The 227150-nt window shown below is 70.7% G+C and carries 198 protein-coding genes, 1 tRNA gene and 3 pseudogenes (1 of these 202 running past the window's edge); 126 read left to right on the plus strand and 76 right to left on the minus strand.

Translation table 11 applies throughout. From position 1 onward, the window contains the following. The 6 genes from ABH920_RS13710 to ABH920_RS13735 form a co-directional block, all read left to right on the plus strand. Window positions 1-1418: the 3' portion of a methyltransferase gene (locus ABH920_RS13710; RefSeq protein WP_370349318.1), read on the plus strand. Its footprint begins 73 nt before the window's first position; 1418 of the gene's 1491 nt are visible here — the last part of the coding sequence; its start codon lies beyond the left edge, outside the window; it ends in the stop codon at window positions 1416-1418. A gap of 300 nt (window positions 1419-1718) precedes the next feature. Beyond that, the gene (gene topA, locus ABH920_RS13715) at window positions 1719-4529 is read left to right on the plus strand and encodes a type I DNA topoisomerase (RefSeq protein WP_370349319.1); all 2811 of its coding nucleotides are present in this window, start codon (window positions 1719-1721) and stop codon (window positions 4527-4529) included. Between the two features lie 216 nt (window positions 4530-4745). Continuing rightward, window positions 4746-5048, plus strand: coding sequence for a hypothetical protein (locus ABH920_RS13720; RefSeq protein ID WP_370349320.1), 303 nt, complete (start codon window positions 4746-4748; stop codon window positions 5046-5048). 59 nt (window positions 5049-5107) lie between these two features. Further along, window positions 5108-5653 carry an N-acetyltransferase family protein gene (locus ABH920_RS13725; RefSeq protein WP_370349321.1) on the plus strand — a complete coding sequence of 182 codons (546 nt, stop codon included), beginning with the start codon at window positions 5108-5110 and terminating at the stop codon, window positions 5651-5653. Between the two features lie 276 nt (window positions 5654-5929). Then, window positions 5930-7213, plus strand: a complete 1284-nt coding sequence (locus ABH920_RS13730; RefSeq protein WP_370349322.1) for a C40 family peptidase — start codon at window positions 5930-5932, stop codon at window positions 7211-7213. A 131-nt stretch (window positions 7214-7344) separates the two neighbouring features. After that, complete coding sequence (locus ABH920_RS13735) at window positions 7345-7989, plus strand: hypothetical protein (RefSeq protein ID WP_370349323.1); 645 nt, start codon at window positions 7345-7347, stop codon at window positions 7987-7989. Window positions 7990-8199: 210 nt separating this feature from the next. Here the strand turns inward: ABH920_RS13735 and ABH920_RS13740 are convergent, their stop codons facing one another. The 5 genes from ABH920_RS13740 to ABH920_RS13760 all read right to left on the minus strand — a co-directional run bounded on the left by ABH920_RS13740 (window position 8200) and on the right by ABH920_RS13760 (window position 12861). Then, on the minus strand, window positions 8200-9483 hold the full coding sequence (locus tag ABH920_RS13740) for an SAVED domain-containing protein (RefSeq protein WP_370349324.1): 1284 nt from the start codon (window positions 9481-9483) through the stop codon (window positions 8200-8202). Then, window positions 9480-10028 (minus strand): Mov34/MPN/PAD-1 family protein, encoded by a 549-nt coding sequence (locus ABH920_RS13745; protein ID WP_370349326.1) that lies wholly within the window; start codon window positions 10026-10028, stop codon window positions 9480-9482. Before ABH920_RS13745 ends, ABH920_RS13740 begins: the two co-directional genes overlap by 4 nt. Before the next feature lie 7 nt (window positions 10029-10035). Continuing rightward, window positions 10036-11241, minus strand: a complete 1206-nt coding sequence (locus ABH920_RS13750; RefSeq protein WP_370349327.1) for a ThiF family adenylyltransferase — start codon at window positions 11239-11241, stop codon at window positions 10036-10038. A gap of 77 nt (window positions 11242-11318) precedes the next feature. Then, entirely contained in the window at window positions 11319-11876 is a 558-nt protein-coding gene (locus ABH920_RS13755) for a hypothetical protein (protein ID WP_370349328.1), read from the minus strand. Between the two features lie 4 nt (window positions 11877-11880). Continuing rightward, a complete protein-coding gene (locus tag ABH920_RS13760) occupies window positions 11881-12861 on the minus strand; it encodes a hypothetical protein (RefSeq protein ID WP_370349329.1) in 981 nt (326 codons plus the stop codon). A gap of 153 nt (window positions 12862-13014) precedes the next feature. On the opposite strand from ABH920_RS13760, the gene ABH920_RS13765 reads away from it, so the two are divergent. From ABH920_RS13765 to ABH920_RS13790, 6 genes are all read left to right on the plus strand, one after another. Then, on the plus strand, window positions 13015-13383 hold the full coding sequence (locus tag ABH920_RS13765; protein WP_370349330.1) for a helix-turn-helix domain-containing protein: 369 nt from the start codon (window positions 13015-13017) through the stop codon (window positions 13381-13383). 2 nt (window positions 13384-13385) lie between these two features. Continuing rightward, window positions 13386-13964: an ImmA/IrrE family metallo-endopeptidase gene (locus tag ABH920_RS13770; RefSeq protein ID WP_370349332.1), complete on the plus strand. Its 579-nt coding sequence runs from the start codon at window positions 13386-13388 to the stop codon at window positions 13962-13964. Window positions 13965-14241: 277 nt separating this feature from the next. Then, a complete protein-coding gene (locus tag ABH920_RS13775) occupies window positions 14242-14802 on the plus strand; it encodes a TnsA-like heteromeric transposase endonuclease subunit (protein WP_370349333.1) in 561 nt (186 codons plus the stop codon). Between the two features lie 166 nt (window positions 14803-14968). Further along, window positions 14969-17062 (plus strand): helix-turn-helix domain-containing protein, encoded by a 2094-nt coding sequence (locus ABH920_RS13780; protein WP_370349334.1) that lies wholly within the window; start codon window positions 14969-14971, stop codon window positions 17060-17062. Continuing rightward, window positions 17059-18192 (plus strand): AAA family ATPase, encoded by a 1134-nt coding sequence (locus tag ABH920_RS13785; protein WP_370349335.1) that lies wholly within the window; start codon window positions 17059-17061, stop codon window positions 18190-18192. Before ABH920_RS13780 ends, ABH920_RS13785 begins: the two co-directional genes overlap by 4 nt. Beyond that, window positions 18089-20845: a TniQ family protein gene (locus tag ABH920_RS13790; RefSeq protein WP_370349336.1), complete on the plus strand. Its 2757-nt coding sequence runs from the start codon at window positions 18089-18091 to the stop codon at window positions 20843-20845. The genes ABH920_RS13785 and ABH920_RS13790 overlap by 104 nt, the downstream gene beginning before the upstream one ends. 168 nt (window positions 20846-21013) lie before the next feature. Here ABH920_RS13790 and ABH920_RS13795 read toward each other — a convergent pair whose 3' ends face one another. Further along, on the minus strand, window positions 21014-25087 hold the full coding sequence (locus ABH920_RS13795; RefSeq protein ID WP_370349337.1) for a helix-turn-helix domain-containing protein: 4074 nt from the start codon (window positions 25085-25087) through the stop codon (window positions 21014-21016). 309 nt (window positions 25088-25396) lie between these two features. On the opposite strand from ABH920_RS13795, the gene ABH920_RS13800 reads away from it, so the two are divergent. Continuing rightward, window positions 25397-25867, plus strand: a complete 471-nt coding sequence (locus ABH920_RS13800) for an NUDIX domain-containing protein (RefSeq protein WP_370349338.1) — start codon at window positions 25397-25399, stop codon at window positions 25865-25867. A 98-nt stretch (window positions 25868-25965) separates the two neighbouring features. Beyond that, window positions 25966-26442 carry a macro domain-containing protein gene (locus ABH920_RS13805; RefSeq protein ID WP_370349339.1) on the plus strand — a complete coding sequence of 159 codons (477 nt, stop codon included), beginning with the start codon at window positions 25966-25968 and terminating at the stop codon, window positions 26440-26442. A gap of 104 nt (window positions 26443-26546) precedes the next feature. Here ABH920_RS13805 and ABH920_RS13810 read toward each other — a convergent pair whose 3' ends face one another. Further along, window positions 26547-27320 (minus strand): hypothetical protein, encoded by a 774-nt coding sequence (locus tag ABH920_RS13810; protein ID WP_370349340.1) that lies wholly within the window; start codon window positions 27318-27320, stop codon window positions 26547-26549. Window positions 27321-27393: 73 nt separating this feature from the next. Then, window positions 27394-28797: an MFS transporter gene (locus ABH920_RS13815; RefSeq protein WP_370349341.1), complete on the minus strand. Its 1404-nt coding sequence runs from the start codon at window positions 28795-28797 to the stop codon at window positions 27394-27396. Between the two features lie 56 nt (window positions 28798-28853). Between ABH920_RS13815 and ABH920_RS13820 the strand changes: the two genes are divergently transcribed. Next, window positions 28854-29918: an ArsR/SmtB family transcription factor gene (locus ABH920_RS13820; RefSeq protein WP_370349342.1), complete on the plus strand. Its 1065-nt coding sequence runs from the start codon at window positions 28854-28856 to the stop codon at window positions 29916-29918. Window positions 29919-29928: 10 nt separating this feature from the next. Beyond that, window positions 29929-30246: a hypothetical protein gene (locus ABH920_RS13825; protein ID WP_370349343.1), complete on the plus strand. Its 318-nt coding sequence runs from the start codon at window positions 29929-29931 to the stop codon at window positions 30244-30246. A gap of 254 nt (window positions 30247-30500) precedes the next feature. On the opposite strand, the gene ABH920_RS13830 is transcribed toward ABH920_RS13825, so the two are convergent. Continuing rightward, window positions 30501-31010, minus strand: coding sequence for an inorganic diphosphatase (locus ABH920_RS13830; RefSeq protein ID WP_194916482.1), 510 nt, complete (start codon window positions 31008-31010; stop codon window positions 30501-30503). Window positions 31011-31105: 95 nt separating this feature from the next. Between ABH920_RS13830 and dacB the strand changes: the two genes are divergently transcribed. Next, complete coding sequence (gene dacB / locus ABH920_RS13835) at window positions 31106-32647, plus strand: D-alanyl-D-alanine carboxypeptidase/D-alanyl-D-alanine-endopeptidase (protein WP_370349344.1); 1542 nt, start codon at window positions 31106-31108, stop codon at window positions 32645-32647. Between the two features lie 576 nt (window positions 32648-33223). Here dacB and ABH920_RS13840 read toward each other — a convergent pair. Continuing rightward, complete coding sequence (locus tag ABH920_RS13840; RefSeq protein WP_370349345.1) at window positions 33224-33775, minus strand: helix-turn-helix domain-containing protein; 552 nt, start codon at window positions 33773-33775, stop codon at window positions 33224-33226. A 56-nt stretch (window positions 33776-33831) separates the two neighbouring features. On the opposite strand from ABH920_RS13840, the gene def reads away from it, so the two are divergent. Beyond that, window positions 33832-34482 carry a peptide deformylase gene (gene def / locus ABH920_RS13845; protein ID WP_370349346.1) on the plus strand — a complete coding sequence of 217 codons (651 nt, stop codon included), beginning with the start codon at window positions 33832-33834 and terminating at the stop codon, window positions 34480-34482. A 21-nt stretch (window positions 34483-34503) separates the two neighbouring features. Here def and ABH920_RS13850 read toward each other — a convergent pair whose 3' ends face one another. After that, window positions 34504-34896, minus strand: a complete 393-nt coding sequence (locus tag ABH920_RS13850) for a MerR family transcriptional regulator (protein ID WP_370349347.1) — start codon at window positions 34894-34896, stop codon at window positions 34504-34506. A 64-nt stretch (window positions 34897-34960) separates the two neighbouring features. Here ABH920_RS13850 and ABH920_RS13855 point away from each other — a divergent pair, with 64 nt between their 5' ends. The 13 genes from ABH920_RS13855 to ABH920_RS13915 all read left to right on the plus strand — a co-directional run bounded on the left by ABH920_RS13855 (window position 34961) and on the right by ABH920_RS13915 (window position 48995). Next, the gene (locus ABH920_RS13855; protein ID WP_370349348.1) at window positions 34961-35857 is read left to right on the plus strand and encodes a polysaccharide deacetylase family protein; all 897 of its coding nucleotides are present in this window, start codon (window positions 34961-34963) and stop codon (window positions 35855-35857) included. Window positions 35858-35929: 72 nt separating this feature from the next. Continuing rightward, window positions 35930-36985: a zinc-dependent metalloprotease gene (locus ABH920_RS13860; protein WP_370349349.1), complete on the plus strand. Its 1056-nt coding sequence runs from the start codon at window positions 35930-35932 to the stop codon at window positions 36983-36985. A 220-nt stretch (window positions 36986-37205) separates the two neighbouring features. After that, the gene (gene tilS, locus ABH920_RS13865; protein WP_370349350.1) at window positions 37206-38282 is read left to right on the plus strand and encodes a tRNA lysidine(34) synthetase TilS; all 1077 of its coding nucleotides are present in this window, start codon (window positions 37206-37208) and stop codon (window positions 38280-38282) included. Between the two features lie 24 nt (window positions 38283-38306). Then, window positions 38307-38861: a hypoxanthine phosphoribosyltransferase gene (gene hpt / locus ABH920_RS13870; protein WP_370349351.1), complete on the plus strand. Its 555-nt coding sequence runs from the start codon at window positions 38307-38309 to the stop codon at window positions 38859-38861. Between the two features lie 167 nt (window positions 38862-39028). Further along, window positions 39029-41047, plus strand: coding sequence for an ATP-dependent zinc metalloprotease FtsH (ftsH, locus tag ABH920_RS13875; RefSeq protein ID WP_370349352.1), 2019 nt, complete (start codon window positions 39029-39031; stop codon window positions 41045-41047). 101 nt (window positions 41048-41148) lie between these two features. Continuing rightward, window positions 41149-41745: a GTP cyclohydrolase I FolE gene (gene folE / locus ABH920_RS13880; protein ID WP_194911332.1), complete on the plus strand. Its 597-nt coding sequence runs from the start codon at window positions 41149-41151 to the stop codon at window positions 41743-41745. Then, window positions 41742-44117, plus strand: coding sequence for a phosphatidylglycerol lysyltransferase domain-containing protein (locus ABH920_RS13885; protein WP_370349353.1), 2376 nt, complete (start codon window positions 41742-41744; stop codon window positions 44115-44117). Before folE ends, ABH920_RS13885 begins: the two co-directional genes overlap by 4 nt. 9 nt (window positions 44118-44126) lie before the next feature. After that, window positions 44127-45008 carry a dihydropteroate synthase gene (gene folP / locus ABH920_RS13890; RefSeq protein WP_370349354.1) on the plus strand — a complete coding sequence of 294 codons (882 nt, stop codon included), beginning with the start codon at window positions 44127-44129 and terminating at the stop codon, window positions 45006-45008. Next, a complete protein-coding gene (locus ABH920_RS13895; RefSeq protein ID WP_370349355.1) occupies window positions 45005-45640 on the plus strand; it encodes a nuclear transport factor 2 family protein in 636 nt (211 codons plus the stop codon). Before folP ends, ABH920_RS13895 begins: the two co-directional genes overlap by 4 nt. Before the next feature lie 110 nt (window positions 45641-45750). Continuing rightward, window positions 45751-46182, plus strand: coding sequence for a dihydroneopterin aldolase (gene folB / locus ABH920_RS13900; RefSeq protein WP_370349356.1), 432 nt, complete (start codon window positions 45751-45753; stop codon window positions 46180-46182). Further along, a complete protein-coding gene (gene folK / locus ABH920_RS13905; protein WP_370349357.1) occupies window positions 46179-46733 on the plus strand; it encodes a 2-amino-4-hydroxy-6-hydroxymethyldihydropteridine diphosphokinase in 555 nt (184 codons plus the stop codon). Before folB ends, folK begins: the two co-directional genes overlap by 4 nt. 355 nt (window positions 46734-47088) lie before the next feature. Then, a complete protein-coding gene (locus tag ABH920_RS13910; RefSeq protein ID WP_370349358.1) occupies window positions 47089-47712 on the plus strand; it encodes a DUF3180 domain-containing protein in 624 nt (207 codons plus the stop codon). Window positions 47713-47825: 113 nt separating this feature from the next. Then, complete coding sequence (locus ABH920_RS13915) at window positions 47826-48995, plus strand: hypothetical protein (protein WP_370349359.1); 1170 nt, start codon at window positions 47826-47828, stop codon at window positions 48993-48995. Window positions 48996-49119: 124 nt separating this feature from the next. On the opposite strand, the gene ABH920_RS13920 is transcribed toward ABH920_RS13915, so the two are convergent. Next, entirely contained in the window at window positions 49120-50292 is a 1173-nt protein-coding gene (locus ABH920_RS13920) for an NADH-quinone oxidoreductase subunit D (RefSeq protein ID WP_370349360.1), read from the minus strand. A gap of 161 nt (window positions 50293-50453) precedes the next feature. On the opposite strand from ABH920_RS13920, the gene ABH920_RS13925 reads away from it, so the two are divergent. Beyond that, window positions 50454-51920: a hypothetical protein gene (locus tag ABH920_RS13925; protein WP_370349361.1), complete on the plus strand. Its 1467-nt coding sequence runs from the start codon at window positions 50454-50456 to the stop codon at window positions 51918-51920. Between the two features lie 593 nt (window positions 51921-52513). On the opposite strand, the gene ABH920_RS13930 is transcribed toward ABH920_RS13925, so the two are convergent. From ABH920_RS13930 to ABH920_RS13940, 3 genes are all read right to left on the minus strand, one after another. Beyond that, on the minus strand, window positions 52514-53236 hold the full coding sequence (locus ABH920_RS13930; RefSeq protein ID WP_370349362.1) for an SWIM zinc finger domain-containing protein: 723 nt from the start codon (window positions 53234-53236) through the stop codon (window positions 52514-52516). A 160-nt stretch (window positions 53237-53396) separates the two neighbouring features. Further along, on the minus strand, window positions 53397-55289 hold the full coding sequence (locus tag ABH920_RS13935) for a serine/threonine-protein kinase (protein ID WP_370349363.1): 1893 nt from the start codon (window positions 55287-55289) through the stop codon (window positions 53397-53399). A 36-nt stretch (window positions 55290-55325) separates the two neighbouring features. Further along, the gene (locus ABH920_RS13940; RefSeq protein ID WP_370349364.1) at window positions 55326-56372 is read right to left on the minus strand and encodes an SAM-dependent methyltransferase; all 1047 of its coding nucleotides are present in this window, start codon (window positions 56370-56372) and stop codon (window positions 55326-55328) included. Between the two features lie 100 nt (window positions 56373-56472). Here ABH920_RS13940 and ABH920_RS13945 point away from each other — a divergent pair, with 100 nt between their 5' ends. The 3 genes from ABH920_RS13945 to ABH920_RS13955 all read left to right on the plus strand — a co-directional run bounded on the left by ABH920_RS13945 (window position 56473) and on the right by ABH920_RS13955 (window position 59250). Beyond that, window positions 56473-57786 carry a sensor histidine kinase gene (locus ABH920_RS13945; protein WP_370349365.1) on the plus strand — a complete coding sequence of 438 codons (1314 nt, stop codon included), beginning with the start codon at window positions 56473-56475 and terminating at the stop codon, window positions 57784-57786. A gap of 152 nt (window positions 57787-57938) precedes the next feature. Beyond that, the gene (locus tag ABH920_RS13950) at window positions 57939-58547 is read left to right on the plus strand and encodes a response regulator (protein ID WP_370349506.1); all 609 of its coding nucleotides are present in this window, start codon (window positions 57939-57941) and stop codon (window positions 58545-58547) included. Between the two features lie 127 nt (window positions 58548-58674). Beyond that, window positions 58675-59250: a Uma2 family endonuclease gene (locus ABH920_RS13955; protein ID WP_370349366.1), complete on the plus strand. Its 576-nt coding sequence runs from the start codon at window positions 58675-58677 to the stop codon at window positions 59248-59250. A gap of 32 nt (window positions 59251-59282) precedes the next feature. Here ABH920_RS13955 and ABH920_RS13960 read toward each other — a convergent pair whose 3' ends face one another. Further along, window positions 59283-60713 carry an NCS2 family permease gene (locus tag ABH920_RS13960; RefSeq protein ID WP_370349367.1) on the minus strand — a complete coding sequence of 477 codons (1431 nt, stop codon included), beginning with the start codon at window positions 60711-60713 and terminating at the stop codon, window positions 59283-59285. A gap of 161 nt (window positions 60714-60874) precedes the next feature. On the opposite strand from ABH920_RS13960, the gene ABH920_RS13965 reads away from it, so the two are divergent. The 5 genes from ABH920_RS13965 (at window position 60875) to ABH920_RS13985 (ending at window position 64629) form a co-directional block, all read left to right on the plus strand. After that, window positions 60875-61264, plus strand: a complete 390-nt coding sequence (locus ABH920_RS13965; RefSeq protein ID WP_370349368.1) for a hypothetical protein — start codon at window positions 60875-60877, stop codon at window positions 61262-61264. Window positions 61265-61362: 98 nt separating this feature from the next. Beyond that, entirely contained in the window at window positions 61363-61941 is a 579-nt protein-coding gene (locus ABH920_RS13970; RefSeq protein ID WP_370349369.1) for a DUF2617 family protein, read from the plus strand. Then, window positions 61938-62702 (plus strand): SDR family NAD(P)-dependent oxidoreductase, encoded by a 765-nt coding sequence (locus tag ABH920_RS13975; RefSeq protein ID WP_370349370.1) that lies wholly within the window; start codon window positions 61938-61940, stop codon window positions 62700-62702. The genes ABH920_RS13970 and ABH920_RS13975 overlap by 4 nt, the downstream gene beginning before the upstream one ends. Window positions 62703-62774: 72 nt before the next feature. Then, the gene (locus ABH920_RS13980; RefSeq protein ID WP_370349371.1) at window positions 62775-63659 is read left to right on the plus strand and encodes a hypothetical protein; all 885 of its coding nucleotides are present in this window, start codon (window positions 62775-62777) and stop codon (window positions 63657-63659) included. 139 nt (window positions 63660-63798) lie between these two features. Continuing rightward, the gene (locus tag ABH920_RS13985; protein WP_370349372.1) at window positions 63799-64629 is read left to right on the plus strand and encodes a FadR/GntR family transcriptional regulator; all 831 of its coding nucleotides are present in this window, start codon (window positions 63799-63801) and stop codon (window positions 64627-64629) included. A 175-nt stretch (window positions 64630-64804) separates the two neighbouring features. Here the strand turns inward: ABH920_RS13985 and ABH920_RS13990 are convergent, their stop codons facing one another. Beyond that, window positions 64805-65575: a helix-turn-helix domain-containing protein gene (locus ABH920_RS13990; RefSeq protein WP_370349507.1), complete on the minus strand. Its 771-nt coding sequence runs from the start codon at window positions 65573-65575 to the stop codon at window positions 64805-64807. An 89-nt stretch (window positions 65576-65664) separates the two neighbouring features. Here ABH920_RS13990 and ABH920_RS13995 point away from each other — a divergent pair, with 89 nt between their 5' ends. Both ABH920_RS13995 and ABH920_RS14000 read left to right on the plus strand, forming a co-directional pair. Continuing rightward, on the plus strand, window positions 65665-66021 hold the full coding sequence (locus tag ABH920_RS13995) for a VOC family protein (protein WP_370349373.1): 357 nt from the start codon (window positions 65665-65667) through the stop codon (window positions 66019-66021). Between the two features lie 66 nt (window positions 66022-66087). Next, window positions 66088-66657: a hypothetical protein gene (locus ABH920_RS14000; RefSeq protein WP_370349374.1), complete on the plus strand. Its 570-nt coding sequence runs from the start codon at window positions 66088-66090 to the stop codon at window positions 66655-66657. 72 nt (window positions 66658-66729) lie between these two features. Here the strand turns inward: ABH920_RS14000 and ABH920_RS14005 are convergent, their stop codons facing one another. Together ABH920_RS14005 and ABH920_RS14010 are read right to left on the minus strand one after the other, a co-directional pair. Continuing rightward, a complete protein-coding gene (locus tag ABH920_RS14005; protein ID WP_370349375.1) occupies window positions 66730-67281 on the minus strand; it encodes a DUF1772 domain-containing protein in 552 nt (183 codons plus the stop codon). Further along, entirely contained in the window at window positions 67278-68111 is an 834-nt protein-coding gene (locus tag ABH920_RS14010) for an NAD(P)H-binding protein (RefSeq protein WP_370349376.1), read from the minus strand. The genes ABH920_RS14005 and ABH920_RS14010 overlap by 4 nt, the downstream gene beginning before the upstream one ends. An 81-nt stretch (window positions 68112-68192) precedes the next feature. Between ABH920_RS14010 and ABH920_RS14015 the strand changes: the two genes are divergently transcribed. Next, complete coding sequence (locus ABH920_RS14015; RefSeq protein ID WP_370349377.1) at window positions 68193-69176, plus strand: AraC family transcriptional regulator; 984 nt, start codon at window positions 68193-68195, stop codon at window positions 69174-69176. A 35-nt stretch (window positions 69177-69211) separates the two neighbouring features. Here the strand turns inward: ABH920_RS14015 and ABH920_RS14020 are convergent, their stop codons facing one another. From ABH920_RS14020 to ABH920_RS14030, 3 genes are all read right to left on the minus strand, one after another. After that, complete coding sequence (locus tag ABH920_RS14020) at window positions 69212-70399, minus strand: DNA polymerase III subunit delta' (protein ID WP_370349378.1); 1188 nt, start codon at window positions 70397-70399, stop codon at window positions 69212-69214. Then, the gene (gene tmk / locus ABH920_RS14025; protein WP_370349379.1) at window positions 70396-73101 is read right to left on the minus strand and encodes a dTMP kinase; all 2706 of its coding nucleotides are present in this window, start codon (window positions 73099-73101) and stop codon (window positions 70396-70398) included. The genes ABH920_RS14020 and tmk overlap by 4 nt, the downstream gene beginning before the upstream one ends. A gap of 136 nt (window positions 73102-73237) precedes the next feature. Then, window positions 73238-74020, minus strand: coding sequence for a DUF4232 domain-containing protein (locus ABH920_RS14030; RefSeq protein ID WP_370349380.1), 783 nt, complete (start codon window positions 74018-74020; stop codon window positions 73238-73240). A gap of 107 nt (window positions 74021-74127) precedes the next feature. On the opposite strand from ABH920_RS14030, the pseudogene ABH920_RS14035 reads away from it, so the two are divergent. Beyond that, window positions 74128-74358, plus strand: a pseudogene (locus ABH920_RS14035) (helix-turn-helix domain-containing protein); the annotation flags it as partial. Between the two features lie 275 nt (window positions 74359-74633). On the opposite strand, the gene ABH920_RS14040 reads toward ABH920_RS14035, so the two are convergent. Further along, window positions 74634-74840 (minus strand): hypothetical protein, encoded by a 207-nt coding sequence (locus tag ABH920_RS14040; RefSeq protein WP_370349518.1) that lies wholly within the window; start codon window positions 74838-74840, stop codon window positions 74634-74636. Here ABH920_RS14040 and ABH920_RS14045 point away from each other — a divergent pair. Beyond that, on the plus strand, window positions 74833-75450 hold the full coding sequence (locus tag ABH920_RS14045) for a hypothetical protein (protein ID WP_370349519.1): 618 nt from the start codon (window positions 74833-74835) through the stop codon (window positions 75448-75450). The two genes, ABH920_RS14040 and ABH920_RS14045, sit on opposite strands and share 8 nt — an antisense overlap. A gap of 112 nt (window positions 75451-75562) precedes the next feature. On the opposite strand, the gene ABH920_RS14050 is transcribed toward ABH920_RS14045, so the two are convergent. Further along, the gene (locus ABH920_RS14050) at window positions 75563-75925 is read right to left on the minus strand and encodes a DUF488 domain-containing protein (protein WP_370349381.1); all 363 of its coding nucleotides are present in this window, start codon (window positions 75923-75925) and stop codon (window positions 75563-75565) included. A gap of 53 nt (window positions 75926-75978) precedes the next feature. Between ABH920_RS14050 and ABH920_RS14055 the strand changes: the two genes are divergently transcribed. After that, window positions 75979-76443, plus strand: a complete 465-nt coding sequence (locus ABH920_RS14055) for a hypothetical protein (RefSeq protein ID WP_370349382.1) — start codon at window positions 75979-75981, stop codon at window positions 76441-76443. 153 nt (window positions 76444-76596) lie between these two features. Continuing rightward, on the plus strand, window positions 76597-77187 hold the full coding sequence (locus tag ABH920_RS14060) for a hypothetical protein (protein ID WP_370349383.1): 591 nt from the start codon (window positions 76597-76599) through the stop codon (window positions 77185-77187). Between the two features lie 7 nt (window positions 77188-77194). Here ABH920_RS14060 and ABH920_RS14065 read toward each other — a convergent pair whose 3' ends face one another. The 4 genes from ABH920_RS14065 to ABH920_RS14080 all read right to left on the minus strand — a co-directional run bounded on the left by ABH920_RS14065 (window position 77195) and on the right by ABH920_RS14080 (window position 80869). After that, window positions 77195-77971, minus strand: coding sequence for a hypothetical protein (locus ABH920_RS14065; RefSeq protein WP_370349384.1), 777 nt, complete (start codon window positions 77969-77971; stop codon window positions 77195-77197). Between the two features lie 159 nt (window positions 77972-78130). Further along, window positions 78131-78204 (minus strand) — tRNA-Thr (locus ABH920_RS14070). Between the two features lie 48 nt (window positions 78205-78252). Continuing rightward, window positions 78253-79821, minus strand: coding sequence for an alpha/beta hydrolase (locus tag ABH920_RS14075; RefSeq protein ID WP_370349385.1), 1569 nt, complete (start codon window positions 79819-79821; stop codon window positions 78253-78255). Window positions 79822-80014: 193 nt separating this feature from the next. Next, on the minus strand, window positions 80015-80869 hold the full coding sequence (locus tag ABH920_RS14080) for a stage 0 sporulation family protein (protein ID WP_370349508.1): 855 nt from the start codon (window positions 80867-80869) through the stop codon (window positions 80015-80017). A 145-nt stretch (window positions 80870-81014) separates the two neighbouring features. Here ABH920_RS14080 and pyrE point away from each other — a divergent pair, with 145 nt between their 5' ends. The 4 genes from pyrE (at window position 81015) to fbaA (ending at window position 84660) form a co-directional block, all read left to right on the plus strand. Further along, window positions 81015-81584 (plus strand): orotate phosphoribosyltransferase, encoded by a 570-nt coding sequence (gene pyrE / locus ABH920_RS14085; protein ID WP_370349386.1) that lies wholly within the window; start codon window positions 81015-81017, stop codon window positions 81582-81584. A gap of 165 nt (window positions 81585-81749) precedes the next feature. After that, window positions 81750-82643, plus strand: coding sequence for a hypothetical protein (locus ABH920_RS14090; protein WP_370349387.1), 894 nt, complete (start codon window positions 81750-81752; stop codon window positions 82641-82643). A 187-nt stretch (window positions 82644-82830) separates the two neighbouring features. Beyond that, the gene (locus ABH920_RS14095; protein WP_370349388.1) at window positions 82831-83577 is read left to right on the plus strand and encodes a DedA family protein; all 747 of its coding nucleotides are present in this window, start codon (window positions 82831-82833) and stop codon (window positions 83575-83577) included. Between the two features lie 57 nt (window positions 83578-83634). Continuing rightward, window positions 83635-84660 (plus strand): class II fructose-bisphosphate aldolase, encoded by a 1026-nt coding sequence (fbaA, locus tag ABH920_RS14100; RefSeq protein WP_370349389.1) that lies wholly within the window; start codon window positions 83635-83637, stop codon window positions 84658-84660. Between the two features lie 76 nt (window positions 84661-84736). On the opposite strand, the gene ABH920_RS14105 is transcribed toward fbaA, so the two are convergent. Together ABH920_RS14105 and ABH920_RS14110 are read right to left on the minus strand one after the other, a co-directional pair. Next, window positions 84737-85510, minus strand: a complete 774-nt coding sequence (locus ABH920_RS14105; protein ID WP_370349390.1) for a GNAT family N-acetyltransferase — start codon at window positions 85508-85510, stop codon at window positions 84737-84739. A 69-nt stretch (window positions 85511-85579) separates the two neighbouring features. Then, window positions 85580-86827 carry an aromatic acid exporter family protein gene (locus ABH920_RS14110; RefSeq protein ID WP_370349391.1) on the minus strand — a complete coding sequence of 416 codons (1248 nt, stop codon included), beginning with the start codon at window positions 86825-86827 and terminating at the stop codon, window positions 85580-85582. A gap of 144 nt (window positions 86828-86971) precedes the next feature. Between ABH920_RS14110 and ABH920_RS14115 the strand changes: the two genes are divergently transcribed. The 11 genes from ABH920_RS14115 to ABH920_RS14165 all read left to right on the plus strand — a co-directional run bounded on the left by ABH920_RS14115 (window position 86972) and on the right by ABH920_RS14165 (window position 96911). Then, the gene (locus ABH920_RS14115; RefSeq protein WP_370349392.1) at window positions 86972-87859 is read left to right on the plus strand and encodes a Rossmann-like and DUF2520 domain-containing protein; all 888 of its coding nucleotides are present in this window, start codon (window positions 86972-86974) and stop codon (window positions 87857-87859) included. Continuing rightward, window positions 87856-88722 carry a pantoate--beta-alanine ligase gene (panC, locus tag ABH920_RS14120; RefSeq protein ID WP_370349393.1) on the plus strand — a complete coding sequence of 289 codons (867 nt, stop codon included), beginning with the start codon at window positions 87856-87858 and terminating at the stop codon, window positions 88720-88722. The genes ABH920_RS14115 and panC overlap by 4 nt, the downstream gene beginning before the upstream one ends. Then, window positions 88722-89141: an aspartate 1-decarboxylase gene (gene panD, locus ABH920_RS14125; protein WP_194916274.1), complete on the plus strand. Its 420-nt coding sequence runs from the start codon at window positions 88722-88724 to the stop codon at window positions 89139-89141. The genes panC and panD overlap by 1 nt, the downstream gene beginning before the upstream one ends. A 41-nt stretch (window positions 89142-89182) precedes the next feature. Then, a complete protein-coding gene (locus ABH920_RS14130) occupies window positions 89183-90856 on the plus strand; it encodes an L-aspartate oxidase (protein WP_370349394.1) in 1674 nt (557 codons plus the stop codon). Further along, a complete protein-coding gene (nadC, locus tag ABH920_RS14135) occupies window positions 90856-91764 on the plus strand; it encodes a carboxylating nicotinate-nucleotide diphosphorylase (protein ID WP_370349395.1) in 909 nt (302 codons plus the stop codon). Before ABH920_RS14130 ends, nadC begins: the two co-directional genes overlap by 1 nt. A 4-nt stretch (window positions 91765-91768) precedes the next feature. Then, window positions 91769-92557: a type III pantothenate kinase gene (locus tag ABH920_RS14140; protein WP_370349396.1), complete on the plus strand. Its 789-nt coding sequence runs from the start codon at window positions 91769-91771 to the stop codon at window positions 92555-92557. A gap of 249 nt (window positions 92558-92806) precedes the next feature. Next, on the plus strand, window positions 92807-94327 hold the full coding sequence (gene lysX, locus ABH920_RS14145; RefSeq protein WP_370349397.1) for a bifunctional lysylphosphatidylglycerol synthetase/lysine--tRNA ligase LysX: 1521 nt from the start codon (window positions 92807-92809) through the stop codon (window positions 94325-94327). 53 nt (window positions 94328-94380) lie between these two features. Next, window positions 94381-94569, plus strand: a complete 189-nt coding sequence (locus ABH920_RS14150) for a hypothetical protein (RefSeq protein WP_370349398.1) — start codon at window positions 94381-94383, stop codon at window positions 94567-94569. A 21-nt stretch (window positions 94570-94590) separates the two neighbouring features. After that, window positions 94591-95958: a globin domain-containing protein gene (locus tag ABH920_RS14155; protein ID WP_370349399.1), complete on the plus strand. Its 1368-nt coding sequence runs from the start codon at window positions 94591-94593 to the stop codon at window positions 95956-95958. After that, complete coding sequence (locus tag ABH920_RS14160; RefSeq protein ID WP_370349400.1) at window positions 95955-96473, plus strand: amino-acid N-acetyltransferase; 519 nt, start codon at window positions 95955-95957, stop codon at window positions 96471-96473. The genes ABH920_RS14155 and ABH920_RS14160 overlap by 4 nt, the downstream gene beginning before the upstream one ends. Before the next feature lie 99 nt (window positions 96474-96572). After that, entirely contained in the window at window positions 96573-96911 is a 339-nt protein-coding gene (locus ABH920_RS14165; RefSeq protein WP_370349401.1) for an Lsr2 family protein, read from the plus strand. 60 nt (window positions 96912-96971) lie between these two features. Here the strand turns inward: ABH920_RS14165 and ABH920_RS14170 are convergent, their stop codons facing one another. Then, on the minus strand, window positions 96972-97559 hold the full coding sequence (locus tag ABH920_RS14170; RefSeq protein ID WP_370349402.1) for a hypothetical protein: 588 nt from the start codon (window positions 97557-97559) through the stop codon (window positions 96972-96974). Window positions 97560-97893: 334 nt separating this feature from the next. Between ABH920_RS14170 and ABH920_RS14175 the strand changes: the two genes are divergently transcribed. Both ABH920_RS14175 and ABH920_RS14180 read left to right on the plus strand, forming a co-directional pair. Beyond that, window positions 97894-100446: an ATP-dependent Clp protease ATP-binding subunit gene (locus ABH920_RS14175; protein ID WP_370349403.1), complete on the plus strand. Its 2553-nt coding sequence runs from the start codon at window positions 97894-97896 to the stop codon at window positions 100444-100446. A gap of 341 nt (window positions 100447-100787) precedes the next feature. Continuing rightward, window positions 100788-101774, plus strand: a complete 987-nt coding sequence (locus ABH920_RS14180; protein ID WP_370349404.1) for a patatin-like phospholipase family protein — start codon at window positions 100788-100790, stop codon at window positions 101772-101774. Between the two features lie 188 nt (window positions 101775-101962). Here ABH920_RS14180 and ABH920_RS14185 read toward each other — a convergent pair whose 3' ends face one another. Together ABH920_RS14185 and ABH920_RS14190 are read right to left on the minus strand one after the other, a co-directional pair. Continuing rightward, window positions 101963-102817 carry a chaplin gene (locus ABH920_RS14185; protein ID WP_370349405.1) on the minus strand — a complete coding sequence of 285 codons (855 nt, stop codon included), beginning with the start codon at window positions 102815-102817 and terminating at the stop codon, window positions 101963-101965. 199 nt (window positions 102818-103016) lie between these two features. Further along, on the minus strand, window positions 103017-103616 hold the full coding sequence (locus tag ABH920_RS14190; RefSeq protein ID WP_370349406.1) for a YbhB/YbcL family Raf kinase inhibitor-like protein: 600 nt from the start codon (window positions 103614-103616) through the stop codon (window positions 103017-103019). Here ABH920_RS14190 and ABH920_RS14195 point away from each other — a divergent pair. Further along, window positions 103615-104547: a helix-turn-helix domain-containing protein gene (locus ABH920_RS14195; protein WP_370349407.1), complete on the plus strand. Its 933-nt coding sequence runs from the start codon at window positions 103615-103617 to the stop codon at window positions 104545-104547. The two genes, ABH920_RS14190 and ABH920_RS14195, sit on opposite strands and share 2 nt — an antisense overlap. A 21-nt stretch (window positions 104548-104568) precedes the next feature. Here the strand turns inward: ABH920_RS14195 and ABH920_RS14200 are convergent, their stop codons facing one another. After that, a complete protein-coding gene (locus ABH920_RS14200) occupies window positions 104569-105171 on the minus strand; it encodes a DinB family protein (RefSeq protein WP_370349408.1) in 603 nt (200 codons plus the stop codon). An 11-nt stretch (window positions 105172-105182) separates the two neighbouring features. Next, a complete protein-coding gene (locus tag ABH920_RS14205; RefSeq protein WP_370349409.1) occupies window positions 105183-106115 on the minus strand; it encodes an A/G-specific adenine glycosylase in 933 nt (310 codons plus the stop codon). A 62-nt stretch (window positions 106116-106177) separates the two neighbouring features. Between ABH920_RS14205 and ABH920_RS14210 the strand changes: the two genes are divergently transcribed. Then, on the plus strand, window positions 106178-107011 hold the full coding sequence (locus tag ABH920_RS14210; protein ID WP_370349410.1) for a hypothetical protein: 834 nt from the start codon (window positions 106178-106180) through the stop codon (window positions 107009-107011). A 110-nt stretch (window positions 107012-107121) separates the two neighbouring features. After that, a complete protein-coding gene (locus tag ABH920_RS14215) occupies window positions 107122-107925 on the plus strand; it encodes an alpha/beta fold hydrolase (protein ID WP_370349411.1) in 804 nt (267 codons plus the stop codon). A 64-nt stretch (window positions 107926-107989) separates the two neighbouring features. Here ABH920_RS14215 and disA read toward each other — a convergent pair whose 3' ends face one another. Both disA and radA read right to left on the minus strand, forming a co-directional pair. Beyond that, window positions 107990-109048, minus strand: coding sequence for a DNA integrity scanning diadenylate cyclase DisA (disA, locus tag ABH920_RS14220; RefSeq protein WP_370349509.1), 1059 nt, complete (start codon window positions 109046-109048; stop codon window positions 107990-107992). 150 nt (window positions 109049-109198) lie between these two features. Continuing rightward, window positions 109199-110605 carry a DNA repair protein RadA gene (radA, locus tag ABH920_RS14225; RefSeq protein WP_370349412.1) on the minus strand — a complete coding sequence of 469 codons (1407 nt, stop codon included), beginning with the start codon at window positions 110603-110605 and terminating at the stop codon, window positions 109199-109201. Between the two features lie 172 nt (window positions 110606-110777). On the opposite strand from radA, the gene ABH920_RS14230 reads away from it, so the two are divergent. Next, window positions 110778-112076, plus strand: coding sequence for an RNA polymerase sigma factor (locus tag ABH920_RS14230; protein ID WP_370349413.1), 1299 nt, complete (start codon window positions 110778-110780; stop codon window positions 112074-112076). A gap of 169 nt (window positions 112077-112245) precedes the next feature. After that, window positions 112246-115314, plus strand: coding sequence for a hypothetical protein (locus ABH920_RS14235; protein WP_370349414.1), 3069 nt, complete (start codon window positions 112246-112248; stop codon window positions 115312-115314). Between the two features lie 91 nt (window positions 115315-115405). Here ABH920_RS14235 and ABH920_RS14240 read toward each other — a convergent pair whose 3' ends face one another. Both ABH920_RS14240 and ABH920_RS14245 read right to left on the minus strand, forming a co-directional pair. Then, window positions 115406-116929 carry a neuraminidase (sialidase) gene (locus ABH920_RS14240; RefSeq protein WP_370349415.1) on the minus strand — a complete coding sequence of 508 codons (1524 nt, stop codon included), beginning with the start codon at window positions 116927-116929 and terminating at the stop codon, window positions 115406-115408. Between the two features lie 132 nt (window positions 116930-117061). Continuing rightward, window positions 117062-117805: a hypothetical protein gene (locus ABH920_RS14245; RefSeq protein ID WP_370349416.1), complete on the minus strand. Its 744-nt coding sequence runs from the start codon at window positions 117803-117805 to the stop codon at window positions 117062-117064. 59 nt (window positions 117806-117864) lie between these two features. Here ABH920_RS14245 and ABH920_RS14250 point away from each other — a divergent pair, with 59 nt between their 5' ends. The 9 genes from ABH920_RS14250 (at window position 117865) to ABH920_RS14290 (ending at window position 127283) form a co-directional block, all read left to right on the plus strand. Next, entirely contained in the window at window positions 117865-118794 is a 930-nt protein-coding gene (locus ABH920_RS14250) for a Ppx/GppA family phosphatase (RefSeq protein WP_370349417.1), read from the plus strand. A 5-nt stretch (window positions 118795-118799) separates the two neighbouring features. Further along, window positions 118800-119711, plus strand: coding sequence for a sugar phosphate isomerase/epimerase family protein (locus tag ABH920_RS14255; protein WP_370349418.1), 912 nt, complete (start codon window positions 118800-118802; stop codon window positions 119709-119711). A 23-nt stretch (window positions 119712-119734) separates the two neighbouring features. Beyond that, complete coding sequence (locus tag ABH920_RS14260; RefSeq protein WP_370349419.1) at window positions 119735-120499, plus strand: class I SAM-dependent methyltransferase; 765 nt, start codon at window positions 119735-119737, stop codon at window positions 120497-120499. Between the two features lie 187 nt (window positions 120500-120686). After that, window positions 120687-121616 (plus strand): proline dehydrogenase family protein, encoded by a 930-nt coding sequence (locus tag ABH920_RS14265; protein WP_370349420.1) that lies wholly within the window; start codon window positions 120687-120689, stop codon window positions 121614-121616. Window positions 121617-121649: 33 nt separating this feature from the next. Beyond that, window positions 121650-122456, plus strand: coding sequence for a pyrroline-5-carboxylate reductase (gene proC, locus ABH920_RS14270; protein WP_370349421.1), 807 nt, complete (start codon window positions 121650-121652; stop codon window positions 122454-122456). 54 nt (window positions 122457-122510) lie between these two features. Then, window positions 122511-123032 (plus strand): SigE family RNA polymerase sigma factor, encoded by a 522-nt coding sequence (locus ABH920_RS14275; RefSeq protein ID WP_370349422.1) that lies wholly within the window; start codon window positions 122511-122513, stop codon window positions 123030-123032. Next, window positions 123032-124015, plus strand: coding sequence for a hypothetical protein (locus ABH920_RS14280; protein WP_370349423.1), 984 nt, complete (start codon window positions 123032-123034; stop codon window positions 124013-124015). The genes ABH920_RS14275 and ABH920_RS14280 overlap by 1 nt, the downstream gene beginning before the upstream one ends. 66 nt (window positions 124016-124081) lie before the next feature. Then, on the plus strand, window positions 124082-125563 hold the full coding sequence (locus ABH920_RS14285) for a CoA transferase (protein ID WP_370349424.1): 1482 nt from the start codon (window positions 124082-124084) through the stop codon (window positions 125561-125563). A gap of 88 nt (window positions 125564-125651) precedes the next feature. Then, window positions 125652-127283, plus strand: a complete 1632-nt coding sequence (locus ABH920_RS14290; protein ID WP_370349425.1) for a purple acid phosphatase family protein — start codon at window positions 125652-125654, stop codon at window positions 127281-127283. A gap of 19 nt (window positions 127284-127302) precedes the next feature. Here the strand turns inward: ABH920_RS14290 and ABH920_RS14295 are convergent, their stop codons facing one another. The 3 genes from ABH920_RS14295 to ABH920_RS14305 form a co-directional block, all read right to left on the minus strand. Further along, on the minus strand, window positions 127303-131418 hold the full coding sequence (locus ABH920_RS14295; RefSeq protein WP_370349426.1) for an NACHT domain-containing protein: 4116 nt from the start codon (window positions 131416-131418) through the stop codon (window positions 127303-127305). 85 nt (window positions 131419-131503) lie between these two features. Continuing rightward, window positions 131504-132646, minus strand: coding sequence for an SPFH domain-containing protein (locus ABH920_RS14300; protein ID WP_370349427.1), 1143 nt, complete (start codon window positions 132644-132646; stop codon window positions 131504-131506). A gap of 37 nt (window positions 132647-132683) precedes the next feature. Next, the gene (locus ABH920_RS14305; RefSeq protein ID WP_370349428.1) at window positions 132684-132935 is read right to left on the minus strand and encodes a hypothetical protein; all 252 of its coding nucleotides are present in this window, start codon (window positions 132933-132935) and stop codon (window positions 132684-132686) included. Window positions 132936-133006: 71 nt separating this feature from the next. Here ABH920_RS14305 and ABH920_RS14310 point away from each other — a divergent pair, with 71 nt between their 5' ends. From ABH920_RS14310 to ABH920_RS14375, 14 genes are all read left to right on the plus strand, one after another. Then, window positions 133007-134245, plus strand: a complete 1239-nt coding sequence (locus ABH920_RS14310; protein ID WP_370349429.1) for an MFS transporter — start codon at window positions 133007-133009, stop codon at window positions 134243-134245. Between the two features lie 104 nt (window positions 134246-134349). Next, on the plus strand, window positions 134350-135633 hold the full coding sequence (locus tag ABH920_RS14315) for an efflux RND transporter periplasmic adaptor subunit (protein ID WP_370349430.1): 1284 nt from the start codon (window positions 134350-134352) through the stop codon (window positions 135631-135633). Window positions 135634-135635: 2 nt separating this feature from the next. After that, window positions 135636-136322: an ABC transporter ATP-binding protein gene (locus ABH920_RS14320; RefSeq protein ID WP_370349431.1), complete on the plus strand. Its 687-nt coding sequence runs from the start codon at window positions 135636-135638 to the stop codon at window positions 136320-136322. Continuing rightward, window positions 136319-137503: an ABC transporter permease gene (locus tag ABH920_RS14325; RefSeq protein ID WP_370349432.1), complete on the plus strand. Its 1185-nt coding sequence runs from the start codon at window positions 136319-136321 to the stop codon at window positions 137501-137503. Before ABH920_RS14320 ends, ABH920_RS14325 begins: the two co-directional genes overlap by 4 nt. A gap of 68 nt (window positions 137504-137571) precedes the next feature. Next, a complete protein-coding gene (locus ABH920_RS14330; protein WP_370349433.1) occupies window positions 137572-138396 on the plus strand; it encodes a phosphatase in 825 nt (274 codons plus the stop codon). A 257-nt stretch (window positions 138397-138653) separates the two neighbouring features. After that, window positions 138654-138878, plus strand: coding sequence for a helix-turn-helix domain-containing protein (locus ABH920_RS14335; protein ID WP_194918946.1), 225 nt, complete (start codon window positions 138654-138656; stop codon window positions 138876-138878). 137 nt (window positions 138879-139015) lie between these two features. Next, entirely contained in the window at window positions 139016-139117 is a 102-nt protein-coding gene (locus tag ABH920_RS14340; protein ID WP_015796886.1) for a 30S ribosomal protein bS22, read from the plus strand. A 27-nt stretch (window positions 139118-139144) separates the two neighbouring features. Further along, window positions 139145-140131, plus strand: a complete 987-nt coding sequence (locus ABH920_RS14345) for an NAD-dependent epimerase/dehydratase family protein (protein WP_370349434.1) — start codon at window positions 139145-139147, stop codon at window positions 140129-140131. Window positions 140132-140150: 19 nt separating this feature from the next. Further along, on the plus strand, window positions 140151-141146 hold the full coding sequence (locus tag ABH920_RS14350) for a lysophospholipid acyltransferase family protein (protein ID WP_370349510.1): 996 nt from the start codon (window positions 140151-140153) through the stop codon (window positions 141144-141146). 145 nt (window positions 141147-141291) lie between these two features. Further along, window positions 141292-141846, plus strand: a complete 555-nt coding sequence (locus ABH920_RS14355; RefSeq protein ID WP_370349435.1) for a hypothetical protein — start codon at window positions 141292-141294, stop codon at window positions 141844-141846. Window positions 141847-142258: 412 nt separating this feature from the next. Continuing rightward, window positions 142259-142936: a Crp/Fnr family transcriptional regulator gene (locus ABH920_RS14360; protein ID WP_370349436.1), complete on the plus strand. Its 678-nt coding sequence runs from the start codon at window positions 142259-142261 to the stop codon at window positions 142934-142936. Window positions 142937-143343: 407 nt separating this feature from the next. Next, window positions 143344-144186 (plus strand): hypothetical protein, encoded by an 843-nt coding sequence (locus ABH920_RS14365; protein WP_370349437.1) that lies wholly within the window; start codon window positions 143344-143346, stop codon window positions 144184-144186. Continuing rightward, a complete protein-coding gene (locus tag ABH920_RS14370) occupies window positions 144170-144526 on the plus strand; it encodes a PadR family transcriptional regulator (protein ID WP_370349438.1) in 357 nt (118 codons plus the stop codon). The genes ABH920_RS14365 and ABH920_RS14370 overlap by 17 nt, the downstream gene beginning before the upstream one ends. Further along, window positions 144523-145575: a hypothetical protein gene (locus tag ABH920_RS14375; protein ID WP_370349439.1), complete on the plus strand. Its 1053-nt coding sequence runs from the start codon at window positions 144523-144525 to the stop codon at window positions 145573-145575. Before ABH920_RS14370 ends, ABH920_RS14375 begins: the two co-directional genes overlap by 4 nt. Before the next feature lie 79 nt (window positions 145576-145654). On the opposite strand, the gene ABH920_RS14380 is transcribed toward ABH920_RS14375, so the two are convergent. The 3 genes from ABH920_RS14380 to ABH920_RS14390 form a co-directional block, all read right to left on the minus strand. After that, on the minus strand, window positions 145655-146854 hold the full coding sequence (locus ABH920_RS14380) for a DUF5667 domain-containing protein (RefSeq protein ID WP_370349440.1): 1200 nt from the start codon (window positions 146852-146854) through the stop codon (window positions 145655-145657). A 264-nt stretch (window positions 146855-147118) separates the two neighbouring features. Next, complete coding sequence (locus ABH920_RS14385) at window positions 147119-147817, minus strand: ECF subfamily RNA polymerase sigma factor, BldN family (protein WP_370349511.1); 699 nt, start codon at window positions 147815-147817, stop codon at window positions 147119-147121. Between the two features lie 482 nt (window positions 147818-148299). Continuing rightward, window positions 148300-149097 carry an HAD family hydrolase gene (locus ABH920_RS14390; RefSeq protein WP_370349441.1) on the minus strand — a complete coding sequence of 266 codons (798 nt, stop codon included), beginning with the start codon at window positions 149095-149097 and terminating at the stop codon, window positions 148300-148302. Between the two features lie 70 nt (window positions 149098-149167). Here ABH920_RS14390 and ABH920_RS14395 point away from each other — a divergent pair, with 70 nt between their 5' ends. The 16 genes from ABH920_RS14395 to ABH920_RS14470 all read left to right on the plus strand — a co-directional run bounded on the left by ABH920_RS14395 (window position 149168) and on the right by ABH920_RS14470 (window position 169803). Then, complete coding sequence (locus ABH920_RS14395; protein WP_370349512.1) at window positions 149168-149455, plus strand: glutaredoxin family protein; 288 nt, start codon at window positions 149168-149170, stop codon at window positions 149453-149455. 334 nt (window positions 149456-149789) lie between these two features. Beyond that, window positions 149790-150632, plus strand: a complete 843-nt coding sequence (locus tag ABH920_RS14400; protein ID WP_370349442.1) for a redox-sensing transcriptional repressor Rex — start codon at window positions 149790-149792, stop codon at window positions 150630-150632. Further along, a complete protein-coding gene (locus tag ABH920_RS14405) occupies window positions 150629-151951 on the plus strand; it encodes a glutamyl-tRNA reductase (protein ID WP_370349443.1) in 1323 nt (440 codons plus the stop codon). Before ABH920_RS14400 ends, ABH920_RS14405 begins: the two co-directional genes overlap by 4 nt. After that, a complete protein-coding gene (gene hemC / locus ABH920_RS14410) occupies window positions 151948-152901 on the plus strand; it encodes a hydroxymethylbilane synthase (RefSeq protein WP_370349444.1) in 954 nt (317 codons plus the stop codon). Before ABH920_RS14405 ends, hemC begins: the two co-directional genes overlap by 4 nt. A gap of 5 nt (window positions 152902-152906) precedes the next feature. After that, complete coding sequence (locus ABH920_RS14415; protein WP_370349513.1) at window positions 152907-154685, plus strand: uroporphyrinogen-III synthase; 1779 nt, start codon at window positions 152907-152909, stop codon at window positions 154683-154685. A 55-nt stretch (window positions 154686-154740) separates the two neighbouring features. Further along, window positions 154741-155199, plus strand: coding sequence for a DUF5709 domain-containing protein (locus tag ABH920_RS14420; RefSeq protein WP_370349445.1), 459 nt, complete (start codon window positions 154741-154743; stop codon window positions 155197-155199). A gap of 191 nt (window positions 155200-155390) precedes the next feature. Further along, the gene (hemB, locus tag ABH920_RS14425; protein WP_370349446.1) at window positions 155391-156362 is read left to right on the plus strand and encodes a porphobilinogen synthase; all 972 of its coding nucleotides are present in this window, start codon (window positions 155391-155393) and stop codon (window positions 156360-156362) included. 508 nt (window positions 156363-156870) lie between these two features. Next, window positions 156871-158769: an ABC transporter substrate-binding protein gene (locus tag ABH920_RS14430; protein ID WP_370349447.1), complete on the plus strand. Its 1899-nt coding sequence runs from the start codon at window positions 156871-156873 to the stop codon at window positions 158767-158769. 43 nt (window positions 158770-158812) lie between these two features. Next, entirely contained in the window at window positions 158813-159760 is a 948-nt protein-coding gene (locus ABH920_RS14435) for an ABC transporter permease (protein ID WP_370349448.1), read from the plus strand. Then, window positions 159760-160695: an ABC transporter permease gene (locus ABH920_RS14440; RefSeq protein ID WP_370349449.1), complete on the plus strand. Its 936-nt coding sequence runs from the start codon at window positions 159760-159762 to the stop codon at window positions 160693-160695. Before ABH920_RS14435 ends, ABH920_RS14440 begins: the two co-directional genes overlap by 1 nt. Before the next feature lie 7 nt (window positions 160696-160702). After that, entirely contained in the window at window positions 160703-162727 is a 2025-nt protein-coding gene (locus tag ABH920_RS14445; RefSeq protein WP_370349450.1) for a dipeptide ABC transporter ATP-binding protein, read from the plus strand. A gap of 325 nt (window positions 162728-163052) precedes the next feature. Beyond that, window positions 163053-164036, plus strand: coding sequence for an ABC transporter permease (locus ABH920_RS14450; protein WP_370349451.1), 984 nt, complete (start codon window positions 163053-163055; stop codon window positions 164034-164036). 58 nt (window positions 164037-164094) lie between these two features. After that, window positions 164095-165021, plus strand: a complete 927-nt coding sequence (locus tag ABH920_RS14455) for an ABC transporter permease (protein ID WP_370349452.1) — start codon at window positions 164095-164097, stop codon at window positions 165019-165021. Next, window positions 165018-167168, plus strand: a complete 2151-nt coding sequence (locus ABH920_RS14460; protein WP_370349453.1) for a dipeptide ABC transporter ATP-binding protein — start codon at window positions 165018-165020, stop codon at window positions 167166-167168. The genes ABH920_RS14455 and ABH920_RS14460 overlap by 4 nt, the downstream gene beginning before the upstream one ends. 75 nt (window positions 167169-167243) lie before the next feature. After that, entirely contained in the window at window positions 167244-168971 is a 1728-nt protein-coding gene (locus tag ABH920_RS14465) for an ABC transporter family substrate-binding protein (protein WP_370349454.1), read from the plus strand. 244 nt (window positions 168972-169215) lie between these two features. Beyond that, a complete protein-coding gene (locus ABH920_RS14470; RefSeq protein ID WP_370349455.1) occupies window positions 169216-169803 on the plus strand; it encodes a hypothetical protein in 588 nt (195 codons plus the stop codon). Between the two features lie 121 nt (window positions 169804-169924). On the opposite strand, the gene ABH920_RS14475 is transcribed toward ABH920_RS14470, so the two are convergent. The 15 genes and pseudogenes from ABH920_RS14475 to ABH920_RS14545 all read right to left on the minus strand — a co-directional run bounded on the left by ABH920_RS14475 (window position 169925) and on the right by ABH920_RS14545 (window position 190625). Beyond that, window positions 169925-170317: a hypothetical protein gene (locus tag ABH920_RS14475; RefSeq protein ID WP_370349456.1), complete on the minus strand. Its 393-nt coding sequence runs from the start codon at window positions 170315-170317 to the stop codon at window positions 169925-169927. A gap of 58 nt (window positions 170318-170375) precedes the next feature. Next, window positions 170376-172166, minus strand: coding sequence for a choice-of-anchor P family protein (locus ABH920_RS14480; RefSeq protein ID WP_370349457.1), 1791 nt, complete (start codon window positions 172164-172166; stop codon window positions 170376-170378). After that, on the minus strand, window positions 172163-172873 hold the full coding sequence (locus ABH920_RS14485) for an ABC transporter ATP-binding protein (protein WP_370349458.1): 711 nt from the start codon (window positions 172871-172873) through the stop codon (window positions 172163-172165). Before ABH920_RS14485 ends, ABH920_RS14480 begins: the two co-directional genes overlap by 4 nt. Then, window positions 172873-173697: an ABC transporter ATP-binding protein gene (locus ABH920_RS14490; RefSeq protein ID WP_370349459.1), complete on the minus strand. Its 825-nt coding sequence runs from the start codon at window positions 173695-173697 to the stop codon at window positions 172873-172875. The genes ABH920_RS14485 and ABH920_RS14490 overlap by 1 nt, the downstream gene beginning before the upstream one ends. Then, window positions 173694-175673: an ABC transporter permease gene (locus ABH920_RS14495; RefSeq protein ID WP_370349460.1), complete on the minus strand. Its 1980-nt coding sequence runs from the start codon at window positions 175671-175673 to the stop codon at window positions 173694-173696. The genes ABH920_RS14490 and ABH920_RS14495 overlap by 4 nt, the downstream gene beginning before the upstream one ends. Before the next feature lie 12 nt (window positions 175674-175685). After that, on the minus strand, window positions 175686-177344 hold the full coding sequence (locus tag ABH920_RS14500; RefSeq protein ID WP_370349461.1) for an ABC transporter substrate-binding protein: 1659 nt from the start codon (window positions 177342-177344) through the stop codon (window positions 175686-175688). Window positions 177345-177621: 277 nt separating this feature from the next. Next, on the minus strand, window positions 177622-178155 hold the full coding sequence (locus ABH920_RS14505) for an RNA polymerase sigma factor (protein WP_370349514.1): 534 nt from the start codon (window positions 178153-178155) through the stop codon (window positions 177622-177624). Window positions 178156-178680: 525 nt separating this feature from the next. Then, the gene (locus tag ABH920_RS14510; RefSeq protein WP_370349462.1) at window positions 178681-180267 is read right to left on the minus strand and encodes a SpoIIE family protein phosphatase; all 1587 of its coding nucleotides are present in this window, start codon (window positions 180265-180267) and stop codon (window positions 178681-178683) included. Between the two features lie 196 nt (window positions 180268-180463). Continuing rightward, window positions 180464-183613, minus strand: coding sequence for an AAA family ATPase (locus ABH920_RS14515; RefSeq protein ID WP_370349463.1), 3150 nt, complete (start codon window positions 183611-183613; stop codon window positions 180464-180466). A gap of 34 nt (window positions 183614-183647) precedes the next feature. Continuing rightward, window positions 183648-183821, minus strand: coding sequence for a hypothetical protein (locus tag ABH920_RS14520; protein ID WP_370349464.1), 174 nt, complete (start codon window positions 183819-183821; stop codon window positions 183648-183650). Window positions 183822-184018: 197 nt separating this feature from the next. Further along, entirely contained in the window at window positions 184019-185020 is a 1002-nt protein-coding gene (locus ABH920_RS14525) for an aldo/keto reductase (RefSeq protein WP_370349465.1), read from the minus strand. A 341-nt stretch (window positions 185021-185361) separates the two neighbouring features. Then, complete coding sequence (locus tag ABH920_RS14530; RefSeq protein ID WP_370349466.1) at window positions 185362-186282, minus strand: arginase family protein; 921 nt, start codon at window positions 186280-186282, stop codon at window positions 185362-185364. 230 nt (window positions 186283-186512) lie between these two features. Continuing rightward, a pseudogene (locus ABH920_RS14535) lies at window positions 186513-187901 on the minus strand (ATP-binding protein); the annotation flags it as partial. A 15-nt stretch (window positions 187902-187916) separates the two neighbouring features. Further along, entirely contained in the window at window positions 187917-189446 is a 1530-nt protein-coding gene (locus ABH920_RS14540) for an SCO6880 family protein (RefSeq protein ID WP_370349467.1), read from the minus strand. Between the two features lie 279 nt (window positions 189447-189725). Next, window positions 189726-190625, minus strand: coding sequence for a hypothetical protein (locus tag ABH920_RS14545; RefSeq protein WP_370349468.1), 900 nt, complete (start codon window positions 190623-190625; stop codon window positions 189726-189728). Between ABH920_RS14545 and ABH920_RS14550 the strand changes: the two genes are divergently transcribed. Next, complete coding sequence (locus tag ABH920_RS14550) at window positions 190612-191136, plus strand: hypothetical protein (protein ID WP_370349469.1); 525 nt, start codon at window positions 190612-190614, stop codon at window positions 191134-191136. The genes ABH920_RS14545 and ABH920_RS14550 overlap by 14 nt on opposite strands. Here ABH920_RS14550 and ABH920_RS14555 read toward each other — a convergent pair. Next, complete coding sequence (locus tag ABH920_RS14555; protein WP_370349470.1) at window positions 191074-191973, minus strand: hypothetical protein; 900 nt, start codon at window positions 191971-191973, stop codon at window positions 191074-191076. The two genes, ABH920_RS14550 and ABH920_RS14555, sit on opposite strands and share 63 nt — an antisense overlap. Window positions 191974-192156: 183 nt before the next feature. Further along, window positions 192157-192492: a hypothetical protein gene (locus ABH920_RS14560; protein WP_194906871.1), complete on the minus strand. Its 336-nt coding sequence runs from the start codon at window positions 192490-192492 to the stop codon at window positions 192157-192159. 250 nt (window positions 192493-192742) lie between these two features. Between ABH920_RS14560 and ABH920_RS14565 the strand changes: the two genes are divergently transcribed. Further along, the gene (locus ABH920_RS14565) at window positions 192743-193918 is read left to right on the plus strand and encodes an NlpC/P60 family protein (protein WP_370349471.1); all 1176 of its coding nucleotides are present in this window, start codon (window positions 192743-192745) and stop codon (window positions 193916-193918) included. Between the two features lie 129 nt (window positions 193919-194047). On the opposite strand, the gene ABH920_RS14570 is transcribed toward ABH920_RS14565, so the two are convergent. Both ABH920_RS14570 and ABH920_RS14575 read right to left on the minus strand, forming a co-directional pair. After that, on the minus strand, window positions 194048-194413 hold the full coding sequence (locus ABH920_RS14570; RefSeq protein ID WP_370349472.1) for a nuclear transport factor 2 family protein: 366 nt from the start codon (window positions 194411-194413) through the stop codon (window positions 194048-194050). Window positions 194414-194493: 80 nt separating this feature from the next. Then, complete coding sequence (locus ABH920_RS14575) at window positions 194494-194748, minus strand: hypothetical protein (protein ID WP_370349473.1); 255 nt, start codon at window positions 194746-194748, stop codon at window positions 194494-194496. A 121-nt stretch (window positions 194749-194869) separates the two neighbouring features. On the opposite strand from ABH920_RS14575, the gene ABH920_RS14580 reads away from it, so the two are divergent. The 3 genes from ABH920_RS14580 (at window position 194870) to ABH920_RS14590 (ending at window position 199847) form a co-directional block, all read left to right on the plus strand. Further along, window positions 194870-196348, plus strand: a complete 1479-nt coding sequence (locus tag ABH920_RS14580; protein ID WP_370349474.1) for an MFS transporter — start codon at window positions 194870-194872, stop codon at window positions 196346-196348. A 125-nt stretch (window positions 196349-196473) separates the two neighbouring features. Beyond that, window positions 196474-197271, plus strand: a complete 798-nt coding sequence (locus ABH920_RS14585) for an ABC transporter ATP-binding protein (RefSeq protein WP_370349475.1) — start codon at window positions 196474-196476, stop codon at window positions 197269-197271. Window positions 197272-197285: 14 nt separating this feature from the next. Further along, window positions 197286-199847 (plus strand): ABC transporter permease, encoded by a 2562-nt coding sequence (locus ABH920_RS14590; protein ID WP_370349476.1) that lies wholly within the window; start codon window positions 197286-197288, stop codon window positions 199845-199847. Window positions 199848-199985: 138 nt separating this feature from the next. On the opposite strand, the gene ABH920_RS14595 is transcribed toward ABH920_RS14590, so the two are convergent. The 3 genes from ABH920_RS14595 to ABH920_RS14605 form a co-directional block, all read right to left on the minus strand. Further along, complete coding sequence (locus ABH920_RS14595; RefSeq protein WP_370349477.1) at window positions 199986-201869, minus strand: cell wall-binding repeat-containing protein; 1884 nt, start codon at window positions 201867-201869, stop codon at window positions 199986-199988. An 88-nt stretch (window positions 201870-201957) separates the two neighbouring features. Then, a complete protein-coding gene (locus ABH920_RS14600; protein WP_370349478.1) occupies window positions 201958-203118 on the minus strand; it encodes a sensor histidine kinase in 1161 nt (386 codons plus the stop codon). Further along, complete coding sequence (locus ABH920_RS14605) at window positions 203111-203902, minus strand: winged helix-turn-helix domain-containing protein (protein ID WP_370349515.1); 792 nt, start codon at window positions 203900-203902, stop codon at window positions 203111-203113. Before ABH920_RS14605 ends, ABH920_RS14600 begins: the two co-directional genes overlap by 8 nt. 397 nt (window positions 203903-204299) lie before the next feature. On the opposite strand from ABH920_RS14605, the pseudogene ABH920_RS14610 reads away from it, so the two are divergent. From ABH920_RS14610 to ABH920_RS14640, 7 genes and pseudogenes are all read left to right on the plus strand, one after another. Beyond that, window positions 204300-205181 (plus strand): annotated as a pseudogene (locus tag ABH920_RS14610) (glycosyltransferase 87 family protein); the annotation flags it as partial. Between the two features lie 306 nt (window positions 205182-205487). Beyond that, window positions 205488-206132, plus strand: coding sequence for a glycosyltransferase family 2 protein (locus ABH920_RS14615; protein WP_370349516.1), 645 nt, complete (start codon window positions 205488-205490; stop codon window positions 206130-206132). Continuing rightward, window positions 206129-206797: a DUF2064 domain-containing protein gene (locus ABH920_RS14620; RefSeq protein WP_370349479.1), complete on the plus strand. Its 669-nt coding sequence runs from the start codon at window positions 206129-206131 to the stop codon at window positions 206795-206797. The genes ABH920_RS14615 and ABH920_RS14620 overlap by 4 nt, the downstream gene beginning before the upstream one ends. Continuing rightward, a complete protein-coding gene (locus ABH920_RS14625; RefSeq protein WP_370349480.1) occupies window positions 206794-207444 on the plus strand; it encodes an SAM-dependent methyltransferase in 651 nt (216 codons plus the stop codon). The genes ABH920_RS14620 and ABH920_RS14625 overlap by 4 nt, the downstream gene beginning before the upstream one ends. A gap of 27 nt (window positions 207445-207471) precedes the next feature. Further along, window positions 207472-207900, plus strand: coding sequence for a DUF3052 domain-containing protein (locus ABH920_RS14630; protein ID WP_370349481.1), 429 nt, complete (start codon window positions 207472-207474; stop codon window positions 207898-207900). A gap of 113 nt (window positions 207901-208013) precedes the next feature. Beyond that, the gene (locus ABH920_RS14635; protein ID WP_370349482.1) at window positions 208014-210248 is read left to right on the plus strand and encodes a hypothetical protein; all 2235 of its coding nucleotides are present in this window, start codon (window positions 208014-208016) and stop codon (window positions 210246-210248) included. 9 nt (window positions 210249-210257) lie between these two features. Next, window positions 210258-211103, plus strand: coding sequence for an LLM class F420-dependent oxidoreductase (locus tag ABH920_RS14640; protein WP_370349483.1), 846 nt, complete (start codon window positions 210258-210260; stop codon window positions 211101-211103). Between the two features lie 96 nt (window positions 211104-211199). On the opposite strand, the gene ABH920_RS14645 is transcribed toward ABH920_RS14640, so the two are convergent. Then, on the minus strand, window positions 211200-213242 hold the full coding sequence (locus tag ABH920_RS14645; protein WP_370349484.1) for an MFS transporter: 2043 nt from the start codon (window positions 213240-213242) through the stop codon (window positions 211200-211202). Window positions 213243-213374: 132 nt separating this feature from the next. Next, complete coding sequence (gene glpX, locus ABH920_RS14650) at window positions 213375-214418, minus strand: class II fructose-bisphosphatase (protein WP_370349485.1); 1044 nt, start codon at window positions 214416-214418, stop codon at window positions 213375-213377. 173 nt (window positions 214419-214591) lie between these two features. On the opposite strand from glpX, the gene ABH920_RS14655 reads away from it, so the two are divergent. Beyond that, on the plus strand, window positions 214592-215179 hold the full coding sequence (locus tag ABH920_RS14655; RefSeq protein ID WP_370349486.1) for a DUF4245 domain-containing protein: 588 nt from the start codon (window positions 214592-214594) through the stop codon (window positions 215177-215179). 116 nt (window positions 215180-215295) lie between these two features. On the opposite strand, the gene ABH920_RS14660 is transcribed toward ABH920_RS14655, so the two are convergent. Then, window positions 215296-215547 carry an exodeoxyribonuclease VII small subunit gene (locus ABH920_RS14660; RefSeq protein ID WP_194906859.1) on the minus strand — a complete coding sequence of 84 codons (252 nt, stop codon included), beginning with the start codon at window positions 215545-215547 and terminating at the stop codon, window positions 215296-215298. A gap of 22 nt (window positions 215548-215569) precedes the next feature. Here ABH920_RS14660 and ABH920_RS14665 point away from each other — a divergent pair, with 22 nt between their 5' ends. Further along, window positions 215570-216073 (plus strand): GNAT family N-acetyltransferase, encoded by a 504-nt coding sequence (locus tag ABH920_RS14665; protein WP_370349487.1) that lies wholly within the window; start codon window positions 215570-215572, stop codon window positions 216071-216073. Here ABH920_RS14665 and xseA read toward each other — a convergent pair. Further along, window positions 216048-217301: an exodeoxyribonuclease VII large subunit gene (gene xseA / locus ABH920_RS14670; protein ID WP_370349488.1), complete on the minus strand. Its 1254-nt coding sequence runs from the start codon at window positions 217299-217301 to the stop codon at window positions 216048-216050. The two genes, ABH920_RS14665 and xseA, sit on opposite strands and share 26 nt — an antisense overlap. Before the next feature lie 97 nt (window positions 217302-217398). Between xseA and ABH920_RS14675 the strand changes: the two genes are divergently transcribed. After that, window positions 217399-218382, plus strand: a complete 984-nt coding sequence (locus ABH920_RS14675; protein WP_370349489.1) for a 4-hydroxy-3-methylbut-2-enyl diphosphate reductase — start codon at window positions 217399-217401, stop codon at window positions 218380-218382. A gap of 73 nt (window positions 218383-218455) precedes the next feature. Here ABH920_RS14675 and ABH920_RS14680 read toward each other — a convergent pair whose 3' ends face one another. The 4 genes from ABH920_RS14680 to ABH920_RS14695 all read right to left on the minus strand — a co-directional run bounded on the left by ABH920_RS14680 (window position 218456) and on the right by ABH920_RS14695 (window position 221968). Beyond that, a complete protein-coding gene (locus tag ABH920_RS14680) occupies window positions 218456-219025 on the minus strand; it encodes a hypothetical protein (RefSeq protein WP_370349490.1) in 570 nt (189 codons plus the stop codon). A 59-nt stretch (window positions 219026-219084) separates the two neighbouring features. Beyond that, a complete protein-coding gene (locus ABH920_RS14685) occupies window positions 219085-219681 on the minus strand; it encodes a DUF6542 domain-containing protein (protein ID WP_370349491.1) in 597 nt (198 codons plus the stop codon). 69 nt (window positions 219682-219750) lie between these two features. Beyond that, entirely contained in the window at window positions 219751-220845 is a 1095-nt protein-coding gene (locus tag ABH920_RS14690; protein ID WP_370349492.1) for a DNA recombination protein RmuC, read from the minus strand. 46 nt (window positions 220846-220891) lie between these two features. Beyond that, a complete protein-coding gene (locus ABH920_RS14695) occupies window positions 220892-221968 on the minus strand; it encodes an Ig-like domain-containing protein (protein WP_370349493.1) in 1077 nt (358 codons plus the stop codon). Between the two features lie 203 nt (window positions 221969-222171). On the opposite strand from ABH920_RS14695, the gene ychF reads away from it, so the two are divergent. Further along, on the plus strand, window positions 222172-223245 hold the full coding sequence (gene ychF / locus ABH920_RS14700; RefSeq protein WP_370349494.1) for a redox-regulated ATPase YchF: 1074 nt from the start codon (window positions 222172-222174) through the stop codon (window positions 223243-223245). 64 nt (window positions 223246-223309) lie between these two features. On the opposite strand, the gene ABH920_RS14705 is transcribed toward ychF, so the two are convergent. Beyond that, window positions 223310-224749, minus strand: coding sequence for an MFS transporter (locus tag ABH920_RS14705; RefSeq protein WP_370349495.1), 1440 nt, complete (start codon window positions 224747-224749; stop codon window positions 223310-223312). Window positions 224750-224909: 160 nt separating this feature from the next. Here ABH920_RS14705 and ABH920_RS14710 point away from each other — a divergent pair, with 160 nt between their 5' ends. After that, window positions 224910-225839, plus strand: a complete 930-nt coding sequence (locus ABH920_RS14710) for an ArsR/SmtB family transcription factor (protein ID WP_370349496.1) — start codon at window positions 224910-224912, stop codon at window positions 225837-225839. A 146-nt stretch (window positions 225840-225985) separates the two neighbouring features. Further along, complete coding sequence (locus ABH920_RS14715; RefSeq protein WP_370349497.1) at window positions 225986-226792, plus strand: hypothetical protein; 807 nt, start codon at window positions 225986-225988, stop codon at window positions 226790-226792. Window positions 226793-227150: the final 358 nt, after the last annotated feature.

The raw sequence follows: 227150 nt of genomic DNA on the forward strand, positions 1-227150 counted from the left end.
TGGCGTACGCGGCGCTGGCCAGGAGCGAGAGTGTGCCGGCGTTGCGGGCGACGGCCGGGGGTTCGCCGGTTGAGACGCTGGTCCGGCTCTTCCTCTTGCAGCAGCCGGTGGATCGGAAGGCTGTCGGGGCCGCGTTGCCGGTTGAGGAGGCGGTGGCGGCCGGGCTGGTCGCGGTCGACGGGGAGCGGGTGCGGGCCGCCATCGACATCCGGCCCTATGGCGATGACGACGGCCATGACTGGTACCTGGTCTCCGACCTGTCCGGCGGGCTGCACGCGCAGGGGCAGGGGCATCCGGTGCGTGAGGACCACGTGCTCGGCGTCGGGGGTGCCTCCACGACGCTCGCTCAGCTCACCATCCGGGACCGGTTCGGGTCGGCGCTGGACGTCGGGACCGGCGGGGGTGTGCAGGCGCTGCACCTGTCGACGCACGTCGAGCGGGTCGTCGGTAGCGACCGGAATCCGCGGGCGCTCAAGTTGGCGCGGATGACGCAGGAGCTCTCCGGGGTGGTGCCGTTCGAGCTTCGTGAGGGTTCCCTGTTTGAGCCAGTTGAGGGAGAGCGGTTCGATCTGATCGTCTCCAACCCGCCGTTCGTCATCTCGCCGGACAACGCCGCGCAGGGCGGCCGCTTCGTCTACCGCGACTCCGGGCTGCCGGCCGACGAGGTGTGCCGGCAGCTGGTCGCCAACGCGCACCGGCACCTGGCCGAGGACGGGTGGTGCCAGGTGCTGGCCAACTGGCTGCACGTGGACGGCGTGGACTGGCGCGAGCGGGTGGCCGGGTGGGTGCGGGACACCGGCTGTGACGCGTGGGTGGTGCAGCGTGAGGCGCAGGACCCGGCCGAGTACGTCGAGCTCTGGCTGCGCGACTCCGGTGAGTACGGCACTCCGGAGTACCCGCAGCGCTACGACGCCTGGCTGGACTACTTCGAGCAGAACAAGGTCAACGCCATCGGCTTCGGGTGGATCACCCTGCACAACGCCGGCGCCGACAGCCCCCTGATGCGGCTGGAGGAGATCTCGCACCCGGTGGAGCAGCCGCTCGGGCCGCACATCCCCAGCTGGTTCGCGCGGCACGACTTCCTGCGCGGCACCGACGACGAGGCTCTGATGCACCGCAAGTTGGCGGTTGCGCCGGACGTGCGCTGGGAGCAGGTGGCGCGGCCGACGTACGAGGGCGGCAGCGGTTGGGGCGGCGACTCCTCGCGGCTCAGCCAGCAGGAGGGCTTCATGCGCTCGGCCGACATCGACCCGGTCGGGGCCGCTGTGGTGGGTGCGTCGGATGGTGAGACGCCGCTCGGGGAAATCCTGGACGCTGTCGGCGAACGCTACGGGATCGACGGCCGGAGCCTGCGGACCGGGGCGGTCGAGGCCATCCGGGGGCTGGTCGAAGACGGTTATCTGTTCCCCGTGGCCTAGGCGACACTCAGGGCTGTCATCAGCGTCGATCCCCTCAACACCGGTTGTCGTGCGTCACATCCGTCCCACCTCTGGCGTTTTCGGGTTCCGTCCTATACGCCAGTTCGGGTTAACGTTCGGTTGTACGCCGACCATTCAAGACAACGAGTAGGACACAGTAGACAGCGCGGAGACGTACGGCTGAGGTACGGTCACTCTCCGTTGGTGTCGCGGTATCCCGACGACGTGTCACACCGCGGTGTGCGGGGTACGCCCAAGCGCGTATCCCTTGGGGCTAGAAGCTGGGAAGCAGAGGTAACGGTGGCAGGCAAGGGTTCAGCGGACTCGGGCGGCGCGACTCGCCGGCTGGTCATCGTCGAGTCGCCGGCCAAGGCGAAGACGATCAAGGGCTACCTCGGAGCGGGCTACACCGTCGAGGCCTCGGTCGGCCATATCCGCGACCTCCCAGCCGGGGCGGACGAGGTACCCGAGAAGTACAAGGGCACCTCCATGGGCCGGCTCGGGGTGGACGTGGACGGCGACTTCGAGCCGCTGTACCTGGTCAACGCCGACAAGCGCAAGCAGGTCGCCAAGCTCAAGGACCTGCTCAAGGAGGCCGACGAACTCCTGCTCGCCACCGACGAGGACCGCGAGGGCGAGGCCATCGCGTGGCACCTGCAGGAGGTGCTCAAGCCCAAGGTCCCGTCCAAGCGCATGGTGTTCCACGAGATCACCCGCGAGGCGATCCAGGAGGCCGCGCGCAACACCCGCGAGATCAACATGCCGCTGGTCGACGCGCAGGAGACCCGGCGCATCCTGGACCGGCTGTACGGCTACGAGGTCTCCCCGGTGCTGTGGAAGAAGGTCCGCACCGGGCTGTCGGCCGGCCGCGTGCAGTCGGTGGCCACCCGCATGGTCGTGGACCGGGAGCGGGAGCGCATCGCGTTCACCGCCGCCGAGTACTGGGACCTGACCGGCACGTTCGAGACCCTGAAGGCCGGCGGCCCGGACGACCCGCGGGCGATGACCGCGCGGCTGTCCAGCGTCGACGGCAAGCGCGTGGCCGCCGGGCGCGACTTCGGCCCCGACGGCCAGCTCAAGGCCGGCAGCCAGAACGTCGCGCACCTCACCGAGGTCACCGCCAAGGCGCTGGCCGCCGCGCTGCGGGACGCCGACTTCAGCGTGCGCGGCGTGGAGCGCAAGCCGTACCGGCGCTCGCCGTACGCGCCGTTCCGCACCACCACGATGCAGCAGGAGGCCAGCCGCAAGCTCGGCATGGACTCCAAGCGCGCCATGCGGGTCGCGCAGAGCCTGTACGAGAACGGCTACATCACTTATATGCGTACCGACAGCATCACGCTGTCGGACACCGCGCTGAACGCCGCGCGGACCCAGGTGCGCGACCTTTACGGCGCCGACTATCTGCCGGACGTTCCGCGGCGGTACGACTCCAAGGTGAAGAACGCGCAGGAGGCGCACGAGGCGATCCGCCCCTCCGGCGACACGTTCCGCACCCCGGCGCAGACCGGCCTGTCCGGCGACGAGTTCCGGCTCTACGAGCTGATCTGGATGCGGACCGTCGCCTCGCAGATGAAGGACGCCACCGGGCACACGGTGACCGTGAAGGTCGGCGGCGCCGCCTCCGACGGCCGGGACGTGGAGTTCAGCGCCAGCGGCCGCATCATCTCCTTCCACGGCTTCCTGAAGGCGTACGTGGAGGGCACCGACGACCCGGACGCCGCGCTGGACGACTCCGAGCAGCGGCTGCCGGCGGTGGCCGAGGGCGACGCGCTGACCACGACCAAGGTCACCGCGGACGGGCACTCGACCAAGCCGCCCGCGCGCTTCACCGAGGCCTCGCTGATCAAGGAGATGGAAGAGCGCGAGATCGGCCGGCCCTCGACGTACTCCACGATCCTGGGCACGATCCTGGACCGCGGCTACGCGTTCAAGAAGGGCACGGCGCTGGTCCCGTCCTACATCGCGTTCGCGGTCGTCGGGCTGCTGGAGAACCACTTCGGCGACCTGGTGAACTACGAGTTCACCGCGCGCATGGAGGACGACCTGGACCGCATCGCGCGCGGCGAGGCGCAGCGGGTGCCGTGGCTGCGGCGGTTCTACTTCGGCCCGACCGAGAACGAGCGGGTCACCTCCGGCGACAACGGGGTGGTGTTCGACCATCTCGGCGGCCTGAAGGACCTGGTCACCGACCTGGGCAACATCGACGCCCGGGAGGTGAACTCCTTCCCGGTCGGCGACGACGGCATCATCCTGCGCGTGGGCCGCTTCGGACCGTACATCGAGCGCAACCTCGAAGACGGCACCCAGCAGCGCGCGAGCGTCCCGGACGACCTGCCGCCGGACGAGCTGACCCCGGCCTTCGCCGAGGAGCTGTTCCTGCAGCCCAGCGGCGACCGCGAGCTGGGCCGGGACCCCTCGACCGGCTTCGAGGTGGTGGCCAAGGCCGGGCGCTTCGGGCCGTACGTCACGGAGATCCTGCCGGAGGGCACCCCGACCCGCGGCAAGAACGCGGTGAAGGCCCGCACCGGCTCCCTGTTCAAGAACATGGGCCTGGACACGGTGACGCTGGAGGAGGCGCTGCAGCTGCTGTCGCTGCCGCGCGTGGTCGGCGCCGACCCGGAGTCCGGCGACGAGATCACGGTCCAGAACGGCCGCTACGGCCCGTACCTGAAGAAGGGTGCGGACTCCCGCTCGATCACCTCCGAGGAGCAGATCTTCACGATCACCCTCGAGGAGGCGCTGGAGATCTACAAGCAGCCGAAGGCGCGCGGTCGCGGCGCGGCCAAGCCGCCGCTGCGCGAGCTCGGGCCGGACCCGGTGTCGGGCAAGCCGATCGTGATCAAGTCGGGCTTCTACGGCGAGTACCTGACCGACGGCGAGACCAACGTGACCATCCCCAAGAGCGAGACGGTCGAGGGGATCACGCCGGCGAAGGCGTACGAGCTGATGGCGGAGAAGCGGGCGAAGGGGCCGGCGAAGAAGACAGCCAAGAAGGCCGCCGCGAAGAAGACCCCGGCGAAGAAGACGGCGGCTTCGGGGACGAAGACGGCGAAGGCCACGGCGGCGAAGAAGACCGCTGCGAAGAAGACGGCGAGTTCGGCGACGAAGTAGGCGGTGCGGACGACGTGGCGCGGGGCGTTTGGTGCCCCGGCCGCTCGGTCCGGGCGGCGGGTGCGGCCGGCGGAACTGCCTGGGCAGGGCGGTGATGGTGCGCCGTCACGCTCAAGAGTGAATATGGTCGGGTTTTCTTCGCTCGTCCGAGTGAAGAAAAACCTTGATGTCACTTACGCTGGGTACCGAGATGGAGACCGTTCGTAAGATCGGAGCATGAGCGTGGCGACCCTACCTCCGGCGTTGGAGCAGTCCTCGGGCGGTTTCACCTCCGCCGATATCGTCTCGCCGGAGTCCGTCGAGCGTGATCACGAGGTCAAGCCACCGAAGTACGCGCGGGTCGGGATCAAGAACCTGTGGCTCGTCGAGCGAGACGGCGGGGGGATGATCGCCTACGTTTACATGCTTGATCCGCTTACCGGGGACTACAGCCTGATCGGTACCTTCGGCGAGCGGTTGAAGGTCTCGGTGCCGTTCGACATCGACATCGACCTCACCACCCTCGACGACTACGAGTGACCGCCGCCCCGGCGAGTTCGGCCGACCGGGGACGGGGCGGACCGGCCATAATGGCGCGCATGAGTTCGAGCACGAGTCGGGCCCACGGCGTCGAGATCCGTGAGGCGGTGGCGGGGGACGCCGACGACATCGGGCGGGTGCGGCACGCGTCGTGGCAGGTCGCCTATTCGGGGCTGATGCCGGCCGACTATCTCGCGGGGCTGTCGGTGGACGGGTTCGTGCTCAGTGCGCGGCGGATGCTGGCCGACCTGGAGGCGCGGCGGGCCGAGGTGCTGGTCGCCGAGGTGGGCGGGGTGGTCTCCGGCTTCGCGTCGGTGGGGCCGAGCCGGGACGCCGACGAGGACCGGGACCGGGTCGGGGAGCTCTACGCCATATATCTCGACCCGGCGATCTGGCGGCTCGGGATCGGTGCGCGGCTCCAGGCGGTCGCGCTCCAGCGGCTGCGGGACGAGGGGTACGTCGAGGCCACGCTGTGGGTGCTGGCGACCAACAGCGCGTCGCGGGCGTTCTACGAGCACACCGGGTGGCGGCACGACGGCGGGGTCTCCGGGTTCGAGGCCGGGGCCGAGGTGCTGGACGAGACGCGGTACCGCAGGACTTTGTGATCTTGGCCGGGTGACGGCCGCGTGCCGGCTGGCCGGGCGGTGGTCGGGCGGCGCCCCGGTGGCGGCCGCGTGCCGGCCGACCGGGCGGGCCGATGGCTGCCCGAGGTCCACCCGGCATCCGCCTGTGTCCCTCTTTCGGTGGAAACCTTCAGCCCTCTGACCACGCCTCGCGCGATGCGCCCTTTTTGTGATGAAAGGTCGTAGGTGGTGGTGGGTAGCTCATCCCACAGTCCATGAGGACACGGACACACTCGGGCGGCGCGGAAGGAGTTCGGCATGCGGGGACGCGGACACGGCCGGCGGGCCACGCTCGTCACGGCCACGGTCCTGACGGCGGCCCTCCTCGGCGGCGCCGCACACGCCGACCCGGGTACCCCCGTGATCCCCGGCCAGGGCACCATCGACCGGGCCAAGGCCGACGTCCGCGACCGCCAGACCGCCGCCGACCGCATCCAGGCGGCCCTGGACGCCGCGAACGGCCACCTGCACGCCCTGGAGGCGAGCGCCGGGCTCGCGGCCGAGGCGTATGACACGGCCGTGGCACAGGCCGCGACGGCGGCGCAGGCGGCCGACGAGGCGCGGACCCGTGCGGCGGCCGCCCTGGACGCGCAGCACCAGGCCGAGGCGCGGCTCGGGGCGTTCGCGGCCGAGATGTACCGGCAGGGTCCGGACATGGCGATGGCCGTGGCCTTCCTGCACGTCGGCTCCCTGCACGACTACGCCGTCCGCCGCCAGGTCCAGGCGAACCACGACGCGGCCGAGGCGCTGGCCGTCTCCGGTGCGCGGCAGGCGACGAAGGACGCGGCGGCGGCACGTCAGAAGGCTGACCGGAGCGCGGCGGACCAGCGCCGGGCCGAGGCGCGCGCGCAGAGCGCGCTGGGCGCGGCGCGGGCGGCGGCGGCCGACGCGCAGAGCCAGGTCGCCGGGATCCAGGCGCAGCAGAACACGCTGGTGCAGCAGTTGGCGGCGGCGCAGGGCATCGAGGTCGGACTGGAGCGGCAGCGGGAGGCCGGGCTGGCGGAGCTCGCGGCGCAGCAGGCGGCGGCCCGGCAGGCGGCCGCGGCCGCCGCCGCGGCGTCGGCGGCCCGGGCCGCGGGAGCGGGGCCCGGCGGCGGCTCGGCGCACGCGTCCTCGGGCGGCGGCGCGACGTGGACACCGCCGTCCGTCTCGGCCGGACCCGTTCCGTACGCGGAAGGCGCCGTCCGCCTGATGCTGAACTACATCTACGCGCAGCTCGGCAAGCCCTACGTCTGGGGCGGCGCGGGCCCGGATGTCTTCGACTGCTCCGGTCTGGCGATGCGCGGCCTGGAAGCCGGCGGATGGTCCTTCCCGCACCCCGCGCAGTGGCAGTACCTGGCGATGCGCTCGCTCACGTACGACCAGCTCCGCCCCGGCGACCTGGTCTTCTGGGCGGAGGACGGCGCCAACCCGCACACCATCTACCACGAGGCGGTCTACATCGGGAACGACCGCATCATCCAGGCGCCGCACCCCGGGGGTGTGGTCGAGCAGCAGTCGCTGTGGATCAACGGGACGCCGAGCTTCTACGGCCGGCCGTAGTCGGCGCACGCTTACTGTAGGTTCTCAGTCTTGACGTCCTATTCTCGTTGCCGATGTCCCATCCGTGTCCCATGGGCCAGGGATTCGAGAATCGCCGTTGCGGCGCCGGCGATGACGGCACACTTGTACGCGTGCACCTGACGCATAACGAACTTGCCGTACTGGCCGGAGTGGGGCCGCTCGTCGGCGTGGCAATCGGCGCCTTCTGGAACAGCAAGACCCAGAAGACGGTCTCCAAGGCGACCGCCGAAAACCAGGCTGCCGCAGCCAAGGCGGCGATCGAGAGCCAGCAATCGATCGCTGAGCGCGGCTGGCAGGCTCAGCAGCGCCAAGCTGCCGATCACCGGGTGTGGACGGAGCGCAAGTCGGTATATGTGAAGGCTCTCGAACACATCGCTCGTGGCGCGTTGTTCCGGGACACAGTCACAGCCGGGGGACAGGACCCGGATGCGAACTACGATCCCACGACCGATGAGTGGGTCTTGCGGCAGGTTGAACTGGACGCGTGGGCCTCGCAAGAGGTCTTCGTCCTTGCTGATGCCAGCAACCGAGCTCACTTTGCCTGGGCAGGGGAGTTCCTGAACTGGAAGACGTGGCGGGCAGAGCGCGCTGCTGAGTCCCGAGGCGAGGTGCCCCCGAGCGGCGAGGACTTCGGAACGGTTAACCGCGAGCTGGCAGACCGGGTCGAAAAGGCCAAGGAGGCGGCTGACCTGTTCGATCAGAGGCTGCGAGAAGCGATCCGTGCGGAGCTTCAGGGAGGCTCTGCCCAGCAATAAAGTTCCGGAGCTGCCATCCGAGGCTTTCGCGACCAAATTTTCCGATCTACAGCGGTCGTCGGCCGGTTGGGCTGTTGTCGCGTCTCGCTGGGGTAGACCAAGGCGGGAAGGTCAAACTGGCAATGGGCGGCCAGCCCGCATGGATCATGCTGGCCGCAGAGCCGTCTTCGGTCAGGTCCGCAGGCTGGCTGGTCATCATCCCTGGCATTCTTACAGAATCAGTGGCCCCCCGCCACGACCGGAGGCGGTGGAGGCAACTGGGATGTAGCGTGCGACGGGTGCGGCATCGTCCCATTCGTACAAGGTGATCTCCAGGGTGTTCAGCGCACGGCCGAGCAGCACTGCGATGGGGAACGGCGTGCGCAGGAAGAGGTGGACGTGTCGTGTAGCGGCCGCTGCGGCATGTGCACGGATCTTCGCCGCCAAGTTCGCGACCAAGATGCTGCCAGCCTCAGCAGGGATCTGATGACGGCGCCGCGGATACAGCCGTACCGCCGTGTGGAACGCACCGGGATGGGTGGCCAGGTGAGCGGCGAAGGTGTCGCCGAGCGGCTCGACGGGGACCAGGTCGACGTACACGGCGATCGGCGCGCCCGTCGGCGCGGCCAGGTCGGGTTCGCTGCGGTCAAGCAGTGTCGTCGGGGGTGCCGGGACGGGGCCGGGCTCGCCCCAGATGCCGCCGGTGTGGTCTTCGACGGTGACCTGCCAAGGAGAGGTATCCGGCACGGCGGCGCCGAGCGCGAAGGCGACGCTGAGGTGTGCGCCCCCGCGGATGTGCAGTCGCTGCGCGCCGGCGAGGGCGATGAGCCGCGGCAGGTCGGTGAGGAACGTGGCGATCTGCGGCCAGATCGAGGGGTCGGGAATCCGCTGGCCGGGCTGCGGCGGGCGGGTGCGTACGGCCAGCGGCAACTCGGAGGGGGTGCCGCGCGGGTCCAGGCGGGTCTGCAGATCCAGGTCGAGCGTGGTTCGGCCGGAAGGTCGCAACGCCTGCATCCGCTGGGAGGCGACTTCTCGGGCAAGCAGCGCGATTTCGCCAGCGGTGGTCAGGGGGTATTGCTTGAATCGCTGTAGCGTGTCTTTGGGTTGAGACAGCAGCCTGTCGGGCGCGGTGTAGTCCAGCCCTGGCGAAGCGGCCGAGGCCGTGGTGCTGGCGACAATGCTGCCGATGGCGAACGTGAACGCCGGGTCGGGTTCAAGGTTCAGTAGTGCGGGCAGCTCGGTCTCGCGCACCACCGTGGAGTGCTGGATGTCGGGGGTGACGAGCAGGACCGCGCCGGACAGACCGGAGGCCAGGGCCTCGCGCAGGCGGCGGGTGGTGTCCCCTGGTGGCAGGTCGGTGATGTCGTGCCAGACCGGGACTCCGGTCGCGCGCAGCGCCCAGGCCAGTGCTGCGGCGAGCTCGCTGCCGTCGGATGTGCGGTAACTGATGAACACTGGCGCGAGCGCTCGGACCCCCGCAGGCAAGGGGCCGGGGATGGTGGGCGGGGTCTTCATCCGGTGGCGTCCTCCTTGGGAAGGCGGGCGTGCAGTGCGGCCAGGCGCACGCTGCGGGTGGTGATCAGCCACGCGGTCAGGCGGGGATGGTTCCATCCCGTCGCCGCGTCGGGGGTGACGATGACCGTCAGGAACACCTCGAAGCCCAGTTCCGCATCGGTCAGCAGAGCCCGGTAGCTGGTCAGGTCTGTGGCGCTGGGCCGGGAGGGTCCTCCGGGATGGGAGTGCCAGTCGCCGATCCAGATGCTGGCGTCGGTGCGATAGGCCAAGTCGGCCATGGCCTGCGCGTACCGGACGTCGCGACGGAAGAAATCGGCTCGGCGCACGGCCTGCGGGCCGGGGCCCGGGGCGTGCACAACATCCAGGACCGGCTGCGGGTGGGCGCGGTGGTGGCCGAGCAGGATCCCGCCGGTCTCTCGGCCGTCCGCCGAGGACGCCGCGCACCGGGTGATCGCCGTAAAGGCGGTGTCGGTGACCGTGACGGCAGGCGTCGTCCGGCGGCCCGCCGTGGTCGGCGACCCCGGGAAAAGCTTGCGGCGGATCATGTGTTGCTCACCGTGGTCCCGTGTCGGGGTCGCAGGTCGGGCAGCCTGGGACCGGCGGGCCGACCTGTAACCAGCGCTGGTCGCCGGTGCGCCGCAGGTCTGCGGGCGGCGGCAAGTCGGTGCGGGGACGCAGGGCCAGCAGCAGGTGGTCGCCGGGCAGGATCTGGTCATGGTGCCCGGCCCGCTCCAGGAGGGTGGCGACGGCGCTCTTGGCCGCGAGGGTCCCGACCAGGTGCAGGTCGCCGGCCACAGCGGTCATCGGCCGGTCGTCGCTGCCGAGGCCGTATGGGGCGTCCAGGGCCGGCTCCGGATCGAAGCCTCCGCTGCCGGCCAGGTGCTCGCGTTGGCAGGTCAGGCAGCCCCGGCTCGGCCAGGGCTGCAGCCGGAGCACTTCGCCGATCTCTCCGTCCTCCAGGACGCACGCGAGGACCGCGGGGATCCTGGCATGGCGGGCCAGGTGGCTGACGACTCGACGCGGGGTGACCCCGTCGGCGGCGCACACCACCAGCGCGCATTCCTTGAGCATCGGGCGGATACGGTCGGCGTCGACGACGGCGTCGAGCGCGAGCGGTTCGACCGCCGTCTCCGGCCACGTGCGGCGCAGGTGGTCTGCGAGCCCTGCGACCTTGGTCCGGCCAAGGTCGCGGGCGGTGAGGGGATGGCGGATCAGGTTGTGCGACAGCAACCGGTCAGGGTCGACCAGGGCCAGCGTGCCGATGCCGTAGCCAGCCAGCACTTCGGCAGCGGCGGCGCCGATGCTCCCGACCCCGATCACGGCCACCCTCATCGCGCGCAGTACGTTCACAGGCCAACCGGGCTCCAACTGTGCCCAGCCGAGGTCAGGTCGCCCCGACACCTCCAGGTCTGCGGGCTGTGCCTCCTGCTGGCCGACCCACCACGCGCTGTAGCCCGGAGTCTCACCAGGGGTGTAGATCAGCGTGAATCGGGCCCGGTTTGCAGGCGGGTTGATCCAGCCGTCGGTGACCAGACGACGGAAGCCGTCGGTGCTCAGGACGGCGGAGCGCATGCGGCAGTCGAGCCACGCGGTCTGGAGCGCGGGGTCGCCCCGATGCCAGATGCCGGACCTTGGCTCTATGTCGGCGACGTTGAGCGGATGCCCGGCGGGCAGATTCAAGGCGGTGGGAAACATCAGGGTGTCGCGCTCGCCTACTCCGACGATGCCCGCCAGCCGGTCGGCTGAGGACACGGCCATGTTCAGGTGGCCCCAGCCAGCGGAGATCCCGACAATGCGGTCAGCTGCGGACTGTGACAGCAGAACGAGCCATTCGGTCACGTCGCCGCCCACCGGTCCCCGTCGGGCTCCGCATCACGGATCAGCGTGTCGAGCGAGGGGTCGGCGCCGATCCCGGTGTTCGTCATGGCCTCGATCAGACCGCGGGACAGCAGGAGGTATTCGATGAACCAGCCGACGGCCTTGGCCACCAGTTCGGCGGCTGGCTCCCGGCCGCTCCAGACGGCGGGGCTGGCCAGTAGGCACAGGCTGCCGTCGCCGTTCACGTGCCAGGCGTGGTTCAGGCGGTGTGCGAGCTGCGGCTCCGGGTCCAGCGCCCAGATGCTGGGCGCTGCCACCGGGAACCCGTGCCCGTAGGCGACCTGGACCTTCAGCGTGCGTCCGCTGCTCAACGCGTCCAGGCCCGCCGGGGCGGGTCGGTCGAACGGCCACCAGGGCGCAGACCCCTGCCATAACCCCGCCCCCTGCGGCTGCCAGTGCAGGTCCGGGGCCAGCGTGGCCATTGCGACCGTCTCGCGGAGCAACAGCGCGGGCTCTTCCTGCCACCAAGTCCTGGCCCGTTCGCCGAGCATCGCCGCAGTGATCGCGCCGGGCACGGCCTCAGCCCTGCGGGATGTCACGGATGCGCCGGCGCGGCGCGATCAGGGTGGCCGCGACAGCGGACGCGGGCTTCGCGGCGGACTGCTGGCCGGACGGCTGCGGGAACTCTGCGCCGAACAGCTGTGTCCACAGCGCGACCGCCTTGTCGGCGTCCTGCGCGGTTTCGGCGTCCAGCGCCTCGTTTGCCAACTCCGCCGCCTCCAGCAGCTTGCTGCGGGTCGCGTCGCGGTCCAGATCGGGCTGGATCTCCCCACAATGCCCTGCAGGGTCGAACACCCCGTACATCACTTCGGTCGCCGCCGCGGTGAAGAACTGGGCGAGCGCTGCCGCGCGGGTGTTCTGCACCGGCAGACAGCGCAGCGCAAGCACCTCCATAGCGAGGCTTTTCATGTCCAGCCCGGCGGAGTTCGTCCGCCACCACTTCAGGACACGTACCAACGGAACGAAGTCCGACCACGTCTGCTGACGCCCGGCCACTTGCGAGATCAGGTACTCGGGATCGGCGGTGATCCAGCGCGAGTTATAGCGCTCCGGCAGCAGCAGGCTGCCGTCGGACTGACGCAGTGCTACGGCAACCTCGACCGCGAAAGGGTCTTCCGCCTCGGGGTCGTCCAGAAAGCACTTGACGACATGGTTGCGCTTGGAGGTCAGGCGCACCTCGTTCGCCACCGTCCCACTGGTCGCCCCGAGAGTGCGCATCACCTGTCCGGCAAGGTAGGTCAGGGCGTCGTCCGCCGAGCCGCCAGGACTGCCCCACTCGGGGTGCTCGGCGGGTACGAACTCGACGAGCAGGTCCACGTCATGGATCGGGTCCAACTGCGTGGCCCGGGCCAGGGACCCGGACGGGATCACGCTCACCACGTCACGCAGCGGCTGGAGCGCGTCGCGGAACAGGTTGCGGCGCCGACGCGCCTCCGCCACCGATGACGGGTCGGCGTTCACGATCGTCTGGAACTGCCCAAAGGCTGTACTGACCTGCATTTCTGTTCCCCGTCTCCGGAGTGTCCGTAGGGCCCTCCGGGGCAGGAGTGAACCCCACTGTTGCACCTGTGCAAGTGCGCGTCTAGTGTGAAATCCAACGCTAGCCGGTTGCTTCGACACTCGCAACCGAACGTCACAAGTGCAAGGAGTTTCATGGTAGACCGCGCACCGGGCGAGCGGGGATCGTTCGACGCGCCCTCCTTCTTCGCCGCCCTCGACGCCGAGCGCGAGGCACGGGGGAGGAACTGGAAACAGGTCGCCGAGCAGGCTGGCGTCAGCCAGTCGACCCTGACGCGCCTGGCCCAGGGCAAACGCCCGGACGTCGACAGCCTTGCCGCGCTCGTCGACTGGGCGGGGCTCAAAGCCGACGACTACGTCATACGGGTTCACCAGAATGAGCCGGCCAACCCGCTGGCGATGATCTCCACGTACCTCAAGAGCGACCGCAACCTCACCCCAGAGGCTGCGGCCGCCTTGGAGAAGGTCGTCAAGGCCACCTACGAGGCGCTGCGGCAGAACTAGGAATGGCCCTCCAACGTGGCTTTAAGGCGCAGGCTGAGCGAAGCGCGGCAGACGTACGAGCCGAACTCGGACTCACGCTCGACGACCGACTCCACCCCCTGGACCTCGCCCAGCACCTGGGTATCCCAGTCCTGAGCCTGTCCATGCTGCCCGACGTCACGCCGGGAATCGACGGCATCGCCGACGCCGTGGCCTACCTCCATCGCGCCGAACAGGGCGCGCTGTCCGCCGTGACCGTCTTCTGCGGCACGGCTCGCGCGATCGTCAACAATGACGCGCACTCGCCCGCCCGACAGGCGAGCAACCTCTCGCACGAGCTGGCCCACGGACTATTACTCCACCCGCCCACCCCTGCCCTCGACCTCCGCGGCTGTCGCCTGTGGAACCAGGACATCGAGGACGAAGCTGACTGGCTGGGCGCCACCTTGCTCATCCCCGGACCCGCAGCACGCGCCGCAGCACGCCGACGGCTGAGCCACGAGCAAATCGCCGACAAGTTCGGCTGCAGCATCGAGATGGCCCGCTGGCGCATGAACATGACCGGCGCTCTGCGCATGCTTACTCCGCGAACCCGCGCGTAGCTCACGCCGACCGCTGGCGAGTTCCACATAGATTGCGGGGCAACGCCGAGGACGCTGAGGACCAGGACAACACCATTCAGCAGCGGCTTGCGCCCATCAAGACCATCCCATTGCTGGTTTTTGATTGAGCGCTTGGGTTAGGCGAGGTCGCTGACCTCTGGTTCGTGCGGCCATGTCACTCGATGGAGTGGCCCGGAACTGTGGTGTCTTGCCATCCGGCCTGTTTCTCGCGACGTTCATGTCATACCGGCATGTGGAGTCAGGGACGGGAGCTCCGATGGCTGACAAGGGCACCCCCTCGTCGGCCCAAGTGAGTCTCCGGAAGGCCGACGGGAAGACTGTTGCGGATCGTCCATGGAACGAGGTGCCGGCCGAGTCGTTCCGCGGCGCCGAGCCATGGCGGACGTTCCGCTGGCACAAGGACCAGAAGCACTACTCCGGGACGTTCTGGTCGTCCACTGTCCAGGGCCACGTCATCTACGAGTCGCGGCTGGAGCTGACGCGGCTGCTCTATGCCGACTTCGATCCCTCGGTGTCACACATCCTGGCGCAACCGATGCTGATGACCGCCGAGGTCGATGGAATCAGGCGCCGGCACATCCCCGACTTCCTTCTGCTTGCCGATGATGGTCCGTTGGTGGTCGACGTCAAGCCCGCACACCGTCTCGTCCGGCCGAAGGTGGCTTTCACGCTGACTGGGCGCGAGCGACCGTCGAGGAGCGCGGCTGGCGCTTCCAGGTGTGGTCCGAGCCACCAGCGGCGGAACTGGAGAACATCAGGTTCCTGGCCGGCTACCGCCGTGACTGGCTGTTCGCTCCCGACATCGTTGGCGAGCTGAAGGCCCGGGATCTGCACGGCGCTACATTGGCCGCGGCGTTCGCCAGCCTTTCCACTCGCTCGGCGCCGCTTGTCCGGGCCGCCGTGCTGCACCTGCTGTGGTCTGGACACTTGGCGACCGATCTGCGCGTTCCCCTGTCCGGCTCTCATGTCCTGCGGCAGGCGGCATGAGTCCGGCGGCGACACGGCTGGGCGTCGGTTCTCGCTTCGTCGTGGACGGGGACGCGGTCGAGGTCGTCGAGATGGCGGCGACCGCAGCGGGTAACGAGGTCGTTGTCAAGGACGGGTTCGGTCGGCTCGCCCGCTTCACGGCCAAGGAGTTGTTGTTCGGGGATCGGGCGAGGATTGTTGCGGACAGTCCGGGGCCGTCCTCGGACGAGGACCAGGACCTGGCCGGGGTAGTGCTGGCGCAACTGACCTCTGCGGAGCGGGCACAGGTGCTGGAGCGGGCCGAACACGTTCGTGAGGTCCTTACTGGCTATCGAGCTGGGGATCCTGAGCTGGCTGGCCCCGGTGAACCGCGCATGGCCTTCGACCCTGCCGCCTCACTCATGACCCGTTACGCCGCGAAAGCTGAGGAACTCGGGGTCAGCGCCCGCACCATCAAGCGATGGGTCGCTGGATTCCGCAGGGATGGCGAGGCCGGGCTGGCCAGTCCGCGCCGCAGCGAGCCGCTGGGGCGCATCGCCCCTGAGTGGGCTGAGATGGCGCTGGAGGTGATGGTTGAGCACACCGGTCTGTCGCGTCCCACCCGCAAGATGGTGATCGAGCGGACCGCAGCGCGGCTGGCGGCTCGGTTCGGTGAGGGTGCGGTTGCGAATCCGAGTCGATCAGCGGCCTACCGGGTGTTGGAGCAGTTGGAGCGTCGGCATCCGACCTTCCGGCTGAGTACACGGCGAAACCTGGACGTCGCTGATCGGCCTCAGCAGGCCTACGGCAAACTGCGACCGACCAGGCCGGGGGAGTACGTGCTGATGGACACCACGCGCCTGGACGTGTTCGCACTGGATCCGGTTACGCTGCGGTGGGTGCAGGTCGAGCTGACGGTCGCGATGGACTGGTACACGCGCTGCATCACCGGCATCCGGCTGACCCCGGTGTCGACGAAGGCCGTGGATGCTGCGGCGGTGCTCTACCAGGCTTACCGGCCGCGCCCGGTGCTTCCGGACTGGCCGGCGCGGGCAGTCTGGCCCGAGCACGGCGTCCCTAGGGCGGTGTTGGTGGATCCTGAGGCTGTCGACGGGCACCTCACCGGGAGGTCGAGCCCGGAACTTGTTCCAGAGACGATCGTCGTTGACCACGGACGGGTCTATCTGTCGGAACACCTGACCAGCGTGTGCGCCCGGATGGGCATTTCGATCCAGCCGGTCAGGCTTCGCACTGGCCGCGACAAAGGGCCGGTGGAGAGGTTCTTCAAGACTCTGCGGGAAGACCTGTTGCAGGGGCTGCCGGGTTACAAGGGGCCTGATCTGTTCTCGCGGGGTGTGGATCCCGAAGGTGAGGCGTTCTACTTCCTGGACGAGTTGGACGCCCGGGTCCGAGAATGGGTCGCGGCGGTCTACCACCTGCGGCCTCATGCGGGTCTGATCGATCCCGGAGTCCCCGGTCTGGCGCTGTCTCCAGCGCAGATGTTCGCACATGGTGTCGCCCGCGCTGGTTACATCGAGGTCCCACGCGATCCTGACCTCGGTCTGGAGTTTCTGGAGACCCGGTGGCGCACCATCCAACCCTATGGTGTGGAGATCGATAGACGCCGGTATAGAGGCGAAGGCCTGCCGCGTGACGGCGCCAAGAGCCCCTATCGCGGCGGCCGATGGCCGATCCAAGTCGACCCCGACGACATCACCCGCGTCTACTTCCGCGACCTAGAGCGGCAATGGCACGTGCTGGTCTGGGAACACGCGCCGAGTCTGATCATGCCGCTGAGCGAGGAAGCACTGGCCTTCGCTCGGAAACTGGCAGCGGCAAAGTACGCGTTCCCCGACGACCGGCTGGCAGCCGCCGACCTATTCGAGCGCTGGCGCCTGGGGCTGGGCGAAACCACGGCCGAACGCCGCATGGCGCTGCGCTTGTCACGTGAGCAGACGGCATTCGATCTGCCGGACCCCAGTGCCCCGAGAACACCTCCCTCGGTGCGTATGGCTCTGGAGGCGTCCCAGCAGCCGGGCAGCCCGCATGACGAGGAGGTCAAGGAGGGCGACGACGACTCGACGGACTTTGAGGATGACGACTTCTACGCCGAAGCCTTGGAGGACGTGTGAGAGCCGTTGTAGACGGTGCCGGGACATCCCGACTCGATCGCCTCACCATCGCCCGCAAAGAGGGTTGGAAGGCGCTGGTCGAGGCGCCGCCGAAGGTGCAGCCGGAACAGCTGTCGCGCAGCGAGTTGGCTGGCCTAGCTCCCGAAGCGAAAGCAATCAGGGATCGAGACCTTCGCTTCTGGCATGCCAACCTCGGCCCGATCAAGACACCCCAGCTTGAGGAACTGCATCACGAAATGGCGGACATCTTCGAGTCCGAGGACCCCAAGGCGGGCGACTTGGTGAAGGGCGCCATGGCGGTCGAAGGGTTCCCCGGCCTGGGCAAGACCACGGCTGTGCTGGCGTTCGCGAAGGAAATGCATCGTCGCACGATCGCGGAGGAGGGGACGCTTACTGAGGAGGGCCACGAGCGGTGGCCGGTGGCCCGGGTTGGTCTGACCGGCAACACCGGTATGAAGGACTTCAACAAGGCGCTGCTGGACTTCTACGGGCACCCCGGAACGAACGGCACCACCTCCGAGATGGGGAAACGGGCGCTGGACTGCGTCTTAATGTGTGACACGCGGCTGCTCATCATCGATGACCTGCACTTCCTGCAATGGCGCAAGACCGGCGGCATGGAGGTGTCCAACCACTTCAAGTACATCGCCAACGAGTTCCCGATCGTCCTGCTGTTCATCGGCGTGGGACTGAGAGCCAGAGGGCTATTCAGTGAGGGCGAGTCCGAGGCAGACACCGTGATCGCCCAGACAGGGCGTCGGTCGACACCGTTGGTGCTCAAACCGTTCACCATCGCAGACGAGGCCGGACGTCGGGCCTGGCGCAACATGCTGCTGGCGCTGGAGCAACGGCTTGTCCTGGTCGACAAGCATCCCGGAATGCTGGCCGATGACTTGTCGGACTACTTGTTTGCCCGCTCCACCGGCCATATCGGCTCCCTCATGACCCTGATCAACCGAGGATGTCAGCGGGCGCTGCGTACTGGACTTGAACGCCTTGATGCCGACCTGCTCGACAAGGTGAAGATTGACGCCGCTGCCGAGGCTGGCCGCGCTGAGTTGGAGCTCGCCCTGCAATCCGGACGGCTGCGCAGCAAGCCCCGGCAAGGCCGCGCGATCGCGGTTGGCTGAGCAGGTGCGGACGCTGCCGCTCCGGCTCGAACCTGTTGCCGGTGAGTCGTTCGGAAGCTGGCTCCAGGCATACGGACGGTTGCTGAACGTTCGGGTCAGCACCGTGGTGAAGGCCCTTGGGCTACGAGAAGTGATCAGAGGCGAGTTCCCGGACTTCAGCATCGCCTTGAGCCCGACGGAGACCGAACGGCTGGAGGAGACGTGCGGAGTCAGCGCCGATCAGGCGCACTCGATGACCCTGCGGCTCTACGACGGACAACTGCTGGTGATGAACCATGCCGCCCGCGGAGTCCGGCCTCGCAGACTGTGGGGACGATGCCGAGGATCACGCTATTGCCCGCAGTGCCTGGACGAAGCCGACGGACGCTGGCCGTTGCGCTGGCGGCTGACGTGGTCGTTCGCCTGCACCACGCATGGGGTCCTGCTGGAGGACCGATGCCCGGGCTGCTTACGAACCCCCTACGTTCGCACCGGCGCCAAGCATCGAGCAGGTACGTCCTGCTCGCTCTGCCGCCTTGATCTGCGCGACGCCGCGGCTCCCGAGGCCGCCAGCGTGACGTTGCTGATGGCACAAAGGCGCATCAATTCCCTTCTGGACAGCGTCGAGTGCGGAGACGGGCACAGCGTCGGACAACTGGCGGGCTTCACGTTCGTCGACCTGGCGTCGGTGGCGAAATGGCTGGTGAGAACATCGGTTCCCGCCGACTTCGAGTCGTTCGGGCTGCACGTAGTCAACGCCTTCCAGGCCGAGCGGGACCGACCGCATGAAGTCGGTGCCGAACGGCTTGGAAGTATGCCGCCTGACAACGGGCCGCTGGTCGGTGCCATCACCACGCGTGTCCTCGACCTGATCTCGCCCGACGGCGGCGAATCGGCTGAAGAACAGATCCGTGTCCTGCTGCGCCGTCGCGACGGCAGTCGTCAGCGCATGCCCCCAGCTGGGCTCAGCGGCCATTGGGCCGAGCTCTCCCCACCGGTCCAGCGCAGGTTCCTGCGCGCCCTCGACCCCGACCTCGCCCACATCGATCGCATCCGCTTCCGCAGCACGCTGCCGACGGCCGCGCTCCCGCAACCGGGGCTCGCCGAAGCCCGGACCCGATGGCTTCCGCAACTGCTCTGGCCAGACTGGTCGATACGCCTGATGCCTGCCGCCGGCTGCGACTCCGAACGGTTCCGCGCCGCGGCCATCGTGTTCCTACTGACAAGCGGCAACCCTGAGCGGAACATCCTCAACGTCGCTGAAGTTCTGCACCCCCACTTGCAATGGCAACTCACCCGCTACCTGAGTACGGAGGTCACCAGCGGCGGCGACACGATACTCCGCGCCATCGGGAATATCTCCGAATATCTCGACCAGCACGACGGCCGAATTGACTATCACCGCCGACGCGCCGTCGTCGGCACTGACCTGCTCAGTGAGGACCAGTGGCGCAGTTTGTGCTTCGACACCGGTATCCACCCCGGTGACACCGCCAAGACTCGAGAGCAGGGGAGCGGACGCCACTTGCAGGCTCGCCGCTACCTGCATCAGCTGCTGACCGGCGCCGATCTGAACGACCCCGGCAATGCCCTGAGCTGGCGGGGATCGCCCGACCGAGCCCAGTACTTGGCCTTTGTTGATTGGCTGGCGCCGCCGCTGCGCCGCACCTTGGCAGACCACGCCATCAGGATTCTGCGCGAGCTGGGAATCGACGAGCCGTTGACGTGGTCGCCGCCGACGGATTGCTGTCCGGCGCTGCGTAGGCCCGGCCGCGAACCTGATGACATCGACCGCCAACAGGTATTGAAGCTCGTCGTGACTGACAAGACGCCTGTCGGCGCGGTCGCCGAGCGCATGGCCACTACTGCCGACCACATCCGGCTGGTCTTGGAGCTGGATACCGACGGCCCCTGGACCCCAGCTCCACGTGGGCCTCATGTCGCCTGGCGTCGTCGGCAACAGGCCCGCGAGCTGTTGACCACCGACTTTTTCGAACGAGAACACGTCGGGCTCCGAAAGCGGCTCCGCCAGCTTGAGCAGGAGACGGGTTTCCCCCGCGGCCTGATCTCTGAGATCGCTGCCGAGATCGGCGTTGAACTTCTGCCGCCGTGGAAGACCGCCTTCACGATCGATCCACACTGGCTGCGCGACCAGTACGTCGACCAACGACGCAGCCACGAGGACATTGCGGCCGAACTGGGCACGTCCGCAGAGACGGTCCGTCGTAGCTTGATTCGTCACAAGATCCCACGACGTCCGCCCGGCATCGCAAGCCATACCCAGATGATCGCGGTCGTGCCCGGCAGCGTACCTGACGACATCCGCCGTGCTGTCGAGGGCGGTCTCGCTGGCTGGCAGCGTCTCCAGCGCTTTCAAGCCGTTATGCGTTACGCGACGATCGACGCTGCGGCCGAGGACCTCGGCCTATTCCAGAGCGCTCTCGTGACACAGCTCCGGCGCCTGGAAAGAGACGCCGGAGCTCAGCTGTTTCACCGAGCCGCGCGCGGCAAGGCGATGCGGCCCACCGCGCGCGGACGAGCCCTGCTCTCGGCTCTTGACCTACCAGAGGTTCAAGCACTCACCCCTCCGCTCGACCGGCCAGCACTTGAAGCGATCCGACTGCATCGCGCAGCGGTGATGGGCGCGCAACCGTCGGCGGGTTCGTCGGGATGACCAGTGTCTGAAACGGGCCGCATCCGCATAAGCCTGCGGATCAGGTCTGGTTCAGCCGAACCTACTCAGGCCAGCGAAGATCAAGGACTGGGCCGCCTCACTGTCGATGAGTAGCCGCTGGCCGGGAAACGGAACGTGCACAGAGGCCCCGCGTCGGCGAGCCATTGATCAACTCCATTTGCGATGATCGTCTGGCTGATCCGTTTCGGCGACGGCCCAGGCGATGGCCCGGCCGGCGGATTCGGCTAGTGCGGTGTAGAACTGCTCCTCAACGCTGCCACGCAGACACGAAGCGGCTAGGGCCTGGGCGCGTGTCTGCTGCTCGACGTCCTCGGCGAATGGTTCGCCCACCGCTGCGTTGCGCCCACCACGGGCCGCTGCTCCGGCTAGGGCGCCCTGCACAGCGTTCAGGCTGTCCTGTCCGCAGCGGTCCGCAGTCCGCAGCACGTGCCGCACGATGTTGATGTCCCAGATCAGCCCGCGTGGGGCTTCGGAAAGCATGGTCGCCACCACGCGCATCTTCACCGGGTCGGGGTTGTTCGTGTACTCGGCGATGATGTCCAGCACCTGGTCGTCGTACGGCCCGGCGACTAGTCGGAACAGGTCAGCACCCAGAAACTGGCGCCAGGGTGATGTTGGTGCGGCGGCGAGCCATTCGCGAATCCGGCGTAGTAGGTCGGGGAACCGGTCGGACTGGCGGAACGGCATGGTCGCCCACGGCGTGTGCGGCAGCGGGATGAACCGATCGGGCCGGCCCTGCTCGGCGGTCTGCACCCGGTTCTGCAGCACCTCGATGACCGCTTCGGGGTCTTCGCCGGCGATGTACGCCAGCAGCTGCGCGATCGTGTAGTGCTCCAGCTCGGGGATCTCGGTCAGCTGCTGTAGTACTGCGTTTTTGCGATGTTCCGGTAGCTGTGCCCATGACAGCGTGCCGTTGAGCTCGGGTTTGAACAGCCAGACCGCTTCACTCAGGCCGCCGCTGGGCAGAGCGGCGAACACCAGGTCGACGGCGAGGTCGGGGTGGGAGGTCCGCAGGTAGCGCGTGGCACCGACGGCCGCAGCGGACACGTGGGGGTCGGCGTGGCCTGCCATCTCCCGCAGCAGTTTGTCCTCGCCATCCGCCAGGTCCAGGCGGGCGCGCTGCAGCCCGAAGGCGAGCGCGACCTCGCGGGCGAACGCGATCCGTCCGTCGGTCAGCAGTTGGCGCCCGCAGGCGACCGCCCGGGGGCCGTCGGCCTGCGCCATGGCGCTGAGCGTGACTGACAGCTGGGGACCTAGGACGCTTTCGGGGGCGGAGATCGCATGCTTGCACATCGCCGCGCCCAACGACGGCCGCCGCGTGATTGCCTCCCACAGGAACGGCCGCGCCCGGCCCGCGTCTGCGGCTGACGTCTGCTGGGCGGCGAGCAGGGTGTTGAGCCGGTCGGCGGCCTGCTCGTCGGGCCAGTCCGACATCTGCGCGATCGCTTCGGTGAACAGGTTCTTCAGCCCCTGTTTGATGGCGTCCATGTCCGGGTCGTCGCAGGGATCGGCGGGGCCGCCGTGCAGGGCGCGGGCCAAGGTGTTGTCCGCGGTGGCCGGAATGGCGGCGGTGATCACCTGCGCAGAGTGACGCAACTGCCCGGGGCCGAACTGGGCGGTCCAGTTCAGCCGCGAGCGGATGTCGACCAGCAGCGCCGGGCTGAGGCTGGTCTGGGCCAGGTGGTCGCGCAGCCGGTTCAGGATGTCCTGGAAGTGTTCGAACCAGGCCTGCTGCAGCTCGGCGGGGATCTGCAGCCCGAACGGCGCGGGCATGATGGAGATCGCCGCTCCGATCAGGCCGGCCGCCGCCGAGGCCGTGGCCGGATCGGTGCTCGCTAGCTGGGCGAACGCGATGTCCATCACGCTGTGCCGCAGCGCCAGGACCTCGGGGGTGGGTGCCACCGGATACGGGAAGAAGGACAGCGCCTTGGAGGTCCACCTCTCGTCGTGGCTGCTGGTGGCCAGCATCGGTTCCAGCACGGTCAGCGGGCTGCGGTCGCCGGTGGTGCGCGGGCGGCCGAGCCAGCGGTCGACCAGTCCGATGAGGATCTGCTGCTGCTCGGTCACGCCGAAATGGGTAAAAGACGCCAGCGTGTGCAGAGCCCGCAACGGGTGGTCGGGATGCTGGGGGGACTCACGGGGGTCCTGCCGGGCCAGGTCCCACAACAGAGTGGCTGCCGCGGGAAGCAACTTGGGGTACCAGGCGATCGGGTGCAGGACCGGCGTCATGGCGTGGCGCACCTCGGTGTCGTCCACAGTGCGCGTCCTGCTGAACATAACGGGCTTGGACGTCGGCTGCGCCGGGTGCTCGATCGCCCACTCAACCATCTTCAAGGCCCTGGTGGGCTGGAAGAAAGCGACCTCGGAGAGCAGCTTCAGGATACTGACACGCTCGACTGCATCGCTGCCGTGGAACTCCGCTTCCAGCATGTTCCACAACGACTCGATCATGGAAGTGCCGTTCGGGCCCGACTTCCCGGCCTGCCAGTCCACCCGACCGGCGTTGATAATCAGGTTGCGGGCTGCGGCGTCTGCGGCCGACTGCCACGCCTTGTTCAGGTACCCGGTGGGCACGTTTGGACCGCGCAGGCGGGCGGCCCGGTTCAGCAGGGCATCACCCAGCAGGTCGGGCACGACACGCACCGTCTGGCCGCGGGTCAGCACCAGCCCGGCCGCCTCCAGGCCCGAGATGTGCGGCGCCAGGTCGTGGAACTCCAGCCCGGTTAGCTCCTGCAACGACGCCCGCGCGTCGTCGTCGGCCAGGTTCACCGGCTGGTACGCGGCCAGCGCGGTCAGCACGTCTCGCCGCGGGTCGGTGAAGCTGGCCGGTCCGGCCAGGGCGTCGGGAAGCCGCCGGGTCAGCACATCGTGCAGCCGCTCATCGTCTTCAAGACCCGAGGGGTGCAGCTGGCCGCGGTTGATCAGCGTCGCCCCAGTAACGATTAGTAGGGGGCAGTCCCGCAGTGTTGCGGCCAACCGCGGCGCTAGGTGCCGCACCGGTTCGTCCAACGCCTCGCGGGCCAGTTCCGTCGCCGCATCCTGATCCAGCTCGGTGATCTTCTTCTGAAGCGTGTCGCCGATGCTGAGCCCGACCCCGCTCAGCGCCTCGTCGACACGGTGTAGCCCGTAGGGGCGCGATGACACCAGGATGTTCGCGCCCGAGTTCGCCTCCAGCACGCCGGCGATGACCTTCCCCAGCGGAAGGGATCCTTCATGGGCGTCATCGACGATGATCAAGAGGGCGCCGGTGTGTGGAAGATGTTCGAATGCCGCCCGCTCGACGTCGCCGTCGTGATCCAGGACCCGCACGGGGACCCCATGGCCGGCCAGGCACCTGCACGCCTCGATCAGAACTTTCGTTTTCCCGGACCCGCCGGGCCCGGACAGCACTGCGATCCGGCCCCTCTCGGTGACGGCGAAGTCGGTGAGGGCCTCTACGGTGTCGGTCCGTCCCACCAGGTGCCAGCGGTGGTTGTAGGTCTTGTCGGTGTGCCACCGGTCGATGTACGCGTCGGCGTCCAGCCACGGCCCAAGGGTTACACCGAGGAAGTCGGCCAGCATCTGCGGGAAGTACCGCTTCATGATGGCCTCGGCGCGGTCCTGCTCCAGCCTGCGCACCATTTGCGAAAGATCGTTGCGGTCCCACAGCTCCCAGCCGGGGAACTTGCGTATCTCCTCGCATGCGGCGGGACTGGCGATGCGGGACAAGGCGATGACCGAGGACGGCGCCGGTCCGGTTGCTCCGGCTCCGGCCGCGGCCACCGCAGCGCGCACGTCCTCCGGTCCGAAACGGGCCCTGCGCTTGCACTGGACGCCGATGGTCACCGTTGTGCCGTGCGTGACATGCACGTCGTAGCCGAACTGGGTGTGGCCGCTCTTGCCGACCAGGCTGACGAACGCCCCGAGGTTGCGGGCCTGTAGCAGGTCCCGTGTGAAGTGCTCGAAGTCTGCCGTGCTCAGCCACTCGAAGGGAAGTTCGGCTACCAGCGCACGGCCGGGAAATGCTTGCTGGCTCTGCGCCGCCTGCGGTGCCGCAGGGTTGCCCAGCCCCAGAACCTCCAGCACCCGGTCTCTGACAGCCTGTTCCGGTTGGGCTGTTCCCTGCTCCCACGTGCTTACCGCACGCTGGCTCTTCCCGACCTGCTGGGCCAGCTCGGCCTGGTTCCAGCCCCGGGCCTTGCGCGCCCGACGGACCATCTCACCGAATGTCTCACCCTTCACACCGGCACCGTACCAATAGGCATGCTATGAAGCAATCTATCGGCTGCAATGCCGAGAGGGTGCTTAAAGAGTTCGACCTGGACAGGTAGACACCAGCCCCCAAGTGCTGGTGCAGCCTCTGGGGCTGGTGGCACGACTGTTGGCGACGCCCCAGGATGGGACATCCTGGTGAGAAACACGGAGGGGACACGTGCATGAGACTCGCCAGTGCAGACGAGGTCAACCGCCTACCGAGGAGACAGCGAAATCGGGAACCTACACTTACTCGCCCGACCACGCGAGGACACGTGGTGCCGATAGCGTGACGGCATGCCGATTCCCGAATTCATCGTCGAGATCCGCAAGAAGATAGGTCACGACCTGCTGTGGCTTCCGGGCGTCACCGGCCTGGTCGTCGACGACGAGCAGCGCGTGCTGCTGGTGCGGCGGGCCGACAACCTGCAGTGGACGCTCGTCTCGGGATGCCTGGACCCGGGGGAGCCGCCGGCGGTCGGGATCGTGCGCGAGATCCTGGAGGAGACCGGGGTGACGGCACGTGCCGAGCGGGTGCTGGCGGTGGACGTGACCGGCCAGTTCTCGCATCCCAACGGGGACGAGACCGTGTTCATGGACGTCGCGTTCCTCTGCCGGGCGACGGGAGGGACCGCGCGGGTCAACGACGACGAGTCGGTGGACGTCGGGTGGGTCCCGATCGGGGAGCTGCCGGAGCTTCCGGAGCGGCATCAGGCTTATGTGAAGCAGTATCTGTCGGGGGTGGAAGCGGCTTGGTTCGCTGAATGACGTGACGCGGCCGGAGGGCCGGCGCGGTCGGTGCGGACGCGCGCGGCCTGAGGCTTTATTCGCTCGCGACTGTCAGTCCCGGCCCGGATGATGGAGCCATGGCCGCCATCCAGTTCATCGCCGGTGACGCGACGGTCCCGCAGGCGAAGGGGCCGAAGATCATCGCGCACGTCTGCAACGACCGGGGCGGCTGGGGCAAGGGCTTCGTGCTGGCGCTGTCGGCCCGCTGGAAGGAGCCTGAGAAGGCCTTCCGCAAGTGGTACCGCGAGCGCTCGCGCAACGACTTCGGCCTCGGCGCGGTGCAGGTCGTCGCGGTGGGCCGGGGGCTGTGGGTGGCCAACATGGTCGGGCAGCACGGGACCAAGACCGGTTCGGCCGGTCCGCCGATCCGGTACGAGGCCGTCGACGAGTGCCTGGCCCGGCTCGCGGAGCACGCGGTCGAGCTCAAGGCGTCGGTTCACATGCCGCGGATCGGCTGCGGGCTGGCTGGCGGCAAGTGGGGACGGATCGAGCCGCTGGTGGCCACGCGGCTCGGCGAGCGCGGCGTCGCGGTCACGGTCTACGACCACGACTGAGTGCGTCTCGGCGCGGTGGCTCGCCGGCAGCCCGATGGTCGATGTTCGGTACCGGATGTCTGAGGCGTGATGCCTGATGGTCGATCCGAGCTGTCAGCAGTGGCTCAGCAGTGGCACAACAGCCGCACGACCACGCAGTCCTCGTCCAGCCCTTCGAGATACGCGGTGGACCGCCGGGCGAACGTGTCGCTCTCCTCGTCCGGTTCGGGGCTGTAGGGCTTGATGCCGGTCCACTCCCCGTCGAGCGTCAGCAGCGCGGCGCGCGCGACGGCCCAGGTCTCGGCCAGTTCGAAACCGGGCTGCGGGTCGCGGGTGTAGATGGTGATCGGGTCCGTGTCGGGGCCGAGGACCCAGGCGCCCAGGTTCGGGTAGCGCTCGAAGACCGACTGGTGGTTCAGGGCTTTGATGAGTGGTTGCGCGTGGTGGTCGTCGACCGCCTGCCCGCGCGGGTAGCCCTCGGGGTCGGCGGCGTGCCGGGCCAGGAACGCGGTCAGCGGCTCGGCCGGCGGGTGGTCGGCGACCAGGCGCTCGAAGTCGCGCATCTGCGCCTCCCAGTACGTCAGCGCCTCGGCGCGGGCGGCGCGGCGGCAGGCGTCGAAGTCCAGCAGGCCGCGCGGGCCGCCGTCGCAGCGCAGCGGTTCGTGCGGGGTGCCGACGACCACCGGGTCGGCGTGGATCAGCCGCGGGTCGCCGTCGTGCCGCGGGTTCACCGCGAAGCGCTGCCGTCCGGCGTCCACGCGGTACCAGTCCCAGGTGGCGTCCGGGTCGAAGTCGTCGCCGCGGTTCATGTCGAACGGCGCCATCGCGTCGGCCAGCGCGCGCTCGACGTCGGTGAGCGCGGACGGCGGCAGGCAGACGTTGACCCGGTACTTGCTCATGGATGCGGACCCTCTCGCCGATCGCGAAGGGGCCGATGTTAGCCGTCCGCGGCGGCCGTCTGCCAACCGGCTGTCAGGATTCGATGTTCGTGGCGGGATCGGATGCGGGCTCGGATACGGACGCGGCCGCCCACCGCGCCACCGGCACCGTCGCGAACCCGGCCACGGCGAAGACCGCCCCGAGCGCGGCCCAGCCGGCCAGGCCGTGGCGGATCGCGGTCTGCGTGACCACGAGCGGCCCGGCCATCTGGCCCGCCGCCGTGCCCGCGTTGAACACCCCCTGGTACGCCCCGACGGCCCGCTCGTCGGCGAGGTCGTAGCTCAGGGTCCAGGAACCGGCCTGCGTCAGGACCTCGCCGGCGGTCAGCAGGACGCCGGCGACCAGCAGCACGGCGACCGCCGCGACCGGCGACAGCCCCTTGGCGCACGCGGTCGTCACGCAGGCGCCGGCCAGCACCAACGACCCGAGGCAGGTCGCCCGGGCCGCCGCCGCGATGCCCCGCACCCCGCGTGCCACGCGCACCTGGAACAGGACGACCAGCGCCGTGTTCAGGATCAGCATCCCGGAGACCATGAAGCGCGGCGCGCGGGTGTCCTGCAGCAGCCAGAGCGGGAGACCGATGTCGAAGAAGGCGAACTGGAGGGTCATGACCGCGTTGAGGGCCGAGATCGCCTGGTAGGGCCGGGCGACGCGGATCTTCGGCGGACGCGGGGCGCGGGTGTGGTTGCGGGAGCGCGAGTTCGAGCGGGAGTCGGAAGCGTCGGACGTGTCAGCGGTGGACGCTGCGGCGCGCGCCGGCTCGCGCAGCGGAATCCCCGGCAGCAGCGCCGCGACTCCGACGAAGCTGAGCGCGTTCGCCAGGATCGCGGCCTGGAACAGCCAGCGGCTGTCCGCTTGCAGCACCAGCGCGGCCGCCGCCGCTCCCGCTCCGATCGCCACGTTGGTCACCGCCCGGATCGCGGCGCGGTCCGCGACCCGCGTCTCCGGGTCGAAGGCCTGCGCGTAGAGCGCCTGCCGCACCGCCGACGCCGCGCGGTCGATCGCCGTGGAGACGCACGCCGCCGCCGCGAACGCCCAGAACGACGTGCAGAACGCCAGCGCCCCGACCGCCGCCGCCTCGGCGACGAGCAGCACCGTGTAGCTCGGCTTGATCCCGAACCGGTCCGCGGCGCGGCCGGCCGGCAGGCTCGCCAGCACTCCCGCGAGCCCGGCGACCGTCAGCACCACGCCGACCCGCGCGGCGCCGAAGCCGAGCGTGCGGGTGAAGAAGAGGGCTGAGACGGTCAGGTACAGGCCGGTGCCGAAGTTGCTGACGAACGTCGCGAGCTCCAGGCGGCGGCGGGAGCTCTGTCGCCCCGGTGGACTTGGCGGGCTTGGTGCGCTCGACGGGCTCGGTGGGCTTGGCAGCGCGATCGCGCCGGAGCCGGAGGCAGCTCGCGGGCCCGAAGCCGGCGGCCGAGGGGAAGCCGTAGTCATGCGATCAGCACAACGCGGCTAGCATCGTCGCCGGAATGGATTCAGCGGGGGACTGAATGATTACTGTCGAACTGGGCCTGGACGAGCTGGCCGCGACTTCCTTCGTGTGCTCGGCACTCCTGGAGACCGGCATGAGTCTGCGCATGTGGACCCACGCCGGCTACTACGCCGAGCAGGTGCCGCTGTTCAACCGCATGCGGCCGGCGTTCGAGCGCCTGGACACCGAACTGCTCACCGCGCTGGTCGGGTCCTGGCGCTGGATCCCCGACTTCCTCACGCCGCGTCCCACGACGCCGTGGCCGGACTTCCACAAGGAGCTGGCGGCGCTGCGGGCCACGCCGCTGGAGCGGATCTGGCCGGACCTGGAGCGCACGTTCGTCGAGATCGACGGCGCCGTCCCGCCCCGGCTGACGCGCGGCCGGCGGGACCCCGGCGGGCTGCTGGCCGAGATCGCGGACGCGTTCGAGGCGTACTGGGAGACGTGCCTGGCGCCGGAGTGGTGGCCGCGGGCGCGGTCGGTGCTGGAGGCCGACATCGTGTACCGGGCCCGGGTGCTCGTGGAGCGCGGGGCCGGCGCGCTGTTCACCGGCCTCGGGGACCGGCTCAGCTGGGACGGCCGGCGGCTGGTGATCCGGTGGGGCACCGTGGCGAACCCCGCCGCGGCGCCGGTGTACGAGGTGCCGGTCGGCGGAGGCAGTCTCTTGCTGGCCCCGACGTGCTTCGCGCACGGCGCGCTGAGCCAGATCGAGCCGGCGGTGGCGCCGTGGATCCTTTATCCGGCGCGCGGGCTGGCGACGATGGCCGAGCGGGTGGTCCCGCCGCCGCCGGGACCGGCGCTGGAGCGGCTGCTGGGGGCGCCGCGGGCCCGGATGCTGCTGATGCTCGGCGAGCCGGTGTCGACCACGGAGCTGGCGCGGCAGCTGGGGGTGACGCCGGGGGCGGTGAGTCAGCATCTCAAGGTGCTGTCGGACGCCGGGTTGACGTCGCGGGCCCGGTACGGGCGCAGCGTGCTCTACGGGCGCAGTGCGCTCGGAGATTCTTTGGCGGGCATGTCGCAGGGGATGTCACAAACGGGCGCGCGCCGGAGTCATAGAGGTGATGACGACGACGCAGCTTGTTGAGGAGCCCGACATGACTAGCACGACCACGACCACGACCACGACCGCGATCCGTACCCACCACTACCGCGTCAGCCCCGAGAAGTTCGACGAGTTCAGCGTCCGGCGCGCGGCCGTCATCGACGCGGTGCGGGCGAAGCACCCGGCGCTGGCCGCGACCCGGCTGAGCCGGTTGGAGGACGGCAGCTACTCGGACGTGTGGGTCTGGGAGAGCGCTGAGCAGATGGGGCGCGCCCTGGCTGACCTGCCGCACACGCCGGAGGCGTTCGCGGCGATGTCGATGGTCGAGGGGAACGTGGCGGTGAACGGTCTGGTGCTGGACGAGCGCTGAGGTCGGGCGCTGACGTCGCATGGTGAGGTCGCGCGCTGAGGTTGCGCGCTGAGCCATCTCGAAGGCGTTCCGGGGCGTCGCGGCCGAGGGGGGCCGTGGCGGTACGGCCTGGCGCGGCGACGCCCCGGAACGCGAAAGCCCCCGGCGGGATCTGCTCCCGCCGGGGGCCTTGACGTTCTCCACCGAGTTGTCCACCGTGCCGGTCCGGGCCGGGGGCCGGCGGGTGGCACCGTATGGCCGGCGCCACCGCCTGACTACAGGTGGTGGACCTTCTCCTCTTCCGGCAGGTCCTCGAACCGCTTGTAGGAGCGCTGGATCTCGGTCTCGGCCTGGGCGCGGTTCTGCCACTCGGCGTGGTGGACCTCCTTGCCCGGCTCCAGGTCCTTGTAGCTGGTGAAGAAGTGCTGGATCTCCTGGCGCTCGAACTCGGAGATGTGGTGGTAGTCACGCAGGTGCTCGAAGCGCGGGTCGGTGGCCGGGACGCAGAGGATCTTGTCGTCGCCGCCGGCCTCGTCGGCCATGTTCAGCATGCCGATCGCGCGGCAGCGGATCAGGCAGCCCGGGAACGTGGGCTCGTCGAGCAGGACCATGGCGTCCAGGGGGTCGCCGTCCAGGGACAGCGTGTCCTCGATGAAGCCGTAGTCGGTCGGGTAGACCATCGAGGTGAAAAGCATGCGGTCCAGCCGTATGCGGCCGGTCTTGTGGTCGACCTCGTACTTGTTGCGCTGGCCCTTGGGGATCTCGATGAGAACGTCGAACTCCATTGGTCTTTCCTCGTTTCCGCGCTTTCAGGTGCTGCTACTAGTGTCGCCCAGACAGGCGGTGACGACAGAGTTCGCGAGATCAAGGAGTGACCTGAGTGGCAAGACAGGTGCCGGGAACGCTGCCGACCGCCATTGTGTCAGCCGCGCTCGGGATCGTACTGGCCGCGGGCTGCGTGTGGGCGGCCGGTCCGTGGTCCGGCGGGCAACGCGTGAGCGAACGCAGGGGGCGCTCGCCGGTGGCCGAGAAGCCGGTCGCGCAGGCGTCGCAGGACTCGCTCGCCCCCTCCTCGCCGGCCCCCTCCACCCGCTCCGCCGGACCCACGCACGTCCCGGCCGGGGCCGCGCTGCTCCCCGTTCTCGCAGGTGACAAGCCCGGCGGCGCACTGACGGCGGCCGAACTCGCCGACGCGCTGAGCCCGCTGACGCTGGCGCCGGGACTCGGCAAACACGTCGGGATCGCGGTCGCCGACCCGGCCTCGGACGCGCTGTTGTTCGATCAGCACGCCGCCGACGGCTTCGCGCCGGCGTCGACGAACAAGGTGGTGACGGCAGTCGCCGCGCTGGCGGCGCTGGGGCCGGACGACCAGTTCGCGACGCGGGTGCTGCAGGGCCCGAACTCGGGCTCGGGAACGGCCGGGACGGCGTCGATCGTGCTGGTCGGAGGGGGTGACCCGACGCTGTCGACGCAGGGCCCTTCCTCGGACCCGGGATACCAGCCGGCGTCGCTGGACGACCTCGCGGCACGGACCGCGGCGGCCCTTCAAGCCAAGGGCGTGAATTCGGTCACACTGGGCTACGACGCGTCGGTTTTCGGCGGCCCGGGCCTCAACCCGACGTGGTCGGCGGGCTACACCGACGGGAACGTGGCGCCGGTGGTCGGGCTGATGGTCGACGAGGGGCGGGCGAAGGCCGCGGACGACCTGAGCCCGCGGGTGACGGACCCGGCCGCCGTGGCGGCGCTGGACTTCGCCGGACGGTTGGCGGCGCACGGGGTGCAGGTGGTGGGGAAGCCTTCGGCGGCTGCGGGCGGTTCGGGCACGGCGGCCGCGTCGGAGCTGGCGCGCGTCACGTCGCCACGACTGGCGGACCTGGTCGAGCACATGCTGACGGTGTCGGACAACGACCTGGCGGAGGCGCTGCTGCGGCACGTGGCGCTGGCCGACGGGAAGCCGGCGACGTTCCAGGGCGGCGTCGCGGCGGTACGCGACCAGCTGGCCAAACTGGGCCTGAACCTGGCGGGCCTGAACGTCCTGGACGGCAGCGGCCTGTCCCGCGACGACCGCATCGCCCCGGAGTTCCTGGTCAAAGTCCTGTCGACAGCGGCCGCGGACAACCACCCGGACCTGCGCGCGGCCCTGACCGGGCTCCCGGTCGCGGGCTTCACCGGCACCCTGGCCGAGGACGGCCGCTACACGACCCCGCCCTCCCTGGCCGGAGCCGGCCTGGTGCGAGCCAAGACGGGCTCGCTGACCGGCGTGGTGACGCTGGCCGGGCTGGTCCGCGACAACTCGGGGCAACTGCTGGTGTTCGCCCTGATGGCGGACCAGGCCCCGGATGCCGCCGCGGCGCGCGCGGCGGTGGACCGGCTGGCGACGGCGCTTGCGGGCTGCGGGTGCGGGGGCGCGTCGGCCGGGTAGGCGGTGCGGCTCGGCTCGAAAGCGGCGGCGGACCAGGCCCCGAATGCCGCTGCGGCGCGCGCGGCGGTGGACCGACAGCGCTGGCCGGGTGCGGGGGCGGGGGCGGCGGCCGGGTAGGTGGTGTGGCTCGGCTCGAAAGCGGCGGCGGACCGGGCCCCGAATGCTGCTGCTGCGGCGCGCGCGGCGGTGGACCGACAGCGCTGGCCGGATGCGGATGCGGGTGCGGGGGCGCGGTGGCCGGGTAGGTGGTGCGGCTCGGCTCGAAAGCGGCGGCGGGCGTGGCGGCCGGGCAGGTGGTGGCGCTGCGGCAAACGAGTGGGCAAGCAGCGTGCTGCGTGCGGAAGTCGGGCGGCGCGCCGACTCGCGGGCAGCTCGACCTGAAAGAGGCAGCCGGTGCAGGGCGGCGGTGCTGGGTCGGGCGGCGGGGGTCCGGCGGCGGTGGCTGGCGCGAGCGCCGGCCGCTTAGTCGTAGCGGTGGCGAATATGCGACAAGCGGGCGCCGCTTGGTCGGGCGCTGTACCGCGAATCAGCTGTCGGTGATGGTGGCGATGGTGACCGCGATTGGTGCGATCGTCCTCAGCCGTGGCCTGCCTCGTTCGGCGCGTCGGGCAGCAGCGGGAACAAGCGCGTGATCAGCGCGACCGGCAGCGCACCCTCCGGGCGTGCCAGTGGCCGTTGTTCGCGGTCCTGGTAGCGCGCCAGGAGCTGCTGGATCGTGCGCGCGACCTGGGTCATCTCCTCGGCCGTCAGGTAGGCGACCGTGCTGAAGGCCTCTTCGCGCGGCAGGTCGGCGGGTGCCTGGTCGCGGAGGCGGAGCCAGCGCTGCCAGCTTTCGTCCTCCAGACCGCGGGCCAGGGCGCCGAACTGCTCGTCGGGGGTTGGGGCGGAGTCGGTGGTGGCGGCCGGGTTTTGCCTCAGGCGCCAGGGGCGGGCTCGGCCTCCGGTGTGCGGTGCCTCCTCGATGAGGCCGTGGCGTTCGAGTTGCCGGAGGTGGAACGAGCAGAGGCCTGAGCTGTGCCCCAGGCGGGTGGCGGCTTCGGTGGCGGTGACGGTTCCGACCTCGGCCAGCAGTTCCAGCAGGGCGGAGCGGACCGCGTGGGTGCGGAGGTCGGCGTTCACGTCGTTCACTTTGCAAAGTTTGGTACTTTGCAAAGCCTGGGGCAAGCCGTGGGAGGACGACTGCGATGAACGTGTGGGTGCAGGGCCGCCCCGTCGGGACGTACCCGACGGGGCCGCCGGAGGTGGGGCGTGGGTCGATGCGGCGGATCACCGAGGTCGGGGAGGAGATTCTGCGCACGCCGTGCCGGGAGGTGGCGGCGGCCGAGTTCGGGACTCCGGAGTTGGCCGCGCTGATCGACGACATGTTCCTGGCGATGCACATCGCCGAGGGGGCCGGCCTGGCCGCGAATCAGGTCGGCGTGGATCTGCGGCTGTTCGTGTTCGACTGCCTGGACGGTCTCGGCGGACGGCACGTCGGCCACATCGCGAATCCCGTCCTGGATGTGCCCGGCCCCGCGGGCAGGCGGCTCGTCGAGGACGTCGAGGGCTGCCTGTCGGTCCCGGGCGCGAGCGCGGTGGTGCCACGGACCGCGCACGCCGTCGTGCGGGGCTTCGACAAGGACGGCGCGCCGCTGGTCATCGCGGGCGACGACTACTTCGCCCGGTGCCTGCAGCACGAGACCGACCACCTGGCGGGCACCGTCTACCTCGACCGGCTCTCCAAGCGGAACCGCAAAGACGCCCTGCGGCAGATGGAGGACCGGCGTGAAGGGGTGTTCGAAAGGCGCGAGATGCGAGCCGCCAAGCTGCGTCAACGAACTGTGACCGGCGACTAGTGACCCGCGATCTGTGACCGCCTAAACCCCCGCCCCCTCCCGCTCCACCCCCAAAGCGCACTGCTTCAACGCCCCCACATAAGCCGCGATCGCGTCATGGTTCCGCGTCAGCAGCGCCACCCGCTCCGCGAGCCGGTCGCGGTGACCCTCCAGGGTCGCGATGATCTCCGGCGTGGCGTCCGCGAAATGGATCTCGCTCGGCTCGTTCAGGCAGGGCAGGATCTGCTTGATGATCCGCGTCGACAGCCCCGCGTCCAGCAGTCCCCTGATGTGCGCGACCTGGTCCACCAGCGCCTCGTCGTAGTCGCGGTAGCCGTTCGCGCAGCGCTGCACGCGGATCAGGCCCTGCTCCTCGTAGTAGCGGAGCAGGCGGGGGCTGGTGTCGGTGCGTTGTGCCAGTTCGCCGATGCGCATGTGACCCACCTCACACGGTCGTCGTTTGACCCTCACATCCGTGTGAAGGTTCGACCATGGTCGCATGAGCCAGGACACCGACCTCTACGACTACCGTCCCATCACCGAGCGCGAGCCGCTGAGCTGGCCCGGAGGCAAGCGGGTCGCCTTCTACGTCGGCCTCAACATCGAACACTTCTACGTCGACCTCCCCGGGACCGCGACCTACGAGGGCACCACGTCGCTGACCCCTGACAGCCTCAACCACGGCTGGCGTGACTACGGCCCGCGCGTCGGCGTCTGGCGGCAGGTCAAGCTGCTCGACAAGCACGGCATCAAAGCCAGTGCCCTGCTGAACTCCGACGTCGCCGCGCGCTATCCCCAAATCATCGAGGCCGGCGTCCAGCGCGGCTGGTCCTGGCTCGGCCACGGCGCCAGCAACAGCCACCTGTTCACCGGCCTGGAGCGCGACGTCGAACAGCGCCGGATCCGCGAGGTCCTGCGCACCATCGAGCAGGCCACCGGTGTCAAACCGCGCGGGTGGATGGGCCCGGGGCTGATCGAGACCTTCAACACCCCCGAGCTGCTGGCCGCCGAGGGCGTCGGCTACGTCCTGGACTGGACCAACGACGACCAGCCCTACCCGACGACCGTCCCCGGCCTGCTCAGCCTGCCGTACTCGGTGGAGCTCAACGACATCGGGATCTTCGTCAGCAAGGGCCTGACCGGGCCGGACTTCGTCCAGATGGTCAAGGACCAGGTCGACCAGCTGGCCGAGGACGCCGCCGACGGCTCCGGGCGCGTCATGGCGCTCGCGCTGCACCCCTTCGTCACCGGCCAGGCGTTCCGGGCGCGCTACCTCGACGAGGCGCTGGAGTACGTGGTGCGCCATCCCGCCGTCTGGACCACCACCTCCGACGCGATCGCCGACCACTACCTGGCGGCGACGGGGCAGGCCGGGGCCTCGGATCCGCGCCCCTGACGGGCGTCGAACGGCCGATCCGGGCGCGATCCGATCTAGGTTTCACCGCTCCCGCCACGTAGCCTGAGACCCATGACGGCGAGAGCGCAGCTGGTCGACTGGCAACTTGCGGTGGCGACGGCCCAGCGCCTGGTCCGCCCGGGCCCCCCGACCTCCGCGGCCGAGGCCGCCGCCACCGTGGCCGACCTGCGCCGGTACGCCGCCGAGTCGCGGGAGCACGTGGCCGGGTTCACCGGCCTGGCGAACCAGGGCACGATCCTGACCGAGCCGCAGGTGCTGGTGGTGGACCGGCCCGGCTGGATCCGGGCCAACGCCGAGGGCTTCAAGATCGTCACCGAGCCGCTGGCGCGCAAGCTGAACGAGAAGCGCGAGGGCGTGCCGCCGTCCGGGCTGGCGGCGCTCGGGCCCAAGGCCACCGCGCTGGAGCTGGGCACCCTGCTGGCCTACCTCTCGCACCGGATCCTCGGGCAGTACGAGATCTTCCAGGAGCCGGGCCGGCTCCTGCTGGTCGCCCCGAACATCGTCAGCGTCGAGCGGGAGCTGCAGGTCAAGCCGGACGACTTCCGGCTGTGGGTGTGCCTGCACGAGGAGACGCACCGCACGCAGTTCGCCGCGGTGCCGTGGCTGCGGGCGCACATCCTCGGCGAGATCGAGTCCTTCATCGCCGGGATGGACACCGACCCCGGGGCGCTGGCCAAGCGGCTCCGCGAGGCCGGGCAGAAGCGGCGCGAGACCGGCGAGCGGCGCCCGATCACCGAGCTTGTGCAGACCCCGCAGCAGGTGGCGGTGCTGGACCGGATGGTCGCGGTGATGTCGCTGCTGGAGGGGCACGCCGACTTCGTGATGGACGGCGTCGGGCCGCGGGTGGTGCCCAGCGTGGCCGACATCCGCCGCAAGTTCGGGCAGCGGCGGGCCAGGGGCGCCAGCCGGGTCGACGCGGTCGTGCGGCGGGTGATCGGCATGGACGCCAAGATCCGGCAGTACCGGGACGGCTCGCGCTTCGTGGCCGCCGTGGTCGAGCAGGCCGGGATGTCCGGCTTCAACCGGGTGTGGACCTCGCCGAACACGCTGCCGACCCGCAGCGAGATCAACGATCCGGCGGCCTGGCTGGCGCGCGTGCGGCCCTAGGCGCGCGTGCGACCCTAGGGGAGCGATGCGGAAGGCGCCCGGGGAAACGCCGAGGAAAATGCCGAAAAGGCAGAAAATCCACAGGCGCGACCCGGGCCGCCACGCCGTAAGGGTGGTCCTGCGGAGTGTCGCCGCGACCTGAGCCGGGCCCGCTCGTTGCGCCGGGAAAGATGCCCAGGAAGAAAAGTCCCGGGCCTCGCACGTCCGAAGGAGTACCACCATGGGTCCCGCCCCCGCCGTCGCCGCGATACGCCTGGCAGTCCGCAAAGCCCTCGCCGACCAGCCCCCCGGCGGCCTGGTCCTGGTCGCCTGCTCCGGCGGCGCCGACTCGATCGCGCTGGCCTGCGCCACCGCGTTCGTCGCGCCCCGGCTGTCCCTGCGCTTCGGCGGCCTGACCGTCGACCACAACCTGCAGGAGGGCTCGGCCGCGCAGGCCGAGCGCGTCGTGCGCTTCCTGGCGGGCCTGGGCTTCGACCCGGTCGAGAGCCTGTCGGTGCGCGTCGACGGCCGAGGCGGGCCCGAGGCCGCGGCCCGGGTCGCGCGCTACGGCGCGCTGGACGCCGCCGCCGAGCGGCTGGGAGCGGCCACCGTCCTGCTCGGCCACACCCGCGACGACCAGGCCGAGACCGTGCTGCTCGGGCTGGCCCGGGGCTCCGGCGCGCGCAGCCTGGCCGGGATGCCGGCGGTCAGCGGCCGCTACGCGCGCCCCTTCCTGGACCTGCCGCGCGCCACCACCGTGGCCGCCGCGCGGTGCGAGGGCTTCGAGCCCTGGGACGACCCGCACAACGCCGACCCGGCCTACACCCGCTCGCGGGTCCGGCACGCCGCCATCCCGGCGCTGTCCGCCGCGCTCGGTCCGGGGATACCGGAAGCCCTGGCCCGGACCGCGAAGATGCTGCGCGAGGACACCGAGGCGCTCGACGCGTGGGCCGCCCGGGAGTTCGAACGACTGGTCGAGCCCTTCGGTGACTGTGATCTGTCCCACTACCTCGACGTCTCCGAACTGTCCGGCCTGCCCACCGCGGTGCGCCGCAGGGTGCTGCGGCTTTCCGCGCTCCGGGCAGGTTGTCCCGGGTCCGACCTGGCCGCGGTGCACATCGAGGAGCTGGACCGGCTGCTCACCGACTGGCGCGGCCAGGGGCCGTTGCACCTGCCCAGCGCGGTCGCAGTGGCCCGCCGGTATGGAAAGCTGGCCTTCGAGAGATCCGGTGCACTGCGCCGTGGGGGCGCGGACCGGAACGATCCCGGCCAACCGGCGGAGGACCCCGCCCCGGCCGGATTGTTGATGCCGGCTTAACGCGACGCACGACGGGACCGCAGCGTGGACGACAAGGACATGGGCCAGGACCTGGAGAAGGTCCTCATCCCCGCCGACGAGATCAAGGCCAAGCTGGCCGCGCTCGCGCGGGCGATCGAGGCCGACTACGAGGGCAAGGACATCCTGCTGGTCGGGGTGCTCAACGGTGCCCTGGTGGTGATGGCCGACCTGATCCGCGAACTCCACAGGGACTCCGAGATGGACTGGATGGCCATCTCCTCCTATGGAGCCGGCACCAAGTCCTCGGGCGTGGTGCGGATCCTGAAGGACCTGGGCGCCGACATCCAGGACCGGCACGTGCTGGTGGTCGAGGACATCATCGACTCCGGGCTGACGCTGTCCTGGCTGCTGTCGAACCTGCGCTCGCGCCGTCCGGCCTCGCTGGAGGTGGTCACGCTGCTGCGCAAGCCCGACGCCGCCAAGGTGGCCATCGACGTGAAGTACGTCGGATTCGACATCCCGAACGAGTTCGTCGTCGGCTACGGCCTGGACTACGCGCAGCGCTTCCGCGGACTGCCCTTCATCGGGACGCTCGCGCCGCACGTATACAGTTCGTAGCGGAATGACACTCCGGTAAGCCACGTTGGGACCAGTGTGGGTTCATCGGGTACCTCGCGCGGGAACGCAGTGACCGCGTACGGTCGTTAGGCATCATGAACTAACACACCGAGATGCACCCCACATGCCCCCCGCCGTGAACCGCTAGCACGAGTCGTAGAGGATCGATGGACGTCAAGCGTTACTTCCGAGGCCCAGTGATCTGGGTCGTCCTGGCCGTCGTGGCGGTCCTCGCGGTCATGCAGCTGGTCTCCTCGGCCGGCGGCCCCAAATCCGTGGACACCTCCGTCATCCTGGACGCAATTCACAAGAACGAGGTTGTCTCGGCCAAGCTGGTCGGCGGCTCCAGTACCTCGATCGAGGTCAAGGTCGACCCGAACAGCGCGGCCGCGCAGTCCCAGGGCGGCGCCACCGACCTGAAGGCCACCTACCTGAACGACCAGCAGGGCAACGACATCGCCACCGCCCTGAACACCTCCCAGCAGGCCGGCGGCCTCAAGGACGGCTACAACGTCTCGCTGGCCAGGCAGAACGCCATCGTCGGCATCCTGATCACGCTGCTGCCCTTCGTCCTGATCGCCCTGGTCTTCCTGTTCCTGATGAACCAGATGCAGGGCGGCGGCTCCCGGGTGATGAACTTCGGGAAGTCCAAGGCCAAGCTGGTCAGCAAGGACACGCCGAAGACCACCTTCGCCGACGTGGCCGGCGCGGACGAGGCCGTGGAGGAGCTGCAGGAGGTCAAGGAGTTCCTGGAGGCTCCGGCGAAGTTCCAGGCCATCGGCGCCAAGATCCCCAAGGGCGTGCTGCTCTACGGCCCGCCCGGAACCGGTAAGACGCTGCTGGCGCGCGCGGTGGCCGGCGAGGCCGGCGTCCCGTTCTTCTCGATCTCCGGTTCGGACTTCGTCGAGATGTTCGTCGGTGTCGGCGCCTCCCGCGTCCGCGACCTGTTCGAGCAGGCGAAGGCCAACGCGCCGGCGATCGTGTTCGTCGACGAGATCGACGCCGTGGGCCGGCACCGCGGTGCGGGCCTGGGCGGCGGCCACGACGAGCGCGAGCAGACGCTGAACCAGCTGCTGGTCGAGATGGACGGCTTCGACGTCAAGGGCGGCGTGATCCTGATCGCCGCGACCAACCGCCCGGACATCCTGGACCCGGCGCTGCTGCGCCCGGGCCGCTTCGACCGGCAGATCGCGGTCGAGGCCCCGGACCTGCAGGGCCGCAAGAAGATCCTCGAGGTGCACAGCAAGGGCAAGCCGCTGGCGCAGGGCGTGGACCTGGACTCGCTGGCCAAGCGGACGCCCGGGTTCACCGGTGCCGACCTGGCCAACGTGCTGAACGAGGCGGCGCTGCTGACCGCGCGCGCGGACAAGAAGCTCATCGACAACCTGGCGCTGGACGAGGCCGTGGACCGCGTGGTCGCCGGCCCGCAGAAGCGCACCCGCCTGATGAGCGACAAGGAGCGCAAGGTCACCGCCTACCACGAGGGCGGCCACGCCCTGGTGGCGCACGCGATGCCGAACGTGGACCCGGTGCACAAGGTGACGATCCTGTCCCGCGGCCGGGCCCTGGGCTACACCATGACGCTGCCGGACGAGGACAAGTACTCGACCACGCGCAACGAGATGCTGGACAACCTGGCCTACGCGATGGGCGGGCGCACCGCGGAGGAGCTGGTCTTCCACGACCCGACCACCGGCGCCAGCAACGACATCGAGAAGGCCACCAACATCGCCCGCGCGATGGTGACCCAGTACGGCATGACCGAGCGCCTGGGCCCGATCAAGTTCGGCAAGGACTCCGGCGAGGTCTTCCTGGGCCGCGACATGGGCCACCAGCGCGACTACTCCGAGGAGATCGCCTCGATCGTCGACGAGGAGGTCAAGCGGCTCATCGAGGGTGCGCACGACGAGGCCTGGGAGGTCCTGGTCGAGTACCGCGACGTGCTGGACCAGCTGGTCCTGGAGCTGCTGGAGAAGGAGACGCTGAACAAGGAGCAGATCGCCACGATCTTCGCCTCGGTGGTCAAGCGCCCGCAGCGCCCGGCCTGGATCGGCTCCTCGCGCCGCACCCTGCAGTCCCGCCCGCCGGTGCAGACGCCGCGCGAGCTGGAGGCGGCCCGCTCGGCGGCCAACGGAACGGTGACCGACAGCATCATCGGTCGGACGGACACGGTGCCCGAACAGTGAGCGAGAGCAACACCTCGAACCACGGCGGCGGTGCCGCTCCCCAGGCCCAGCAGGGTCAGGGGAGCGGCATCGCCCGCGTCAGCCTGGCGGGCCAGCCCGAGCTGGCCGCGCCGGACCTGGGCCGCGCGGTCGCCGGCTACGACGCCGAGCGCGCCGAGCGCGCGGTACGCGAACTCCTGATAGCCGTCGGGGAGAACCCGGACCGCGACGGCCTGAAGGAGACCCCGGCGCGGGTCGCCCGCGCCTACCGCGAGATGTTCGCCGGCCTGCACCAGGGGCCCGAGGACGTGCTCACCACGACCTTCGACCTCGGCCACGACGAGATGGTGCTGGTCCGGGACATCGAGCTCTACAGCACCTGCGAGCACCACCTCGTGCCGTTCCACGGAGTGGCCCACGTGGGGTACATTCCCTCGGTGGACGGACGCATCACGGGCCTGTCCAAGCTGGCCCGGCTGGTCGACGTCTACGCCAAGCGGCCCCAGGTCCAGGAGCGCCTGACGACGCAGATCGCCGACGCGCTGGTGCGTATCCTGGAACCGCGCGGGGTCATCGTCGTTGTGGAGTGCGAACACCTGTGCATGTCGATGCGAGGGATCCGGAAGCCGGGCGCGAAGACCGTGACGTCAGCGGTGCGGGGGCAGCTGCTCGCCCCGGCCAGCCGCGCCGAGGCGATGAGCCTGATCCTGGGCCGGTGAGCGAGCGTCCCGTCCAGACCGCGATCGTGGCCCGCTCAGCTTCCGGGACGGATCCCGACTGCCCCCAGCCCCCCACCCGCACCGATCGTTCCGCCGGCCCCACCGACGGTACGGACGTCTGCGGCCCCACCGGCGGGATCCCGGGGCCGCGCGTCAAGTCCTCCGGGACGGGTAAGCGCCGGAGTGCGGACACAGTACTTGCGGGCTCCGGCGGTGATTTCCCGAAGGATGCCCCCGCGAGCACCGGCGCGGGGCACAATCGGGTCGGGTCCGCCATGTCCGCGGATGTGGCCGGCAACACCGGTGACAACCCGCACGGTGCCCTCGAACGTCCCTCCAACATGACTCGGGCCAAAGCCATGACCTCCAATACCGCGCCGCCCCCGACCGACGCGGCGGCGGCGCAGCCGCCCCAGCACCGCAAGTGGGTGCCGCGGCTCGTCGCCTACATCACGTACCTGGCCGGCTTCGGCAACATCGCCTCGGCCATCTCGCCGGGCTTCCGGCACTCGCGGGTGCACTCGCTGAGCGTGCACGTGCCCACCGAGGTGCAGAACCTGGCCGCCGCGGCCACGCTGATGTCCGGCGTGCTGCTGGTGCTGATCGCGCACGCGCTCAAGCGCCGCAAGAAGCGCGCGTGGTGGGTCGCGGTGGTACTGCTGGTCACAGTCGTGGTGTTCCACACGGTCCGCTCGCTGCGCGGCGAGGACCACGACGCGCCCACGCACTACCTGGGCGTGCAGATCGTCCTGACGGTCCTGCTGCTGGTCCTGCTGCTGGTCTATCGCAAGGAGTTCTACGCCCTCGGCGACCCCTACACGCGCTGGCGGGCGCTGCGGGCCTTCGTCCTGTTGGCGGCGTTCTCCTTCGCCTCCGGCATGGCCCTGATGTACTGGCAGAGCAAGCACATCGACGGCGACCCGAGTGCTTTCGCCCGGCTGCAGCACGTGGCCCTGGGCCTGATCGGCATCGAGGGGCCGGTCCACTTCAAGCGCGGCTCCACCGACGACCTGGTCGCCGCGCTGCTCGGCGGGCTGGGCCTGATGACCGCGCTGATCGTGGCCTACCTGGTGCTGCGCCCGGCCGAGCCGATCGCCCGGCAGTCCGCCGAGGACGACGAGCGGCTGCGCGAGCTGATCGCCAAGCAGGGCCGCCGGGACTCGCTGGCCTACTTCGCCACCCACCGCGACAAGTCGGTGATCTGGTCGCCCTCGGGCAAGGCCGCGATCACCTACCGCGTGGTCTCCGGCGTGATGCTGGCCTCCGGCGACCCGATCGGCGACCCCGAGGCCTGGCCCGGCGCGATCAAGGTCTACGTGGAGGAGGCCGACCGGCACGCCTGGGTGGTGGCCGTGGTCGGCTGTTCGGAGACCGGCGGCGAGGTGTGGTGCCGCGAGGCCGACCTGGACGCGCTGGAACTGGGCGACGAGGCCATCTGCTACACCGACAAGTTCAGCCTGGAAGGCCGCGCGATGCGCAACGTGCGGCAGATGGTGAACCGGGTCGAGCGGCAGGGCTACGAGTGCCAGGTGCGCCGGCTCAAGGACATCCCGCGCTCGGAGGTCGAGCTGATCAAGACCGGCATCGAGGCCTGGCGCGGCTCCAGCGAGCGCGGCAGCTTCTCCATGGCGCTGGGCCCGGACCGGTTCGGGGACCCGGCCGACGGCGAGTGCGTGGTGGCCACCGCGACCAAGGACCGCGAGGTGCGGGCCCTGATCAACTTCGTGCCCTGGGGCACCGACGGCATGAGCCTGGACCTGATGGTGCGCGACCGGGAGGCCGAGCCCGGCCTGAACGAGCTGCTGATCGTCAAGGCCATGCAGGCGGCCAAGGGCCTGGGCATCGAGCGGGCCTCGCTGAACTTCGCGGTGTTCCGCTCGGCGCTGGAGCGCGGCGAGAAGCTCGGCGCCGGCCCGATCACCCGGATGTGGCGCTCCACGCTGGTGTTCTTCTCGCGCTGGTACCAGATCGAGTCGCTGTACAAGTTCAACTCGAAGTTCCAGCCCGAGTGGGTGCCGCGGTACGTGGCGTTCAAGAACACCCGCGACATCCCGCGCGTGGGCCTGGCCTACGCCGAGGCCGAGGGCTTCATCGTCCCGCCGGGCCTGCCCTGGTCGAAGAAGGACCGGGACGAGCGCGAGCTGGACGACGTCGACGGCGACGCCGAGTGCCCCGAGCACAAGGGTCCCGAAGGCAAGGGCCCCGAGGGCGAGGACGCCGGCGCCGGCGCCGGGATCGACGAGAAGCACGCCGAGAAGAACCCGGTGCGGAACCCCGCGCAGAACAAGGACGAGCAGACCGCGAAGCGCTCGCGCGTCGAGCCCGAAGTGGCCCTTCGCGGGCCGGGAGGACAGAAGGCGGCGAACGGCTAGGCTTTCACCATGAACGCGCAGGGCCGGCCCCTCAACCGCAGCCAGACCGTGCGCGGTCTGCCGGAATTCGGACGCTGCGCCGTCTTCGGCGTGGTGAACGTGACGCCCGACTCCTTCTCCGACGGCGGCGAGTACTACGCCGACGGCGACACCGCCAAGGCCGTGGCGCACGGCCTGCGGCTGCACCGGCACGGCGTGGACGTGGTCGACGTCGGCGGGGAGTCCACCCGGCCGGGCGCCGCCCGGGTCACCGCCGAGCAGGAGCTGGACCGGGTCCTGCCGGTGATCGAGCAGCTGGCCGCGGCCGGCGTGCGGGTGTCGGTGGACACCATGCGCGCCTCGACCGCGGCGGCCGCCCTGGACGCCGGCGCGGTGGTCGTCAACGACGTCTCCGGGGGCCTGGCCGACCCGGAGATGTTCCCGCTCGTGGCCGAAACCGGCGTGCCGTACATCTTGATGCACTGGCGTGGGCACAGCACTGACATGCAGACCCGCGCGGTGTACGGCGACGTGGTGAAGGACGTCATAGAGGAACTCCAGGCGCGCTACGACGCGGCCCTGGCGGCCGGCATCGCCGAGGACCAGGTGATCCTGGATCCCGGCCTCGGCTTCGCGAAGAACGCCGACCACAACTGGGCCCTGCTGGCCCATCTGGAGAAGCTGGAGTCGCTCGGCAGGCCGCTGCTGATCGCCGCTTCCCGCAAGAACTTCCTGGGCCGGCTGCTGGCCGACGAGGCCGGCGGGATCCGGCCCCCGCACGGCCGGGACTCGGCGACCGTCGCGGTGTCCGCGCTGGTCGCCGCCGCCGGGGCCTGGGGCGTGCGCGCGCACGACGCGCTGGGCTCGCTGGACGCGGTCCGGGTGGCCTCGGCGCTGGCGGCCGCGCGATGAGCGCCGGGGGCAGCGCCGGCGGGCCCGGCGACGCCGCCGAGGGCCCGGACCGGGACCGCCGCGACGGCGGTGACGGTGGTAATGGCGGTAACGGCGGTGACGGGGACGGCCGCGACGGGGACGGCTTCGGCGACTTCGTCGAGTTCGAGGAGGAGTTCGGCACCTTCGCGGCCGGCCCGGGCGGTCCGCCGCCGCAGGTGACCGCGGACATCGAGGCGATCACCGAGGCCAACGAGGAGTTCTACGCCGCGGCCGAGGCCGGCGACCTGGACCGGCTGGGCGCGATCTGGCTGGCCGGGCCGTTCGAGGCCTCGGTGCAGTGCGTGCACCCGGGCTGGGCCCCGGTGTTCGGGCGCGAGGACGTGCTGCGCTCGTGGGCGGTGGTCTGCGCGAACACGCCGTTCCTCCAGTTCTTCCTCACCGACGTGCGGATCGACGTGGTGGACCGGATCGCGGTGGTCAGCCTGACCGAGAACATCATCACCGACATGTCGGCCGGCTCCTCCGAGGAGGACCCGGGGTTCATCGCCGGCGGCCGGGCCACGACGATCAACATCTTCCGCCGGACCGACGACGGCTGGCGGCTGTGGATGCACCACGCGTCGGCGGTCATGGAGAGCGTCGAGGAGTAGCCCGCCCGCGCAGGTCAGCCTGGGCGATCATGGTCGCGCACCCGGTGGTGCGCGGTATTCGGGCGATCCCGGGACGGCGGCGCCGAGCAGGCCCCGGTATGTTCGTCATGATGTCTACTCACACGAAGCGGCTCGACCGGGTGACCGTCCACGGGCTGCGCGGGCGCGGCCACCACGGGGTCTTCGAGCGCGAGCGGGAGAAGGGCCAGACGTTCATGGTGGACGTCACGCTGGGCTTGGACACCAGCCGTGCGGCCGCCACCGACGCCCTGGCCGACACGGTCAACTACGGCGAGGTCGCCGAGCGCATCGTGGCCCTGATCGAGGGCGAGCCGGTGAACCTGATCGAGACGCTGGCGGCCCGGATGGCGGCGGCCTGCCTGGAGTACCCGCTCGTGGAAGAGGTCGAGGTCACGCTGCACAAGCCGGACGCGCCGATCACGGTGCCGTTCGAGGACGTCACGGTGACCGTGGTGCGGACGCGGGACGACCTGGCGGGCGCGAAGCCGCGGCCGCCGGAGAACGGCGGGTCGGCGATATGAGCGAGACGACGACCGGCGAGGGCGGTATCCGCCTGCACACCGCGGTCCTGGCGATCGGCGGCAACCTCGGGGACCGGCTGGCCAACCTGCAGTCGGCGGTGGACTCGCTGGCCGACACCCCGTCGATGACCGTGGACTGGCTGTCCCCGGTCTACGAGACCGCCCCGCTGCTGGCCGAGGGCGCCGAGCCGCAGGACGACTACCTGAACGCGGTACTCGGTGTGACCTCGGCGCTGCCGCCGGACATGCTCCTGATGCGGACGCAGGCCATCGAGGAGGCCCTGGGCCGCACCCGCGAGGTGCACTGGGGCGCGCGGACGATCGACATCGACATCGTGCAGTTCGACGAGCTGGTCCAGGACGATCCGGAGCTGACGCTGCCGCACCCGCGGGCCGCGCAGCGCGCGTTCGTGCTGGCGCCGTGGCACGACGCGCGGCCCGAGGACGTGCTGATCGGCGCCGGGCCGGTCGCGCAGCTGCTGGCCGCGCTCGGCGGGGCCGCAGCGCAGGGGGCGGCGCGCCGGGACGATCTGGAGCTGATGCAGCCGTAGGCGGCGGGTTCCTGCTGGATTCTCGCGGATTCCCGCCGATTCCCGCGGATTCCCGCCGGGGCGCGGCGGGGACCCGGTCGCGCCGATCGTGGGATTTCCGCCACGTTCCGCTGGTTCGCGGCTGTCCGGCGACCGTCCGCCGACCGTCCGCCGACCGTCCGACGGAGCGGGTTTCCGCCCCCGGTTCGGTTGTCCTTCACCTCCGGTTCCGCCGCTGGTCAGCGTGTCGTCCGGCAGTTCGGGCCGGCCCCGGGGCACGCTCGGGCCGGGCTCGGCGCGGCCCGCGAAGGCGCCGCGTATCGCCAGGGGCGCAGCGGCTCGCCTCCTTCGCCCCGGTCCGCGTACCGTGGACCCTGTGAAGCCCACACGTCCCCTGGCACTCGCGGCCACGTTCCTGGTGATCGGCGCCCTGTCCTACGGCGGTGTCCAGCTCTGGGCGCACTACGGCACCCCGCCCGGCGTCCCGGCTTCCGCCCCGCTGACCCCGGCGATCCTGGCCGTCATCATCCTGGCCACCGCGCTGGCCTTCCGCGCGCGCCTGAAGGCGCAGCGCGAGGCGGTGCAGCGGGTCCTCGACGGGGAGCCGTCCCCGCCGATCCTGCCCGGGCAGCGCGCGCCCAAGCCGCTGGACCCGCTGCAGGCCGCCCGCGCGGTGATGTTCGCGAAGGCCTCGTCGATGGTCGGGGCGATCGTCTCCGGCGTCTACGCCGGCTACGGGGTGTTCCTGCTCGGCAAGCTCGACGTCGACGTCTTCCGCAGCCGCGCGATCGTCTGCGGCATCACGGTGCTGTGCGGCCTGGCGCTCGTCGCGGCGGCGCTGTTCCTGGAGTACGTCCTGCGGGTGCCCCCGAGCGGCCCGGACGACGGCGTCCCGCACAACGGGAACAAGACGAAGGCGGCCACACCGACGCGTCCGGTGCGCAACCGTCCGGACGGGACGTTTCCGGTCCGTCGGGAATCGAACCATTCAGGTTCTTGATTCGTCACCTTTGTCCGAACCCTGTTCATTTGCAAGATCTTGATATCCGCGTGCCCGGTATCGCTCGTACGTTTCGCTTGTCCGTGCGACGCCGCAGCCAGTAATGTTCGGCCATGCGTCACGCTCGGCAGCTACAGGCCCAGCGACGCGGGGGCGACATAGCCGGCCCGGCATGGCCCTCGATCGTCGCCACCACCACGTCCCTCACAGGCGCGGCCGCGGGCATCGCGACCACGCTCGCCTGGAGCGATCCGTTCCACCTCCGGCTCGGCGTCGGCATGGCCGCCGCCGGCGGGCTCTTCTCCTCGGTGGCGATGTTCGCCGCGCGCCGCGATCGTGCGACCCGCCGCGAACTGGTCGCTGCCATGCGCGAGGACCACGCCGCCGAGCTGCGGTACGAGACCTCGCGCCGGGACAAGCAGATCACGGACCTCAAGACCGACGCGCTGGCCGCCGAGGAGACCGTGGTCCTGTTCGAGGAGCGGGCCAGGGAGGAGCAGCTGCGCGCGGACGCCTCCGAGGCGGCGCGCGTGCGGGCCGAGCACGACCTCGCGGTGCTCTCGGCGTGGGTCCAGCAGACCACCGCCGCGGCCGAGCTGACCCGCTCGGCGGTGCAGTCGTTCGCACAGGTGCAGCCCTTCGAGCCGGCCCAGCAGTTCGAGCCGGTGTCGGTGCACGACCACGCCTTCGCGAGCTACCAGGCGGCGCGCACCGGGGCCTACGAGCTCGAATACAACCCGGGGTACGCGGCGCAGCACGCCGCCTACGACGCGGTGCCGGTGTACGAGACCGAGTACGCCGGTTACGCGGACTACACGGACTACACCGAGTTCATGGACTACGGCACCGGAAACGGTGTCGCTGTGGACACGACCCCCGGCACCGAGATCGACCTGCGGCCCGCCGCCGCGGTCCCGGTCCGCGTCCAGGAGCCGCAGCTGCCCGCCGAGATCCCGGCCCAGCAGCTCCCGGCCGAGGCCCGGCCGCTGCGCTCGGCCGTCCTGGCGGTCCGCGGCGAGGTCGGCTTCGACGTCGCCGCCGAGGTGGACGGCCCCGGCCAGGACCCGTACACGGTCCCCGGCGTGGTCATGCCCCGCCAGCGCGAGGACGGACGGCCCGCGGCGCTCCCGTCGGCCCGCCCCGTGCCCCCGGAGCGGCTGTACCGCCCCTATCTCGCCGCGGACCAGGGCACGACGTCGAACGCGGCCCCGGTGGACCTGACGATGTACGACGAGACGCAGCAGATGGCCAAGATCGAGCACCGGCAGACCGGGACCGCTTGAGGTTCCTCAGCCGGTTCCTCAACATGCTGAGGTTTTCCGCGAAAGGCCCCGCCGATGTCGGCGGGGCCTTTTCGTTGCCGGGCGGCGGGTTTCCGGTTGCCCGGGTGTCGCCTTCGCGTCGCTTTTACTTGTCGATGTCCCCGACCACGAAGAACATCGACCCCAGGATCGCGACCATGTCCGACACCAGATGCCCGGGCAGCACCTCGGCCAGCACCTGGATGTTGTTGAACGACGCCGAGCGCAGCTTGAGCCGCCACGGGGTCTTGTCGCCGTGCGAGACCAGGAAGTAGCCGTTGATGCCCAGCGGGTTCTCGGTCCAGGCGTAGGTGTGGCCCTCCGGCACCTTCAGGATCTTCGGCAGGCGCTGGTTGATCGGGCCGACCGGCAGCGTGTCCAGCTTGTCGGCGCAGGCCTGCGCGATGTCCAGCGAGTTGTACGCCTGCTCCAGCAGCACCTCGAAGCGGGCCAGGCAGTCGCCGCCGCGGCCGGTGACGACCTTGAGCTTGTCCCGCACCTCGGGCTCGCCGTAGGCCAGGTACGGGTCGTCGCGGCGCAGGTCGAAGTCGACGCCGGAGGCGCGGGCGATCGGGCCGGAGACGCCGTAGGCGGCGATCTGCTCCGGGGTCAGGACCCCGACGCCCCGGGTGCGGGCCCGGAAGATCTCGTTGCCGGTGATCAGGCGGTCGATGTCGGACATCCGGGAGCGCACCTTGGCGATCGCGGCGCGGACCCGGTCGGTCCAGCCCAGCGGCAGCTCCTCCTTCAGGCCGCCGACCCGGTTGAACATGAAGTGCATGCGGCCGCCGGAGATCTCCTCCATCACCGCCTGGATCTCCTCGCGCTCGCGGAAGGCGTAGAAGATCGGCGTGATCGCGCCCAGCTCCAGCGGGTAGGAGCCGAGGAACATCAGGTGGTTGAGGATCCGGTTCAGCTCGGCCAGCAGGGTGCGGGCCCAGGTGGCGCGTTCGGGGACCTCCATGCCGAGCATGCGCTCGACGGCCAGCACCACGCCGAGCTCGCTGGCGAACGCCGAGAGCCAGTCGTGCCGGTTGGCCAGCACGATGATCTGGCGGTAGTCGCGCACCTCGAACAGCTTCTCGGCGCCGCGGTGCATGTAGCCGATGATCGGGTCGGCCGAGACGATGCGCTCCCCGTCCAGGACCAGCCGCAGCCGCAGCACGCCGTGCGTGGCCGGGTGCTGCGGGCCGATGTTGAGCACCATGTCGGTGGTCTCCAGGCCCGTTCCGGTGCCCGCGACGCGCTCGGTCAGCTGCTGGGAGGTCATGCCGGTCATTGTGCCAGGCGCCCCGGCCGCGGCCGCGCGGCGACCGGCGGGCGGGCGCCGATCACGGTTCGGTGACGACGTGCGACGGGTGGGCAACGTGCGACGCTTCTCTGCGTCTATGTGGTGGGAGGCCCGTGCCGTCGGGCCGCGGGGTGGTCAGGGGTCTACAGATGAGACGAAGGCTTCGCGCTGTGATGGCGGGCCTGATGGTGGTCGCGGCGGGGTCGGCCACGACGGCGGCGTTCGCGGACGGATCGGGCCCGGTGGCCACGTCCCCGGGCACGCCGCAGACGCAGACGGTGTCCGGCGTCGCGGTCAACGGCGTGGCGCTGTCGGTGACCGCGCCGGCGCAGCTGCCGCTGGACCTGCCGGGCCAGCAACTGCCCGAGCGCGAGGTCGACATCACGGTCAAGGACGTCGGCGGCCAGGGCTACACCGGCACGGTGAGCACGACGCTGACGGCCGACGGGGCCGGGGCCACGTCCGCCACGCTCCGGGTCGACCACTACGACCTGCCGAGCAGCTCCTGGCAGCCGCAGACGGTCCCGGTGGGGCAGGCGTCGGTCGGGGTGACGGACGACGTCACGGTCCCGGCGAACGGGACGCAGGTCGTGAAGGTCCGGCTGTCGCCGGGTACCGCAGCGCTCGACGACGTGAAGGTGAACGTGGCGGCCAACGGCGCCACGGCGGTCGCGACGATGCCGGTGGCCGGACTGTCGTTCCAGGCCTCGGGGCTGACCGGCTCGGCGCGCGCGGGCGCCTCGACGGTACTCACCGGCAAGCTGACCAACTCGACGGACGTCGACCTCACGGGCATCCCGGTGAAGCTGCTGCTGTGCTCGTCGGGTTCGGCCGGCTGCGTCGCGCACGCCAGCGAGGTGAAGGTGGAGGTGCAGACCGGCGGGTCCTGGCACACCGTCTCGGTGTCGGACGCCACGGCGACGACGCCGATGTCCGCCACGGTGCTTCCGGCGCTGGCGCTGCCGGCCGCCAGTACGGCGCAGTTCTCGGTGCGGGTGACGATCGCGGCCGGGGCCTTCGGGATGTCGGGCTCGTCGGGCACGCCGGGGTCGCCGGGGTCGCCGGGGTCGTCGGGCGGGTCCACCACGCCGGGCACGCCGGGCTCGTCGGCCACGACCGGCCAGCCCTCGGGCCCGCCGACCTCCGCGGCGCCGCCGGCCCAGCCGCTGACGGTCCCCCTGGTCCTCGCCCCGGTCGGACTGACCCTCACCGGCCAGCCGAACGTCTCGGGCACGCTCACGGTCCAGCCGCCGCCGCAGCCCACCCCGACGACGCCGTCGAGCACCCCGAGCACCCCGGCGACGTCCGCGACGCCGACCCCGACCCCCTCGGACCCGCCGACCACGGCCGACACCCCCACGGACACCCCGACCGCCACGCCGACCCCGGGCCCGCTGGTCACCACGGAGGTGGCGAGCACACCCGGCGCCACGTCCTCGGGCAACCCGACCCTGCTGGTCGCGGTCGGGCTGCTCGCGGTGTGCCTGGCGCTGGTGCTGTGGTGGGGACTGATGAAGCGGCGGGAACGGCTCGCGCGCGCCGACGGCGGGGCGGGCGACGTCCCGCTCGCGCACGACGAGGTGGAGCCGCACGGGGATGGGGACGGCGAGCAGTAGCGGCTGCTGAATCGGGCGCAGCGCTGGTTGGCGAGGTAGCTGCTGCTTCGTGCCGGATTGGTGCAGAGCACGGCGCGGCGCAGTCCGGCTGGCACAACGTGGCCCGGCGCGGCGCGGTCCAGCAGGGCACGAGGTAGCCCGGTCCGGCGGGCACTGTGCCGTGCGGCGGGTTCAGCACAGCGTGGCGCGGTCCAGCAGGGCACGAGGTGGCCCGGTCCGGCGGGCACTGCGCCGTGCGGTGGGCTCAGCACAACGCGGTGCGGCCCAGCAGGGCACAAGGTAGCCCGGTCCGGCGGCCACTGCGCCGTGCGGCGGGCTCAGCACAGCGCGGCGCGGTCCAGCAGGAAACAAGGTAGCCCGGTCCGGCGGGCACTGCGCCGTGCGGTGGGCTCAGCGCAGCGTGGCGCAGCCTGCTATCCAGCTGGCGCGGCGCGGGCATAGCTCGGGGCCGTCCCGGCTTGGCGCGGCCCAGCACACTGAGCCGCGCAGCAGACCACGACCATGGCGTGGCCGGACCGAACCCTTGGCCCGGCCCGGCCACGCCGGACCGGCGGCCACCGCCCCATGGCGGCCGCCGGTCGTCTCTGAGCGCGCTACAGGCCGCGCTTGGCCAACTCCTCCAGCAGGTTGTGCTTGCGCGCGTTGGCGGCGCGCAGTCCCTCGATGTAGGCCACGGCCTCGGACTTGCGGTGCAGGCGCTGGTACGCCGCCTTCAGGTGCTGCAGATACCGCGCGGCCTCGGCGTAGTCGCGCCGGTTCCGGGCCGCGATGCGTGCCTCTATGTGCTTCTTGTAGACGGGGATGGCGCTGGCCGGGTCGGTCAGGGCCCGCACATCGGCCAGCCGGAGCTCCGTGTCGTTGACGTCGGCCCCCGGCGTGACCAGCTCGTCGACCCGGGCCGCGAGGTGGCGCCGTAGGTCGTGGTCGTCGTGCGCGCAGTCCAGCAGCAGGTTGATGAGGTCCTCGCGGTCCAGGATCCCCAGCAGCCGCCGCAGGCCGGCGATCTCCCGCTGCGCCGCCACGAACTCCGCGCTCCGGGTCTTGGTGACTGGCCCGTCCAAGTACACCAGCCCGACCGCGACGCAGTGCCGACAGAAATCCCCGATCATCCCGCGCGGGCAGTCGCAGGAGTAGTCCAGACCGGCCGGCCGCCGGTCCAGCCGCACCTGCCAGGGCTCGGAACCGTAGACGGTAGCGGTGATCTCCGCCCCCGAGGTCCCGAGGCTGTCGACGGCCGGGACGGAGGCGACCCCCCGCTGATAGGCGCGCGGCCCGGCCAACCGCTCCAGATCCTTCTTGCTGAAGAATGCTGTCATACACACATTCTAGCGAGCGGGTCTGACAAAGTCGGGGCGCAATCGGACTCTCTATCCCAAAGGCGGGTGGCGAAACCCGGGCGGGCGGATCGTTGTCGAGGCGTTATGCGGACTCTGCGACGGCCGTCGCGGTACCGGTGTCAGGCGGTGTCAGCCGGTGTCAGGCGGACGGCCCGCCGCAGACCGCGACCACCTGTGCGGCGGTGACGGTCGGGCCCGGCGGATGCCCGGCGTCGGCGGGCTGGTCGTTGCCGATGCCGACGGTGAGGCTCCCGTCGGCGGCCGGCGCCGCGATCCCGAGCTCGATCCACTCCCCGGCGTGCGAGGCGCCGGACATCGGGAACTGGCCGGCCCGGCCGGCCGTCGAGTAGTCGCCGAAGGCCAGGTTGGCCGGGCTGGCCGCGTTGTAGGCGAACAGAGCACATTCGGAGACGGCCGGGCCGGGGGTGAAGGTCCACACGACGCCGGCGGTCGCGGTCTGGCCGGGCGCCACGGTCGGGGCGACGAGGTCGGCGCCGCCGCAGCCGCCGAAGGCCGCGCCGCCGCGCGCCGGGTCGGGGGACCAGCCGGCTGACGCGGACAGAGAGTGGCCGGCGCCGTCGGGGCATCCGGGTCCGGCGATCGCCGACCACGGACCGCCGGCGGACCAGGGCGCTGATGACGCGGGGATCCGCAGGCTCTCGAACCACGCGAGATTCGCGCCGAGCAGGCGCCCGGAGTAGCCGACGAGGGTGCGGGGGAGCGGCGGGGGCTGGCCGGGGATGGCTGAGGCGGACCGGGACGAGGTCGCGTTGGTGCTCGTGCTGGTGCTCGGAGCGGTGGTCGCAGGATGCGATCGGACGGCGATCGAAGGCTGCGATGCGCTGATCCGCGTCGGCGGAGCCGCGGCCGAACCGCCGTTGGTCGCCAGGGCCAGCGCGACGGCTGCCGCCGCCACCAGGCCTCCCGCCGCTGTCGCGATGACGACTCCGGGTCTCGGCCGTCGGTCGGGTGGCGGGATATCAATGTTCTGGCGTGATTCCGTCGCCGGTTTCTCGGGGACGAACGCGGTGGTCCCGTCGATCACGATGTGTGCGACGGGAGCCTCGGGCTGTACTGCGGCTTCGTCGTTGCCGCGATCCGCCTCGGCTACTTCGATCGCCGCTGCTGCGTGCTCTTCTGGCTGCTCCACCGCGTATTCAGCGAACTCCGCCGCCAACTCCACCGCCGTCGGCCGCCCCTCGGCCTCCTTCGTCAAGCACCGCAGCGCCACCTCCCGCAGTTCCTCGGGCATCGCGCCGAGGTCCGGCTCGGCGTGCACCGTGCGGTACATCAGCGTCGTGGGGGAGCCGTCCCAGAACGGGCTCGTGCCCGTCGTCGCGTAGACCAGGCACGCGCCGAGCGCGAAGACGTCCGCCGGCGGCCCGGTCTCGCGCCCTTCGATCTGCTCCGGCGCCATGTAGCCGGGCGTGCCGTGCATGCGGCCGGTGGTGGTGAGCGCGGCCAGGTCGGCGGCGCGCGCGATGCCGAAGTCGATGATGCGCGGGCCGTCCGGGGCCAGCAGGATGTTCGAGGGCTTCAGATCGCGGTGGACCAGGCCCGCGGCGTGCATCGCGGCCAGCGCCTCGGCCAGCCGGGCGATCAGCGTGCCGGCGTTCTCGACGGTGAGTGCGCCGAACCGCGGCACCTGCTGCGCCAGCGTCCAGCAGCGGAAGTACTCGGTCGCCAGCCACGGCGGGTCGGCCAGCACGTCGGCGTCGACGACGCGCGCGGTGTGGCGGCTGTGGACGCGGCGGGCGGCGGCGACCTCGCGGATGAAGCGGGCGCGGAACTCCTCGTGCTCGGCCAGGCCCTCGTGCACCCGCTTCAGGGCCACCTCGCGGCCGGCGTCGTCGCGCGCCAGGTAGGCCACCCCCATGCCGCCGGCGCCCAACCGCCCGACGAGCGTGTAGCCGCCGACGCGCTCGGGGTCGCGCGGCCGCAGCGGCTCGGGCTCCGGCGGGCTGAGGAACCCGGCGGCCAGCGAGGCCTGCGGTCCGAACGCCCAGACGTTCGCCGCCTCCGCTCCCGCCACGCGCGACACCTCCCGTGGCCGGAGCTTAAAAGGGTTTCAGCAGCTTGAGAAGGCCAGCAGCCAACCGAACCCGCCGAGGCCGGCGGGGTCGGTGAGCTCGGCGGCGGCGGAGGCCCGGCTCAGGCCCCGGAGATAGCCGAGGGGGTCGGACGAGGCCAGGGCCAGATCGGGGCGCGCGCCGGAGATGCTCAGGTCGTGGAGGATTTCGCGCTGGGTGGCGAGCACGGTCTCGGCCTCCGGGCCGAGCGCCGCGGCGCAGGCGTCGAGGGCCACGTGCGCGGTGATGTCGCAGGTGCCGTCCGGGACCGCGGGGACCTGGTGGCCGTCGCGGTAGCCGGTCAGGGTGCCGAAGCGGGGGCGGTCGGCGGCGGTGTGGGAGTAGTCGACGGCGACGGCGAGGCCGCGGTCGAGCCGGTCCACGGCCGTGCGCCAGGCCGCGTCGCGGTCCAGGCCGATCTCGGCGCGGGCGCCGGCGGAGTCGCCGACCGCAGCTCGGGTGCCGGACGAGTCGCCGATCCCTGCACGGCCGCCCGCGGAATCGCCAAGCGGCCACCACCGCGCCAGCCACTCCCGCTGCGCCGGGTCCGGCACCGCCGCCAACCGCTCCGTCCCGCTCCCCGGATCCACCTCCACGATCCGCGCGACCCCGTCCGGCCCGACCTCCGCGACGTCGCACACCACGTTGTCCAGCCACTCGTTCGCCAGCAGCAGCCCGACCACCCCGCTCGGCGCCGTCCCGCTCCACTCCACCGCCGCCGGCAGCCCCTCCGGCCGCGGCCCGAGGTCCACCGCCACCGTCCGCAGCCGCTCCGCGACCTCCGGCGCCTCGGCCGCCAGCCACCGCACCACCCCGGCTGCCAGCTCGCCGCGTCCGGCCGCCATGTCGACGAAGTCCAGCCGCTCCGGGGCGCCGAGCCGCCGGTCCACCCGCAGCAGCAGCCGGCCGACGGCCTCGGCGAACACCGGGTTGTGCGCCGAGGTGCGGAAGTGCGCGGCGGGGCCGGCCCCCGGCCTGCGGTAGAAGCCGTCCGGGCCGTAGAGGGCCTGGTCCATCGCCGCGCGCCAGGTCAGCCATTCCGTCACGGCGGCCACGCTACCGCCCAGGTCGTGCGACCTGAGGATGACCGCCGGATCATCCCGCGGCGCCATGTCCGGACCGCCGGTGCGCACCTACGCTGAAAACGTGTCTCGCGTCTACGCCTGGATCCAGCGCCACCCGAAGCTGATCGACGGCATCCCGGCCCTGATCCTGCTGCTGATCGGGATCGCCGCGCTGACCGCCTCGGACGTCGGCTCCGGAGTGCGCAAGGTGCTGGTCGCGCCGCTGATGGTGGCGGCCATCGTGCCGCTGGTCTTCCGGCGCAGGTGGCCGCGGGCCACGTTCGCCGTCGCCGGGGTGGCGGCCTTCCTGAGTTTCTTCACGCTGGCGGCCGCCTTCAACGCCGCCGACCTGGCGTACCCGATCTACCTCTACACGGTCGCGGCCTACTGCCAGCGGCGCTGGTCCATCCCGGCGATGGTGCTGACGTACATCGGCGCGCTCGTGCAGTTCGGGCTGCTGCATCTCTACAACGATCCGTCAGCCACGGCGTGCGACCAGAACGCTGCCCCCTCGGCGCAGAAGATCTGCTATCAGCAGCAGGCGCCGTACAACGCCCCCGACCACCTCAACTGGGTCACCTTCCTGTTCGTCGCGGTGTTCATCGCCGGCCTCGTCGGCCTGGCCTGGGTCGCCGGCGACTCCATGCGCTACCGCCGCGAGTACTACGTGCGTCTCGAGGACCGCGCCGAGCGCCTGGAGCGGGAACGCGACGCGCAGGCGCAGATCGCCGCGGCCGCCGAGCGCGCGCGCATCGCTCGCGAGCTGCACGACGTGGTCGCGCACAACGTCTCGGTCATGGTGGTCCAGGCCGACGGCGCGACCTACGCGATGGACCAGGACCCGGAGGCGGCGCGCAAGGCGCTGATGGCGATCGCCCAGACCGGCCGCACGGCGCTGACCGAGATGCGGCGGATGCTCGGCGTGCTGCGCTCGGCCGACGACGTCGGCACCTACGTGCCGCAGCCCGGCATCGAGCAGCTGGGCGACCTGCTGGAGCAGGTCCGCTCGACCGGTCTGCCGGTATCCCTGACCGTGGAGGGCGTGCCGCGGGAGATGCCGACCGGCCTGGCGCTGGCGGTGTACCGGATCGTGCAGGAGTCGCTGACGAACACCCGCAAGCACGGCGGCCCGCAGGTGAAGGCCTCGGTGGCGATGATGTACACCGACGACTGCCTGGTGCTGCGCATCGTCGACAACGGCCGCGGCGACGCCGCCCCCGGCGACGGCCTGGGGCACGGCCTGGTCGGCATGCGCGAGCGGGTCACGGTCTTCGGCGGGACACTCGTCACCGGCCCGCACGTCTCCGGCGGCTACGCTGTGGAGGCGATCCTGCCCTTCGCCGGCCCGGAGTCCGCCGACCGAAGCGAACCGCAGGCCGAGTCCCAGGAGTCGTGACGTTGAGCCAGAGCACGCCGGAACCGATGGATCGGCTGGACCGGCTGGATCGGATCGATCCGACCGACGCCTCGGCGCAACCCGCCGGCGCACCGGCCCCCATCCGCATCGTCCTGGTCGACGACCAGGAACTGCTCCGCACCGGCTTCCGCATGGTCCTGAACAGCCAGCCCGACATGTCCGTGGTCGGCGAGGCCGGCGACGGCCAGGCGGCCCTGGACCTGCTGAGCACCCTGCCGGCCGACGTGGTCCTGATGGACGTCCGCATGCCCCGCCTGGACGGCGTCGCCGCCACCCGCGAGATCGTGGTGCGCGGCGAGCGCCCCCGCGTCCTGATGCTCACCACCTTCGACCTCGACGAGTACGCCTTCACAGCGCTCAAGGCGGGCGCCAGCGGCTTCCTGCTGAAGGACGTCCCGCCCCCGGACCTCCTGGCCGCCATCCGCGCGGTCCACAGCGGCGAGGCGGTGGTGGCGCCCTCCACGACCCGCAGACTGCTGGACAAGTTCGCGCCCATGCTCCCGTCCGAGAGCGAGCCGGCGCCGCCGGAACTGAACGTGTTGACCGACCGCGAGCACGAGGTGCTGCTGCTGGTCGCCCAGGGGATGTCGAACGCGGAGATCGCCGGGAAGCTGTTCCTGTCCGAGGCGACGGTGAAGACGCACGTCGGGCGGATCCTGATGAAGCTCGGGCTGCGGGACCGGGTGCAGGCGGTGGTGCTGGCCTACGAGACGGGGCTGGTGAAGGCTCGGGGGCGGTAGGGGTTGCTCGGGGCGTGACAATGCTCTGAATGGGTGAATGCTGCTGTTGTCGGCGCGGCGAATCGCTTGTTTGTGCACACTGGGTATCGGCAGATTAACCACCCGTATCCGGAGGTACGCTGTGAGTGTGACCGCAGAGCCGCTGCGCCCCACGCATGCCGGGCCGTATGTCGCTGAAGACCTGGATCGGATCCCTGATCTGCCTCCTCACACGGAGCTGATCGACGGGAACCTGATCTTTGTGAGTCCTCAGGCGTTCTTCCACCTTCTGGCCATCAACGCCATCAACAGCGCTTTGGAACGGACGGTGCCGCCGCATCTGTTGGTGGCGGACCGGATGACAGTGAGACTTGACGAGAAGAACCGAGTCGAACCCGATGTTCTGGTTGTCGACAACGCGGCGCTGGGCAGCATCCTCCAGACCGGCTTCGAGGCGGCCGACGTACTGCTGGTCGTCGAGGTCATCTCGCCCGAGTCGAGGACTCGCGACCGCAAGGAGAAACCGGGCAGGTATGCCGCCGCCGGGATCCCGCATTTCTGGATCGTCGACAACATCGGTGACAAGACCGTGGTCGAGGTCTTCAAGCTCGACCAGGACCTCGGCTCCTACGAACTCGTCGGCCGATTCGACGGGGCTTTCGAGCTCGAAGAGCCTTTCCCGGTGGCGCTGGACCTCTGGGAAATCGACAAGCGTCGAAGCTAGTCGCTTCCTAGAGGCCGCCGCCGGCCGATCGGCTACTCGATCCCCAGCGCCTGCTTGATCGGATCCAGCGCGAAGTACACCACGAAGAACAACGCCACGATCCACATCAGCCAGTTCACGTCCCGCGCCTTGCCGAGCACCACCTTCAGCACGCAGAACAGGATGAAGCCGGCGCCGATCCCGTTCGTGATCGAGTAGGTGAACGGCATCAGCGCGATGGTCAGGAACGCCGGGACCGCGATCTCCCAGTCGTCCCAGTTGATGTCCTTCGCCTGCGTCATCATCAGGAACCCGACCGCGACCAGCGCCGGGGCCGCGGCCTGGGACGGCACGATGGTCAGCACCGGGGTCAGGAACGCCGCCAGGAACAGCAGCGCGCCGGTGACGATGTTCGCCAGTCCCGTGCGCGCGCCCTCGCCGACGCCGGCGGCGGACTCCACGAAGCACGTGTTCGACGACGCCGAGCCCGCGCCGCCGGCGGAGGCCGCCAGGCCGTCGATGAACAGGACGCGGCCGATGCTCGGCAGCCGGCCGTCCTCGTCGAGCAGGCCCGCCTCGCCGCTGATGCCGATGATGGTGCCCATCGCGTCGAAGAAGTCGGCCAGGATCAGCGTGAAGACGAACACGATCGCCGTCATCACGCCCGCGTGGTGGAAGCCGCCGAACAGGCTGAAGTTGCCCAGCAGGCCGAAGTCGGGGTGCGCCACGATGCCGTGCGGGACCTTGGGGGCGATGGTGCCCCAGGCCTCGTCGGGGACCGTGGCGATCTTGTTCACCACGATCGCCAGGACCGTGGTGCCGACGATCGAGATCAGCAGGCCGCCGGGGACCTTGCGGACCAGCAGGCACAGGGTCAGCAGCACGCCGATGCAGAACACGAACATCGGCCAGCCCTTGAGCGTGCCGCCGGCGCCGAGGGTGACCGGGGTGCCCGAGCCCTTGCCGACGAAGCCCGCGTCGACCAGGCCGATGAAGGCGATGAACAGGCCGATGCCGACGCCGATGGCCTTCTTCAGGGCCAGCGGGATGGCGTCCATGATCTTCTGCCGGAGTCCCGTGACCACCAGCAGGCAGATGCCCAGCCCCTCCAGGACGACCAGGCCCATCGCGTCCGGCCAGGACATGGTCGGGGCCAGGGTGAAGGCCACGACGCCGTTCAGGCCCAGCCCGGCCGCGATGGCCAGCGGCAGGTTGCCGCCGACGCCCATGATCAGCGTCATCACGCCGGCCACCACCGCGGTGGAGGTGACCAGCTGGGTGTGGCTCAGGACGTGGCCGAACTTGTCCTTGGGGCCGCCCAGGATGATCGGGTTCAGCACCAGGATGTAGGCCATGGTGAAGAACGTGGCGAGCCCGCCCCGGACCTCACGGACGTACGAGGATCCCCGCTCGTGCACCTTGAAGACGCGTTCCAGGACGCCCACCCCGCCGGGACCGCCCTCCGTTCCCGTCTGAACTGACAAACTCCCACTCCTCGCCTGGTGATCGCGCGCCTCGATATCCTGTCCACATGACAACCCAGGGCCGCAGGCGCCGAGCGGAGGAACCGGAGGGCACGCCGGAGCGTGACTCGTCCGGGCGCACCGCCCAAAGAGGCCGCGCCGGCCGGCCCAAACTGGAGCCGATGCAGATCAACGAGCCAAAGGTTATCTGGATCGGTATCGGGCTGTGGGCTGCCGCTTTCCTCATTTTGTTGCCTTTTCGTAAAACCCTGATTTCCGACGGCCACGGCTGGTGGCTCTACACCCCCCTGGCCGGGGCCGGTCTCGGGATGCTGGGCCTGCCGATGGTGGGGCGCCGCAAGGCGGTGATGCAGCGGGAAACGGAGCACGGCCGTCAGGTGGGGCACGAGGAGCCCGCCGGCCGGGAGCGCAAGGGGCGGGGGCGCAAGCAGGGTCGGGACGGCGGCCGCGACGCCGGTCGGGATGACGCCCGCGACGCTGGCCGCGACACAGGCCGTGATACCGGCCGCGATACGGGCCGAGACACCAACCGCGGCCGAGGTCGTCGCTGATCCGGGCCCCGCGCCACACGTCCCGGGATCGGCTCATCGAATCGTAGGACCATACGCTTTCTTCGTGACCTTGGCAGCCACTGAGTCGTTGATCGTGCGTGATCGCCCCCTTATCGGTCCCCTATAGGGACGTCAGCGCCTCGGAGCTGTCGTGGTCCCTGGAAGCCCCCGACCAGCCGCCCTTACACAGCGACAGACACCCGGTCGGCAGCCTCGACGTCGAAGTCCGCATCCTCGGCGCCTCGCACCAGATCCTGGTCCGCACCGCCGACCGCGGCCGCCTGGTCTGCCGCGAGACCGTCGCCTGCCGCGAGGCCGCCCCCGGGCCGCTGCCGATAGCCATAGAGCGCGAACTCGACGACGGCTACCACTACGAGGTCCGCTGCGAGGTCCGCGAGGTGGAATCCGCCCACTTCCCGGGCTGGGCCTCGGCGCTGCGCGACTACGTCGGCGGCCTCCCGGAGGCCACCATCGCGGTCTTCCCCGCCATCCCCGACGCCATCACCGCGGTGGTCGTCGAGCCGCTCCCGGCGCGGCTGCACGGCGTGCTGTGGCGCACCTGGCACACCTACCCGCACGCCGGGGGCGGCGGGGACGTGGTCGCCACCAGGACGGTCCTCTACCTGGCACCCCCCTCTGGTGGCGCCGGAGGGGGCATGCCAGGCTTGAGGCCATGACGACGGCCTTGATTACCGGGGCGACGGCCGGCATCGGTGCCGCGTTCGCCCGCCGTTTCGCGGCGGCCCGCTATGACCTGGTGCTCGTGGCCCGCAACGTCGAGCGCCTGGAGAACGCCGCCGCCGAGCTCAGCCTGCTGGGCGCCGGCAAGGTGGAGGTGCTCTCCGCCGATCTGGGCACCGTGGACGGCCGCGCGCTGGTCGAGGACCGCCTGGCCGATCCGCTGCGCGGGGTCGACGTGCTGGTCAACAACGCCGGCTTCGGCCAGGGCAGCGCCTTCCTGTCGCATCCGGTCGAGGACGAGGAGGCCATGCTCGACGTGCTGGTGCGCGCCGTGCTGCGGCTGACCCGCGCCGCGCTGCCGGGCATGATCGAGCGCGGCAAGGGCGCGATCATCAACGTCTCCTCGGTCGCCGGCTTCGTGCCGCGCGGCACGTACAGCTCCGCGAAGGCCTGGGTCACCAACTTCAGCGAGTCCATCGCCGCCGAGGTGCACGGCACCGGCGTGCGGGTGGTCGCGGTCTGCCCCGGGTTCACCCACACCGAGTTCCACGAGCGCGCGGAGATCGACACCGGCGACATCCCGGGGTGGATGTGGCTGGAGGCCGACGAGATCGTCGAGGGTGCCCTGCGCGACCTGCGGCGTGGCGTTCCGGTGAGCGTGCCGAGCATGCAGTACAAGGCGATCACCGCGGTCGCCAAGCTCGTCCCCCGGAATCTGGTCACCAAGGTCAGCCGCGGGATGTCCAAGCGCTGGTAACGTGCCACCAGGCACGCGGTCCGCACGATGGCGGGCACGCGGGTGACTTCCCGGCGAGGGGGTGGGTACGCGATGGCGTTCGAGGTCGAGGTGCCAGTGCGGCACCGGACTATGTGGCTGGCGTTCACCGATCCCGAGAAGATGGCGCGCGCCGTGCCCGGGCTGACCGTCGACGCGGTGCACGCGGTGCCCCCGGCCGACGGGCCCGAGGGGGTCGCCGGGGACGTGGTCGCCGGCCGGTTGAAGCTGAAGGTGGGCTCCGGCGCCGGGGCCGCCATCACCTATCGCGGCACCGCGTGCATAGCGGGTGCCGAGGCGCACAAGGGGACGCTGGACATCGCCGTGGACGCCGCGCAGGCGCGCGGGAACGGTGCGCTGGCCGGGTATCTCCGGGTCACCCTGGCCCAGGCCGGGGAGGACGGTGAGCGGACCCTGGTCACGGTGGTTCCGGAGCTGGAGCTGTCCGGGCGCGCCCTGGAGTTCACCCAGGAGGACTGGCACGGCGCCGTCGAGGCGTTGGGCGCGGCCTGGATCGAGGTGCTGGCCGCGCAGTTCGATGTGGGTTCTGCGACGGCGGTGGCCGAGGTGGCCGAGGCGGTCGAGGCGGCCGAGCCGGCCGTGACGGCCGAGCCGTCCGAGGTGGCCACAACAGCAGAGGCGACCGAGGTTCCCGAGCGGATCGAGCCGGCCGAGCCGGAGCCGTCGAATAAAGAACAGGAATCCGAATCGGAATCCGACAAGATCACCAATGCCGAGATCCCCGCGCTCTCTCCGACCGCCGCGCTCTCGGACGAATCGCTTTCCGAAGACCCGTTGGCCGCGGTCTGGAACGGCCGATACGAGAAGAACCGCTGGCTCCCGCTGATCACGGCTCTGGCATTGTTCCTGCTGATCAAGCGCAGGCGCCGCCACCGCGCCGACAAGCCGGGCGCGGATTCATCATTTAGGATGGAATAGCCCTCAGATAGCTGCCTTGAGTAGACCTCGGCTCGTACATTGGCGCGCAAGTCGGTACATCACACCGGATGCCTGGAAGCCGGGCGGACCCCGCGCGGCGGCCAGTGACGCAGCAGCACGATCGAGGAGCACCAGCAGCATGTACGTCGAGGGATGGAACGTCCACCGGGTCATCCGGCCCGCCCGCCTCGCCAACGCCGTCGTCGAGCGGCTGCTGCTGCGCATACTGGAAGGCGAGTTCCCGCCGGGCACGGATCTGCCCCCGGAGGCGGCGCTCGCGGCCGAGTTCGCGGTCAGCCGCACCATCCTGCGCGAGGCGCTCAAGGCCCTGGAGGAGAAGCGCGTCCTGCGCATCCGCCACGGCCGCGGCACCACGGTCCGCCCCAAGGCCGAGTGGAACCTGCTCGACCCGCTGGTGCTGAGCGTGCAGCTGGAGTACGAATCCTCCCCGGAGCTGGTCGCCGAGCTCGGCGAGGTCCGCACGGCCCTGCTCACGCTGATGGCCGAGCTGGCCGCCCGCCGCATCCACCCGTCCCAGCGCGAGCAGCTGGCCGCGGCCCTGGAGCGGATGCGCGCCGCCGCCGAGGACCCGGGCCCGTTCCACGACGCGGCCCTGGCCTTCACCCGCACCCTGGCCGAGGCCGCCGGCAACGAGGTGGCGCGCTGCGTCATCGAGACGATCGACGTGCCCTACGGCGGCCAGGAGGACAACCCGGCCAAGCTCGTCGAGACGATGAAGCTCCGCCTGCTCCTGGCCGAGGCGGCGCACGCCACGGTCGCGGCGGGCCCGGGCGCCCCGGCCGGCTCGCTGCCGGTCCCGGCCCCGGCTTCGGCGTCCACGGCACCGGGCCAGCCGGTCCCGGCCCCCGCGACCCCTCCCGGCGCGCAGCCGCTGCGCCAGGGACAGGTCGCGACGGTCCCGCTGAACCGGCACGGCGTGCGGACGCCGATGCAGTCGGCCCGGGTGTAGGCAGGCAAGCCCTCCTGCTGATTCGGGGGATTCCCGTGAAGAGCGCGCATACGGCCCCGCCGGATTGAGAGATCCTGCGGGGCCTTCGTGCTGCCTGTACGACTGTGCTGTCTGTACGACTGTGCTGCCTGAACGACTGTGCGGCCTGCTCGACGGTGCGGCCTGCGTGAACGTGCTACGTGCTCGCCAACAGCCGCCGCAGTTCCACGGGAGTGTGGCCGACGTGCTCGCGCACGGTCCGCGTCAGATGCGCCTGGTCGGCGAAGCCGAGGTCGTGCGCGAGGTCCGCCAGTGCCGTCTCCCCGTCGGCGAGCCGCTCCATCGCGCGGCCGACGCGCACCCTGTTGCGGAAGCGCGTCAACGACGTACCGGTTTGCCGCGAGAAGACGCGGCTGAGACGGAACGGCGAGACTCCCAACAGCTCCGCGAGACCGCATAGCGTCGCCGACTGAGGAGCGTCGGCCAGGATCGCCTCGCGGGCCGCCGCCGCTAATACGCCGTCCCCGATCACGGATTTCGTTGCGTATCCGGCAGCCAGTGCGACAAGCCTAAGGAGTTCTTCGGCGGCCGCGTAGTCCGCATCTCCTGTAGAGGCGGCCACTAGTAGCCGCCTATGTGCTAACTCAATGCGCGCGTCTACATATACGACGCGCCCTACAGGGAGCCGCCCCCAGAGATCTCTGGAGAATCCCACTGATGTGCAGACATCCCCGCCTGCCGGATGCGCGAAGCGCTCCTCTTCACCGGGAGCCGCCACATAGGCGGTCGTGCGGTCCACATCGGTCTCGACTCCGTTGGTCCAGCGCCGGAACCGTCCTTTACGGATCAACACCAGACGGTGGGTCTGGTGCTCCTCGGAGCTTGACCACGCAGGACCCCCGCCGAGGCAGTCGACCTCGTGCACCGAGAACTCGGGCCGTGTCGCGAGGGTCGTGGCGGTCTGCACCCCACCGACGCTAGCTGCCGGGACCGACAGATCCGCGCCCGCAAGAATCTTCAATACGTCCACCGCCTGTGCGGCGCATCCTCTTCCCCATGAACGCACCACTGACCCTCACCACGATCATGTTCGACAGCGCCGACCCGGCGGCCCTCGCCGCCTTCTACAGTGCCGCGACCGGCTGGCCGATCACCGACACCGACGAAACCTTCGTCTACGTCGGCGAAGGCCCGGTCCACCTCGCCTTCCAGAAGGTCGCCGACTACCGGCCCCCGGCCTGGCCCGACCCCGCCAAGCACGCCCACCTGGACTTCACCGTCGCCGACAAGGCGCAGGCGATCCAGGACCTGCTGGCCGCCGGCGCCAAGCAGCCGGACTTCCAGCCCGGCGGGGAGCGCTGGACGGTCCTCACCGACCCCGAGGGGCATCCCTTCTGCGTCGCCGCGGCTTGATACTCCTGCGGCGCCCCTGAGGACTGCCCGATAACGTTCGGGCAGTCGAGGGGGAGGGGCGATCCCATGAAGCCGATGCTGTTGATCGACGTGGACGGACCTTTGAATCCGTACGCGGCCAAACCGACGCGGCGTCCTGCGGGCTATACGACGCACAAATTCTTGCCGCCGAGCTGGGCCGAGGAGCGCAAGATCCTGCTGACCCTGCTGGGGATGCCGGACGAGGAGGTCAAACCGCTGCGGGTCTGGCTCAACCCCGACCACGGCCCGGCCCTGGCCGCACTGCCCTTCACGCTGATCTGGGCCACCACCTGGCAGCACGAGGCGAACGAGTACATCGGCCCGGTCCTCGGCCTGCCCGAACTGCCGGTCATCGTCTGGCCCGAGGACCGCGTCGAGCCGGCGGACGGGGTCTACTGGAAGACGCCCGAGATCGTGGCGTGGGCGGACGGCCGTCCGTTCGCGTGGATCGACGACGAGATCACCGACGCCGACCGGGAGTGGGTCAGCGACTGGCACGACGGCCCCGCGCTGCTGCGCCGGATAGATCCGGCGATCGGCCTGACAGCCGAGGACTTCGAAGCGCTGGCCGCCTGGGCCGAGGCGATGGGCACGGACTCTGTAGACGGACACTAAAGCGAATCGGCCCTGTGGGATTCTCTATAGCGAATCCCACAGGGCCGTCTCCGCGACCGTCCTTCCACCCGGTCAAACAGCGCTCCACGTCCGCTGCTGAGCCGGCGCCGCCTGAGGCTGTGGCGCGTTCCCGTGTCGGCCGGCCAGCAGCAGCGCCCGAGCCAGGCACGCCGCGGCACCTGTACTCAGCAGTGCCCGTGCGATGTTCCACGCGTTCCACGTGTCCTCGAACCGGGCCCGCACGGCCGCCGGGTCGGCGATCTTCGCCGCGGCGCCGGCATTGGCCAGCTGGTTGTTCAGCGGAACGTTGACGGCCATCGTGGTGAGTAGGCCGATCGTGTAGAGCACCAGCCCGGCGGCGATCCAGAGGCGGAGCCGGTGGTCGTGGCGGTAGGTCCGCAGGGCCCAGGCCGACAGGACGAGTGCGCCGAAGAAGGTCAGGAAGAACAGCGGGTTCTCGATCTTCTTGTTGATGTTCTGCATCGCCTCGACGAAGGTCCGGTCGCTGGAGGCACCGAGTCCCAGCATCACCGAGCAGGCGAAGGCGTAGTAGACGCCGGCGATGAGGCCGGTCACGACCGTCGCGGCGGCAAGGACGCCGCTGCCGGACACACGCGTCTTCATTTCCAGGCTCCGTTCTCCGCTGCGTTGCGGGCGTACTCTGCGAAGTCGCGCGGCGGTCGCCCTATAGCGCGCTTCACTCCGTCGGCCACATAGGCGTTGCGGCCGTCCAACACTTCCGTGAAGAGGTAGGCGAGCATCTCGATCACTTCCGGCGCCTCTCCGGCTTCCGCGAGGAACGCGGTGAAGGCCTCCAGCGGAACCGATGTGTAAGTGATCTGTCGTCCTGAGGACTCCGCTATAGCGCTGACCGCCTCCGCGAACGTCAGCAGGCGCGGTCCGGTCACCTCGTAGATCTGTCCGTGGTGGCCGTCCTCGGTCAGCGCGGCGACCGCGACGTCGGCGATGTCCTCGACGTCGATGAACGGCTCCCGCACATCCTCGACCGGCAGAACGACCTCGCCGGACATCACCGCGTCGTAGAAGGCGCCTTCGGAGAAGTTCTGCGCGAAGAAGCTGGAGCGGACCACTGTCCATTCCAGTCCCGACTCCGCGACGGCCTCCTCGGCTCGCTGCGCCTCCGCTTCACCGCGCCCCGAGAGGAGCACCACGCGCCGCGCACCGGCCCGCCGGGCCTCTGCGGTGAACGCCGCCACGGCCTCCGGTGCCCCCGGCACGGCCAGGTCCGGGAAGAAGGACACATAGACGCTCGTGACGTTTCGCAGCGCGGCCGGCCACGTAGCCGGGTCCTCCCAGTCGAAGGCCGGGCTCGCCGAGCGGGAACCGCGGCGCACGTTCGCGCCGGCGGCCTCCAGACGGTCGGCCACCCGCCGTCCGGTCTTGCCGGAGGCGCCGAGGACGAGGATCAGAGAGTTGTTCGCGTTCTCGTTCATGAGTCCAGTACAGCGGCCGGGAATGAGATCCAGAATGGTCCAGACTCCACGCTTCCATACGCGATCGTCTACAGTCGAAGGATGGACGTCATAGCCGGGTTGCTCAACGGACCGCGTGCCGACGGCGCCTTCCTGCTGCGTTCGCTCCTCACTCCGCCCTGGTCGCTGCGGGTCCAGGACGAGGCGCCGCTGACCCTGGTCGCGGTGGTCTCGGGGACCGGGTGGGTGGTCCCGGACGAGGGCGTGCCGACCCGGCTGCACACCGGGGACCTGGCGATCCTGCGCGGCCCCGATCCGTACGTGTTCGCCGACGACCCCGCCACGGCGCCGCAGGCTGTCATCCATCCCGGCCAGCGCTGCACCACGCCCGACGGTGAGGAACTCGGCGACCTGCGTACCCTCGGCACCCGCAGCTGGGGCAACGCCCCGGACGGCAGTACGGTCCTGGTCACCGGTACGTACCAGGTCCTCAGCGAGATCTGCGCGCCGCTGCTGTCCGCGCTCCCGCCGCTGGCCGTGCTGCGCGACGGGGAGTGCGACACGCCGTTGATCCCGCTGCTGGGCGATGAGGTGGCCCGCGACACCCCCGGCCAGGACGCGGTCCTGGACCGCCTTCTGGACCTGCTGACCGTGGTCGCGCTGCGCACCTGGCTGGCGCGTCCCGACGTCGAGACGCCCGCCTGGTACCGCGCGCAGGACGACCCGGTGGTCGGCACGGCGCTTCGCCTGATCCACGACGCCCCCGCGCAGCCGTGGACTGTCGCAGCCCTCGCCGACGCCGCGCATGTCTCCAGAGCAGCCCTTGCGCGGCGGTTCACCGCTGAGGTCGGGGAGCCGCCTATGGCCTACTTGGCGAACTGGCGGCTGGCGCTGTCCGCAGACCTCCTGCGCGACCCCTCCGCGACGATCGCATCAGTGGCCGAACAAGTCGGGTACGGCAGTGCGTTCGCGCTAAGCGCGGCCTTCAAGCGGGTGCGCGGAATCAGCCCTAAGGAGCACCGGGAGCGGGCCATCAGAGAGGCAACGCCTGTGGCTGCGGTGCGGCCCTGGCGCGTAGCTGTGTAGTCCCGACCTTAGAGACGACCGCCTCTAAGGGTTCTCTATCGGAGACTCACCGCCATGGCCTCTACAGCCAACAGCGGTGCCACATTCCGCTCCACAGCCTTCCGGCAGTCCAGTACCGCTTCGATCCGCCTTAGCGTCGCCTCCGGTGTTCCCGCCGCGGCGATCTTACGTACTGCCGCGTACTGGTCGTCGTGGATGGGCTCGGTGACGTCTCCGCCCGGCCCGCCGATCGCGCCGAGCTGGACGGCGAGCACGTCGCGGTAGAACGCCGCGAGGTCCACCAACGCCAGGTCCAGTGCGTCGCGCTGCATCCGGGTCGTGCGCTTCTTCTGCCGTGACTCCAGGTCCTTCAGCGCGCCGGCGGCGCCGGGAATCGCTTTGCGCGACCCCTCCTGGTAGCCCAGCGCGACCCGCATCTCCGCGGTCTCTATGACGTTCCGGTCCTCGGCTTCGCGCTTCGCCTCGGAGATGGTCGCGTCGACCAGCCGCTGTGCCGCGGACAGCGCCGACCCTATGTCGGTCAGCGAGGACGCCATCGCCAGTACCTCTGTGCGCTTCGCGCGTGCCTCGTCGTCCGTCGCCAGCCGCTTCGCCCGCCCGATGTGCCCCTGCGCGGCGCGGGCGGCCTCGCGGGCGCGGATCGGGTCCACGCCGTCCCGCCGCACCAGGATCTCCGCGACCGCCGTCGAGGGCGGCGTGCGCAGCAGCAGGTGGCGGCAGCGGGAGCGGATCGTGGGCAGCATGTCGTCGCGGCCCGGCGCGCACAGGATCCACACCGTGCGCGACGAGGGCTCCTCGACCGCCTTCAGCAGGACGTTGCCGGCCGCCTCGGTGAGCCGGTCGGCGTCCTCGATCAGCAGCACCTGCCAGCGGCCCGAGGACGGGGTCATCGACGAGCGGCGGACCAGGCCGCGGGTGTCGGCCACGCCGATCGAGAGCTGGTCGGTGGCCAGCTGGAGCACGTCGGGGTGGGTGCCCTCCAGGACGGTCCGGCAGCCCAGGCAGTGCCCGCAGCCCGGTTCGCTCTCCGTCGTGCACTGCAACGCCGCCGCGAAGGCGCGCGCCGCCGTCGAGCGGCCGGAGCCGGGCGGTCCGGTCAGCAGCCAGGCGTGCGTCATGCCGTTGCCGAGCGCGGCCTGCGAGAGCTCGGCGCCGATGTGGTCCTGGCCGACCAGATCGGTCCAGACGCCGTAGGGCTCGAACGGCGCGCCGTGGCCGCTCACGCGTCGTCCCCGCCGTGCCGGGACGGCTGCCGGGCGCCGAACAGCTCGTCGGCCATGGACAGCGCGTCCTGTTCCGGTTCCTCGTCGAACTCCGGCTTGGTGACGTAGTCCGGGACTTCCCATTCGCCGCGGACCGGCGGTGCGGAGATCTCCTCGGCTCGCGGTGTGGTGCTCGGGGGAGCCGGCGTGACGGCGCGCGGGGACGGCGAATACGAATCCGTCGTCTGCCCCGGGCGGGTCGCCGGTCCGGTCGTCGATGTGGCCGATGTGGCCGACGTGGTGGTCGGCGTGGTCGGTCGGATCGCCGGCCGATCGGTCGGCGAGGGGCGCGAGGACAACTCGCTGGAGCCCGCACCCTGGGCCCGCTCGCGCGCCGCGCGCTCGGCCCTGGCCGCCTCTTCCTCTAAGCGCCGCATGTGTTCCTGCCGCGCGAACTCCCGCGTCTCCTGCTCCCGCTCCGCCTGGTCCCGCTGTTCGGCTTCGGCCTCGGCGCGGCGGCGCTCTGCGTCGGAAAGCTCTGCCATCTGCGCTGCGCGCTCCTGCGCAGCCTTACGGCGCTCCTCCTCACGGCGTGCCGCTTCCTCGGTCATCTGCTGACGCGACAGGTGGATCCGGCCCTCCAGCCGTGACTTGATGCGCCCGGAGATCTGCTCGATCGTCTCCAGGGCGTTGATCACGATGAACCGCTCCGGCTCGGCCGCGGCCAGCTCCAGATAACGGTTGCGGACCCGGCGGTGGAAGTCCACGGACTCCAGCTCCAGCCGGTCGGCCGGGGTCTTGCGCCGCCGCGCCGCCTCGATCGGGTCCAGGTCCATCAAAACCGTGACGTCCGGCATCAGGCCCTGCGTGGCCCAGTGCGACAGCAGCTCGACCTCCCGGGCCGACAGTGCGCGCCCCGCGCCCTGATAGGCCAGCGAGGAGTCGACGTAGCGGTCGGTGATCACCACCGCGCCGCGCTCCAGGGCCGGCCGGATCACCCGCTCGACGTGGTCCGCGCGGTCCGCGGCGTAGATCAGCGCCTCGGCGCGCGGGGAGATGACGTCTGCGTTCTGCGCGTCGAGCACGATGTTGCGCAGCTTCGTTCCCAGCAGCGTCCCGCCCGGCTCGCGGGTCACCACGACTTCGTGGCCGCGCCCGCGCAGCCAGTCGGCGACCAAGTCCAGCTGCGTGGACTTGCCGCTGCCGTCGCCGCCCTCGAAGGACAGGAAGGTACCGGTATAGGTGTGCGCGGGCCTTTCGATCCCGGTGCCTTCCGGCAGCGGGTTCCCGTCGGCTCCGGCCGCCGGTCCGGAGGTGGTCCCCGACTCCGCCACGCCCCCGGCGCGCGTCGGAGCGGCGGTGCGCTTGAGCGCCGCCTTCAGTTCGTTCCGCAACGATTTCCCTGGCACGTCATCCATCATCCTGTACGCCACCCACCCGACGCCCATTGCCAGCAGTCCCGCGCCGAAAAGGGTGATGGCCGCGCCACCATAGGTGATCGATGCGCCGGGAACGCTTAGCGTGTGCGCCCCGAACATGCCGGCCACCGCCGGGGACACGGCCAGGATGAGGACCAGCGTCACCCGGATCAGGGACTGGACGAAGGCGAACGTCCGGCCGCGCAGCTCGTCGGCCACCTCGCGGCCCAGCATCGTCTGCCCGATGATCCACGCGGTCCCGCCGAGGAAGCCGATGACCAGCGCGCACAGCACGCTGAGCAGCAGGATCGGCACCAGGGCGAACACGCAGAGGACCAGGCCCGCGGCGAAGATGACGGAGCCGAACAGCCGCTCCCGCGACACGCCGGCCAGCACCCGCGAGCCGGAGAACATCCCGGCGGCCAGGCCGAGGAAGACGGTGCCGAACAGGACGCCATACGCTGCCTGGCCCGCATGGAGATCCCCGACGTAGGTCCGGGCCAGCCCGACCACCGCGCCGCCGGCCGCGAAAGCTCCGGTTGTGCCGATGATCACACCGCGGATCCTCTTGTCCTCGCCGAGGTAGTGCCAGCCGTCGAAGAGGGCGCGGAGCGGGGAACGAGTGTCGGTGGTGTGGCGGCGCTCTGCGGCGCGCTCTGTAGCGGAGCGCGCAGGGATGCTCTTAAGGCGCGCAATCGTAAGAGCGGAGAACAGGAAGGTGAGCGCATCGAAGTAGAGAGCGAGGCTGACCGGTTTGGCGGTGAAGAAGTTCCACTGGCTCGCCAGGCCCCGCGTGATCAGCGACAGCACGGTGAACACTCCCGCCGCGATGGGAGCGGTGCCATACGCGGTGAGCAGCGACACCTGGTTCGCCGGCTCCAGGAGCCGCGGCGGGACCAGGTTCGGGACCGTGGCCTCCTTGGCCGGGATCCAGAACATCGCCGCGATCTCGATCAGGAAGGTGGCCGTGAACAGCCACCACAAGGTGCCGACCAGGGGGATGGAGATGAAGAACAGACAGCGCGCGCTGTCGCCGGCCACCATCGTCCAGCGCCGGTCCAGCCGGTCGGCGACCACCCCGGCGATCGGCCCGAACAGGACGGCCGGGATCAGCCGCACCACGAAGACGCCGGCGACCGCATAGGAGCGGCCCGCATAGCCGCCCCCGGCCAGGGACACCGCCAGCGAGGACTGCGCCAGCAGCCCGAGCCAGTCCCCGAGGCTGGACAGCGACAGGGCCGTCCACAGCCGGCGGAAGTCGGGGATGGCGAGCACGTCGCGGATCCCGACCGGTGATGACTCCATGCAACCACGGTAATGCTCTGTGTTTTCGAAGGGGGTTGTCGCGTGCCGTGGTTCGGCGGCGCGGGTGATTCTCCGTACCGCCGGACCACGGACATCCGACCCGCGGCCGGGGCGCGGGTCGGCCTGCCCCGGACCTTCACCAGGCGATGGCGCTCTGCATGTCGTACTGCCAGTAGGTGACGAACGCGGAGTTCTGGTCCACGACCGTGTCGTTGGGCAGGGACAGCTTCAGGGAGCCGGGCAGAGAGCCGGACTGGTCCCGGGACTCCAGGAACACCTCCACCTGGGGCTCGACCTTGCCGGCGGAGCTGTCGGCGGCGGAGGTGCCGATGGAGGCGTAGGCCGACTGGCCCGGGTCGATGGTGACCACGGCCTGCGGCTTGCTGTCCTCGACGGGCTGCGTGACGGCCTGCTGGTCGGCGTCGAAGCGCAGGTCGGGGTAGTAGTACACGCTGCAGGCGGCGCCGCCGGTGTTGGTGACGGTGAGCAGGACGTGGTTGATGGGGCGGACGAGGGCGGAGACGGTGCCCTTGAGCTGGTCGGTGGTGCAGGCAGCGGCGAGGCCTGAGCCGGCGGTGGTGGAGGGCCTCGGGGGCTTCGGCGTCGAGGTCTTCGGGGCGGAGGGCTTCTTGGTCACCGGAGTGGCGAGGGCCTGGGTTTGCGTCTGGTTCTGCGGCTGGCCCTGCGGCTGGCCCTGCGCCTGCGTGGAGGCCTGAGCCACGTCCGGCGCCTGGGTCGTGGCCGTCGTCGCGGCGTTCGGCGCGGGGGACTGCTGGGACTGGTTCGCGGTCGGGCTGCCCGCGGCGGCTGCGGAGGGCTTGGACGTGTCGCTGCCGCAGGCGCTCAGGCCCAGGAGGGCGGAGGCCGCAAGGGCGGCGGCGAGGAGGGTCTTGGCGGTCGGCGTGATGTGGTTCGTCATGACTCCGGAGCTTGTCCGTCCCGGGGCGGGGCGCGCCGGGGGTGGAAGGGCTCCGGGTCGCGTGCGGGACGGTTTCCCGTAGCATGAGCTGCGGATTAGCGTCTGGGATGGGACGCCGATCCGGGACGGGAGGTAGCCGCGTGGCGTCGGGTTCGGAGGGTTTCGCCGCTCTGCTGAGCGATCTGAAGGAGCGGTCGGGCCTGAGTTACGGGGTCCTGGCGAAGCGGCTGCACGTGGGGACCTCGACGCTGCATCGGTATGTGCAGGGCGAGACTGTGCCCCCGGAGTACGGCGTCATAGAGAAGTTCGCGCGGTTGACGGGAGCCTCCGCGACGGAAATGGCGACGCTTTATCGGCTCTGGATGGCGGCGGTTGAGGCGCGTTCCTCAACGGCCGCTGAGACAGCGGTGATTACTGAGGCGGCTCCGGAGGAGCCGGCGGCTTCCTCTGCAGAACTCCCTCCCGTCGAGCCTCCTGACGTCTCTGCCTTTGCTGACCCTCCCGCCTCTTCGCGAGGACGGCGCCGCCTGCTTCCGGCGCTCGCTGTGCTTGCCGTCCTGGGAGTCGGGGCGGCTGTGGCCGGTGCCGCTTTCGCGTCCTCGGGATCCGGTGGTCATCCGGCTGCGGGCTCTGCGCCGGGTTCTCTACAGAGTTCGTCTTCTCCCTCTACTGCTCCCTCCCCATTCAACTCCGCCTCTCCCTCCTCTCCCTCCGTCCCGTCATCTCTACAGAGTTCGTCTGGCGCGTCCTCTTCCAGTTCTGCCGTGCCCTCCTCTGCGTCTTCCTCTTCCTCGGCTGCTCTGCCTATAGCCGTGACCATCCGCCCCTACCAGTGGGAGGACAAGTGCGAGCAGTGGTACCTGCTGAACAGGAAGCCGAGCGAGGTTCCTCCTCCGCCGGCCGAGCAGGACGCCCGGGGTTGGGCCGCCGCGCTGGGCGCCGTGCCGGCGGGCACCATGAAGATCGAGCTGGCGGTGCAGGGGACGTCGTCGGACGCGGTGGTCCTGTCGGGGCTGCACGTCCGGACCGTCAGTAAGGCCGCGCCGCTGCCCTGGTCCGCGTTCTCCATGGCGTCGGGGTGCGGGAGCGGGATCCAGCCGGTGTCGTTCGACGTCAACCTGGACGCCGACCGGCCGCTGGCGAATCCCAAGGCGGGGCAGCAGGGCGACACCGTGGTTCCCGCGGTGGACTTCCCCTTCAAGGTGTCGCAGTCCGATCCGCAGGTGCTGACCGTCTATGCGCACGCGCACATGGTGAACGTGGCGTGGTACCTGGAGCTGGACTGGAGCAGCGGGAGCCGGTCCGGGACCGTGCGGATCGACGACCACGGCAAGCCGTTCCAGACCAGCGGCGCGAAGGGGCGTCCGATCTACGACTACGACACCGGCTCGAACAGCTGGCTGATCGACGACACCGCGACCGTGAACTGACGCCCCTGTAGATAAGGGCGCCCGGCTACTCCGTGCCGGACTCCAGAGTCTCTGCGGCCTTCTTCAGACCACTTGCCGTAGAACTTTGTACCGCAGGGGCTTTACTCGCCTTTCAAGACCCCTCCTGGAGGCGCTTGACGAGTACGGGGACGTGGCTGTGCTCGACGTCCTTGGCGGCGGTGACAAGCGTGACGGTGTGCTTGGCGTGCAGAGCGCGCACCTCTGCGAGCCCAGCCTGTTGGGCGTCTCCCTCGAGTTCGGCGTTATAGCGCGCTTCGAACTCCGCGTACTCGTCGCGGTGCGCATGGAGCCACTTCCGGAGTTCGTTGGAGGGCGCCACATCGATGGGCCACAGGTCGAGCGCGGCCTCTTCCCGGCCCACGCCGCGCGGCCACAGCCGATCCACCAGGACCCGCTTGCCGTCCGCCTGGGACGCAGCGCTATAAGCCCGCTTCATCCTGTAGTCGCCACTCATGGAGCCAGGCTAATAGGCCTCCGCGCGCGGGACCGGTCTGTAAGGCTGACCGTGTGACCATCTGGGACGAGACCACGGACAGCACCAAAGAGCTCGTGTTCACCGCGCTGGACTACGCGCTGGAGAACGCACAACTATCCGACCAACCCTTCACGCCCTTCTCCTTCGCACGTCGCGAGGACGGCACCGCCACCCTCACGCGCTTCGCCGTCAGCCCCGGCGCGGACGTCCCCGAGACGATCGACGCGGCCCGCGAGTACCTGGCCACCGCGGAGGCGGGCACCACGGCCATCACGCTCGCCTACGACGGCTACACGACGTACGAGGGGGAGCGCACCGAAGCCGTCTTCATCGAAGCCCACCAACTCGACCTCGACCGGGCCCTCATCCTCGCCCAGCGCTACCTCCGCACCGACGGCGACCTACAGCCCCTCGGCGACCCGATGCTCCAGGCGGAGGTGGACCCGCTGGTGCTGGGCATCGCAGAGGGCGACGGGGCCTCCGACTGCGGAGCCTGACGCCGCCTCGAAAGCCCCTCGGCAGCACATCCTTCCCGCAGATGTGTCAGGGGCCTACAGACAAACACAGGTGACTTCGCGGATACGCACCTCAGCGGCCACTCCATACCTTCGATGCAGCCCACGACCGTGGGTTGCATCGAAGGGGGAGAAATGACCGACACCGGACGCCGCATCACACTGGCCGCGGTCCTCATAGCGCTGCCGTTCGCCGTCGCGGCCTGCTCGTCGAGCTCGTCGAGTGCGTCACCGCAGAACGCCGCATCCGGCCAGTCGACGACCGCGCCCCTCGGCCAACCATCCGCACCCGCCGGTGGCAACGGCGACGGCAAGTTCCCCGCCGCCTGCTCCCTGCTTACCCAGGACCAGGCCAAGACCGCCCTCGGCGACGACGTGGCCCCCGGCGTCGAACAACAGGCGGCCGGCGGCAACGGCAGCTCCTGCACCTTCGACGGCGCGGGCGCGGCCGACGACGTCATCATCCAGGTCGGCCCCGCCGCCTTCATCCACCAGATCCAAGGCACCCACCAAACCCAACCCGTCCCCGCCCTCGGCCCCGACGCTGGCGCACTGGTCTACGGCCTCGGCGCCGACATCTACGACATCTACGCGGCCAAGGGCGCCACCGCCGTCGACATCAGCATCTCCAAGGGCGGCAAAGGCTCCGACCCCGAAACCCTGCCCCCACCGCCGGTCGCCGACGCGCTGACGGCGCTGGCCAAGACCGCCCTGGGCAAGCTCTAGAGCATCGCTACACCGAGACCGGCGAAGCCGTTCCGAGGCTCAGGACCTGCTCCACCTTCGCGACCGCCTGACTGAAGTCGACATACGCGACTTGCGACGATCCACTGCCGATCTGGAAGAAGACATAGCCGAGCACAACAGGCGAGAGCTCCTCGCAGACGATGTACCCGTTGAGCTCGAAGCCCTGGTACGCACCGTCGAGCCTGACCGCCGTCGTATCCGGCGCGGAGGAGAACGTGATCGGCGTGAAGCCGAACGTCAGGGACACGTCCCCGCTGGTGACCGTCCACGACTTGCAGGAGGCGAGTGCGCTGCTCAACTGTGCGTACCCGGCATCAGCCGCACCTGGCGAACCGTCGACGAGCACCTCGTCCAGAAACGGACCCGTAGCGCCGGCGGAGAAATCGGCTTCCTGCCGATTACCCAGCCCAGAACCACCGCCACCGACAAGCGTGTCGAGCGCCGGGCAGCCGCTGCTGCTGATCGCACCGCCGCCACTTGAGCCACCGCCGCCCGTGCCGCCGCCGCTCCCGCTGCCATTACCGGAGCCGGGACCAGTGGCCACGAAGTTCCCGCCAAGGTCAGCGGCAGTGAGCAGCGCGGCGCCAAGCTGCTGCCCGGTGGGGACCGACGGACTGATACTCGGACCGCTGCCCCCAGAAGCCGGTGCCGGTGCGCTGCTACTCCCCGTCTTGCCCGCAGACGCGGACGCACAGCCCGCAGCGGTCAGCACGACAAGAAGGAACACCGACGTAAAGGCCCGCGAGCGCTTGCGCCGACTCATGGGCATACCCCCTTGGCCTGGGAGACCGACCGGTGGCCCGGTCTCACCAGCGTCGCACCACAGCGCAGAAGCCGCATCCGGTCCACAACTGCCACGGGCGGCGCCACCGAGGAACGACAAAGGCGCCCGCCGGATCAGCGGACGCCCTGGTCAGAGGAGAGCCTCCTGTCGGAATCGAACCGACGACCTACGCATTACGAGTGCGTCGCTCTGGCCGACTGAGCTAAGGAGGCCCGACCCGTCAGCGTGCGCCGCGGGCCGGTGCACGAGTGTACCTGACGCTAGGCGCCGACGTCACAAGTGATCCCTGCGGGGGGGACGGTGCCTTGGATGAGGTAGCTGTCGACTGCGTTGTCGATGCACTGGGAGCCTCGGGTGTAGGCGGTGTGGCCGCTTCCGTTGAAGGTGAGGAGGTGGCCGTTTTGGAGCTGCTTGGCCAGGCCCTGGGCCCAGGGGTAGGGGGTGGCGGGGTCGTCTTTTGTGCCCACTACGAGGATGGGGGCGCTGCCTGCGGCGGTGATGGGGGCTGGTTGGGTTTGTGGTTTCACCGGCCAGGTGGCGCAGGAGAGGTCGGCCCAGGCCAGCATTTCGCCGAGGAGGGGGGCTTGGGTTTTGTAGTCCGGGACCTCTTTGGTCTCGATCTGCTGGGCGTTCTCGGCGTCGGGGTCGGGGCGGTCCAGGCAGTTGATGGCGATGTTGGCGTCGGTCTGATTGTCGTATGTACCGCTGGTGCGGTCGTTGTAGAGGTCCGCCCACTGGAGGAGGCGGGTGCCGTCGCCGTTCATGGCGGCGCTCAGGGCGTCGCGGAGGTCGCTCCAGTACTGGGGGACGTACATCACCTGGAGGACCGCTGTGAGGGCGAGGCCGTAGTTCACCGTGCGGTTGCCGTCGTGGGTGGGGACTGGGTGGTCCTGGAGGGACTGGAGGTAGGTCATGAGCTTGTCGACTGCTGTGCTGCCGTCGGTGCCGAGGGGGCAGTTGGTCTGGGTGACGCAGTCGGCGGCGAATTCGCGGATCAGCTTCTCGAAGCCCTGGGCCTGGGCGATGTTCATCTGCTTGGCGGTCAGGGTGGGGTCGATGGCGCCGTCCAGGACCAGCCGGCCGGTGTTCTGGGGGAACAGGCCCGCGTAGACGGCTCCCAGGTAGGTGCCGTAGGACTTGCCCAGGTAGTGGAGCTTGGCGTCGCCCAGGACCGCTCGGAGGACGTCCATGTCGCGTGCCGCGTTGGGGGTGCCGACGTAGGGCAGGATGCGGGCCGACTTCTGCTCGCAGGCCTTGCCGATCGCCTGTGACTCCTTCACGACCTCCGCCACCTGCGCGTCGGTGTGGGGCATCGGGTCCGCCTGGACGAACTCGTCCATCGCCGCGGTGTCGTCCGACAGGCAGCGCACCGGGTCCGACTGGCCGACGCCGCGGGGGTCGAAGCCGACGATGTCGTAGTGCGCCGCCACGTTCTTCGTCACCACGTTCGGGTCCTGCGCGTAGGCGATGCCCGCGCCGCCGGGGCCGCCGGGGTTCAGCAGCAGCGAACCCACCCGCTGGTCTGCTGGCCCGGTGGCGGCCTTGCGGGTCGCCATGATGTACGTCGTCCCCTTCGCGGGGTCCGAGTAGTCCAGCGGCACCGTGATCTTCGCGCAGGTCCAGCCGGGCAGGCTGCTGTCCGTCGCGCAGGGCGCCCAGGTCGGCTTCTGGTCGTAGAACTGCTGCAGGTCCGCGGGGACCACGTCGGCGTTCGCCAACGCCGCGTTCCCGCGCGCGCCCGTCGGGGTCGCGCCGCCCGAGGCGCCGCGTCCGCCGGGGGTCGAAGGCTTCTGCGCCGCGTGCGAACTCCCGCCGCACCCAGTGGTCAAGAGAAGGCCCGCGGTCGCCACCGCTAAGGCCCGCCGTACTGTCGGACTGGGATTCACGGGCAGTTCTCCTCCTGCGGCGCGGTCATCGTTTGTGACTAGCTATCCAGAAACGTCCGATTCCACACCATGTCACAGCCGGGAGGAGTACCTGAGGACTACGGAGAACCGGAGCAGAGAGATCAGGGTTGGATGTTCACTCCGCGTCCCAACGCATAGAGCCGTCCTTACGGGAAGTCTCATAGTCCTGACGAGACCCGCAGACCGAGGCCAGAGAGCACGAGCACGTCCGTCCGGTCTCGTCGAGCCGTACCTTCACGGTCTCCGACGGCACGTTCAGCCCGACGACCCGCCCCGGCCCCTCCGGCGTCAGTACCTTCTCTCCGCGCGCGGGAGCCTTAGCCTTCGTCTCCACGTAGAGCGGGTGCTCATACTTGAGACAGCACATAAGCCGCCCGCAGGCCCCGGAGATCTTCAGGGGGTTCACCGGCAGGTCCTGGTCCTTCGCCATGCGGACCGACACAGGCTCGAAGTCCTTAAGGAACGTCGAGCAGCAGGTGTCCCGTCCGCAGGGCCCGATCCCGCCCTGGATCCGCGCCTCGTCGCGGGCGCCCAGTTGCCGAAGCTCAATGCGGGCGTCCAACTCTCGCGCGAGTGTTCGCACCAGTTCGCGGAAGTCCACGTACTGCGGAGCCGAGAAGTACACCGTGATCTGCTTCTCCGACTCCACGAAGTCGACGCCGACCACCTTCATCGGTAGCCCCTGCTCGCGGATCTGCCGCTTGGCGACCACCCGGGCGCGGGCCCGCCGCTCCCGGCTGCGCTCGTCGCGCGCCAGGTCGTCCGGCGTGGCGAAGCCGACGAGCTCGTCCAGGCCGCCGATCTCCGCGTCCTCGTAGGTGTCGACCCACTGCGGTGCCCAGATGCACTCGGCTACCTCCGGCCCGGCGGACGTGGGGACCAGCACCTTGTCGCCCACGTGCGGGGTGATGGGCCCTGGCGCGTAGTAATACAGACGGCCGTAGCGGGTGAAGCTGACGGCACAGATCATCGCCACGGACGGTTCTCCAAACAGCCGACAGCACACGGCACGGACACGACGTTCACCCGGTTGAGCCTAAGCGCAGTCCTCGGCCCGAGGCGAGAGGCTGAGGAAGGCGATCGGCGGCGGCGCCGGGTTGGCTACCCTTGGGTACATGTCCAACGCACCGATCGTCGCCCAGCCTTCCTCAGCCCGTGATGCCCTCCTGAAGGAGATCCAGGCCAAGGCGGTGGTGCGCGGCGAGGTGACGCTGTCCTCCGGGCTGAAGGCCGACTGGTACCTGGACCTGCGGCGGATCACGCTGGACGGGACCGCGGCGCCGCTGGTCGGCACCGCGATGCTGGAGCTGACCGCGGACCTGGACTTCGACGCGGTCGGCGGGCTGACCATGGGGGCGGACCCGGTCGCCACCGCGATGCTGCACGCCTCGGCCGCCGGCGGCCGGGCGCTGGACGCCTTCGTGGTCCGCAAGGCCGCCAAGGCGCACGGCATGCAGCGCCGCATCGAGGGCCCGGAGGTGGCCGGCCGCCGCGTGCTCGCGGTCGAGGACACCTCCACGACCGGCGGTTCTCCGCTGGAAGCCGTGCGCGCTCTGAGGGAAGCCGGTGCGGAGGTGGTGGCAGTGGCTACGATCGTGGACCGCGCCACCGGTGCCGCCGAGGCGATCGCCGCGGAGGGGCTGCCGTACTACACCGTCTACACGCTGGGGGATCTTCATGTTTGAGAAAGATTCTTGATGTTTGATCGAGATCTCGGCGTGTAGGACAACAAAAAACGGGCGCCGTGAGGGGCCCGCGTTCTTGACCGCGAATCGGACGCAACCAGCGTGGTGGTTCGTGCGTCTACCTGCCAGAACCTAATCGGGTGTCAAGACTTTGGGGTGCGGGCTGTGGAACAGCAGGACGAGCTAGAGATCGAGACGAGGCTGCGTGCCGCCCTTCAGGCACGCAGTGAACTCGTCACGCATTCCACGCTCAGGCCTGGCATCCCGCCGAACGAGCACACGGCGGGGGTGCGGGCTCGGCGCGAGTCCTGGTGGTCGTGGCGCCGGATGTGGGTGCCGGTCACCGTCGCCGCCGCGCTGGCCGGCGGAGTTTTCGTGGGCGCGCAGCTGCCCTCGGGCTCCGGCAGCGCCACGACAGCCAGCCCGGGCAGCGGAGGCACCTCGAGCGCGCCCACCAACGGCTCGACCACGCCGATGCAGAACGCGTCGGTCGGGGGCACCCCGCAGAGCCTCGGCACGCTCAGCCTCACCGTGACCGCCGGCTGGCAGTTCACCTCGACGTCGAAGACCTCCGGGTGTGTGACGCTGAGCGGCCACCCGGCTCCTGCGGCCGCGAACACCGCGGCGGCTCTGCCGTGCGGCGTGGACGCGCTCTACCTCAAGACCGACGCCACGGCGAACAGCTGGCCGCTGAGCACCGCGGCCAAGGACACCGGCTGGTGGCCGGCCACGGTGTCCTCCACCTCGGACATCGTCTGCCCGACGGCCACGTCGGGGAGCAGCACCGACATGGTGAAGGACTCGACGCTCCTGCGCTCCTCCGACAAGTACGAACTGGCGGCGCAGCCCGGACAGGCGACAGCAGCCACGGCCGAGTACCACGAGTGGGCAGTGACCTGCGACACCGGTCCCGGCGTGCAGCCGATGCTGTGGAAGCTCAACGCCGCGCCCGGCGCCGCCGCGCCGACCACCTTCGCGGTGGCCACGGTCGTGTCGGCGAACCCGCAGTACGACTCGGCGCTGCTGGGTATGGTGGGCTCGCTGCACCAGACGAGCTGACCGGCGCCGGCGGCCCCCCGCCCGCGCCGAGTCGATCCGGCTCGATCCGTACTCGGTCCGCACGCGGTCCGACGAACCGGTCGAAACGGCTCATGTCGCTGCTCGTGTCCCGGCCTGACCAGGCCGGGAACCGTTTGGATCCCGCCAACTGCCACACGCTGTAGTAATGACAAGGTAGCCTCGACCTGTGACCTCATCTCTGGCCCACTTCATGGCCTTCAATCCGATCTCCGCGACGGACTGGATCAACGCGCTCGGCAACTTCGCCGTGCTCGGCGTCTGCGCGATCATCTTCGCCGAGACCGGTCTGATGATCGGTTTCGTCCTGCCCGGCGACTCGCTGCTGTTCATCGCCGGTCTGCTCACTCTGTCGGGCAAGCAGTCCGCGGGCGTGACCAACACCCACCACCTGTCGCTGCCGCTGCTGTTGCTGGCCGTCCCGGTCTGCGCCGTCGCCGGCGCGCAGCTCGGCCACTATCTCGGCGCGCGCTTCGGGCGGCCGCTGTTCGACAAGCCGGACAGCCGCCTGTTCAAGCGCGAGCACGTCAACAAGGCCGAGGAGGTGTTCCACCGCTACGGCGAGACCAAGGCCGTGGTGCTGGCCCGCTTCATCCCGGTCGTGCGCACGTTCATGAACCCGGTCGCCGGCGTCCTGGAGATGCCCGCCAAGAAGTTCTTCATGGCGAACCTGGTCGGCGGGATCATCTGGGCCGACGGAGTGCTGCTGCTCGGCCGTCTGGCGAGCAACGCGATCAGCCCCAGCAAGGTGGACAAGTACATCATCCCGATCACCTTGGTCATCGTGCTGCTGTCGCTGCTGCCGATCGTCTTCGAGTGGCGCAAGACCAAGAAGGCCAAGGCTGCCGGGACCTCCGGCTACGCCGCGTCCGACCAGGATTCGGTCGCCTCGAGCGGTCGCCACCGCAGCCGGTAAACTGCGCCCCAGCAGCGCTAATCGAGTGCGACCGTCCCACCCAAGGAGACAACAGCGATGGCTATCGCGACCCCTGAGGTCTACCGCGAGATGCTGGACCGGGCCAAGGCCGGCCGGTTCGCCTACCCCGCGATCAACGTGACCTCCTCCCAGACGCTGAACGCCGCTCTGCGGGGCTTCGCCGAGGCCGAGAGCGACGGCATCCTCCAGATCTCCACCGGCGGCGCGGAGTACCTGTCCGGCTCGGTGAAGGACATGGTCGTCGGCTCGGTGGCGCTGGCGGAGTTCGCCCACGTGGTGGCCGCGCGCTACGACGTCACGGTGGCCCTGCACACCGACCACTGCCCGAAGGACAAGCTCGACGGCTTCATGCGGCCGCTGATCGAGGTGTCCACCGAGCGGGTGAAGGCGGGGCAGCAGCCGCTGTTCCAGTCCCACATGTGGGACGGCTCCGCGGTGCCGCTGGACGAGAACCTGCAGATCGCGCAGGAGTTGCTCGCCAAGTGCGCCGCGGCGAACATCATCATGGAGCTGGAGATCGGTGTCGTCGGCGGCGAGGAGGACGGCGTCGCCAACGAGATCAACGACAAGCTCTACACCACCCCCGAGGACGCGCTGAAAACCGTCGACGCGATCGGCCTCGGCGAGAAGGGCGCCTACCTGCTGGCGGCCACCTTCGGCAACGTCCACGGCGTCTACAAGCCGGGCAACGTCAAGCTCCGCCCGGCGATCCTGAAGGACCTGCAGGACGCGGTCGCGGCCAAGCACCCCGGCCACGGCGACAAGCCGTTCGAGCTGGTCTTCCACGGCGGCTCCGGCTCCACTCTGGAGGAGATCCGCGAGGCCCTGGACTACGGCGTGGTGAAGATGAACATCGACACCGACACGCAGTACGCCTTCACCCGGCCGATCGCCGACCACATGTTCAAGAACTACGACGGCGTCCTGAAGGTCGACGGCGAGGTCGGCAACAAGAAGACCTACGACCCGCGCACCTACGGCAAGTCGGCGGAGACGAACATGGCCGCGCGCGTCGTCGAGGCGTGCACGGACCTGCGCTCTGTGGGGACGAAGCTCAAGTAGTCCTCTGACAGTGCCAAATGGGGCGTACTCCTTTCATAGGGAGCACGCCCCATTCTTCTTAGTGTTCTTAGACTTCTTAGAACGAATACCGCACGCGTCCTGAGAACCGCTCGAACCCCAGCCGCCGGTACACCGGCGCGCCGAGAGCGGTGGCGGTCAGGGTCGCGCTCTTCGCTCCGGCCTGGAAGGCGCCGTCGACAGCGGCGGCGGAGACCAGAGCACCCAGTCCGCGCTTACGTGCGGACGTCTTGGTGGCGACCCAGTACAGCCCGGCGGAGTCCTCGTGCCGGAGCGCCAAGGCGCACGCGGCCGGTTCCCGCTCGAAGTAGGCGACGAACGCGTGGACATGCGGGTCAAGCAGAACGGCGTGCGAAGCGAAGTGCGTCACTGTCTCCGGGTCCTGCTCCGCCTCGATGCGGAGGGCGCGGTGCACCTCGGCGAAGGCGTCCGCCTCCTCCGGGTCGCGGACCTCCGCGAGCTCGATCTCGGGGCCGGGCGTCGGGACGGCCGGCGCGGAGGCGATCCCCATATCCTCCAGCTCGATACCGCGGGCCATACCGGCGGCCTCAGCGGCTGCTATGAGGTCCGCGTCGCCATCGACCGATGCCCACAAGTTCAACTTCTGGCCGTGTTCGGCACCGAAGGACTGGAGCGCCGCGATGGCCTTCTCCGCCGGCACTGTGCGATCGAACCGCCGTGCGGAGCTGTAGAACAGCGACCGCAGGAAGGGACGCACTGACGCCACCATCAGCATCCCCGCGTCTTCGCCGACGACGGTGCCGTCCTCGTGCTCGGCGAACAGGCGCGCGGCGGCCAGGGTGGTCCGGTCGCTCTGGTCCAGGAAAGTCATACCGCGCATCATCCCCAGATTCCGCGGGACTGTGCGCGGGACAAACGACCCACTCCTTGCGGCGCACCGCTATGTGGACGAGCTGGGTACCGGCGCGGGCAGGATCGCAGGGATCGCCAGCGCGTGCGGTCCGTCCACCGGATCGAGTTCGTAGAGCATGCGGCGCACCTCGTCGAGCAGCGAGCCGTGTACGGACCACTTCTCTACGGCGAACGCTCCTATAGGGAGCATGTCCTCTATAGCCGAGAGCTGATGGTCCGCGGCGGCGGTGATGATGACCTTCAGCTCCTCCAACACCTGGCGGCTGTCCCGGTCCGGGATCTGCAGCCGGCCGAAGCGGTTCAGGGCGCGGCCGACGTCCAGCAGCAGTATCGCCAGGGCCTCGGGGACCTCGGTGCTCGCCGGCAGCCCGCGGGCGCCGTTGGCGAGGTCGTTCAGGCCCCGCAGCAGGCTGTTGAGTTGCGAGGAGACGTGACTGAGGCAGATCGCCGCCTGGTCGACGCGGTTGACCTCCGGCTCCAGGGCCGAGCGCCGGGGGTGGTAGCGGACGGCCTCCTCGGCCTGGTCGGCGATGTCCTCGGCGTCCGCGCTGTCGCCGCGCAGTGCGCGGGAGCGCTCCAGCCACTTCTTCGAGTCCGCCGCGGACCACTCGGAGCCCAGAGCTTTGGAGACGTCTCTGCAGAGCTGCGCCAAGTCGTCCGCCAGGTCGGCCAGGTCCTTGGCCGCGGTGTCGCTGTAGGTCGGCGGCGCGACCAGCGCGTTCGCGACGACGCCGACCGCGGCGCCGACCAGCGTGTCCCAGATGCGTTCGACGCCGTAGCCGCGGCCCAGGCTGTAGACCAGCAGCGAGGTGGTCGCGACCTGGTTGACCTGGGTGCCCAGGCGCAGGGTCCGGCCGATCATCAACGCCACGATCACCAGGGCCGAGAGCGTGAACCAGGTCAGGTCCACGAACCGGCCGAGCGCCAGGGCCGCGAAGACGCCCAGGAGGACCGCCGCGACCTGCTGGAGGCCGCGCCGGAAGGTCTGGTAGATGGTCACCTGCATGGTGATCAGGACGGCCACCGGCGCCAGGACGGCGTGGAACTGCGGATGGCCGTGATAGATCACACGCTTGGCGATCTCCCAGGCCACGGCGCAGGCCAGGGCGGTCTTGAGCGTTTGTATGAACGCGTCGCGCTCGCGGTTGAACCAGTGCCGCACGCCGTGCAGCCGGAAGGCCCGCACCGAGTGCTCGATCCCGGAGCGCAGCGTGGTGTGGCCACGGCCGAGCAACTCCCTGGTGAACTCGCTGATGGAGTCCGTGGAGCGTGGCATGGGGCGATTGTTGCAGAGATACAGATCTTCCCAGAAGGACCGCGATGATGACCGTGAAGCCCGCATCGGGATACGCTGAGGCCGCCATCATTTTGATACGACTGGTACCCACAGCGGACTGGATCGTTGACAGATAGAGAGCCCATGGATTCCGCAGAGTCCCGCCTGGCCGTAGGCGTGGTCGGTACCGGCCGCGTCGGTTCGGCCCTCGGCGCCGCCCTGCAGCGCGCAGGCCACCGCGTGGTCGCCGCTTCCGGCGTGTCCGAGCAGTCAGTCCGCCGGGCCGACAAACTCCTGCCCGGCGTGCCCCTCCTGCCGCCGCAGGAGGTGCTGGCCGGCGCCGACCTCGCGCTGCTCACCGTTCCCGACGACGCGCTGCCGGGCCTGATCGAGGGCCTGGTGGCGACCGGTTCGATCAAGCCGGGCACGATACTGGCGCACACCTCCGGCCGCTTCGGCTTCACCGTCCTGGACGCGGCCACCCGCGTCGGCGCCCTGCCGCTGGCCCTGCACCCGGCCATGACCTTCACCGGCACCGAGGTGGACGTGGCGCGGCTGGCCGGCTGCTCCTTCGGGGTGACCGCCCCGGACCCGCTCCGGCCCATCGCCGAGGCCCTGGTGGTGGAGATGGGCGGCGAGCCGGAGTGGATCGAGGAGACGGCGCGGCCGCTCTACCACGCGGCCCTCGCGTACGGCTCGAACTACCTGGTCACCCTGGTCGCGCAGGCCGAGGACCTGCTCACCGCGGCCGGGGTCCGGGAGCCGGGCCGCATGCTCGGCCCGCTGCTCGGCGCCGCGCTGGACAACGCGCTGCGCTCTGGCGACCTGGCCCTGACCGGGCCGGTGGCGCGCGGGGACGCCGGGACCGTCGCGGCGCACCTGGAGGTGCTGGCGGAGCACGACCCGCAGGCCGCCCGGGGTTACCGCGCTCTGGGACGCCTCACCGCGGACCGTGCCATGGCATCCGGGATGCTCTCCGCGGAGAAGGCCGAATCCCTGCTCGGAGTGCTGAACAAGGAGTCTGACGCATGACCGCGCTCGTCCACACCCGCGCCGAACTTCAGCCCTTCTTGGATGGCTTCGCCAATGGGAAGCGTGGAGTCGTCATGACCATGGGGGCTCTCCATGAGGGTCACCTGGAGCTTCTGAAGAAGGCCCGCCACGACTGCGACCTGGTCGTCGCCACCATCTTCGTGAACCCGCTCCAGTTCGGCCCGAACGAGGACTTCGACCGGTACCCGCGCACGCTCGACGACGATCTCAAGCTCTGCGCAGAGGCCGGAGTGGACGTCGTCTATGCGCCGGCCGTGGAGGAGGTCTACCCGGGTGGGCAGCCGATCGTGAAGGTCACTCCGGGGCCGATGGGGGAGGTGCTGGAGGGTGCGTTCCGTCCCGGCTTCTTCACCGGCGTCCTGACCATCGTGAACAAGCTGCTCAACCTGACAGACCCGCACATGGCGTTCTTCGGACAGAAGGACGCCCAGCAGCTCGCTCTGGTGCGCCGCATGGTGCTGGACCTGAACATGCCGGTGGAGATCGTCGGCGTTCCGACAGTCCGCGACGAGGACGGCCTCGCCAAGTCCAGCCGGAACCGCTACCTCAGCCCTGAGGAGCGCACTACGGCGCTCACTCTGTCGCGCGCACTGTTCGCCGGACAGGCGAAGACCGCGGAGGGCGCGGACGCGGTGCGGGGAGCCGCGAACGCCGTCCTGGAACCCGCCGTGGCCGCCGGCCGGATCGATGTGGACTACCTCGCACTGGTCGACCCGCGGGACTTCTCGGAAGTCTCTCCGACGTTCTCTGGAGAGGCCGTGCTCGCTCTGGCGGCCCGCGTCGGAACGACCCGCCTCATCGACAACCTCCCCCTCACCCTCACCACCCCCGGAGCGCGCTGATGTACCGCACGATGCTCAAGTCCAAGATCCACCGGGCCACGGTCACCCAGGCCGACCTGCACTACGTGGGCTCGGTCACGATCGACGAGGACCTGATGGACGCCGCCGACCTGCTGTCCGGCGAGCAGGTCGCGATCGTCGACATCGACAACGGCGCGCGCCTTGAGACCTACGTCATACCCGGGCAGCGGGGCACCGGCGTGATCGGCATCAACGGTGCCGCCGCACGTCTCGTGCACCCCGGGGACCTGGTCATCCTGATCTCCTACATGCAGGTGGACGACGCGGAGGCGCGTAGTCTTCAGCCGAAGGTGGTGCACGTCGACACCGAGAACCGGATCGTCGCCCTCGGGGCCGATCCGGCCGAGCCGGTGCCGGGTTCACAGGTATTGAGCCGGGGCGACGTCACCGCGAACTGACGGGGTACCGGCCTACCACCGGTACGTGAGGGGCGATTGAGATGGTCCAGCGGCTTAGGGCACCCCACCCGGGGTGGCGGGCGTACGCGGACACCGTCGTGGTGGGGTCCGGCGTGGCCGGCATCACGGCGGCGCTGGCGGCGCGTCAGGCCGGCAGCGTGCTGCTGGTGACGAAGGCGCGCCTGCAGGACGGGTCGACCCGGTGGGCGCAGGGCGGCATCGCCGCGGCGCTCGGTGTCGGGGACAGTCCGGAGGCGCATCTGCAGGACACGCTGGTGGCCGGCGCGGGAGTCTGCGACGAGGACGCCGTGCGGGTGCTGGTCACCGAGGGCCCGGCGGCGGTGCGGCGGCTGATCTCGCTCGGCGCCGAGTTCGACAAGACCGCGGACGGCGCCATCGCGCTGGGCCGCGAGGGCGGGCACCTGGCCGACCGCATCGCGCACGCCGGCGGCGACGCCACCGGCAAGGAGGTCTCCCGCGCGCTGATCGCGGCGCTGGAGCACACCATCGGCGAGATCGAGGTCATCGACCACGCGCTGGTTCTGGACCTGCTCAAGGACGAGCACGGCGGCGCCGCGGGCGTCACCCTGCACGTCATGGGCGAGGGCGCGCGCGACGGCGTGGGCGCGGTGCACGCCAAGGCCGTGGTGCTGGCCACCGGCGGCATGGGGCAGGTCTTCGACGCCACGACGAACCCTTCCGTGGCGACCGGGGACGGCGTCGCCATGGCGCTGCGCGCCGGCGCGGAGGTCGCGGACCTGGAGTTCGTGCAGTTCCACCCGACGGTGATGTGGCTGGGCGGCGCGGCGCGCGGCCAGCAGCCGCTGATCTCCGAGGCGGTCCGCGGCGAGGGCGCCCACCTGGTGGACGGCAGCGGGGTCCGCTTCATGGTCGGGCAGCATCCGCTGGCCGAACTGGCGCCGCGTGACGTGGTCGCCAAGGGCATCATGCGGCGTATGGCGGAGACCGGAGAGCCGCATATGTGGCTCGATGCGCGGACCGGTGTCGCGGAGTTCTCCGACGAGTACTGGCGTACGCGGTTCCCCACCATCCGCGAGTCCTGCCTCAAGCACGGGATCGACCCGGCCAAGGATCTGATTCCGGTGGCGCCGGCGGAGCATTACGCGTCCGGAGGCGTGCGGACGGATATATGGGGACGTACTTCTATCCCGCGCTTGTACGCGTGTGGAGAGGCCGCCTGTACCGGAGTGCACGGAGCGAACCGCTTGGCGTCCAACTCTTTGTTGGAAGGACTCGTCTTCGCAGAGCGCATCGGTGCGGATCTCGCCAAGCGTCTGCCGTGGACGGAGACTCCGGTTCCGGTAGAGGCTCCTGAGGACGTGGAAGACGTTCTGCTGGAGCCGTCGGTGATGGCCGAGGTGCAGCACACCATGACCGCCGGCGCAGGTGTCCTGCGCAGTGCGCAGTCGCTGGACCGTACCGCCGGCGAACTGGAGCAGCTGGCCGGGCACGCCTCCGAGGCCCCGCACCTGGAGGCGTGGGAGGCGACGAACCTGCACCTGCTGGCCAGCGCGCTGGTGAAGGGTGCGGCTCTGCGCAACGAGACTCGCGGGTCGCACTGGCGTGAGGACTTCCCGGACAGCGGGGACCGCTGGCTGGTGCGCCTGGCGACGCGTTTGGATCCCGGGACCGGGAAGCTGGTCACTGAGAAGCAGCCGCTGCGCAGTGCAGAAATGGATGGAGTGAAGCCCTGATGAGCTCGTTGTCCCCGGACGTCGCCAAGGCGCTGATCGATGGTGGGCTGGACCCGGAGTACGTGGCTTCGGTGATCATGATGGCCCTGGACGAGGACCTGGCCGACGGGCCGGACGTCACGACCGAGGCGACGGTCTCGGCCGACGCGATGGACACCGCGGACTTCGCGGCGCGCGCGCCGGGCGTCGCCGCGGGGGTTCCGGTGGCCGCGGCGGTGTTCGACCTCGTGTCGCAGGGCACGGCGAAGATCCAGCAGGTGGTGAAGGACGGCGACCGGGTGGAGCCCGGCACTGTCCTGTTCACTGTCACCGGCGCTACGCGGGATCTCCTTACTGGCGAACGCACTGCGTTGAACCTCCTGTGTCACCTCTCAGGGATCGCTACGCAGACCCGCCTCTGGGTGGACGCGGTAGAGGGCACAGGCGCGAAGATCCGTGACACCCGTAAGACGACGCCCGGGCTGCGTTCTCTGGAGAAGTACGCAGTGCGGTGCGGCGGCGGCGTGAACCACCGCATGACGTTGTCCGACGCCGGTCTGGTGAAGGACAACCACGTGGTGGCCGCCGGCGGCGTCGTGCAGGCCTTCGAGGCGGTGCGCAAGGCGCACCCGGGGCTGCCGATCGAGGTCGAGATCGACTCGCTGGAGCAGCTGCCCGGGGTGCTCGCGGCCGGCGCCGAGCTGATCCTGCTGGACAACTTCACGCCGGAGCGGATGCGCGCGGCGGTGCAGATCACCGGGCGCAACGAGCTGTACGGCCGGACTCGGCTGGAGGCGTCCGGCGGGCTGACGCTGGACCTGGCCCGCGCCGTCGCCGAGACCGGGGTCGACTACCTCTCGATCGGCGCGCTGACCCACTCGGCGCCGATCCTGGACATCGGCTCGGACTTCCGCGAAGAAGGGAAGTAGCTCTGTGCTTCTGACCATTGACGTCGGCAACACGCAGACCGTTTACGGGCTGTTCGAGGGCGAGGAGATCGTCGACCACTGGCGGGTGGCCACGGATCCGCGCCGGACGTCCGACGAGCTCTCGGTGATGACGCAGGGGCTGCTGAGCCAGCACCCGACGGCGGGCAAGCCCGGCGGCCTGACCGGGCTGTCGATCTGCTCCACGGTGCCGTCGGTGCTGCACGAGATGCGGGACATGAGCAAGCGGCACTACGGGGACGTCCCCACGGTGCTGGTGGAGCCCGGAGTGAAGACCGGCGTGCCGATCCTGGTCGACAACCCGAAGGAAGTCGGCGCGGACCGGATCATGAACGCCCTGGCCGCGCACTACCTCTACGACGGCCCGGTGATCGTGGTCGACTTCGGGACGGCGACGTCCTTCGACGCGGTCTCGGCCAAGGGCGAGTTCCTCGGCGGCGCCATAGCGCCCGGGATCGAGATATCGGTCGAGGCGCTGGGGATGCGCGGGGCGCAGCTGCGGAAGATCGAGCTGACCAAGCCGCGGAGCATCATCGGGAAGAACACCGTCGAGTGCATGCAGTCCGGGATCCTCTACGGGTTCGCGGGGCAGGTCGACGGAGTGGTGCACCGGATGGCCGAGGAGATGGCCGAGGATCCGGACGACGTGACGGTGGTCGCCACCGGCGGGCTGGCGTCGCTGGTGCTGGACGAGTCCGAGGTCGTGGACGTGCACGAGCCGTGGCTGACGCTGGTCGGGCTGCGGCTGGTCTATGAGCGGAACAGCGGGAGCTGATTCCTCAAGAGTGCGCGGGACAGCGGGACAAGCGGGACAGCGGGACAAGCGGGACGGCGGGCGACCGGAAACGGTTCGGCCGCCGTCCCGTTCGCGTGTTGCGTGGCGATCGCCGAGATCCTGGCAGCGCCCGCGAACACCGGCCGGAGTCACCCCGACCGCCCCGCCGCCTGGACCGGCCGGCGACGCCCCGCCCGCCACGTGGTATTCGGTTGCGACCCGGTGAACCCGGCCAAGTAGCCTTGACCCATGACCGAAACCACCCCGCCTCCGGCGCAGCCCGAGTCCGACCTCCCCGAGCAGATCCGCATCCGCCGGGAGAAGCTGGACAAACTGCGCGAGCGCGGCGTGGACCCGTATCCGGTCGGGTATCCGCGGACCGCGACCATCGGGGAGCTGCGCGCCGAGTACGGCGACCTGGAGGCGGACACCGCCACCGGGCAGCGGGCCGGGATCGCCGGGCGGGTCGTGCTGTCGCGGACCGGGGGCAAGCTCTGCTTCGCCACGCTGCGGGAGGGCGAGTTCGAGATCCAGGCGATGTTCTCGCTGGACCGGCTCGGGGCGGAGTCGCTGGAGGAGTGGAAGGGCGACGTCGACCTCGGGGACCTGGTCGGGGTCACTGGTGAGATCATCACCTCGCGGCGCGGGGAGCTCTCCATCATGGTCGAGAGCTGGGCCATCACCTCGAAGTGCCTGCGGCCGCTGCCGGACAAGCACAAGGGGCTCACCGACCCCGAGGCGCGGGTGCGGCAGCGCTATGTCGACCTGATCGTGAACCCCGAGGCGCGGCGGATGCTGTTCACCCGCTCGGACCTGGTGCGCTCGCTGCGCTCCAGCCTCGCCGAGCGCGGGTACACCGAGGTCGAGACGCCGATGCTGCAGCCGATCCACGGCGGCGCCAACGCCCGGCCCTTCGAGACGCACATCAACGCCTACGACATGAAGCTCTACCTGCGCATCGCGCCGGAGCTCTACCTCAAGCGGCTGCTGGTCGGCGGGGTGGAGAAGGTCTTCGAGATCAACCGGAACTTCCGGAACGAGGGTGCGGACTCCACGCACAGCCCCGAGTTCACCATGCTGGAGGCCTATGAGGTCTACGGCGACTACGACGTCATGCAGAAGCTGACGCAGTCGGTGATCCAGGAGGGCGCCGCGGCGATCTTCGGGTCGCAGGTGGCCCGGCGGGTGAACGCCGAGGGCGAGGTCGAGGAGTTCGACATCAGCGGCGACTGGAAGTCCGTCACGGTCAACGACGCGATCTCCGCCGCGCTCGGCGAGGAGGTCTCCGCGGACACCGAGATCGGCGCGCTGAAGAAGCTCTGCGACGCCGCGGGCATCCCCTACGCGCCGGGCTGGACCCGCGGCCAGGTGGTGCTGGAGATGTACGAGCACCTGGTCGAGGACAAGACCGTGCAGCCGACGTTCTACCGGGACTTCCCGAAGGACGTCTCGCCGCTGACCCGGGCGCACCGGCGGGACCCGCGCCTGGCCGAGCGCTGGGACCTGGTCGGCTGGGGCGCGGAGATCGGCACCGGCTACTCCGAGCTGATCGACCCGGTGGACCAGCGCGAGCGCTTCACGGAGCAGTCGCTGCTGGCCGCCGGCGGCGACCCGGACGCGATGCAGCTGGACGAGGACTTCCTGCGCGCGCTGGAGTACGCCATGCCGCCGGCCGGCGGCATCGGGGCGGGTATCGACCGGATTCTGATGGCGCTCACCGGCCGCCTGATTCGGGAGACCATCCTGTTCCCGTTCGTGAAGCCGGCGTAGGTAGTCTGGCCGCACCGACAAACGCCTCGTTCAGCCGAGGGGGAAGCGACACGATGATGGGCAATCTGGGCCTTTACGTTCCGTCTTTTGTAGTGGCGGTGGCGTTCATCTACGTCATCAGGCTCATCGTCGTGTCGCAGAACCCTCAGAAGCGTGCGGAGGCTCGCGCGCGCGAGCTGGAAGCAGAGCGTAATGATCCGCGCTTTGGTTCGAAAGACGGGACTCGCTCTGACGCTGCTTAGCGTCCTGTTAATGTCGTGCGCGTGACGGAAGCTCTGGCTGTGGACGGCGAAAACCTCAACGACGATCTGCTGGCCGGCCGCGCACAGGCGCTGGCTTTGGTCCGGCAGGGGTTCGCGGCAGTCAGTGCCCGGCCCGAAGTTTTTACCAATTCTTTGTACGAGGACTTCTTCACCTCCAACCCGCGATACCGGAAGTACTTCGCGGCCGGGGACGAGGCGCGGCGCGACGAGCGGACGCTGGAGGCCGCGACCCGGGTCGTGGCCGGCCTCGACCGGCCCGGCGCGCTGCTGCCGCTGCTGCGCAGACTCGCTCTGGAGTACCGCAAGTACGGGGTGCGCGAGCCGCACTACCGCGCCTTCGCCGGGTCGGTGATGACCGCCCTGGAGCGCACCATAGGCGAGGCCTGGACCTACGAGGCCGCGGTCGCGTGGGTCGACGAGCTGACCATGGTGGCCTCGGCGATGCTCGGCATCGCCGCCGAGGCCGACGCGCAGGGGCCGGCCTACTGGGAGGCCGAGGTCGTCGCGGTCGACCGGATGGCGGAGGACGTGGTCCGGCTGCGGGTCCGCACCGCGTTCCCGTACCCCTACCAGGCCGGACAGTACGCCGCGATCGAGCTCGGCCGGCTGCCGTGGGTCTGGCGGGACTTCTCCTTCGCGGCCGCGCCGCAGGCCGGCCCGGAAGACCCGGAGCACTCGGTCCTGGAGTTCCACGTCCAGCGCACCGCCGACGGCCGCCTGAGCAACGTCGTCCACGACGAGCTGGAGCTCGGCGACCGCATCCGGATCGCCGCCCCGGCCGGTGACCTGGCCTTCCCGGCCGGGGCCTCGCGGCTGATCGCGGTCGGGCACGGCACCGGGCTGGCGCCCATCGCCGCGCTGCTGCAGGACGCCGCCGCGGCCGGGGACGACCGGCCGGTGCACGTCGTGGTGGGGAACTCGCTGAACGCGGCGAAGCCCGCCAAGAAGACCGCCGCGGCCCAGAAAGCCCAGAAGGCCGCCAAGGCCGCGGGTAAGGCGGCGGCTCCGGGCTCGGCAGGCTCGGCGGCGGCCAAGAAGGCCCAGCAGGCGGCGAAGGCGGCCGCTGAGAGCGCCGAGGCCGCCGCGGGCACAGAGGGCACAGAGGGCGCCGACCAGGAGCACTACCTCACCGAACACCTGGCCGAGCTGGCCGCCGCGCACGGCAACGCCACGGTGGTCTTCGTCGGTGCCGCCGAGGAATTGCCTCAGCATCTGGACGAGTACGTCAAGCGCCTGGCCGACGGCGGGACACTGTCCGGGTGGGGCGGCGTGGCCGTCGGCTCGACCGGCACGGTCCAGGCCTGCCTCGGCGTCCTGGCCGCCGCCGGGGCCGATCCCGCCGACGTGAGAAGCGACCTTTTCGGATGACATCCTCCCTGTCCGCCGCCGATATCACCGTGCGGCGGGCCCGCACCGACGATGTCGGGGCGATCCGCGAACTCCTGGGCCGTTACAAAGGCATCCTCCTGGACAAGCCGGACGTCACGCTTTTCGAGGACATCCAGGAGTTCTGGGTGGCCGAACACGACGGCGACGGCCGGGTGATCGGATGCGGCGCCTTGCACGTCATCTGGCTGGATCTCGCGGAAGTGCGCACGCTGGCGGTGGACCCGGAATGCCGGGGTATGGGAGTCGGCGCGCGAATCCTTGACAAACTAGTCCGTACCGCCGCGCGCATCGGTGTTCGCCGGCTGTTCTGCCTGACGTTCGAAGTGGACTTCTTCGCCGCGCACGGATTCTCCGAGATCAGCGGCGTCCCGGTCCCGCCGCAGATCGAAGCCGAACTGTCGAAGTCGCCGGACGGCGGGGTCGCGGAGTTCCTCGACTTGGAGCAGGTCAAACCCAACACTCTGGGCAATACGCGCATGCTGCGGATCTTGTAGGACCCGTCCGCGGCTCCGGCATGGGATTTGATTTCATCACCGGAATGCGCTTTGCTGACTGGAGGTATATCCCAGAACTGGAGAAAGGCGGGCCGCCCGATGGCCAAGCGCACCATTGAGGTGTTCCACGACGACCTCGACGGCTCCGAGGGTGCGAGCACTGTGAAGTTCGGCCTCGACGGGAAGTCCTACGAGATCGACCTGTCCGAGGCGCATGAGAAGGAATTGCGCAAGGCGCTCGAGAAGTACGTCGGTGCCGCGACGCAGGTGACGGCGTCCTCCGCCTCTGCCTCCGGCCGCCGGAAGTACGGCACGGGCCCCACGCGCCGCGACACGAAGCACATCCGTGAATGGCTGCGGAACGTCGAGGGCGTGGAAATCAGCGACCGCGGTCGTATTCCCACCGACCTGATGAATCGCTACAACGCCGCTCACTAATAACGCCACGGCGCGGTCGGGCCCCCGTCCCCGGCCGACGTCGCGGCGGGTGGGCCCCGTTCAGCGCGCGGCGGCCACCGCCAGCCGGTGGCAGGCCGCGGCGAGGGTGGCCAGCAGGGCGATCAGCTCCGGGGCTTCGGGCAACCCCGGGGTCGGGTAGGAGGGGCGGCGTGCCGCGCCGTCCGCCCGGGCAGAGCCCTCGGGACCCTCAACGTCTTCAGTTTTCCCGGCCTGGAGTTTCCCGGCCTGGAGCGCCGCACCGGCGCCGTTGTGCAGGGCGTCGGTGTCATCGGCGGCAGGGGTGGCACGGGTAGCGGCGGCAGCGGCCGCAGCCGTGGCGGCGCCGGCCGGGCCACCCGGGCCACCGGGACGCTGCATCGGCACCGTGGCCGGATGCAGCCAGCGGACCGGGGGATCGGTCAGCTGTTCGACCGGCACCGCGGTGAGATCCAGCCGGACGCCGCCCCAGTCCAGCCATTCCAGCAGCTCGGGCAGGTCTTCGGCGCCGCCGGCCGCGACGTAGAACAGCACCCGGCCGCCGGCGGACAGCGCGACCGGTCCCGGCGCCACCGCCGGCTGGCCGTATCCCAGCAGTCTGGCCAGCGCTTCGCGCCCCGCGGCTTCCGGTACGGAGACCACGTCCGGCATGTGGATCGACCTCCCCGTTCGCTCTTGGCGTACACCCTATTCGGGTCTGGTGCCCCGGTACCGGGAACACCACGTCAGAGGCGGCGAGTTGGACTAACGGAAGGCCTTGGGAGGAGCGACCGCCCCGCGGACAACGGGGAAGTCACCCCACCTGCGAGGGAAGGCGGGACTAGCATCGGTTGCGAGCCCGCCTGCCGACCAGGAGGCGAGCTTCTGGTTTGGCACCGCACGGAACTAGCAACACACCAGGGCAAGCGCACGATCTGTACTGGCGAGCAACCAGTAGTACTTCGATCCATACGTCAGCCCGCGACGCTCCGGGGAGCGATGAGGAATGTTCGAACGGTTCACCGACCGCGCACGGCGCGTCGTCGTCTTGGCCCAAGAAGAGGCCAGGATGCTCAACCACAACTACATCGGGACCGAGCACATCCTCCTCGGCCTCATCCACGAGGGTGAGGGTGTGGCGGCCAAGGCCCTGGAGAGCCTCGGCATCTCGCTGGAAGCGGTCCGCCAGCAGGTGGAGGAGATCATCGGCCAGGGCCAGCAGGCCCCGTCCGGCCACATCCCCTTCACCCCGCGGGCCAAGAAGGTCCTGGAGCTGTCGCTGCGCGAGGCGCTGCAGCTGGGCCACAACTACATCGGCACCGAGCACATCCTGCTCGGTCTGATCCGCGAGGGCGAGGGTGTCGCGGCGCAGGTGCTGGTCAAGCTGGGCGCGGACCTGAACCGGGTGCGCCAGCAGGTGATCCAGCTGCTGTCCGGCTACTCCGGCGGCGGCAAGGAGGCCGCGGCGGCCGGCGGCCCGGCCGAGGGCACGCCGTCCACCTCCCTGGTGCTGGACCAGTTCGGCCGGAACCTGACCCAGGCCGCCCGCGAGGGCAAGCTCGACCCGGTGATCGGGCGCGAGAAGGAGATCGAGCGGGTCATGCAGGTGCTGTCCCGCCGCACCAAGAACAACCCGGTGCTGATCGGCGAGCCCGGCGTCGGCAAGACCGCCGTCGTGGAGGGCCTGGCCCAGGCGATCGTCAAGGGCGAGGTGCCCGAGACGCTCAAGGACAAGCACCTGTACACCCTGGACCTCGGCGCCCTGGTGGCCGGCTCCCGCTACCGCGGTGACTTCGAGGAGCGCCTGAAGAAGGTGCTCAAGGAGATCCGCACCCGCGGCGACATCGTCCTGTTCATCGACGAGCTGCACACCCTGGTCGGCGCGGGCGCGGCGGAGGGTGCCATCGACGCGGCCTCGATCCTGAAGCCCATGCTGGCCCGGGGCGAGCTGCAGACCATCGGCGCCACCACGCTCGACGAGTACCGCAAGTACGTCGAGAAGGACGCCGCCCTGGAGCGCCGCTTCCAGCCGATCCAGGTGGCCGAGCCCTCGGTGGCGCACACCATCGAGATCCTCAAGGGCCTGCGCGACCGCTACGAGGCGCACCACCGGGTGTCCATCACCGACGGCGCGCTGGTGGCCGCGGCCACGCTGGCCGAGCGCTACATCTCCGACCGCTTCCTGCCGGACAAGGCCATCGACCTGATCGACGAGGCCGGCTCCCGGATGCGCATCCGCCGGATGACCGCGCCGCCGGACCTGCGCGAGTTCGACGACAAGATCGCGAACGTGCGCAAGGAGAAGGAGTCCGCGATCGACGCGCAGGACTTCGAGAAGGCCGCGGCCCTGCGCGACCAGGAGAAGCAGCTCCAGAGCGCCAAGGCGCGCCGGGAGAAGGAGTGGAAGCAGGGCGACCTGGACGTCGTGGCCGAGGTCGACGAGGAGCTGATCGCCGAGGTCCTGGCCACCGCCACGGGCATCCCGGTGTTCAAGCTCACCGAGGAGGAGACCTCCCGCCTGCTGCGCATGGAGGACGAGCTGCACAAGCGCGTCATCGGCCAGAACCAGGCGATCAAGGGCCTGTCCCAGGCGATCCGGCGCACGCGCGCCGGGCTGAAGGACCCCAAGCGCCCCGGCGGCTCGTTCATCTTCGCCGGCCCGTCCGGCGTCGGTAAGACCGAGCTGGCCAAGGCCCTGGCGGAGTTCCTGTTCGGCGACGAGGACGCGCTGATCCAGCTGGACATGTCCGAGTTCTCCGAGAAGCACACCGTCTCGCGGCTGTTCGGCTCCCCGCCCGGATACGTCGGCTACGAGGAGGGCGGCCAGCTCACCGAGAAGGTGCGCCGCAAGCCGTTCTCGGTGGTGCTGTTCGACGAGGTCGAGAAGGCGCACCCGGACATCTTCAACTCGCTGCTGCAGATCCTGGAGGACGGCCGCCTGACCGACTCCCAGGGCCGGGTCGTGGACTTCAAGAACACGGTGATCATCATGACCACCAACCTCGGCACCCGGGACATCTCCAAGGGCTTCGGCCTGGGCTTCGCCGCCTCCGGCGACACCAAGGCGCCGTACGAGCGGATGAAGGCCAAGGTCAACGACGAGCTCAAGCAGCACTTCCGGCCGGAGTTCCTGAACCGTGTCGACGACACGGTGGTGTTCCCGCAGCTCAGCCAGGACGACATCGTCGCGATCGTGGACCTGATGATGAGCAAGGTCGACGGCCGCCTGAAGGACAAGGACATGGGCATCGTCCTGACCCGCAAGGCCAAGGAGCTCATCGCCACCCTGGGCTACGACCCGGTCCTGGGCGCCCGGCCGCTGCGCCGCGCGATCCAGCGGCACATCGAGGACCCGCTGTCGGAGAAGATCCTGTTCGGCGAGGTCCGGCCCGGCCAGCTGATCACGGTGGACGAGAACACCGAGACCGGCGCGGTCGAGTCCGACCAGCGGTTCACCTTCAAGTCGGGTCCGAAGGAGGACGTGCCGGAGGACGCCTCGGTGCTGGAGTCCGGGACGCTGCCGCCGGCGGCTCCGGAGGCCACGCCTTCGGCGACCTGATCGGCTGCGGCTGATCCGCTGAGGCTGATGCTGAGGCTGACTGGCTGAGGCTGATGGTCTGACCGGCCAGACGGCACGACAACGGCCGCTCATCCCGTTCGCGGGGTGGGCGGCCGCTGCCGTGTCCGGCGGCGTTTCGTGTTTGCGGCGGGGGCCGGCGCGCGATTATCGTTCAGCTGAGTTCGTTTCCGAGCGCTGTCGCAGCGCACGACCTGAGGAGGTGAGTCCGATTTCCACTAACGATCGGGTGCTCACCCCTTCGCGCCGGAGCCTTTAAGCGCTTCGCCGCCGTCGGTCCCTGGGCACCCGTACCTCGGATGCCCTGAAGGGGACCCAAAGACATGTCGCAAAATCTTGAATCGCTTCCGTCGTCCTGCGCGCTGGTCATCGGCGGTGGCGGAGCTGCCGGGAACGCCTGGGCGGTCGGCGTCGTCGCCGGACTCGCGGAAGGCGGCCTCGACCTGACCCAGGCCGCTGATCTGGTGATCGGAACTTCGTCCGGAGCCACCACCGCGGTGCTGGTGCGCAGCGGTGTTCCGGCGGCCGAACTGCTGGCCTCGGTCTTGTCCGAACAGCACGGCCGGCCGGGCGGACCGCGCAGGGATGGCCAGGGCAACGGCGAGGGCCGGGGGAACGCGGAACGGCCGGCATCGCTGCCGATGGCGACAGTGTTCGAGCGGATGCGGACCATCGGCGCCGCCGCCACGTCGGCGATCGAGCTCCACCGGGCCATGGGGGTGTTCGGATTGGAGAGCGACGCCGTCATCGGCTGGAGCGCGGGGCAGCGGCGCGAGATCGTCGCCGCCAGGCTGCCTCGGGCCGAGTGGCCGGAGCGGCCGATGATCGTGACGGCGATGGACGCGCGGACCGGTGAGCCGGCCGCGTTCGACCGCGACTCCGGCGTGGAGTTGGTGGATGCGGTCACGGCGAGCACCGCGATGCCCGGCATGGCTCCGACGGTGAGTATCAAGGGGAACCGCTATATCTCCGGCGGTGTGCGCTCGGCCGACAACGCCGACCTCGCTGCCGGGTATGCGAACGTCGTGGTGCTCTCGCCGCTGGCGCCGTTCCGGGGCGAGGTGCGGCCGGCCGGGAGCGCGGACCCGTCGGGGCAGTTCGAGGGGCTGCGCAGAATGCCCGGCGCGGATCTGGAAAGCCAGGTCGAGGCCCTGCGTGCGCGGGGCAGCCGGGTCGAGGTGATCACTCCGGACGCCGATTCGCAGGCCGCGATGGGCACGAACCAGATGGATCCGACGACTCGCGTCCCCTCGGCCCGCGCGGGCTACGCGCAGGGCAAGCAGGCGGCGGCGCGGATCCTGCCGCTGTAGATGGAAAGGCCGACGGCCGCCCACCCCGTACGTGGGTCGGCGGCCGTCGGCGTGTCCAGTGTCCTGACCACGGGCCCGTTCCGGAGTGACGTCGGCTCCGGCTGGGGGCGTCCCCGTGGTTGCGCTGCTGGACTCATTGCGGGTGGAACCGGCGGCCGACGCTCACGGCCGCCGCGGGGTGACGCGGGTCAGGCCACCGGCGGGGCCGGCATCGGCGGCGCGGGGGTCTCCGCCGGGGGCGCGGGGATTCCCGTCGAGGGGGGCGTGGTGTCCTCGTCCGAGGGCGGCGTGCTGGTGTCGCCGTCCGCCGGCGGGGCCCAGCTGTCGGCCGGCGGGCACGGGGCCGGGGGCGGCGGCGGGCAGGTGGTCACCGGCGGGGGGCAGGTCACCGGCGGCGGCTCCGGGCACGGCGCGCCGGGCGGGCACTCCACCGGCGGCGGGGCCATCACCGGCGGGGCCAGCTCGGGGGCGCCGTTCACGCAGTGGTTGTCCTTGGCGCCGGTGGCGAAGGCCAGCAGCCCGACCGAGTCGCCGCAGGCCTGCACCGGGACGTCCGCGGACAGCTGCAGGACGTTGCCGGAGACCAGCCCGGGGGAGTCCGCCGCCGCGCCCTCGGCCAGGGCGTGCGTGCCCTCGTCCACGCAGTCGTTGTCGTGCGCCGTGACGTCGGCGGCCAGCGCGCCCGCGGCCAGCCCGCAGGCCTGGACCGGGACGTTCGCGGCGACCGAGGCGACGTTGCCGGAGATCGCGCCGGGGCTGTCGGCGGCGGCGCCGACGGCCTTGGCCGTGGCGTCCTTGGTCCAGCAGTCGTTGTCGCGGGCTCCGACCAGGGCGCCGCCGGCCGCGCCGGCGTCGCCGCAGACCTGGACCGGGACGTCGGCGGGGACCTGCGCGACGTTGCCGGAGACCGCGCCGGGGCTGTCGCTCGCGGCACCGCGCGTGGTGGCGGAGTCGCCCTGTGCCGCCGCGGTGCTCGCGTAGCCCATGACCAGTGCGCCGGTGGTGGCCGACAGCAGCAGGCCCTTCCTTACAAAGGCGTGCATGGATGTACCTCAGATGTCGTCGAATTCGAGGAGCCGAAGGTCGGCTCTCGGGCCTCAACGACGCCTTCGGAGCTCCGGTAACGGACATCCGGCCGATGGACGGTCGAATGTCCACCATCCGGCAGATACCCGAGGTTTTTGTTACAGGATCAGGGGATCAGTGCTGGGCGATCGCTACTTCGCGACTACTGCTGTGCGGTCAGTGCTGGGCGTCCACGGTCATCTGCGCGTAGCCGATGATGTGCTGCCCCAGGACGAACCCGGAGTAGGCGGTGCTGGTCCCGGCGCTCGGCAGGCCGATGCTCGCGGTGTCCAGGGCCAGGACCCGGATCTGGTAGTGGTGCACGGGGTCGCCGGCCGGCGGGCAGGGGCCGTCGAAGGAGGCGTCGCCGAGGTCGTTCACGCCGACCACGGTCCCGGCCGGCGGCGTGGCCGTGCCCCCGAAGGTGCGCGCGGTCGCCGGGATGTCCCAGGCGCGCCAGTGCGAGAACCCGCTGCCGGTCGGGGCCTGCGGGTCGAACATCTCCACGGCGAAGCTCTTGGTGCCGGCCGGAGCCCCGGACCAGGTCAGGTGCGGCGCCGTGGTGAACCCGGTGCAGATCTCGTCAGCCGGGAAGGTGCCGTGGTCGGCCAGATCGGGGGAGCTGACGCGGAAGTGCGCGGCGTCGCGCGGGATGCCGCTGCGCACCGGGCTGTAGCCGAAGCGGTCGTGGACGGCGGCGTATGCGGTGGCGGCTCCGGCGGCGAACATGGCCGCGGACGCAACCCCGGCAATGGTGATCTTCGTCTTCTTCTGCATGGGTCAAAAGCTTCGGGGAGAAGTCGCGCCGCCGGGAGATTCTTCGAGTCCTGGTATTCCGCGTACCACCCGCCAGAGCACACTCGGGGAGTTCCTCACCGCGATGCGCGGCCGGCTCGCGCCGGAGGACGTGGGCCTGCGCAGCGTCGGCCGCCGCCGCACGCCGGGCCTGCGCCGCCAGGAGGTGGCCGAACTCGCCGCGGTGAGCATCGACTGGTACATCCGGCTGGAGCAGGGGCGCGCCGGCGCGCCGGGCTCGGCGGTGCTGGACGCGCTCGCCGCGGCGCTGCGCCTGTCCCCGGTCGAACGCGAGTACCTGCACCTGACGGCACGCGGCGAGGCGCCACCGCGACCGCTGCCGGACCGGCCCGAGGGCGTGAGCACGTCGCTGCGCGCGATCCTGGACGGGATGCCGGCGCTGCCGGCGTACGTGCTGGACCACAGCTTCGACGTCCTCGCGCACAACGCGGCGGCCACGGCCATGTTCGGCGACGGATTCGGCCACGGCACGGGCGCCAACGCGGCACTGCTGCTGTTCCTGGACGGCGCGACCCGCAGCAGCCAGCTGTCCTGGGAGCAGATCGCCCGCGAGACCGTCGGGGCGCTGCGTGCCAACGCCGCGAAGTACCCCGACGACCCGCGCCTGCAAGCGGTGATCGCCCGCCTGCGCGCCGGCAACCGCGACTTCGCCACCTGGTGGGACGACCACACCGTCGGCGAGCGCAGCAGCGGGGTGAAGCGCGTGGCGCATCCGGCGGCGGGGGTGCTGACGGTGGCGTACGACGTGCTGACCGCGCCGGGCGCCTCGGAGCAGCGGCTGGTGGTGCTGACGCCGGTCGGTGCGGAGACGGAGCAGCGGTTGCGGGGGCTGGTGGCGGCGCATTCGCGGCGGGTCGCGGGGGCGGGGGTGGAGGCTGCGTTGGCGGGGTGAGGGGTGCGCGGCAGCGTGAAGCTATCCAGCGGTTGAGCGAGCGCGATCAGCCGCCTTCGCCGCAGCCTCGATCCGCGCACGCAGTGCCTTGCGCGCGGCGTCGTCGATCGGCTCCTCGTACCGTTCCGCCACGCCGGTGCGGCCGTCGAGTTGTTCGCGCAGGATGTCGGCGTGGCCGGCGTGGCGGGTGGTGTCGGTGAGCAGGTGGACCAGGATGGTGAACAGGTCGGTGTCGGGCTGCGGCCACCAGGGCACGTGGCCGGGTGCGTCGGGCGGCAGTGTGCTGATCGTCGCGTCCGCGTGCGTCGATGCCCGGCGGTAGAAGGCGATGATCTGCTCGCGGGTCTCGTTCTCGGTCGCCCAGAGGTCGCTGCCGTCAGAGTCCTGCCAGCGCGGCAGCGCCTCGGGATACGGGCGGTCGAAGACTTCGCCGAAGTAGCGCGCTTCCCACGTCGCCGCGTGTTTGACCAGGCCCAGGAGGTTGGTGCCGGTCGCGGTCAGGGGTCGGCGCGCGTCGTACTCCGACAGGCCGTCGAGTTTCCAGATCAGGACCTCGCGGATGCTCTTCAGCTTCGCGTGCAGATACGCCTTCGCAGTCTCGGCGGTCTCGGCGATCTCAGTCATGGCGCAGGAGCCTAATGCGCCAGCGCGAACATCTCCCCGTCCACCTCCGTCACCAGCCCGTCGCTCACCAGGCTCGCCAGCGCCCGCTCCCGCTGCGTCACGTCACGCGTCCACGCCGCCTCCAGCTCTTCGCGCGGCACCGGTCCGTGGGTGTCCCGGAGCACCGCCAGCAGCCGCCCGCGCGCCTGGCGGTCCGTGCCCTCGTACGTCTGGCCGCGGCGCGGCGGGCCGTCGTACGCGGGCCTGCCGTCCGCGACCCAGCGGCACAGGTCCGCGACCGGGCACGCCTCGCAGCGGGGCGCGCGTGCCGTGCACACCACCGCGCCGAGTTCCATGCTCGCGGCGGCCCACTGCGCGGCGTCGGGGGCGGCGGCCGGGAGCAGAGCGGTGGCGATGCGGCGGTCGGCCGGGGTGGTGGCGGGCGCCGGGAACTCCGTGCCGGTCACCACGCGGGCCAGGACCCGGCGCACGTTCGTGTCGAGCACGATGTGCCGCTTCTGGTACGCGAACGACGCGATCGCCCCCGCCGTGTACTCCCCGACGCCCGGCAGCGCCCACAGGTCCTCGTACGTGTCCGGCACGACGCCGTCGAAGGCCTCTTCGATGGCCGTGGCGGCCGCGTGGAGCCGCTGCGCGCGCCGCGGGTACCCCAGGCGCCCCCAGGCCCGCACGGCCTCGCCCACGGGCTCCGCGGCCAGCGCCGCCGGCGTCGGCCAGCGGGCGAGCCAGGCTTCGTAGACCGGCAGCACGCGGACCACCGGGGTCTGCTGGAGCATGAACTCGCTGACCATCACCGCCCACGCCGAGGCGTCCGGGCGGCGCCAGGGGAGGTCGCGGGCCTCGGCCCGGAACCAGTCGACGACCCGTTCGACCAGTTCAGCTCCTTGTTCGAAGGCTGCGAGGTCGGTGCGGTCGATGCTGCGCGTGGTCGTTCTTTCCGCCATCTGACGATCGTACGGCGAGGCGCGCCGCACACCGCGGCACCGGCCCCGTAGAGTGACCCCTCGTGGGTTCGCTTCGAAATCCCGTCGGATCTCTCGCGCCCGCCGTCTATTGGCGGCGGCGCGTTTTAGTTGTGCTGGCCGTCGTCGCGGTGTTGGCGCTGGTCCTCTACGCGTGCTCGGGGTCGGGCTCCAAGAAGAAGCAGTCCGCCGGGGACGGTACGGGCAGTCCGACCGCGTCGCAGTCCTCGGTCCCGACCGCGAGCGGTTCGCAGACCGCAGCCAGCGGCGGGGCGTCCGGCGGCCCGTCCTCGGCCAACGGGAGCGTGCCCTCCGGCAGCGCCGGCGGGGCCAGCGGCTCGGCTTCGGGGTCCGGCGGCACCAACGGCGGCAGCAACGGCGCCGCCGGCGGCGTCAACGGCGGCGCGAACAGCACCGGGGGAACCGGGGGAACCGGCGGCACGGGCGGCACCGGCGGCTCCACCAGCGGCCCCGGCTGCCAGCTCAGCCTGAGCCTGACCTCGCAGTCCCCGGCCTACGCCAACGGCGTGGACCCGCAGTTCACCGTCGCCGTGGTCAACAAGGGCACCGCCGACTGCGACGTCGACGTCAGCCCGAAGTCGCTGGTCCTGAACGTCTACTCCGGCCCGGACCACGTCTGGTCCTCGGCGGACTGCGCGACCGGCGGCAAGGACCTGCGCGGCATCGCCCCCGGCGGGGTCCAGACGATCACGTTCAGCTGGAACCGCACCCGCTCCTCCCAGGGCTGCACCGCCGGCAGCTCCTCGGCCAAGCTCGGCATGTACTTCGGCGTGGTGAGCCTGGGACCCGGCAGCGGCTCGAACGCCCCGGCCGCGCAGAGCCAGCCGAAGAGCTTCGAGCTGAAGACCGGCAGCTAACCAGCGAGTCCACGGCTCGCCGAGAAGAATTCGGCGAGCCGTGTAGAGAATGCGGGGTCGGCTCCGACAACCGGGTGACGCAACCAAGAGCTCACTCCCCAGGAGATGCCATGACCGAGCACATCACCTCCCGCGACGGCAGCACGCTGGCCGTGGACCGCGTCGGCGAGGGCCCCGCCGTGATCCTCGTCGGCGGCGCCTTCAACGACCGCAGCACGGTCGCCGGCCTGGCCGCCGAGCTGGCGTCGAACTACACCGTCCTCACCTACGACCGCCGTGGCCGCGCCGAGAGCACCGACAAGGCGCGCGAGGCCGGCGGGGACTTCGACCCCGCGAACGAGCTCGACGACCTCGCGGCCGTCCTCGAGCACGCCGGCGGGCACGCGCACCTGTTCGGCCATTCTTCCGGGGCGATCCTGGTCCTGGAAGGCGCGATGCGCGGCCTGCCGGCCGACTCGGTGGCCATCTACGAGTCGCCCTTCCGCGCCGACCCGGACCTGCCGCACCCACCGGCCGATCTGCTGGACCGGCTCACCGCGCTGGCCGAGAAGGGCGACCGGGACGGCGCCGCGAGCCTGTTCCTGGCCGAGGCCATCGGCCTGCCGCCGGAGATCGTGTCGGGCATGAAGCACGGCCCGGTGTGGGCCTTCTTCCTCGGCAACGCCCTGACGCTGCCTTACGACGTGGGCTTCTCCCGGCCCTCGGAGCTCGTCGACCGGGACCGGCTGGGCACGCTGACGATGCCGGTGCTGGCCGTCTACGGCGACCGGACGTCGCCCAACCTGGCGGCCGGCGCGAAGGTGGTGGCCGAGTCCGTGCCCGGCGCACGGCTGGCCGTGCTGCCCGGCGAGGACCACGGCGTGCTTCAGCACCCGCAGGCGCTGGCGCCGACGCTGATCGAGTTCTTCGGCTGAGCTGAGACCCGGAGGCCGGCCTTGAGAGGGTCAAGCGGCCAGGCGGAAGGCGCTCCCGCGGTCCCTACACGTACCGCTCAAGGATCGACGACTCCGCCAGCCGCGACAGCCCCTCGCGCACCGACCGGGCCCGGGTCTCCCCGACGCCCTCGACCCGCTGCAGGTCGTCGATCGACGCCGCGAGCAGCTTCTGCAGGCCGCCGAAGTGCTCCACCAGCCGGTCGATGACCGTGCCGGGCAGCCGCGGCACCTTGGCCAGCAGCCGGTACCCGCGCGGCGACACCGCCGACTCCAGCACCTCGACGCCGCCGCTGAAGCCCATCGCCTTGGCCGTCTGCAGCAGATCCAGCAGCGCCGTGCGGTCCAGGGCGCCCAATTCCTCCGAGACGTCGGCCACGCTGCGTGCCTTCTTGCCGGTGCGCTCGGGCAGGTAGTCGCGGGCGATCAGATCGCGGTCCGGGTCCACGCCGGCCATCAGCTCGTCGAGCTGGAGCGACAGCAGCCGGCCGTCCACACCCAGCTGCACCACGTAGCCGGCCACCTCGTCGGCGATGCGGGTCACCATCTCCAGCCGCTGCGCGACCGCCGCCACGTCGCGGACCGTCACCAGGTCCTCGATCTCCAGCGCCGACAGCGTGCCGGTGACCTCGTCCAGCCGCAGCTTGTAGCGCTCCAGCGTGGCCAGCGCCTGGTTCGCCTTGGACAGGATCGCGCCGGAGTCCTCCAGGACCACGCGCTGGCTGCCCAGGTAGAGCGCGATGATGCGCATCGACTGGGAGACCGACAGCACCGGGAAGCCGGTCTGCTTGGCGACGCGGTCGGCGGTGCGGTGCCGGGTGCCGGTCTCCGCGGTCGGGATCGCCGGGTCCGGGACCAGCTGCACCCCGGCCCGCACGATGCGGCTGCCGTCGGTGGAGACCACCACGGCGCCGTCCATCTTGCACAGCTCGCGCAGCCGCTGCGGGGAGAACTCGACGTCGAGCACGAAGCCGCCGGTGGCCATCTCGTCGACCAGCTTGTCGAAGCCGAAGACCACCAGGCCGCCGGTGTTGCCGCGCAGGATGCGCTCCAGACCGTCGCGCAGGACCGTGCCCGGCGCGACGCTCGACAGGATCGCCGACAGGGCGGCGCGTTCGGAGGCCTCACCTGTCACTGTGCGATTCCCATCCTGCTCTCGTGCTCCTCATTCGCGATGCCCAGCCCCCACGCGCCGCGCGATTCCGATCCTGATCTCCCCTGAGGGCGGGAATCAAACGGTCGTAGTGACTCAACCTTACCGGCGCGCGCCCGTCGCCACGGCGTGAAGCGCTGCCCGGACGTCGCCCACTTCGACGATCGACAGCCCCGCAAGGTTCCCTCCGTAGTCCTTGCCGTCCGGATCCGGCGGGACCAGCGCGGTCTTGAAGCCCAGCCGCGCGGCCTCGGTCAGCCGCCGCCGCACCCCGGTCACCGGCCGCACCTCGCCGGCCAGCCCCACCTCGCCGATCGCCACCACGCCCTCGCCGACCGGCTCGTTCACCGTCGCCGAGGCCAGGGCCAGCAGCAGCGCCAGGTCCGCGGCCGGCTCGGTGAGCCGCACGCCGCCGACGGTCGCGCTGTAGATCTCCGAGCTCGCCAGCCCGGCGATGCCGCCGCGCTGCTGGAGCACGGCCAGGATCATCGCCACCCGGTTGGTGTCCAGGCCCGAGGAGGCCCGGCGCGGGGTCGGCGCGCTGGTCTTGGTGACCAGCGCCTGCACCTCGGCGACCAGCGGCCGCCGGCCTTCCAGGGTGACGGTGACGCAGGTGCCCGGGACCGGGACCGGCCGCCGGGACAGGAACAGGCCCGAGGGGTCGGACAGGCCGCGGATGCCGGTGTCGTGCATCTCGAAGCAGCCGATCTCGTCGCTGGCGCCGTAGCGGTTCTTCACGGCCCGGATCAGGCGCAGCGAGGAGGCCCGGTCGCCCTCGAACTGCAGGACCACGTCGACCAGGTGCTCCAGGATGCGCGGGCCGGCGATGCTGCCGTCCTTGGTGACGTGCCCGACCAGCACGCACGCCATGTTGCGGTCCTTGGCGTCCCGGATCAGCGAGGCCGCCACCTCCCGGACCTGCGTCACGCCGCCGGGGGTGCCGTCCACCGCGGCCGAGGCGATGGTCTGCACCGAGTCCACGATCACCAGCCGCGGCTGCACCGCCTCGATCTGCCCGAGCACCGAGCCCAGGTCGGTCTCGGCGGCCAGGAACAGGTTCGGGTGCAGGGCCTTGATCCGGTCTGCGCGCAGCCGGACCTGGGCCGCCGACTCCTCGCCGGTGACCACCAGGGTGCGGGCCCCGGAGGAGGCGTACGCGGCGGCGGCCGCCAGCAGCAGCGTCGACTTGCCGATGCCGGGCTCGCCGGCCAGCAGCACGACGGCGCCGGGCACGACGCCGCCGCCCAGGACCCGGTCCAGCTCGCTGACCCCGGTCGGGACCGCGGCCGCGTCGTCCACCGCGACGTCGCCGATCGGCCGGGCCTTCTGGGTCGGCATGGTGGCGACGGTCTTCGGCGCGGACTTGGCCGCGCCCCGTTCCTCAACGCTGCCCCAGGTTTGGCACTCGCCGCAGCGGCCGACCCATTTCGCGTACTGTGTGCCGCACTCGGTGCACTGGTACGTGGCCGCCGGTTCGGCCTTCCGGGCGCGGGAGTTGGCGGTCGGCATGAGGCCACGGTAGCGGTCGGCGCCGACACCGGGCGGCCGACCATCCGCCGGCCATCCGCCGACGGGTATCGGTATAAACAGGGTGATTCCAGGATGACTTCGGCGGCAACCTCTGGTCGAATGCCCAGATCCACTGGCTAGTTGTCGCTCGAATGGCTTAACGTCTGAGGCCGTGACAGACCGGGAAATGGTGACGGCGCTGCGCGCGGGGGATCAGCTCGCCATCGGGCAGATCTACGACACATACGGCGCGCGCTTGTATGCATATTGTTACGACCTGCTCGCCGATCATGAGCTGGCCGCTGACGCGCTGCGTGACGCGTTCATCGTCGCCAACAACCGGATCCGCGAGCTGGCCAACCCCGACGAGCTCGGCGCCTGGCTCTACGCGCTGAGCCGGGCCGAGGCGCTGCGCCTGGGGGTCTCCGACGACATCCCCGCCGACGCCGCGCAGGGCACCCGCAACGACCGGTTCGCCCGGGCCGCGCTGGACGTCTACGCGATGCTGCCGCCGGAGACCCGGGAGATCCTCGACCTGGCCTTCCGGCACCGCATGGTGGACGGCGACCTGGCGCTGGTCATGGACATGTCCGAGGAGCAGATCGGGCAGGTCGTCCAGGACGCCCAGGACGACCTGGAGAACGGTCTGACCGCGGTGCTGGCCAACCGGGTCGGCGACCCGCGCTGCGCGGAGATCGCCGAGCTCGGCAAGCGCTTCGACCGGCTGGACGGCAAGGCCGTCGAGCCCTGGCTGGACGCGGTCTCCCGGCACGTGAAGACCGACCAGGCCTGCGCCGACCACATCGAGAACCGGCGGCCGCTGCGGCTGTTCGAGGAGCTGCCGCACGCCTTCGTGCCGCCGGGCGTGCGCGCCCGCGTGCTGGACACCCTGCGCGACCCGGCCGGTGCGGCGTTCTGCCAGCGCATCGCGGCCCGGGCCGGGGCCTTCGACGAGTCCGGGTTCCCGGCGGCCGGCGGCAAGACCGGCGTCGGCGGCGCCCGCAAGCTGCTGCCCATCGCGGGCATCGTACTGGTGGTGCTGGCGGTCGGCGGCGTGGCGGTGGCGATGGTCGGCGGCGGGGGCGGCAAGTCCGGCTCGGCCGGGACCGGGACCGGTGCCACGACGTCGACGACCTCCTCCTCGGCGTCCTCCGCGGACACCAGCGCGGCGTCCTCGGCGGGCTCCACCTCGGCGCCGACGCAACAGGCCACCGATTCCGCGACGGGCTCCTCGACCGACAACGGCGGCGCGCCGAGCGGCGGCGGGCAGACGGACACCGGCGGATCGACGCACCACACCTCGTCGACCTACCGGCGCACCACCCCGTCGTCGCACAGCTCCACGCCGAGCAAGAAGCCGACGACCACGACCGAGCCCACGACGCCCTCGACGTCGACGTCCCTTCCCACCGGTCCCGGCCTGCCGAGCAACACCGAATCGACGAGTTCTCCGACCAGCTCTTCCAGCTGATCGGCAGCCCCCCGCGCCGATCGGCGCACCGGATGACCGGGCGCGCGCAAGTCGCCCGGTCGAGTGATACCGACGTTTGGTCACGGCCCGGGTCGCAGAACCCCTCGAAGGTGGCAACCTGGGCCGATTCTCTGATCAGCGCACCGGCACATGTCTAACGTCGGCTGGTGTGAAAGACCACGACTCGAACGCCACGGATCCCCGCGATCCCGCGGACCCGGTGAACCGGGACAGCGTCTCCGACAGCTGGGGGCGCGCGGCGGCCTACGACGCCTACGCGGACGGTCTGCACACCTACGCCCTGGGCGGCCTGCGCCACCACGAGGCCGCGTCCTCGGCGGTGTACTGCGCCTTCGTCGCCGCCGACCACCATGTGGCGCACCTCGGGGACGCCGAGATGCTGCGCCCGTGGCTCTACGCGATCACCCGGCACTACTGCCGCGCCGGCAAGCTGCCGCGCCTGCGCCTGACGGCCTCCTCGGCGCCGGTCCCGGCCCCCAAGGACGCCGCGATGGCCGAGCTGGAGCGCACGCTGCTGGCGGCGGAGCTGGCCTCGCTGGACTGGCCGGACACCGACGGACTGAGTGCGGCGCACCGTGAGGTTCTTGAGCTTTCGGTCCGCCACGGGATGGAGAGCCGCGCGGTCGGGATGATGCTCGGCAAGCCCGCGGCGGAGTCGTTCGAGGTGCTGTCCGAGGCCTGGCACGAGCTGGAGCGCTCGCTGGCGGCGCTGGCCCTGCTGCGCACCTCGCGCTCGCACTGCCCGGACCTGGCGGCGCTGGCCGAGGGCTGGTCCGGCCGGCTCACGGCCCAGCGCCGGGAGCCGCTGGTCGCGCACGTGGACGCCTGCTCACGCTGCCAGTACCACCTGCACAAGGTCATCGGGGCCCCGCAGGCCCCGTCGATCCTGCCGCACGTCCCGGCGCCGCAGGAGCTGCGCGACCGGGTCCTCGGCGACCTGCTGGACAGCAGCCCGGAGAAGGCGGCCGAGAAGACCGCGATCGCCGGCCGGCTCACCCGGTTCGACCGGTCCGGGTTCCCGGCGATAGCGACGATGCGGCTGCCCGCGCTGCCCCAGCAGCAGCAGCAGCTGCAGCCGCACCCGCGCTCCGCCGCGCCGATGCCGGTGGAGCGCCGCCAGCGGCGCCTCGGCGCGCTGCTGGCCGGCCGCGTGTCGTCGGCCGCCGCGGAGGCGGTGGCGGGCGAGGTGGCCTCGGCCCCCGAGCGATTACGCACCCCGGTGTCGGCGTCCGTGGACGCGAAGACACCGGCGAACACGATGAACGAGGGAAGTGGTTTCGATGATTCTGCTCTGAGCGCCATGAGCACGGGAGGCGACCGGCGCCGGTGGCTGCGCCGGGCGGCGGAGGCCTCGGCGGAGCCCGACGAGGGCCCGATCGCGCCGCGCCGGGGACTGGCGGCGCCGGCCGAGCCGCAGCGACGGGGCGGTGCTGCGGACGGCGACCCGCTCGGAGGACTGGTGACAGCTCTGCCGCGCGATGAGAGCAGGCGCGGCGCGGGATCGCACGCCGAGGAGTCGTTCACCGCGAATTCCTCGACCGAAGTCCTCGCGGCGCTGCGCTCCGAAGACCGGTCCGACGACCTTGCTGAAGACCGTGCCGAAGACCCTGCTGAGAACCGCGGCGAAGACCGGGGGGCCCTGCGTCCCGAAGACCTCGACGCGTCCTTCGGTCCGCGCCGCTCTTCCTCTCTCGAGGACACCCTGATCACGGCCGGCGTCTTCGAGGACGTCCGCCCGGCCCGCCCCGTGCCCTCCCGCGGCCCGGTCCCGCGCAACTCCGTGGCCGCCGCCGTCGAGGGCCGGCGGCGGGGCGTCGAGGACGTGCGGCGCGGCGCCGCGCCGGTCGGCGACGCCTATGAGGCCGCGGCAAGCGTGGCGGCCGCGATGGCCGCCGGGAACGCCGGTGCGCAGGTGCCACCGATCGCACCGGCCGCGTCGGTCGCCTCGGCCGCGTCGGTCGGGCAGGCCGCATCGGTCGGGCAGGCCGCGCCGACCGCGCCGGTCGGGGTCATGCCGACCTCCGTCATGCCGCTGGGCATGGTGCCCGGTCGGCGGGTGCCGCGGGACAGGGACCGGGACCGAGACAGAGACCGGGACGCCACGCGGGTCTTCGCGCGCCCCGTCGGCACCTCGCCGGAGCAGCGCAGGCGGAAGTCCGGCGTGAAGTCCGCGATCGCCAGCTCCGCCGTGCTCAGCGGCGTCGGCGCGGCCGGGGTGACGGCGTTCGTGCTCTTCGTGCCGTCCTCGCCGAGCGGCAACAAGACGCTGTTCACGCCGCCGGACACCGGGGGCAACGCCTCGCAGACGCCGGACTACCCGCGCCCCAGCTCCACCTCGGACGCCGCCGGGCCCGCGCTGCCGGTCGCCGGCAAGGTGCACTCCGCCGGGCTTCCCGGCGGCGACACCGTGACCGCGCAGGTGGTCGCGGCGGTGCTGCCGACGACGCCCTCCTCCTCGGCGCCCAGCACGGTCGGCGCCAGCCTGCCGTTCAACGGCCCGGTGAACCCGCTGCCGTCGCAGAGCGGCGACTCCCCGTCGCAGGACCCGAGCGGGGACGGAGAGCTGCACATCAGCGTGACGCAGCGCTCGAACGACCCGAGCGACGTCGTCGTCACCCTCTGGAACTCCGGCACCTCGCCGGTCAGCTGGACCGCGAGCCCCGACGAGCCCTGGCTCAGCCTCAGCGCCACCTCCGGCATGGTCGCCGGCGGTGGCCAGACCTCGATCCACGTCCTGGTGGACTCCGCGGCCGAGCCCGGCGGCGCGTGGACCGCGCACGTGCGCTTCGACCCGAGCGGCCAGATGGTCTCGATCAACGGCGTCGGCGGCTCCGGCGGCGGTCCGAGCAGCACGCCGAGCACGTCCCCGTCCAGCGGCCCCACGACGCCGTCCTCGCCGTCCTCACCGCCGTCCTCGTCGCCGAGCGGCACGCCCTCGGGCACGCCGACCAGCCCGGTCAGCACCCCGAGCACGCCGCACAGCTCGCCGTCGAGCGTGAGCGGCAGCGGGGCGTCGAGCGGCAGCGCGAGCAGTCCGGGTAGCCCGGGTAGCCCGAGCAGCCCGGGCAGCCCGAGCTCGTCGGGCGGCGGGCCGTCGCGCGGCCCCAGCTCGCCGAGTACGCCGGGGTCCTCGGGCTCCTCGGCCTCTTCGAGTTCTCCGGCGTCTTCAAGCGCCCCGAGCTCTGGGCCCGGCAAACCCACCAAGCGCCGTCACTGACGACGGCCCCAAGCCGCTCCGGCCCCCGCCGTGCCGGAGCCACGGAAGGCGCTCGACGTGTCCCAGCCCGTCGGGCGCCTTCCGCTGTCCGCTACCGATTCAGCGACCGCACCGCGTGCGACGGCAGCACGGTACGTGCCGTGGCCGTCGCGCCGCTGTTCCCGGCTGCGGAGAACGGTCCGACGAACACCCCGCTGTACACGTCGGTGGCGTGCTGAGGCGCGTTCAACGAAGCCACGAACACGTTCTGCTCCCCGAGCGGACCGGCCGCCGCCATGCCCTCGTAGTCCCCGAGCATGTACCCGCCGGCGTTCGGCGCCAGCAGCCAGTCGAAGGCCGGGGTCAGCTGCCGCTCGGTGGCCAGCCGCGGATCGCCGAACGGCAGGACCTTCAGGAACCGCGCGGTCGGCAGCGTCGTGGTGTCGCCGGCCGGCAGGTAGCGCAGGTCGTAGTACGACAGGCTGACCGTCCCCAGCGCGTCCACCGAGACCACCGGGGTGAAGGCCGGCACGCCGGGCCTGCTCACCAGGGTCGGCGCCGACCACGTCCGGCCGTCGTCCCCGGAGGACACCAACTCGACCTGGTCGTATTTGCCGGCGCTGAAGTCCGAGCCCTCATACGTCATCCAGATCCGGCCGGTCACCGGGTTCACCGCGACGGCCTCCAGGCCGCCGCCGGCCCGCAGACCCTTGTTCGGGTCGTTCGGGTCCACCTCGGCCACCGAGGAGTCGGTGGCCACCGGCGTCGGCGCGGACCATGTGGCGCCCTCGTCGGTGGAGGTGGCCATGGAGTACGTCGAGCCGATCGGGGTGTTCCCGGTCGCGTCGGTGTACTCGGTCATGTTGAAGAAGTCGTGGAGCGTGCCGTTCGGCTCCTCGACCACGATGTTGCCGATGGTCTGGGTGAACGGCGCGACCGCCGCGGTGTCGACCAGCTTCGCCGGGGCCGACCAGGTCTTGCCGTGGTCGTGGGTGACGGAGATCATCGCCGGTCCGGTGAAGCTGTTGTTGGAATTGTCCAGCCGGTCCCACACCTGGTATGCGACGCCGGGATGCAGCTGGTCGGCGGTGACGGAGTTCTTGTCGTCACCGAAGTCCGGGTCGTTGTCGGCGATGACCGGCTGCGCGTACTTCCACGTCGCGCCGCCGTCGAAGGAGGTCGCGGCGCCGACGCCGGAGCGCGGCGTGTTCTCGTCGAACTGCAGGGCGCTGCTGTAGGCGACGCCGTCCGGACCGAAGCTGACCCACAGGTCGGAGATCCGGTGGTAGTCGTTGGCCCCGGAGCACTGGCCGAACGGCAGCGTGCCCTCGGTGTAGTGCCGGCCGTCGGAGGTCCAGGCGTAGCCGCCGGAGTGCGAGCCGCCGTCGCTCCAGCGGTCCTGCTGCCAGGTGACGATCGCGCGCCGGGGCTGGCGCGGGTCGACGGCGACGAAGGGCTCGGTGGTGCTGTTCGGATACAGGGTGCCGGAGGCCGCGCCCGCGGTACAGGCCGCCACCGGGTTCGTCGGGGAGACCCGTTGTACCGGGCCGGGGCTGGCGCTCGCGAAGGACGCTGAGGTGGCCAGGGCGGTCAACAGCGCCGTTGCCGCGACCGCCGTTTTGTGGGCTCTGCGCATGGTGCGCAAACTAGGGCAGGCAGTGGGGTGTGGCAATGCTTTGATTCGTGGAGAACCCGTGAGAAAACCACCGGAATCCAGCCCCTGGGGCGGACTCCGGTGGTTCGGTCGTGCGGGTCGGGTCGGGTCGGATCAGGCCGGGTCGGCGGGGTGCGGGGCGACCAGGACCCGGGCGGCGTCCCGGGCCTCGCACATCCCCACCAGCACCTCGTAGGCCTTCTCGCCCATCATCTCGGTCAGCTCCGGGCCGTAGGACACGTAGACGGGCTCGCGCCCCACGTGCGCCTCGGTCGCCCCGGTGCACCACCAGTTCAGGTCGTGGCCGCCGCCGCCCCAGCCGCGCCGGTCGTACTCGCCGATCGAGACGACGAGCACCTCGGTGCCGTCCGGCCGCTCGACGCGGTCGTACGACCGGCGCACTGGCAGCTGCCAGCAGACGTCCGGCTTGGTGGTCAGCGGATGCACGTCCTCGCGCAGCGCCAGCGCGTGCAGCGCGCAGCCCTCGCCGCCGGCGAAGCCGGGACGGTTCAGGAAGACGCAGGCCCCCTCGACGACCCGCGTCTGCTTGTCGCCGTCCTCATCCTTCTGAGTGATTCCGAGTTCCTGACCCACCGAGCGGAACTGCCAGGTCTCGTCGGTGAGCCGCTCGGCGGCCTTCTCGACGCGCTTTCTGTCGGCTTTGTCCGAGTAGTGCGCACCGAGGGTGCAGCAGCCGTCGGAGGCCCGGCCGGGGCGGATGCCGCCGCAGCCCGCGCCCCAGATGCAGGTCCAGCGCGAGCACAGCCAGGTCAGGTCGGCCCGGTAGAGCTGGGCGGCGTTGTCGGGGTCGGTGAACTCCACCCATTCGCGGGGGAAGTCGAGCGGTACTTCAGGCACCGGGCAAGCCTATGCGGTCGGCGCGCTTGGCCGTGGGAGGCCGGGTAACGTATCGCGATATGCGCCTTGGAGTGTTGGACGTCGGATCGAACACGGTCCACTTGCTGTTGCTGGACGCGCACGCCGGTGCCCACCCGATCCCGGCGTTCTCGCACAAGGTCGAGCTGCACCTTTCCCAGCTCACGGACGAGCAGGGGGCCATCGTCCCCAGCGGTATCGAGCGCCTTTGCTACGTCGTCGCGAACGCGCTGCGCATCGCCGAGGACAAGGGCTCCGAGGAGATGCTCGCCTTCGCGACCTCCGCGGTGCGCGAGGCCGCCAACGGCGACGAGGTGCTGGCCAAGGTCCGCGAGGAGACCGGGGTCAAGCTGGAGGTGCTGCCCGGCCCGGACGAGGCGAAGCTGACCTTCCTGGCCGTGCGCCGCTGGTTCGGCTGGTCCGCCGGCCGGCTGCTGGTGCTGGACATCGGCGGCGGCTCGCTGGAGATCGCGGTCGGCCTGGACGAGCTGCCGGACGTGATGGAGTCCCTGCCGCTGGGCGCCTCGCGGCTGACCCACGACCGCCTCAAGGGCGACCCGCCCGGCCCGGAGCAGATCCGGGAGCTGCGCCGGTACGTGCGGCACGAGATCGCCAAGGGGGTCTCCCGGGTGGCCCGGGCCGGCCGTCCGGACCGGGTGGTGATCACCTCCAAGACTTTCCGGCAGCTGGCCCGGATCGCCGGGGCCGCGCCCTCGGCGCAGGGCCTGTACGCCCCGCGCTCGCTGCGCGCCCGGGACCTGACCGAGTGGGTGCCGCGGCTGTCGCAGATGTCGACCGCCCAGCGCGCCGGGCTCCCCGGGGTCTCCACCGGCCGGGCCGAGCAGCTGCTGGCCGGCGCCGTGGTCGCCGACGCCGCGTTCGACCTGTTCAACGTGGAGGTCGCCGACCTGTGCCCGTGGGCGCTGCGCGAAGGCGTGATCCTTCGGCGGCTGGACACCCTTGTAAGCTGAGCGGCGTGACCTTCGTGACCGACCGCGCCGGGACGACGGAGCAGGTCACCACACCGAAAGTGGGCCTGTCGACGTCCTCGGTCTACCCCGAGCCCACCCGCTACGCCTTCGACGTGGCCAACCGGCTCGGCTACGACGGCGTGGAGGTCATGGTCTCGATCGACCCGGCGAGCCAGCACCCGGACAAGATCCTGGAGTACGTCGACGAGTACCAGGTCCCGGTGCTGTCGATCCACGCCCCGACGCTGTTCTGGCTGAACCTGAAGCGGGTCTGGGGCTCGGACCCGTGGGAGAAGCTGAAGAAGTCCCGCGAGGCCGCCGAGCGGGTCGGCGCCAAGGTCGTCGTGGTGCACCCGCCGTTCCGCTGGCAGCAGCCCTACGCCGAGGAGTTCGCCGAGGGCATCAGGCAGCTGAATCAGGAGTCGGAGGTCCGCTTCGCGGTGGAGAACATGTACCCCTGGCGCGCCTCCACCCCCGACATCTTCGGGCGCCTGCCGCGCATCAAGCTGCCGCGCGTGGAACGCGAGGGCGAGGCGTACTTCCCGGGCTGGGACCCCACCGAGACCGGCTACGAGCACTATGTCCTGGACCTGTCGCACACCGCGACCGCCCGCAACGACGCCCTGGCGATGTACGAGCGCATGGGCGACAAGCTGGTCCACCTGCACCTCGCCGACGGCTCCGGGCAGAACAAGGACGAGCACCTGGTCCCCGGCCGCGGCACCCAGCCCTGCCAGGAGATCCTGGAGCGCATCGCCCGGCGCGGCCTGGCCGGCGCCGTCATCCTCGAGGTGAGCACCCGGCGCGCGGAGAGCGACCTCCAGCGCGAGGAGGACCTGCGTGACTCCCTGGTCTTCGCCCGCCGCGCGCTGGCCCGGGTGAGGGAAGAGCCGCGCGCCTTGCCGGTCTCGGAGTAGCACAAGCACACAGGGGAGATGCGTTGGCCGAGTCATCGAAGTTCGACACCCTGGCGTCCGCGTACGCCAAGTCCCGCCCGACCTATCCCGACGCGCTCTTCGACGCGCTGCAGGAGCTCTCCGGGCACGCGCTGTCCGGCGCCCGGGTCGCCGACGTGGGCGCCGGGACCGGGATCTCCTCCCGGCAACTGCACGAGCGCGGCGCGGCGGTGACCGCGGTCGAGCTCTCCGAGCCGATGCTGCGCCAGCTGGTCTCGCAGTCCCCGGGGGTCGGCGCGGTGATGGGCAGCGCCAACGCCCTGCCGCTGCGCGCGGCCTCGGTCGACTTCGTGACCTTCGCCCAGGCCTGGCACTGGGTGGACCCGGAGCTGGCGGTCCCGGAGGTCATCAGGGTCCTGAAGCCGGGCGGCGCGCTGGCCTGCTTCTGGAACATGCCGTTGGCCGACGCGCCCTGGCGGCTGGGCTACAACGACCGGATCAGGGAGCTGATCGGCGGCGAGCCCGACTACGGCAACGACAGCACGGCCCTGGACCAGGAGCCGCGGATCGAGCTCGGAGGCCGGTTCGCCGGCCTGCCGGTGCACGTGGTCGAGACGCCGTGGTCCCGGACGGTGCCGCTGGAGCACCGGATCACCAACGTCATGTCGCGGTCGTACGTCAGCGACGTGGAGCCGGAGCGGCTGGCCGCGTTCCTGGACCGGGAACGGGCGTTCCTGCTGAGCCACTTCCCGGACGGGATGGTCGTCGAGGAGTACTCGGCGTGGCTCGGGGTGGTGCGGCGGCCTTAGGCGGCCGCCGGCTGGTACCGCGCGGGCTCGGGGAAGGCCTCGGGGCGGGCACGGGGCAGGCTCGGCGCGGCCTCGCGGCGCCTTGAGCGGCCCCGGGTACCCCGCGCGGCTCACCGGCCCGGCCCCGTCCCCGAAGTAGTCCTAGGCTTGCCCCACTGGGCTCCACACTCCTCGAGGAGGCACCGCGGTGTTGCGTCGGACCTTGCTGGCGGCGGCGGGCAGTGATCGCACCCGCGCCCTGGTCGAGCGCTCGCCGGGCTCGCGCCAGGTGGTGAAGCGCTACGTCGCCGGTCCCGCCACCGACGACGCGGTGGCCGTGGCCGACGCGCTGATCGAGGACGGCCTGCTGGCCACGATGGACCATCTGGGCGAGGACACCACCGACGCCAACCAGGCGATTCTGGTCAAGGAGGCGTACCTGCTGCTGCTGGAGCGGCTGGCGGCGGCCGGGCTGACCCCGCACGCCGAGGTGTCGGTGAAACTCTCGGCCATCGGCCAGTCGCTGAGCAACGACGGCGAGAAGATAGCCCTCGAACACGCGCACGCCATCTGCGAGGGCGCGCAGCGGGCCGGCACCACGGTGACCTTCGACGCCGAGGACCACACCACCACCGACTCGACCCTGAAGATAGTCTCCGAGCTGCGGCGGGACTATCCGTGGGCGGGCCTGTGCCTGCAGGCCTACCTGCGGCGCACCGAGGCGGACTGCAAGGACTTCGCGACCACGGGATCCCGCGTCCGGCTGTGCAAGGGCGCCTACCGCGAGCCGGAGTCGGTCGCCTACCAGGACACGCAGGAAGTCGACCTGTCCTTCGTCCGCTGCATGCGCACCCTGATGGCCGGCGAGGGCTACCCGATGCTGGCCACCCACGACCCGCGCCTGATCGAGATAGGCGGCGCGCTGGCCGTCCGCAACGGCCGCGGCATCGGCAGCTACGAGTTCCAGATGCTCTTCGGCGTCCGGCCGCACGAGCAGAAGCGCCTGGCCTCCGCCGGCGAACGCATGCGGGTGTACGTGCCGTACGGGAGCGAGTGGTACGGCTACCTCATGCGACGATTGGCGGAGCGCCCCGCGAACCTCGGCTTCTTCGCCCGGTCGCTGCTCTCGAAAGACTGAGCCTTTGTGGCGGATGTGAGGAGACCGGACCCCATGACCCAGCGCGTCGCCGTCCTCGGCACCGGAAAGATCGGCGAGGCTCTGGTCTCCGGCCTCCTGCGGGCCGGCAAACGGCCCGGCGAGGTGCTGGTGACGGCCCGGCGCCCGGAGCGCGGGGCGGCCCTGCACGCCACGTACGGCGTCGAGGTGGTGAGCAACGCCGAGGCGGCCGCGAAGGCCGACACCCTCATCCTGATGGTCAAGCCGCAGGACATGGCCGCGCTGCTGGAGGAACTGGCCCCGCACGTCCCGGCCGGCCGGCTGGTGATCACCGGCGCCGCCGGCATCACCACCCACTTCATCGCCTCGCGGCTGGCCGAGGGCATCCCGGTGGTCCGCGTCATGACCAACACCCCGGTCCTGGTCGACGAGGCCATGTCCGCGATCTCGGCCGGCGCGCACGCCACCGAGGAGCACCTGGTCCGCACCGAGGAGATCTTCTCCCCGGTCGGCAAGACGATCCGGGTCCCGGAGGCCCAGCAGGACGCGGTGACGGCGCTGTCCGGCTCCGGTCCGGCGTACTTCTACTACCTGGTCGAGGCCATGACCGACGCCGGCATCCTGCTCGGCCTGCCGCGGGCCGCCGCGCACGACCTGATCGTGCAGGCCGCGATCGGCGCCGCGGTCATGCTGCGGGACTCCGGCGAGCACCCGGTGAAGCTCCGCGAGGCGGTCACCTCCCCGGCCGGCACCACCATCTCCGCCATCCGCACCATGGAGGACCACGGAGTGCGCGCGGCGATGATCGCCGCGCTGGAGGCCGCCCGGGACCGGTCGCGGGAACTCGCCTCCGGGCAGTGATGCAGCGCCGGGGGTGAGTCGTTCCGTCCTACCTTCTGAAGGGGAGGACGGACGATGCGAGATTCCGCTGAAGCGGAGTACAAGCGATACGTCACGGCGCGTTCCCACGCGCTGTGGCACACCGCGTTCCTGATGTGCGGCGACGCGCATCAGGCCGAGGACGTGGTGCAGACCGCTTTGCTGAAGCTGTACGTGGCCTGGCACCGGGTCGAGCGCGCCGAGAACCGCGACGCGTACGTGCGCCGCGTCCTGGTGCGCTGCGTCATCGACGAGAAGCGCCGCGGATGGCGGCGCGAGCGCGTGGTGGCGACGGTGCCGGAATCGGCGGCTGATGACGGTCCGGACATAGGGGAGCGGGACGCCGCTCTTCGAGCCTTGGCGCTTCTGGCGCCGCGCCAACGAGCCACATTGGTCCTCCGGTTCTGGGAGGACCTTTCCGTCGAGCAGACCGCTGAGTTGCTCGGGTGTTCACCCGGCACCGTCCGTTCGCAGACCGCGCGAGGGTTGGCCACCCTGCGCGGGATCCTCCTCGACCAGCAGGCGACGGCCTCCGGCCGCGTGGAGAAGGAGCGGTGATGGCAGGGTTCGATGATCGAGACGACTTCGGGGCCGAGGGGTACGAGGCCGAGGGGTACGGGGTCGGGGAGTACAGGGTCGGGGGGTACGGGGCCGGGCCGGTCGGCGATGCCGATGGGAACGGTGCCACCGAGAGCGGGGCCGACGAGAGCGGGGCCGAGGCCCGCGAGGTGTTCGCGCGTACCGTGACCGGTGCCGGGGACCGGCCGCGGCTGGGTTTCACGGCCGAGGACCTGGTGCTCGGCGGGCGTCGGCGGGTCCGGCGTCGGCGGGTGGGCGCGGCTTTGGCGGGTACCGCCTCGGTCGCGGCGGTGGCCGTGGCCGCGACGGCGATCGGCGTCGGCCGCGCGGCGTCACCCGCCTCGGACTCGAGTCCCGCGGCGCGGGACGCGAAACTCGCGAACGCGGCCATCGGCAAGATCTACGACGAACTCGACCCCCGGGGGAACCACCTCAATGCCGGCGGCAACAAGCGCGATGTGGACTATTTCCTGCAGTCCGGTGGCGGCCAGTGCGACGTCACGGCACACGTCCTGGACGCCTACGGCTTCGAGGAAGCCTGGACCGCGGACGGCAAGGGCGTCGGCCCGCGCAACGGCAGCGACACGTCGCCGTGGGTGCACGTCACGGTACTCATAGCGGCGTCCAGCGGACAGGTCGGGCAGTTCCTGCCGGGCGCGGGCTGGGGGCCGGTCTTCAAGGAGACGATGGCCGACGACGGTTCCGTGGTCCAGATGGCCTCGGCCGCCGGAGGGCACGAGGTGAAGGCGGTCCGGACGTTCACCGACCAGCGTCAGGTCATCGTGATGGCCGAAGACGAATCGGTCGTGACGCCTCCCGCCGGGGCGCCGGCGGCCAAGCCGACGGAACCGTTCCCCTTCACCGCGGACAAGCTCGGCGCAGTCGTCGCCGGACTGTCGCAGCCGCTGCCCTTCGCCGACGGCTATCGGCCCCCGGGGCCGTGCGGCGCGGGAGGCCGGTGATTCCGTGACGCATCTGACAGCGGCTCGCGAGGGCGTGGTGCGTGGGCCGTGGCTACTGTGCTGAGCATGGATGATCTCGGTCTGCCATCGGTGTTCCGGGTGGGGGAGTTCGCGGCGTGGGCGGTGTCCGCCGCGCACACGCAGGCGGCGGCGTTCTTCGCGACGCGCAACGGCCTGCCGGCGGCGCCGCAGGTGCGGGTCGGCGTGCGGGAGGCGGCCATCGCCTTTCGGAGCGAGCGGTATCTGCGCGTGGACGGCGAGGCCGCGTTCGAGTGGGCCCCGCTGTCGGGGGACTACGAGGCGGCCGACGGCTGGGTGCGGCTGCACTGCAACTTCGAGCACCACGCCGAGATCGCGTGCCGGGTCCTCGGCGTCCCGCAGGAGCGCGCGGCGGTCGAGGCCGCGGTCCGCCGACGCGGGCGCTTCGAGCTGGAGGACGCGATCGCCGACGCCGGCGGGGTCGCGGCGGCGATGCGGACGCGGGCGGAGTGGGTGGCGCATCCGCAGAGTGCGGCGGTGGGCGGGCGGCCGGTGGTCGCGATGGGGGCTTTGGCCGGGGGCGGGGTTTTCGGTGGGCAGGCGGGGCGGTCCGGGGGCGGGGGTCGTGCTGGTGCCGGTGTTGGTGCGGAGAGCGGGGCGGAGGCGGTTGGTGACTCAGCGGCTGGATCAGCTGCGCGGCTGGCTGACGAATCGTTTGGCGGTTCGGCTGGCGAGCCGGCTCCCGGCTGGGGCGCTGGTTCGGTTGGCAGGCTGGTTGGTGAGCGAGCTGCCGGCTTGGCTGCCGGCTCCGCCACCCGGCCGCTGTCCGGTATCCGCGTCCTCGACCTGACCCGGATCATCGCCGGTCCGAACGCCGGGCGCGTGCTGGCCGGCTACGGCGCCGACGTCACCATGGTCCGTTCGCCCCTGCTGCCCACCATCCGCGGCCTCGACCTGGATCTCAACGTCGGCAAGGCGTTGCGGTTCCTCGACCTGCGCAGCGACGCGGGCCGGGAGGCGTTCCTCGACCTCGTCCGCGAGGCCGACATCGTGCTGCAGTCCTATCGGCCCGGTGCACTGGCGGGGCTCGGCCTGGGTCCGGCCGACCTGGCCGCCGTCAAGCCGAACCTGGTCCACGTCTCGATCTCCGCCTACGGTCCCGACGGTCCGTGGGGCGGCCGGCGCGGCTTCGACTCGCTGGTGCAGATGGCGGTCGGGATCGCGGAGGAGGGGATGCGCGCGGCGGGTTCCGAGCGTCCCGTGCCGCTGCCCGCGCAGGTGCTGGACCACGGCGCCGGCTGGCTCGCGGCCGCCGGGGCGATCGAGGCGCTGCGGCGCGGCGGCGGGCTGGCGGTCGAGGTGAGCCTGGCCGGGGTGGGGCACGCGCTGGACGCGTTCGGCCGCCTCGATCCGGCGGTCGGACTGGCGGTCGCCGACCCGACGCTGTCAGACGTCGACGATCTTCTGCTGCGCGGTCCGAGCGCTGCCGGGACCCTGACGCGGGTGCGTTTCCCCGGCAGCGTGGCGGGTGCGACGCTCGGCTGGGCGGGGCCGCCGCCGCACGCGTGATCGCACAGTACGCCTTCAGATCAAACTTCGTCCGGTGCTCACCGCGTGTTCACCCAGCGGGGTCAGGCCTCTGGCTAGCGTCCCCGGCATGACCGATCGGATGCCCGTCGACCGTCGTACCGCTCTGCTCGCCGCCGGCACCGCCGGCGTCGCGCTCGCCGCCACGCCGCTGGTGGCCTCGCCGGCCGCCGCCGCGGAGGCCCCGTCCGCCCCGGCCCCCGCACCGTCCGCCCCGGCTTCGTCCGCCCCGGCCCAGGCCGCGTCGCCGCTCCTGCTCACGACCCCCGGCGCGCTCGGCGCCCCGCCGGTCGACGGCCTGCACCTGACCTTCGGCGCGGACCCGGCGCGCGAGATGTACGCGTCCTGGACCACCACCGCCTCGGTGCGCCGGCCGCGCGTGCGCTTCGGCACCGTCGACGGCGGCCACGGCGACACCGTCCAGGCCGAGACCCGCACCTACACCGACGGCGCCTCCGGCCGCGAGGTGTACGTCCACCACGCGCACATCAGCGGCCTGCGTCCAGACTCGACCTACATCTACAGCGCCATGCACGACGGCGTCCTGCCGGACTCGGCCGCCTTCCGCACCGCGCCGTCCGGCCGCAAGCCCTTCACCTTCACCAGCTTCGGCGACCAGGCCACCCCCGGCACGACCTGGGCCCCGGCCACCGGCGGCGGCTTCACCTCGGTCCCGGCCACCATCGCCACCCCGGCGGCGTCCGACATCGTGGCCGGCGTCGAGCAGGTCGCGCCGCTGTTCCACCTCCTCAACGGCGACCTGTGCTACGCCAACATCAACCCGGACCGCCTGCGCACCTGGGACTCGTTCTTCCAGAACAACACCCGCTCGGCCCGCTTCCGCCCCTGGATGCCGGCCGCCGGCAACCACGAGAACGAGAAGGGCAACGGCCCGCTGGGCTACTCGTCCTTCCAGACCCGCTTCGCCCTCCCGCCCAACGGCGAGGACGCCGAGTTCGCAGGCCTCTGGTACGCCTTCACCGTCGGCGCGGTCCGCTTCGTGGTCCTCCAGAACGACGACGTGGCGCTCCAGGACGGCGGCGACACCTACGTCAGCGGCTACAGCGCCGGCCGCCAGCGCGCCTGGCTGGAGCGCACCCTGAAGGCCGCCCGCCGCAGCCAGGGCATCGACTGGATCGTGGTCTGCATGCACCAGGTGATGATCTCCAGCTCCGACGCCAACGGCGCCGACATCGGCATCCGCGAACAGTGGGGCCCGCTGTTCGACAAGTACGAGGTCGACCTGGTCGTCTGCGGCCACGAGCACGACTACGAGCGCTCCCACCCCGTCCGCGGCGTGGTGTCCGGCAGCCAGACCCTGACCCCCAACCCGGTGGCGACCGACACCAGCCACATCGACACGTCGAAGGGCACCGTCCACATGGTCCTCGGCGGCGGCGGCACCTCCAGCCCCAGCAACCAGAAGTTCTTCGCGGGCAGCAAGGCAAAGGTCCTGATGGGCGTCGGAGCCGTAGGCGCAAGCGGAAAGAAGACGCCGACCTACGTCTTCGAGGACGCACCCTGGATCGGCGTCCGCGACGAGCAGCACCCGTACGGCTTCGCCGCCTTCGACGTGGACCCGGGCACCTGCGCCGGCGGCGAGACACGGATCCACGTGACGTACTACGTGGTGGGGCAGCCGGACGGGAAGATCGCCCCGCTGGAGACGTTCACGTTGAGCCGGAAGCGGAGCGACGGCTGAGCGATGGCTTGAGGCGGAGCTAACGCACGATCAGCTCGATGTCGGGGCGGGCCTGGAAGGGACTCAGGTCCGCCCACGGCATGTGAAGCAGTTCGAGCTTCCTGAGCTGGGGGAGCGTCGCGAGGACCGACAGGTCCGAGTCCGGCATCGAACGCAGGACGAGGCGGCGGAGCCTCGGCAAGACGGTGAGTTCGGCCAGCTGGACCCGGGTTTCGCTCAGTTCCAACTGCTCGAGGTTGGGCACGGCGTCGAGCGGCACGTAGGCCATGCGATGCAACCGCAGCCTGCGTAGCTCGGGCAGGACTTGGAGGGCGTGAAAATCCAAGTCCGGTACGGTCATGAGGTTGAGAAAGGCCAGAGCGGGCCACGCAGCGAAATCCTCGACGCGCACTCCGGCGACCCCGTTGAGGCCAAGGCATTCGATGGTGGGAACAGAGGCGAATGCCGACAGGCCGCAGGCCGGTAGCGTCTCCACGTTGAGACCGCGAAGAGTCGGCAACGTCGCGAGGGTTTCGGGCGACACCTCCGAGAAGTCTCCGTAGAGGGTGAGCTCGGCATCCTGCGGCAGCCATTCCGGCCGGGGAATCAACCTTGTATCGAGCAGCAGACTCTTTAGAGCCTTTAGACGACTCAGTCCGGGCCGATCAAAGTGCTTCACGCGGTAGACGAACAGGTCCCTGAGATTCGGCAAACGGGTGAGAGGTTCGATGTCGATGGAGTAGGTGTCGGCGATCTCGATGCTGGTGAGCGCCGAGAAGGCAGCCAGACCTCGGAGGTCGACGTCCTCCGCCATGCCGAGAACCAGGCTGGCGATCCGATCGCCGTTCACAAGCTTGGCCAAGGGGGGTTCGATCGCCTTCCAGAGTTCCAGCCGTTGGAGCTGTGGGATCTCTGGGAGCCGGTCCAGCGTTCGGCCCGACATTCGATGAAGGTCGAGCTGTCGCAGGCGCGACATCAAGGGCAGCTCGGCGAGAACGCGGTGGGATGGGCGGTTCAGACTGAGCTTTGAGACCGCCAGCGCGTCGAGGTCGATCACGGTGGCGTTTTCCGAGCCTCGCAGGTTCAGATGGTCCAGATGAGGCATGGCGGTCAGCGGCGCGGCGTCGACTTCTTGCAGGCCTCGCAACGCCAACGTGGTGACCTCGGAAAGCTGGACGCAGGAGCCTGCGCGCCGGTGCTGGCTGCGAGTCACGAGCGTGTTCAGTCTGGGGAACGCCCTGTCCGTGTCGTCGTGGAACTCGTCGACCTCGAGCCGGAAGACCTGAGGGAGCGGTTCGCGTGCGGTGAAACGGGAAGCCCCGAGTGTCACGCTGGTCAAAGTGGCAAGGCCCGCCAACGGAGTCAGGTCGACCGGTTCGGCTGATTCCACCGTCAGGGTGTGAAGGGTGGGTACGGCGCTGAGCGCCGTCAGGTCCACTTTCGGCATGTCTGTCATGGCCAGAGAGGTCAGTTTCGGCAGTGCCGCCAGCGGTCTCAGATCCGGGTCTGTGGCATGTGCCAGACGCACCGTTGTGACGTCGCCGAAGCGTTCGATGCCCTGCAGCATCGAGGACTCCGGGTGTCCGAGGTCCAGCATTCGCAGGTTGGGGTAGTCAGGCAGAGCTTTGATATGGGTTCGGCCGGCTGCGACCGAGACGAGGGCGACGGCGGTCGGTGGACCAGCGACGTGTTCGGCGATTCTGAGCCGCTCCATCCCGGGGAGCCCGTCCACCAGAGGCAGGAGATCGTCGCTGTTGATCAAGACTGTCACGTCGCTGAAATCCCCGTGGGCCAGCACCTCGTCGCGGAAGGCGCGCGGGTCCTGCGTCTGATGCCAGGCCGAGATCAGCTCGGGTCCGATCCGGTTGCCGTAGCGCTCGGCGAGGGATCGCAGAATCCGCATCCCCACATCTCCGCCGCCGCCCATCAGGGAGATCGCCTCCACCGTCGCCACCGCCTCGGCGACTGTGGGCTTACGGGTCCGCCCCACATCGGCGAGCAGGTCGAGAGTGAACTCCCCGGCGGCTGCCAGCACCTGCGCTTCGCGGCTGCTCCGCGGAGGCAGCAGGGCCCGGGTCTTCGTCTGGACCAGCTTCACCCATTTCGGGTCGACCATGCCGGCGTCGGCGAGGCATGCCGCTGCCAGCAGGTACAGCTGCCGCGACTGCTTGGCGTCCCGTTTCGCGCGCTCAACGAGGCGTTCCAGCAACTCGTTCTGACGGTCGCGGTCGTTCTGGACCTGGCTGACCGCCATCACCGCGACGTCCTGGTACATCGCGTCGTGGGCGTTCTCGATCAGGTGTGGGAGGTAGGCCTTCTGGAACACGCTCTTGGCCGCCAGGAAGTCCTGGAAGCTCGGGTGCACGAACTCCAGCAATTCCATCGTGGGTTCCTGCAACATGCCGGAGCGCACGACGAGGTGCCGCAGCAAGCCCTCGGCATCCGGCTTCCATCTTGTCGGTGCGTCTTGTATCTGAAGCCGCGGCAGCACGTCGGCGACCAGTCGCAGGGCATCCAGGCGTGGAATACTCCGTTGTTTGTTGACCAACATCCACAGCGCGATCTCGGTCAGGAAGGGCTCGATCTGCTCCCTTGTCAGTGTTACGGGGAAGGTCTGGATCCGCTGTTGTGTGTCCCGCTTTTCCAGCAGCATCGCGCACGCACGCTCGTACAGGGCAGTGCGGTTCCGCGGCAGAGCCCGGTTGTCCGCGTGATACAAGGCGCACACCATCGCGCACAGCAGCGGCGTGGTCGTGATGTGTGCCAGGTCGCGACGCCAGCGGACGGTGTGTTTCAGGGAATCCGCGTACTCCCGCAACTCCTCCGTGTCGGTGTGGGGCCGTCCGACGGCGGCTTCGTGCCAGCGGTCGATGAACGTCGACACCTGGAGTGCCGACATCGGATTGATGGTCGCCCTGGTGAAACCGAGCGTCGTGACCAGACGGCGGCGGCCGGGTTCGTTCAGGCCCGCGGGGCGTGTCGTCACCACGAAACAGGCGTGGGGGTACGCGGTCACCAGATCCGCGAGCCATTGAAGGGCCTCGGCGCGAAGCTGTTCGGGGATCTCGTCGATGCCGTCGAGCAGCACCGCGGCCCGGCCGGTGGCGAGAAGGTCCATCTCCCAGCCGGGCAGCCGGCCGGCGTACGCCGGGGCCAGCCTGGCGACGAAGTCGAGGGGGCGCGGCAGCTCCAGCCGCTGGCCGCCGGCGAACTCGCGCAGCCGGATCAGGAAGGGAAGCGGGGCGTGGTCGGGCGTCTTCAGCCATGTGAGCGTCAACCACTGCGCCAGCGTCGACTTGCCCGAGCCGGCCGGACCTTCCAACAGGACCCGGCGCCGCTCGGTGGCCAGGGTGTCCATCCGGTTCCAACTGACGTGCTCCGACGCCTGGTCGGGGTCGCCGGTCCGGTCCGGACCCTCGGTGGCTTCGACGGGGTCGGTGGCCTGGATGGTCAGATCGACGAAGCCGGTCATCAGGTCGTACGCCTGATCGTCCTCGTGCAGGTCCAACCCGATCAGCCGGATCTTGTGCGATTTCTCGCGCACCAGCCGGGCGTAGCCGGCCAGCAGCTCGGCCTCCTCTTCGGGCCGGTGCCTGCGTGCACTCTGCTTCAACAGCTCCAAGCCGGCCGCCGCGCCGAAGGTCTCCCGGGTCGTGAAGAACTCGACGATGTGCTCGCACACCACGCCGACCAGTTCGTCCAGCACCGGGCGCCAGACGTCGCCGACGGCTGGCGTGGCCGACGGCAGCGCCGCCCGCATCCGGTCGGCCAACACCTCCGGCTCGCCGTGCGCCTCCAGCACGGCGGCCATGTCGACGCGGGCGTGGGACAGCGTCGACATCAGGATCCCGACGGCGGTCACCAGCGAGTCGATGTCGGCGGCCGGGATTTCCAGCCGCCGCGGCGCGGACTTGCCCGGACGCGTGAACTGCTGCCCCGAAACCCGCTCCAGGATCTTGCGAGCGAACCGCTCCGCGTCTTCCGCCCCGATCGTCTGCTTCCGACGCTCCCGGCCCGGAATCCGGCTGGTGCGCAGCGGTTTGTCGACCGAGCCGGCGCCGGGGGCGGGGCCGGTCAGTGCCGCCTTGCCGAGCGCGCTCGCGGCCTTGTGCAGGCCGTTCTTGAGCACGGCGATCTCAGCGCCGGTGAACACCATGAAGCCCCCCAAGCCGTCGGCCCGAATGTTTCAGGCTACTGACTCGGAGGGCTCGTATGGTGACGAAGCGTGATTCCCGCCCCGCCTACTTCCCGTTCTCGATCTGCACCCGCTCGATCACCTGCGGCTTCGCCGCCTCCTTGCCGGTCTCCTCGCTGAGGCCCTTCTTCACCGAGTCCAGGATCGCCAGGCCCTGGCCGACCAGGCCGGCGGCGATCTCGGACAGGCCGTCGGCGCCGTTCAGGACGTTGATGTTGGCGCCGTTGAGGCCGCCGGCGGCCTTCTCGACGATCAGTGGGAGCTGGTCGATGATCATGCGGTCCAGGGCCACGCGGTCGTAGCTGGCGGCGGCTTCGGCCTGGACGCGCATGCGCTCGGCTTCGGCGGCGGCGGTGATGCGGACCCGCTCGGCTTCGGCTTCGGCCGGCTTGACGACTTCGGCGACCAGTTCCTGCTGGCGGAGTTCGGCGTTGCGCTGGGCCAGTTCGGTCTGGGCCATCAGCACCTCCTGCTGGGCCTTGGCCTGGGACAGGGGGCCGGCCTGGGCCGCTATGGCCTGCGCCTGGTCGACTTCGGCCTTGTACTGGGCCTGGACGATCGCCGTGTGGCGGGCGTACTCCGCCTTGTTGCGCTCGGCTTCCTGCTGGGCCTCGACCGAGGCCTGGGTGGCCTGGGCCTGGGCGATCTGGGCCTGGCGCTGGATGGCGGCCTTGTGCGGGGCGGCCATGGCGTCGATGTAGCCGGTCTTCATGTCGTCGATCGACATGATCTGCAGGGAGTCCACGGTGAGGCCGATCTTGGCCATCTCGGACTTGGAGGTGTCCAGGACCTCCTCGGCCAGCTTCTGGCGTTCGGTGACGATCTCCTCGACCGTCATCGAGCCGATGATGGAGCGGAGGTGGCCGGCGAAGATGCGGGCGGTCAGCGTCGACATCTGGTTCTGGTCGGACAGGAAGCGCTGGCCGGCGTTGACGATGCTCTCGGTGTCGTTGCCGACCTTGAAGGCGATGACCGCGGTCACCGTCAGGGCGATGCCCTGCTTGGTCACGCAGGTCTCGGAGACCTCCGCCTCCTGCATGGACAGCGTCAGGAACCGGGTCTTGCGGAACACCGGGAGGATGAACTTGCCGTGGCCGGTGACGACCCGGAACGGGGCGCCGCCCTGCCCCCGGCGGCCGCCGGAGATGAGCATCGCCTGGTCAGGGGCGGGCACTCTGTAGCCGAACATGGTGGTCAGCCTTCTTCCCGTGAGCTGAGATGGATGTTCACAGCCTGTCCAGTTCGTCCAGCGGGTCCTCGGCGTCCGGGAAGGCGATCACGTCGACGGCGCGCGCCCCGCGGGATTCCACGACCAGGATCCGGGTGCCTTTCGCCAGCGGCTGCTCCGACCAGGCCAGGAACGCCTCACTGCCGCCTCGCACCTTCACCACCGCCTCGCCGGGCCCCCGTTGGCCGCGCGTTCCGACGTGCAGCACGCCCACGCATCCGATCACCGCGTCGTCTGGCACTTTCCGCACGTTACACCCGTGCCCGGACCTGGACCACGCAACCCCTTCCCATTGAAGATCACGTCGCCTACGCTGCGGGCATGCCGCAGGGAGAGCCGGGCGTTTTGACCCGGAACCGGATAGCGACCTTCGTCTTCTTCGGGGTGCAGGGCTTCGCGTTCTCGCTGCTCACCTCGAAGGTGTCGGTCATCCAGAAGCAGCTGCACGTCTCCGACGGCACGCTGTCCATCCTGCTCGCCCTGGTCCCGATCCTGGCCGGGGTCGGCTCGGTGCTGGCGGGCCTGGCGATGCGCTGGACCACCTCGGCCGCCGTGCTGCGGATCGCCGAGCCGACCGTGGTCGGCGTACTGGTGATAGTCCCGCATACGAGGAACCTCTACCAGGCGATGCCGATCCTGATGCTCTTCGGCCTGGCCGTCGGCGCCGCCGACGCCACGATGAACATGCAGGCCTGCGGGCTGGAGCGGCGCTACGGCCGGTCGATCATCCTGGCGTTCTTCGGCGTCTGGGCGGCCGGCGCCATCGTCGGCTCCGCCTGGGGCGCCCTGGGCTCGGCGGCCGGCTGGCACCTGAGCCTGACCTACCTGGTCGCGGCCGTCGTCGGCGTCGCGGCGACCCTCTACGCCGGGCCGATGCTGCTGAAGAACCTGCGCGACGAGACCATCGTCAAGGACGCCGACGGCAAGCTGCCGCACATCCCCTGGCGCCCGATGATCCTGCTCTGCGTGGTCATGACCCTGGCCTACATCGGCGAGTCCAGCGTCACCGCCGCCGGCAGCGACTACCTCACCAAGGGCCTGAAGTCCTCCGACACCTTCGGCGGCCTCGTGGTCGGCGCCTACACCGTGGGCCAGGTCCTCGGCCGGTTCCGCGGCGACCTGGCGATCCAGCGCTTCGGCAGCGTGAAGGTGGTGCGCGCCGGCGCGGTCGTGTGCGCGGCCGGGTTCGCGATCGTGGTCGGCGCCTCGGGCCCGTACATGGCGCTCGTCGGCTTCCTCATCGCCGGCTTCGGCCTGTCCCCGCTGGTCCCGGTGGCGTTCACCGCCGCCTACGCCAACGACCCGACCGGGTCCGGCGTCGCGGTCGCGCGCATCAACGTCTTCAACTACCTGGGCTTCCTGCTCGGCGCGCCGCTGGTGACCGGGCTGTGGGGCGCGGGCGTCAGCCACCGGGAGGGCATGGCCGTCCCGATGGTGATGATCGCCGTCATCGTCGTGCTCGCCTACGCCTTCGACCCGAGGCGCGCACCGGTCCACGGCGGCCCACTCCAGACCCCGGCCGTGGGCGGCGCGGAAACGGTACCTACATTGGGGACGTGACCAAACGCGGCACGGTAACAGCGGGGATAGTTCTCAGTTCTCTACTCGTCGCCGGATTGAGCGCCTGCAGTAGCGGCGGTCCTTCCGGGATCACCAAGGCGCCGGTGGCGTACGGACAAGTCACGCAGGTCGTCGAGGCACCGGCGAGCGTGACGCCGAAGTCGCAGATCACGGTGAACGCCACGGCCGCCGGCTCCATCGCGCAGCTGATGGTCTCCGACGGCCAGCACGTCAAGGCCGGCCAGACCCTGCTGCGGATCGACTCCCCGGACGCCCAGGCGCAGCTGGCCTCGGCGAAGGCGGCGGACGCGCAGGCCGCGTCGCAAGGCAAGAACTCCTCGGGCGGCACCAGCGTCCTGGACTTCTCCCAGTCGGAGTCCGAAGCCGACGCCAACGCCCAGAAGGCCTTCGACGCCGCGCAGGCGACAGCGAACCAGATCGCCGATCCGTCGATCAAGGCGTCGATCCTGGAGCAGATCACCAGCGCGCGCACGCAGTACGCCACAGCGTCCTCCGATGTACGGACCACTATCGCGAACTTCAACAACGGACTCGCCTCTGCGTCGGACGTCCTCGGTTCGCTCAGCGATGCGCAACGGACGCAGACACAGGCCGCGGTCGCTATAGCGCAGAAGACAGTCGACTCCCTCACTATTAAGGCCTCTATATCCGGGGACGTCTCTCTGCGCAGCGGAGTAGGAGGGGCAACCGCTTCAGGAGTGGACGTCTCCTCACTGCTGTCCCAACTCGGCGGGAGCCTGGGTTCGCTGGCCGGTGCCGCAGGGGGCAGTCTTGGGTCGGCCGCGTCCGGGGGCAGCGGAGGCACCGACTCAGGGGCCGATACGGTGATCTCGCAGGGCTCCCCTGTGGACTCCGGAGCGCCGCTGCTCGTCATCACCGACTCCTCGACGCTGACCGTGACCGCGCAGGTCGACGAGACCTCCATCCTCCAGGTCTCTCCGGGCATCACCGCGGACGTGCAGCTGGACGCCGTCCCCGACGGCGACTACCCGGCGACCGTCATCTCCATAGACAGCCAGGGCCAGGCCTCCAGCCGGGGCGGCGTCACCTACCGGGTCCGGCTCTCCCTCGGCGCGGGGACGCTCGGGGACGGCTCCGCGGCCCCGGTCCCGCGTCCCGGGATGAGCGCCGTCGCGGACCTCAACGTGGCGAACAAACCGCACGTCCTCGCCGTCCCCTCGGCGGCGATCGTGCACGACGGCAACCAGGACACCGTGTGGCTGGTGACCTCAGGGGTCGCCCACCGGCAGGTGGTCCGGCTCGGCGCGCAGGGCGACACCACCGTGGAGGTCTCGGCGGGCCTGAACGCCGGGGACCTGATCGTGACCTCGGGGGCCGACAAGGTCCACGACGGGCAGAAGCTCTAGCGATGGCTGAAATAGAAGCCGTCGGGGTTACTCGCTCGTATCGCATGGAGGGCGTCTCTGTAGACGCCCTGCGCGGTGTCTCCCTGACCATCGAAGAGGGTGACTACGCGGCCATCATCGGGCCGTCCGGCTCCGGGAAGTCCACGCTGATGCACCTGCTCGGCTGCCTGGACCGGCCGACCACGGGCACGCTCCTGATCCGGGGCCGCGACGTCGGCTCCCTGGACGACAGCGAGCTGGCCGAACTCAGGAACCAGACGATCGGGTTCGTCTTCCAGTCGTTCCAACTCCTCGCGCGTACGACCGCTCTGGAGAACGTCGCTTTGCCGCTCGTCTATAGGGGAGTACGCAGAGCCGAACGCAGAAGGCGCGCGGCAGAGGCCCTGGAGGCGGTGAACCTCGGACACCGCGTCGGACACAAGCCGACGCAGATGTCCGGCGGAGAGCAGCAGCGCGTCGCTATAGCGCGCGCTCTAGTGGGGGAGCCTGCGGTGCTTCTGGCGGACGAACCCACAGGGAACCTCGACACCGTCAACGGCGACGAGGTGATGGCGATCCTCGAACGGCTCAACAAGGAACGCGGAGTCGCCGTCGTCCTGGTGACCCACGAGGCCGACATCGCGGCGCGCGCCCGGCGGATCATCCGCGTGCGGGACGGCCTCATCGAAGAAGCACCGGAGCTCCTGTGAGAGTCACCGAATCCTTCCGCGTCGCCTTCGACGCGCTGCGCGCCAACCGCCTGCGCTCGCTGCTGACCATGCTCGGCGTGGTGATCGGTGTCGCCGCGGTGGTGGTCCTGGTCGCCATCGGCGGCGGTGCGAAGCAGCTGGTCACCTCCGAGGTCGAGGGCCTGGGGTCGAACATCGTGTTCGTCGCGCCCGGCAAGTTCCAGCTCGGCACCACCCCGGCCATCTCCCGGCTCCAGCTCTCCGACGCCGACTACCTGGACCGGGTGCTCGGCCGGCCCGACGCCGTCGCCGTCTCCCTGGCCTCGGCCGAGAACCTGCGCGCCGGGACCAACACGTTCTACGCGACGGTGCAGGGGACCACGGCGAACGTGGTCGACGTCTTCGACCGGCCGGTCGCCGAGGGCCGCTACGTCTCCAAGGCCGACATCGCCACCGCGCGCCGGGTGATCGTCCTGGGCCCGGACGCCGCGAACGCGCTGTTCCCCGGGGCCGACCCGATCGGCCGGCAGGTGGACATGGGCGGCGTCGAGTTCCGGGTGATCGGGCTGTTCCAGGCCAAGGGCGGGGCCTTCGGCCTGAGCCCGGACAGCGAGGTGCACATCCCGGTCACCGCCGCGCAGCGGCTGTTCGGCATGCAGACCATCTCCGGCTTCGCCACCAAGGCCGACACCCCCGGCGACGTGGACGCCACCGGCGCCAAGATGGTCGCCGCGCTGAAACAGAAGTACCGGGGCGACGAGTTCACCGCGGTGTCCCAGACCCAGATCCTGGGCACCATCGGCAGGATCCTCTCGCTGCTCACCCTGGTGCTCGCCGCGATCGCCGGCATCTCGCTGCTGGTCGGCGGGGTCGGGGTGTCCAACATCATGCTGGTCTCGGTGCGCGAGCGGACCAAGGAGATCGGGCTGCGCAAGGCGCTCGGCGCGCGCCAGCGGGACATCCTGGCGCAGTTCCTTTTGGAGGCCGTGATGCTGACCAGCATCGGCGGCATCATCGGGATCGGGCTGGGGGTCGGTGCCTCCTTCATCCTGTCGTCCTTCACACCGCTGCCCGCGGTCCTCGCGTGGTGGTCGATCGTGCTCGCGTTCGGGGTCTCGGCGGCCGTGGGGGTGTTCTTCGGCGTGATGCCGGCGCGGCGGGCCGGAAAGCTCGATCCGGTGGTGGCTCTTCGGACCGAATAGGTGTCGGGTACATGTGATGTAGGCACAAGGAGCAGCGCTGGTATGCATACGCGGGTTACCTTCTCCTCATGACCGCCGCACCCGCTCGCGACGAACTCCGCGATCACCTCCTGACGCACCGCATCGCGGGCGCCGTGGCCACTCCGCGGGAGGACAACCTCCGGAAGTACGCGATGTTCGCGGAGCGGGACCCCTATCACCTGTTCGGGCTGGAGCCCGAGCGCGTGTGGACGCAGGGGGACGTCGTGAAGCTGATGGCCGACCGCGCCGGGGTGTCGGCGGACCCGAAGTACCGGTCCGGGCAGGACCACATCGACGTCGATCTCACCCTGGACGCCCTGGACCGGTTCGCCGACCGGCTCGGGCAGGCCCGCGAGCTCCGCCAGCGCGTCCTGCTCGCCACCGGGCATCCCAGCACCCTGCTGGCCGTGCACCTGGCGTTCGCCGCCGGGCTGCGCGAGGCCGGGTGCGAGGTGATAGAGGCCGGCGCCGGCTGGTCGTATCAGGCCTCGGCACAGGTCGGGCGCAAGCGCAGGTCCATCGCCTACTTCGGCGGGGTGGGGGTGACCGCCGAGGGCGGCTCCCTGGTGCACACGCACTCCGCGCGCCCCATCCGCGCCGCGCTGGCCTCGCTGGCCGGGGACGGCGAGCCGCTGCCGGACCTGGTGGTCGCCGACCACGGCTGGTGCGGCGGCGCGGGCCAGGCCGGGATCGACGCGATCGGGTTCGCCGACTCCAACGACCCGGCGCTGTTCGTCGGCGAGGCCGAGGGCGTGGTGCAGGTGGCGGTGCCGCTGGACGACGGGATCGCGCCGCGGCACTACACGCCGATGTCACGGTACGTACTCGCCCGGGCCGGGCTCGCCGGGCCGACGGGCTGGTACGGGGCTTAGGCCTGCGGCGTCGCCGGCTCAGTGTGTTGAGCAAGGCTGTGCTCGGGCTGTGCTCCGCCTGTACTCGGGCTGGGCTCAGGCCGTGCTCAAGCCCGCCGCGCCAGGGGCGGAACCGGCCGGCGCGTGTGCGGCGCGCCACGGCGGGTAAGCGGGCCACCCCAGGTGTAACAGTCCGCAAATCACACGAATGCCGCATCCTCTTCCCCATATGTATCATCCACCCCTATCCTCATAACATGGCTTCTGAGATATCCGACATGCACGGGAGCGCTCGCACGGGCGGCGACGCCGCGCGGCTCTCCGAGGTCAAGTTCCTCACGGTCGCCGAAGTCGCCCAGGTCATGCGGGTGTCCAAGATGACCGTGTACCGCCTGGTACACAGCGGGGAACTGCCCGCGGTCCGCGTGGGCCGCTCGTTCCGGGTCCCCGAACAAGCCGTGCAGGAGTACCTGCGCGACGCCTACGTGGCGGAGACCCTTTAGCCTCCCGAAACCTTCCCCCGACCGCTCGCCGCGGCCTCGCCGGACCCCGGCGCCGACGGGCGTTTGGTGGCGGGGCCGGACGACCAGGTACTCTTGGCCAGTCGCGAATCCCGTCAGAAGTGAGCGAGGGCACCCGAGTGGGCTCAGTCATCAAGAAGCGCCGTAAGCGTATGGCCAAGAAGAAGCACCGCAAGCTGCTCAAGAAGACGCGCATCCAGCGTCGTAACAAGAAGAAGTAGCCGGCGCGTCGGGGGGTTGGCCGCGGCATGACCGGTGCGGGTCGGACTCGGACGGACGGCAGGACGTCCGGCAGCCGCCGCGTGCTCGTGATCGGTGCGGACGGCCGACTGGGCCTGTCCGTCGTCGAAGCCCTGCGGGAGACCGGACGCGTCCGGTTCGTCGCCGGGGCCGACGGGGCCGACGCCTCCGGCTCCCCCGCGATCGCCCGCCTCATCGCGGACGCGGACCCCGACACCGTGGTCCACCTGGGCCTGGAGCCCCGGCCCTCGAGTGCCGGCGGCCGGGCGGCGATGAAGGAACGCAACGTCATCGGGACCATGCAACTGCTGGCCGCCGCCTCCAAGGCGCCCGGGCTCAAGCGGCTGGTCGTCAAGTCCAGCGGTGCGGTCTACGGCTGCGCGCCCCGGGACCCGGCGCTGTTCGCCGAGGACACACCCCCGCATCGGCCGCCGACGTCCGGCTACGGCAAGGACGTGGCCGAGGCCGAGGGGTACGTCCGCGGGTTCGCCAGGCGCCGCCCCGACGTGGCGGTGTCCGTGTTGCGCTTCGCGCCGTTCGCCGGTCCCGGCGTGGCCTCCCCGCTGCTGGACTACCTCACCCTGCCCGTGGTGCCCACGGTGCTGGGCTACGACCCGCGCCTGCAGTTCGTGCACATCGACGACGCGGTGCGGGCGCTGGTGCTGGCCGCGCTGGGCGGCCACCCGGGCACCTACAACGTGGCCGGCGACGGCGCCATGCCGCTGTCCCAGATCAGCCGCCGCCTGGGCCGCCCGACGTTCCCGGTGGTGTCCTTCGGCGCCGGCTTCTTCGGCGGCCTGATCCGCCGGGCCGGGATCGTCGACTTCACGCCCGACCAGGTCGACCTGGTGCGCTACGGCCGGGTCCTGGACACCGCGCGGGTACGGGCCCGCCTGGGCTGGGAGCCGGGGCACACCACGGCCGAGGCGCTGCGGGCGCACGCCCAGGCCGTCGGGCTCAAGCCGATCGTGCCCGGCTGGACGAAGGGGTACTGAGGTGGCGGACGAGCCCCGAGTGGCGGACGAGGCCACGGCGGCGGATGGGACCGAGGCCGACGGCGCGAGCGGGGCCGCGGACGAGACCCAGGCCGCGGCCGACGGCAAGACCGCGGCCGGGGACGAGCGAAAGCCCGAGGACGAGCCCGAGCGCGCCCCGCAGGCCGCCTCGCGCGGCGGCTGGGAGGACAAGGCCGCCGGCGCCCTGGCCTTCCTGCGCCGCCGGATCAACGGCGAGTACGAGGTCGACGAGTTCGGCTTCGACCCGGACCTGAACGACAACGTCCTGATGGGCGTCCTGCGCCCGCTCTACGACAAGTACTTCCGCGTCGAGGTCTCCGGCATCGAGAACGTCCCGGCCGAGGGCGGCGCGCTGATAGTCGCCAACCACTCCGGCACGGTCCCGGTGGACGCGCTGATGACCCAGGTGGCGCTCCTGGACCACCACCCGGCCGGACGCCACCTGCGGATGCTGGCCGCCGACCTGGTCTTCACGCTGCCGTTCGTCGGCGAGCTGTCCCGCAAGATGGGCCACACCCTGGCCTGCAACCCCGACGCCGAGCGCCTGCTGCGCGGCGGCGAGGTGGTGGCGGTGTTCCCCGAGGGCTTCAAGGGCGTCGGCAAGCCCTTCTCGCAGCGCTACCGGCTCCAGCGCTTCGGCCGCGGCGGCTTCGTCTCCGCCGCGCTGCGCACCGGCGTCCCGATCATCCCGGTGTCCATCGTCGGCGCCGAGGAGATCTATCCCAAGATCGCCGACCTGAAGCCGCTGGCGCGCCTGATCGGGCTGCCGTACTTCCCGATCACCCCGACCTTCCCGCTGCTCGGCCCGCTCGGGCTCGTCCCGCTGCCGACGAAGTGGCACATCGCCTTCGGCGAGCCGATCCCCACCAGCGGGTACGACCCCAGCGCGGCCGACGACCCGATGCTCGTCTTCGACCTGACCGACCAGGTGCGGGAGACGATTCAGGACACGTTGTACCGGCTGCTTCTGCAGCGGCGTTCGGTTTTCTTCTAAACGGTCGGTGTTCTTCCATCGGTTGGTGCCCCTCTAAAAGGCTGGTCGCGGAGGCGTTCCACCCTGGGGTGGAAACCCGGTTTCCACCCCCGTCCCACCTCCGGGTTGACGTGGCGACAGGCCTCTGGCCTGGATAGTCGTAGCCATGACGACAACCGACTGGATCATCGACATCGCCCTCGTCCTGATCGTCTTCCGCCAGCTGCGCGAGGAGCGGATCTCCAAGGCCACGTTCATCGTGCCGCTCGCCATGATCACCTTCGCGGCGAAGAACTACCTGCACGGCATCCCCACCGCCGGGAACGACCTGGTGCTCATAGCCCTGATGACCGGCGTGGGCGTCGTCTTCGGACTGTTCGGCGGGCTGCTGACCCGGGTGCGGACCCTGCAGGGCCACGTGCACATCAAGGCGACGGCCGGCGCGGCGGCCCTGTGGGTGGCCAGCATGGGCTTCCGGCTGGGGTTCGCGGTGTGGTCCACGCACCCCTCCGGCCAGGCGCACCTGACCAGCTTCTCCGCGGCCCACCAGATCACCAGCGGCCAGGCCTGGGTCGACGCGCTGATCCTGATGGCGTTCGGCGAAGTCGTGGTCCGGCTGGGCACCATCGGCATCCGTGCCCTGATCCTGTCGTCCCGCGGGAGCCGGACCGGGGCCCGGACGCAGACCGAGACCGGGGCTCGCGCACTCGTGACGCGGTGACCCGGAAAACAGATGGCGCTCTTCTTCAGAAGGCTCTCGCAGAGAGCCTTCTGCGCCATTCGCCGGGTGCGGAATATGGCCATTCTCCGGCTATCCCGCCAATCCGTCGTCCGCGGCGTTTCCGTTCCTCGCGTGTGAGCACTGACACACCCCTTCCCGCCGCGTGTCCCTATCAGATGACGTGGTTTCCCCTCAGGGAAAAGCCGAGGATAGTCGGCGTCGCGCCTGCGGAGGGGGGAGTCCGGGGGGACCTGCGGGCGCGGCCGGGGGGACACGGGGGATACGGGGACCGGGATCCGTGGGGGATGCCGGGGGGTACACGGGGTCACGGGGGCACAATTCGTCTTCGTCGGACGCGCCATTCCTCAGGCCGAGCTTTGCCTACGGGCCGGGCTCGGCTAGTTTGCGGGGAATGGCGCGCGACGAAGACGGCAGCAGGTTCTGGGATCTCCTCGACGCTATGGCAGCCGAGGAGATCCGGGCACGGACCGTCTACCAGGTGTTCCGGACCGGCGACTCGCTGACCGGCGAGGGGGAGGACACGCATCGCGTGTTCTTCATCCAGTCCGGGTGGGTTTCGGTGATCCAGCACAGCACCGTCGGGGCCACCCGGATCCTCGCGGTCCGCGGCCCCGGAGACGTGGTGGGGGAGCTGGCCAGCCTGTCCGAGCGGCCGCGCAGCGCCACCGTCAGGGCCCGCAGCACCGTCGAGGCGCGCGGGATGAGCGGGGAGGCCTTCATCGACCTCGCCGAGCGCACCCCCTCCATAGCCCGGGCGCTCTTCCGCATCCTCGCCGACCGGCTCCACGACGCCGACCGGCACCGCACCCAGCTGCACGGCTCCGTGGCCCTCGGCGCGGTCGCCGACAAGCTCCTGGAGATCCACTCCTACGCCGGCAACGGTCAGGACCGGCCGGTGTTCACCCAGGAGGAGATCGCGTGCTGGGCCGGGGTCAGCGTGCCGGCCCTCGCGCGCTCGCTGCGCACGCTCCGGGAAGCCGGCGTCATCCGCAGCGCCCGGCAGCGCATCATCGTGCTCGACGAAAAAGCACTGGGCGTCGTCGCACAAAACGGTCGAGTCGCTGACTGATAACTATCCAGCAACGCTCTGCGGGCATCCGCCGGGACGTTCGCCTCTCGCACACCTCGGGCACAGTTCGCGGCCGGTACTTGTGACTTCGTGAAACGGCATGTGCGGGTCCTGGGAAGCCCGGGTTTGTCAGTGCCGACCGATAGCTTTATTTCTGAACGGATCCGTTTCCGCACTAGTGAAAACACTGGTGCGGAGATCTTGCGCATCGGAGTATCTTGCGATACATGTCGGGGGGCACGGAGGGTCGTCATCAAGGGCCTGTTCTCATGAATCCGTCGCTGGAACCGCGTAGTCGCGCTGGTAGGACGCCGCGCAGCTTCCACGGGCGGTATGCGCAACCGATCAGCCACCAACCACTTCCGCAAGCCGTCACCAATCTCCCCACCCACCGGTCGATCGTCGTCGTGGACGTGGTCTCGTTCACGCGGCCGGACAGGGACAACGTCGATCAGTTGGCTATTCGCGCCGCGCTTTACGACACGCTGCGCGACGCATTCGAGGATTCCGGAATCCCGTGGCGGCAGACCGTCCGGGAGGACCGCGGCGACGGCGTGCTCATCTTCGTCTCCGCCGAGGTCTCCAAGGTCCTGCTGCTCGGCCCGATGCCGGCGCGGCTGGCCGAACTGCTCGAGCGCGGCAACACCGGGCGCACCACACGCCAGCGGTTCCGGCTGCGGGTGGCGGTGCACGCCGGAGAGGTGCACCACGACGCGCACGGCTACGCCGGGTACGACGTCAACCTGGCCTTCCGCCTGGTCGACGCCCGGCCGCTGCGCGAGGCGATGGAGCACAGCACGGCGGCCCTGGGGCTGGTCGTGTCCGAGGGCGTGCACGACGGCGTGCTGCGTCATGGCTACGGCGGTCTGGACGCCGCGGCTTTCGAGCGGGTCCGGGTGCAGGTGAAGTCCGCCGACGTGCCCGGCTGGATCCAGCTGTTCGCCGGCGGCGCGGTGCTGCCGGTGCCGCGCCAGGTCGCGCGGTCGGTGCCGGGGATGGAGCCGGACGGCGGGAACGGGAACGGACTCGGGAACGGAGACGGACTGGGAGGTGGACTCGGGAGCGGGATCGGACGCGGCGACGAGGGACCGGTGGCGGTCCTGCTCGCCGACGAGGCCTCGCTGCTGGACGAGCTGGCCGGCCTCGGGGTGCGCACCGTGGTCCTGGTCGGCGGGGCGGCCGGACTGGCGGCCGGGCTTGCCCCGATAGCTCGACAGCCGATATATATCGACCATGAGTTCATCGAGTAGCCGGACGGAGCAGACGTTCCAGATCCTCACCGCGCTCGTCGACGGACCTCTGCACGGTTACGGGATCATCCAGGAAGTGGGCCGCTTGTCGGACGGCCGGACCAGGTTGCGCGTGGGCACGCTCTACGGCTCCCTGGACCGGCTGTCCGGCGAGGGCCTGCTGGTCCTGGACCGTGAGGAGACGGTCTCCGGGCGCCTGCGGCGCTACTACCGCCTCACCGACGCCGGTGCGCAGGTGCTCGCCGAGGAGGCGGAGCGGATCGCCCGGCAGGCGGCGGTGGCGCTCGAACGGCTGAAGAAGCGGGGGACGCCCCGTGCGTCCCTGGGAGGGACGGCATGAGCGGCGAGCAGGAAGACCAGAGCGAACACAGCGAAGGGCTTGAGCGGCGCTATAGAAGGCTTCTGCGCATACTGCCGAAGCGCTATAGGGAGGCGCGCGCAGAGGAACTCCTCAGTGTGCTGATGGAGACCTCCGCGCAGGGGCGCCGGTGGCCGGAGGTCCGGGAGGCGTTGAGCCTGGCGCGGCTCGGCATACGGGTCCGGATGGGACGCGAGTCCGGCGGGGCCGTCGTGGACACCCGGGCCGGAGCGATGGCGCGAGCCGTGGGGATCACCGGGACCATGCTGCTGGCGTTCATCGGAGCCACCTCGCTGGGCCAGCTGATGGGGAACCTCATGCAGCCCCCCGGCCTGGTGGTCTGGACGTATTGGCACCCGTTCACCTGGACGATCGCCCATGGGCAGCCCTACCCCTTCGGCCTGGAGAGCGAGATCGGGCACCAGGCGGTCCCGGCCGGCTGGCTGCTCGTTCTGGGGCTCCTCGCGCTCGGCTGGTGGCGGGCGGCCAGAGTGGCGGGCCTCGCGCTGTTCCTGGTGTCGGCCTACCTGACCGTGGGGACGGAGACGATCCTGCACGAGGAGACGGTGCTGGCCGGCGTCGTCACCGCCGCGCTGTTCGCGGTCCGCGGCGTTCACGCCAGGCCGGTGCGGTTGGCGGGCTCCGTCGGGTTCGCGGCCGTGCTCGGCACCGCCTACTGGGCGTTCAAGCTGCATTCCGGACTCGAGCTCAAGGCCGTCCTGGCCCTGCAGGGCTGGGGAATCACGGACGACACTCACGCGCTCGCCATGGTCGCGGCCGCGATGGTGGTCCTCGGCATCGTGGCCTACCGCTCCGCGGTGTGGCCGGTGGCGCTCGCGGTCGTCGGCACCGCGGCTCTCGGGCCGGTCCTGGTACGGGTGTCGGTCCACCCGAATCTTCAGGGTTCCGACCTGGTGCCGCTGGCGTTCCTGGCCGGCTCGCTGGTGCTGGTCGCCGGTCTGGCCGTGGTCAAGGAGGGGCGCACGGGGCGTACCGTGCGCGGCGGGCGGCCGGCGCTGCCGATCAGCTGACCGTCGCGGAAGAACGGGGGGCCGGAGGGGCCGGGTGCGATGCGCACCCGGCCCCTCCGGCACAGTCCTGGCCGAACCCCTAGTTCGGGTTCGGGTCCGTGTTCGGCGGCCCGCCGGTCGTCGGCCCGGTGGCCGGCGCGGTGTTCCCGAGCGTGATCCCGATCGGCGGCAGCCCGCTGATCAGCGGCGGCACTGTGACCGTGGTGTCGGTGGAGCCGATCGGGACCTGAAGGTGCACGCTCGACGGGTCGCTGGACGGGGTGCCGCTCGGCGCCGTGCTCGGGCCGCCGGAGTCGGTGCCGGTCGGGCCGCCGGAGCTCGGCGTGCGCGGGCCCGGTGCGGCGTGCGAGGACGACGGCGTGCCGGTCGGCGTCGGGGTGGACGGCAGGCTCGCGCGGTGCGAGGTGCTGCCTGCGTTGGTCGGCTGCTGCACGGCGGCGCGCTGCTTGTCCAGGTTCGCCTGCGCGACGACCAGCCGGGAGTGCAGCCCGTCCATCAGCGCCACCAGGCGGCGCGCCTGGTCCTGGGTGTCCGGGGCCAGCAGCGTCTCCAGGTCCTGGACCTGCGGCTCGTAGGTGTCCAGGAAGTTCTGCAGGTTGCCCAGCGCCTCGGTGTTCCCGGACTCGGCCAGCGGCGCCAGCAGCCGGCCGGCGCTGTCCACGTCGTTGTACAGGTTGTCCGTGGTCTGGGCGATGAGCTTGCTGGTGTCCGAGCCGTCGACGTTGGAGTCGTGCCGGCCCAGCAGCTTGTGGATCTCCTCCAGGCGGGTCTTGGCCTGCCCGAGGTACTGCTCGCCGCGCTCCAGGTCGGAACCGGAGACCGAGACCCGCATGTTCTCCAGGCTGCGCTTGACGCCGTACAGCGGGTCGCCCGGCAGCGCGCTGGACGCCGCCCACGCCACTCCGCCCAGGCCGCCGGACAGCACGCCGACCGCGACCCCGCCGCCGATCAGCCGCCGCCGCCACGGACCCCGGCCCCGGGCCAGCACGTCGCCGTCACCCGGGCCGCCGTCCACGTCGGCGTTGAACAGGACCAGGAAGTCACGGTGCAGACGGGCCCCGAGCTGCTCGCGGAACTCCGGCGTCGCCGTCGGGGCGTGGAACCGGCCCTCGTCGATCACGCTCTCGACCACCCGCAGCATCGCTGTGAGCTCGGGGTCACCCTTCTGGGGCGGGATCAGCGTGGCGACACCGGAGCCGCCGTCCCGCGAGCCGTCGAGGCCGTCGAGCAGCCTGGCGAACTGCTCGGCCCGCTGGCGCTCGCCGAATGCTGCGGCCATGTGTCTTCCTTCCTGTCCCGTACGCAGGGAAGCCCCACCCGTCGCCCACCGCCGCCCAGCCGTCAGGTGACGATGCTCGCCGCAGTGTTAGACACCGACAGACGACAAAGGTTGTGCCCCCGGCTTCCACCGGCATGTCTTTCGGCCCTTCATTCACCCTTCAGAGTGAGTTGTTGGACCGCTACATGGAAAACGACCGTCCCAGTTTGATGGTTACGGCGTGTCCCGCATACGGGTGGTCCGCGTTTAGGAGTATTAGAGGCTCTAAAGGGCTTCTGCCGGCAGCAATCGCGCAAGCGTACGAACAGCGCGGTACTGGAGCGTCTTGATCGCGCCCTCGTTCTTGCCCATGATGTCGGCCGTTTCCGCCACCGACAGCCCCTGCAGGAAACGCAGCGTGACGCACTCGCGCTGCTGGTCGTTGAGCCGGTGGACGGCGTCCAGCAGCGCCTCGTTCGACAGGTGCTCCAGCACCGAGTCCTCCGGGGACGCCTCGACCTCGTTGGAGTCGAGCATCTCGCCGGTGGAGACCTCCATGCGGTGCCGGCTGGACTTGAAGTGGTCGGCGACCAGGTTGCGGGCGATGGTTACCAGCCAGGCCCCGAAGTCCCGGCCCTGCCAGCTGAAGGTGGTGATGCGGCGCAGCGCGCGGACGAAGGTCTCGCTGGTCAGGTCCTCGGCCAGGGCCCGGGTGGAGACGCGGTAGTAGATGTACCGGAAGACGGTGTCGCAGTAGATGCGGTAGAGCTCGCCGAAGGCGTCGGCGCTGCCCTCCTGCGCCTGGTGGACCAGGTGCACCATGGCCTCGGACTCGCCGTCGCCGGCGACCGGGCCGCCGGGGCGGTCCGCGGCGCCGGACCCCGAGCCGCCGCCGTGCCGGGCGCCGCCGGAGCGGGTGCCGGCCGCGTGCGCGCCGCGCCCGCCGCCATCTCCGGCCACGACCCGGATCGCCTCGCGCAGCATGAGCAGGCCGCGCTCCTGGCGGTCCAGCAGGGGTGCCGGCACCGGCATCGGCACATGCGTGGACAGCACCTGCGTGGACAGCGCGCCGGTGCCGGCGAACGGGTCGCCCCCCACCTTGGCGCTGTAGCCGTTGAGTCCGAAGTTGTCCCGGTACACGTGTCTCCCGTGGCTCGGTTCTTTAGCGGGCCTGGTTCGCTCTTTGAGAAGCCTCTTAGTAGCAGAGTGTTCCGCCTCGATCACCGATCGTAGGGTTCACCATCGTACGTAATGAGGGTGGACCCGTGCGGGTGATTCCGGCTATTACACCCACAGGAAACACCCTCCTGTACAGGAAGTCCGGTTTAGGTCCGCTCACTGGACCACGTGTGTCCGCAGGACTTTAGAGGACTTCGAGGGGTCCTGTGCAAGGGTTGCGCAGGGGACCTTCGGGAGGTCGGAGCCCATGCACATATCAATAGACGGACAGTAACGAGCCGTCGCTCTCAGTCGCGGTCGCCCGACCAGTGTGCCGCAGCCGCGGCCGCTCCGGCGGCAACCGCGCCGACCGCCGCGGCGGCGCCGGCCACCGGAACCTTCCGGGTGTGGCGCGTCGTCCGGTAGTCGACTATCGCCCAGTCATGAAGCCGCGCGTGTCGCCGCAGGGCGCGGTCCGGGTTCACCGCGACCGGGTGTCCGACCAGCGACAGCAGCGGCAGGTCGTTCGCGGAGTCGCTGTAGGCGTAGCTGTGCGCCAGGTCCAGGCCGCGCTCGCGGGCCAGCCGGGAGACCTCGTGGGCCTTGTCAGGACCGTGCAGCAGCGGGCCGGCGATGCGGCCGGTGTAGCGGCCGTCCACGGACTCCGGCCGGGTCCCCAGCGCGCCGGTCAGCCCGAGCCGGCGGGCGATCACCTGGGCCAGTTCTATCGGCGCGGCCGTGACCAGCCACACCTCTTTGCCGTTGAGCAGGTGCGCCTCGCTCAGGGCGCGGGTGCCGGGCCAGATCTTGTCCGAGAGGTAGTCGTCGAACACCGCCTCGCAGATCTTCTCCATCCGGGCCACCTCGTGGCCCTTGACGAAGTCCAGCGCGTGCTCCTGCACGTCGTCGAGCAGGCCGGACTGTTCACCGAAGACCCGGAAACGGACCTGGCGCAGGGCGTGGCCGGCGATCTCGCGCTTGCTCACCATGCCGTGCGCGGTCAGGCCGCGGGCGAGATGGAAGAGCGAGGCGCCCTGGACCAGAGTGTTGTCCAGGTCGAAGAACGCCGCGGAGTGCACAGTGCGCCCAGCAGTCTCGGTGCCCATGGGGCCAAGCCTATGCCCCGTGCGTGACCGTCAGATGTCGAGTGCGTGTTCTCCGTAGGCTTTTGCCGTGATAAGACTCCGCAAGCGCTCCGGGAGCGCCCCCGTGACCGTGACCCTCGTCGGCAAGCCCGGTTGTCATCTGTGTGACGACGCGCGCGCGACCGTCCAGGCCGTGGCCGCCGAGACCGGCGCGGCCGTCGAGGAACTGGACATCACCGCCGAGGACTTCGACCCGGCTCTGAAAGCGGAGTACTGGGAACAGATCCCCGTCACTCTGGTGAACGGGAAGCGACACGACTTCTGGCGGGTCGACGCGGACCGTCTCCGCAAGGCGATCGCGCAGGCCGCCAGGGGCTGACGCGGGGCCCGCGCGGCGCGGAGGAAACCTCTGGAGCAGAGTGATCCACGGCACTCCCATGCCCGGTTTGGTAACTATTCGGCCTTCAGTTGTGCCGACAATTGGGACATCTGGCCATCTGGTGACCGCCGAGACTTTGTGCGTGCGTTCACAAACGCCTATCGTGCATGACGAGAGGAACAAGCGCGCAAGCGCGGCGCGGAAGCCTCTCGGGCCAGCGTGGCCCGGGCACCCGGTACGGGGCCCGAGGCTCGCGGTGGCGTGAGCTCCACCACGGGGAACACTGATCCACAGCACGACGGCAACGCCGAGCGCGAGCGCGATGAGGAGCAGCGTGGCCAGCACGAGCAACAACGCGTCGGGCGGCACCAATTCGGACTCCCGTTCCGGCAACGGAGCCTCGCTGCGCTCGCACCGGCAGGGCATCCCGGAGGCCACGGTCGCGCGCCTCCCGGTCTACCTGCGAGCCCTGATAAGCATGCAGGAGCGGGGGATCATCACGGTCTCCAGCGAGGAGCTCGCGGTCTCGGCGGGGGTCAACTCCGCCAAGCTCCGCAAGGACTTCTCCTACCTCGGCTCCTACGGCACCCGCGGCGTCGGGTACGAGGTGTCCTTCCTCGTCTACCAGATCTCCCGGGAGCTGGGCCTGACCCAGGACTGGGCCGTGGCCATCATCGGCATCGGCAACCTGGGCCACGCCCTGGCCAACTACGGGGGGTTCGCCTCCCGCGGCTTCCGGGTGGCGGCCCTGTTCGACGCGGACCCCGCCCTCACCGGCTCGGTGGTGGCCGGGGTGCGTGTCCGGCATACGGACGAACTGGAATCGGCGATCCGCGGCCTTGGAATCTCGATCTTCGTGATCTCCACCCCCGCCCCCGCCGCCCAGGCCGTCGCCGACCGTCTGGTCGCGGCCGGGATCACCTCGATCCTGAACTTCGCCCCGGTGGTCTTGAACGTGCCCGAGGGAGTGGACGTGCGCAAGGTGGACCTGTCCATCGAGCTGCAGATCCTCGCCTTCCATGAGCAGCGCAAGGGCGGGCACGCGCTGCCGCAGGCCGGCGAGGAGCCGGCGGCCACCGACGGCGGCGGGAAGACCGCCGGCGGACCGGCCGCGAGCGCCCCGCCCGACCGATCAGCGCTGGACCCTTCCTTGATCGACACCGGGATCCCCTCGTGAGCCTTCTAGCCGTAGGACTGTCCCACCGGTCCGCACCCCACGCGCTCCTGGAGCGCGCGGCCCTGAGCACCGAGCGCACCGGCAAACTCCTGGCCGACCTCGCCGCGTCCCCGAACGTGCACGAGGCCGCGGCCCTGGCCACCTGCAACCGCATCGAGGTCTACGCCGGCGTCGACAAGTTCCACGCCGCGGTGACCGAGATCACCGAGCTGCTCTGCTCGCACACCGGCGTCGAGCCCGGCGAGCTGACCCAGCACCTGTACGTGCACTACGACAACCGCGCGGTGCAGCACCTGTTCACCGTCGCCTGCGGCCTGGACTCGATGGTCGTCGGCGAGCCGCAGATCCTCGGCCAGATCCGCACCGCGCTGGCCACCGCCCAGGACCACGGCACCGCCGGGCGCGCGCTGAACGACGCGATGCAGCAGGCGCTGCGGGTCGGCAAGCGCGCGCACAGCGAGACCGGCCTGGACCGGGCCGGGCAGTCGGTGGTGTCGGTCGCGCTGGACGCCGCGTACCGGGCGCTCGGCGTGGACGGCCCGAACGGCCTGCGGGTGCTGATCGTCGGCGCCGGGTCGATGGCGGCGCTGGCCGCCGCGTCACTGAATCGCGCCGGGGTTCGTCATATGGTCGTGGCGAATCGGACCCAGGAGCGCGCGGACCATCTGGCCTCGCAGTACGGTGCCGCCGCGGTGCCGATGGCGGAGATCGTGCCCGCGCTCGGCGAGGCCGACCTGGTGGTCGCCTGCACCGGCGCGCCCGGGCACGTGATCACCGGCGAGATGCTGAACCGCGCCGCGCACAGCCACCCGGTGGCGCTGGTCGACCTGGCGCTGCCGCGCGACGTCGACCCGGCGGTGCGCGAGCTGGCCGGGGTGCACGTCGTGGACCTGGAGCGGGTCGCCGAGGACGGCAGCGCGCAGGCCGCGGGCGCCGCGCAGGAGATAGCCGCGGTCCGCGACCTGGTGCTCGGCGAGGTCGAGGCGTACGCCGCCGCGCAGCGCGCGGAAGCCGTCGCGCCGACCGTCGCGGCGCTGCGGGTGATGGCCGCCGACGTGGTCCGCGCCGAGCTGGAGCGGCTGCGCGGCAAGACCCCGGGACTGAGCGACAAGGACCGCGCCGAGGTCGAGCGGACCGTGCGGCGCGTGGTCGACAAACTTCTTCACGTGCCCACGGTGCGCGTGAAACAGCTCGCCGGCGCGCCCGGCGGGTCCTCCTACGCCGAGGCGCTGCGTGAGCTCTTCGGCCTCGATCCGGCCTCGGTGGAGGCCGTCAGCGCGGCGAACGCCGCGGGCACGACGAATGAGGTGTCAGCATGAGCGGGACTCCGGCGGACCAAGGATCGCCAGCGCCCGGTCCCGGCGGGGCGTTACGGCTGGGCACGCGCGCCAGCGCCCTGGCCCTGGCCCAGTCCGGGATGGTCGCCGAGGCGTTGACCGCGGCCACCGGGCGCCCCGTGGAACTCGTCCACGTGACCACGTACGGGGACACCTCGCGCGAGGCCCTGTCGGTGATCGGCGGCACTGGCGTGTTCGTCAACGCCCTGCGGGACGCGCTGTACGCCGGCGAGATCGACTTCGCGGTGCACTCGCTCAAGGACCTGCCGACCGCGGCGCCCGAGGGCCTGCACCTGGCGGCAGTGACCGAGCGCGCGGCGGTGAACGACGCGCTGGTGGCGCGGGACGGCCTGAAGCTGGCCGACCTGCCGGCCGGGGCGAAGATCGGGACCGGCGCGGCGCGCCGGATGGCGCTGCTGAAGATGATCCGGCCGGACCTGGAGGTCGTGCCGATCCGCGGCAACGTCGACACCCGCGTGAAGAACGTGAGTTCCGGCACCCTGGACGCGGTGGTCGTGGCGCTGGCCGGACTGCAGCGGCTGGGCCGCGCCGAGGAGGCGACCGAGGTCTTCGGACCCGACGTGATGCTGCCCTCGCCCGGGCAGGGCGCCTTGGCCGTGGAGTGCAAGGACGACGAGCTGGCGGGTGTGCTGGCGGTGCTGGACGCGCCGCTCACCCGGGCCGCCGTGGTCGCCGAGCGCACCATGCTGGCGGTGCTGGAGGCCGGCTGCTCGGCTCCGGTGGGCGGCCACGCCGTCGTCTCCGATGACAACGTTTTGTCGTTGACCGGCCTGGTTGCTACCGTCAGCGGGTCCCGCGGCCTGCGGCTTTCCCACAGCGGAGCGGTTTCCGAGCCGGAGGCCCTGGGACGGCGGGTGGCCGAGGCGCTGCTCGCCGAGGGCGCGGCCGAGCTGATGGAGGCCGGCGCGTGACGGAGATGGTGAAGGTCCTCGAAGTCCTGGAGGGCGCCGCGGGCGGCGTCCGAGGGGTTTCCGCGCAAGATGACAAGACGGACGGTGGGGGTGAGGCAGGCATGGTGACGACTACTCAGCGAGGTTCGGCCTCTGCGCTCGATACCTGTGCGACGACGGCGTTGCTGGCCTTCGTCGGCGCCGGCCCCGGTGACCCGGAGCTGCTGACCCTGCGCGCGGTGACGCTGTTGCAGGGCGCTGACGTGATCGCCGCCGAGGCCGGGCTGCTGGCGCGGCTGGCCACCCACCTGAACCCGGACGCCACGCTGGTGCCGGTGGTGGAGAGCGAGCGCGGCGAGCTGGGCGAGCTCGGGGACGCGACGGTGTCGCTGACCCCGGCCTCGCGGATGAAGAACCTGCTGGCCGAGGTCGCCGCCGGCCGCCGGGTGGTGCGCCTGACCTCCGGCGACCCGGGCCTGTCCGGCGTGGTGGCGGCCGAGGCCGCGCTGTGCGCCAAGGCCGGCGTGGTCTACGAGATCGTCCCCGGCGTCGCGGTCTCCACCGCGGTGCCGCTGTACGCCGGCATCCCGCTGGGCCGCTCCTCGGGCCAGGGCGGCATCCGGATCCGGTCGCTGGCCGACGTCGCGGACTCGGCCGGCAAGCCCGGCGCCGGACCGCTCGGCGCGCACGAGACCCTGGTGATGGTGGGCCCGGCGCACCTGCTGGAGGCGGCCGCGGCCGCCCTGCAGGCGACCGGCCTGGCCAAGGCGACCACCCCGGTCGCGGTCACCGCCGACGGCTCGATGACCACCCAGCGCACGGTGGGCTCCACCCTGGCCCGGGTCGCGATCGAGGCCTCGGCGCTGATCGCCGCGGGCGGCGAGGTGGTCGTGGTGGTCGGCGCGGCCGTGGCCGACCGGGCCGCGCTGTCCTGGTACGAGACCAAGCCGCTGTTCGGCTGGAAGGTCCTGGTGCCGCGGACCAAGGAGCAGGCCGAGGGCCTGTCCAACCGGCTGCGCACCTACGGCGCGGTCTCGCACGAGGTGCCGACCATCGCCGTGGAGCCGCCGCGCACCCCGCAGCAGATGGAGCGGGCCGTCAAGGGCCTGGTCACCGGCCGCTACGAGTGGGTCGCGTTCACGTCGCAGAACGCTGTGAAGGCGATCCGCGAGAAGTTCGAGGAGTACGGCCTGGACGCCCGGGCGTTCGCCGGGATAAAGGTCGCGGCGGTCGGCGAGCAGACGGCGCAGGCCCTGGTGGCCTTCGGCGTGCAGCCGGACCTGGTGCCCTCCGGCGATCAGTCGGCGGCCGGGCTGCTGGAGGACTTCCCGGCCTACGACCCGGTCTTCGACCCGATCGAGCGGGTCTTCCTGCCGCGCGCCGACATCGCCACCGACACCCTCATCGCCGGCCTGATCGAGCTGGGCTGGGAGGTGGACGACGTGACCGCCTACCGCACGGTGCGCGCCGCGCCGCCGCCGGCCGAGGTCCGGGAGGCGATCAAGGGCGGCGGCTTCGACGCGGTCCTGTTCACCTCCTCCTCCACGGTCCGCAACCTGGTCGGCATCGCCGGCAAGCCGCACGCGGCGACCGTGATCGCCTGCATCGGCCCGCAGACCGCGAAGACCGCCGAGGAGCACGGCCTGCGGGTGGACGTCATGGCGCCCTCGGCGTCGGTGACCGCGCTGGCCGACGCGCTGGCCGCGTTCGGCGAGACCCGCCGGGTCTCTGCGCTGACCGCCGGCGAGCCGCTGTACCGGCCCTCCGAGCGCAGGCCGGGCGGACGGCGGCGCTCCGCGCGCTGAGGCGCGCCGCGGCGATGAGTTGCGCCCATGGGGCGGAAGTGGTCAGGTAGTCGACATGAGCAGTGGCTTCGCGGACGACGTCTATTTGCCGCAGCCGGATCCGGACGCCCAGGATCCGCTGGAGCAGCTGGACGGCTCCGACACGTTGACCCCGGGCCCTGACGAACTGGACACCGGCTACTCCCCGCCGGAGCGGCCGCTGGCGCTGCGCGACCCGGAGACCCTGGACGAGCGCCTGGCCGAGGAGAACCCCGACGTCGAGGACCTCCCGGAGGACTGGGACGGCCTCGGCGACCACGCCGGCGGCGACGGCGAGCTGCTGGGCGACCAGGTCGGCGGCCGGCGCTCCGGCCGGCTGGTGGCGCCGGACGAGGGCTCGCACTCCGGCGGCAACGCCGATCTGTCGGCGCAGGACGTCGGCATCGACGGCGGTGCGGCCTCGGCCGAGGAGGCCGCGATGCACCTGGTCGACGACGAGGAGTTGGACGAGGAGTTCGACGACGCCGTCGACTGAGCCGTGCCGGTCCGCACACCGCGTTTCGGTGGTGGCGGATCCGGCGTAGCGGGGCGGGCTTCGCCGCCGGGAATCCGATCTTCCGCGGATCCGCCACGGATCTTCCGCCGCGTCGTGGTATCCGCCACACACCTCCTACAGAGCACGTAGGCACGTCTCGCTCGCGATCCGCCGCGAGTACCCTCAAATGTATGAGCTTCCCGCTGGACCGCCCGCGTCGCCTGCGCACCACCCCCGCCATGCGCCGCCTGGCCGCCGAGACCCGTCTGCACCCCGCCGACTTCATCCTCCCGGTGTTCGTCAAGGAGACGGTCAGCGAGCCGACGCCGATCGCGTCGATGCCCGGCGTCCTGCAGCACACCCTGGCCTCGGTGCGGAAAGCGGCGGCGGAGGCGGTCGCCGAGGGGCTCGGCGGCATCATGATCTACGCGATCCCCGCGGAGAAGGACGCGCGCGGCACGCTCGGCACCGATCCGCACGGGATCCTGCAGCGCGCGATCTCGGAGGTCCGCGACGAGGTCGGCGACAGCATCGTGACGATGTCGGACCTGTGCCTGGACGAATTCACCGATCACGGACATTGCGGCGTCCTCCGGGAAGACGGCACCGTCGACAATGACGCCACTTTGGAACGTTATGCGGAAATGGCGGTCCGGCAGGCGGAAGCCGGCGTCCACATGGTCGGCCCGAGCGGGATGATGGACGGTCAGATCGGCGTGGTCCGCCGCGCATTGGACGAATCGGGCTTCCAGGACACCGGGATACTCGCCTATTCCGCGAAATACGCCAGTGCCTTCTACGGCCCCTTCCGCGACGCCGTGGAGTCCAGCCTCAAGGGCGACCGCCGTACATATCAGCAGGATCCGGCCAATGCCCGCGAATCCCTGCGCGAAGTCCGCCTCGATATCGAGGAGGGCGCCGACATGGTCATGGTGAAGCCCGCGATGTCCTATCTCGACATCGTCCGCCAGGTCGCGGACGCGGTCGACGTCCCGGTGGCCGCCTACCAGGTCTCCGGCGAGTACTCGATGGTCGAGGCCGCGGCCGCCAACGGCTGGCTGGACCGGGAGCGGACCATCCTGGAGACCTTGACCTCCGTGCGCCGGGCCGGCGCCACGTCGGTCCTGACCTACTGGGCCGTGGAAGCAGCGCGAATGCTTTAGAGGTCGGAAAGAACCAGGACGCGGCGGCCCTCGGGACATCCCCTCCTGGCGAACCCCCTCATCCCTTGCCGGACCCTTGCCGGGCCCGAGTACGGGATGCGGGGGTTCGTCTGGTCTCGGGAGGGCGTTCCGCACGGTGGTAATACCTGGATATCGACGGCGTCCCGGACGCCACCGGTTTACCTGCGGCAACAGGTCGATGATCTTGGAAATCCAAGATCGACGGCAGTTGTGAGTCGATCTTGTTAAATTCCCCCGGCGGGCATACATACCAGGTCCGTAGGTCATTTGACATCGATTTTGTTGCCGATCCGTGATCGCTTTTCCCCCTATGTTGGGCCACTGTATGCAGGAGTGGTCGTGAGCCACCCTCGGCGCCACTGCCTGTCTTTCGCCGTGCTGTCGGCTGCGCTCACAACCGCGACCGGCCCGGATCCACACACCGAGCCGGCTCCGTCGAAGGGGAGGGCTCTTGATGGCCGTCAGAAATACCCGAAAAGTCGTGGCGATGGCAGGTGTCATCGCCGTGCTCGCGTCCGCCGCCGCTTGCGGAAGCTCGAAGAAGAGCTCCAGCAACAACAGTGCGACGAACCCGGTCACCACGGCGACCAGCTCCAGCGCGCCGATCAAGCCCGGCGGCACCGCGCACGTCGCGGAGTGGCCCCCCGGGTCGAGCCCGAACGCGATCTGGCCGTTCATGACCAGCAACCAGCTGAGCACCCAGAACGCGGGCCAGTTCCAGTACTTCTTCTACCGCCCGCTGTACTTCGTCGGCCTGAACGACAAGCTGGCCGTGAACTACGACATGGGCCCGGCCTCGCAGCCGACCTGGAGCTCGGACGGCCTGACCATCACGGTCCCGCTGAAGTCCACCTGGGGCTGGAGCAACGGCGAGAAGGTCACCGGCCAGGACGTGCAGTTCTGGCTGAACATGCTGAAGGCCGAGGAGAAGCAGTCGGGCTACTACAGCCCGCCGAACCAGGCCGCCGGGGTCAACTACCTGCCGGACAACATCAAGTCCACGTCGGTCACCGACTCCAGCATCAGCATCACGTTCGACCAGCAGTACAACCAGAACTACATCGTCGGCAACGCCCTGCAGACGGTCACACCGATGCCGCTGGCCTGGGACGTCACCGACGCCAAGGGCACCAAGGGCAAGTGCTCGACGGACACCCTGACCTCGCCGACGCTGCAGGCCGACTGTGACGCGGTCTTCAAGTACCTGAACGCGGCCGGCCAGGACGTCAAGAGCTTCGCGTCCAACCCGCTGTGGAAGATCGTCGACGGCCCGTGGGTGCTGAACTCGTTCAACGCCACCTCCGGTGCGTTCACCATCGTGCCGAACACCAAGTTCACCGGTGAGCACAAGCCTTACCTGAACGAGGTCGACTTCGACTCCTTCCAGAGCCCGGACGCGGAGTGGACGGTCCTGAAGGCCGGCTCCACCAACCCGAACGCGCTGCAGATCGGTGTCTTCCCGAACGCGGACACCCCGCAGTACAACGGGAACGACCTGCAGGCGGGCAACCCGCTGGCCTCGGTCGGGTACAACGTCGAGAAGGGCGCGCTGCTCGACTCGATCGGCTACTACCAGGTCAACTTCGGTTCCAAGGCCCACGGGAGCCTGTTCAAGCAGCCGTACTTCACCAAGGCGCTGCAGGACGAGATGGACCAGCAGGGCGCCATCGACGGTCCGTACAAGGGCTGGGGCTACCAGACCACCGGCGCGGTGCCGGAGTTCCCGGAGGGCAACACCCTGTCCCCGGCCGCCAAGGCCGCCGCGGCCAAGTACGACCCGGCCGAGGCCAAGACGGTCATGACCGCGCACGGCTGGGACCTGTCGACCACCCCGGCGACCTGCAAGAGCCCGGGTACCGGTGACACCCAGTGCGGTGCGGGCATCAACGCCGGCGACAAGGCCCAGTTCACGCTGGAGTACCCGTCCTCGCACCCGGCGATGGACACCATGCTGGCCGCCTACAAGCAGGCCGCGGCCGGTGCCGGTATCGCCGTCAACCTGGTGACCAAGACCCAGAACACCCTGGGCAGCGAGCTGACCGCGTGCTCCACGAGCTCGCCGGCCGGCTGCCAGTGGGACGCGATCCTGTACGGCGGCTGGGTGTTCTCGCTGCAGCCGACCACCGACTCGCTCCTGACCACCGGCGCGGGCTCGAACATCTTCTCCTTCTCGGACCCGAAGTTCGACGCCGCGGTGGCCAAGACGATCAAGAGCAGCGACCCGCAGGCCTGGTACGACTACGAGTCCTACGCTTCGTCCATCTCCCTGCCGCTGATCTGGATGATGAACCAGATCTGGCCGTGGGCCGTGGCGAAGAACTTCCACGACTCCGGTCAGGACGCCTTCCAGGGCTTCGAGCCTGAGTTCTGGTACTACACCCAGTGATCAAGTGCACTGACGTCACCGCGACCCCCGGCGGGGGGTCGCGGTGACCACTTACCTCATCCGCCGCTTCTTCCAGTCCATCGTCACGCTGTTCATCGTCTCGATCGCCACGTTCGGCATGATGCACCTGATGCCCAACGGCGTGGCACGGGCGATGCTCGGGCAGAAGTACAACCCGGTGAGCCTGGCCGCGCTGAACCACAAGCTCGGGCTGGACAAGCCGTTGTACGTCCAGTACTGGCACTGGCTGGACCGCCTGGTGCTGCACTTCGACCTCGGCTTCAGCTACCAGCGCAACCAGAGCGTCAACGACCTGTTGAAGGAGACGCTGGGGCAGTCGATCTACATCGTGGGCCTGGCGCTGTTCTTCACCATCGTCCTGTCGGTCCCGCTGGGCGTGGTGCAGGCCACCCGCCGCAACACGGTCACCGACTACACCATCACCACGTTCTCCTTCATCGGCTACGCGGTGCCGGTGTTCTTCCTCGGCGTCGTGCTGCGTGACGTGTTCCAGGTGCAGTTCCACCTGATCCCGATCGCGAACCAGATCACCTCCTTCCACTCGGCGTTCACGCAGCCGGCGCAGATGATCCTGCCGGTGGGCACGCTGGTGGTCAGCGGGGTGGCCGGATACAGCCGGTACATGCGCTCCTCGATGCTCGACGAGATCACCCAGGACTACGTGCGGACCGCGATCGCCAAGGGCGCGACCAAGCGCCGCGTGCTCTACGGGCACGTGCTGCGCAACGCGATGATCCCGATGGTGACCCTGATCGGCCTGTCGCTGCCCGCCCTGGTGGGCGGCGCGCTGCTGGTGGAGCAGATCTTCAACATCGGCGGCATCGGGGTGCTGACCATCAACGCCGCGCTGCAGAACGACTTCGTGATCGTTCTGGGGACCACGATGCTCACCGCGATCGTGACGGTCGCCGGGTCGCTGATCGCCGACATCTCCTACGCAGCCCTGGACCCACGAGTAAGGCTCACCTGATGGACGAGATCATCGCCGAATCCCCGGAAGTGGGGGACAACGTCCCGTCAGCGGAGCAGATGCTGGGCCTGGAGCCGACCGAGAAGCCGCGCTCGATGTTCCGCCGCGGCCTGGAGGTCTTCCTGGAGAACCGGCTGGCCGTGGTCGCCTTCGGCGTGCTGGTGTTCTACGTCCTGCTGTGCTTCCTGGGGCCGCTGGTCTACCACGGCAACACCTCGCACGTGCAGATGGACGAGATCACCCTGGCGCCGGGCCCCAGCCACCCGCTGGGCACCGACCAGAACGGCGTGGACGAGCTGGGCAAGCTGATGAAGGCCGGCCAGATCTCGCTGGAGATCGGTATCACCTCCGGCATCCTCGCCTCGGTGATCGGCATGCTCTACGGCGCCATCGCCGGCTACGTCGGCGGCTGGGTCGACGCGGTGATGATGCGCACGATCGACGCGCTGCTGTCGATCCCGCTCATCTTCGCGCTGATCTACCTGGCCGCCACGCTGGGCCGCACCAAGACGGTGTTCATCATGGTGATCGCGCTCACCAGCTGGTTCAGCCTGACCCGCCTGACCCGCGGCGACACCCTGACGATCAAGGTGCGCGACTACGTGGCCGCGTGCCGGATGATGGGCGGGCGCAGCCCGCGGATCATCTTCCGGCACATCCTGCCGAACACCATCGGCACCACGATCGTGAACACCTCGCTGTCGATCGCCAACTCGGTCTTCGCGCTGTCCGTGCTCAGCTACATCGGTCTGGGCCTGCAGGCGCCGAACGACGACTGGGGCGGGATGTTCGCGAACGGATCCAGCTACCTGGACCAGAACTACTGGTGGATGATCTATCCGCCGGGCGTGTCCATCGTGCTGATCATCATCTCCTGCAACTTCATCGGAGACGCGCTGCGCGACGCCTTCGAGACCCGGCTCCAGAAGCGGTGAGACGGCCATGGCACTACTAGAGGTCCAGAACCTCCATACCCAGATCAAGCTGAAGCGTTCGACGGTCCAGGCCGTCGACGGCGTCAGCTTCACGGTCGAGGCCGGCGAGACCATCGGCATCGTCGGCGAGTCCGGCTCGGGCAAGACCATGACCGCGATGTCGATCATGCGGCTGCTGCCCAACGGCGGCTCCAGCCCGGACGGCAGCATCTTCCTGGACGGCCGGGACCTGCTGCAGCTGGACGAGGACCAGATGGCCAAGGTCCGCGGCAACGACGTCGGGATGATCTTCCAGGATCCGATGACCTCGCTGAACCCGACGATGACCATCGGCAAGCAGATCGCCGAGTCGGTCCGGATCCACCGCGGTGCCAGCAAGGCCGAGGGCCACGAGCGCGCCGTCGAGGTGCTCTCCCTGGTCGGCATGCCCAGTCCGCAGCAGCGCGCCCGGGACTACCCGCACCAGCTCTCCGGCGGCATGCGCCAGCGCGCGATGATCGCGATGGCGCTGGCCAACGAGCCCAAGCTGCTGATCGCCGACGAGCCGACCACCGCGCTCGACGTGACCGTGCAGAAGCAGATCCTGGAGCTGATCGACAGCCTGCGCGAGCGCCTGGGCATGGCGGTCATCCTGGTGACGCACGACCTCGGCGTGATCGCCGGCCGCGCGGACCGGGTGAACGTGATGTACGCCGGCCGGATCGTGGAGAACACGACCACCGAGCGGCTGTACGCCAACCCGCGGCATCCGTACACCGAGGCGCTGTTCGACTCGCTGCCCGAGCGCGGCGCGGACAGCGGCACCCGGCTGTACTCGATCCCGGGCATGCCGCCGGACCTGACCAGGCCGCCGGCCGCCTGCCGCTTCGCGGCGCGCTGCCGGTACGCGCAGGACGACTGCCGCGCGCAGGACCCGCCGTCCCGCATCGACGAGGTGGGCCACGAGTTCGCGTGCTTCCACCCGGTGGGCACCGCCGAGCGCTCCAGCCAGGAGGTGGTGGTCACCCTCTCGGAGGCCACCACGGGTGAGGAACTGCCCACGCCCGAGTTGGGCGAGGTGCTGCTGGAAGTCACTGACCTGGTCAAGGACTACCCGATCACCAAGGGCTTCCTGCGCCGGCAGATCGGCTCGGTCAGCGCGGTGGCCGGGGTGTCGTTCAGCATCCGCAAGGGCGAGACCGTGGGCCTGGTCGGCGAGTCCGGCTGCGGCAAGACCACGGTGGCCAAGCTGATCGTGGGGCTGGAGGACACCACCGCCGGGGCCATGCACCTGGAGGGGGCGGACCTGGCGGCGATGAAGTCCGGCGAGCGGCGCAAGAAGAGCCGCGACGTCCAGATGATGTTCCAGGACAGCTACGCCGCCATGGACCCGCGCATGCGGGTGCGCACCGTAGTCCGCGAGCCGCTGGACATCCAGAAGGTCGGCGACAAGGCGGCCCGCGACGCGCGGATCGCCGAGCTCTTCGAGCAGGTCGGTCTGCCGGTCTCGGCGCTGGAGCGGTACCCGCACGAGTTCTCCGGCGGCCAGCGCCAGCGCGTCGGCTTCGCCCGGGCCCTGGCGCCGGCGCCGAAGCTGATCGTGGCCGACGAGCCGGTCTCGGCGCTGGACGTGTCGATCCAGTCGCAGGTCCTGAACCTGATGAAGGACGTGCAGGCCGAGCACGGGCTGTCGTACCTGTTCATCTCGCACGACCTGTCGGTGGTTCGCTACGTGTCCGACCGCATCGGCGTGATGTACCTGGGCAAGCTGGTGGAGCTCGGCCCGGCCGAGTCGGTGTACTCCCGGCCCATCCACCACTACACCAGGGGTCTGCTGGACACCATCCCGGTGGCCGACCCGGAGGTGGAGAAGGCGAAGGCCAGCAGCGGCATCGTCGGCGAGCTGCCCAGTGCCATCAACCCGCCCTCGGGCTGCCGGTTCCGCACCCGCTGCCCGGCCGCGCAGGAGATCTGCGGGCAGGTCGAGCCGCCGCTGGTGCCCTACGGCACCGAGGGGCATCAGGCCGCGTGCCACTTCCCGCTCTGGGAGTAGCGCGCGTCACACCGCCGAGGTAAGGACTCCACGGCTTGGAGGGGCTGACGCCCGCTCAAATTGTGGACACAATCGAAGATCGCTACGGTGGAGACATCGGGTACGCGTGAGCATCCGCGTACCCGGTGTCTCTTTTTACCCTTATGCGTGTACTGCCTGTTATGGGCTCTTCACGACATGTATCAGGGTTTATAACTAGAGATCACTTCGTATCCCTTTCGTGATCGATTTCCCGGGGAACATCCGAGAACCTGTTAACCGACGGGCTCGACATCATCTACGCCCGCTTCACCGGGTTGTGGGTTTCGAGCACGGAGGGTCAGGCATGGGTGCCTTCATAGTTCGCAGGCTTCTGAACTATGTGGTCTTGGTGTTCGTCGCCACGTCCCTGGCGTACCTGGGGGCCTCGACGGCCTTCCACCCCAAGGACATGTACCTGCAGAAGAACCCGCCGACCAAGCCGGTCGTGATGTACCAGGAGCTGAACGAGCGCAACGAGAACCCGGAGAAGCCGGTGTTCGAGCGCTACGCGCACTGGGTCGACGGCGTCGCGCACGGCGACTTCGGCAAGACCTGGCAGCTGGACTCGGTCAACAAGCACTTCTCGATCAGCGTGTGGGTCACCGTGCGCCTGGTCTCCGTCGCGGCCGTGCTCTCCGCGATCCTGGGCATCCTGATCGGGTCCTTCCAGGCGGTCAGACAGTACAAGTTCAGTGACCACGCGATCACCTTCGGGTCCTACATCGTCTTCGCGATGCCGGTCTTCGTGCTGGCGCCGCTGCTGAAGCTGATCGCGGTCCAGGTGAACAAGGCGGTCGGCGGCGACACCCCGTTCCTGCAGTACCAGGGCGAGATCGACCCGAACGCCACGGGCTTCTTCGGCCAGCTGTTCAGCCGCGCCGACCACCTGCTGCTGCCGACCATCTCGCTGACCCTGGGGCTGATCGCCTTCTACAGCCGCTACCAGCGCGGCCAGATGCTCGACGTCCTGGGCTCGGACTTCCTGCGCACCGCGCGGGCCAAGGGCCTGACCAAGGGCCGGGCCATCCTCAAGCACGGCGTGCGCACCGCGGTGATCCCGGTCATGACGCTGGTGACCTACTCCACGATCCTCACGTTCGCCGGCGCGATCATCACCGAGCGCGTCTTCGGCTGGAACGGCCTGGGCTCCTGGTTCACCGACGCCACCAACCACTCGGACGTGAACTCGGTGGCCGTGATCACCCTGTTCTCCGCGGTGCTGGTGCTCATCGCCGGGATGCTCTCGGACGTCATCACCGCCCTGCTCGACCCGCGGGTCCGGCTGTGACCGCCGTCCTGATCCCCGCCGCTCCGTACGACCGCACCAGCCACCGAAGGGCTCTGTGATGACCGCTCCGACCCCCGCCGGTACCGCCGTCGAGACCGTCGAGCTCCAGTCCGCGCCCCGCGAGGGCTCCGGGCGCGCCGCCCTGGTCTGGCGCCGGTTCCGCCGCAACAAGATGGCCATGGTGGGACTGGTCGGCCTGGTGCTGCTGTTCGCCTTCGCCTTCCTGGGCCCGCTGCTGACGCACTGGTCGCCGGCCGACATCGACCTGATCAACACCCAGTCCGGCCCGACCGGGGACCACTTCTTCGGCACCGACGACGTCGGCCACGACATGTTCGCGCAGACCGTCAACGGGATGCAGAAGTCGCTGATCATCGGTCTGCTGGTGGCCCTGCTGTCCACCGGGTCCGCCGGGCTGCTGGGGACCGCGGCGGCCTACTTCGGCGGCTGGTGGGAGAAGGTCATCGTCTGGCTGACGGACCTGTTCCTGGTCGTGCCCTCGCTGCTGATGCTGATCATCCTGTCCCCGTACTTCCAGGGCGCGAACTGGCTGGTGCTGGTGCCGATGATCGCGCTGTTCAGCTGGATGATCACCTCGCGGGTGGTGCGCGGCATGACGCTGACCATCCGGGAGCGCGAGTTCGTGCGGGCCGCCCGGTACATGGGCGTGCCGGCCTGGACCATCATCCGCCGGCACATCATCCCCAACATCTCCTCGATCCTGATCGTCGACTTCACGCTGAACGTGGGCGCGGCGATCGTCACCGAGTCGTTCCTGTCCTTCCTGGGCTTCGGCATCCGCTCCCCGAACGTCTCGCTCGGCACCGTGATCAACGACGGGGCGCAGTTCGCCTCCACCGACCAGTGGTACCTGTTCGTGTTCCCGGCCTCGGTCCTGGTGCTGATCATCCTGTGCGTCAACTTCATCGGGGACGGCCTGCGCGACGCCCTCGACCCCAACTCGACGGGAGCCTCGGCCCGATGAGCCAGAACCTGCTGCTGCCCCACTCCGCCGGGCGTCCCGGCGAGCGTCGTCCGACACAGACCGGCAGTCCGCTGCTGTCCGTGCAGGACCTGAACGTCACCTTCGCCTCCGAGGCCGGCGACGTGCGCGCGGTGCGCGGTGTGAGCTACGACCTGCATCCCGGCGAGGTGCTGGGCATCGTCGGCGAGTCCGGCTCCGGCAAGTCGGTGTCCTCGATGGCGATCCTCGGCCTGCTGCCGGACAACGCCCGGGTCACCGGCTCGGTCAAGCTGGACGGCCGGGAGCTGCTGGGCCTGAGCGACAAGCAGATGTCGAAGATCCGCGGCAAGGACATCGCGATGGTCTTCCAGGACCCGCTGTCCGCGCTGACCCCGGTGTTCACCGTCGGCGACCAGATCGTCGAGGCGCTGACCGTGCACCAGAAGCTGTCCCGCGACGCCGCGCGCAAGCGGGCGCTGGAGCTGCTGGACGTGGTCGGCATCCCGGACCCGGACCGGCGGTTCAAGAACTTCCCGCACGAGTTCTCCGGCGGCATGCGCCAGCGCGTCATGATCGCCATGGCGATCGCCAACGACCCCAAGGTCATCCTCTGCGACGAGCCGACGACCGCGCTCGACGTGACCATCCAGGCGCAGATCCTGGAGGCGCTGAAGAACGCGCAGGAGCTGACCGGCGCGGCGATCCTGATGATCACCCACGACCTCGGCGTGGTCGCCGGCTTCGCCGACAAGGTGGCCGTGATGTACGCCGGCCGCCCGGTCGAGCAGGGCCCGGTCGACGAGATCTACTACAGCCCGCGCATGCCGTACACGATCGGATTGCTGGGCTCGATCCCGCGCCTGGACGCCACGGCAGAGCACGGGGCGCACGGCCGCCGCCCGCTGACCCCGATCGAGGGCAACCCGCCGTCGATGGTGGGCCTGCCGGACGCCTGCCCGTTCGCCGACCGCTGCCCGATCGCGACCGAGATCTGCCGGGACTCCGAGCCCGAACTGCTCTCGGCCGGCGGGAACGCGCACCTGTCGGCCTGCCACCGCCGGGCCGACCTGCAGAGCGGGACCATCCCGATCGACGAGGTCTACCCGGTCCCGGACATCCCGGAGACGGACCTGGACACGGTGCCGCGCGAACAGCGCGCGCCGGTGCTGGCGGTCAAGGGCCTGCAGAAGCACTTCCCGCTGATGCGCGGCGCGGTGTTCAAGCGCCGGGTCGGCACGGTCAAGGCCGTGGACGGCATCGACTTCGAGATCCGCGAGGGCGAGACCCTGGGCCTGGTCGGCGAGTCCGGCTGCGGTAAGACGACGACGCTGCTGGAGATCCTGGAGCTGGTGGCCCCGCAGGCCGGCTCGATCGCGGTGTTCGGCCGCGAGGCCGCGAACCTGTCCGGCCGCGAGCGCATGGAGATGCGCAAGGACATCCAGATCGTGTTCCAGGACCCGATGGCGTCGCTGGATCCGCGGATGCCGATCGGGGAAGCCGTCGCGGAGCCGCTGCGCACCCACGGCTGGTCCGCGGAGAAGGCCGCGGCGCGGGTGGCGGAGCTGCTGAAGCTGGTCGGCCTGGAGCCGTACCACGCCGCGCGCTTCCCCCGGGAGTTCTCCGGCGGCCAGCGGCAGCGCATCTGCGTGGCCCGGGCGCTGGCGCTGAACCCGAAGGTCGTCATCCTGGACGAGCCGGTCTCGGCCCTGGACGTCTCCATCCAGGCCGGCGTCATCAACCTGCTGGACGAGCTGCGGGCCAAGCTGGGCCTGAGCTACCTGTTCGTGGCGCACGACCTGTCGGTGGTCCGGCACATCGCCGACCGGGTGGCCGTGATGTACCTGGGGCGCATCGTCGAGATCGGCGACGTGGCCTCGGTGTTCCACGCGCCTTCGCACCCGTACACCCAGGCCCTGCTCTCGGCGATCCCGCTGCCGGACCCGCGCAAGGAGCGCGAGCGCGAGCGGATCCTGCTGCCCGGCGACCTGCCGTCGCCGGCCAACGTGCCCTCCGGCTGCCGGTTCCGCGACCGCTGCTTCAAGTACGCGTCGCTGAACGCCGCCGAGCAGGCGAAGTGCCGCGACGAGGACCCGGTCATCGTCCCGCGACCGGGCCGCGAGGACCACGCGGCCGCGTGCCACTACGCCGACGCGCTGCAGGTGGTCTGACCCAGCACGCACCTTCCACAGCTGTGCCTTGCCGGCGCCGCTCGCACCACCCATCCACACACGGGAGAGAAGATCATGTCTCGCATCACCAAGAAGTCGCCGGCGATCCTGGCGGTCCTGGCGACGGCCGCGCTCGCGGCGTCGGCCTGCTCCTCCAGCAAGAGCTCGTCCTCGGGCGGCTCCGCCGCCGGCGGCAAGTCGATCCCGGTCGCGACGGCCAACGACATCAACGCCAAGGACGCCTCGACGCTCAAGGCCGGCACGCTGACCCTGGCGATCGACCAGTACTCGTCGCAGTGGAACGGCATGACCAACAACGGCAACGAGAAGGACACCCAGATGGTGCTGTCCTCGATGATGCCCCAGCTGTTCCACTTCGACGCCACCGGCAAGGCCACCCCGGACCCGGACTACCTGGTCTCCGCCGACGAGAGCACCGTCAACGGCAAGCAGACGGTCACCTACAAGCTGAACCCGAAGGGGAAGTGGTCGGACGGCACCCCGATCACCTACAAGGACTTCGTCGCCACCTGGAAGGGCATGGAGGGCTCGGCGCAGGGCTTCGACGTCGCCAGCTCCACCGGCTACGACCAGATGCAGTCCGTCGTGCGCGGCGCCGACGACTTCACCGTCGTGGTGACCTACAAGACGCCGTTCTCGGACTGGAAGAGCATGTTCGACCAGTTCGACGGCGCCAGCCTGTACCCGGCCTCGAAGATCTCCACGCCCGACGGCTGGAACAAGGCCTACCTGAACGCGATCCCGGTGACCGCCGGTCCCTTCAAGCTCCAGAGCATGGACGCCACCAACAAGACCGTCACCGTGGTCGCGGACCCGAACTGGTGGGGCGCCAAGCCGGTCGTGGACAAGATCGTGTTCCGCGCGATCGAGGACACCTCGGCGCAGGCCGACGCCTACAACAACCACGAGATCGACGCCTTCGAGGTCGGCCCGCAGTCGGCGCTGTACGCGAAGATCAAGGACACCACCGACAGCACCGTGCACTACGCCGGCGGTCCGGACTGGCGCCACATCTCGATGAACACCCAGGCCCCGGCGCTCAAGGACGACGTCGTCCGCAAGGCCGTCTACCAGGCCCTGGACCGCCAGCAGATCGCGAACGTGGACCTGAAGAACCTGGGCACCTGGAAGCCCACGGTCCTGAACAACCGCTTCTTCGTGAACAACCAGACCGGCTACCAGGACAACAGCGCCGACGTCGCGTACAACCCGACCGCCGCCAACGCCGCCCTGGACGCGGCCGGCTGGGTCAAGGGCAGCGACGGCATCCGCGCCAAGGGCGGCGTGAAGCTGGACCTGAAGTGGATCGAGCCGCAGGGTGTGAAGACCACCTCCAACGAGGCCCAGATGGTCAAGGCCGACCTGGCCAAGATCGGCGTCGGCCTGGAGGAGACCCCGGTCAACAGCGACGACTTCTTCGACAAGTACATCAACACCGGCAACTTCGACATCACGGCCTTCGCCTACACCGGCAACCCGTTCCCGATCAGCAGCGGTGCCCCGCAGATCCAGTCGGTGACGGACCCGAAGAACATCCACAACAACCCCCGCCTGGACAACAACCCGGCGATCGACCAGGCCCTGAACAAGGCCCTGCAGGACACCGACCCGACCCAGGCCATCGCGGACGCGAACGCCGCGGACAAGCTCGCCACCGACCAGGCCAGCCTGATCCCGCTGTACCAGCGCCCGCAGATCTGGGCCACCAAGTCGACCCTGGCCAACTTCGGCGCCTTCGGCTTCCAGGACTTTGACTGGACGAAGATCGGCTTCACCAGCTGAGCTGACAGCTCGGACTGACGGCACACGCTGACAGCCAGGACCGACAGCACAGACCGACGGCTCAGGGTCGGCAACCGCAGGGCCCCGCTTGGACAGCGGGGCCCTGCAGTCTGTTCGGCTGTCCGGCGGTCCCGGTCCACCCTCCCGGCCGCCCGCTCAACCCCGGGGTGGAGGCCGAAGCTCCACCCGCGACCCACCTCCGGGTGGAAGAAACAGCAGGTCCAGGACGCGCATAGTCATAGCCATGACGACAACCGACTGGATCATCGACATCGCCCTCGTCCTGATCGTCTTCCGCCAGCTGCGCGAGGAGCGGATCTCCAAGGCCACGTTCATCGTGCCGCTCGCCATGATCACCTGGGCGGCGAGCCAGTACCTGCACGCCATACCGACCGCCGGGAACGATCTCGCGCTCATCGCGCTGTTCACCGGGGTGGGCGCGGTCTTCGGACTGTTCGGCGGCCTGCTGACCCGGGTGCGGACCTTCCAGGGCCACGCACGCATCAAGGCGACGGCCGGCGCGGCGGCCCTGTGGGTGCTCAGCATGGGCTTCCGCCTGGCCTTCGCGGTCTGGTCCACGCACGCCTCCGGCGAGAGGCACCTGGCCAGCTTCTCCGTCACGCACCACATCACCAGCGGCCAGGCCTGGGTCGACGCGCTGATCCTGATGGCGCTCGCGGAGGTCGTGGTCCGGCTGAGCACCATCGCCGTTCGCGCCTGGAAGCTGTCCTCGCGCCCTGTTCAGAGCCAGAACCAGAACCAGAGCCAGACCTGGAACCCGGACCTGGAGCGGGACCGCGACTTCGCGATGGAGATGGTGGGCCGCGTGTGAGGGGAGCGGCCCACCGAGAACTCCGGCAGCAAGGCCCGGCACCGCGGTGCCGGGCCTCGGCGCGTTCGGGCACGTTCGAGTGCGTTCGGGCGCGACGAGCCCGCGACTCAGGTCGAGCGGCTCAGTCCCCGCTCTCCAAAGCCAGAATCGCATCGGTGAGCCGGGCGATCTCGCCGGCCAGCAACTCCGTCTGCTGCCGCTGCTGGTGCGCGATGCGGGCCAGCCAGGACCCGAAGAACAGGAACCCGCCGAGCGTGGTCAGCGCCAGCCCGCCGATCCCGCCGGACACCAGGTAGGACACCTGCTCGAACGTGTACGGCGTGTGCGCCGCCCCGTACCAGCCCAGGCCGATCGCCAGCAGCCCGAGGGGCATCAGCAGGCTCCCGGCCAGCGACAGCCCTTGCTGCATCAGACGTTCGGACTCCGTCGTCCGGGTCTTCGGCCGTGCCGCGACGGCGCCGGTGCGCAGCTGGCCGTTCACCGCGCGCCCCGCCCAGGTCTTCGCAGTGCTCATCGATCGCCCTCCAGAGCGTGCCGTGCCGGTGTCGCCTGTGCTGCTCTCACCGGTGTCGTCATTCCTCGAACTCCCGCAGGTCCGGCACCCCGGTGGTGTGCCCGGCCTCGCAGCCCGCGCCGCCGAACAACAGCGTGCTGTACTTCCGCAGCCCCCAGGCCGCCACGCACGCCACCACGGCCGCGCCGAGCAGGAGCTGCCCCGGCAGGCCGCCGAAGGCCGCCGGCGTCATCTTCGAGGCGGTGTTCTGCATCGGCGGGTTCGGCGGCGCCATGCTGCCGGTGGCGCCGCCGGTCGACCCGCCGGTCGTGCCGCCGCCCGTGGTACCGCCGCCGACGGTGCCCCCGCCGGTCCCGCCGCCCACGCTGCCGCCGCCGACCGTGCCGCCGGTGCTGCCGCCGGAGGTGCCGCTCGTGCCGGAGCCGCCGCCGGTCGTACCGGCGGTCGTGCCGCCGCCGCTCGTGGACGTCGAGGAGCCCGCCGCGCTGCTGGACGGCGGCGAGCTCGGCCCGCCGGTGCTGCCGCCGGACACGTTGATGGCCTGCGAGGCGTCCGCCTTCGACTTCGCCGACCCGATGGTCAGCACGATCTTCGGCGCCAGCTGCGGAAGACTGTTGATGACGCTGGTCACCGTCGGCGGCAGGCCCTGCGTGAGCGTTTTCATGAGGTCCGGCGGGATCTGCGCGAACAGCTGAGTCAGCACCGGCGTCAGCGGCAGCATCGCCTTCAGCTTCGCCGTGTCGATGGTGACCTGCAGCCCGTGGCTGAACATCTCGCCCGCGGTGTCCTTCGACACGTCGCTGGCGGCCGGCAGCGCGATCGAGATCCCCAGCGGCGCGAGCAGCTGGTTCACCGCGTCCGGCAGCTGGGGCAGGGCGATCAGCCCGGCCGGCGTCTGGATGCCGTTCGCCGTGATGCCGAACGTCACCCCGGCCACCGACATCGAGCCGTAGTCGACGTTCCCGGTCGACGTCCCCTTGACCCCGTCCGACGTGCTCTGCGAGGTGACCTTCAGACCGTCGAACTCGATCAGCCCGCCGAGCAGCAGCAGCTTCCCGGCGTCCGACTCCGCGGTCGCGACGGCCTTCCCGCCGGTCACCGTCGCCGAGGTCTGCGACCGCTCGCCCTGCACGTCCACCAGCGCCGCCTGCCCGGTGAGGAACTGGATGAGCGTCCCCAGATCGGGCAGTTGGAGCGGAGGCACCGACCCGCCGCCCAGGAGACCGCCGAGCAGCCCCGAGGGTGCGGAGGGCGCCGACGACGGCGCGCTCGTCGGCGACCCCGGCAGCGAGGGCCCGGTCCCCGGCAACGGCAACCCGAAGGTCGACACCGAGGTCGATCCGTTCGCGTCCGTGTGCGACTGCATGTACGAGCCCGGGATCGGCTGCATCGTCGCGTCCGGAGTGGCCCCCGGGAACTGCACGTTCGTCAGGATCGGGTACTTCACGCCCGGGTTGTTGAACAGCTGCCCCAGCCCGAACGCGATCGCGTCCCCGGGCCACAGCCAGCTGGCGGTCGCCGCCCCGGTCGGCCCGGAGCCGTAGCTCGCCCGGGTGAAGGACAGGTCGAACTCCAGGTTCGGCTGCCCCGGCTGGGCCGGGATCGGGATCTTCGGGTCGTAGATCTCCATGGTGATCGGCGCCGCTGAGGCCGAGACGGTCCATCCGCCCAGACTCGCCGAGGACCCGCCGTCGGCCGGGCGCGGCGCCGGGGGCGCCGACGGTGCGGGACCGGCCCACACCGCCGGCGCGCTCAGCACCCCGAGCGCCACCGCCGCGGCGGCCGCACCGCCGCGCCGGACACCTGGTCTGTACGAACTTCCAGAACGCCGAGAACGCTCAGAACTCACGCTGCCGCACCTCCCAAATACAACGCGGCCAGATCCCGCCGGATGACCTCCGGCTCGTCGAAGGCCACGATCCTGCCGTGCGTCATCACCGCCGCGAAGTCCGCGACCCGCAACGCCATGTCAGCGAACTGCTCCACCGCGACCACGGTCACGCCCTGCTCCGCGATCTGCCCGAGCACGTCGTAGAGCTGCCGCACGATCAGCGGGGCCAGGCCCATCGACAGCTCGTCGACCAGCAGCACCGCCGGGTTCGTCACCAGCGCCCGGGCCATGGCGAGCATCTGCTGCTCGCCGCCCGACATCGATCCGGCCAGCTGGTCGTACCGCTCGGCCAGCCGCGGGAAGCGGGTGAACGCGGTCTCGTAGATCTCCGCCGCCGAGGCCTGCCCGGCCAGTCCGGACAGCCGCAGGTTCTCCGCGACCGTCAGGTTCGGGAAGATGCCGCGGCCCTCGGGGATCGTGCACAGGCCGGCCCGGGCCAGCGCGTCCGGCGCCGCGTTGTTCACGTGCGACCCGCCGAGGTGTACGTGCCCTGATGTCGCGCGCAGGCGTCCCGAGCAGACCTTCATCAGCGTGGTCTTGCCGGCGCCGTTCGGCCCGAGCAGGGCGACGACGGCGCCGCGCGGCACGGCGAGGTCCACGCCGTGCAGGACCTCGATCCGGCCGTACGCCGCGTGCACGTCCTCCAGTTCCAGGATCGGTGCCATCAGAACCAGCCTCCCGTTCCCGGTCCGGGGCTCTTGGGCAACGGCGGCAATGTCAGCGTGCTGTCGGGAAGCTTGATCGGATCGTCATCGTCCTGTTCGGGTTCCGGGACGTCTTCATCTCCGAGATACGCCTTGCGCACCGAAGGATCCGCCTGCACCTCGGCCGGCGTCCCCGAGGCGATCAGCCGTCCCCGGTCCAGCACGTGGATCCGGTCCGAGACCCGCATGATCAGCCCCATGTCGTGCTCCACGATCAGCACGGCCCGCCCCTGCGCGGCCAGATCCCGCAGCAGCCCGCCGAAGGAATCGGTCTCGTCCTCCGACAGCCCCGAGGACGGCTCGTCCAGCAGCAGCAGCTCCGGGTCGATCGCCAGCGCCCGCGCCAGCTCCACGAGCCGCGCGACGCCGGTCGGCACCGAGTCGGCGCGGGCGTTCGCGTAGCGCTCCAGCCCGATCCGCTTGATCAGCCCCCGGGTCACCTGCGCCGGCTTGGCGTTCTTCGTCCGCACGGCGTCCGCGGCGACCCGGATGTTCTCCTCGACGGTCAGCGACCCGAAGGCCTCCAGCCGCTGGAAGGTCCGCGCGATCCCGTGCCGGGCCCGGCGGTGCGTGGGGGTGTGCGTGATGTCGTCGCCGTCCAGGAACACCCGGCCGGAGGTCGGCCGCTGCAGCCCGGTGACCACGTTGAACAACGTCGTCTTCCCGGCTCCGTTCGGCCCGATCAGCGCGGTCACCTGCCCGCCCTCGGCCGAGATCGTGGCTCCGTCCACCGCGGTGACACCGCCGAAGCGGACCGTCACCTCCTTCACGTCCAACCGGGTCACGCCTCGACCTCCGCGTTCTCCCCGACCGTCACCGATCCGCCGGTCCGCGATCCGTCGCTCGCGTCTCCGCCGGTCCCAGAACCCTGACCCTCCACGGATCGGGCGGCGATGCCGCGCGCGATCCCCGCCGACCCGATCCCGAGCCGCGCGCCCAAAGGGTTGTCCCGCAAGGAGAACAGCCATCCGGTGATCCCGTTCGGCTGCTTCCCGAGCCCGACCGCGGCGACCGCGAGGATCAGGAACAGGTAGGCCTGCGTGCTCGGATAGCTGTTCAGCGCCATCAGCAGCATCCCGCCGAGCAACGCGCCGCTCACCGACGTGACGCCGGCGCACACCACGATCAGCAGGAGCGGCAGGCTGTTGAAGAACTGGAAGTTGGTGCTGCCGACCTGGTTCTGCAGTCCCGCGTACAGCCCGCCGCCGAGCCCGGCCACGGCCGCCGAGGCCGCGAACACCGCGACCCGCGCCGCCCGCGGGTTCAGTCCCAGCGTGGCGCAGGCCGCGGGGGAGTCCCGCAGGGCGATCAGAACCCTGCCATAGCGGCCCTTCCGGAGCACGATGACTGCGGCCCCGAGGACGCAGAACACCGCCGCGGCCAAGATGGCGTAAGCCTTGTCGGAGGTGAAGCGGTATCCGAACATGTCCAGGCGCTTGGTGGTCAGCGACCCGCCGAACCCGCCGAGCGAGGGGTTCTGGAACACCATCGTGTCCATGATCTGCGCGAACGCGATCGTCGACAGCGCCAGGTACAGACCCTGCAACCGCAACGACGGCAACGCCACCAGGATCCCGGCCACCGCCGCCAGGACCGCCCCGGCCAGGACCGCGGTCGGCGCCGAGGAGTGCAGCTTCGCGACCGTCAGCGCGCCGACGCCGAAGAAGCTGAACTGGGCCAGGGACACGTATCCGCTGAAGCCGGTCAGCGGCACCAGGGACAGCGCCAGGATCGCGAAGCACAGCCCGAGCGCCATCCGGTTCACGTTGACTTCGCTGAGCACCGCGTTGCCGCAGACCACCGCGAGCAGCAGGAGCGCCGAGGCCAGCGCGACGCGGCGCATCTCCGGCGTCCGCACCCCCGGCACGCCGGCCAGCCGTCCGACGCGCAGCTGCGCCTGCGGCATCAGCAACAGCATCAGCAGCAGGAAGATGGCCGGGATCGCCTCGCGGAACCCGGTCCACCCCGGGCCGGTCCACAGGTACCCGGACGCGTACGCGTTCAGCAGCCCCAGCACCAGCGCCCCGGCGAAGGTCCGCGGCAGGCTGGTCAGCCGGCCGGCCATCGCCGCGGCGTAGGAGTTCACCACCAGGAGCGTCAGGGATATGTAGTTCAGCTCGCTGGGCTGCGAGGAGACCAGCAGGATCCCGGCCAGCGCGGCCAGCGCCGAGCCCATGGCCCAGGCGATCGAGGACATCAGGTTCGGCCGGCCGCCGTGCAGCGCCAGCAGTTCCTTGTCGTCCACCGCCGCGCGCATCGCGACGCCGAGCCGGGTGAACGTCAGGAACGCCCACAGCGCGGCTCCGGTGACCACCGCCAGCGCCACGGTCAGCAGCTCGTTGCCGGTGATCCGCACCATGCCGACGGTGAGTCCGTGTCCGGCGAAGAACTGCTGCACCTGGTGCACGCCCGGCGGCCAGATCTTCTCCGCGGCGCCGATCAGCCCCACCAGCACCGCGCAGGTCACCACGAGCGTGACCCCGACCCCGGAGTCCGCGACCCGCCGGATGACCCAGCGCTCCAGCAACGCGCCGAACAACGGCGCCACCCCGAAGACCACGATCAGCACCGCGAGCCAGTTGGACAGGCCCTGGTTGTAGGCGAGTTCCCAGTACACGAACGCCATCACCATGGCGGTGGCGCCGTGCGCGACGTTGAAGATGCGGGTGGTGGCGTAGGTCAGGACCAGCCCGGACGCCGCGATCGCGTACGAGGCGCCGATGACCAGGCCCAGGACGGTGTACGTCAGGAAGACGTTCATTCCACTGGCCGCTCAGCCCACGCCGGAGTTGATGAGGTTCCCGCAGGTCCAGCCCGAGCCGGGGGAGACGCGCTTCCAGGCCGACCCGGTGTACTGCATGAACAGCGCGCAGGGCGAGGTCTTCTTGCCGCCGACGTCCTGTGGGGCGAACAGGCCGTTGCCGGTGTAGTTGTGCACGCCGGACAGCGCCTGCACCATCGCCTGCCGGGTGAGGTTCGGCCCGATCTGGTTGGCCAGCCGGGTGAACAGCTCGGCCGAGGACCAGGCGAACATCCCGAAGTAGGTCGGTGCGGCGCCGGGCGCGACCTGGTGCAGCCACTTGGTGTAGAGCTGCAACTCAGGGTTCGAACCGGCCTCCTCGAACATCGCGGCGTTGCTGAAGACGAAGGTGTTGTTCGCCGCCGAGCCGGCCTGCTGCACGTAGTTCGGGTCGTAGCCGGTGGGGTCCAGGACGAAGACCTTCGGCGTGAAACCCTGCTGCTGCATGGCCTGCGCGAGGGTCGCGGCCTCCTGGAAGGCGCCGAGGAACTGCACGTACTGCACGCCGGCCTGCTGCATCTTCACGACGTAGGGCGTGTAGTTCGACTCCGAGATGCCGATCGGCTGGTCCAGGACCCAGGTGAAGCCGTCCTTGGCGTAGGCCTGCTCCCAGGATTTCGCCTGCTGCGCGGTGGTCCCGGTGTCCACGTACAGGAACGCTGCCTTGGCCCCGGCGCCCGGGAACTGCTTGTTCCAGAAGTCCGGTTGCACCTGCGGGACCAACGGCAACTGTTGCGAGTCTGTTCCAAAACAGACCGCGCAGGTCTGGCGCGCGCGGGTGGTGCTCACGGCTTGCAGGTCCGGGATCCCGCACTGGGCGTCGGACGCCGCGCCGCCGGAGTCGAAGGCCGAGACCGAGCCCACCAGCGCGAAGTCGGACTGGCAGGCGGTCAGCGTCTGCTGGTTGTCGCCGGCGTCCGAGGTCTGCGAGTCGTAGGAGTGCACGGTGAGTTTGCGGCCGCAGATGCCGTTCGGGTGGGTCGCGTTGTAGTACGCCACATAGGCCTGGACGGCCTGCGGGGCCGAGCTGAACAGGCCGCCGATCGGGCCGGACAGGTCGCTGGCGTTGCCGATGCTGATGCTGTTCGCGGTCACGCCGGTGGCGCTGGAGCCGGTAGCGGTGCCGACACAGGTGTCAGAGCCCGGACCTCCGGGTCCGCCTGTGGTCCCGCCGCTGCCGCCTCCCGTGCCGCCGGAGCCGCCGGAGCCGCCGGTGGTGCCGCCCGTGGTCTTGCCGCCTGTGGTTCCGCCGGTGGTCTTGCCTCCGGACGTGCCCCCGGTTCCCCCGGTGCCGCCTGTGGTTCCGCCGCCGGAGCTGCCCCCGACCGCGCCTCCGGAGGAGCCACCGCTGGCGCCGCCGGACGTGCCGCCTCCGGAGGCGCCACCGGTCGTGCCTCCGGTTCCGCCGGTCGTCCCGCCGGTGCCGTTGGCGCCGGAGGTCTGGGAGCCGTCGGCGCTCTGCGAGCCGTCGCCGTGGCCCTGGCCGTAGGCGATGGCCGCGGATCTCTGGTCGGCGGACAGGCGCGCGCCGCACGCGCCGAGGGACAGCGACAGGGCCGCGACGGTGAGCGCCGTGGCTATCTGGTGGTTACGGAAGCGGTATCGGGATCGCGGTGAGCGCGCGGAGGTCATCGAGTGCTACCACCTGACGGGTCGTCAGAAACGTTGGGTGTAGCAAGGCAGCGTGCTCTAATTCAACAGAGAACTCAATAGGGTTTCGAGAGTCTCACGGCAGAATTTGGCAAACCGTGATACTGATTCACTCCTGGGAGTGACGGTGGGCGGGCATTTCAGCCCTCGGGCACCGTCGGGCCTCGGGCGGCGTCAGCCCTCGAGGAGGGTCAGCCCATGAATCAGGGCCGACCCATAAGCGGTGCCGGCCCTTGAAAACGGCAGGTATCGGGCGGCGTCAGCCCTTGAGCAGCTTGCCGAGCGCTTCCAGCCCGCGGCTCGCCGTGGACTTCACGGTGCCCCGGCTGATCCCCAGCGCGTCGGCGATGTCCGCCTCGGACAGGTCCGACCAGTAGCGCAGGACCAGGACCTCGCGCTGGCGCGGCGGCAGCTTCTGCATCGCCTCCAGCACCTCGCGGTGCTCCTCGGACAGCAGCGCCACGGACTCGGCGCTGGCGGCGTCCGGCACGTGCGGCGGGGTGTAGCCGCGCGCGGTCTTGCGCCGGCGCAGCACCGAGCGCGCGTTGTTCACCACGGCGGTGCGCAGGTAGCCGAGCGGGTTCTCCATGCCGGTGAGGTCGTCGCCGTAGCGCCGCCACAAGCCGGTGAAGGAGTCCTGCACCACGTCCTCGGCCGACATCTTGTCGTCCACGAGCAGGATCGCCAGCCGGACCAGCGAAAGGCGGTGCGCGTAGTAGAGGTCGGCCAGCGAGGGCCCCGCGCCGGGCTGTAACGCCCGGTGCCCGCGCGGAGCGGTGCTCCCGCCGATCATCGCCAGCGGATGGTTCCCGCTCGCGGACAGGTCGCCCTCGGCGTCCTCGGTCGGAATGTTCAGCGCCTCCCGCAGCGCGGCCACCACGGCGGCGACCCCGCTCGCAGGAGCGCTCGCGACGGTCGCACGACGCCGGCGCGGCCACCATATGGTGCGCGCCGGCCAGGCGACAGCGCCCGCCACACTCATCCGTCAGCTCCTGAAATCGATGTCCCCCCGCCGACCGCACGATGGGCCGGCGGCCGACAACCCGAAGCCCCATGCTATCGCCCGACCCGCCTCGGGCGGCAGGGCGTCTTGAGGGGTTGGTAGCGGCTGCTTGCAATATACGGGCCGGTGGCGACTGCGGTCGATGCGGCCTGGTGGACGCGGGAGGTGTTCGCGGCGATGAGTACGGAGAGTGATGAGTTTCCGGGTCCTGAAGGGCGAGGTTAACGGCGAGGTGAACGGTGATGTGAGAGGCGGGACACGTGCCGGACCCGCGGCCGTTGGTGACGCTGAGCTATCGCCCCTTCGAAACTCCCCTCAGAACTCGAACTCGCACCACACCGACTTCCCCTCCGGCAGCGGCCGCGCGCCCCAGGCCGCCGCCAGCGCCGCGATGATGCTGATCCCGCGGCCGTCCTCGTCGGTCTCGCGGGCCAGACGCCGGCGGGGGAGGTGGTCGGCCTGGTCGGCGACGTCGATGATCAGGCGGCGGTCGGTGCGCCGCAGCCGCAGCACCACCGGGGCGGTGCCGTGGGTGACCGCGTTGGCGACCAGCTCGCTGACCGCCAGGACCGCGGTGTCCGTCAGGTCGTCGGCGACGCCCCAGGTGGTCAGCACGCCGGCGGTGTAGCTGCGGGCGTGCGCGGCGATCTCCGGGCCGCCGACCAGCTCCACCGAGGCCGAGCGGAACAGCGCCGCGTGCGCGCCGGTCCAGGCCGGGACGTGCGCCACCAGCAGGGCCACGTCGTCCGTGCGGACCGCGCCGGCGGCGTCCAGGCCGCCGCTGGACACCGACAGCGGGTCGATGGAGGCCAGGATGTGGTCGCGGACCAGGTCCACCGGGCCCGCGCCGGGCCGCGGCGGCTCCTCCTCCGGCGCCCGCGCGAACACCCGCCGCAGATCGCCGGTGCCGCGCTCCAGCAGCCCCTGCGTGTAGAACGCCAGATACGACCCCGGCGGCACCGCCACCGCCGCCTCCTGCCAGGTCCAGTCCCCGCTGCCCAGCGACGGCCCCGAGGCCCCCTCCAGCACCGCCACGTAGCCGTCCGGCAGCCGCAGCAGCGGCGGCAGGTGCCCGGCGTTGGCGTACGTCAGCGAGCCGCTGTCGGCGTCGTGCACCGCGTACACCAGCGTCGCCACCGGCGATCCGGTGCGCTCGCCGTCGAAGTCCAGCGCGTGCCGGTCCAGGTGGTACATCACCTCGCCGGGCGGCAGGTTCTGCGAGGCGTACGCCCGCACCGCCGCGCGCAGTCGGCCCATCACCGCCGCCGCCCGCACCCCGACGCCCCCGGCCTCCGGCGTCACGCCGCCCACCACCAGCGCGGTCCGGCCGGCGCCCAGCGGGATCGCGTCGTACCAGTCGCCGCCGACCTCCAGCACCGGCTCGTCGTCCAGCGAGGCGTCCTCGTAGCGCACCAGCGCCGGCAGGTAGCAGGCCGCGAGCCGGATCTCGTCCGGCTGGACGATCCGCTGCGGCAGCAGCGACCGCTGCAGCATCACCGCCATGTTCCGGTTGCGGGTCTCCTCCTCCAGCAGCGCCTGCTCCCGCCGCACCCGCTCGGTCTCGTCCCGGCAGAACACGGCCACGCCGCTCTGCGCCGGCACGCACACCAGCGTGTAGTACCGGTCCCCGCCGCGCCGCCGCACCAGCCGGTCCTGCAGCAGCACCGGACGCCCGGTGTCGTAGGCCTGGTCCAGGGCCGCGGGCAGACCGGTGGCGGCCAGCTCCGGGATGGCGTCCCCGACCGGCAGCCGCAACGCCACCGACCCGAAGTCGGCCAGGCACGCGTCGTTGGCGGCCAGCAGCAGGTGATCGGGGCCGTCGGCGAGCACCGCCGGCATCGGCGCGGCGTCGAACGCCGCGTGCAGCAGCTCCTCGATCGCGGGCATGACCGGTGACTTCATGGCGGCCTTTCGACGGACGGCGCAGCAACGCGCAACTCGCGCGCGAACCATCAGTGTGGACCTCTCCCGGGGCGCGTCACGGGAACGGCACGGGGCGATCCATCCGAATGAGGGATCGCGCAGGGTTTCCGACCGATCGCGGGACGTGACCGTGATCCGGGTTTGGATATTCGTCCCCTGAATCGCGGTGCGAACCTTAGGCCTGTTCGAAAACCCGCAGCCGATGTGCCACCGCGGCGGCCTCGCCGCGTCCGGAAACTCCCAGTTTGGCCAGGATGTTGGACACGTGCACGCTGGCCGTCTTCGTCGAGATGAACAGCCGCTCGCCGATCTGCCGGTTGGAAAGCCCCTGCGCCACCAGCGCCAGCACTTCCAACTCGCGGGCCGTCAGTCCCAGCGGCGAGCCGGAGTCGTGCCCCCGGGCGCTCTCGGGCGCCTGCGCCGCCGGCATGCAGTCGCTGATGTCCAGCCGCGCGCGCCGGGCCAGCGCCTGCACCTCCAGGCACAGCGGCCCTTCCGGCAGCGTGGCGATCGCGCGCACCGCGCGGCGCAGCAGCTCGGCGGCGTGGTCGCGGTCGCCGTTGGCGGCGCAGGCCTCGGACGCGCGGAAGTTGATGTACGCGGCCTGATGCGCGTGCACACCTTCCCGGGCCGCCAGCTCGCTCGCCGTGGCCCACTCCGCCGCCCCGGCGACGCCCCGCCAGCGCGCCAGCTCCGCGGCCACCTGCGCGGCGGCCGCGGCCTGGCTCGGCGTCAGCGCCGGAAGCCGCCCGGCGCGCTCGGCCAGCGCCGCGATCATCGCCGATCCCGCGGCGTCGGCGGCCGACGTCCCGGAACGCGCCGCGGCGCGTGTCGTCTCGGCATGGTCCGCCTCGGCCATCGCCATCGCGGTCAGCACCCGCCAGGCGTACCGCTCGTCGCCGAGGAACTGCGGCTTGTCCAGGAAAACCTGGAACGCCGTGCGCGCCTCGCCGATCGAGCGCGTCAGCCACACCGCCTTCTCGATCTCCCGCCGGATCCCCGGCAGCGCGTATTGGTGCTCGAAGGTCCGGCTCGGGATCCGCGCTCCCAGCGTCGCCTCCCCGCGCGCCACCTCGGCGTCGCCGTTGAGCAGTGCCAGATCGGCCAGGTACTCGTGCGTGGTGGCCCCGTGGATGCCCGGCGGGTCCAGGTCCAGGCTGGAGTTCAGCGCGGCCTTGGCGCGCTCCCAGTCGCCGAGCGCGATCAACGATTCGGCCATGTTCAGCCAGAGCATGCTCTCGGCCACCCGCAGCCGCACCCCGCGCCGCATCAGCTCGCCCAGCCCGGCCCGGGCCACCTGCACGGCTTCCTGGTGCCGGTCCAGCGTCTCCAGCGCGCTGCACAGGTTGATGTAGCCGCGGCCGATGATGCCCGGGTCGCCGTAGCCGAGGCTGTCGATGATGGCCTGCCGCAGGATGGCCAGGCCCTCCTCGTGCGTGCCGAGCGAGACCTGCCCGGCCAGCACCGTGCCCTTGGTGATGGCCGCCGCGATCCGGTACAGGTCCGAGTCGATCTTCTCCGCCAGGACCGCGGTCTCCTCGGCGAAGCGCAGCGCGGCGTCGATGTCGTCGGACGTCAGCATCTTGATGAACGAGGCGCTGTTGGTGATCTGCACGCGCACCTGCGGACTGGACTCGCCGTCGACCAGGTCCAGCGCGGCCCAGATGTCGGCCATGCCGTCGCCGCGCCCCAGGATGTGGTGGTCCCGGCTGCGCAGGTGGTGCAGCAGCGCGGCCAGCTCGCGGTCCTGATCCGGTTCGACGCGCTTGAGGGCCTTGTCCGTCAGCGACAGCGCCCGATGCGGGTCCCCGGCCAGATGTGCGGCGCAGGCGGTCTTGTAGAGCAGCCGTGCGTAGTCCAGGCCCGGCGAGGGAACCTGGTCCCACAGATCAAGCGCGCGTTCCAGCATCTGGTGTTCTTCGACGTACGCGTAGCGCGCGTCGGCAGCTTCAGCGGCACTCAACGCCGCGTCGTAGGCGCGCGGGTAGTCCCGCGCCGAATACCAGTGGTGCGCCAGCTCGACTTCCCGTGCCTCGGCCGCGACCAGCGACGGCTCGGCCTCCAGCAGCTCGGCGTACTTGCGGTGCAGGGCGGAGTGCTCACCGGGCAGCAGCTCGTTGTGCACGGCTTCGCGCAGCAAGGCGTGCCGGAACCGGTAGCTCGTCGGCGTCTCGCCGGGGATCAGGATGTGCGCCTGGAACGCCGGCCGGATCTGCTCGTTGAGCTCGTCGTCCGTGGCCCCGGTGACCAGGAGCAGGAAGCGGTGGTCCACCGGCGGCAGCGCGGCCGACAACAGCCGCAGCATCCGCTGTGTGGGCTCGGGAAGCTGCTCCACCTTGATCAGCAGCAGGTCCCGCAGCGTGTCGGACAGCGCGAAGCCGCCGACGTCCGAGGGCATCAGGCTGGAACCGTCCGCCGCGCACGCCAGCTCCTCGGTGAAGAACGGGTTCCCCTCGGCGCGCGCGAACACCTCCTCGGCGAACCCCGGCGGCAGGTCCCGGCCGGTCCGGCCGTAGATGGCGGCCAGCTGCTCGGCGGTCTCCCCGGTGGTCAGCGGCCCCAGATCGATGCGCCGCACGCCCCGGATCCGGTCCAGCTCGGCCAGGAACGGCCGCAGCGGATGCCCGCGGTGCAGGTCGTCGGTGCGGTAGGTGCCGACGATCAGCACCCGCGAGTCGCGCAGCGAGCGCGACAGGAAGCCCAGCAGGTCCCGGGTCGACCGGTCGGACCAGTGCAGGTCCTCCAGGACCAGCAGCAGCGTCTCCGCCGATCCCAGGTCCTCCAGGAGCCCCAGGACGGCGTCGAACAGGTGCCCCCGCACCGACTGCTCACCGGCCCGCGTCACGGCCGGCAGCGCGTCGCTGTGCCGCTCCATGCCCGCCGGGCGCATCATCCCGCCGCGCGGCGAATCGTCGTTGCTCAGTCCCTCGGCCAGTTCGGGCAGCAGCCACGCCAGCTCGCGGCGGCGCACCCCGTCGCCGTCGCCGAAGGCGCCGGGCCAGTCGCGCAGCAGCTGGCGCAGCGCGGCGACGAAGGGGGCGTAGGCCACTCCTTCGTCGCCGAGTTCCGCGCAACCCCCGATGAGTACGCGGACGTCTGTGACGGGAATCCCGCCGGCCTCGTCCCCCCGCCCGGCGCCGGCCCCCGCGGGATCCGGGCCGAGCAGCGGCCTGACGAACTCCTCGATCAGCCGGGACTTGCCGATTCCGGCGTCCCCGCCGACGACCACCACCGCGGGCTCGCCGTCCGAAGCGCTGGCCAGCAGAGAGCGGAGCTTGGACAGCTCCGGCCCGCGGCCGACGAAGACGGGGCTCACCTGGCGCATCGACACATGGTCGAGCATCGCACAGGGGTCCCGCTCAGGTCATCGACCTTTCACCGGAACGTGATCCGCCGTGCACGGTATGTACCTTGTCCGCGGATATGTCCTGGCACCGACGGGCACGCTTGGCCAGTCCGTAGCGGCGGGCCTGGTCGATCAGGTCGGTGCGGTGGGCGTTGGCGATCTCCACGGTGAAAACGGTGTTGTTCATGATGTCGGCTCCCCTGCCTGTCGAACGTCACCCACTTCGGTGACATGTACTAGTCTCCGGCGGCAGGCACCACCTACACATGAGGCAACCGGCCAGTCCTTCGGGGTTGAGGTACCTTAGGTATGGTCCTCAGGTACCTCAGGGGGCCTTACTGCACAGGCCGCGGGGTCGAAGGCTTATCGGAGCCTAAGCGGGGGTTAGCGCGACTGGACCCGCCGCGCGGAATCCGCCGCGTACCGCGCTCCGGAGACCGCTCCATGCGGCACCGCGGCCTCGATCCGGGCCAGCTGCTCGGCGGTCAGCTCGAAGTCCGCGGCGGCCGAGTTCTCGTCCAGGTACTTGATCCGTTTCGTCCCCGGGATCGGCACGATGTCCGGCCCCTGGGCCAGCAGCCAGGCCAGCGCCAGCTGGACCGGCGTGTGCCCGCTCTCCTCGGCGACCGCGCGCAGCTCTGCGACCAGCTTCAGGTTCGCCTCCAGGTTCTCGTCGGCGAAGCGCGGGTTGTTGCGCCGGAAGTCGTCCGCGGCCAGGCCCTCCAACGACGTGATGGCACCCGTGAGCAGTCCGCGGCCTACGGGGGAGTAGGGCACGATCCCGATCCCCAGCTCGCGCGCCACCGGCAGCACCTCGGCCTCGATGTCCCGGGTGAACAGCGAGTACTCGCTCTGCAGCGCGGCGATCGGGTGCACGGCGTGCGCGGCGCGCAGCGTCTCCGGACCCACCTCGGACAGCCCCAGGTGCCGCACCTTCCCCGCCCGCACCAGCTCGGCCATCGCGCCGACCGACTCCTCGACCGGGACGTCGGGGTTGTTGCGGTGCATGTAGTAGAGGTCGATGTGGTCCACGCCGAGCCGGGTCAGCGAGGCGTCGACGGCCGTCCGGATGTACTCGGGATCGTTGCGCACCGAGCGCTCGTCGGTCTCCGGATCCCGCCGGATCCCGAACTTGGTGGCCAGCACCACCCGGTCCCGCCGGCCGCCCTGCAAAGCCCGTCCGACCAGCTTCTCGTTGGCGCCCCTGCCGTACATGTCGGCGGTGTCCAATAGCGTCACCCCGAGATCATCGACCGCGCGGTGGATCACCGAGATCGACTCCGCCTCGGACTCGGGGGTGACGCTGTAGAAGTCGGACATGCCCATGCACCCGAGTCCCAGCGCGGAGACGCGCGGTCCGTCACTCCCAAGGATGCGGTACTTCATGAAGCAGCTCCCGTCACAGAATTCACCCGTCACCCGCGCCGACCGTCGTCGTTGGACACGGTGTCTGGAAGACGGTGTCGCCGGACGTCGCGGAGACTGGAGGACATACAGATGAGTGTCGCAAGTCTTGACGATCACGTCGCCCCGGATTACCGGAACTGGGTGGGGGTGCTGTTCGCGGTGCACCAGAAGGTCGAGGTGCGGGGGATGGACGGGGAACCCGGGCCCGAGTTCTGTACCTGCGGGGATGTGTGGCCGTGCCGGAGTGAAGTGATGGCGTCGCGGATACTGGATTTCCCCTTATGAGCGAGCAGATCTAGGCGACTGACTTCTGGCTTCTGTCAGGCTCCTGATGCTCTCGACGCGCTGCCGAGCCGGCCGAGGCCTTCGGCGACGACGTCCGTCAACAGCCGCGCGTAGCGGCCGTCGGGGTCGAGGTCCGGGTCGAAGACGGTGACGTGCGCGCCGACCGCCCGAGGGGCCAGTGCGGCCAGCAGCTCGGTGAGCTGATCGGCTTGGAGGCCACCGGGATCGGGGCTGTCGACGGCGGGCATCACGGCCGCGTCGAGGATGTCCACGTCGAGGTGCAGCCAGTAGCCGTCGAGATCCCGGCGGTCGACATGCTCGCCGATCCGGGCGGCGGTCGCGGCGGCTCCGTCGCGGATGATCCCGGACGCCGGAATCAGGAGGCTGATGGCCTCGCGGACTTCGGCCATCTCCTCGTCGTCGTCGCGGCATCCGGCGTGCACGGTGTCCGCCGGATCGAAGTACGGTCCGAGCCCGTCGATGTCCGCGATCGCCGGCCAGTGGCGTCCGACGGCCGCGGCCAGGTCCTCGCCGGCCAGCGACGCGCAGGCCTCGGAGTTGCCGGGGTTCCGGAAGTCGGTGTGGCCGTCGAGGTGGACGAGCCCGAAACGGCCCGCCGGACGCAGGGCCAGGCCGACCCCGACCACCAGGCTGCAATCCCCGCCGATCACCAGCGGGAAGTCGCCCGCGGACCTGATGTCCTCGATGCGCTGTGCCAGGCGCCGCGCGTGCTCGATGATCGAGTCCTGATTCCGGAGCCGCCCGGGGGACGCGTCATCGGCGTACCGGCCGGCCAGGACCACTCCGGCGTCGCGAACACTGGCGCTGTGCTCGGCGAGTCGCGCGAGCAATCCGGCCTCCCGCAACGCTTCCGGCGCTTTCGCGGTGCCGGGAACGCTGGTCGGCGCCGGGGGACGCAGGCCGAGATTGCTCGGCGCGGCCAGCAGGGCGATCACCGATCCCGGTTCTCCGGCGTCTCGACAGCCTGCTGATACGGCAGCTCGGCCTTCTTCCCGAACAGCGTGCCGGCGATGGCCGTCAGCTCGTCGTCGCCGTCCGCGTCGATCGGCTCCACCGCCCACCGCCGCTCGCGCTCCAGCGGCTGCTGGTTGCCCGCGGCGATGGCCCGTACCGGCGTGGCAGGCGCGGGCAGGGCCGCGATGCGCTCCGCCTCGGCTGCCTCCAGCGCCGCCGTCTCCTCGGCCGAGCCGGGCGGCAGGGCCGCCGCCGCGTTCGCGGCCAGCAGCGCGGCGGCGTCCGCCGAACTCTCGGTCATGGCGCGGTCGGTGAACACCAGCGGCCGCTCGTGCTCGGTGATGATGTGCTTCACGACCTGCACGTCGCCGTTCACGTCCCAGACCGCGATGCCCGGGGTCAGCGACGGGATGATCTCCACCGCCCAGCGCGGCAGTCCCAGGACCTTGCCCGTGGTGCGCGCCTCGTCGGCTTTCTGCATGTAGACCGTGCGGGTCGAGGCCATCTTCAGGATCGCCGCCGCCTCGCGGGCCGCGGCGCCGTCCACGACGTCCGACAGGTGGTGCACCACCGCGACGAACGACAGGCCCAGGCGCCGCCCGAACTTCAGCAGCCGCTGGAACAGCTGCGCCACGAACGGCGAGTTGATGATGTGCCAGGCCTCTTCGACCAGCAGGATGCGCTTCACCCGGTCCGGGCGCAGCCACGTGTGCTCCAGCCAGACGCCGACGATGGCCATCAGGATCGGCATGCCGATCGAGTTGCGGTCGATGGCCGACAGGTCGAAGACGATCAGCGGCGAGTCCAGGTCGATGCCCTGGGTCGTGGGGCCGTCGAACATGCCCGCCAGGTCGCCGTCGACCAGGCGGTCCAGGACCAGCGCGACGTCCAGACCCCAGGCCTGCACGTCCTCTATGGTCACGTTCATGTCCTCGGCGGCGCTGGTCAGCGGCGTGCGCAGAGCCTCGACGACGTCGGACAGGATCGGCTGGCGGCCGTACTTCAGCCCCGCCTCGCCGACCCGCAGGTGCGCCGCCTTCAGCGCGTAGCCGGCGCGTTCGTCCAGCGGCCGGCCCTGGGCCACCTCGACTATGGTCCGCAGCAGCGCGAGCTGCCCGGTGGTGGCGATCGCCGGATCCAGCGGGTTCAGGCGGATGCTGTCGCCGCGCACGCCGTGCGGGTCCAGGCGGACCGGGGTGACGCCGAGGGATTCGGCGATGAGGTGCCACTCGCCGACGCCGTCCTCGCCCTGCGCGTCCAGGACCACCACCTGGCGGTCCTTGAAGCGGAGCTGGCGCAGCACGTACGTCTTCTCCAGCGCCGACTTGCCGTTGCCGGACTCGCCGAGCACCAGCCAGTGCGGGGCCGGCAGCTGCTGGCCGTAGAGCTGGAAGGGGTCGTAGACGTAGCCCTTGCCGGAGTACACCTCGCGGCCGATGATGACGCCGGAGTCGCCCAGGCCCGGCGCGGCGGTCGGCAGGTACACCGCCTGCGCCTGCGAGGACGAGGTGCGCACCGGCGGTCGGCTGGTCTCGACCTTGCCGAAGACCAGCGAGGCGAAGCCCTCGGTCAGGGAGTCCATGATGGAGCGTCCGGCCATGGCGTGTGCGTCTCCTTACTTCCGCAGCCCGGTCGCGAACGGCAGGGTGTTGGTGAACGCCCTGTGGTGTTCGCGGTCGCACCACTCCAGCTTGAGGAACGACTTGCCCGCCGAGGCCCGGATCGTGCGCTTGTCCCGGTTCAGCTGCTCCGGCCCGCGCGCCGAGACGGTGATGTAGCCGACCAGGTTCACCCCGGCGGCGCCGGAGGCCAGGTCCTCGCCGCGCTGGTCGACGCGGCCGGCGTGGGCCCGCTCGCGCGGGTCGTCGACCCGGCCGAGCTTGGCCTGGCGCGAGGCCTCGGCGTCGGTGTTGATCTTCTCGGTGAGCATCCGCTCGATGGCGATGTCGGTGGGTTCCAGGTCCATCGTCACCCCGACCGTGCGGATCACGTCGGGGGTGTGCACCAGCAGCGGCGCCAGGAAGTTCACGCCGACCGGCGTCAGCGGCCACTCCTTGATCCAGGCGGTGGCGTGGCACCAGGGCTCGGCGGTCACCGACTCGCGGGTCTTCGCGCGCAGGAACTGCGGATGCGTGGCGTCGAGCTCGGCCGGCCAGGCGTTGCGCCGGGACATGGCGTGCAGGTGGTCGATCGGGTGGTCGGGGTCGTACATGGAGTGGATCAGCGACGACAGCGCGACCGGGCCCAGCGGCTGGCGCACCTTGATGTCGGCGTCGGCCAGCCGGGCGCAGATGTCGGCGAGCTCGCGGGCCATGATGATGCCCAGGCCCACGTCCACCGCCCCGCGGCCGATGACGTAGGCCTCGGAGGCCAGGTCCTTGGTGTAGGGCATGCAGGCGACCAGGTAGGCCCGGTGCTGCTCGGAGGAGGTCGAGACCATGGAGAGCAGGTGCTCGTAGGACTCCTGGAGCCAGCGGGGGGACTGCTCGTCGCCCCTCCTTGCCACATCTTTCGCATGCGCGTCGGGGTCGGCCGGCAGCGTGCGCGCCAGCATCTGCAGCCGGGTGACGAAGCCGTCGCCGTTGGCCACGTGCCGCAGCAGCGTGCCGAACCGGTCGACCAGCGCCTCCTGGTCCTCGGAGTCCCGCGAGCCGACACCGGGGCCCTCGATCTCCAGCGTGGCGGTGACGGTCCGCCGGTCCAGGTGCATCAGCACCGCGATCTCATCCGGCCCGAACTGCGCCCGCAGCCACCGCAGCCGCCCCACCCCCGGCGGCGGCCCGATCTCGACCTCCGCGCCGTCCATCCGCGTCCCGGCCTCCATGGCCCGCGACCGCCAGGCGGCCTGCGGCGAGCGCAGCAGGCGCTTGTAGGAGCGGTTGATCTCGAACCACTTGTAGATGGTGCGGCCGTTGTAGGGCATGAACACGACGACCAGCGCCAGCGCCGGGCCCGCGAGGATGCCCAGGACCTTCAGGAAGGTGGTGGGCACGAAGAAGCCGGAGAGCAGCGAGAGCCCGCAGCAGACCACGATGACGCCGATCTCGCCGGTCTCCCGGTTCCGGCCGATCAGCGCACTGGGCTTGGCCTTGCCGAGGAGGTAGGCGCGCCGGTACTGCGGGGGCTCCTGCTGGGTGGTGCTCATGGCCGGCCCCCCCGTCGGCTCCCGCCCGCGGCACGGGCCGCTGCGGGGCGGTGGTCACTGCTTGGCGTGGTGCTCACGGCGGTGCCTTCCAGCGGGGGTGCGGGTGTTCTCTGTGCGCGGCCGGGGGTGCTCCTTGACGTTACCCGGGACGCTACCCGGGTGGGGGCGGTGGCGGGGTCGCAGGAGACGGATTCGGTGGTGGTTGAGCTGTTGCCCGAACTCTCGTTGTCGTGCGTCACGTCTTCTCGCGTCATGTCCTCGCCTCCTTCACCGGTCTCGTCACGAACCGCCGCGCGGAGGCGGCGGGGGGTTGGGGACGATGGGAGCCGGCGTGGCGCGCAGGCGTGACGGGGAGGTGGCCGAGCCGCCGTTGCCGCCCGCGCCGCCGTTGCCTCCGCCTCCGTTTCCACCGGCACCGGCGCCGCCCTGCCCGCCGCCATCGGCACCGGGCCGCACCGTCAGGGCCCTGCCGGTGTGCGCCGCGATCCCGGCCGCGGCACCCGCACCGCCGGCGAGCGCACCCACCGACATCCCGGCGATCGCACTGCCCATGTTGCCGCCGCCCCCACCACCGGCGAAGGCACCGCTGATGCGGTTGGCGTGCGCGGCCATCCCGTTGCGCATCGTGCCGGCCGGGGACGTGAACGCGGCGCTGGTGATCGCGGCCTTGCCGATCTTCGCCGCGCGCTCCTTCTGCAGCGTCAACATCTCGTCACCGAAGGCGGGCACGAACCGGTAGACCAACCCGGAGGCGAAGATCGACAGGATCATGATCGCCAGCCCGGAGAGCACAGCGCTGAACGAGTCCTGATTCCCCGACGACACAGCGGTCGCCAGCGACAGCACGATCACGATGATCGGTTTGATGAGATCGATGGAAATCATCAACCCCACCCACCGCCGAATGTGCCCCCACATGGACTTGTCGACGAACCCGGCGTACACGGCAGTGGCCAGCGCAGCACCGACGTAGAGCATCGCGGCGCGAATGATGAGCTCCAGCCAGAGCAACGCGGAAGCGATCATCGACAGCACCGAGACGAAGATCAGCATGATCGGCCCCCCGCCCAACCCCGAGTTCGGGTCGAGCGCATGCGAGAACGACGCCAGGAACCCGTTCCGATCAGCGGTCGAACCATTCCCGATGGCATCGGAGACACTATCGGTGATCTTGACCATCCCGGCCAGAATCACCGGCGTGAAGGCCGACGCCAAAACCGCCATCCACAGGAACCCGGTCGCCTCACCTATCGCGGTGACGATGGAATCCCCCCGCACCGCCCGCTTCACCACGGACAACAACCAGAGCAGCACAGTCAGGATCGCCGACGCGGCGAAGACGATCGCGTACTGCTTCAGGAAGCCCATGTTGGTGAAGTTCACAGTCGCGGTCTTGGTGATCGCGTCCGACAGGTTGTTGATGACCCACTGCGCCGCCTCGGCGCAGCCGCGGGCGATGGACCCGAGGGGGTCGGTGATGGTGCTCGCAGTGTTGGGGACGCTGTTCTGGGTTCCGGGCGGGGTTGGGGTGCCGTTCACCATCTGCTGGGTGTTCTCGCAGGCGTCCTTCATCGCCCCGATCAATAACTGGCATGGATCGGAGGGCGCGGCCGGCAGCGCGTGGGAATCAGGGAGCATAACGAAGCCTCGCGAACTGCTGAACGGCCTTCTGGATGTCGAGGGGCAGTGAACCCTGCTGAGCCGACACGGGAGTCGGCCCGTCGGCCTGCGTGAAGCCGTTGAGGCGCCAGTCGTTGTTGACCCACGTGAGCGTGAGGGTCGAAGTGCTCCAGGTCTGGGTGATGGGCTGGGTGGATCCCTGACCGGCGATGCCGTCGATCGTGGTGTCCCACACAGCCACGACCGCCTTGGCGCTGGTGTATGACTGCACGCTGACCCCGATCGGCACGTTGCGGTAAACGAACGTTTGTCCCTTAGGAGGATTGCCCTGTGCGTCGAGGCCGTACGCGCTCAAGGTGCGATTGAATGCGTCGTCGAGCGATTTCTGCAGCGTGGCCACTATGGCCGGGTCGGCGATCGCCTGGATCATCTTGTGGCGCGAATCAGGATGCACCATGTCATCCGAGGCGAAAGCGGAGATGTAGTTGGCCGCCGCGGCTTCCGCACCCGCTTGCGAATCCGGGTATCCGGTCAGCACTCCGTTTGCGGACTGCGTCGGAAAAGCGGGGCTCGAAGCGCTCGTCGGTGCGCTCTGCCCCACCGTGGCCGTGGCCGCGGGCACCCCGCCCCCGACGCCCGTGCTGGCGCCCTGGCTCGCGGCGCCGTTGTTGTGCTTGCTGCTGTTGATCGCGATCACCGCCGCGACCACCACCACGATCGCGGCGAGGGCCAGGACGCCGCGGCCGCGGCGGCCGCGGGGGGCCTTGAACTCGCCTTCGTAGGGGTCCTTCGGGAGGCGGATGACGGTTTGCGGCTGCTCGATGCGCGGTGCGCGTCCGGGCCGGCCGCGGCGCGGTCCGCCGTCGCCCGTGCGGCCCGGACCGCCGCTACCGCCGTCGATAACCATGTTCAAGTCTCCCCACCCCGGACGTCCCGGTCGTGTTACATCGTCGTCGTGTCGGGCCACCAGTTCCTAACAAATACCCGGATGGCTTCGTGCGGGTTTGCCGGGCGGCGCGCGGTGGCAGTGCTTTGGGTTGGCCTCGGCCCAGGGCGTGGTCGGCGGTCAGAACTCGGTGCGCTCCGCCGGTCAGATCGCCATGCCGTAGACGATGGTGAACAGGGTGCCGAGGGATCCGATGATGAACACACCGGTCAGGCCGGCCACGATCAGGCCCTTGCCCTGCTCGGCCGAGAAGGTGTCGCGCAGCGCCGTGGCGCCGATGCGCTGCTTGGCCGCGCCCCAGACCGCGATGCCCAGGCAGATGATGATCGCGGTGGCCATGATGACCTCGATCATCACCCTGGCCTCGTTGCCGACCTGGCCGAAGGGGCCCCAGTTCGGGGCGATCCCGCCGATGATCGTGTTGATGTCGTTGCCCGACGGCGGCGCCGGGGTCGGGGTCGCGGTGAGGAACGTGGCCACGGTGTGCGCCGCGCCATGCAGAGTTTGCAGTGCAGACACGATGACCGCCTGCCTCCAGTCCTGTGGTTATAACGGTGGTGTTCGTCGTACTCACGATGTGGTGTCACTGCCGGTAGCGTAGGGAACTCAGTCTACGAGGATGACGCGGACGGCAGATACCTTGTCTATGGTGTCGTTTTCCTCGATCCGTCCGCGGCACACCTTGGTTATCGGTTGATCCGATGATCAACTGAAGGGAGGAAGGGTACTGATGAAGACATCGATCATCGTCGGCGCGTCGCTGGTGGCCACTCCCTTCCTTCTGGTAGGCGCGATCGTGGTCGGCACCATGAGCGTGGCCGCGGGCAGCTCGACACTGAGCCCCGTCGGCCGGATCGCCGACGGCACCGTGCCCGCCGCGGACGCCGCTTTGATGGAGCAGTACGGCCACATGTGCCCGGAGCTCACCCCCTCCCTGCTGGCCGCGCAGCTGTACCAGGAGTCGGGCTTCAACCCGACCATCGTCTCCCCGGCCGGCGCCATAGGGATCGCCCAGTTCATGCCCGGCACCTGGCCCAACTGGTCATCACCGCAGGACGGCGACGGCAAACAGGATCCGCGCAACCCGGCCGACGCGATCCCCGCCGCCGCGCGCTACGACTGCGCCATCGCGCACCAGGTCTCCGGCGTCGGCGGCGACGCCGTCTCCAACATGCTGGCCGGCTACAACGCCGGGCCCGGCGCGGTCGAGCAGTATGGCGGAATCCCGCCATACGCCGAGACGCAGAACTACGTCAAGAACATCAAGGCCCTGGAGCAGGCCTTCCGCGCCCCGGACCCGACCATCGCCCCCTCCGACATGGCCGTCCGCGCGATCGCCTACGCCTACAACCGCCTCGGCACCCCGTACGAGTGGGGCGGCGACGGCACCGACGGCCGCTTCGACTGCTCCGGCCTGGTCCAGGCCGCCTACACCTCGGTCGGCATCACCATGCCCCGCACCGCCTCCGAGCAGTGGTACACCGGCCCGCACGTCCCGGTCGCCCAGCTCCAGCCCGGCGACCTGGTCTTCTACGCGACCGACCTGTCCAACCCGGGCAGCATCCACCACGTCGGCATCTACGTCGGCGGCGGCGTGATGATCGACGCCCCGCACACCGGCGCCTCGATCCGCTTCGACCCGATCGGCGCCGCCGACTACCTCGGCGCCACCCGCCCGCAGCCGCTGGTGGTCGGCGCCGCGGTGGACGCCGCCACCCCGCAGGCCTTGCGCACGACGAGCCAGCCCGGCGCGATCCCCGGCGCCAACGCGCAGAACAACGCGCAGAACACCGCGCCGGCCGCCAACCCGGCCCCGACGACGCCCACGCCGACCGGCAACCCGGCACCGACCGGCGCGAAGGCGCCCGCCGTGCCCCCGAAGACGACGAAGAGCTCAAAGCGCTGAGGGCCTGACGCTCGACACCGGCCAGATCACAAATCGGAAAACACTTACCGATACTGAGGAAAACGCCGAGGGCGGCGATCCGGAGCCGAAGCTCCCGACCACCGCCCTCCGGCGCAGCCACCGCACCGTTCACATCGCGGGCACCTTGTCCAGGAACCCGGCGACCGCCCCGATCCGCCCGTCGGCCGCGATCAGCGCCACGTCGAACCCGACCACCAGCGCCTCGTCCGCACCGGCCGCCAGCTCCCAGGTGAAGCGCACGACGTCATGGTGCGCGTCCGGCTCCCCGGCCAACCGGAACGTCAGCCCCGCGAACTGCCCCTGAGCCGCGCCGATCAGGGCACTGAGTTCCCCGTGCCCGTGCACCGAAGCCAGCGGGTCGGTGTACTCGACCTCCTCGACGAAGACCTCCGCGACCTTCTTGGCCCGGGCGTCGGCGTCGGTCTCGTTCCACGCGGCGATGTAACCGTCGATGAGGTTCTTGATGTCAGTCATGGCACTGCCTTCCGTTCCGGCCCCGGCTTGCCCGGCGGCCTGTGCCCTCAACGATGCCGCCGGGGGCCATGACCTCACGATTACCCGGCAGGTAATGCGTGCGGCGGCTCCGCAGCGGCCAGCTCCCGCCAGCGCGTGATGTCATCCGCCGGCGAACCCGTGCTGGTGACCGCCGCGATCTGGGCCGCCGCGTCTGGATCCGGCGTGCCGTCGCGGGTGAGCAGTGAGAGGGGCCAGCGCGGCCCGGCCGTCAGATCGCCGTCGAACGGTCGCCAGCGCCATGGATCGTCGAAGCGCCAGGTCCGGCCGGCTCCGTCGGCAAGCTCATCGCGCACGATCCCACTACCCGCGTCGACTCGGTGCCTCGATCGAATGCCGAGGTTAGCGCCTCGCACCCCCCGTCCTTACCTTCCAGGTAATCGTCCCCATGGCCCCCGCGAAGCCATCGTTGACCCCATGACCGCTACTGAAATCCGGCCGGCGACACCGGCCAGCGAGGCGCACGAAGCGCCCGCACCGCGCACCGCAACGGAATCCCCGCGCGACACCGCCCGGGCCCAGAACCTGACGCTCCTGGTCCTCCTCGCGGGCGTCTTCATGACCACGCTCGACATCTTCATCGTCAACGTCGCGATCCCCGCTACACAGCGCGACCTGCACGCCTCGCCGGCTGCGATCCAGTGGATCGTCGCCGGGTACGGCCTCACGGTCGCGGCCGGGGTCATCACTGCGGGGCGGCTTGGCGACATGTTCGGGCGGCGCCGGATGTACGCGCTCGGGATGGCCCTGTTCACCGCCGCGTCGGCTGCGTGCGGGATGGCGCCGACTGCCGACGTGCTCATCGCCTCGCGGGTCGTGCAGGGTATCGGTGCGGCGTTGCTGAGTCCGCAGACGCTGGCCATCATCGGCACCGCCTTCGAAGGCGCCAAGCGGGTCCGCGCCTTTACCGCCTATGCCCTCGCGATGGGCCTGGCGGCGGTCTTCGGTCAGCTGATCGGTGGTGTGCTGATCGATCTGAACTTCTCCGGGCTCGGCTGGCGCAGCTGCTTCCTGATCAATGTGCCGGTCGGCGCGGTGGCCCTGACGCTCGTGCCGCGTGCCGTGCCCGAGTCCAGGGCGGAGGGTGCCCGGACGCGCTTGGACGTGCCCGGCGTCGCGATGGTCAGTGCCGCGCTTGTCGCCACCGTGCTGCCGCTCATCCAGGGGCAGAGCCAGGGCTGGCCGCTGTGGACCTGGCTGAGCTTCGGCGCCGCGCTGGTTCTGTTCGGCGCCTTCGGTTGGTACCAGGGCCGCTTGGCCGCCGCGCAGAAGTCGCCGCTGATCGACCCGGCGCTGTTCCGCAGCAAGGGTTTCACTCGGGGCATCATCGCCCAGATCGTGTTCTGGATGGGTCAGGGCTCGTTCTTCCTGATCTTCGCCCTCTACCTGCAGATCGGCCGCGGACTGGACGCCCTGCACGCCGGCCTGGTCTTCACCGCGATCGGCATCGGCTACCTGCTCACCTCGATGGTCGCGCAGAAGCTCACCGCTCGCCTCGGTCGGCAGACCGCCGCCGTCGGCACGCTGCTGATGGCCGTCAGCCTGGCCGACCTGATCGTCACGCTCCACCTCACCGGCAGCCACGGTTCGCTGCTCTGGACGATCCCGGCGCTGGTCGGTGACGGTGCGGGCATGGGCCTGGCGATCGGTCCGCTGGCCGCCGGGGCCATGGGCCGGGTCGCTCCGCAGCACACCGGCGCCGCCTCGGGCGTGGTGTCCACGGTGATGCAGGTCGGCGGCGCGGTCGGGGTCGCGGTGATCGGCATCGTCTTCTACTCCGCCCTCGGCTCCTCCACCACCCCCGCCGCCTACACCCACGCCTTCACCGCCGGGCTGGAACTCCTGGTCGGCGTGGCGGTCGCGGTGACGGTCCTGCTCCAGTTCGACAAGGACTAGTGCGCACAGCGGAAACGGCGTGACCACACTGTGGTCGCGCCGTTTCGCTGTCTCCCCACGCAGTACCCCAGGTGACTCCCGTCGTAGGACTACACCGCAGCGCCCCCGAAGGTGGAATCGACGGTATGACCACCACGATCGGCACGACACCGGGCAGCTCGGGCAGCTCAGGCAGCTCGAACACCTCCAGCACCACCAAGGCACCCGCCGCCCGCGCGGTGGCCGCGGTCAAGCAGTACGGCGGCGGCGACGCGGCCGTCCGCGCCCTCGACGGCGTCACCGTCGTGCTCCCCGCCGGCCGCTTCACCGCCGTCATGGGCCCCTCCGGATCCGGCAAGTCGACCCTCATGCACTGCCTGGCCGGCCTGGACCGGCTCACCTCCGGGCAGGTCTACATCGGCGACGTCGAACTCGGCGCCGCCTCCGACAAGCAGCTCACGCTCCTGCGCCGGGAGAAGCTCGGCTTCGTCTTCCAGTCCTTCAACCTGCTGCCCACGCTCTCGGCCGCGGAGAACATCACCCTCCCGCTGGACCTGGCCGGCCGCGCGCCCGACCAGGACTGGCTGGACACCGTCGTGCGCACCGTCGGCCTCGCCGACCGCCTCAAGCACCGGCCCGCCGAGCTCTCCGGCGGCCAGCAGCAGCGCGTCGCCGTCGCGCGCGCCCTCGCGTCCCGGCCGGAGGTCGTGTTCGCCGACGAGCCCACCGGCAACCTCGACTCCCGGTCCGCGGCCGAGGTCCTGGGCCTGCTGCGGGCCATGGTCACGGATCTGGGCCAGACGCTGGTGATGGTCACCCACGACCCCTCGGCCGCCGCCTACTCCGACGAGGTCCTGTTCCTGGCCGACGGCCGCCTCGTGGACCGGCTCGAACTGCCCACCCGGGATGCCGTCCTGGCCCGTATGCAGCGCTTCGGCGAATAAGGAGGCTGACATACATGCTCACCGTCGCCCTGCGCAACCTCACCGCCCGCCGCCTTCGGCTGATCGGCACGTTCCTCGCCGTGTTCCTCGGCGTCGCCTTCCTGGCCGGCACCCTCACGCTGAACGCGACGCTGTCGCGCAACTTCGACAACCTCTTCGCGACCGCGGACTCCGGGGTCGCGGCCGTCGTGCGCTCGGACACGCTGATCGCCTCCAGCGGCAACGGCACGCCTCTCGGCGGCCTGCGCGCCCCGATCCAGTCGCAGCTCGCTGATTCGCTGCGCACGGTCCCGGGCGTCGCCGACGCGCAGCCCGACATCGTCGGCTACGGCCAACTGCTCGGCGCGGACGGCAAAGCCGTCGGCGGCAACGGCCCGCCGCGCACCGCCGGGAACTGGATCCCGTCCGCCACGCTGAACGCGTACCACCTGGTCTCCGGGCGGGCGCCGCGCGACGTACCGGCCGGGCAGCCGGTCGAGGCCGTGATCAACCGCGGTGCCGCCGACGCCGGACACCTGAAGATCGGCGACACCACGATCGTCCAGACCCCGCTGCCGGTGCGCGTCACGATCGTCGGCATCGCCGGGTTCGGGACGCAGGACGGGATCGGGCAGGTGACGTACGCCGGATTCACGAAGTCGGTCGCGGAGAATTACATCGCGCGCCCCGGCCAGGCGTCGCAGATCCTGATCGCGGCGAAGAGCGGCGTGTCTCAGGACTCTGTTGTCGGTGCGGTCTCGAAGGCGCTGCCGCCGGGTGTCTCGGCGATCACCGGCGCGGCCTACACGAAGGCGACCACGGACGCGATCGGCACGGCTTTCCTCACGTTCTTCAAGGGTTTCCTGCTCGTCTTCGCAGCCGTGGCCCTGCTCGTCGCGTCGTTCTCGATCCACAACACGTACACGATCCTCATCGCCCAGCGGACGCGTGAGAACGCCCTGCTGCGCGCGCTCGGCGCGTCGCGGAGCCAGATCCTGCGGTCCTCGTTGGGCGAGGCGGCGGCGCTGGGCCTGGCCGCGTCGGCGGTCGGCGTGGTCGGCGGGCTGGGGATCGCGCAGGCGCTGAAGGCGCTGTTCGACGCGGCCGGATTCGCTTTGCCCGCTGGGGGATTGGCGGTGACCGGGTCGACGATCGCGATCGCGCTGCTGGTCGGGGTCGGCGTGACCGCGCTGGCCGCGCTGTCGCCGGCGGTGCGGGCCTCGCGGGTGGCGCCGCTGGCGGCGCTGCGGGAGGCGTCGGTGGGGGAGACGGCGTCCGGGTTCGGGCGCGTGCGGACGCCGATCGGCGCGGTGCTGCTGGTCGGCGGCGTGGCACTGGCCGTGGCGGGCGGATCGCTGGCGCTGGCCGGCGCCGGGGCCGCGGCCACCACGGTCGCCGTGGTGATGCTCGGACCGGTCGCGGCGCGCGGGGCGGTGCGCGTGCTGGGGGCCGTGGTCACCGGCGGCGGACGGCTCGCGGGGACGACCGGGGTCTTGGCGCGGCGCAATGCGGCGCGGGATCCGCGGCGGACGTCGGCGACCGCCACCGCGCTGATGGTCGGCGTCGCCGTGGTGACGCTGCTGACCGTGTTCGCCACGTCGGTGAAGGCATCGCTGAAGTCTGATGTGGACCGGTCGTTCGTCGGAGACCTCGCGGTGTCGGCGCCGGGCTTCGGAGGCGGCGGTTTGAGCCCGCAAATGGCTGCCGATCTACAGAAGGTGCCGGGAGTCGCGGCGGCTGTGGGGATCGGGCAGGGCACGGCTTCGATCGGCGGCTCGGCGGAGAACGTGACGTTCGCGGACACCGGGAAGCTGGATCAGGCGGTCTCGGTGGACGTGCGGTCCGGCTCGGTTGCGGCGCTGGACGGCGGCCGGGCGGTCGGGGTCTCGGCGTCCGAGGCCAAGAAGCACCCGCTCGGGAGCTCGGTCTCGGTCGTCTACCCCGACGGCTCGGCCGGCACGGTGCCGGTCGGGTTGGTCTACGGGCCGCGCGGGTCCTTCAACGGATTCCTCCTCGACACCGCGGCGTGGTCCGCGCACGCGAATCAGGTCACGGACACCTCGGTGATCGTGAAGCTGGCGCCCGGCACGTCCATCGCGGCGGCGCGGCCGGCGATCACGGCGGCGGTGGTGCCTTACGGCAGCCCCGACGTGCAGGACCGTCAGCAGTACGCGGACGCGCAGGCCTCCGGGGTCGATGTGGTGCTCACGATCTCGTACGTACTGCTGGTGCTGGCGATCGTGATCGCGCTGGCCGGGATCGCGAACACGCTGGCGCTGTCGGTCCACGAGCGCACGCGCGAGCTCGGGCTCCTGCGCGCGGTGGGGCTGACGCGGCCGCAGACCAGGGCCCTGGTCCGGTGGGAGTCGCTGCTGGTGGCGCTGTTCGGGACGTTGGGCGGCGTCGCGCTCGGGACGTTCCTGGCCTGGACGCTGGTGCGCGCGGCGGGGAACTCGACGGCGATCGGGTTCGCGGCCTCGCCGACGACGCTGGCGCTGATCCTGGCGGCCGGGGCGGTCGCGGGGGTCGGGGCGGCGGCTCGGCCGGCGCGGCGGGCCGCCCGGCTGGATCTGTTGGGGGCCATCGCGCAGGAGTGACGGGGAGACGGGGAGACGGCGCGACGGGGAGACGGGACGAGCGACGGCCGGCGGGCGCGGAGGGGGCATCCGCAGGCCGGCGGTGGAAAACGAGTCGGCGGCACCGAATCCCGGTGCCGCCGACTCGATGTCAAGCCCCTACAGGCTGTTGAGCACGCCGTTCGACACGGCCGCCGTCCCACCCAGCACCACGCCGACCTCGATCGACCCGCCGGCCTCCTCCGAGTTGAGGAATCCGCTGGTCGCGGACGCCAGGCTGGTGGGCTCGGTGAGCAGCAGCGGGCCGTCCAGCGTCCCCATCGCCGCGCCGCCGGACAGGGCGTCGGCCCAGTTGGTGCCGGTGGCGACCGCGTACATGTGCGGGGTGCCGGTGGCGCCGAAGAACTGGTGCGCCACCAGGGCCGCGGTCTCGTAGCGGGTGGCGCCGACCAGGCCGTTCAGCTTCAGGTTGCCGGCCGGGACGTTCACGCCGAGGGTCTTGGCCGCGGTGTTCGCCGCGCCGCCGACCGGGTAGACGTTCGCGCCCGCCGGGGTGCCGGCCCACTGGCGCAGGAAGGCCGTGGTGGCGGCCGGCATCTGCGTGCCGTTGGTCAGCACCAGCACCGTGTCCGGGGTGGCGCCGGCCGCCGTGCCCGCCGCGAGGGCGTCCGGGAACACCGACGCGGTCGCCAGCAGGACGCGCTGCACAGCCGGGTGGCCGCTGGCGTCCTTCATGTCGCCGGCCATCTGCTGGGCGATCTTCACCGAGGTGCTGTAGCGGTCGTCGCCGGCGATGCGGACCGGGTTGAAGCCCAGCTTCTGCACCGCGGCGAACACCGCCGGGGACAGGGCCTTCTCGCCGCCGAGCAGGTAGACCGTCGAGCCGGGGGCCAGCGTCCGCTTCAGTTCGGCGGCGGTCGCCTGGTTCAGGCTCGCGGTCGGGGTCAGCAGCAGCGGTCCACTGTCGTGGGCGGCGAGCGCCGAGCCGCCGAGGGCGTCGGCGAAGTCGTCGGAGCGGCTCAGCACGGCGGTCTTGGCCAGCGGGCGCTTGTCCGCCGGGGCGTAGAAGTCCGCCTGGTTGCCGGTGGTGGCCGGCCACAGCTGCTGCGAGACCGCGACCGCGGTGCCCATGCGGTCGCTGCCGGCCCAGCGGACGGCGTGCACCTTCGACGGGTCCAGGGTCACGTGCGAGGTCGGCGAGAGGTCGACGTCGTCCTCGTCGACCTGGATCGCCGGCGAGGACCCGTACTGCCGCTGCACGTCCAGGAAGTACTGGTGGATGCGCTGGTGCCGGCCCCAGTCCGTCGACGGGACGTACGGGTCGTTCGTCGTGGCGTTGAAGTTCTCCTGGTCCGAGGTGCTGCCGGAGATGTCGACGGCCGAGATCTGGGCCTGCAGCCCCGGGTCGGCGGCGGCGTCGCCGACCGCGCTGTGGCCGCTGGCCGGGTTCCCCGAGGTGCCGTACAGGCCGAGCTTGAAGCCGGTCCCGTTCAGCGCGCTCCCGAAGCTCTTCAGGTACGCCACCACCGCCTTCGCGGTCGCGTCCTCGTGGTAGGGCTCCATGTCGACGAAGATCGTCGTGCCCGAGCCGAACCCGAGGGCGCTCGCCTTCGCCACCGCGTCCTTGGCGTCCGAGACGCCCAGCGCGGTCGGGTCGGCGCCGGCGGCGGTCAGCGTCGGTCCCTGCTGCCCGGCGTAGATGGCCCACATGCCCCAGCCGGTCGCGGCCTGGTGCTGGACCCAGCCGGCGTTGTAGCCGCCGTCGGTGGGCGGGCTCGGGTTCGCCGGGGACGCGCAGTCCTTGTTCGGCTGGTACGACGCGCCGCCGATGTAGACCCCGACGCCCCGGTACGGCGAGTGGGCGTACCAGTCGTCCATCGTCGCCGAGCTCGGGGCGAGGCAGGTGTCGAAACCCTTGCCGCTGAACGCCGTGTTGGGGGTGGTGCCGGCGGCGTGGGCGCTGGTCGCCCCGATGCCGACCAGGCCCAGCGACCCCAGGGACGAGGCGGCGATGGCGGATGCGGTCAAACGAACGCGCTTCATGGACGTGATCCCCTCCGTAGACCCCGACCACACTAGGCCCGGACCCCGCACACCTCCTGCGCACCCTCAACGAATGGCGTAGAGAAAATCACACTGGAACCGGCAAAAGCATCTCGAAGCGGCAGCCGCCGTCCACGTTGCCGACCGTGACAGCACCCGAATGCGCTTCGGCGATGCCGCGCACGATCGCCAGCCCCAGGCCGGCCCCGGCCCCGACCGGGCTCTCCGTCTCCGGCGTCCGCGCCGCCGTGCCGCGCCAGGCCACGTCGAAGACCCGGTCCAGGTCCTCGTCCGGGATCCCGCCGCAGGCGTCGGTGACGGCCAGCAGCACCTGCGGTTCCCCGCTCGCGCCGGCCCGGGTCAGCGCGGAGGCCTCGATCCGCACCGCGCCGTCCTCGGGGGTGTGCCGGATCGCGTTCACCACCAGGTTCGACAGCGCGCGTGACAGCTCCCTGACATCCCCGCGCACCGTGGCCGGGGTCGTCACCACGCCGGACAGCTCGATGCCGCGGGCCCGCGCCAGCGGCTGCCCCTCGGCCAGCGCGCCGTCCACCAGGTCCGCCAACGCCACCGACTCCAGCGTCAGCCGCAGGGCGCCCGCGTGTATCCGCGAGAGCTCGAACAGGTCGTCCACCATCCCGGCCAGCCGGTCCGCCGCCTGCCGCATCTGCACGTGGTAGCGCGCCGGGTCGGTGGCGACGCCGTCCTCCAGCGCCTCGGCCATGGCGCGCAGCCCGGCCAGCGGGGTCCGCAGGTCGTGCGAGACCCAGGCGACCAGCTCGCGCCTGGAGCGCTCCAGCGCGCGCTCGCGCTCCCGCGACTCGGCCAGCTTCGCCTGCGTCGCCCGCAGTTCCCGGTCGAGCTGGGCCAGCTCGCCGGTCATCAGGGCTTTGCCGTTCTGGGCCGGGCTCGGGGCGTCGTCGCCCTCGCCGAGTGCCTGCAGGGCGCTGCGCAGCGTGCGGCTGTCGTGCGCCAGGCTGCGGCCCAGCAGGTAGGCCAGCGCCAGGGTGACCGCCGCGCCGGACAGCGAGACGATCACCGAGACCCCGGCGTCGTGCGAGGAGATGAACATCGCGCGGGAGGCGATCACGATGCCGGCGACCACCGCCAGCGCCGCGGTCGCGGCCGAGGCGAACAGCGAGGCGCGCAGCGACCGCCCGCGCAGCGCCCGCAGCGCCAGCCACCCGATGAGCGAGGCGCCGACCGCGGAGCCGGCGCCCATGGCGATGATCTCCAACTGGTCACGCATCGACGTCCTCCGGTGCTTCGAGCCGGTAGCCGACGCCCCAGACCGTCACGATCAGCGACGGCGCGGCCGGATCCGGCTCGATCTTCTCGCGCAGCCGGCGCACGTGCACCGTGACGGTCGACTGGTCGCCGAAGGACCAGCCCCACACCTGCTGCATCAGCTCGGCCCGGCTGAACGCCTGGCCCGGGTTGGCCATCAGGAACGCCAGCAGGTCGAACTCCCGGCCGGTCAGGGCCAGCGGCTCGCCGGCCAGCCGGGCCTGGTGCGCGGTCAGGTCGACCTCCAGGCGGCCCAGGACCAGGATCTCGGCGCTCTGCGGCGCCTCGGAGCCCTGACCCCGTCCCCGGCCCCGACCGCGCGAGCGGCGCAGCACGCTTCCGGCCCGCAGCACCAGCTCCCGCGGGCTGAACGGCTTGGTGACGTAGTCGTCGGCGCCGACCTGCAGCCCCAGGATCCGGTCGCCTTCCTCGCCGCGCGCGGTCAGCATGATGACCGGGACCTCGCCGAGCGCGGTGACCCGCTGGTGCACCTCGTACCCGTCGAAGCCGGGCAGCATCAGGTCCAGCACCATCAGGTCCGGCAGCCGCTCGGCCGCCGCCGCGACCGCGGAGGGCCCGTCGGCGGCGCGGCGGACGCTGTACCCGGCCCGGGTGAGGTAGGCGGCGACCACCTCGGCGACCGTGGCGTCGTCGTCGACGACCAGGACGTCGAGCGCGGGCTCGCCGCCGTCGCGGTCGGTGGCGGGCTCGTCGCCGACGATGCTCGCGGTGTCCGGCGTGCCCATCGGATTGCCGCCTTCCCGGTGATCAGTCATTTCCCGACATTTTGCCTGGAGCTCTCGTCACGCTACTAGGGAACACTGTCTGAGGCTCTGAACGGGGCTTTCCAGTCCTTACGGAACTGTGACGACCCGGCGCGGAGCGTCGCCGGGAAGGCCCGCCGCCGGTCAGTCTGAGCCCATGAGAATCGTGCGGCTCGGTGCTGCGCTGGGGGCCGCGACGCTGCTCACGCTGGGCGTGTACGCGATCGTCCGGGTCCGCGGCACCACGGACCTCGGCTTCGGCGGACACGCCGGACTGGCCTTCGGCGCGCTGTTCGCCCTGTACCTCGCCGGCGCGTGGTCGGTGTCGGGGCTGCCGGCGCTGTGGGCGCGGTGGGTGACGCTCGGCGGCGCGGCGGCGATGCAGATCGCGGCGTTCACCACGGCGCCGCGCTACTCCGACGACCTGTATAGGTACGTGTGGGACGGCCGGGTCCAGGCCTCGGGCATCGACCCCTACCGCTACGTCCCGGTGGCCACGCGCCTTGTCGGCCTGCGCGCCGGATCCGGCCTGTTCCCGGCGACCGGCACCGGACTCGACCCGTCGCACTGTGTGACCTCGGCGCCGGGCATCACGGCCGCCTGCACGTACCTCAACCGACCGCTCGTGCACACGATCTACCCGCCGGTCGCCGAGGCGTACTACTTCCTCGCGCACTGGTGGGGGCCGCGCGGCATCCAGATCTCCGCGGCGGTGCTCGCCCTCGGCGTCACCGTCGTCCTGCTGGTGGGGCTTCCGCGGATCGGCGTCGATTCCCGGAACGCGGTGCTGTGGGCCTGGTGCCCGACAGCGGCGGTCGAGGCCGGGAACGGCGGCCACGCCGACGTCCTCGCCGTCCTGTTCACCGCCTGCGCGTTCCTGGCGCTGGCCTCGAAGCGCGTGGCGCGCGGCGGGATCTTCCTCGGTCTCGGCATCGCGGCGAAGGTGACTCCCGCGCTGGCCGTGCCCGGGGCTCTGCGCCGCCGGCCGTTTGTCCTGCTGGCGTCCATCGCCGGTGTGGTGGTCGGGGTCTATCTGCCGCACGTGCTGGCCGTCGGCAGCGGCGTCGAGGGCTTCCTCGGCGGCTATCTCAACGAGGAGGGCTACCAGAGCGGCGCGCGGTTCGCGCTCCTGGACGCGGTCTTCCCGGGGGCGCTGGTCAAACCGGCGGCTGTGGCCGTCCTGGCGGTGGCCACGATCCTGGTCTGGCGCCTGGGCGACCCGGAGCGGCCCTGGCGCGGCGCGCTGGTGCTGGCGGGCGTCGGGTTCCTGGTCACCGCGCCGCCGTTCGCCTGGTACGCCGAACTGCTGGTGCTGTTCATCGCGTTCGCGGGCTGGCGGAGCATCGCGTGGATCGGGGTGCCGTACGCCGGGTACCTCGTGCAGTCCGGCGGCTCGCCGGTGCAGGGATACGGCGGGGCGCTGGTGGCGATCGTGGTCGTGTTCGCCGGGCAGGCCGCCTTCAAGACACTCCGGCTCCGATCGGCGGCGCAGCGCCGTGAAACGGATCGGGCTCGTGATGGGCTCGGGCTCGATCTTGATCCCGCGCTCGTCGGCGCGACAGATGTCATCCTCCCGTGCCTCGACGAAGCCGCCGCCCTTCCCTACGTCCTGTCCCGAATCCCCGCCGGCTACCGCGCCATCGTCGTCGACAACGGCTCCACGGACGGGTCCGCCGAGGTGGCGGAATCGTTGGGGGCGCTGGTCGTCCACGAGCCGCGGCGCGGCTTCGGCGCCGCGTGCCACGCGGGCCTGCTCGCCGCCACGGCGGACGTCGTCTGCTTCCTCGACTGCGACGGCTCCTTCGACCCCGAAGACCTGCCGAAGGTCGCCGACGCCGTCCGCCGGGGCGAGGCCGACCTCGCCCTCGGCCAACGCAGGCCCCTGACCCGCGACGCCTGGCCCCCGCACGCCCGCCTGGCCAACCGCCTGCTGGCGCTGCGGATCCGGAGCGAGACCGGGGTGCGGATCCGCGACCTCGGGCCGATGCGCGCCGCCCGGCGCGAGGAGCTGCTGGCGCTCGGGATCGAGGACCGGCGCTTCGGCTACCCGCTGGAAATGGTGCTCAAGGCCGCGCAAGGCGGCTGGCGCATCACCGAGACCGACGTCCCGTACGCGCCGCGCACCGGCAAGTCCAAGGTCACCGGAACGGTCGGCGGCACCGTCAAAGCCGTCCGCGACATGCGCCGAGTCTGGAGGGCCGCGACCCGATGAGCACCCTGATCGTCATCGCGAAAGCACCGGTTCCGGGCCGGGTGAAGACCCGGCTGACGCCGCCGTTCACGCCGCAGCAGGGGGCCGAGCTGGCCCGCGCGGCGCTCGCCGACACGCTGGAAGCCGTTGCCGGTGCACGGGTTTCGCTTCGGCTGTTGGCTCTGGAGGGGGATCCGGCGTTGGTCCCCGCGGCGCCGGGGTTCACGGTCGTCCCGCAGGGCACCGGCGGTCTCGATCGGCGGTTGGCCGCGGCGTTTCAGCAGGCTGCCGTCCTCGATCCGGGGCCGGTGCTGCTCGTCGGGATGGACACGCCGCAGGTGACCGGTCCCCTGCTGGAGGCGTGCATGCCGACGGCGTGGGAGGACGCGACGATCGGTCTGGCCGAGGACGGCGGGTTCTGGGCGCTGGGCTTCCGGCGTCCGCGCGAGGTGGCGTTGGACCGGCTGCTGTTCGACGTGCCGATGTCCACGGACACGACCGGTGCCGTCCAGCTCGGCCGGCTCACCGATGCCGGGCTCAGGGTGCGGATGCTGCCGGTGTTGCGCGACGTCGACACCGTCGCGGATCTCCCGGCTGTCGCCGCGGCGGCTCCTGCGTCGCGGTTCGCCGCTGTGGCCGGTGCCGTCGGCGCGAGGCTGCCGGCGCCCATGCCGGTGTCGGCGTGAGCGACGCCGGCGCCTGGACGGCCAGCGCGCCGTATGCCAGGGCGATCAACGACCCGACCGCACAACTGGTCCTGCACGCCGACTCCGGCGAGACCCTTCTGTTGGACGCGGCGAAGTTCAGCGCGCCGCCGGACGCCGTGGACAAGGCCGTCCTGGACCGCTGCCAGGGCCCGACCCTCGATCTGGGATGCGGGCCGGGGCGGCTGGTCGCCGAGCTCGCCGGGCGCGGCGTGCCGGCGCTGGGGGTGGACGTCGCGCCGTTCGCGCTGCTGCTGAGCCGGGCGAGCGGGGCGAGCGCGCTGCGCCGGTCGATCTTCGACCGGCTGCCGGGCGCCGGGCGGTGGCCGCACGCGCTGTTGATGGACGGGAACATCGGGATCGGCGGTGATCCCGGCGCCTTGCTGGAGCGGCTGCGCACCCTGATCCGGCCGTACAGCGGAGAGCTGATCGTCGAGACCGAGGCGGACGATGTCGACGTGCGGTACCGGGTGCGGTTCGGCGGCGGTGGTGGTGGCGGGGACGAATTCGGTTGGGCCCGCATCGGATCCGAGTCGCTGTTGGCGTTGGCCGCGCCGCTCGGGTACGCGGCGCGCCAGGTGTGGACGGCCGACGGCCGCAGGTTCGTCGCGTTGAGTTACCTGGGCTAGTCGGTGGGCCGGATTAGGGTTGCGGATGTGACCTCCCCGCAGTCCTCCGGCTACTCCGGCACTCCCCTGCCCAAGAAGCTCGGCATCAAAGCCGGGTACTACGTGCTCTTCCACAACGCTCCCGAGGACTTCGATCCGCAGCCGCTGCCCTATGACGTGACGGTCGAGACGGCCGAGGACGGCGGCACCGGGCCGTACGACGTGATCGTGGCGTTCGCCAAGGACCATGCGACGCTCACTGAGAACTACGCCGGCCTTCCGGCCCTGTTGTCCAAGAGCGGCGCGCTGTGGATGTGCTGGCCGAAGAAGGCCTCGGGCGTCGTGACGGACGTCACCGAGAGTCTGGTCCGCGAGGACGCGCTCGCGCTGCCGATCGGACTGGTGGACGTGAAGATCGCGGCGATCGACGCCACGTGGTCGGGATTGAAGCTGGTGTATCGGCTCGACCGGCGGTAGTTGCCGGCTCAACTAGCCGCGGAGGCCGTCCCACCAGCACCGAAGGCCCCATCCGGAGCACGGGTTGGCCGGATCAGACATATCGCGAGCGTTCCGCCAGTAGGCTGATACGTATGCGGCAGTCCGTGCAGACCCTCCTTGAGCATGTGCGGCGTGGCTTGGGCGGCGCCGTCCTGCTCGGCGGCGCGGCTCCGGCGGACTTCGCCGGCATCGCGGGTCCCGTCGTCGACGGCTTGTGTGTGCTGCGCGCCGGCGGTGGTCTGCCGGCCACGCAGGCGGCTCAGATCGCTGAGACGGCACAGACTTTTGAGACAGCACGCCTTTCCGAGACAGCACGCCTTTCCGAGACAGCATGCCTTTCGGAGACAGCACAGACCGCCGACGCGGCGCAGCTTGCTGAGACGGTGCCGGTCGCGGCCTTCAGCGGACTGGCCGATCTGGTGCGTCCGCTGATCGACGGCACGTCGGGACTGGATCTCGACCGCGGCGCCGGCCACGTCGGCCGGGCGGCCGGGGAGCTCATCGCGCAGGCGGCGGCGGTGCAGCCGGTGGTCGCGGTGGTCGGCGACGCGCATCTGCTGGACCGGCCGTCGGCGATCGCGATCGCGGTCGCCGTGCGCGCCACCCGGCGGGCGCCGGTGGCGTGGGTGCTCACCGTCGACGACGTGCGCCGGGCCCCGTTCGGCACGCTCGGCGCGGTGGCGGTGCAGCTCCAGCGGCCGGTCGCGGCCGGGGACCTGCCGAAGGCGACGACGCGGGCGCTGCTCGTGCTGGCGGCCAGCGCGACGGGGCACATCGACGAGGTCGGCGGGGCGCTGGACCACCTCGGGCTGCGGGTCGGGGATCTGGCCCCGGCGGTCGCCGAGGGCGTGATCGAGGCCACGACGTCCGGCTGGCGGTTCCGCGACCTCGGGGTGGCGACGTCCATCTACGCGACGGCCACGCCGACCGAGCGGCAGGAGACGCACGCGGCGTTCGTCGACGCGATCAACGAGCTGCGGGAGGCCGAGAAGGGCGAGATCCTGGCCCGGCACCTGGCCGGCGCGGCGGTCGGCCCGGACGGCGCGGCGGCCGAGGCGCTGGGACGGGCCGCGGACGGCGCGCGGTTGCGGGGCGCGCTGGAGGCTTCGCGGTCGTCGTACGGGCGGGCGGCGAGTCTGTCCCCTGACCCGGGTGCGCGGGCGCGCTGGCTGACCGGCGCCGCCGACACCGCGCGGCTGCTCGGGGACCTCGGCGGCCTCGGGCGCGCGATCCGGGAGGCGCGCGTGCTCACCGACGACGCGACGCTGCACAACCGGCTGGACCGCATCGCGACGCGGACCTCGGTTCTGCGCACGCCGCAGACCAAGATCAAGACTTTGCTGGAGAGCGGCAGCCACACCACCGCGATCGGGCTGATCCTGGCCGGCCGCGCGATCGACGCCGAGGCGATGTTGGCGCCGGTGGTCTCGTCCGCGCTGATGTCCGATCCGCTGGACATGGGGCCGCTGACGGTGCCGGCGATCGCGGCCGGGGCGATGTGGACGTGCGATGTCAGAGGCGCGGCTGCTGTGCTGGACCGCTCAATCGCTCTATTGCGTGCGTATGGGGCGGCCGAGCATCTTCCCGCTCTGTTGGTCGTGCGGGCCGAGGTGGGTTTCCGTACGGGGCGGTGGCCCGCGGCCCGGGACGACGCGATGGAGGCGGCGGGGCTGGCTTCGCGCTTGGGGCAGCAGCCGGTTCGGGCGGTGGCGCGGGGGTTGGCGCTGCGCGTCAGTACCCTGATGGGCGCGCCGACCGAGGACGCGGCGCTGGTCGAGGCGGAGTCCACGGGGTCCGAGGCTTATGTGCTGTGGTCGCGGCACGCGGTGGGGGTGGCGCTGTCGGCCGAGCGGAAGTGGGACGCCGCGGCGACGGTGCTCGGCGAGGTCGCGGTGGCGCTGGAGCGGCTCGGCGTGCAGGATCCGTCGGTGCTTCCGGTGGCGGGCGACTTGGTCGAAGCCCTGGTGCGTGCCGGAGAGTCGGCGAAGGCTCGGGACGTGGCGGAGGCGGCGAAGGAGGCCGCGGCCATGTCGATGTCGATAGTGGTCCGGGCGGTGGCCGAGCGGTGTCTCGGGCAGGTCGGCAAGGCGGCGAAGGCCAAGCAGCACTTTGAGAAGGCGCTGAGGCTGCACGCCGAGACCGACGACCGGTACGAGGAGGCACGGACGCTGTTGGCGTTCGGGCGTCTGGACGGCGATCGGGCGCGGCTGGAGGCGGCGGGGGACCGGTTCGCGGCGCTCGGGGCGTGGCCCTGGCTGGCGCAGGTCGAGGAGGAGCTGGCGGGGAAGCGGTCGCGGAAGAAGCTCGGGGCTTTGACGGCGAAGTAGCCTTGGCTCATGGCGAATCTCCGTTTCGGGATCAAACTCAGCCAGGATGCGACCATCGAGGAGTACAAGGCCGTCTGGCGCATCGCCGACGAAGCCGGCTTCGACCACTGCTGGAACATGGACCACTTCGCCAGCCTCGGCGGCGACGAGACCAAGGACATCTTCGAGGCCTGGACGGCCCTGGCGGGCATGGCGGCGCTGACGTCGCGCGTGCGCATCGGGTGCTCCGTCACCGGCAACACCTACCGGCACCCCGCCGAGTTGGCCAAGATGGCGGTCACGGTCGACCACCTCTCCGGCGGCCGCCTGGAGTTCGGTATCGGCGCCGCCTGGGCCGAGAACGAGCACACCATGCTCGGCCTGCCGTTCGGCACCGCGGGCAGCCGCGCGGACCGGCTGGAGGAGGCGCTGAAGATCATCACCTCCCTGTGGACCGAGCCCCGCACCACCCACGATGGCAAGCACTACCAGATCAAGGACGCGATCGCGGAACCCAAGCCCGTCCAGACCCCGCACCCCCCGATCTGGATCGGCGGCAGCGGCCGCAAGCGCACCCTCCGCCTCGCCGCGGAGTACGCGGCGGTCTGGAACGCCGCCGGCGGCTCGGCGGCTGATGTCGCGGAGGCCTCGGCGGTGCTGGATCAGCACTGCGCGGACGTCGGCCGCGATCCGTCGACGATCCGCCGGTCGGTGCAGATCCGCGTCGGGGACGACTTCGACGCTCTGCAGCGCACGGTCGAGGAGTTCGTGGCGGTCGGGATCAGCGACCCGCTGCTGATTCTGCAGACGGATGATCCGGTGGCGCGCGCCGAGAAGCTGGCTGAGGCGCTGCCTCGGCTGCGCGAGATCGGGTAGTCGCGGGCTGGTTGGAAGGTTCGGACGGCTGGGGTGTGCGGTGACGCGCGCCTCGGCCGTTCGGTGTTTGTGGGGCTGTGGTGGCCGACCCCAGCCTTACATCTCCGCAGGCGCCCGCCCCGCCGCTTCCCCGGCCAGCAACCGCCGGTCCTCCTGGTCCATCGAAGAGTCGGCGAGCTGCCGCAGCATCGTCAGGAGCTCCGCGTGCTGCTCGGGCGACCAGCCGTCCAGCTGGTCCGTCAGGATCGCCCGGCGTGCCGCGCTCAGCGCGTCGACCGCGGCTTCGCCGGCCTCGGTCATCGTCACCGTCTCGTTCGGCGCGGTGCCGGCGATCGTGCAGCGGCCGGTGGCGACCAGGGCGTCGAGGTGGGGGCGGATCTCGGCCATCGGGAGGTTCAGGCGGCCCGGGATGTCGTCGATGCGGGTCGGCCCGTACTGCTTCAGGCGGAACAGGCCGTAGGCCTCGGGCACCGAGATGTCGATGCCGGACTTGGTGATGGTCTGCGAGTACCTGTCCTTCACGTTCTGGCGGCTGGACAGGCGGGTCAGGGCGCGCTCCAGCTCGTCGATCGACGAGCGCTGCGTCGGGCCGGTCGCCGCCTCGGCCGCGCCGGTGCCGCGGGTCGTGGTGCGGAGGGGGACTTCGCGGAGGAACAGGGCCAGCAGGAATGCCAGGATGCACAAGGGGATCGCGTAGACGAAGACGTAGTGCAGCGCGTGGGCGTAGGTGTGCAGGAAGGGCTGCGTCTCCGCCTTCGGGTACTGCTTGATGAGCTTCGGGTCCTCGATCGCCTTCTGGAACGGGAACGTCGGGTTGATCTTGCCGCCGGCGACCGCGGTCTTGATCTCGGCTGTCAGCTTGTTGTTGAAGATGGTGCCGAACAGTGAGGCGCCGAACGCGCCGCCGATCGAGCGGAAGAACGTCACCGCGCTGGTGGCCGTGCCGAGTTCCTCGTAGTCCACGTTGTTCTGCACCGCGATGATCAGGACCTGCATCACCAGGCCCAGGCCGAGGCCGAAGACCAGCATCGCGACCGCGTTGGAGGCCGTGGAGCTGGTGTCGGTCATGCGGGACAGGAGCCAGGCGCCGACCGTCATCACGGCCGTGCCGGTGATGGGGAAGATCTTGTAGCGGCCGGTGCGGCTGATCAGCTGTCCCGAGCCGATCGAGGCGACCAGGACGCCGGCCATCAGCGGCAGCAGCTGGAGGCCGGACGCGGTCGGCGTGGCGCCGTGCACGACCTGTTGGTACAGCGGCAGGAACGTGAGGCTGCCGAACATGCACAAGCCCACGACGAAGCCGATGGTGCTGCACATGGCGAACACCGGGTTCTTGAACAAGTGCAGGGGCAGCACTGGTTCCTTGGCGTATTTCTCCGCGAAGAACCACGCGACCAGGCACGCCGCTGCCACCACTCCGCACATCACCACCTGCCACGAGCCCCAGGCCCAGGTGCTGCCGCCGAAGCTGGTGATGAGGATCAGGGAGCTGGCCGCCGCGGCGATGAGGAAGGTGCCGAGGTAGTCGATGACCGGCTTGCGGTGCGCGGTGTGGGTGCGCAGGCCGATGGCCACCACGACCAGCGCGATCGCGCCGACCGGGAGGTTGACGTAGAACACCCAGCGCCAGCTGAGGTTGTCGACGAAGAACCCGCCGATCAGCGGGCCGATGACGCTGGCCACGCCGAACACCGCGCCGACCACGCCCTGGTACTTGCCGCGGTCGCGAGGCGGCACCACGTCGGCGATCAGCGCCATCGCCAGCACCATCAGGCCGCCGCCGCCGACGCCCTGCAGCGCGCGCGAGCCGATCAGCTCGCCCATGTTCTGCGACAGCCCGCACAGGGCCGAGCCGATCAGGAAGATGACGATCGCGGTCTGGAACACCCGCTTGCGCCCGAACTGGTCGCCGAGCTTGCCCCACAGCGGCGTCAGCGCGGTGGACGCCAGCAGGTACGACGTCACCACCCACGAGATGTGGTTGGCCCCGCCGAGGTCCGAGACGATGGTCGGCAGCGCCGTGGAGACGATGGTCTGGTCCAGCGCGGCCAGCAGCATGCCCAGCATGACGCCGGCGAAGACCAGCGCCACTTCGTTCTTCTCGCCGTTGGAGCGGGCGCCTGTCGACTCTGCACTCACCTCACCAGATCACCACGGAACGGACGCTCTGGCCAGAGCGCGAGGCGAATGGGTGAGACCTTTTTTGTACGAGTGCTGAGGGTTGCGCCGCACGGAACTGCGGCGCAACCAGAACAACAGTGCTGCGGCGTCCTAGTGGAACGCCACCGCGCTGTACGACCGCAGCTTGTCCAGCCGGTGCTCGGAGTCGATCAGCCGCACCGTCCCCGACTTCGAGCGCATCACCAGCGACTGCGTCGTCGCGCCGCCGCCGGTGTAGTGCACGCCGCGCACCAGTTCGCCGTCGGTGATGCCGGTGATCGCCACGAAGCAGTTCTCGCCGGAGACCAGGTCGTCGGTGAGCAGCACGCGGTCCAGGTCGTGGCCGGCGTCGAGGGCGCGCTGGCGCTCGGCGTCGTCCTTGGGCCACAGGCGGCCCTGGATCACGCCGCCGAGGCACTTGATGGCGCAGGCCGCGATGATGCCCTCGGGCGTGCCGCCGACGCCGAGCAGGAGGTCCACGCCGGTGCCGGGGCGGGTGGCCATGATGGCGCCGGCCACGTCGCCGTCGGAGATGAACTTGATGCGGGCGCCGGCCTCGCGGATCTCCGATACCAGGCCTTCGTGGCGGGGACGGTCCAGGACCACGACGGTGATGTCGGCGGGCTCGCGGCGCTTGGCGCGGGCCACCGCGCGGATGTTCTCCGCCACCGGCGCGGTGATGTCCACGACGTCCGCGGCCTCGGGGCCGGCGACCAGCTTGTCCATGTAGAACACGGCGGAGGGGTCGTACATGCTGTGCCGGTCGGCGACCGCGATCACGGCCAGCGCGTTGGGCATGCCCTTGCCGGTCAGGGTGGTGCCGTCGATCGGGTCCACGGCCACGTCGCACTCGGGCCCGGAGCCGTCGCCGACCTCCTCGCCGTTGAACAGCATCGGCGCGTGGTCCTTCTCGCCCTCGCCGATGACGACCACACCGCGCATCGAGACGGTGTTGATCAGCTTGCGCATCGCGTTCACGGCGGCGCCGTCGGCGGCGTTCTTGTCGCCCTTGCCGACCCAGCGGCCGGCCGCCATCGCCGCGGCCTCGGTCACCCGGGCCAGCTCCAGCGCCAGGTTGCGGTCGGGGGCTTCGGAGTCGGACGCGGAGATGTCGGATGTCGCAGCGTCGTTCGCCTGCGGGACTGCGGCGTTCATGGTCTGAAAGCTCCTCGAGGAGGGGGATCCGCACCGTCGCGGTTCACGAGGGTTGTCGAGGGAGATCGTATCGAGGCCGGAGTGCACCCGGTACCGCGAAGTGGCGCGCCTCATGCCGGGCAAATGCAGGGACCCCGCGCGGATCGCGGGGGGACGGATGGGACCATATCTGTATGGCCCGCGTCTCCCCGCTGAAGAAGTCCCTCCGGGACATGCTGCTGTCGATGGCGGTGATCTCCCTACCGATCGTCGCGATCGTCGAGTGGTTCCCCCACGACTCCAAGAAGCCGGAGGACGCGGTCCAGACGGTCGACTACACGATCCCGCTGGCCCAGGCCCGCCGCGACCCGGACCTGCCCTTCCAGGCGCTGGCGCCGACGGCGCTGCCCCCGGGCTGGCGCGCGACCTCGATCCACGCCGACTTCGACCCCGGCGCGCAGCTGCGCTGGGAGCTCGGCTTCCTGACCTCCGACGACCAGTACGTCGGCCTGGACCAGGTCGCCGACGGCAAGGGCGCGGACGGCGTCCTCCAGGTGCAGGCGCCGGACGCCACCCCGGTGAGCGGAGCCGGCGGCACGGTCACGGCCGGCGGGTACCAGTGGCAGGTCTACGTGACGCCGGACGGCAGCCACCACGCGCTGGTGCGGACCACGGCCCCGGTGGGGACCGCGGCGGCCACGACGCCGGGCAAGGTCGCGGTCGTGGTGTCCGGGACCGGTGCCCTGTCGGAGCTGGAAACCCTCGCGGGGTCCTTGCAGTAGCCGCACTTCTTGCACACATGAGCCCCGCTCCTGAGGAGGATTCCTCAGGGAAGCGGGGCTCGCGTGTTGTGGTGCTGCTGCCGTGATCGCGTGTCCGGGGCTCGGCTTCCGGGCGCTCAGCCCTCGTCGCCGTCCCCGCTTCCGGCGCCGATGGCGGCGTCGAGCCGGGCCCGCGCGCCGTCCAGCTTCGCCTGGCAGTGCTTGGCGAGCGCTTCGCCGCGCTCCCAGGCGGCCAGCGACTCCTCCAGCGTCAGGCCGCCGGTCTCCAGGCGCCGGACCACGTCCATCAGCTCGTCGCGGGCCTGCTCGTAGCCCAGGTGGGACAGGTCCGGGGTCTCACCGGCGGTGGGGGTCGTCTCGTTCGCCATGGGTTCAGGATAGTTTCCGGCTGTGACTGGTTCCGACGAAGTGTGTGTCCGGCGGGCCGTGCCCGGCGACGAGGAAGAGATCCAGAGGCTGCGGCACAAGATGGCGCTCGACGTGTTCGGGGTCGCGCCGCCGGCGCCGGACGAGCCGAACCATGTGGCCGGTGTGAAGAAAGTCCGCACGTGGCTGGAGGCCGGCGACGCGGCCGGGACCGCGTGTTTCGTCATCGACGCCCGGGACGGGAGCGGCCTGGCCGCCAGCGCCATCGGTGCCGTCGACGAGCGGCTGCCGAGTGGCCGGAACCCGTCTGGGCGCTCCGGCTATATATATGGAGTCTGTACCGACGAACGCTATAGGCGGCGCGGCTACTCGCGTCTTGTTCTGCAAGCGCTTCTGGACTGGTACGCGGCTCAGGGCATCCCGCGTATAGAGCTCCACGCCAGTGAGTACGGCGAGGCGCTCTACAGAGAGCTTGGCTTCGACGCACCCAAGGGCGTCGCCCTTAGTCGTTGGGTGTCTCTGCCGTAGCGTCGTCCGCTGCGGGGAACACCTCAGTGACCGCCGCGTCGAGACGCCCTGATGCGAGGCGGACGTCGAGCACGTCCCCCTCGCTGACTTCCTCGGCGGAGCGCACCGCGTGCCCGGACGGCGCGAGGACGATCGAGTAGCCGCGCTCCAGCGTCGCCATCGGAGACAGCGCACGGACCCGCGCCAGCGTGTGCCCCAGATCGTCCGAAGCCCGGTCGAGCCGGTGCCCGACGCTGGCCCGGGCCCGCCGGGTCAGCTCCTCGAGGTCGTTGCGGCGGCCGTCGATCATGGAGTACGGGGAAGCCAGTACCGGCCGCTGCCGGAACGAAGCCAGCCCCATGGCCTCGCGTTCCAGTATCCGGGCCACCGAGCGCCACGCGCTGCGCCGCAGCTCCGCGACCCGGTCCATCTCCTCGGCGACGTCCGGCACGACCCGCTTGGCGGCGTCGGTCGGCGTCGAGGCCCGGAAGTCGGCGACGAGGTCGAGGATCGGGGAGTCCGGCTCGTGCCCGATCGCGGAGACCACCGGCGTCTCGCACTCTCCGACGGCCCTGATGAGCGCTTCGTCGGAGAACGGGAGCAGGTCCTCTACAGAGCCGCCGCCGCGGGCGATGATGATGACGTCCACTTCGGGGTCGGCGTCGAGCTGGGCCAGCGCCGGCAGGATCTGCGGGATCGCCTTCGGCCCCTGCACGTCGGTGTTCACCACCCGGAACTGCACCCCTGGCCACCGGCGCTTGGCGTTCTCCAGAACGTCCCGCTCGGCGGCCGAAGCGCGTCCCGTAATAAGGCCGATGCAGCGCGGGAGGAACGGCAGAGGCTTCTTCCTCCGCGGATCGAACAGTCCCTCCGCCTTGAGCTTCGCCTTCAGCATCTCCAGCCGCGCCAGGAGTTCTCCAAGGCCGACCTGTCGGATCTCTTCAGCGCGGATGGAGAACGAGGAGCGCGGAACGTAGAAGTCCGGCTTCCCATAGACGATGACGCGCGCACCCTCTGTGAGCGGAGGCACTACTGCCTCGAATACGCGACGGAATGTGGTGATCTGTACAGAGACGTCTGCAGAGGGGTCCCGCAGCACCAGGTACACCATCTGTGAGCCGGGCCGCTTGTTGATCTGCGCCAGCTGTCCCTCGACCCAGATCGCCCCCAGCCGGGAGATCCACCCGGCCACCGCCTCGGAGACCGCGCGGACGGGGATGGGCTGTTCGGCCGAGGATTGCATCGCCATGGAGAGGAGCGTAGCCATCGGCGGGGACGCTGCGCGGACGTGGCGAAGTTGTGGAGAGAGCCGATCATGGGCTCTGGATGCCGGTGCGCCACCTACCATGGGAACCATGAACGTCTCTGCACCTGAAGACCGCCGCGTCCTCCTCGCCGCGCCTCGCGGCTACTGCGCCGGTGTGGACCGCGCGGTCGTGACCGTGGAGAAGGCGTTGGAGCTCTACGGCGCCCCGGTGTACGTCCGCAAGGAGATCGTGCACAACAAGCACGTCGTCCAGACTCTGCAGAACCGCGGCGCGGTCTTCGTGGAGGAGACCGACGAGGTGCCCGAGGGCGCGACCGTGGTGTTCTCCGCGCACGGCGTGGCGCCGATCGTGCACGACGAGGCGTCCCGGCGCAGCCTGAAGACCATCGACGCGACCTGCCCGCTGGTCACCAAGGTGCACAAGGAGGCCGTGCGCTTCGCCGAGCAGGACTACGACATCCTGCTCATCGGCCACGACGGCCACGAGGAGGTCGTCGGCACCACCGGCGAGGCCCCGGAGCACATCATCCTGGTCGACGGCCCGGACTCGGTGGCCGACGTCGAGGTGCGCGACCCCGCCAAGGTGGCGTGGCTGTCGCAGACCACGCTGTCGGTGGACGAGACCACGGCGACCGTGGACCGGCTGCGCGCGAAGTTCCCGCTGCTGCTGGACCCGCCGTCCGACGACATCTGCTACGCCACCCAGAACCGGCAGATCGCGGTCAAGCGCATCGCGGCCGACTCGGACCTGGTCATCGTGGTCGGCTCCAAGAACTCCTCGAACTCGGTGCGCCTGGTCGAGGTGGCGCTGGAGGCCGGCGCCGGCGCGGCGTACCTGGTCGACTTCGCCTCCGAGATCAGCGAGGAGTGGCTGGACGGCGTGCGCACCGTCGGCCTGACCTCCGGCGCCTCGGTCCCGGAGGACCTGGTCGAGGGCGTGCTGGACTGGCTCGCCGAGCGCGGGTACGGCACGGTCGAGGTCGTGCGCTCGGCCGAGGAGAAGCTGCTGTTCGCACTGCCGCCGGAGCTGCGGAAGGACATGCGCGAGGGCAGCGAGGCGTAACAGGTAGAGGTCGGGTGCCTTTACGCGGGGAACCCTTAGAACGGGGAACGCTATAGCGCTCCCCGCAGCACGATCACCAGGCGGAGCTCGGGGCCACGTCCCGCATCTGCGCCACCAACGTCTGTCCCCGGCGCGGTCCGTCGCCGGGGAAGCGCGGCTTGTGACAGCTCCGGCAGCACGGCAGGCGTTCTCCGGTGTCCGCGAACACCCACGTACGGCGCCGCAGCCCTAAGGCGGAGCTGCGCTGCTCCTCCAGAAGCAGCGGCCTGGAGAGCTGGGCCGTGATCCAGTCCGCCGCACTCTGTGCCATCTCCTCCGGCGCGGCCTGCCTGTCCGGCACGTTGATGTAGCCCGGCGCGCTCGGGGTGTAGTCCTCCCAGAACGAGCAGTCGTCGCCCCAATAGCCGCCGAACTCTCCGCCCGCCAAGCGCATCTGCAGGCCGAAGGGGTCCGCCTCCGGGACGGTGAGCACCGCCAGCACCGACGGTCCGGCCAGGGCGAGGGCCCAGGAGTCGAAGGCGATGACGCCGAGCGGGCCCCAGCCCAGCGCGGCGCGCCGGAGTTCGGCGAGGAAGCGGCAGCCGTAGTCGTCGAGGGCGAAGCGGCCGCCGGGGTCGATCTCGAACCAGATCCTGCCGTCCATGTCTCGCGGTCCTCGTTGTCGTCGCCTCGCACGCCGTTCCGTCGCCCACGCGGGCCCGGCTACCGTTTGGCGGCGCTCCGCATACCGGCCCAGCGTGCCGCGATCAGCGCCCCGGCCAGCGCGGTGCCGAGGAACAGCGGCCGCGGCTTGACCGCGAGCAGGGCGCCGAGCGAGGCGAGCTCGCCGAACAGGCCGTGGCCGGCGCGCATGACGCCGAACTGCACCGCGGTGAGCAGCCCCGCGCAGTACGCCAGCGGCGGCACGATGACGCCGGCCAGCAGGTCGCGGCGGCGGACCAGGGTCGCGGCATGGAAGGACGCGGCGACGAAGACCAGGTCGAAGAACCAGTGCACGTCGCCGGTCAGCAGGGCTTCGAGGGCGGCGGCGGCCATCGTGGGGCCGGTGACCATGAGCAGCACGCCCCAGGCGGTCAGGGCCTGGCGGCGCTTGGTCGAGCGTGCGGCGGTCCCGGTCCCGGTCCTGTCCCCGGTCCTGTTCCCGGTCTGGGCCGTCGGACGCGGCCGGGGCCGCGTGGGACCGGTCGAGCGGAAGTCCAGCGGAGCCGCCATGCGTTCCCGGCGCAGCGCGTCGCGGTCGCGGCGAGTCTGCGGGACCCGGGAGGGGCGGGGCGCGAGGCGGCTGGCTCCTTCGTTCACAGATCCGAACCTACGACGCTATTGCACGCAATTCGGGTAACGAAACGCCGCCAGTCCTCAGCCCCGGCTCTAGTCCGACAAAGCCCGGGTCTGGATCTCGACCTGAGCCGGCACCGTCAGCTCCTCGTCGACCAGCCCGAGCTCGTTCAGCCGCCGCGCCGTCACCAGGACCCGCGACTCCAGCGAGCCCACGGACTGGTTGTAGGCGGCGACCGCGGAATTCAGTCCCTTGCCGACCCGGTCCAGGTGCCCGCTCATGGTGTTCAGGCGCGCGTACAGCTCCCGGCCGAGTTCGAACACCTGCTGCGCGTTCGCCGCCAGCGCGTCCTGCGTCCAGGCGTACGCGACCGTGCGGAGCAGGGCGATCAGCGTGGTCGGGGTGGCGATCACCACGCGGCGCACGGCGGCGTGCTCCAGGATCTCCGGATCGATGTCCACAGCCTGTGAAAGGAAAGCCTCGCCGGGGACGAACAGCACCACGAACTCCGGCGTGGGCCGGCCGCTGGCGCCCAGCGCCCGCCAGTAGGCCTTCGACGCCAGCTGGTCGACGTGCGCGCGCAGGTGCTTGGCGTGCGCGGTCAGGTACTCCAGCCGCTCGGTCTCGTCCGTGGCCTCCGCGGCGTCCAGGTACGCGGCCAGCGGGGTCTTGGCGTCCACGACCACGTACTTGTCCCCGGCCAGGTGCACGACCAGGTCCGGCCGCAGCATCCCCTCGGAGCCGGTCGCGCCGTAGGAGCCGGGGAGCACCGTCTGGGTGGTGAAGTCGCAGCGGTCGACCATGCCGGCCAGCTCCACCGCGCGGCGCAGGTGCATCTCGCCCCACTGGCCGCGCACCTCGGGCCGGCGCAGCGCGGTGACCAGGGCCGCGGTCTGCGTGCCGAGGGAGCCGGCGGCGGTGCGCACGTCCTCGATCTGCTGGGCCAGCGCGGCATGGGAGGCGGCGCGGCCCCGCTCGATGTCGCGGAGCCGGTCGTCGAGCCGGGACAGCGACTCGTTGATCGGCCGGCCCGCGGCGTCGAACTGCGAGCCGGCCAGCGCCAGCAGCCGGTCCGCGGACTGGTCCAGCGCCTGCGAGTTCAGCGTCAGGCGGCGGGACCGCTCCCACAGCACGCCGAGCAGCGCGCCGAACGCGATCCCGATCACCAGCAGCAGCACAGGCATCATGGGTCCATATTGTCCCCTCGGGGCACGCCTGTGCGGTGGACTGCGGTTATGCCTTGCGCGCCCTGCGCGTCGCGACGGTCAGCACGGCGCCAGCGCCGAGCAGCGCCAGGGCCGCCGCGACCTCGGCCGGGAGGCCCTCGGGCGCGCCGGTGACCGGCAGCGTCCTGGCCACCTTCACGTCGAAGCTGCGGACCAGGATCTGCCCGTCGGTCTTCTCGATGCGCAGGGTGAAGGTGTCCCTGCCGATGAAGCCCGGGTTCGGGGTGTAGGTGACGGTGCAGTTGGCGTGCGAGGTGATCGTGCCGTGCTCGGCGCCGCTGATCAGGTCGATGTTCTTCGACGTGCCCTCGCACACCGGGATCACCACCGGCTGGCCGGGCGGAGTGACGACCGGCGGCGTGATCGGGCGCTTGCGCTCGGCCGGGGGCTGGTCCAGGGCGGCCAGCCACAGCTGGTAGGCCGGAATGCCGGTCTGAACGACCGAGTAGAGCTCCAGCGTGGTCACGTCGGCGGTGGGCCGGAACCAGCCCGAGGCGCCGTTGGTGTCCGCGACGTTGCCGACCAGGAAGGAGCTCACCGGGTCCCAGTTCGGCAGGTCGGTGTCCGGCTGGCCGCCGCACGCGCTGGGCAGCGGCGTGCCCTGGCAGAAGTTGAACGAGCCCTGGAAGCCGAGCGCGGAGGTGGGGACCTGCCGGCCGGCCGCGTCGTAGGCGGTCACGCGGACCTTCTCGGCGTCCACGTCGCCGAGCGTGAAGCCCCAGCTGCCCGGGACCAGCGGCCGGTCGAAGTGCAGCACGGTGGTCGAGGGGTTGCGGCCCTTCGCCGAGCGCAGCAGCGCGTAGGGCTTGCCCTGGGAGCTGCCGAAGACCTGCGCGAAGGGCGTCGAGGCGTTGAGGAACGCGCTCTGGCCCGAGGCCTGCGAGGGTGAGGTGCTGTCAGTGCTGATTTGCGTCGGGGGGAAGTTGACCGCAGGGTCCGTCACGCTCTCGCCGGCGAAGTCGAAACTCGCGTACTGCGAGTGCCCGGCGGCGGCCAGGGCGGACGGGGCGGTCGCGGCCAGGGCTAACCCGGCCGCACCGCAGGCCAGGGCGGCCTTCTTGATACCGACGCGGGTGTTCCGCACGCTGACCTCCGGGCATTCTCACGCTGATCACGGACGCGGCCGAGCCTGGCGCGGGCGTTCGCGGGGGTGTCGGAGGCGGCGGGCGGGGCCGGGTGAGTCCCCTCGATCGGCGTAGCGGCCCGCAGGGCCTGCGATACTGGAGGGCGGGCCGCGTCCGGCCCCGCACCGCATCCCGTACGCGACGTCGATAGGACAGTTGGACAATGGCGCTCACCATCGGAATCGTCGGACTCCCGAACGTGGGCAAGTCGACCTTGTTCAACGCGCTCACCAAGAACGACGTGCTCGCCGCGAACTACCCCTTCGCCACCATCGACCCGAACGAAGGCGTGGTCGGCGTCCCGGACCCGCGGCTGGCCAAGCTCGCCGAGCTCTACACCTCGCAGAAGGTGGTCCCGGCCACCGTGACCTTCGTCGACATCGCCGGCATCGTGCGCGGCGCCAGCGAGGGCCAGGGCCTGGGCAACAAGTTCCTGGCCAACATCCGCGAGGCCGACGCGATCTGCCAGGTGATCCGGGTCTTCACCGACCCCAACGTGGTCCACGTCGACGGCAAGGTCTCCCCGGCCGACGACATCGAGACCATCAACACCGAGCTGATCCTGGCGGACCTGCAGACGATCGAGAAGGCCCTGCCGCGCCTGCAGAAAGAGGCGCGGATGAAGAAGGAAGTACAGGCGACCGTCGCCGCGGTGGAGGAGGCCAAGAAGATCCTGGACTCCGGCAAGACCGTCTTCGCCGCCCGCCTGGACCGCGAGCCGCTGCGCGAACTGCACCTGCTGACGGCGAAGCCGTTCCTGTACGTCTTCAACGTCGACGAGGACGAGCTCACCAACGACGCGCTGAAGGACGAGATGCGCGCCCTGGTCGCCCCCGCCGAGGCGATCTTCCTGGACGCCAAGATCGAGCACGAGCTGATGGAGCTCCCCGACGACGAGGCGCTGGAACTGCTCCAGGGCATGGGACAGGACGAGTCGGGACTGAACCAGCTGGCGCGCGTCGGATTCGAGACGCTGGGGCTGCAGACGTACCTGACGGCCGGTCCGAAGGAGTCGCGGGCCTGGACGATCCGCAAGGGGGCGACCGCGCCCGAGGCCGCGGGGGTCATCCACACGGACTTCCAGCGCGGGTTCATCAAGGCGGAGATCGTGTCCTTCGAGGACCTGATCGAGCTCGGTTCGGTCGCCGAGGCCCGGGCCAAGGGCAAGGCCCGGATGGAAGGCAAGGACTACGTCATGGCCGACGGGGACGTGGTGGACTTCCGGTTCAACGTGTGAGTGTTGATACACAACGAGGTGGCCGTCGCGATTCGCGGCGGCCACCTCGTTGTTCTCTTGTGGCTCAGGCCTCTACTGTGCGGCGGTCGATCGCGGGGCCGAGCGCCGCGACGCCCACGGTGGCGGCCGCTCCCAGGGCCAGGACGCTCCACCACAGGAACGCGGGGCCGATGAGCGTGTAGGCGGTCGTGCCGGCGGCCAGGGCCAGGAAGCGGGCCACGCCCCAGGTCCAGCTGAAGGCGCCCTGGTAGCGGCCGCGGGCCGTAGCGGGGGCTAGGTCGGCGATGAGGGCGGCCGGGATCCCGCCGGCGACGACCTCGCCGACGGACCACACGGCCACGGTGGCCGCGTAGCCGGCCGGGGTGTGGGCGAGGCCGGTGAGGGCGACGCCGGCGGCTATCAGGATGCCGGCGGCGATCTGGACGTGGTTGCGGGGGAAGCGCGCCAGGACGGAGGTGGCGAGCGGCTGGAGGGCCACGACCAGCCCCGCGTTGACCGCCGCGGCCATGCCCATGACGGTAGGGGAGAGGCCGTCGGTGCGGATGGCGAGGGGGAGGGCGCTCTCGGTGAGGGAGTAGATGAAGAGCTGGACGCCGAGGAGGGGGAGGAGCTTGCGGACCAGGCGGTCGTGGAGGACAACGCCGTAGCCGGAGCTTGCGGGGGCGGAGGGTGCGCTTGGCTTGGCGGCTGCGGCTGCGGCTGCGGCTGCGGCGGCCGTGGCTGCCGGCGCGGCGGTGGTTGGCGCACTTGGCATGGTTGCTATGGCGGCAGCCGTCGCATCAGCCGTCTCATCAGCTTTCTGCGAGTCCCGCCCCGGCAGCAGCGCCGCCACGATCCCCGCGTACGCCACCGAAGTCCCCGCGTCGATCGCGAACAGCATCCAGTACCCGTGCGCCGCGAGGTACCCGCCGAGGATCCCGGCGACCGCCGTGCCGATGTTCACCGCCCAGCCGATCAGCGCGAACGCCTCGCGGCGCCGTCCCGGCCCGACGTTGTCGGCCAGCGTCGCCGAGGCCGCCGGCGCGACCATCGTGGCCGTGGCGCTCAGCGCGATCGCGGCCAGCGCCATGGTCGCCGCGTTCGGGGCGGCGAACAGTGCGCCTTGCGCGGCGGCCGTGCCGAGCAGGCCGGCCAGCATCGTCAGCTTCCGGCTGCGGCGGTCCGCGAGCCAGCCGCCGACCGCCGGGCCGACCAGGTTGCCGGCGCCGAGTGCGCCGAGGACGTAAGGGGTCTGCGACGCCGGGATGCCGCGCGAGCCGAGGAAGAACACCAGGAACGGTCCGACCAGGAAGCCGACCCGGTTCACGACGGTCCCCGCGAAGACCACCCAGATCACCCGGGGGAATCCGGCGAAGGCCGACAGCGGATTGCGGAGGCGGGCCGTGCGGGCCGGGCCGGCGGCGTCAGCCGGTCGCGCCGCACGGTCCGGGCGCGTCAGGTGCCCCACGCGGCCGGCGGCGGAGGCCGGGCCGCACTCCTCGGGGCGGATGCTCGTGGTGGTCATGGCGCCCAGAGTGGCGCCGGACGGCGATCATGCGACAATGATTCGGCCCCGCCCGAATCCGCGGGGCGCGGGGTGGTGGGAGCGGGAGGGGAACGCAGTGTCTGCGACGTTGTCATTCACCGCGGAGGAGCTGGCGCAGGTCCGGTTCTCCGCGTCCCCGATGTGGGAGGTCATCACCAGTTTCCGGGTGCTGACCAGGCCCGGGCTGTATCCGGTGCACGGCCCGTGGTTCGACCAGGTCCGGCCGCGACTGGCGGCCGCGGGACTGCTGACAGGAAGTCTTTCCGCGCTATTCCATGCACAATCATACGTTCCCGACTTCCTGAACCCTGTGCCTGCCAATTCCTCACCGGCTCTGGCCGATGAGCTCGCAGCCATTCAGGCGACGCCCGACGACCACCTTCTGGCTGATCTCGACATCTATGCGGAGAAGGTCCCGAACGGTGCGATACCGGCGTTCGCGGAGCGTCTGCGGACCCATCGCGATCAAGCGCTCTGCGAACTCGCCAAGGACATCGAGAACTACTTCCAGATAGCGCTCGCGCCCTACTGGTCGCGGATCAGAACCCTGCTTGAAGCGGACATCTATCACCGGGCGCGGCAGGTCGCCGAGTACGGCGCGGCGCGGTTGTTCAACGAGTTGCATCCGGACGTCAGCTGGAACAGCGGGACCCTGCGGATGCTGCACCGGCAGCGCGTCCTGTGCCGCGACGACAACGCTCCGGGGCTGATCCTGGTGCCGTCCGCCTTCGCCTGGAACAAGATTCTCACCCGCGCCGCCACCGGTGACGTGCCACAGCTCTGCTTCGGGGCGCGGGGCGTCGGGACGCTGTTCGCGCGCCGCACGGCCGAGCCGTCGGACGCCGTGGCCGCCGTCATCGGCCGCTCGCGGGCCCTGCTGCTGGCCGAACTTGAGGCTCCGGCGTCCACCACCGAACTCGCCTCGCGCACCGGAATGTCGGCCGGCGGTGTCTCCGAGCACCTGACCGCTCTGCGTGGCGCGGGCATGGTTTCCGCACATCGCGCGGGCCGCTCCGTGCTTTACGCGCGCACCCCTGTGGCCGACTCGCTGTTGGCGGCAGCGGTTTGACAGCGCGTCCAACAAAGGGGCCGAGATCGGAGTAATTCGCAGAAAGGTTTGACGCGCCCCTGGCGCGCCGGTGGCGTCAGGTGCTTCAGTATTTGGCGGGGAGAGAACGGAGCGCTGTCAGCCTTTAGCTGAACGGAGTCATGGCGATGCCGCGATCACGCCGAAAGTTCGACATCGACGAGTTCGTCCGCGAGTGCCTGCAGGCCTGGGAGGCCGACGGGGCCGACGCGGTGAAGGACGTACTGGACCGGACACTCGGGCGCGGATGCGCGCCGGTGCGCGAGTGCTTCGGTGATCCGCGCGAGGCCCACCTCCAGGTCCTGTATCCGGGGCCTGAGCTGGTGATCGAGAACATGGTCTGGGCGCCGGGGATGTCCTACCCCGCGCACAACCACAACACGCCGGTCATGACGGGCGTCTACGCGGGGTTGGAGGTCAACGACTTCTACCAGACGCAGTCCAGGAGAGGCGGACGCTTACAACGCACCGCGACGGTCGACATCAACGAGGGGGAGGCAGTCCTGATGGCGCACGACGCCATCCACCGGATAGCCAACCCCAACCGCAGAACGTTCACAGGCGCGTTCCACATCTACATGGGGGACTACCTGCACTCCTCGCGCTCGATCTGGTACCCCGACGAGGGCTCGGAGACCCCCGCCTCCTTCGCGGTGACGAAGGACATCTTCGCCGCCGCGAACCGAGACCTGGCAGCAGCCCGAGCCGCCGACGCGGAGCAGGAACTCCACAAGAAGCGCAGCGCCGGCACCCCCGGCAGCGGCCTCGGCGGCCTCACCGGCTCCACGGGCCCCGGAGCGCCCTCAGCACCCCCGTCAGGCCCGCTGGGCGGCCACGCGCACGGCGTGACGCACTCGGCCCCGCACGCCCCCGCCCGGGGCCCATCACGGCGCGGGCTCAGGTCCACGTCGCGGGCGCCGGGGGACCAGGGGTAGACCGGATGAGTTCGGGCCCTGAGGAGTAGGGCGTGAGCGCACCCCCGTTTCGAGGATGAACCTTGAGACGGGGGTGCCGGTGCGGCGCCGAGCTGTCGCCGGGGGCACCCAAGGTTCTCTGAGCCGCCGAATCGAGTCCGGCCCCGAGTCGCAGCCGCATCCCAGGCTCCTGGCGCACCGCCACGACCGGCCTTTGCTTGTAGACCGCGCGGTACCTGACAACCTCGCGGCGGCGACCGGCGCCGCTGGCCCGGCTCTGCGGTACCTCGTGCATGGTTTTCACACAGTGGGGGTTGTCCCGGATCCCTCGTCGCTGTCGGCGGTGCTTGCACAACCATCCCGGACTGGCGGGGTCAAG

The sequence above is a fragment of the Catenulispora sp. EB89 genome (genome assembly GCF_041261445.1).
In the GTDB taxonomy this organism is placed as follows: Bacteria; Actinomycetota; Actinomycetes; order Streptomycetales; family Catenulisporaceae; genus Catenulispora.

What these genes read in the sequence shown, in the direction of transcription:
- ABH920_RS14335 (WP_194918946.1), top strand. Translation starts at nt 138,654, where the DNA reads ATGCACGGGAGCGCTCGCACGGGCGGCGACGCCGCGCGGCTCTCCGAG.
- tilS (WP_370349350.1), top strand. Translation starts at nt 37,206, where the DNA reads ATGGGTCCCGCCCCCGCCGTCGCCGCGATACGCCTGGCAGTCCGCAAA.
- ABH920_RS14440 (WP_370349449.1), top strand. Translation starts at nt 159,760, where the DNA reads ATGGACGAGATCATCGCCGAATCCCCGGAAGTGGGGGACAACGTCCCG.
- ABH920_RS14690 (WP_370349492.1), bottom strand. Translation starts at nt 220,845, where the DNA reads ATGATGCCTGTGCTGCTGCTGGTGATCGGGATCGCGTTCGGCGCGCTG.
- ABH920_RS14580 (WP_370349474.1), top strand. Translation starts at nt 194,870, where the DNA reads ATGACCGCTACTGAAATCCGGCCGGCGACACCGGCCAGCGAGGCGCAC.
- ABH920_RS14680 (WP_370349490.1), bottom strand. Translation starts at nt 219,025, where the DNA reads ATGGACGGCAGGATCTGGTTCGAGATCGACCCCGGCGGCCGCTTCGCC.
- ABH920_RS14660 (WP_194906859.1), bottom strand. Translation starts at nt 215,547, where the DNA reads ATGGCGAACGAGACGACCCCCACCGCCGGTGAGACCCCGGACCTGTCC.
- ABH920_RS13815 (WP_370349341.1), bottom strand. Translation starts at nt 28,797, where the DNA reads ATGACTACGGCTTCCCCTCGGCCGCCGGCTTCGGGCCCGCGAGCTGCC.
- ABH920_RS14445 (WP_370349450.1), top strand. Translation starts at nt 160,703, where the DNA reads ATGGCACTACTAGAGGTCCAGAACCTCCATACCCAGATCAAGCTGAAG.
- ABH920_RS14065 (WP_370349384.1), bottom strand. Translation starts at nt 77,971, where the DNA reads ATGAGTCGGCGCAAGCGCTCGCGGGCCTTTACGTCGGTGTTCCTTCTT.
- ABH920_RS13855 (WP_370349348.1), top strand. Translation starts at nt 34,961, where the DNA reads ATGAGCCAGGACACCGACCTCTACGACTACCGTCCCATCACCGAGCGC.
- hemB (WP_370349446.1), top strand. Translation starts at nt 155,391, where the DNA reads ATGAGCTTCCCGCTGGACCGCCCGCGTCGCCTGCGCACCACCCCCGCC.
- folB (WP_370349356.1), top strand. Translation starts at nt 45,751, where the DNA reads ATGTCTACTCACACGAAGCGGCTCGACCGGGTGACCGTCCACGGGCTG.
- ABH920_RS13820 (WP_370349342.1), top strand. Translation starts at nt 28,854, where the DNA reads ATGATTACTGTCGAACTGGGCCTGGACGAGCTGGCCGCGACTTCCTTC.
- ABH920_RS14080 (WP_370349508.1), bottom strand. Translation starts at nt 80,869, where the DNA reads ATGATCTGTGCCGTCAGCTTCACCCGCTACGGCCGTCTGTATTACTAC.
- ABH920_RS14415 (WP_370349513.1), top strand. Translation starts at nt 152,907, where the DNA reads ATGGTGAAGGTCCTCGAAGTCCTGGAGGGCGCCGCGGGCGGCGTCCGA.
- ABH920_RS14200 (WP_370349408.1), bottom strand. Translation starts at nt 105,171, where the DNA reads ATGACTGAGATCGCCGAGACCGCCGAGACTGCGAAGGCGTATCTGCAC.
- ABH920_RS14460 (WP_370349453.1), top strand. Translation starts at nt 165,018, where the DNA reads ATGAGCCAGAACCTGCTGCTGCCCCACTCCGCCGGGCGTCCCGGCGAG.
- ABH920_RS13770 (WP_370349332.1), top strand. Translation starts at nt 13,386, where the DNA reads ATGGCCCTCCAACGTGGCTTTAAGGCGCAGGCTGAGCGAAGCGCGGCA.
- ABH920_RS14150 (WP_370349398.1), top strand. Translation starts at nt 94,381, where the DNA reads ATGATGGGCAATCTGGGCCTTTACGTTCCGTCTTTTGTAGTGGCGGTG.
- proC (WP_370349421.1), top strand. Translation starts at nt 121,650, where the DNA reads ATGACCCAGCGCGTCGCCGTCCTCGGCACCGGAAAGATCGGCGAGGCT.
- ABH920_RS14655 (WP_370349486.1), top strand. Translation starts at nt 214,592, where the DNA reads ATGGCCCGCGTCTCCCCGCTGAAGAAGTCCCTCCGGGACATGCTGCTG.
- ABH920_RS14430 (WP_370349447.1), top strand. Translation starts at nt 156,871, where the DNA reads ATGGCAGGTGTCATCGCCGTGCTCGCGTCCGCCGCCGCTTGCGGAAGC.
- ABH920_RS14355 (WP_370349435.1), top strand. Translation starts at nt 141,292, where the DNA reads ATGACGACAACCGACTGGATCATCGACATCGCCCTCGTCCTGATCGTC.
- ABH920_RS14500 (WP_370349461.1), bottom strand. Translation starts at nt 177,344, where the DNA reads ATGACCTCCGCGCGCTCACCGCGATCCCGATACCGCTTCCGTAACCAC.
- ABH920_RS13895 (WP_370349355.1), top strand. Translation starts at nt 45,005, where the DNA reads ATGAGCGCCGGGGGCAGCGCCGGCGGGCCCGGCGACGCCGCCGAGGGC.
- hemC (WP_370349444.1), top strand. Translation starts at nt 151,948, where the DNA reads ATGAGCGGGACTCCGGCGGACCAAGGATCGCCAGCGCCCGGTCCCGGC.
- nadC (WP_370349395.1), top strand. Translation starts at nt 90,856, where the DNA reads ATGAGCTCGTTGTCCCCGGACGTCGCCAAGGCGCTGATCGATGGTGGG.
- ABH920_RS14495 (WP_370349460.1), bottom strand. Translation starts at nt 175,673, where the DNA reads ATGAACGTCTTCCTGACGTACACCGTCCTGGGCCTGGTCATCGGCGCC.
- ABH920_RS14380 (WP_370349440.1), bottom strand. Translation starts at nt 146,854, where the DNA reads ATGGCCGCAGCATTCGGCGAGCGCCAGCGGGCCGAGCAGTTCGCCAGG.
- tmk (WP_370349379.1), bottom strand. Translation starts at nt 73,101, where the DNA reads ATGGAGTCATCACCGGTCGGGATCCGCGACGTGCTCGCCATCCCCGAC.
- ABH920_RS14520 (WP_370349464.1), bottom strand. Translation starts at nt 183,821, where the DNA reads ATGAACAACACCGTTTTCACCGTGGAGATCGCCAACGCCCACCGCACC.
- ABH920_RS14240 (WP_370349415.1), bottom strand. Translation starts at nt 116,929, where the DNA reads ATGCGCAGAGCCCACAAAACGGCGGTCGCGGCAACGGCGCTGTTGACC.
- ABH920_RS14635 (WP_370349482.1), top strand. Translation starts at nt 208,014, where the DNA reads ATGCGGCAGTCCGTGCAGACCCTCCTTGAGCATGTGCGGCGTGGCTTG.
- ABH920_RS13950 (WP_370349506.1), top strand. Translation starts at nt 57,939, where the DNA reads ATGGTCCTGAACAGCCAGCCCGACATGTCCGTGGTCGGCGAGGCCGGC.
- ABH920_RS14345 (WP_370349434.1), top strand. Translation starts at nt 139,145, where the DNA reads ATGACCGGTGCGGGTCGGACTCGGACGGACGGCAGGACGTCCGGCAGC.
- ABH920_RS14370 (WP_370349438.1), top strand. Translation starts at nt 144,170, where the DNA reads ATGAGTTCATCGAGTAGCCGGACGGAGCAGACGTTCCAGATCCTCACC.
- ABH920_RS14470 (WP_370349455.1), top strand. Translation starts at nt 169,216, where the DNA reads ATGACGACAACCGACTGGATCATCGACATCGCCCTCGTCCTGATCGTC.
- ABH920_RS13850 (WP_370349347.1), bottom strand. Translation starts at nt 34,896, where the DNA reads ATGCGCATCGGCGAACTGGCACAACGCACCGACACCAGCCCCCGCCTG.
- ABH920_RS14420 (WP_370349445.1), top strand. Translation starts at nt 154,741, where the DNA reads ATGAGCAGTGGCTTCGCGGACGACGTCTATTTGCCGCAGCCGGATCCG.
- ABH920_RS14590 (WP_370349476.1), top strand. Translation starts at nt 197,286, where the DNA reads ATGCTCACCGTCGCCCTGCGCAACCTCACCGCCCGCCGCCTTCGGCTG.
- ABH920_RS13980 (WP_370349371.1), top strand. Translation starts at nt 62,775, where the DNA reads ATGGCGTTCGAGGTCGAGGTGCCAGTGCGGCACCGGACTATGTGGCTG.
- ABH920_RS13830 (WP_194916482.1), bottom strand. Translation starts at nt 31,010, where the DNA reads ATGGAGTTCGACGTTCTCATCGAGATCCCCAAGGGCCAGCGCAACAAG.
- ABH920_RS14000 (WP_370349374.1), top strand. Translation starts at nt 66,088, where the DNA reads ATGAAGCCGATGCTGTTGATCGACGTGGACGGACCTTTGAATCCGTAC.
- ABH920_RS13805 (WP_370349339.1), top strand. Translation starts at nt 25,966, where the DNA reads ATGGCCGCCATCCAGTTCATCGCCGGTGACGCGACGGTCCCGCAGGCG.
- ABH920_RS14190 (WP_370349406.1), bottom strand. Translation starts at nt 103,616, where the DNA reads ATGCAGAAGAAGACGAAGATCACCATTGCCGGGGTTGCGTCCGCGGCC.
- ABH920_RS14015 (WP_370349377.1), top strand. Translation starts at nt 68,193, where the DNA reads ATGGACGTCATAGCCGGGTTGCTCAACGGACCGCGTGCCGACGGCGCC.
- ABH920_RS14205 (WP_370349409.1), bottom strand. Translation starts at nt 106,115, where the DNA reads ATGGCGGAAAGAACGACCACGCGCAGCATCGACCGCACCGACCTCGCA.
- ABH920_RS14360 (WP_370349436.1), top strand. Translation starts at nt 142,259, where the DNA reads ATGGCGCGCGACGAAGACGGCAGCAGGTTCTGGGATCTCCTCGACGCT.
- ABH920_RS14455 (WP_370349452.1), top strand. Translation starts at nt 164,095, where the DNA reads ATGACCGCTCCGACCCCCGCCGGTACCGCCGTCGAGACCGTCGAGCTC.
- ABH920_RS14605 (WP_370349515.1), bottom strand. Translation starts at nt 203,902, where the DNA reads ATGGGCACGCCGGACACCGCGAGCATCGTCGGCGACGAGCCCGCCACC.
- ABH920_RS13760 (WP_370349329.1), bottom strand. Translation starts at nt 12,861, where the DNA reads ATGCAGGTCAGTACAGCCTTTGGGCAGTTCCAGACGATCGTGAACGCC.
- ABH920_RS14540 (WP_370349467.1), bottom strand. Translation starts at nt 189,446, where the DNA reads ATGAGCACCACCCAGCAGGAGCCCCCGCAGTACCGGCGCGCCTACCTC.
- ABH920_RS14330 (WP_370349433.1), top strand. Translation starts at nt 137,572, where the DNA reads ATGACCGCCGCACCCGCTCGCGACGAACTCCGCGATCACCTCCTGACG.
- pyrE (WP_370349386.1), top strand. Translation starts at nt 81,015, where the DNA reads ATGTCCAACGCACCGATCGTCGCCCAGCCTTCCTCAGCCCGTGATGCC.
- ABH920_RS14640 (WP_370349483.1), top strand. Translation starts at nt 210,258, where the DNA reads ATGGCGAATCTCCGTTTCGGGATCAAACTCAGCCAGGATGCGACCATC.
- folK (WP_370349357.1), top strand. Translation starts at nt 46,179, where the DNA reads ATGAGCGAGACGACGACCGGCGAGGGCGGTATCCGCCTGCACACCGCG.
- ABH920_RS14515 (WP_370349463.1), bottom strand. Translation starts at nt 183,613, where the DNA reads ATGCGCCAGGTGAGCCCCGTCTTCGTCGGCCGCGGGCCGGAGCTGTCC.
- ABH920_RS14475 (WP_370349456.1), bottom strand. Translation starts at nt 170,317, where the DNA reads ATGAGCACTGCGAAGACCTGGGCGGGGCGCGCGGTGAACGGCCAGCTG.
- ABH920_RS13725 (WP_370349321.1), top strand. Translation starts at nt 5,108, where the DNA reads ATGAGTTCGAGCACGAGTCGGGCCCACGGCGTCGAGATCCGTGAGGCG.
- ABH920_RS13810 (WP_370349340.1), bottom strand. Translation starts at nt 27,320, where the DNA reads ATGAGCAAGTACCGGGTCAACGTCTGCCTGCCGCCGTCCGCGCTCACC.
- ABH920_RS14715 (WP_370349497.1), top strand. Translation starts at nt 225,986, where the DNA reads ATGCCGCGATCACGCCGAAAGTTCGACATCGACGAGTTCGTCCGCGAG.
- ABH920_RS14130 (WP_370349394.1), top strand. Translation starts at nt 89,183, where the DNA reads ATGGTCCAGCGGCTTAGGGCACCCCACCCGGGGTGGCGGGCGTACGCG.
- ABH920_RS14115 (WP_370349392.1), top strand. Translation starts at nt 86,972, where the DNA reads ATGGATTCCGCAGAGTCCCGCCTGGCCGTAGGCGTGGTCGGTACCGGC.
- ABH920_RS14465 (WP_370349454.1), top strand. Translation starts at nt 167,244, where the DNA reads ATGTCTCGCATCACCAAGAAGTCGCCGGCGATCCTGGCGGTCCTGGCG.
- ABH920_RS13920 (WP_370349360.1), bottom strand. Translation starts at nt 50,292, where the DNA reads ATGACCGGCATGACCTCCCAGCAGCTGACCGAGCGCGTCGCGGGCACC.
- folP (WP_370349354.1), top strand. Translation starts at nt 44,127, where the DNA reads ATGAACGCGCAGGGCCGGCCCCTCAACCGCAGCCAGACCGTGCGCGGT.
- ABH920_RS13780 (WP_370349334.1), top strand. Translation starts at nt 14,969, where the DNA reads ATGAGTCCGGCGGCGACACGGCTGGGCGTCGGTTCTCGCTTCGTCGTG.
- ABH920_RS14525 (WP_370349465.1), bottom strand. Translation starts at nt 185,020, where the DNA reads ATGAAGTACCGCATCCTTGGGAGTGACGGACCGCGCGTCTCCGCGCTG.
- ABH920_RS14290 (WP_370349425.1), top strand. Translation starts at nt 125,652, where the DNA reads ATGACCGATCGGATGCCCGTCGACCGTCGTACCGCTCTGCTCGCCGCC.
- ABH920_RS14185 (WP_370349405.1), bottom strand. Translation starts at nt 102,817, where the DNA reads ATGCACGCCTTTGTAAGGAAGGGCCTGCTGCTGTCGGCCACCACCGGC.
- ABH920_RS14320 (WP_370349431.1), top strand. Translation starts at nt 135,636, where the DNA reads ATGGCTGAAATAGAAGCCGTCGGGGTTACTCGCTCGTATCGCATGGAG.
- ABH920_RS14375 (WP_370349439.1), top strand. Translation starts at nt 144,523, where the DNA reads ATGAGCGGCGAGCAGGAAGACCAGAGCGAACACAGCGAAGGGCTTGAG.
- def (WP_370349346.1), top strand. Translation starts at nt 33,832, where the DNA reads ATGAACGTGTGGGTGCAGGGCCGCCCCGTCGGGACGTACCCGACGGGG.
- ABH920_RS13965 (WP_370349368.1), top strand. Translation starts at nt 60,875, where the DNA reads ATGCAGATCAACGAGCCAAAGGTTATCTGGATCGGTATCGGGCTGTGG.
- ABH920_RS14275 (WP_370349422.1), top strand. Translation starts at nt 122,511, where the DNA reads ATGCGAGATTCCGCTGAAGCGGAGTACAAGCGATACGTCACGGCGCGT.
- ABH920_RS14160 (WP_370349400.1), top strand. Translation starts at nt 95,955, where the DNA reads ATGACATCCTCCCTGTCCGCCGCCGATATCACCGTGCGGCGGGCCCGC.
- ABH920_RS14565 (WP_370349471.1), top strand. Translation starts at nt 192,743, where the DNA reads ATGAAGACATCGATCATCGTCGGCGCGTCGCTGGTGGCCACTCCCTTC.
- ABH920_RS14705 (WP_370349495.1), bottom strand. Translation starts at nt 224,749, where the DNA reads ATGACCACCACGAGCATCCGCCCCGAGGAGTGCGGCCCGGCCTCCGCC.
- ABH920_RS13985 (WP_370349372.1), top strand. Translation starts at nt 63,799, where the DNA reads ATGTACGTCGAGGGATGGAACGTCCACCGGGTCATCCGGCCCGCCCGC.
- xseA (WP_370349488.1), bottom strand. Translation starts at nt 217,301, where the DNA reads ATGGCGATGCAATCCTCGGCCGAACAGCCCATCCCCGTCCGCGCGGTC.
- ychF (WP_370349494.1), top strand. Translation starts at nt 222,172, where the DNA reads ATGGCGCTCACCATCGGAATCGTCGGACTCCCGAACGTGGGCAAGTCG.
- ABH920_RS14250 (WP_370349417.1), top strand. Translation starts at nt 117,865, where the DNA reads ATGCGCCTTGGAGTGTTGGACGTCGGATCGAACACGGTCCACTTGCTG.
- ABH920_RS13730 (WP_370349322.1), top strand. Translation starts at nt 5,930, where the DNA reads ATGCGGGGACGCGGACACGGCCGGCGGGCCACGCTCGTCACGGCCACG.
- ABH920_RS14060 (WP_370349383.1), top strand. Translation starts at nt 76,597, where the DNA reads ATGACCGACACCGGACGCCGCATCACACTGGCCGCGGTCCTCATAGCG.
- ABH920_RS14280 (WP_370349423.1), top strand. Translation starts at nt 123,032, where the DNA reads ATGGCAGGGTTCGATGATCGAGACGACTTCGGGGCCGAGGGGTACGAG.
- ABH920_RS14595 (WP_370349477.1), bottom strand. Translation starts at nt 201,869, where the DNA reads ATGAAGCGCGTTCGTTTGACCGCATCCGCCATCGCCGCCTCGTCCCTG.
- panD (WP_194916274.1), top strand. Translation starts at nt 88,722, where the DNA reads ATGTACCGCACGATGCTCAAGTCCAAGATCCACCGGGCCACGGTCACC.
- ABH920_RS13740 (WP_370349324.1), bottom strand. Translation starts at nt 9,483, where the DNA reads ATGAAGACCCCGCCCACCATCCCCGGCCCCTTGCCTGCGGGGGTCCGA.
- ABH920_RS13860 (WP_370349349.1), top strand. Translation starts at nt 35,930, where the DNA reads ATGACGGCGAGAGCGCAGCTGGTCGACTGGCAACTTGCGGTGGCGACG.
- ABH920_RS13995 (WP_370349373.1), top strand. Translation starts at nt 65,665, where the DNA reads ATGAACGCACCACTGACCCTCACCACGATCATGTTCGACAGCGCCGAC.
- ABH920_RS13975 (WP_370349370.1), top strand. Translation starts at nt 61,938, where the DNA reads ATGACGACGGCCTTGATTACCGGGGCGACGGCCGGCATCGGTGCCGCG.
- ABH920_RS14710 (WP_370349496.1), top strand. Translation starts at nt 224,910, where the DNA reads ATGTGGGAGGTCATCACCAGTTTCCGGGTGCTGACCAGGCCCGGGCTG.
- panC (WP_370349393.1), top strand. Translation starts at nt 87,856, where the DNA reads ATGACCGCGCTCGTCCACACCCGCGCCGAACTTCAGCCCTTCTTGGAT.
- fbaA (WP_370349389.1), top strand. Translation starts at nt 83,635, where the DNA reads ATGGCTATCGCGACCCCTGAGGTCTACCGCGAGATGCTGGACCGGGCC.
- ABH920_RS14585 (WP_370349475.1), top strand. Translation starts at nt 196,474, where the DNA reads ATGACCACCACGATCGGCACGACACCGGGCAGCTCGGGCAGCTCAGGC.
- ABH920_RS14675 (WP_370349489.1), top strand. Translation starts at nt 217,399, where the DNA reads ATGGGAACCATGAACGTCTCTGCACCTGAAGACCGCCGCGTCCTCCTC.
- ABH920_RS14310 (WP_370349429.1), top strand. Translation starts at nt 133,007, where the DNA reads ATGCCGCAGGGAGAGCCGGGCGTTTTGACCCGGAACCGGATAGCGACC.
- ABH920_RS14110 (WP_370349391.1), bottom strand. Translation starts at nt 86,827, where the DNA reads ATGCCACGCTCCACGGACTCCATCAGCGAGTTCACCAGGGAGTTGCTC.
- ABH920_RS14215 (WP_370349411.1), top strand. Translation starts at nt 107,122, where the DNA reads ATGACCGAGCACATCACCTCCCGCGACGGCAGCACGCTGGCCGTGGAC.
- ABH920_RS14105 (WP_370349390.1), bottom strand. Translation starts at nt 85,510, where the DNA reads ATGACTTTCCTGGACCAGAGCGACCGGACCACCCTGGCCGCCGCGCGC.
- ABH920_RS14510 (WP_370349462.1), bottom strand. Translation starts at nt 180,267, where the DNA reads ATGAAGTCACCGGTCATGCCCGCGATCGAGGAGCTGCTGCACGCGGCG.
- ABH920_RS13765 (WP_370349330.1), top strand. Translation starts at nt 13,015, where the DNA reads ATGGTAGACCGCGCACCGGGCGAGCGGGGATCGTTCGACGCGCCCTCC.
- ABH920_RS14545 (WP_370349468.1), bottom strand. Translation starts at nt 190,625, where the DNA reads ATGGTCAAGATCACCGATAGTGTCTCCGATGCCATCGGGAATGGTTCG.
- ABH920_RS14600 (WP_370349478.1), bottom strand. Translation starts at nt 203,118, where the DNA reads ATGCGTGACCAGTTGGAGATCATCGCCATGGGCGCCGGCTCCGCGGTC.
- ABH920_RS14180 (WP_370349404.1), top strand. Translation starts at nt 100,788, where the DNA reads ATGTCGCAAAATCTTGAATCGCTTCCGTCGTCCTGCGCGCTGGTCATC.
- ABH920_RS14390 (WP_370349441.1), bottom strand. Translation starts at nt 149,097, where the DNA reads ATGGGCACCGAGACTGCTGGGCGCACTGTGCACTCCGCGGCGTTCTTC.
- ABH920_RS14295 (WP_370349426.1), bottom strand. Translation starts at nt 131,418, where the DNA reads ATGGTGTTCACCGGCGCTGAGATCGCCGTGCTCAAGAACGGCCTGCAC.
- ABH920_RS14485 (WP_370349458.1), bottom strand. Translation starts at nt 172,873, where the DNA reads ATGGCACCGATCCTGGAACTGGAGGACGTGCACGCGGCGTACGGCCGG.
- ABH920_RS13745 (WP_370349326.1), bottom strand. Translation starts at nt 10,028, where the DNA reads ATGATCCGCCGCAAGCTTTTCCCGGGGTCGCCGACCACGGCGGGCCGC.
- ABH920_RS14570 (WP_370349472.1), bottom strand. Translation starts at nt 194,413, where the DNA reads ATGACTGACATCAAGAACCTCATCGACGGTTACATCGCCGCGTGGAAC.
- ABH920_RS13775 (WP_370349333.1), top strand. Translation starts at nt 14,242, where the DNA reads ATGGCTGACAAGGGCACCCCCTCGTCGGCCCAAGTGAGTCTCCGGAAG.
- ABH920_RS14005 (WP_370349375.1), bottom strand. Translation starts at nt 67,281, where the DNA reads ATGAAGACGCGTGTGTCCGGCAGCGGCGTCCTTGCCGCCGCGACGGTC.
- ABH920_RS14620 (WP_370349479.1), top strand. Translation starts at nt 206,129, where the DNA reads ATGAGCACCCTGATCGTCATCGCGAAAGCACCGGTTCCGGGCCGGGTG.
- radA (WP_370349412.1), bottom strand. Translation starts at nt 110,605, where the DNA reads ATGCCGACCGCCAACTCCCGCGCCCGGAAGGCCGAACCGGCGGCCACG.
- ABH920_RS14300 (WP_370349427.1), bottom strand. Translation starts at nt 132,646, where the DNA reads ATGTTCGGCTACAGAGTGCCCGCCCCTGACCAGGCGATGCTCATCTCC.
- ABH920_RS14010 (WP_370349376.1), bottom strand. Translation starts at nt 68,111, where the DNA reads ATGAACGAGAACGCGAACAACTCTCTGATCCTCGTCCTCGGCGCCTCC.
- lysX (WP_370349397.1), top strand. Translation starts at nt 92,807, where the DNA reads ATGACCGAAACCACCCCGCCTCCGGCGCAGCCCGAGTCCGACCTCCCC.
- ABH920_RS14030 (WP_370349380.1), bottom strand. Translation starts at nt 74,020, where the DNA reads ATGACGAACCACATCACGCCGACCGCCAAGACCCTCCTCGCCGCCGCC.
- ABH920_RS14450 (WP_370349451.1), top strand. Translation starts at nt 163,053, where the DNA reads ATGGGTGCCTTCATAGTTCGCAGGCTTCTGAACTATGTGGTCTTGGTG.
- ABH920_RS14555 (WP_370349470.1), bottom strand. Translation starts at nt 191,973, where the DNA reads ATGGTTATCGACGGCGGTAGCGGCGGTCCGGGCCGCACGGGCGACGGC.
- ABH920_RS14285 (WP_370349424.1), top strand. Translation starts at nt 124,082, where the DNA reads ATGGATGATCTCGGTCTGCCATCGGTGTTCCGGGTGGGGGAGTTCGCG.
- ABH920_RS14505 (WP_370349514.1), bottom strand. Translation starts at nt 178,155, where the DNA reads ATGATCGGCGGGAGCACCGCTCCGCGCGGGCACCGGGCGTTACAGCCC.
- ABH920_RS14050 (WP_370349381.1), bottom strand. Translation starts at nt 75,925, where the DNA reads ATGAGTGGCGACTACAGGATGAAGCGGGCTTATAGCGCTGCGTCCCAG.
- ABH920_RS14040 (WP_370349518.1), bottom strand. Translation starts at nt 74,840, where the DNA reads ATGGTCACGGCTATAGGCAGAGCAGCCGAGGAAGAGGAAGACGCAGAG.
- ABH920_RS14385 (WP_370349511.1), bottom strand. Translation starts at nt 147,817, where the DNA reads ATGCTGCGCGAGGCGATCCGGGTCGTGGCCGGAGATGGCGGCGGGCGC.
- ABH920_RS13750 (WP_370349327.1), bottom strand. Translation starts at nt 11,241, where the DNA reads ATGGCCGTGTCCTCAGCCGACCGGCTGGCGGGCATCGTCGGAGTAGGC.
- ABH920_RS14170 (WP_370349402.1), bottom strand. Translation starts at nt 97,559, where the DNA reads ATGCCGGACGTGGTCTCCGTACCGGAAGCCGCGGGGCGCGAAGCGCTG.
- ABH920_RS14195 (WP_370349407.1), top strand. Translation starts at nt 103,615, where the DNA reads ATGGGTCAAAAGCTTCGGGGAGAAGTCGCGCCGCCGGGAGATTCTTCG.
- ABH920_RS13825 (WP_370349343.1), top strand. Translation starts at nt 29,929, where the DNA reads ATGACTAGCACGACCACGACCACGACCACGACCGCGATCCGTACCCAC.
- ABH920_RS13915 (WP_370349359.1), top strand. Translation starts at nt 47,826, where the DNA reads ATGCGTCACGCTCGGCAGCTACAGGCCCAGCGACGCGGGGGCGACATA.
- ABH920_RS13930 (WP_370349362.1), bottom strand. Translation starts at nt 53,236, where the DNA reads ATGACAGCATTCTTCAGCAAGAAGGATCTGGAGCGGTTGGCCGGGCCG.
- ABH920_RS13800 (WP_370349338.1), top strand. Translation starts at nt 25,397, where the DNA reads ATGCCGATTCCCGAATTCATCGTCGAGATCCGCAAGAAGATAGGTCAC.
- ABH920_RS14165 (WP_370349401.1), top strand. Translation starts at nt 96,573, where the DNA reads ATGGCCAAGCGCACCATTGAGGTGTTCCACGACGACCTCGACGGCTCC.
- ABH920_RS14175 (WP_370349403.1), top strand. Translation starts at nt 97,894, where the DNA reads ATGTTCGAACGGTTCACCGACCGCGCACGGCGCGTCGTCGTCTTGGCC.
- ABH920_RS13925 (WP_370349361.1), top strand. Translation starts at nt 50,454, where the DNA reads ATGAGACGAAGGCTTCGCGCTGTGATGGCGGGCCTGATGGTGGTCGCG.
- glpX (WP_370349485.1), bottom strand. Translation starts at nt 214,418, where the DNA reads ATGAACGCCGCAGTCCCGCAGGCGAACGACGCTGCGACATCCGACATC.
- ftsH (WP_370349352.1), top strand. Translation starts at nt 39,029, where the DNA reads ATGGACGTCAAGCGTTACTTCCGAGGCCCAGTGATCTGGGTCGTCCTG.
- ABH920_RS13720 (WP_370349320.1), top strand. Translation starts at nt 4,746, where the DNA reads ATGAGCGTGGCGACCCTACCTCCGGCGTTGGAGCAGTCCTCGGGCGGT.